The following is a 228131-nucleotide window of genomic DNA, read 5'->3' as shown; positions in this document are numbered from 1 at the left end:
GAGCGGGCAGCGCGGGCTCGTCGGCGTCCCCGTCGGCCTCGGCACCCGGCACGGCATCCCCCTCGGCGTCGGGTTCACCCGCTTCCCCGTCCGGTTCGGCCTCGGCTTCGGCTTCGGCTTCGGCGAGTACGTCGTCCGACGTCGCCGCGCAGCCCAAGGACGCCCTGTCCGAGCTGGCCACCGCCGAACTCGCGCTCGCGGACGAGCGGACGCAGGCCCTGGTGGAGCTTCCGGGGGAACTGGCCAGGTTGCTGGCCTCGGTGGCGGCGGCAGGCGCCGCCCACGCGTTTCTGCTGACGGAGGCGGCGAAGTGAGCGAACGGGACAGGACCGAGGAAGCCGAACTCAAGGCCCTGCAGGCCGCGCTGGCCGCCGAGCACGCCGCCGTGTACGGCTACGGCGTCGTCGGCGGCAAGATCGGCGAGAAGCGGCGGAGCGACGCCCGGGCGGCGTACGACGCCCATCGGGCGCGCCGTGACGCGCTCGTGCGGGCGGTGAAGGACCTCGGCGGAACGCCCGAGGCCGCCTCGGCGGCGTACGTGCTGCCGTTCCCGGTGACGGACTCCCCCACCGCCGTCCGGTTCGCGGCCGACCTGGAGGAGCGGGTGGCGGCCGTGTACTCGGACCTCGTACGCGCCACCACGGGCGACCAGCGGCGCACCGCGGCCGGGGCGCTGCGCGAGGCGGCGGTCCGGGCGGTGCGCTGGAACGGCGAGAGCGTAGCCTTCCCTGGGCTCGCCGAGCGGGCGGGCACCCCGACGCCCTCGGCGTCCTCGCCGGCGTAACGCGACCTGGAAGGAAACATCTCGCGCATGGACTCGCGCATGGTCTTCGAACCGCCGCAGCGCCTTCTGCGGGCGCTCGGCGAGAACAGGCAGAGCGGGTCGGAAGGGGCCGACGGGGCCGAGGCGTGGCTGGAGAAGCTGCCCGAGCTGGCCCGACAGGCCGTGGAGCAGCGCGAGTTGGCGCCCGAGCGGGTCCAGGCCCCGGGCGGCCGCAGCAGTCTGGTCGTGCTGGTGCGGCAGGCCGACGGAACACCCGCCGTCCTGAAGCTGGCCCCGGACCGCGCGCGTCCGGAGAGCGAGCGGGCGGCGCTGGCGCACTGGGACGGCCGCGGCGCGGTACGCCTCCTCAACCCCGGTGACACCCACGGCGTGCTGCTGCTGGAGCGGCTGCACCCGGACATGTCCGTGCGGACGCTGCCCGAGGCGAAGGCCCTGCTGGAAGCGGCCGGCACGCTGCGGCGGCTGTGGGTCGAACCGCCCGCGGGCCATGTCTTCGAGACCGTCGGGGAACGGACCGGGCGGCAGGCCGAGGCGATGCGCGCCACCGTGTCGGAGGGCGCGGAGGGAGCGGAGGGCGGCGCCGAGATCGGCGCGCTGGTCGACGCCGCGCTCGCGGCCCGCGACGAGCTGCTGACGGAGCCGCCCGAGACGCGGCTGCTGCACGGCACCTTCCGGCAGAGCAAGGTGCTCGCCGGGGAGCGCAGCCCGTGGCTGGCCGTCGGCCCCGACCCGGTGGTCGGCGAGTGCGCCTTCGACCTGGCACGGCTGGTCCGCGACCGGGTGGAGGACCTGATCGCCTCGCCCTCCGGAGCGTCGATCACCCGGCGCCGCATCAAGCGCCTCGCCGAGTCCCTGGAAGTGGACCAGGAACGCCTGCGCGGCTGGACCCTGTTCCGCGCGGTCGAGTCGGGCGTACGAGCGGGCCGGGTCGGCCGCCCCCGGGACGCCGAACTACTGCTGGAGTTCGCCGGCTGGGTGTGAGCCGGCGCACCTGCCTCGCTCACCGGGCACGGCGCGCTCACGGACGTGAGCGACGCACCGGTGCCCGGAGTGCGGTCCCTGACGCTGCCGGACCCGGTCCGGCCTTCACGCGCGGGCCCGGCCCGACGGGGAGCGCTCGGACGGCAGGCCGCCGCAGAACGGACGACGGCGCCCGTCGAGCCCCGGTCCGGGCTCGGCGCGCGCCGCCAGGGGATCGCTAGGCCGTCAGGCGGGCGATGGCCTCGTCGACGGTCAGTTCCTCGCGCTCGCCGGTGCGGCGGTCCTTCAGCTCCAGGACGCCCTCGGCCGAGCGGCGGCCGGCGATCAGGATCTTCGGTACGCCGATGAGCTCCGCGTCCGTGAACTTCACGCCCGGCGAGACACCGGCGCGGTCGTCGACCAGGACGCGGACGCCCACGGCACCCAGCTTCTCCGACACGTCGAGCGCCAGCTCGGTCTGCAGGGCCTTGCCCGCGGCGACCACGTGGACGTCGGCCGGCGCGATCTCCTTGGGCCAGCACAGGCCCTGATCGTCCGCCGACTGCTCGGCCAGGGCGGCGACCGCGCGGGAGACACCGATGCCGTACGAGCCCATGGTCACGCGGACCGGCTTGCCCTGCTGACCGAGGACGTCCAGCTGGAAGGTGTCGGCGTACTTGCGGCCGAGCTGGAAGATGTGGCCGATCTCGATGGCCCGGTCCAGCTTGAGGCCGGTGCCGCAGTTGGGGCAGGGGTCGCCCTCTTCCACGACGACGACGTCGAGGTGGTCGTCGACCTCGAAGTCGCGGCCGGCGACGACGTTCTTCGCGTGTGTGTCGGCCTTGTTGGCGCCGGTGATCCAGGCGGTGCCGGGCGCGATGCGCGGGTCGGCGATGTAGCGGACCTTCTCCAGTCCCTGCGGGCCGACGTAACCCCGTACGAGGTCGTCGCGGCCCTCGAAGTCCTCGGCCGTGACGAGTTCGACGACGGCCGGGGCGAGGTGCTCGCCCAGCTTGCCGAGGTCGACCTCGCGGTTGCCGGGGACGCCCACGGCCACGATCTCGCCGTCGACCTTGACCAGCAGGTTCTTCAGCGTCGCGGAGGCGGGCACGCCGAGGTGCTCGGCGAGCGACTCGATGGTGGGGGTGTCGGGGGTGTCCAGTTCCTCGACCGGGCCGTGCTCCTCGGAGACGGGCGTGAGCGCGAACGTCACGGCCTCCGTGTTGGCGGCATAGTCGCAGGCGGGGCAGTCCGCGAAGGTGTCCTCACCGGCCGCGGCCGGCGCGAGGAACTCCTCGGAGGCGGAGCCGCCCATGGCGCCGGAGACGGCGGACACGATGCGGTAGTCGAGACCGAGGCGCGTGAAGATCTTCTGGTAGGCCTCGCGGTGCAGCCGGTAGGACTCGGCGAGCCCCTCGTCCGTGGTGTCGAAGGAGTACGAGTCCTTCATGTGGAACTCGCGGCCGCGCAGCACTCCCGAGCGGGGGCGGGCCTCGTCGCGGTACTTCGTCTGGATCTGGTAGAGCATGACCGGCAGGTCCTTGTACGAGGACGCCTGGTCCTTGACCAGGAGGGTGAAGATCTCCTCGTGCGTCGGGCCGAGCAGGTACTCGCCGCCCTTGCGGTCCTTGAGACGGAAGAGCAGGTCGCCGTACTCGTCCCAGCGGCCCGAGGCCTCGTAGGGCTCCTTGGGCAGCAGGGCCGGCAGGAGGACCTCCTGGGCGCCGATAGCGTCCATCTCCTCGCGGACCACGCGGGAGATGTTGTCGAGGACCTTCTTGCCGAGCGGCAGCCACGTCCAGATGCCCGCGGCGTTGCGTCGCACGTAGCCGGCGCGGACCAGCAGCTTGTGGCTGAGCGTCTCGGCGTCCGCGGGGTCGTCACGCAATGTCTTGACCATCAAACGGGACATGCGCTGGACCTGGGCCATGATTCTCGACTCCTGCTGCGTAAGGGTGATGCCAGGAGGTTAGCCGGGCGGCGGCCGGTCCCGGAAATCCGTTAACGGTGACGCAGCGGCAGCGGGGCGCCCATCACGGCGTACGGCTTGGGCGCGCTGGGGAACAGGACCTGCTCCGCGAGGTCCTCGTAGCCGAGGGAGCGGTAGAGGCCGCGGGCCGGGCTGTCGACGTCGATCGCGGAGAGGATCGAGCGGGGCTCGGTGGCGGTCGCGGTGATGCCGGTGATCAGGGCGCGGCCGACGCCGCGGTTCTGGAACCGCGGGTGGACGTGCAGCTCGGTGATCACGAAGGAGTGGTCGAGCCAGCCCTCCTGGCCCTGTGCGCGCAGATACGGCTCGACGACGGTGGACCACCAGTGGCCGCGGTCGTTGGGCATGCCGTAGACGAAGCCGACGAGCCGGCCGTCGACGGTGGTGGCGCCGAGCGCGTGGGCTCCCGGGTACGTGAGGTGGCGCAGCACGATCTGGCGGCGTACGGCGATCTCATCGGCGCCGAGCCCGAACGCGAGGGCCTGCACGGCGAGCGCCTCGTCGACGCGCGCCGCGAGATCCAGCGGGCCGACGGCCACGTCGTCGGAGTTGCGGTGGCCGTGACCGGGAATGCGCAGCATGCGGGGAGACTACCTGGCGAACCGTGGGGCGCGTGAGGTCTGCGGGAGCGGTCTCCGACGTCGGTACGGACCGGTGGGCCGGGTGTCAGAACAGGACGCTCATGAACGCGCCGACCTCTTGGAAGCCGACCCTGCGGTAGGTCGCCCGGGCCGCGGTGTTGAAGTCGTTCACGTAGAGGCTGACGACGGGGGCGACGTCGGCGAGGGCGTAGCGCAGGACGGCGGCCATGCCGGGGGCGGCCACGCCCCGGCCGCGGTACTCGGGGGCCACCCAGACGCCCTGGATCTGGCAGGCGTGGGCGGTCGCGGCGCCGATCTCGGCCTTGAAGACGACCTTGCCGTCCTGGCCGAGGCGGGCGAAGGACCGGCCTGCGCCGACGAGTTCGGCCACCCGGGCCTGGTAGAGCAGTCCGCCGTCACCCGCCATCGGCGAGACGCCGACCTCCTCGGTGAACATCGCCACGCACGCCGGCATGATCGACTCCATCTCGTCCTTGCGGATGCGGCGGACGAAAGGATCCGGGGTGACCGCGGCGGGCAGTCGGTCGGTGACCATCAGGGGCTGGTGGGCGCGGACGTCGCGGGCCGGGCCCCAGCTGGGTTCGAGCAGCCGCCACAGCTGGGCGGTGGGTTCGGCGGGGCCGACGATCGAGGAGCAGCGGCGGCCGCCCCGGCGGGCCCGGTCGGCGAAGCCGCGCACGGCGCGTGGGGTGGCGCAGATCGGGACGAGGTTGGCGCCCGCGTAGCAGAGGGACTGCAGCATGCCGTCCTCGTACCAGCCCCACATCTCGCCGCCGAGCCGCCACGGATCGAGGCCCGCGACCCGTACGCGGGAGGCGACGAAGGCGTTCGTCACCGGCTCGCGGTCGAGGACGGCGAGCGCGGCGTCCAGGTCACTCGGTTCGAGGACCCTGGTGGTGGTCTGGGTCAACACGTGCGGGGGCCTCACCCTGGGGTCTGCTGATCTCCGCACTGTACCTGCCGTGGTTGTGCCCCGCCGCCCCTTGTTCCGGGGGAACCCGGGGCTGCCCGGACCCCGGGCGGTCCCGGATCCTGCCCTGCTGTTCGGCCACGGATTCGTCGTGCCGTTCGGCCACGGGTTCGTCGGGGTCGGCCGCGCGGTTCCCCTCACCCCCGAGCGTCCGAACCGCGATCGGCTCGTCCGGAGCGGAGTCCGAACGAGCCGGTCGGGATGCGGTGGTGGGTCAGCCGGCGACCGAGATCGACGGTTCGCCGGAGGGGATGCCGTCGGCCTCCATCTGCTCGGCGAGCTTCATCGCCTCTTCGATGAGGGTCTCCACGATCTTCGACTCGGGGACGGTCTTGATGACCTCGCCCTTGACGAAGATCTGGCCCTTGCCGTTGCCGGAGGCGACGCCGAGGTCGGCCTCGCGGGCCTCGCCCGGGCCGTTCACGACGCAGCCCATGACGGCGACGCGGAGCGGGACCTCCATGCCGGTGAGGCCGGCGGTGACTTCCTCGGCCAGCTTGTAGACGTCGACCTGGGCGCGGCCGCAGGACGGGCAGGAGACGATCTCCAGGCCGCGCTGCTTGAGGTTCAGCGACTCCAGGATCTGGAGGCCGACCTTGACCTCCTCGACCGGCGGAGCCGACAGGGAGACGCGGATGGTGTCGCCGATGCCCTCGGAGAGCAGGGCGCCGAAGGCGACGGCCGACTTGATGGTGCCCTGGAACGCCGGGCCGGCCTCGGTCACGCCGAGGTGCAGCGGGTAGTCGCAGGCGGCGGCGAGCTGGCGGTAGGCGTTGACCATGACGACCGGGTCGTTGTGCTTGACCGAGATCTTGATGTCGCGGAAGTCGTGCTCCTCGAAGAGGGAGGCCTCCCAGAGCGCGGACTCGACCAGCGCCTCGGGGGTCGCCTTGCCGTACTTCTGGAGCAGACGCTTGTCGAGGGAGCCCGCGTTGACGCCGATCCGGATCGGGGTGCCGGTGTCGTTCGCGGCCCGCGCGATCTCCTTGACCTGGTCGTCGAACTGCTTGATGTTGCCGGGGTTGACGCGGACGGCCGCACAGCCGGCGTTGATCGCGGCGAACACGTACTTCGGCTGGAAGTGGATGTCCGCGATGACCGGGAGCTGCGACTTCCTGGCGATGGTGGCGAGCGCGTCGGCGTCGTCCTGCGTGGGGCAGGCCACGCGCACGATCTGGCAGCCGGACGCGGTCAGCTCGGCGATCTGCTGCAGCGTGGCGCCGATGTCCGACGTACGCGTGGTCGTCATCGACTGCACCGAGACGGGAGCGTCTCCGCCCACGGCGACGCTTCCGACCTGGATCTGTCGGCTCTTGCGGCGCTCGGCCAGCTTGGTCGGAACGGACGGCATGCCGAGAGAAATCGCAGTCATCTGCTGTGCAACCCCAAGTCGTGGATCAAGTGCTGGTCCCGTGAGCAGCGGGCTCCAAGATTTGAGATTACGGCACGCAGGTGTACGGAGGCACATGACGTCCTGCGGTCCACTCGATGTCGGTGTATCGCGATCGGCCGGACATGGAGACGGCTCCCCGCGGGCAGCCTGTCCGGATGAACCTGTCCGGCCGATCGCCGCGCCCTCAGGCGACCTCGTCCACATCCAGTGCCGTGCGGATCAGCAGCGACGGCACGGTTCGCTGAAAGACCGGCGTTCCGCCGCCCTCCTCGTTGAGCAGCCTCATAAGAGCCGCCCAGACGCCGCTCTCCAACCGCACCCGCTGCCTGGCCCGCACCTTCACACGGTCACCGAACCGCGTCCGTCCTCTCCGGACTGGCCGGACCCCAGGGTGTTGGCGCACCGCTGGGGTCACCCATGAACAGAAGGAACGTACGAAAACCGCACAGGTGAAGACGCGAAGAAGCCCCGCCCTTCACCCCTGTGAGTTACCTAGGTGAAGGGCGGGGCACGGGCGACCGGCCTGCCCGACCGAGCACTCGGTCAGCTGATGCGGACCGGGTTAACCACGTCCGCGATGAAGACCAGGATCGTGAAGCAGACGAAGACTCCGGCCACCACGTAGGCCACCGGCATCAGCTTCGCCACGTCGAACGGGCCGGGGTCCGGCCGCTTCAGCAGCTTCGCCGTGTTCCGCCGCAGCGACTCCCAGAGCGCCCCCGCGATGTGCCCGCCGTCGAGCGGCAGCAGGGGGAGCATGTTGAACAGGAAGAGGGAGAGGTTGAACCCGGCGACCAGCAGCAGCATCATCGCGACCTGCTGCGACGCGGGGATGTCGAGGGTGAAGACGTCACCGCCGATGCGTGCCGCTCCGACCACGCCCATCGGGGAGTCGGCCTTGCGCGGGCCGTCGCCGAAGGCCGCGTCCCACAGGTCGGGGACCTTGCCGGGCAGCGCGACCAGCGATTCGACGCCGTTCTCCATCATGTCGCCCATGCGGGTCACGGACTCTCCGAAGGACTGCTCGACGATGCCGGAGGCGGGCGTGAAGCCGAGGAAGCCGGCGTACACGTACTTGCCCTCGACGTAGCCGCCGTCGCCGTCGGTCTTGCTCACCTGGTTCCTGATCAGGTGGGCGTTCAGGTCGAGGCGCTCGCCCTTGCGCTCGACGGTGATCGCGACGTCCTTGCCGGGGTTGGCCCGGATGTCGGACTGCAGGGCCGCCCAGTCCTTGACCGGCTTGCCGTCGAACGCGACGATCTTGTCGCCGCCCTGGAGCCCCGCGGCCTTGGCGGGCGCCGCGTCGTCGCTCTTCGCGCACTTCGTGCGGTTCTCGCTCTGCTGGATGACGCAGTCCGAGACCTTGCCGACCGTGGTCGTCTGGGTGTTCACGCCGAACGTCATCATCACGCCGAGGAAGATCACGACGGCGAGGATGAGGTTCATGAACGGGCCGGCGAACATCACGATCACGCGCTTCCACGGCTTGCGCGTGTAGAAGAGGCGGGTCTCGTCGCCGGGCTGCAGTTCCTCGAAGGCCGCCGACCTGGCGTCCTCGATCATGCCCCGGAAGGGGGACGTCGAGCGGGCCTCGATCCGTCCGTCCGGGCCGGGCGGGAACATCCCGATCATGCGGATGTAGCCGCCGAGGGGGACGGCCTTGACGCCGTACTCGGTGTCGCCCTTCTTGCGCGACCAGATGGTCGGGCCGAAGCCGACCATGTACTGCGGCACACGGATGCCGAACAGTTTGGCCGTCGACAGATGCCCCAGCTCGTGCCACGCGATCGAGATGAGCAGGCCGACCACGAAGACGACTATGCCGAGGATCATCATCAGGGTCGTCATGCACGAGCCTCCGCGGTTGTCGTCCGTACCGTCAGTTCACGAGCCCGGGCACGCGCCCAGGTCTCTGCTTCGAGGACGTCCGCGACGGTCAGGGAAGTTCCCGTCCGCGGTGTGCCGTGTTCCTCGACCACCCGCGTCACGGTCTCCATGATCCCGTTGAACGGCAGGGTGCCGTTCAGGAACGCGTCCACGCACTCCTCGTTGGCGGCATTGAACACCGCCGGGGCCGTCCCCGCGAGCTGCCCCACGTGCCGGGCGAGCCCCACGGAGGGGAAGGCTTCGGTGTCGAGGGGGAAGAACTCCCAGCTCGACGCCTTGGTCCAGTCGAAGGCCGGCGCCGCGTCCGGGACGCGCTCGGGCCAGCCGAGGCCGATGGCGATCGGCCCCCGCATGTCGGGGGGCGTCGCCTGGGCGATCGTCGAGCCGTCCGTGAATTCCACCATCGAGTGGACATACGACTGCGGGTGCACGACCACCTCAATGCGATCGAAGGGAATGTCGTAGAGGAGGTGGGCCTCGATGACTTCCAGTCCCTTGTTCACCAGGGTCGCGGAGTTGATCGTGATGACCGGTCCCATGGCCCAGGTGGGGTGTGCGAGGGCGTCGGCCGGTGCCACGTCCGCCAGTTCCGCCTTCGTACGGCCGCGGAACGGGCCTCCGGAGGCGGTGACGACGAGTTTGCGGACGTCCGCGCGGGTGCCGGCGGCCAGCGCCTGGAAGAGGGCGGCGTGCTCGGAGTCGACCGGGATGATCTGGCCCGGCTTGGCGAGCGCCTTCACCAGCGGGCCGCCGACGATGAGCGACTCCTTGTTGGCGAGCGCGAGGGTGCGGCCCACCTCCAGGGCGGCGAGGGTGGGCGCGAGGCCGATGGAACCGGTGATGCCGTTCAGGACGGTGTGGCAGTCGGAGGCGGCGACCTGGGTGGCGGCCTCGGGTCCTGCCAGGATCTCGGGAAGGGGCTCGCCCGGACCGTACTGGTCGGCGAGTGCCTCCCTCAGCGCCGGTACGGCGTCCTCGCGCGCGACGGCGACCGTCCGCACCCGGAGCCGGTGGGCCTGCTCGGCGAGCAGGGCGACCCTGCCTCCGGCGGCCGAGAGCGCGGTGACCCGGAAGCGGTCGGGGTTGCGCAGCACGAGGTCGATGGCCTGGGTGCCGATCGAGCCGGTGGAGCCGAGGATCACGACATCGCGGGCTCCGTCCACGGGGTCGAAGACGAGATGCGGATCAGCGAGGGGGGCTGGACTGTCGCTCATCCCCCCATTGTGGCCGCATCGCGCCTCCGGCAGGACAGGGCGTCCCCTGTTCCCGCTCCTTCACACCCGATTCCGCCGGTGCGACCGCGTCGGGGGGTGGTGGGGAGCGCGAACGCCCGGTGGCGACGCCGCCGGCGGGGACCGGGCACCGCGTGGGTGCCGGGCCGGCCAGGTGGTCGTACTGATCCGCAGGTCAGCATGTACGGCGATGCCTGGAGCGGGGCTGCCGGAGCCGGGCGCCGCCCCTGCGGGCGGGCCGTTCACGCGGGCGGGCGCGGCCGGTGTGTGGGCGAGGCTGCGGGCGGGCGAACGCGCCTTCGACCACGCCGTCCGCCGTGTCGGGGCGGTGCGGCGTGGTCGCGGCTGACGCGGGGGCGGGGCCGTCAGCGGATGGGTCGGTGGACGTTCTCCCGCTCGCTCGGCCCCGGTGTCGCGTCGGCGATCCAGGGGCCTTCCCCGGACGGGTCGACGACGCCCTCCTCCAGCCAGGTGTACGTGCCCGACAGGACGCCCTTGACCACCGTGCGGTCGAGGTCGTCGGTGTTGGACCACAGGCGCCCGAAGAGTTCCTCCACGCGGATGCGGGACTGCCGGCAGAAGACGTCGGCGAGCTGGTAGGCCTCGCGGCCGTGGTCGTCGGTGCTGCGCAGGAGTTCGGCGCGCACGCAGGCCGCGCTCATCGCGAACAGTTCGGCGCCGATGTCGACGATCCGGCCGAGGAAGCCCTGCTTGGTCTCCATCCGGCCCTGCCAGCGTGACATGGCGTAGAAGGTCGACCGGGCGAGTTTGCGGGCGCTGCGCTCGACGTAGCGAAGGTGCGGGGACAGGTCGACCTCGTGCTTGAACTCGCCGAAGGAGTTGGGGAGCAGGCCGGATCCGGTGACGAGCTTCGGCAGCCACTTGGCGTAGAAGACGCCGGCGTTGGCGCCCGCCTTCGCCTTGTCCGAGAGGGATTTCTCGGGGTCGATGAGGTCACCGGCGACGGAGAGGTGGGCGTCGACGGCTTCCCGGGCGATCAGCAGGTGCATGATCTCCGTGGAGCCCTCGAAGATGCGGTTGATCCGCAGGTCGCGCAGGATCTGCTCGGTCGGGACGGCGCGTTCGCCGCGGGCCGCCAGCGACTCGGCGGTCTCGAAGCCGCGGCCGCCGCGGATCTGGACGAGTTCGTCGGCCATCAGCCAGGCCATCTCGGAGCCGTACAGCTTGGCGAGGGCGGCCTCGATGCGGATGTCGTTGCGGTTCTCGTCGGCCATCTGCGACGACAGGTCGAGGACCGCTTCGAGGGCGAACGTGGTGGCCGCGATGAAGGAGATCTTGGAGCCGACCGCCTCGTGGAAGGCGACGGGCTTGCCCCACTGCTCACGGGCCGCCGACCATTCGCGGGCGATCTTCAGGCACCATTTGCCGGCGCCCACGCACATCGCGGGCAGGGAAAGCCGGCCGGTGTTGAGGGTGGTCAGGGCGATCTTCAGGCCGGCGCCCTCGGGGCCGATGCGGTTCGCGGCAGGGACCCGGACCTGGTGGAAGCGGGTGACGCCGTTCTCCAGGCCCCTGAGGCCCATGAAGGCGTTGCGGTGCTCGACGGTGATGCCCTCGGAGCCGGCTTCGACGACGAACGCGGTGATGCCGCCCTTGTGCCCCTCGGACTTGGGGACGCGGGCCATCACGACGAGGAGGTCCGCGACGACGCCGTTGGTCGTCCACAGCTTCACTCCGTCGAGGACGTAGTCGTCCCCGTCCCGTACGGCGGTGGTCGCGAGGCGCGCGGGGTCGGAGCCGACGTCCGGCTCGGTGAGCAGGAAGGCGGAGATGTCGGTACGGGCGCAGCGGGGCAGGAAGGTGTCCTTCTGCTCCTGGGTGCCGAACTGCTTCAGCGGCTGCGGTACGCCGATGGACTGGTGGGCGGAGAGCAGTGCGCCGATGGCGGGGCTCGCGGAGCCGACGAGGGCGAGCGCCTTGTTGTAGTACACCTGGGTGAGGCCGAGGCCGCCGTACTTCGTGTCGATCTTCATGCCGAGGGCGCCGAGTTCCTTGAGCCCGTCGACCGTCTCGTCGGGGATCAGCGCCTCGCGTTCGATGCGGGCCGAGTCGATCTTCGTCTCGCAGAAGTCGCGGAGTTTGGCGAGGAACTCCTCGCCGCGCTGGGCGTCCTCGTCCGCGGGCATCGGGTGCGGATGGATGAGGTCGAGCCGGAACCGGCCGAGGAACAGCTCCTTCGCGAAACTGGGCTTGTGCCAGTCCTGTTCGCGCGCGGCCTCGGCGACCTGACGTGCCTCACGTTCGGTGACTGTGGGCTGTTGGGGTGGAGCGGACATGAGGCTCACCTCGCCGCGCATAGGGGACACAGGACAATTCGTTACCGACCGGTGCTACTCGATCGTATGTACCCGTGTACCCGATTCCCTGTCAGCCCACCAGCCCTCACGCGGCGTTCGGCCCAATGCGCGCCCCGCGCCGGTGGGTCCGGGGGCGGACACGCCGACGGCCTGAGCCCCCGCACAGTGGGCTCAGGCCGTCGGCTTCGGTGAGGTCGTGCGCGCTCTCGCGTCAGAGGGCGAGGCCGGTCAGCACCAGCACCCGCTCGTAGGTGTAGTCGTCCATGGCGAAGCGGACGCCCTCGCGGCCGACGCCGGACTGCTTGGCACCGCCGTACGGCATCTGGTCGGCGCGGTAGGACGGGACGTCGCCGATGACCACGCCGCCCACCTCCAGCGCGCGGTGGGCGCGGAAGGCGGCCTGGAGGTCGTGCGTGAACACGCCCGCCTGCAGGCCGTACTTGGAGTTGTTGGCGGCGGCGAAGGCGGCGGCCTCCCCGTCGACCTTCTGCACGGTGAGGACCGGGCCGAAGACCTCCTCGCAGGAGATCGTGGCGTCGGCCGGTACGTCGGTGAGGACGGTCGGCGCGTAGGAGGCGCCGTCGCGCTTGCCGCCGGTGAGGAGGGTGGCGCCTGCGGCGACGGCCTCGTCGACCCAGGACTCGACACGTTCGGCGGCGGCCTCGCTGACGAGGGGGCCGACGTCCGTGGTGGCGTCGGACGGGTCGCCGGTGACCTGCGCCTCGACGGCGGCGACGACGCGCGGCAGCAGCCGGTCGTACACCGAGGCGTCGGCGATCACGCGCTGCACGGAGATGCAGGACTGGCCGCCCTGGTAGTTCGAGAAGGTCGCGATGCGTGTCGCGGCCCAGTCCAGGTCGGCGTCGCTCGCGAAGTCGGCGAGGACGACGGCCGCGCCGTTGCCGCCCAGCTCCAGGGTGCAGTGCTTGCGCGGCACCGAGTCCATGATCGCGTAGCCGACCTTCTCGGACCCGGTGAAGGAGATGACGGGGAGGCGCTCGTCCTGGACGAGGGCGGGCATCTTGTCGTTGGCGACCGGCAGGATGCTCCACGAACCGGCCGGCAGGTCGGTCTCGGCGAGCAGGTCACCGATGATCAGGCCGGACAGCGGGGTGGCGGGCGCCGGCTTCAGGATGATCGGGGCACCGGCGGCGATGGCCGGGGCGATCTTGTGGGCGCACAGGTTGAGCGGGAAGTTGAAGGGCGCGATACCGAGGACGACACCCTTGGGGAAGCGGCGCGTGAGGGCGAGCCGGCCCTGGCCGCCCTGGTCGGTGTCGAGACGCTGGGCCTCGCCGCCGTTGAAGCGTCGGGCCTCCTCGGCGGCGAACCGGAAGACGGAGACGGCGCGGCCGACCTCACCCCGGGCCCACTTGATCGGCTTGCCGTTCTCGGCGGAGATGAGCTGCGCGATCTCCTCGGTGCGCTCGACGAGACGGCGCGAGACGTGGTCGAGGGCGGCGGCGCGCACGTGGGCCGGCGTGGCGGCGAACTCGTCCCGCACGGCGTGGGCGGCGGCCACGGCCTCCTCGACCTGGGCGTCTGTGGGAACGCTGACCTGACCGACGACCCGGCCGTCCCACGGCGAGGTGACGTCGAACGTGGTCTCACCGGTGACCTGGCGGCCGGCGAGCCAGAAGGCGTGGGTGGCCCCCACAATTTCCTGCGGCATCTGCGAGTCCCGGCCCTTCAGTGTTGGGGGGTGTTGCTGGCGGTCTTGCGCTGTCCGGCTCCACGGTAGGGCCGCGGACAGCGCGGGTCGTTTGTCCGGTGCGTAGCAGTCGGGGAACGGGGTGCGCCGGATTGGCCTGGTGGCCGGGTGCCCGGGCGCGGCCCGGTTTGCGAGCCTCGGTCTGCCGGTACGAGAAGGGCCGGGCTCTCGTGCTCGGGCCCGGCCCTGTGCGTGCGTACGGGCGGCACCGGAGGCGACCCGCGCCTCATTCCCCTGTCGCGGCGGTCGTCTTCAGGGCCAGCCAGAGTTCCATCCGGACGTCCGGATCGTCGAGGGAGCGGCCGAGGATCTCTTCGACGCGGCGCATCCGGTAGCGCAGGGTGTGGCGGTGGACGCCCAGGTCGGCGGCGGCGGCGTCCCACTGGCCGTGGCGGGAGAGCCAGGCCCGCAGTGAGGCGACCAGGTCTCCGCGGCCGGTGGCGTCGTGTTCGTGCAGGGCGCGCAGGAGGCCGTCCGCGAACGCCCGCACGGCGTCGTCCGCGAGCAGCGGCAGCACGGATCCGGCGGCCAGTTCCTCGTGCTCGACGAGGAAGCGGCCGCGCCGCCGGGCGACGGACAGCGCCTGCTCGGCCTGCTTGTAGGCGGCGCGCGCGGCGATCGGACCGGCGGGGGCGGAGAGGCCGACGACGAGTTCGTCCTCGTCCCCGGCGGGCTGCTCGCGCTGTGCGGCACGGGCGGCCTCCAGCACCACGGCGTAGTCCCCGCAGGCGGTGACCGCGGCGCCGCCGTCCACGGCGAGGACGACCAGCCGCTCCCCCTCGGGCACGAGGAGCACGGACTCCCCGGAGCGGGCGGCGGCCGACTCGAGGACCTCGGCGAGGCCGCCCAGCGGGTCGCCGTTGACGTCGGGGACGGCGACGGCGGTCTTGGAGCGTGTGGCAGCGCCCACGCGCGCGTGGCCGTCGGCGTGGGCCCGGGCGGCGGACCCGGACGCCGCTTCGGCGATGATCAGCCGGAAGGGCGCGTCGAGGAGCGAGCCGTACAGGTCGCCCGCGACGGCCCGGGCGTGGTCGGGCTCACCGGCGAGCAGCATCCGCAGGACGGCCGCGCCGATGCGCTGTTCGGCGGCCTGCAGCGATCGGGAGCGTTCCGTGGTGAGCGTGAGCAGAGCGATGGCCGAGTGGACGGCGTAGCGCTCGGCGGTGCCGAGGGCGGCGGCGGTCCCGACGGCGAGCGCGGCGCGCGGCCTGCGGCCGGTGCCGAGGGAGTGCAGTTCGACACGGTCCTCGCCGCCCACCACCGAGCTGGCCGGCGCGGGCCGCTCCCGCAGTCGTTCCACGTCCGCGGTGAGCCGCGCGGCCCGGCGTCCGGCCCATTCGGGCGCTGTGGCGACGACGGCGCCGGACGCGTCGTAGAGCGCCGCCCAGCCGTCGACCTGTCCGGCGAGCGCGGAGAGCAGTCCCTCGGGGCCGTCGGTCAGGGCCTGCTTGGTGAGTTCGCGCTGCGCGGCGAACCCGGCGGTGACGGCCCGGTACTGGTCAGCGGCGATGGCGGCGGAGACGGCCTTGCTGATGGCGAGGAAGGGGGTACGCCGGGGCACTTCGAGGAGGGGCAGGCCCTCCTTCTCGGCGGCCTCGACGAGGGCCTTGGGGATCTCCTCGTAGTGGACCCCGACGGCGAAGCCGAGTCCGACGACTCCGGCGCCGGCCAGCCGCTTCACGTAGCGCTGCATGACGTCGGGGTCGTCCGCGTCCAGCTTGAGCGCCGTGATCAGGAGCAGTTCCCCGCCCTCCATGTAGGGCACGGGGTCGGCGAGCTCGCTGGCGTGCGCCCAGCGGACGGGCGCGTCCAGCCGGTCCTCGCCCGCGCGCACCGTGAGCTTCAGCGCGGAGTGGTGGACGAGCGAGGCGAGCGTGGGGGGCATGAGGCCTTCAGGTCAGGTCTGTGTGATCTCTGTGATCTCAGGTCGGGTCCGGTGTGATCTCTGTGATCTTTTGGCCGCCGCGTATGAACGACCTGTGTCGATTCTGCCTCACCGTACGGTCGCGGCGTGACCCCATGCCCATACGTCCAGTTCAGCGGCGACCACCTGTCCCCGTGGGCCCGCGTGGTCCGCCGCGGGGCTGTGGGTCAGCCGCGCAGGTCGACCAGCAGGGGCGGCGCGTGCTCGCCCTTGACGCTGGTCAGCGACAGCACCGCGTGCCCGGGCGGTACTCCGTGGGCCAGCTCGGACGCGGACCAGCGTTCCCGTTCGACCTGCCGGACGGTGACGGCGCGGGCGGTCGGCGCGTTCCCGGTGATCACCCGGCGCAGCATGTGGACGGCCTTGCCCGCGGGTGTCTCGGCGATGATCTGCCGGTCGGTGACGTCGCGGGCCTCGATCCACTCCTTGCCCCAGACCTCGGCGAAGTCCTGCCCGTCCCAGGGGGTGAGCCCGGACAGCGCCATCCGGCAGCCGATGGCCCCCAGCAGGGGGCTGCGCAGGGCCCGTGGCGCGTCGTCGAGGGTGCGCAGGGTGAGGACGGCCCCGGCGTTGCCGGAGCGCAGCCGCTGGATGCCCCGGACGGCCTCGGGGGTGATGACGCCGGTCGCGTCGTCGAGGACCAGACAGGCGAACAGTGACCGGTCCTCGCGCACCGCGACGCTCGCCGAGAACTGGGCGAGCACCAGGCGGGCGAGGATGCGGGAGGCGTCGGCGTGCCCGCGCGCGGGCAGGTCGATCCGGACCCGGACCGGATGGTCGAGGGCGCGCAGCGAGAAGGGCCGCGACTGTCCCGACGTGTCGAAGAAGCCGGCGAAGGCGGGCCGGTCGAGCAGCGCCACCCGGTCGGCGAGGACCCCGCCGACATCGCCCGGGAGGCCCGTCTGCCGTTCGCGGGCGTCGAGTTCGCGCAGGAGGGACGCCTGTCCGGCGTCCTCCAGTCCCTTGCGGAGTGCGTCGAGGGGCCCGCGGGCGCCGTCGAGCAGCTGGCGCAGCTCGGGCACGGAGGGGAACCTGCCGTGGACTGACCGGAAGGGGCCGAGCAGCTGGGCGAGCACGGTGGTCGAGCGCCTGCTGTCGCCGCCGGGGTGCGGGTCGGCGAGGTCACCGCCGAGCGCCTCGGCGAGCACCGCCGCCGCCTCGTCGGGGTCGGTGGTCCCGCCGTACAGGTCGAGGTCGTAGACGGAGTCGGGGTGCCCGATGCGGACGACGACGTCGTACGCGTCGACGGGTCCGAGCCCGGCACCGGAGGCGCCCACCACGACGACCGCGGCGCGTCCGGCGAGCGCGTGCAGGCACAGCGACTCGGCGAGCGGCCAGACGATCCCGCCGGTCTTGCCGGATCCGGGGGGCCCGACGGCGAGCAGCGAGGTACCCAGCAGGTCAGGTGCGAGACCGAGGCCGGTGCCGCGGTAGGCGTAGGGGTTGCGGGCGTCGTCGGCGGTGGTGCCGAGGCGGACCTGTCCGGTCACCAGGTCGTGGCGGGCGAGGCGTCCGGGCAGGTCGCGTGCGCCGGAGGGGTGCAGGCAGGCGGCCGAGCCGTCCTTCACGACCGCGCCGGTGAAGGTGGCGAGGCTGTGCCGTCCACTGCGTACGCCCTGCCAGGCGCGGGCGATCCGGGCGTGGTCGACGTCGCGCATCAGCCCGCAGCGGGCCTCGGCGGCGAGCCGGTCGGCGGCCTCGGTGGCGCCCGCGGCGCGGAGCTGGTTCCACTGGACGGGGTCGTCCTCGGGGGCGGGCGGTCGCTCGTTCACCGGCGCGGAGCCTCGCCAGGCTGGCGGTCCGTAGCGTCGCCAGATCTCGTTCCACCGGCCGAGCCGTCCCACGACGACCATGATGATCAGGGCGATCAGCGTGTAGTAGCCGTACCAGAGGAACGCGTTGCCGACGCGGTCGCCGCTGTGGCGCCAGGAGTCCGGGGTGAACAGTTCGAGGGGCAGGACCCACCAGCCGCCGAGGTAGCCGTTCCAGAGCAGCGACCAGACCAGCCATCCCACCAGGAAGGCGATGACGGCGCCGCTGAGCAGCTGGCGGGCCGGGATCTGCTCGGGCTCCTCCTCCGGCCGCGGGCGGTGGCCGAAGCGCCACACGCCCGGTGCCGCGTCCGGCCGGGGCGCGCGCACCCAGGCCACGAATTCCGACCCGTCGGGCAGCGGCGGCAGGCCGGGCGCCCGTGCCGGGCGGGGCGGGGCGGCGGGCATGTCCGGTGCCGGCCCGTCGGGCGGTCCTGCCGGACGCGGTACGGGACCGGCCTGCGTGCCCCGCGCGTCCTGGGTCCCGTCGCTGTTCATCGCCCTGCCCCCTGACCAGCCGCTCCGTGCTTCGTCCGCGGGTCAATCTAGTGCCCCCGCGGGGCGAGTTCACCGTTTACACGGCCGGGCCCGCCACGCGCCCGGGTCACCGGCGGTTTTACGCCTCGCCGTCGGCCTCGCGTCCTCCCCCGTCCGGCTTCTATGTCCACCACGGACAAGCGAATCGTCCGACAACGCCCACATGGAGCATGCCGACCCCCGGTCCTCGGCCCTAGCCTGCGAAGAAAGAAGAAAAAAGCAGGACCGCGAAGCCGGACCAGCGTCCGCCGGGGCAGTCGACGGGACCCCACCGTCTCCGCCGCCCACAGCCCAACCCCCGTCTGCACGATCTCAGGGAGCCCCTCATGACCGCACTTCCGCAGGAGCGCCGCGTCGTCACCGCCATCCCCGGCCCGAAGTCGCAGGAGCTGCAGGCCCGACGCACCGCCGTGGTCGCGGCCGGTGTGGGATCGGTGCTCCCTGTCTTCACCACGCGCGCCGGCGGCGGGATCATCGAGGACGTCGACGGCAACCGCCTCATCGACTTCGGCTCCGGCATCGCCGTGACGTCGGTCGGCGCGAGCGCCGAGGCCGTCGTACGCCGGGCCTCCGCCCAGCTCCAGGACTTCACCCACACCTGTTTCATGGTCACGCCGTACGAGGGCTACGTCGCCGTCGCCGAGGCGCTGGCCGAGCTGACCCCGGGTGACCACGCCAAGAAGTCCGCCCTGTTCAACTCGGGTGCCGAGGCCGTCGAGAACGCCGTCAAGATCGCCCGCGCGTACACCAAGCGCCAGGCCGTCGTCGTCTTCGACCACGGCTACCACGGCCGGACGAACCTGACGATGGCGCTGACCGCCAAGAACATGCCGTACAAGAACGGCTTCGGCCCGTTCGCGCCAGAGATCTACCGCGTCCCGGTCGCCTACGGCTACCGCTGGCTGACCGGCCCGGAGAACGCCGGCGCCGAGGCGTCCGCGCAGGCCATCGACATGATCAACAAGCAGATCGGCGCGGACAACGTCGCCGCGATCATCATCGAGCCGCTGCTCGGCGAGGGCGGCTTCATCGAGCCCGCGAAGGGCTTCCTGCCGGCCATCAGCCAGTTCGCCAAGGACAACGGCATCGTCTTCGTCGCGGACGAGATCCAGTCCGGCTTCTGCCGTACCGGCCAGTGGTTCGCCTGTGAGGACGAGGGCATCGTCCCGGACCTGATCACGACCGCCAAGGGCATCGCGGGCGGTCTGCCGCTCGCCGCCGTCACCGGCCGCGCCGAGATCATGGACGCCGCGCACTCCGGCGGCCTGGGCGGCACCTACGGCGGCAACCCGGTGGCCTGCGCCGGTGCGCTCGGCGCCATCGAGACGATGAAGGAGCTCGACCTCAACGCCAAGGCGAAGAACATCGAGGCGATCATGAAGGCCCGCCTCGGCGCCATGGCGGAGAAGTTCGACATCATCGGTGACATCCGCGGCCGCGGCGCCATGATCGCGATCGAGCTGGTCAAGGACGCCGCCACCAAGGAGCCCAACGCGGAGGCGACCGCCGCGCTGGCCAGGGCCTGCCACCAGGAGGGCCTGCTGGTCCTGACCTGTGGCACCTACGGCAATGTCCTCCGCTTCCTGCCCCCGCTGGTCATCGGCGAGGACCTCCTCAACGAAGGCCTCGACATCATCGAGCAGGCCTTCTCCACCATCTGACGCCGCACGCGCCGCGGCGCCGGACCTCTGGAACACCGCCCACGGGCGGATTCCGCTTGGTTCCGGCGCCGCGGCGTACCCGGTCGGAGCGTGTGAAGAACGTGTGCGAGGTGCATGACGGGACGCGATTCCGCCTGTCGGAGCCGGACACCCTGCCGTAGGTTCTACCCAGATGAGAGATACACCCCGCCCACAGGGGACTGTGGGCGATTCCGGGTCGTCGCTTCCCCAGCTTCGCCCTGGTCGTGCCCTCGCGCACACACCCGGGGCTTCCGGCTCCGGTTCTCCTCACCGATCGGACAGTCGCCCGCCCCAAACCCCCCGGGGCGCGCGACAACCCGGTCCGGACGGCCGCCCCGGAACCACCCCCCCTGTTCCGGGGCGGCCGACCCTCCTTCTCGGCCTTCCGGCCCTCCTCTTCGCGCTGATCACCTGGCAGGTCACGGCCCACGGCCCCCTCGCCCGCGCGGACGAACGCCTCAGCGACTCGCTGGTCCACCCGGCCCGTGTCTGGGAACTCCTCGCCGACCTCGGCAACATCACCGTCGCCGTCCCCGTCCTGGCCGCCGCCCTCGTGTACGCGGCGGTCCGCGCCCGCCGGGCGGGCGTCCACCGGTGGTGGCTCCCGTCCACGGCGGCCGCGGTCCTGATGGCCCTCGTCCCGGCGGTGATCGTGCCCCTGAAGGAACTCATCGCCCGCTCCGGGCCCCCGGTCATGGGACCCGGCAACGGCTACTACCCCTCGGGCCACACCGCCACGGCCGCCGTCGCCTACGGCGCGGCGACCCTGGTCCTCCTCCCCTGGCTCCGCACGACCGGCACCCGCCGCGCCCTGCTGCTCAGCTGCGCGCTCCTGAACGCGGCGGTCGTCACCGGCCTGATCCTGCGCGGCTACCACTGGCCACTGGACGTGGTGGCCAGTTGGTGCCTCTGCGCGGTGCTGCTCTCCTGCCTGTGGCTGTTCCTCGGCCGGACGAGCGGTCGTCCTCAGCCGAAGTAGCTGTCGAAGTTCCGGGAGAACTCCCAGCCGCCGAAGCGGTCCCAGTTGATGGACCAGGTCATCAGGCCGCGCAGTGACGGCCAGGTGCCGTGGGTGGTGTACGCGCCGCAGTTGGTCTTCCTGGTGAGGCAGTCGAGGGTCTTGGTGACCTCGGCCGGGGACACGTAGCCGTTGCCGGCGTTGGTGGTGGCCGGCATGCCGACGGCTATCTGGTCGGGGCGCAGCGGCGGGAAGACGTTGTTCGCGTCGCCCGCCACCGGGAAGCCCGTCAGGAGCATGTCGGTCATCGCGATGTGGAAGTCGGCGCCGCCCATCGAGTGGTACTGGTTGTCGAGGCCCATGATCGACCCGGAGTTGTAGTCCTGGACGTGCAGCAGGGTCAGGTCGTCACGCAGGGCGTAGATCACCGGGAGGTAGGCGCCGGCGCGCGGGTCCTGGCCGCCCCACTTCCCGGTGCCGTAGTACTGGTAACCGAGCTGCACGAAGAAGGTCTCCGGGGCCATGCTCAGGACGAACTTCGAGCCGTACTTGGCCTTCAGGGTCTTCAGGGCGGAGATCAGGTTCACGACCACCGGGGTGGTAGGGCTCTTGAAGTCGGTGTCGCTCGCGTCGAGGGAGAGCGAGTGGCCCTCGAAGTCGATGTCCAGGCCGTCCAGTCCGTACGTGTCGATGATCTTCGAGACCGAGGAGACGAACGTGTCACGGGCGGCCGTGGTGGTGAGCTGGACCTGGCCGTTCTGGCCGCCGATCGAGATCAGCACCTTCTTGCCTGCCGCCTGCTTGGCCTTGATCGCCGCCTTGAAGTCGGCGTCGCTCTCGACGGTCGGGCACTCGGTGACCGGGCAGCGGTTGAAGCGGATGTCGCCCGAGGTGGCGGAGGTCGGCTCGCCGAAGGCCAGGTCGATGACGTCCCAGCTGTCGGGCACGTCGGCCACGCGCGTGTAGCCCGCGCCGTTGGCGAAGCTCGCGTGGAGGTAGCCGACGAGGGCGTGCGTGGGCAGGTCGGCCGAGCCCCCGCCGGAGCCCGCCGAGGTGGTCGCGGTGACCGTCGCCGACTTCGCCGACTCGCCGGCGTCGTTCGTCGCGGTGACCTGGAAGGAGTACGCGGTGGACGCCGACAGTCCGCTCACGGTCGCCGAGGTGCCGGTGGCCGTCTGGACCTTCACCCCGTCGCGGTAGACGGCGTACCCGGTCGCGCCGGCCACCGCCGTCCAGGACAGGCCGACCGACGAGGACGTGAGCGTGCCGGTCCTGAGGCCGGTGGGCACGGCCGGCGGCTGGCCCGCGTCGACACCGGGGCCGGTCAGCGAGAGGTCGTCGGCGTAGTAGGTCCCGGTGCCGTACCAGCCGTGCGTGTAGATCGTGACCTTGGTGGTCGAGGCGCCGGTGCGGAAGGTGGTGCTCAGCTGCTGCCAGTCGGCCGCGGACTGGGTCCAGGTGCTGACGTCGGTCGTGCCGGTGCCGCTCGCGCCGAGGTAGACGTAGCTGCCGCGGACGAACCCGGAGAGCGTGTACTGCGCGTCCGGCTTCACCGTCACGGTCTGCGAGCACTGGGCGTAGTCGCTGCCGGCCGGGGTCGCCTTCAGCGCCGAACTGCCGCTGTGCACCGGGGTGGTGACGGTGCTCGCGGCCGTACAGGTCCAGTTGGCCAGGCCCGACTCGAACCCGCCGTTCTTCGCGAGGTCCGCGTCGGCCGCACGGGCGGCCGACGAGAGCGCGGTGAGGCCGGGTACGGCCAGAACGGTGGCCGTGCACACGGCGAGGATCCTTCGACGGTGTTCGGACGGTCTGCTGCGTCTGGTGCGTTCCACTGCTGCCTCCGGGCACGGGGGGAATGGGGAGGGTGGAGCGCGCCCAACTTGGTCCAGACCAATTCTGTTGTCAAGACCCCCCGCGCACCGGGGACTTCATGAGCTCGCCGCCGCGCGGCCCGGCACGGCTATCGGTCCTCGTTCCGGGCGAGACCCGCCGCCGCCTCGTGCATGGCCAGTTCGAGCAGTGCCGGATCCGTGAGGGTGCCCGAGCCGTCCGGTTGCACCAGCCAGCGGACCCCGCCGGTGGCCCGCCCCGGATACGGCACCACGATCCAGGTGCCGGGCCCCGCGGTGCGCACCCCCGTGCCGAGCCAGCGGGCGGCGGTGCCCGCGGGCACGAAGAAGCCCATCCGCGCGTCGCCGAAGTCGACGAGCACAGGCCCGGGTTGGTCGATCACCCGGCTCAGTACATCGAGCGTCGGATAGCCGAGTTCGCCGGGCAGGATGAGCACGTCCCAGGCCCGGCCCGCCGGGAGCAGCGCGATGCCGAGGGGGTTGCGTTCCCACTCCCACCGGCAGGCCTCGGGGTCCGGAGCCACGGATGTCAGCCACTCGACCGCCGTCTTGGGCCCTGTCATGACGGAACCTCCCTCTCTCGCGATGACGCTGGTCGCGTCACAGGGGAGAGGGAGGTCCGGGGCGATCATTACGCGGGTTCCGGCTACCAGTTGGTAGTGAACCGGATCACACCGACGAGCTGGGCGTACGCCGGGGGATCACGGAGCGGGCCGCGCGCCCTCAGCTGTCGAAGCCGAGGCCCAGCCTGTCCATGGTCTTCAGCCACAGGTTGCGCCGGCCGCCGTGGGTGTCGGCCCGCGCCAGCGACCACTTGGTCAGGGCGATACCCGTCCAGGCGAAGGGCTCGGGCGGGAACGGCAGCGGCTTCTTGCGGACCATCTCCAGCTCGGTGCGTTCGGTGCGCTCCCCCGCCAGCAGGTCGAGCATCACGTCCGCGCCGAAGCGGGTGGCGCCCACGCCGAGGCCCGTGTAGCCGGCCGCGTAGGCCACCTTGCCCTGGTGGGCCGTGCCGAAGAACGCCGAGAAGCGCGAGCACGTGTCGATCGCGCCGCCCCAGGCGTGCGAGAAGCGGACGCCCTCCAGCTGCGGGAAGCAGGTGAAGAAGTGTCCGGCGAGCTTGGCGTACGTCTCGGGGCGGTCGTCGTACTCGGCGCGCAGCCGTCCGCCGTACGGGTAGACCGCGTCGTAACCGCCCCACAGGATCCGGTTGTCGGCGGAGAGCCGGAAGTAGTGGAACTGGTTCGCCGAGTCGCCGAGGCCCTGGCGGTTCTTCCAGCCGATGGAGGCCAGCTGGTCCTCGCTGAGCGGCTCGGTCATCAGCGCGTAGTCGTAGACCGGGACGGTGTACGAGCGGACGCGCTTGACGAGGTTCGGGAAGATGTTCGTGCCGAGGGCGACCTTGCGTGCGCCGATCGCGCCGTACGGGGTGCGGACGGCCATGCCGGCGGCGGACGGCTTCAGGTCGAGAGCGGGCGTGTTCTCGTACACCCGGACCCCGAGCCGGAGGCACGCGCGCTTCAGCCCCCAGGCCAGCTTGGCCGGGTGGAGCATGGCGACGCCCCGGCGGTCGTACAGACCGGCCAGGAAGGTCGGGGAGGCGACCTGTTCGCGGACGGCCTCGGCGTCGAGGAGTTCGACGCCCTCGGCGAGACCCTCGCGCTCCAGCTCCTGGTGCCAGTCGCGCAGTTCGGCCGCCTGGTGCGGCTCGGTCGCTACGTCGATCTCACCGGTGCGCTCGAAGTCGCAGTCGAGGGCGTAGCGGGCGACGGCCGCCTCGATCTCGTCGAGGTTGCGGGCGCCCAGCTCCTCCAGCTTGCGGATCTCGTCCGGCCAGCGGGTCAGCCCGTTGGACAGACCGTGGGTGAGGGAGGCGGCGCAGAAGCCGCCGTTGCGGCCGGAGGCGGCCCAGCCCACCTCACGGCCCTCCACGAGAACGACGTCCCGGTCCGGGTCGCGCTCCTTGGCGATCAGCGCCGTCCACAGTCCGCTGTAGCCGCCGCCGACGACGAGCAGGTCGCAGGTGTCGGAGCCGGTGAGCGCGGGCTCGGGCCGGGGTTTGCCGGGGTCGTCCAGCCAGTACGAGACCGGCTGGACGTCCGCGAGGGACTTCGTCCACTGATTACCACGGGTCATGGCGCTTGGGGCCATGATTTCCAACTCCCTACGAGGGTTTTCGAGCGTTATGCCTTTTGCCTGTTACGGCGATTCCCGACGACCATTCCGGCCAGGACGAACAGTACGGCGATGAGGAACATGGCCGTACCGATGACATTGATCTGAACGGGTGTTCCGCGCTGTGCCGAACCCCAGACGAACATGGGGAACGTGACGGTCGAGCCCGCATTGAAATTGGTGATGATGAAATCGTCGAAGGAGAGCGCGAAGGCGAGCAGCGCGCCCGCGGCGATTCCGGGTGCCGCGATGGGCAGGGTCACGCGCAGGAAGGTCTGCACGGGACCGGCGTACAGGTCCTGCGCCGCCTGTTCGAGGCGTGGGTCCATCGACATGACGCGGGCCTTGACGGCCGTCACGACGAAGCTGAGGCAGAACATGATGTGGGCGATCAGGATCGTCCAGAAGCCCAGCTGAGCGCCCATGTTGAGGAACAGGGTGAGCAGCGAGGCGGCCATCACGACCTCGGGCATCGCCATCGGCAGGAAGATCAGCGAGTTCACGGCGCCGCGCGCGCGGAAGCGGTAGCGGACGAGCGCGAAGGCGATCATCGTGCCGAGGATCGTGGCGCCGATCGTCGCCCAGACGGCGATCTGGAGGCTGAGCGAGAGCGAGCCGCACATGTCGGCGACCCCGCACGGATCGCGCCACGCGTCGGTCGAGAATTGCTGCCACTCGTAATTGAAGCGTCCCTTCGGTTTGTTGAAGGAGAACACCGTCACGACGATGTTGGGCAGCAGCAGGTATCCGAGCGTCAGCAGTCCCGCGATGACGATGAGATAGCGCTTGAACCAGTTCACGAAGGCCATTTAGACCAGATCCTCCGTCCCGGACTTGCGGATGTAGAGCGTGACCATGAAGAGGATCGCGGCCATGAGGATGAACGAGAGTGCCGCGGCCGTCGGATAGTCGAGAATCCGCAGGAACTGGGTCTGGATGACGTTGCCGACCATGCGGGTGTCGGTGGAGCCGAGCAGGTCGGCGTTCACGTAGTCACCGCTGGCGGGGATGAACGTCAGCAGGGTGCCGGAGACGACGCCCGGCATCGACAGCGGGAAGGTCACCTTGCGGAAGGTGGTGATGGGCCGGGCGTACAGGTCGCCGGCCGCCTCGTGCAGCCGCCCGTCGATCCGCTCCAGCGAGGTGTAGAGCGGCAGCACCATGAACGGCAGGAAGTTGTACGTGAGTCCGCAGACCACCGCGAGCGGGGTGGCGAGGACCCGGTCGCCCGCCGTGAAGCCGAGCCAGCTGGTGACGTCCAGGACGTGCAGCGTGTTCAGTGCGCCGACGACCGGGCCGCCGTCCGCGAGGATCGTCTTCCAGGCGAGCGTGCGGATCAGGAAGCTGGTGAAGAACGGCGCGATCACCAGGATCATGATCAGGTTGCGCCAGCGGCCGGCGCGGAAGGCGATCAGGTACGCGAGCGGATAGCCGAGCACCAGGCACAGGATCGTCGCGGCACCGGCGTAGAGCACGGAGCGCAGGAACTGCGGCCAGTAGTCGGCGAGCGCGTCCCAGTAGGTCTGGAAGTGCCAGGTGACCTTGAAGCCGTCCTCCAGCGATCCCGTCTGGATGGAGGTGGAGGCCTGGTAGACCAGCGGGAGCGCGAAGAAGACGACCAGCCACAGCAGGCCGGGCAGCAGCAGCCAGTACGGGACGAGGCGGCCACGCTTTTTCGGCGGCTTCTTCGCGGGCTGCGGCGCGAGCGGTGGCGCCTCGACCTCGGTGACGGTGGCCATCAGGCGGCTTCCTCCTCGGCCGTTTCGACACCCGCGTCGATGTCCTGGGCGGCGTCGAGGCCGAAGGTGTGCGCCGGGCTCCAGTGCAGGACGACGTCCGCGCCGGGGACGAGCCGGGAGTCCCGGTCGATGTTCTGGGCGTAGACCTCGAACTCGGGGCAGACGGCGCTGTCGATGACGTACTGCGTGGAGACGCCGATGAAGCTGGAGTCGGCGATCCTGCCGGTGATGCGGTTGCGGCCGGCGGGTATCTCTCCCGCGTCGTCGGCGTGCGTGAGGGAGATCTTCTCCGGGCGGACGCCGACCAGGACCTTGCCGCCGGTCGTGGCGGACGCGGAACAGCGCGACCCTGGGAGCACCAGCTTGCCGCCTCCCGCCTTGAGGACGATGTCGTCGCCGCTCCTGGAGTCCACCTCGGCCTCGATGAGGTTGGACGTGCCGAGGAAGTTGGCGACGAAGGTGGTGTTCGGGTTCTCGTAGAGGTCGGCGGGCGCGCCGAGCTGCTCGACACGGCCCGCGTTCATCACGGCGACCGTGTCGGCCATGGTCATGGCCTCCTCCTGGTCGTGCGTGACGTGGACGAAGGTGATGCCGACCTCGGTCTGGATGCGCTTGAGCTCCAGCTGCATCTGCCGGCGCAGCTTGAGGTCCAGGGCGCCGAGGGGCTCGTCGAGGAGGAGCACCTTGGGGTGGTTGATCAGCGCGCGGGCCACGGCGACGCGCTGCTGCTGGCCGCCGGAGAGCTGGTGCGGCTTCTTGCGCGCCTGCTCGCCGAGCTGTACGAGGTCGAGCATGTCCTCGACCTGCTTCTTCACCGACTTGATGCCGCGCCGACGCAGGCCGAAGGCGACGTTCTCGAAGATGTCGAGGTGTGGGAAGAGGGCGTAGGACTGGAAGACCGTGTTCACCGGGCGCTTGTAGGGCGGCAGGTTCGTCACGTCCTGGTCGCCGAGCATGACGGTGCCCGAGGAGGGCTCCTCCAGGCCGGCGATCATCCGCAGGGTGGTGGTCTTGCCGCAGCCGGACGCGCCGAGCAGCGCGAAGAACGAGCCCTGCGGCACGGTCAGGTCGAGGGGGTGCACGGCCGTGAAGGAGCCGTACGTCTTGCTGATCCCGGAGAGGCGGACGTCGCCGCTGTTGTCGTTCGTCATCGTGGTCACGCCCCTGTGAGCTTCGCGAACTTCTCTTCGTAGGCCGTCTCTTCCTTCTGGCTCAGCGAGCGGAAGGGGTGTGACTTCGCGGCCATGGCCTTGTCAGGAATGATCAGCGGGTTGTTCGCCGCGTCCTTGTCGATCTTCGCGAGATAGAGCTTGACCCCGTCGACCGGACAGACGTAGTTGATGTAGGCGGCGAGTTCCGCGGCGGGCTCGGGCTCGTAGTAGAAGTCCATGAGCCGCTCGGCGTTCGTCTTGTGACGCGCCTTGTTGGGGATCAGCATGTTGTCGGTCGACGTCATGTATCCGCTGTCCGGGATGATGAAGTCGACGTCCGGGCTGTCCGCCTTGAGCTGGACGACGTCGCCGGCCCAGGCGACACAGGCCGCGAGGTCGCCCTTGGTGAGGTCGGACGTGTAGTCGTTGCCGGTGAAGCGGCGTATCTGGCCCTTGTCGACGGCCTTCTGGAGACGGGCGATCGCCGCGTCGAAGTCGTCGTCGGTGAAGTCGGCCGGGTCCTTGCCCATGTCGAGCAGCGTCATGCCGATGCTGTCGCGCATCTCGGAGAGGAAGCCGACGCGCCCCTTGAGCTTGGGGTTGTCGAGCAGGTCGGAGACCGAGCGGACCTCGATGCCGTCGAGCGCCTTCTTGTTGTAGGCGATGACGGTCGAGATGCCCTGCCAGGGATAGGAGTAGGCGCGCCCGGGGTCCCAGTCGGGGTTGCGGAACTGGGCGGACAGGTTGGTGTAGGCGTGCGGGAGGTTGGCCGCGTCGAGCTTCTGCACCCAGCCGAACCGGATGAGCCGGGACGCCAGCCAGTCGGTGACGACGATGATGTCGCGCCCGGTGTCCTGGCCCGCCGCGAGCTGCGGCTTGATCTTGCCGAAGAACTCGACGTTGTCGTTGATGTCCTCGGTGTACTTGACCTTGATACCGGTCCGCTTGGCGAACGCGTCGAGCGTGGGGTGGTGCTTCTCGCTCTCGTCGACGTCCATGTACTCGGTCCAGTTGGAGAAGTTGATCGTCTTCTCCTTGGCCGAGTGGTCCTCGGCCGAGACCCCGCCCTGGGTCTTTCCCGCGGCCGGGATCCCGCAGGCGCTCAGTGCCCCGAAGCCGCCGACGGCGAGCGCGCCGCCCGCCGACGCGCGCAGCAGGGAACGACGGCTGAGGGAGGCCCTGCCGTTCCGGAAGCTGCGCCGCAGCGCGGCCAGTTGGACCGGGGACATACGTTCGGGCTCGTACTGCTCCATGCTCTGGTGCCCTTTCGGAAGCGTCGCGGCCGTGGTCGCGGCCTGGTCTGCCACAGGGCCGTAGCCGGTCGGTCGGTTACGGCCGGTCCCCGAAGACCGTGCGGTGCCAGTCCTTCCTGGCGACCGCGGTGTTGTCGAACATGACGTGCTTGACCTGCGTGTACTCCTCGAAGGAGTAGGCGGACATGTCCTTGCCGAAGCCGGACGCCTTGTAACCGCCGTGCGGCATCTCGCTGATGATCGGAATATGGTCGTTGACCCAGACGCAGCCCGCCTTGATCTCACGGGTCGCGCGGTTGGCGCGGTAGACGTCGCGGCTCCAGGCGGAGGCCGCGAGTCCGTACGGGGTGTCGTTGGCCAGCGCGATGCCCTCGTCGTCGGTGTCGAAGGGGAGCACGACGAGCACCGGGCCGAAGATCTCGGCCTGCACGATCTCGCTGTCCTGCCCGGCGTCGGCGACGAGCGTGGGCGCATAGTACGCGCCGGACTTGAGATCTCCCTGGGGAACCTCACCTCCGGTGACCACGCGCGCGTAGCCACGGGCACGGTCGACGAAGCCGGCGACGCGGTCGCGCTGGGCGTGCGAGATCAGCGGGCCGAGGTCGGTGTCGGCCGCGAAGGGGTCGCCCACGCGGACGCTCGCCATCAGGGCACCCGTCCGCTCCACGAACGCGTCGTAGAGGGGGCGTTGCACGTACGCGCGCGTGGCGGCGGTGCAGTCCTGCCCCGTGTTGATGAGCGAGCCGGCGACCGCGCCCTGCACGGCGGCCTCCAGATCGGCGTCGTCGAAGACGAGGAAGGGTGCCTTGCCGCCGAGCTCCAGGTGGAGGCGCTTGACGGTGGAGGTGGCGATCTCCGCGACGCGTTTGCCGACGGCCGTCGACCCGGTGAAGGAGGTCATCGCGACGTCGGGGTGTCCGACGAGGTGCTCGCCCGCCTCCCTGCCGAGGCCGGTGACGATGTTGATCACGCCGTCCGGGATACCCGCAGCCGTGGCCGCCTCGGCGAACAGCAGGGAGGTGAGCGGGGTCAGCTCGGCGGGCTTCAGGACGATCGTGTTGCCCGCGGCGACCGCCGGGAGGATCTTCCACGCGGCCATCTGGAGCGGGTAGTTCCAGGGCGCGATGGAGCCGACGACCCCGATGGCCTCGCGGCGTACGTACGAGGTGTGGTCACCGGAGTACTCGCCGGCCGACTGGCCCTGGAGATGCCGGGCGGCGCCGGCGAAGAACGCGGTGTTGTCGATGGTGCCTGGCACGTCGAACTCGCGGGTCAGTTTGAGGGGCTTCCCGCACTGCAGGGACTCGGCCTGGGCGAACTCCTCGGCCCGCTCGGCGAGCACGGCGGCGAAGCGGTGCAGCGCGTCGGAGCGCTCCCCGGGGGTGGCGCCCGACCAGCCGGGGAAGGCCGCGCGGGCGGCGGCGACGGCCGCGTCCACGTCGGCGGTGCCCGCCAGTTCGTAGGTGTACACCTCTTCGCCGGTGGCGGGGTCGACGACCGCGTGGGTGCGGCCGGAAGTGCCCTTGGTCAGACGGCCCGCGATGTACTGCGCTCCGCCGGCGAGGCGGTCCTGCGCCTGGAAGCGATGGCCCGGATTGTGCATGTCGCTCTCCTCCGCCACCCTCCCCGTCGAAACGGGGGTCGGCGTAGCTCCAGCTCGATTTGAGTGCCGATCCTGACAGAGCTAAGGGACTCCAACAAGTGATTCCGTTGTTGCCTTTTGGTTACGCGACGGAATCCTTCGACCAGGTGTCGAGTCCTTTTGGAAAAGGCGGGACGGAATGTCAGTGGTGCGTGCCACAGTGGCGTGCATGGGGAAGATCGCCACGCGGGAAGCACTGGTCAGCACGGTCGAGTCGGGGACGCGCGTGAAGTACCTGCACTTCTGGGGGCACCGGGCGCGGGCGGACGGACAGGTCGGATCGAGCTCTCTCAGCCAGTGGTGGCCGTCACCCTTCGTGGCCGGAGGGGTCGCCTACGCCACGGCGGAGCACTGGATGATGGCCTCCAAGGCACGCCTCTTCGGGGACGCCGAGGCCGAGCGGCAGGCGCTGGACGCGGCGAACCCCGCGCTCGCCAAGAAGGCGGGCCGGCTGGTTCGCGGTTTCGACGACGCCGTGTGGGAGCGCGAGCGGTTCGGGATCGTGGTCGAGGGCAGCGTCCACAAGTTCGCGGCGCACGCGGATCTGCGGGAGTTCCTGCTGGGCACCGGCGACCGGGTGCTCGTCGAGGCGAGTCCGCTGGACCGGGTCTGGGGCATCGGTCTCGCCGCGACCGACGAGGGCGCCTCGGACCCCCGGCGCTGGCGGGGCGGGAACCTGCTGGGCTTCGCGCTCATGGAGGCGCGGGAGCGGCTGCGGTAGGGGCGGGGCGGGCCCGTGCGACCCGGACCCGGTGATCGTCGTGCGGATGCGGGCCCCCGCGAACCGGCTGAGAATGCAGACGTGAGTGGCACCCATCCGGCACGGGGCGCGGCCGCTGAACCGGCGCCCAGGACCCCGAACCAGACGCTGGCCCTCGCGGCCATGCTCTTCGCGGTGTCGATGACGTTCATCGACCAGACGATCGTCTCCATCGCGGCTCCGGACATCGTCAGTGAGCTGAACCTGTCCGCCTCGGGCATGCAGTGGGTGGTGAACGCCTATCTGCTGTCGCTGGCGGCGTTCTTCGCCCTCGGTGGCCGCCTGGCCGACCTCTTCGGGCCACGCCGGGTCGTCATCATCGGGACCCTCGTCTTCGTCATCTCCTCCGTGCTCTGCGGCTGCGTCCCCAAGGGGGACTTCGCACAGACGTGGCTGATCATCTTCCGGGTGACGCAGGGGCTGGGCGCGGCGCTCCTGTTCCCCGCGGCGCTGGCCGTGGTGGTGGCCGTCTTTCCGGTGGAGCGGCGCGGCCGGGCGCTGGCGCTCTTCTTCGGACTGTCCGGAGCGCTGACAGCGATCGGCCCGCTGCTGGGCGGCTGGCTCACGTCCTGGACCTGGCGGGCGATCTTCTGGGTGAACGTGCCCGTGGCCGTCGTGGCCCTCGTCCTGACGATGATGGCGCGCGTCCCGGACCGGCGGCGCGACGAGTCGCTGGACGGCGTCGGTGCCGTCCTCATCGCGGGCGGCATGGGTCTGAGCGTGCTCGGCTTCCAGCAGGCCGCCTCCTGGGGCTGGGACAGTGCGGCGACCTGGGCGTGCATCGCGGGCGGTCTGGCGGTGCTGGTCCTGTTCTGGCGTTACGAGCGGGGCAGGCGGCATCCCCTGGTCAACCTGGCGGTGTTCCGCGACAAGGCGTTCACCGTGGACACGCTGGTGCTGTTCTTCGCCATGCTGGCCTTCGTCCCGGTCTTCTTCTTCGCCTCCGTCTACGCCCAGGTCTCGCTGAGCGCCTCCCCCAACCAGGCCGCGCTGTACCTGCTGTACTTCTTCGCGGGCTTCGCGATCGCCTCCCAGTGGGGCGGCCGCATGCTGGACAAACAGGGAGCCCGGCCGGCGATGAAGATCGGCACCATCGTCGGTGCCGTCGGATTCGCCCTGTGGGCCAACAAGCTGACCGACCTGTCGATGCACGACCAGTGGCCCTACGTGGCTCTCGCCGGCGCCGGTATCGGCTTCATCCTGGCGCCTGCCTCGACGGACGCCGTCAACCGGTCGATCGGCGCCTCGTACGGCGAGGTCACCGGCATCACGCAGACCGTGCGCAACTACGCGGCGAGTGTGGGCCTGGCCGTCCTCGGGACGATCCTCACCCACCGGACGACCGAGAACGTCGTGTCGACGCTCACGTCCCGCGGAGTGTCCTCGGACACCGCGAACGGGGTGGCCAAGGACATCGCCGAGGCGGTCACGGGCAACGGCGACGCCCGGACACCCACCGGCACCGGGCCGGCCGCCAGCGCCGCGCGCGACGCGATGTCGAGCGTGCGGATGGACTTCGCCGAGGCCAACCAGTGGGTCTTCTACGGCATGGCCATCGCGCTCGCCATCGGATACCTGGTCGCGCTGCGCCATCCCGGGGGCAAGGGGACATCGGCCGCCGCGGAGGGCGAGCCGCAGTCGGCCCCGACGACTCCGGCGCCCCCGTCCGAGGACGAGCACCGGACGAGCATCTGACACGGCGGCCCGGCCCACCCGGCCCGTACGTGCGCGGCCGGAGGTGAGCCGGCTCATCGATCCGGTGGTGTGCGGACCGCGCGGCACCGGACGGACGGGAGACCGCCCTCTCGGTAGCTCGCCTACCTCTGCTGTGTGACGAGGGACGTGGAGAACCCGTCGTACCCGTCCGAGTCGTCGCTGCCGGTGTCGTCCGGGAGGGCGACGATGACGACGATCAACGCGGCGCCGAGCACGATGCCGACCGATCCGCAGATGATCCCGGCCAGCGCCTGCCCCGGGTTCGTCGCCTCGCCCTTGCGAACCCTGCCCCGGCCGATCACGCCGAAGACCACGGCGAGGATGCCGAGCACGATCGCGAGTGGCCACGCGCAGAACAGGGCGGCGGCGATGATGCCGAGAACGAGGGAGGCGGTGCCCATGCCGTTGCTCGGAGCGGGCTGCGGCGCGGGCCAGCCGTACGCCGGGACGCCCCCGTACGCGGACGGACCGGCCCCGGGGTACTGCGGATAGCCGTAGCCGTACGGGAGATGCCCCGGCCCGCCGGGGGCTATCGGCGGCGGAGGCACGGGCTCGCCCGGACCGGGCTGCGGGTACGGAGTGTGGGCCGCCGGAGGGGCGAAGGGGTTGTCCCAGGCGGGGCCGCCGGGAGCCGCGGACCCGGGCGGGACGCCGGTGCCGGGGAGCGACGTGATCGTCGGCAGTCCGTACGCGGGGGAAGGCGTGACGCTTCCGCCGCCCGGCACCCTCCGGGCGGACGCGTCGGTCTCCTCGGGCGGCGCCCAGGGATTGGGCTCCTGCCGCCGGTCGGCATCGGCACCGGGCTTGCCGAGGGAGACCTGCGGGGCGGGGGCCTGACCGGGGGCGGGATTCTGTCCCGGTCCACCGGACGCGGAGGCGGCATTGCGGCCGGGGGCGGCGAACGGCCCGTTGCCCTGGGCGGGCACGGAGGACCCCGGTCCGTCGGCAGGGGTACGGTCCGCCGGGGGCGGACCCTGTTCCCGGCCCTCCCCGGGCTCACCGGTCACGGCGTACTGCGGGCCGTCGCCCGCCGCGCCGTCCACCCACCGCGCGCCGTCATCGGCCCGCGCGGCGTTCTCCCGGTCCGCCGGCGCGGTCCATCCGTTCCCCTGCGCCGTCGGTGTCCACGCGTCGGTGTCACGTGGAGTTTCCGGCGTCCTCGCGTCCTCGGCCATGCGCGAAGTCCCCTCTCTTCTGCGTGCCGTCATGCTACGGCCCGGGCGTGTCCCGTGGATCTCCACGGGACGACGGCCGCCCCGCACGGCCCGGGCCCGTCGCCCCGGGGCCGCCGCCTACGATGATCCCGAGTCATCGATCAGCCGATCACCCGCGTCCCGCCGAGCACCGTCCGGAGACGCCGTTCCGGGGAGGAACCCCTTGACCGAGCACATCACCGCACGCGACGACGTCCGTGACCTGCACTCCTTCATCGCCGGGCTGCCCAAGGCCGAACTGCACGTCCACCACGTCGGATCCGCCTCCCCGCGCATCGTGTCCACGCTCGCCGCCCGGCACCCCGACTCGATGGTCCCGACCGACCCCGAGGCGCTGGCCGACTACTTCACGTTCACGGACTTCGCCCACTTCATCCAGGTGTACCTGTCCGTCGTCGACCTGATCCGCACACCGGAGGACGTCCGGCTGCTGACGTACGAGGTGGCCCGGGACATGGCGCGTCAGCAGGTGCGGTACGCCGAGCTGACCATCACGCCGTGGTCGTCCACCCGGCGCGGGATCGACGAACTCGCCTTCATGGAGGCGATCGAGGACGCGCGCCGGGCCGCCGAGGCGGAGCTGGGTGTCGTCCTGCGCTGGTGCTTCGACATCCCGGGCGAGGCCGGTCTGGAGGCCGCCGAGGAGACCGTGCGGCTCGCGACCGACGACCGGCTGCGGCCGGAGGGGCTCGTGTCCTTCGGGCTCGGCGGCCCCGAGGTCGGCGTACCGCGGCCGCAGTTCAAGCCGTACTTCGACCGGGCGATCGCGGCGGGGCTGCGGTCGGCGCCGCACGCCGGTGAGACGACCGGACCCGAGACGGTCTGGGACGCGCTGAACTTCCTGGGCGCCGAACGCATCGGCCACGGCACGAGTTCCGCGCGGGACCCCAAGCTGCTCGCCCACCTCGCCGAGCACGGGATCGCCCTGGAGGTCTGCCCGACCTCGAACATCGCCACGCGTGCGGTCCGCACCCTCGACGAGCACCCCATCAGGGAGTTCGTGGCGGCCGGGGTGACGGTCACCGTCAACTCCGACGACCCGCCGATGTTCGGCACCGACCTCAACAACGAGTACGCCGTCGCCGCCCGGTTGCTGGACCTGGACGAGGCGGGCGTCGCCTCGCTGGCCCGCAACGCGGTGGAGGCGTCGTTCCTCGACGAGGCCGGCAAGGCGAAGCTCGCGGCCGAGATCGACACGTATGCCGCGACATGGCTGGCACTCTGACCCAGCACAATGGGCGCATGCGCACCGTGACCGCAGTCGCCCACCGCGGCGACCCCTATCGCGCCCGTGAGAACACGATCGACTCGCTGCGTTCCGCGCTCCGCCAGGGCGCGGACGCCGTCGAGATCGACGTACGGCTGACGCGTGACCGCCTGCCCGTGCTGCTGCACGACGAGACGCTCAACCGGCTGTGGGGGCACGACCGTCCGCTGCGGTCGCTCTCCTCCGACGAGGTGAAGGGCCTGACCGGCGGCGGGGTGCCGACGCTGGCGGAGGCCCTCGGGGCGACCGGTGACAACCGGATCATGGTCGATCTGCCGGGTCCGGTGGACGAGAAGGCCGTGCGTGAGGTCGTGGACGTGGTGCGCGCGTGCGGGGCGCAGGAGCGGGTGTACTACTGCGCGGGTGCCCCGGCGATGCTCGCGGTCCGGGTCGTCGACCCGACCGCCGAGATCGCTCTGACCTGGACGACGCTGGCGCCGCCTCGCCCGGCGCTGCTCGACGCGGTGCGTCCGCGCTGGCTCAACTACCGGTTCGGGCTGGCGGACCGGGACCTCGTGGCCCGGGTCCACCGGGACGGTCTGCTGGTGTCGGTGTGGACCCCGGACACCCGTCGCACCATGCGCCGGCTCTTCGCGGCGGGCGTCGACTCGGTCACGACCAACCGCATCGACACCCTGGTCGCCCTCCGCGACGGCTGACCGCGCGGCGGGAGCGGCTACTCCTCCCCTCACCCGGCGGCCGGTCTCCTTCAGGCACCCGGCGGCCGGTCCCCCTCGGGGTACCGGCCGCCGAACGGATCGTGACGGCGGCGCTCAGGCAGCCGGGACCGGCGCACTCCCCCGGTCGGGGGTGAGGGCCTCCAAGCGCTTGATCTTCTTCCGGACCACGTGGAGGGGGATGACGCCGAAGACCGCGAACGACAGGTCGACGAGCGTCCACCAGAAGGGGATTCCGCGGACCGGTCCGCAGATCAGGGCGAGGGGCACGATGCCCGCGCAGGCGATCATCCCGAACTCGACGACCCAGATGTTGCGGACCGGATCGCGGTACGGGCCGTAGAACGCGACCGCGATCACCAGGTGCGCGAAGGCCAGCCAGTCCGTTCCGTAGAGCAGGAACGGGTAGTCGGCGTCGGCGGTGTCGAGGCCGCGGCGGACCCGCTCCATCCAGTCCATCAGGGCGGGCAGGTGCTCCGGCACGGACAGGGACCGCAACAGGTCCTCGGTCCAGTGCAGTTCGTGCACCAGGGGGAAGGCCGTGGCACCGCTGAGCACCAGGCTGACGACGAAGAAGACAAGCCACGCACGGATGCCCTTGAGCAGGGCGGCTCTGTCGCTCATGCCCGGAGCCTAACTCCGAGTTGAACGTGTTCAAAACTGCCCTGCCCGGGTCCGTACGGCTCAGGTGCCGCTCGCCTTCAGCATGTCCTCGCGCTCGACGAGCTTCACGCGCTCGCGGCCCTCGGGCTCACCCAGGGCCTTCTCCGCCGCGTCCAGCCGGTACCAGCCGTCCCACGTGGTGAAACGGACGTCGCGCTCGCCGAGGAACGCGTCGACGGCCGCCGGCTCGGGTGAAGTGGGCTCGGACAGACGGCCGTTCGCGTGGTCGTCGAGAAGGCTCGCGACGGTCTCGTTGGCGTCGCCCTTGGTGTGACCGATCAGACCGATCGGGCCGCGCCGGATCCAGCCGGTGACATAGGTGGAACGGAGGTGCTCGCCGCTCTCCTCGACCACGCGGCCGGCCGCATCCGGGACCGTGCCCGAGTCGACGTCCCAGGGCAGCTTGGGCAGGCTGTCGGAGAGGTACCCGACGGCTCGGTAGACCGCGCTGACGTCCCAGTCCTTGAAGGCGCCGGTGCCCTTGACGTTTCCGGTGCCGTCGAGGGCGGTGCGCTCGGTACGCAGGCCGACGACCTCGCCGTTCTCGCCGAGGATCTCGGACGGCGACTCGAAGAAGTGCAGGAACAGCTTGTGCGGGCGGTCGCCGGTGTCGCGGATGGCCCAGTTCTCCAGGGTCTTGGCGACCATGTCGGCCTGCTTGTTGCCGCGCCGGGTGGCGATCGAGCCCTCGTCGTAGTCGATGTCCTCGGGGTCGACGATGACCTCGATGTTCGGCGAGTGGTCCAGCTCGCGCAGTTCCAGCGGGCTGAACTTCGCCTGCGCCGGACCGCGGCGGCCGAACACGTGGACCTCCAGGGCCTTGTTGGCCTTGAGCCCCTCGTGCACGTTCGGCGGGATCTCGGTGGGCAGCAGTTCCTCGGCCGTCTTGGCGAGGATGCGGGCCACGTCCAGCGCGACGTTGCCGACACCGAGGACGGCGACCTTCTCCGCCTCCAGCGGCCAGGTGCGCGGAACATCGGGGTGGCCGTCGTACCAGGAGACGAAGTCGGCCGCGCCGTACGAGCCGTCGAGGTCGACGCCCGGGATGTCGAGGGCCCGGTCGGCCGTGGCGCCCGTCGAGAAGATCACCGCGTCGTAGAAGGCGCGCAGATCGTCGAGGTTGATGTCCCGCGGGTAGTCGACGTTGCCGAAGAGGCGGATCTGCGGCTTGTCGAGCACCTGGTGCAGGGCCGTGATGATGCCCTTGATCCGGGGGTGGTCCGGCGCGACGCCGTAGCGGATGAGACCGAACGGGGCCGGCATCCGCTCGAACAGGTCGATGGACACACCGGGCTCGGCGGCCACTGCGGACTTCAGGAGCGCGTCGGCGGCGTAGATTCCGGCGGGGCCGGCTCCGACAATGGCTACCCGCAGAGGGCGAGGCATGATCAGGTTCCCTTCGGGCAGAGGCAGGGGGCTCGACGGGAAGCCTAAACTAAGGCAAGCCTAAGTCAGTAGGCGGGTCCGGGCTATGACCTCATAAGGCTGTCTTATGGGTGTTCAAGGGTCGCTTTATGGCCTGGTCCCGGATCCCTCCCGCGACCGGGCTGTCGGCTCCCCCAGCCGGCTCACGCCACCTCCGGAACCTCTTCCGTCTACCGCCGCACCGCGCTTGAGGGCGTCGGGCCGACGCCGGTCCGCACCGCCGAGGGCTCGACGGAGACGGAGGTCGGGGTCGCGTACGGCGTCCGGGTGGGGACGGACGAACGGGCCGGACCGCGAGGAGTGGGCACGGTGCTCGGGGCCGAGGTCGCCGAGGCCCGCGCGGCGGGGTCGCTCGCACGGGGCCGGGGGCTCTCGCGCCGCTGCGAGGGCGACGGGTCGGGCACGGTCGACGGACTGCTCGCGGGCGGCGGTGCCAGCGGGACCGTCGGCGAGGCGGGACCCTCGGACTGCGCCGCCCGGAGCGGCAGCGCGACGAGCACGGCGACCGCGCACGCGAGCCCCGCTCCGAGCGACGCCCGCAGCAGCCGGCGGCGCGCCGCACCCCGGCGGATGGCCTCGTACCGGCCGGCCGGGGGTCCGAGGAGGTCGGAGGGCGGTCGCAGGATGACGGCGAGCGGGTCGTCGGGCTCGAATTCCGGGACGTCGTCAGAGTGTGTGATCAAGGCTTCTCCTCAGGTGCGCGCGGAGCAGTTCGCGGGCCGCGTGGAGATCGGCCTTGACGGTCCCTTCCTTGCGCCCGGTCAGCACGGACACCTCCCGGATCGGCATGTCAGCGTAGTAGTGCAGCAGGATCGGGACGCGCAGCCGTTCTGGCAGCGACTGCACGATCAGCCGGACCGAGGGGTCGCTCTGCTCGTTGGGCGGGCCGAGGGCCGCCTCGGTGGTCGCCCGGCGCAGGGCCCGGCGCTCGCGCTCCAGCTTGCGCCAGTGGTCCCGGACGAGGTTGGCCGCGGTGACGTAGAGGAAGCCCCGGGGTTCGGCCACGGTCGTCCAGCGCGCCCAGAGCCGGGTGAACGCCTCGGAGGCGATCTCGTGGGCCGTGCCGTCGTCGTCGACGAGGCGGCGGCACCAGCCGGCGAGGCGCGGGTAGAGGGCGGCGAACAGCTCGGACGCTGCCTTCTCGCGGGACCCTTTCAACACTCTCCATGGTCGTGACGGAATACGAGGGACGGGATCCCGGGCCGCGGACGTACCGTACGGTCCATCGGCCCAGGATCCCGCCTCGGGCCCCCGGGGGACCCTGCGGTTGTGCCGCGGTTGTGCCGCGGTCGTGCGACGAACGGACGGCCGCCCGGCACCCGGCGGGGACCGAGGAGTGTCCGCTCGTGTGTCAGGGGCTCGCGGAGCTGAGTGCCGCGAACACGATCACGTTGTCGGCGTAGCCGTCACCGGTGCGGGGGCCGCCGCACGTGATGAGCCGCAGCTCCGGGCGGTCCACGTCTCCGTAGACCGCGTCGGACGGGAACTCCGCCTTGGCCACGGTCCGTACGGAGGCGACGGCGAACACCGCCGACCCGCCGTTCTCCAGGCGCACCTCGATCCGGTCGTCCCGGCGCAGCCGCGCGAGGTGGCGGAAGACGCCGTCTCCGTACGCGCCGACCGTGACATGGCCGAGGATCACCGAGGGGCCGGTCTGTCCCGGTGTCGGCGAGTGCCGGTACCAGCCGGCCCGGTCGTGCGCCACGACCGGTGGCACCTGCACACTGCCGTCGGAGGCCAGCCCCAGCCGCATGACCGGGGTGTCGACGCCGATGGCGGGGATCCGCAGCGCCACCGGGACCGAACGCCCAAGCGCCCGGGCGGGTTTGGCGGCTTCGGACGCGGACGGCGTTGCGCCGTCCGGCCGTTCGGCCGTGCTCCGGCCGGTGGCGTTCGCCTCGGCCGGGTCCCGGCCGTCCGGGGAGCCGCCACAGCCCGCGAGCAGCGTGGCCAGCGCCGCGGTGCCGAACGCGCGCCTGGAGAGGGCCGTCATACCCCGGTGGCCCGGCGGCGGCGTACGACGAGGAACGTCGCGCCCCCGACGGCGAACAGCGCGGCCGCACTGCCGCCGATCAGCCCGCCCTGCCCTCCGGACGACCCCGGTCCCGCCGCCGTCACCCCGGTGTCGGCCGCTCCGCTCGGCCGGACGGACACCTGGCGCGCGGCAGGCGCCCGTGTGGGCTCGGCGCTCGGCACCGCGGAGGGCGTCCGGCCCGGCGAGGAGCTTGCCGGAGCGGGCGCGGAGGTGACGGTGGGCCGGGTCGAGGGAACGGGGGACGGGTCGTCGGCGAACGCGGGCACCGCGCCCACCAGCACGGCGGTGCACGCAAGTGCCGTGGCACTGAAGACGGTTCGCATGAGTCGCTCTCTTTCGTCGGTCCGCCCGCCCGTGGGAACGGCGGGCTGCGTTGTGGATCGAGCGGAGAGACGAGGCAGCGCGGGAGCAGGTTGTAAAGAGCGGGCAAAGTCGCGAGGAGTGCCGGCGGGGCACGGCCACCACCGGCACCAGGGGCAGCCGCAGGTTCGCCGTCGTGTGGAACGACGCCGCCTACGCCACGGGTACCTCCGGGCGCGCCACCTTCGAGGTCGTCTTGGACGAGGCCACCGGCGCCGTGACCCTCCAGTACAAGTCGCTCGCCGACCGGGGTGCCGGTGCCACCGTCGGCATCGAGAACCAGGCCGGTTCCGACGCCCTGCGGTACTCCTTCAACCAGTCGGTCCCGATGGCGCAAGCTCCTGACCGGCGGTGCCGAAGGCGGCCTCGACGCCGGGGACCCGTCCATCTTCAGCTCCACCAGTTCCCCCGCGTCCAGCGTCGGCAGCACCGTCGCCACCGGCGGCCGCAACTACCTGGCCGCCGACCTCGACGGCGACGGCGTCACCGAGGTGATGTCGCTCAACTCCGACGACTACGGAATGGACCGCATCGCCGAGAACCTCGACGGCCGTTACCTGAGCACCGACAACGGCATCCACCAGGTCGGCACGTACAAGCTCTCCTGACGACCCGGTGGCCGGCCGGCGGCCCTCGTACGGCGGACCCCCCGGACGACGTCCGGGGGGTCTGTCGTGTGTGCTCGGGTCCAACCAGCTGATCCTGTCGGCTACTTGGGGTCGCGGTCGAACTGCGCCCGGGACCAGCGGTAGCCGAGGACGCTCAGCGCCACGCACCAGGCGAGGGCGATCCACCAGTTGTTGCCGATCTCCGTGCCCAGGAGCAGTCCGCGCAGGGTCTCGATGGCGGGGGTGAAGGGCTGGTACTCGGCGATCGGCTGGAACCAGCCGGGCATGGAGTGCAGCGGGACGAAGGCGCTGGAGATGAGGGGCAGCAGGATCAGCGGCAAGGCGTTGTTGCTGGCCGCCTCCGGGTTGGGGGCGCCCATACCCATGCCGACCGCGATCCAGGTGAACGCCAGGGCGAAGAAGGCGAGCAGGCCGAAGGCCGCGAGCCACTCCAGGACGCCTGCGTCCGTGGAGCGGAAGCCCATCGCGACACCGACGGCACCGACGAGCACCACGCTGATGATCGCCTGCAGGACGCTTCCGACGACGTGGCCGAAGAGGACCGAGCCGCGGTGGATCGCCATCGTGCGGAAGCGGGCGATGATCCCCTCGTTCATGTCCATGGAGACCGACACGGCGGTGCCGACGACGGTGGAGCCGATCGTCATGAGCAGGATGCCGGGGACGATGTAGGCGATGTAGGCGGAGCGGCCGGCGCCGCCACTCATGGTGTCGCCGAAGATGTAGACGAACAGCAGCAACAGCATCACGGGCGTGAGCAGCAGGTTCAGGGTCATCGAGGGGTATCGCCGGGCGTGCAGCAGGTTCCGGCGCAGCATCGTCGACGAGTCACGCACGGCGAGGGAGAGAGAACTCATCGAACGGTCTCCTTGGACGGGGCGGGCTGGGCGGTCTTGGCGGGCCGAGCCGACTGGTGCGGCGCGGTGGTGTCGCCGGTGAGGGCGAAGAAGACGTCGTCCAGGTCGGGCGTGTGGACGGTCAGTTCGTCCGCCTCGACACCGGCCGCGTCGAGCCAGTCGAGGATGGAACGCAGTTCTCGTTGGCTGCCGTCGCTGGGGAGTTGGAGGGCGAGGGCTTCGTCGTCGCGGGTGGCCTCGCCGAGTGCGTCGGCGGCGGCCTGGTAGGCGGCTGGGTCGGTGAAGCGCAGGCGGATGTGTCCGCCGGGGATGAGCCGTTTCAGCTCCTCGGCGGTGCCTTCGGCGGCGATCTTTCCGTCGTTGAGGACGGCGATGCGGTCGGCGAGTTCGTCGGCCTCCTCCAGGTACTGCGTGGTGAGGAAGACCGTGGTGCCGCCGGTGACCAGCTCCCGGATGATCTGCCACATGTTGTGCCGGGAACGCGGGTCGAGACCGGTGGTCGGCTCGTCGAGGAAGATGATCCGCGGAGCGCCGACCAGCGTCATCGCGATGTCCAGGCGCCGCTTCATACCGCCCGAGTAGGTCGACGCCGGCTTCTTCGCCGCCTCCACCAGGTCGAAGCGCTCCAGGAGTTCGGCCGCCGTGCGCCGGCCCTCCGCCTTCGACAGATGATGCAGGTCCGCCATCAGCAGCATGTTCTCCTCCCCCGTGATCAGACCGTCCACCGCCGAGAACTGACCCGTCACACCGATCACCGCGCGGGCCGCCTGCGCCTGCGTGGCCAGGTCGTGGCCGCCGACCTGGATCTGCCCGGAACCCGCGTCCGGGGTGATGAGTGTCGAGAGGATCTTCACGGCCGTCGTCTTGCCGGCACCGTTCGGACCGAGGAGGGAGAAGACGGTGCCCTCGGGGACCCTCAGGTCGACGCCGTCGAGCACGACCTTGTCACCGTAGGACTTGCGCAACCCGTGCGCCGCGATGGCCAAGCTGGTCATGGAGTTGCTCCTTCGGCAGTGCTGTCGCGAGGTCAGATGCTGCGGGCGGTGATGTCGCCCTGGGTGGTGGTGGCGCGGATGGTCAGGCCAGGGGTGCCGTCGGTGTTCTTCAGGGTGTTGCTGATCCGGCCGTAGCTGGTGCCGGCGTCCAGGGAGGCGGAGACGCCGCGGGAGGCGCCGACGGTGATGTCGCCCTGCTGCGTGCTGAGCGTGACGGCACCGCGGACGGCCTCGGTGATGTTGAGGTCACCCCGCTGGGTACTGATCTCCGCGGGGCCGTTCAGGCGGCCGACCGTGATGTTCGCGTCGTGGCCGGCGAGGCGGGCACTCGCGGCCTCGTCGATCTTGACCGAGCGGTAGCCGCCCTCGAAGGTGACGTCGCCGAGGCGGCCCACTCCCCGGAACTCCGCCGCGGCGGCCTTGGCCTCGACGCGGGAGTCGACGGGGAGCTGGATCGTGATCTCGACGGAGCCCGAACCAGTGCCGAGGATGCGGTTCTTGGCCGGTGCGGCCTCGATGCGCAGGACGCCGTCGCCGTAGAGGACCGTGACCTGCTCCGCCGCCTTCACGTCACGGCTCTTGGAGGCGTTCGCCGGCAGGACCTCGACCGTGGCGTCCGCACGGTCGGCGGCGATGACCTGGATCCGGCCCGCGGGAATGTCGATGACGGCCGAGACGGGGGCGGGGGTGTCGAACTTCTGCATCGTGCTCTCCTTCTCCTGCATCGCGCGCCCCGACGGCGCCCGCGCTTTCCGATGAGAGAAACGCTACGTTGCCTTCACGAATTCGACAACGCCTTCATTGCACGTAAGTGCCATAAGCGCAGGTGGAAGCAGCGAAGTCGTTGCAATGGATTCAGAGATAACGCAACACGCTCACGCACAGTGCGTTGCAACGATTGACGGTGAACGCTATGCGGGGCCGACCTCGCCCGACGCCCCCACCCGGGAACCGAGAGGGCGACGGCGGGCGGCGCTACTCGCAGAACACCCGCACGGTGGAGTCGGGGTCTTCGACGTCGACGACGACGTCGTCCAGTTGGTCGATGAACTCCTCGATGTACTGCGGCTTGAGTTCGGCGAGGTCGATCGGCACCCCCGCCTTGTCCAGCTCGGCGTTGATCCTGGTGAGCGCCTGCGGCGGGACGAGGCTCGCGAGCCGGACCCCGGCGCGCAGCAGTTGCAGGGGGACACGGATGTTGACCCGGCTGGGACCCTCCCCTTCAGGGGTCTCGGCCGAATTCACCACCACGCGCAGGTACTTGGGCCGCGCCTTCGGCCGGGACCCGGCTCCCTGCGGAGCCGTGGGGACCTCCCGCTCCAGGGCCGCGATCAGCCGCTCGGCCTCGTCCGCGGTGACCTTGCCCTCGGCCAGCATCCCCAGGACCTGACGGCGCTGCTCATTCACGGGTGTACTCCCTCTCCGCTGACTCATCTGACGCTGACCAGGAAGGCCGCCCGGCCCTCCTCGATCTCGAACCGGGTGCCGGGCAGCGCCCACAGCAACTGCCCGACCCCTCGCAGGGCTCCGACCGTGCTCACCCGCGTGACGCGGCACGCGACGAGTCCGGCCACCAGCGCGAGCAGCAGCAGCGGTGACAGCACCAGCAGGACCGGCACCACAGGTATGCACAGCCGCAGCCGGCGGCCGTCGGAACGCCGGTAGCCCACCGTCACCAGCTGCGGGACCATCAGTCCCCCTCCAGTTCGGACAGTGCCTCCTGGGCGCTGATCTCGCCCCGTCGCAGGCGGTCGACGACGTCGGCGGCGCCGATGGGAGCCGGGTCGGTGTCGACGAAGTCGAGCTGCTCGGAGATGCGTTTCAGCCGGGACTTGACGGTCGGGTAGCTCACTCCGAAGATCCGCTCCATCTCCTTGATCGAGCCGTGCGCCCGCACGAACGCGGCGACGAACACCTGGTCGTCGATGCCGAGTTGGGCCAGCTGCGGGGGCTCGAACTCCCCCTCGACCGCGATGCCACTGTCCGTGAGACGGACCCGCTCGACCACGAACGGCTGCCCGCGCGTCAGATCCGTCAGCTCCTGCCAGTCCACGCTCGGCCCCTCACCCTCGATCGCACACTCACCCGTTCTTTGTATCTTAAGATTCTTAAGATCACAATGAACAGAGCTTAATTTCTCTGCCCGAACCTTCAACGAACACGATATCCAGCCGTCCGGGTCGGGCCGGTCCTGGAGCATGAAGAAGGGCGCCGGACCTGAGTCTCGGCGCCCTGGGGCGAGGGAGGGGCGGGGGAGGCCGGCCGACACCGGTCGGCCCCCGCGTCACAGTCCCGCGATCGCGTTCCAGCGCTTGGCGAACTCCGTGCGTTCCGTGGAGGTGATGTCGCGGGCGATGGCGAGGCGCTTGCGCATGGTGGCGTCGGGGAAGATCAGCGGGTCCTCGGCGAGGGCGGCGGTGCCCTTGTCCTTGGAGGAGGCGAGGACGTCCTGGGCGGCCGGCACGGGACAGACGTAGTTGACCCACGCGGCCAGCTCGGCGGCGACCTCCGGCTGGTAGTAGAAGTCGATGAGCTTCTCCGCGTTGGCCTTGTGGCGGGCCAGGTTGGGGATCATCAGCGACTCGGCCCACAGCTCGGCGCCCTCCTCGGGGACGACGAAGCGGATGTCGGGGTCGTCGGCCTGGAGCTGGATCACGTCGCCCGAGTACGCCTGGCAGGCCAGGACGTCACCACTGGCGAGGTCCTTGATGTAGTCGTTGCCGGTGAAGCGGCGGATCTGGCCGCTGCGCACGTGCTTCTCGACCTGGTCGCACATCCGGTGGAAGTCGTCGGCCTTCCACTTCGTGATGTCGACGCCGTTGCCCTGCATGAGCAGCGCGAACGCCTCGTCCAGACCCGAGAGGAGGGTGACCCGGCCCTTCAGGTCGGGGGCCCACAGGTCGGAGACGTGCTGGATCTCGCGGCCGACCCTGCGGCGGTTGTACGCGATGCCGGTGATGCCCGACTGCCAGGGCACGGACGACTTGCGGCCGGGGTCGAAGGCGGGCGAACGCAGCAGTGGGTCCAGGTACTTGGCGACGTTGGGCTGCTCGGCCCGGTCCATCTCCTGCACCCAGCCGAGCCGGACGAAGCGCGCGCACATCCAGTCGCTGATGACGATGAGGTCGCGGCCGGTCCGCTGGTGGTTCATCAGCGACGGGCTGATCTTGCCGAAGAACTCGTCGTTGTCGTTGATCTCCTCGATGTAGTCGACGGAGATCCCGGTGCGCTTCTCGAACGCCTCCAGCGTGGGGCGCTTCGTGGGGTTCTTGTCATCGGTGTCGATGTACAGCGGCCAGTTCGCCCAGGTCAGTCGCTTGTCCGCGGCGGACGTGTCGGTTCCCGCGCGCTCCCCGGGGCTCACGTACGCGGCGGGCACCCCGCAGCCGGTCAGGGCGCCGAGTGCGGCGCCTCCGCCCAGGGCGCGCAGCAGGGACCGGCGGGACGGGGACGAGGTGTTCCGAATCACTGGCACGCCCGCAGCATGCCGCCCGCGTCCGGCGGGAACAATGGACGCTGCGTCGAGCGGTGGTCCCACGACCCGACACCCTGTCGATCACTTTCGCCAAAGGCCCGGACGGCCTGCCCGGGCGGACGCCCTCACCGACGACACGGCGCGGCCCCGGAGGGATCCATCCCTCCGGGGCCGCGTGACTGCCGGGGTGTCTTACGCGTCCAGCGACGTCATCACGTGCTTGATGCGCGTGTAGTCCTCGAAGCCGTACCCGGAGAGGTCCTTGCCGTAGCCGGACTTCTTGAAGCCGCCGTGCGGCATCTCGGCGACCAGCGGGATGTGCGTGTTGATCCACACACAACCGAAGTCGAGGTTCTTCGACAGGCGCATCGCCCGGCTGTGGTCCTTGGTCCACACCGAGGAGGCGAGGGCGAAGTCGACGCCGTTGGCCCACTCGACGGCCTGGGCCTCGTCCGTGAAGGACTGCACGGTGATGACCGGGCCGAAGACCTCGTTCTGGATGATCTCGTCGTCCTGCTTGAGACCGGAGACGACGGTCGCGGCGTAGAAGTAGCCCTTGTCGCCGACCTGCTTGCCGCCGGCCTCGACCTTGGCGTGCGCGGGCAGGCGCTCGATGAACCCGGAGACCTGCTTGAGCTGGTTCGGGTTGTTCAGCGGCCCGTAGAGCACGTCCTCGTCGTCCGGCCGGCCCGTCTTGGTCTCGGCGGCGGCCTTCGCGAGCGCGGCCACGAACTCGTCGTGGATGGACTCCTGGACGAGGACGCGGGTGGCGGCGGTGCAGTCCTGGCCGGCGTTGAAGAAGCCGGCCACGGAGATGTCCTCGACGGCCTTGGCGATGTCGGTGTCCTCGAAGACGACGACCGGGGCCTTGCCGCCCAGCTCCAGGTGGACGCGCTTGAGGTCCTTGGACGCCGACTCGGCGACCGACATGCCCGCGCGGACGGAGCCGGTGATGGACGCCATCGCCGGGGTGGGGTGCTCGACCATCGCGCGGCCGGTGTCGCGGTCGCCGCAGACGACGTTGAAGACACCCTTGGGGACGATGCCGCCGATGATGTCGGCGATCAGCACGGTGGAGGCGGGGGTGGTGTCCGAGGGCTTCAGGACGACCGTGTTGCCCGCGGCGAGGGCCGGGGCGAACTTCCACACGGCCATCATCATCGGGTAGTTCCACGGGGCGACCTGGGCGCAGACGCCGATCGGCTCGCGGCGCACGATCGAGGTCAGACCCTCCATGTACTCGCCGGCCGAGCGGCCCTCGAGCATGCGGGCGGCCCCCGCGAAGAAGCGGATCTGGTCCACCATCGGCGGGATTTCCTCGGACCGGGTCAGACCGATCGGCTTGCCGGTGTTCTCCACCTCGGCGGCGATGAGCTCCTCGGCCCGCTCCTCGAACGCGTCCGCGATCTTCAGGAGGGCCTTCTGGCGCTCGGCGGGGGTCTGGTCGCGCCAGGCCGGGAAGGCCGCGGCGGCGGCCGCCATCGCGGCGTCGACGTCCGCCTCGCGGGAGAGCGGCGCGGTCGCGTACGCCTCGCCGGTCACGGGGTTGACCACCTCCGTGGTCCCTCCATCGGCGGCATCGCGGAACTCTCCGTCGATGTAATTGCGCAGACGACGCAGCTCGGTGCTCACTGCCCGGCCCTCCTGTCGGATGTCCAACGACCCAGGTGTCCAGTACCTGAGATACCTGAGTCCCCACCCTAATCCGTCGCTCGACGTTTTCGACACCCCTGATCGCGCCAGAACTGCGAAATCCGCACGTCACGTACCCGTAAACAACGAATTTCATCGCCCGAACCTTGCGCAACTATCGAGACGTCGTGCAGAGTGAGGTCGTGGTCAGTCGAAGTGCGGAACCCAGGGACTCCCGCGAGTCCAGGAACGGCAGCCCTCAGCTGGATGCCGTCTCCCTCGCCATCATCGAGCAGTTGCAGCAGGACGGACGACGCCCGTACGCCGCGATCGGCAAGGCCGTCGGCCTGTCCGAGGCGGCCGTGCGCCAGCGCGTCCAGAAGCTGCTCGACCAGGGCGTGATGCAGATCGTCGCCGTCACGGACCCACTCACCGTGGGCTTCCGCCGGCAGGCGATGGTGGGCGTCAACGTGGAGGGCGACCTCGATCCGGTGGCCGAAGCACTGACTGCCATGTCGGAAGTCGAGTACGTGGTGATGACCGCGGGCTCGTTCGACATCCTCGCCGAGATCGTGTGCGAGGACGACGACCACCTGCTGGACGTCATCAACAAACGCATCCGGGCCCTTCCCGGCGTGCGCTCCACCGAGAGCTTCGTCTACCTGAAGCTCAAGAAGCAGACCTACATGTGGGGAACTCGATAACCGTGAGCACCAAGGACCTCAGCAAGACCGCGTACGACCACCTGTGGATGCACTTCACCCGCATGTCCTCGTACGAGAACGCGCCCGTTCCCACCATCGTCAAGGGTGAGGGCACCTACATCTACGACGACAAGGGCAAGCGCTACCTCGACGGTCTCGCGGGCCTGTTCGTGGTCCAGGCGGGCCACGGCCGCGTCGAACTCGCGGAGACGGCGTTCAAGCAGGCGCAGGAACTGGCCTTCTTCCCGATCTGGTCCTACGCCCACCCGAAGGCCGTCGAGCTGGCCGAGCGCCTCGCGCACTACGCGCCGGGCGACCTGAACAAGGTATTCTTCTCCACGGGTGGCGGCGAGGCCGTCGAGACCGCGTGGAAGCTGGCGAAGCAGTACCACAAGCTCACGGGCAACCACACGAAGTACAAGGTCATCTCGCGCGCGGTCGCCTACCACGGCACCCCGCAGGGCGCCCTGTCCATCACCGGCCTGCCGGCCCTGAAGGCCCCCTTCGAGCCGCTCGTCCCGGGCGCGCACAAGGTGCCGAACACCAACATCTACCGTGCCCCGATCCACGGCGACGACCCCGAGGCCTTCGGCCGCTGGGCCGCCGACCAGATCGAGCAGGAGATCCTCTTCGAGGGCCCCGAGACCGTCGCCGCGGTCTTCCTGGAGCCGGTGCAGAACGCCGGCGGCTGCTTCCCGCCGCCCCCCGGCTACTTCCAGCGCGTCCGCGAGATCTGCGACCAGTACGGCGTACTGCTCGTCTCGGACGAGGTCATCTGCGCCTTCGGCCGCCTCGGCACGATGTTCGCCTGTGACAAGTTCGGCTACATCCCGGACATCATCACCTGCGCCAAGGGCATGACCTCGGGCTACTCCCCGATCGGCGCCACCATCGTCTCGGACCGCATCGCCGAGCCGTTCTACAAGGGTGACAACACCTTCCTGCACGGCTACACCTTCGGCGGTCACCCGGTCTCCGCGGCCGTGGCGCTGACCAACCTCGACATCTTCGAGCGCGAGAACCTCAACCAGCACGTCCTGGACAACGAGGCGAACTTCCTGCAGACCCTGCAGAAGCTGCACGACCTGCCGATCGTCGGCGACGTCCGCGGCAACGGCTTCTTCTACGGCATCGAGCTCGTGAAGGACAAGGCCACCAAGGAGACCTTCACGGACGAGGAGTCGGAGCGCGTGCTCTACGGCTTCGTCTCCAAGAAGCTCTTCGAGTACGGCCTCTACTGCCGCGCCGACGACCGCGGTGACCCGGTCATCCAGCTGTCGCCGCCGCTGATCTCCGACCAGTCGACCTTCGACGAGATCGAGGGGATCATCCGTCAGGTGCTGACGGAGGCGTGGACCAAGCTCTGATCCACCACCCGACGGCCCCGCCGCGCCGGCCCCGCGCCGACGCGCCGGGGCCGTCGGCGCTTCCGTACGGCTGATCAACACCGGCCCCGGTGCCGCCCGTTCGAGTGAGAATGGGCGGCCTGGGGCCGCGTGCTGTCCGGCCTCCCGACCGCGACTCCCTAGCGTGCGCAGTGACCGATCGGCCCTGCCTTCGTTCCCCCGTCCGGGGGACCGAGCGACCTCGAAGAGGCCGCCGGGCAAGGCACATCAGATCTGAACGAGGTGTACGCGATGGTGGCCCCGCCTGACAACGACGTGCTCTGGGCACGCGCCCTGCACGTCAAGCACAACGGATCGCCCGCGCTCAGCGGTGTCTCGCTCGGCGTCCGTGAGGGCGAGATCCTCGCCGTCGGCGGCCCGCGCGGCAGCGGCAAGACGACCCTCCTGCAGTGCCTGTCCGGCCAGCTGCTGCCCCAGCAGGGCGAGGTCTGGTTCAACAGCTCGCCCGTGCACACCATGGGCCCGGTCGCCCGCGAACGGCTGCGCCGCGACCGGTTCGGCTGGATCGACCCGGCGCCGGTCCTGGTCCCCGAGCTGAACGCCTGGGAGAACGCCGCCCTTCCGCTGATGCTGCGCGGCTGTGCCCGCCGGGCCGCCAAGACCGCCGCCCTGGAGTGGCTGGAGCGCCTGGACATCGGCGGCTGCGCCCGCAAGCGTCCGCACGCCCTGCTCCAGGCGGAGCGCCAGCGCGTCGCCATCGCCCGCGCCCTGGCCCCCGCCCCCACGATCCTGTTCGCCGACGAGCCGACCGCGCCGCTGCACCGCGCCGACCGCGCCCATGTGCTGCGCACACTCACCACGGCGGCCCGTTCGCACGGCATCACGGTCGTCCTCGCCACGCACGACGCCGACACCGCGGCGCTCGCCGACCGCACGGTGTCGCTGCTCGACGGACGGCGCGTGAACACCGTCCACCTCCCGCCGGTCGCCGAGACGGAAGGCCGGGCCGCGTGCTCGCTCTCCGTCTAGCCCGCGCGGGCCGCCCCCTCGTCCAGCTCCGCCGGCTCCTGGTCGCCGCCGCCTCCGCGGGCACCGGGTTCCTGCTGCTGTGCACGCTGGGCTACGCGATGAGCCACCCGGACGCCTCGGCCGCCGGCGCGCTGCGCCTGGGCTGGTGCGTCGTTCCCCTCGCCGCCACGGTCTACTTCGCCATCGCGGTGGCCCGCACCGACCCCGGCACCCGCCCCAGGCCCGGCCTGTCCGCCGTCGGCCTCGGCCCGGCCCGGCTGATGGCCGTCTCCGCCCTCACCACGGCCCTGTCGACCCTGCTCGGCTCGGCGCTCGCGCTGCTCCTGTTCCTCCAGCTGCGCGGCGATCTGACGGGCATCCCGTTCGACGGGTCGGCGGCCGAGTTCCTGGCCGTCGACCAGGAGCTGCCCCTGCCGGCCGCTCTCACCCTGCTCGCCCTGGTGCCCCTCGCGGCCTCCGGCGCGGCCGCGCTGGCCCTGCGCCCGCGGGACGGCCGCGTCAAGGGCGGCGCTCGGGCGTACGGCCTGACATGGCTGTCGGCACGGCAGAGCGCGGTCGCGAGTGGACCTCCGCGCGCGGTCCTGCCCGGCGCACAGCCGGACGGCCGCGGCACGCCCGCCACCGCCGCACCGGCCGGGACCTCCGAGGTGTCCGAGGAATCACCGGCGGACGCCGCCGGCAGTGGCGTCCACTGGACCAACGCGGAACACGCCGCCGGTGAGGCGCCGGCGCGGGTCGGCGTCCAGGACCGCCCCGGCACCGTCTCCCAGGGCAGGACCGGCGCACCGGCCGCGGGTGAGGGTGCGGACGGCGGCGCCCGCCCGGTCACGGGGACGGCCTCCCGGGGCCTGCCTCCCGCGGAGAGCGCGCCGAACGGTCTCCCCTGGGGTGCTGCCGCGGTGGCGGCCGGGCTGGCCGTGGAGACGTATGCGAGCCGTTCCGGACCGGCGCCCGCGCTGGCGCTGCCCGGCGGTTTCGTCGGCGGCCCGGCCGGGGTGCTGGCCGGCTGGGTGCTGACGGCGGTCGGACTCGCCCTGGCGGGGCCCGCGATCACGTATCTGTGCGGGCGGCTGCTCCAGGCGGTACGGCCGGGCGCGCTGCGACTGCTGGCCGGCCGGGTGCTGCAGGCGGAGGCGCGGCGCATCGGGCAGCCGCTCGGTGTGGTGTGCGCGGTGGCGTCGGGCGCGTTCGCCGCGACGGCGCTGTACACCGGCTCCCGGCCCGCGTTCGGTCCGCTGACCACGCTCGGCGGCCTGCTCGTCGCCGGGTGCACGCTGCTGACGCTGGCCACCGCCGCCGTCGAGGCGAAGCAGGCGCGCGCGGACACCACCGCGGCCCTGCTGCGGCTGGGGGCGCCCGCCACGACACTGCGTGCGGCGGCGGCCCTGCGGGTCGGCGCACTGTTCGCCGCGTTCGCCCCGCTGACCTGGGCCGTCGCCGAACTGGCCGCGCTGCCGCTGATCAACTGACCGGCCCGCGGCGGTCTCCGCCCGGATCTCCGGATAAATGTTCCGCGCGGTGCGATGAGTTCCGCGCGGACCGCCGGTCTAACCCTGCGAACGGCACAACGCCACCGGCACAACGCGAACGGGAGACCTCAGATGTACCAGCAGATGATCTTCGTGAACCTGCCCGTGTCCGACGTGGACACCTCGAAGAAGTTCTTCACGGAGCTCGGCTACGCGATCAACCCGCAGTTCTCCACGGACGACTGCGCCTGCGTGGTCATCAGCGACACGATCATCGCGATGATGCTCAGCAAGCAGCGGTACGCGGACTTCACGAAGAAGCAGATCGTGGACGCGACCAAGGGCAGCGAGGTGCTGCTGTGTCTGAGCGCCGAGAGCCGCGAGAAGGTCGACGAGCTGGTCGACCGCGCGATCGCCGTCGGCGGTTCGTCGACGGGCGAGACCCAGGACCAGGGCTTCATGTACGGCCGGTCCTTCGACGACCCGGACGGCCACTCCTGGGAGGTCGTGTGGATGGACCCGGCGGCGGTCCAGGGCTGAGCACCCACCCACTCCCGGTTCGAGTCCCGGGGCCGGAGCGCGGTACAGGGGTTCGCGCACCGGCCCCGCCGCCGTTCCCGGCCGCCCTCCGGGTACCCGCCCGGGCCGCGTACCGCCGCCCCTAACATGGCCCGGTGCAGCCGACACCCCTTCACGCATCCCATGACCGTGAGATCGAGTCCCTCGCCGAGTTCGACGAGGTCGTCTCGTCGGGCGGCTCGCTCGCCCGGTTCCGCATCCAGGCCATCGATCTGACGGACCGTACGCGGGCCCTGCTGGCCGTCGACACCACGGACACCGTCTTCCTCGGCTGCTCGATGGGCTCCGAGGCGGCGGCCAAGGTCCGCGCGTCGGGCGCCCTCGTCTTCCCGCCGGTGCCCGGCCTCCCCCTCGACCCGTACCGGGGGCGCCTCTACTCACCCACCGAGCTCTTCCACGGGCTCGACGCGGGCTACGAGGCGACGCCCGACGCCCGCGCGTACGCCTGGTTCCAGCAGACCAGGGCGGACGGCGACATCTTCGCGTCGACGGTGCGCGCCATCCACGACGACTCGGTCTCGGACGCGCTCGACGAACTCCTCGCCGGAGCGCGGGTGGTCGGCGTGATGGGCGGTCACGCGATGGCACGCGGCACGGAGGCGTACGCGGGGGCCGCACGGCTCGGCCGCGACCTGGCGCGCTCCGGTCTCATGGTCGCCACCGGCGGCGGCCCGGGCGCCATGGAGGCCGCCAACCTCGGCGCGTACGCGGCCCCCTTCGACGACGGCATGCTCGACGAGGCACTGGCCCTCCTGGCCGGGACGCCGTCGTTCACCCCGTCGGTCACCGACTGGGCGCGCGCCGCCTTCGCGGTGCGCGAGCGCTGGCCGTCCGGCGGACCGTCGGTGGGCATCCCCACCTGGTTCTACGGCCACGAGCCGCCGAACGCGTTCGCCGCGTACATAGCCAAGTACTTCGCCAACGCAACGCGTGAGGACGGCCTCTTGGCCCGCTCGAACGCGGGAGTCGTGTTCCTGCCGGGCGCCGCCGGGACCGTACAGGAGATCTTCGACAACGCGACGCCGAACTACTACGAGTCACGGGGCGAGCCCACCCCCATGGTCCTCGTGGACCGCGTCCACTGGACCGAGCGGCACCCCGCCTGGCCGTTGCTCCAATCCCTGGCGCGGGAGCGGGCGATGGAGTCGAGGATCGCTCTCGTCGACCGGATCGATGACGCTCCGGAGGCACTCAAACACCTTGCCGGTTAATGTCTCGGCAAAGCCAACAGCAGTCCGGGGTCTACGCATTGACAGCCCTTAGGCAACGCTTATAAACCTGTGAAACTCGTGGGGGTGCTGTTGCCAATGAACGAAGCGCAGCAAATCCCCCGACACCCCCCGCAGTTGCGCAACCTGTGAAGGGCAATCGTGTCCATATCTCGACGCACCGCACGTACCGTGCGAATCCTCGGCGTTGCCTCCGCCTCTGCCGCGCTCACGCTCGGCGTGGCGGGCAACGCACTCGCCTGCAACATCCGTGACTTCTCGGCCGTCGCCTCCTGCGACAACGGGAAGGGCAGCATCACCGTGACCGACACGGACGCCTCCGGCAAGGAAGCGACCGTCACGGTCTTCCTGGAGTCGAACGGCGCCGACGCCAAGCAGATCGACAGCCAGAAGGTCAAGGGCACCCGTGACGGCGCCACCGTGACGTTCGCGGAGAACTGGGGCCCCAAGGCCCAGTACCGGATCCACATCGACGTCCCGGGCCTCGTCAACGCGGACGTCTCGCCGACGCTCACCACGTCGGCCGAGGGCTGTGCCGCGGAGTCCCCGTCGCCTTCCGGGACCCCGTCGCCCTCGGACACCCCGAAGCCGTCCGAGAAGCCTTCGGACTCGGCGACCCCCTCGGCCGAGGAGAGCAGCAGCACCGCTCCGGCGGCCGCGGGCGACAACTCGCCGTCGGCCGCGGCCGGTGAGTCCAACCTCGCCGAGACCGGCGCCAGCTCCAACACCCCGATGATCGCCGGTATCGCCGGTGCGCTCGTCGTCGTCGGTGGCGGAGCGGTCTTCTTCGGCATGCGGCGCCGCGGCGCCTCGAAGGCCGGCTGACCCACCCCGCACGACCGTGTGGCCCGCCTCCTCCCCGGAGGCGGGCCACACGCCTGTTCCGCCCCGCGTCCGAGGGGCTATCCGCCGAGCAGCACGATCTCCGCGGGGTCGAACCGCACCCCGACCGCCTCTCCGGGCTCCGGCGCCTCCCGCAGCGCACACGCCGCCTCCAGTTCCGGCGCGTCCCGCGGCCGGAGCCGTACGGCGACGTGGGTGCCCCTGAAGGTGCGCGCGGCGACCGTGCAGCGCAGCCCGTCGGCCGGGGCCACCAGCCGGACGCCTGCGGGCCGTACGAGGAGTGTGCCGGGCCCCTGCGCGGCGCCCTCGGGCACCGGGACCTTCCCCCAGGGGGTGTCGGCCGCCTCGCCGCTCACGGTGGCGTCCACCACGTTGTCGAAGCCGAGGAACCGGGCGACGAACGCGTCCGCCGGCTGCTGCCAGACCTCAAGGGGCGTGCCGGACTGGGCGATCCGTCCGTCGCGCATCACCACGACCCGGTCGGCGAGCGCGAAGGCCTCGCCCTGGTCGTGTGTGACGGCGAGCACCGTCGTGCCCAACTCCGCGAAAAGACCGCGCAGTTCGACGACGAGCCGTTCGCGCAGTGAGCGGTCCAGCTGGCCGAGTGGTTCGTCGAGCATCAGCAGGCGGGGGCGTGGGGCGAGCGCCCGGGCCAGCGCGACGCGTTGCTGCTCGCCGCCGGAGAGGGAGGCGACGGCCCGGTTCCGCGCGCCGGGGAGGCCGACGAGGTCGAGCAACTCCGCGACACGCTCGGCCTGTTCACGCTTCGGCGCGCCGTGCATGCGCAGCCCGAAGGCGACGTTGCCGCCGACGTCCCGCTGCGGGAAGAGCTGGTGGTCCTGGAACATCAGGCCGACGCCCCGCCGGTGCGCGGGCACTCCCGCCTGGTCGCGCCCGTCCAGCGTCACGCCGCCCGCGTCCAGCGGCTGGAGACCGGCGACCGCCCGCAGCAGAGTGGACTTGCCGCTGCCGCTCGGCCCGAGCACACAGACGATCTCGTGCTCGGCGACATCGAGGTCGACCGCGTCGAGCACGGCCCGTCCGCCGAATCGTACGGTCGCGGCCCTGAGGCTCAGCAGCATCTAGAACTCCCCGGTCCGGTCGGTGCGTACCCGCTCCAGCAGCAGCAGCGCGGCCGCGCACACCGCCATCAGGATCGTCGAAAGGGCCATCGCCTGGCCGTAGTTGAGATCGCCCGCGCGCCCGAGCAGCCGGGCCACGGCGACCGGCAGCGTCGGGTTGTCGGGCCGCGCGATGAAGACCGTCGCCCCGAACTCCCCGAGGGAGACGGCGAACGCGAACCCGGCGGCGATCAGGAGGGCGCGCCGTACCATCGGCAGATCGACCTCGCGCCACACCCGCCACGGTGACGCCCCGAGCACGGCCGCGGCCTCCCGCAGCCGCCCGTCCACGGCCCGCAGCACGGGCAGCATCGTGCGGACGACGAAGGGGACCCCGACGAGCGCCTGCGCCAGCGGCACGAGGATCCAGCTGCCGCGCAGGTCCAGGGGCGGCTCGTCCAGGGCGATGAGGAACCCGAAGCCCACCGTCACCGCGGAGACGCCGAGGGGCAGCATCAGCAGCGCGTCGAAGCCCCGTACGAGACGGCCCGCGCGGCGGGTCAGGGCCGCGGCCGCCAGACCGCCGATGAGCACGGCGATCGCGGTGGCGGCGAGCGCGTACTCCAGCGAGTTGCCGATCGCGGCGATCGGGGCGACGAGGAAGGTGCCCCCGTCGCCGTCGGCCAGCGACCGGTAGTAGCGGAACCCCGGGGCGTCGAGGGAGCGCTGGACGAGGACGGCGAGGGGCAGCACGAGCAGGACGGCGATGACGGCCAGTACGCCTGCGAGGAGCGCCCACTGCCCGGCGCCGCGCGGCCTGCGCGCGGTCGTCCGCGCGGACACCAGCCGCAGCGCGGTCTCGCGGCGGCGGACGGTCGCCGCGTGCACGGCGAGGATCGCCCCGACCGCCACGAACTGGATGATCGTCAGCACCGCCGCCGTCCCGAGGTCGAAGATCTCGGACGTCTGCCGGTAGATCTCGACCTCGAGGGTCGAGAAGGTGGGGCCTCCGAGGATCTGCACCACACCGAACGAGGTGAAGGTGAAGAGGAAGACCATGAGGGCGGCTGCGGCCACGGCGGGGGCGAGCGCAGGAAGCGTCACGCTGCGCCAGGCCGCGAGGCGCGAGGCGCCGAGCATCCGCGCGGCCTCCTCCTGCCGCGGGTCGAGCTGCGACCAGAGCCCGCCGACGGTCCGTACGACGACCGCGTAGTTGAAGAAGACGTGGGCGAGCAGGATCGCCCACACCGTGGTGTCCAGGCGTACGCCCCACAGCTCGTCGAGCAGGCCGCCCCGGCCGACGAGCGCGAGGAACGCGGTGCCCACGACGACGGTCGGCAGTACGAACGGCACGGTCACCACGGCCCGCAGGAGCTGTTTGCCCCGGAACTCGAAGCGCGCGAACACGTACGCGCCGGGGAGCGCGATCAGCAGCGTGAGCGCCGTGGAGGCGAGCGCCTGCCAGGTGGTGAACCACAGCACGTGCCGGATGTCGGGCTGGGCCAGGACGTCCCAGAGCCGGCCGAACCGCCAGCCGCCGTCGACGTGGAGCCCGCGCGCGACGATCGCGACCACGGGGTACGCGAAGAACACCGCGAAGAACGCGACGGGCAGGGCCATGAGGCCGAGCCGTGTCGCGCCCTGCCGCCGGGCCGCGCGCGGGTTCCGCCCGGCTACTTCAGTACGAGCGAGGTCCACGACTTGACCCACTGGTCGCGGTCGGCTGCGATCTTCGCGGGAGCCAGGGTCTCCGGGTCCTTGGCCTGCGGACCGAACTTCGTGAACTCCTCCGGCACCCGGGCGGTGTCGGTGACGGGGTAGACGAACATGTTCAGCGGCATGTCCTCCTGGAACTCCTTGGTGAGCAGGAAGTCGAGGAGCGCCTTGCCGCCCTTGGCGTTCCCGGCGTTGCCGAGCAGACCCGCGTACTCGACCTGGCGGAAGCAGGTGCCGTCCACGACCCCGGTGGGAGCGGTGCTGGGCTTCGGGTCGGCGTAGACGACCTCGGCGGGCGGCGAGGAGGCGTACGAGACGACGAGGGGCCGGTCGCCCTTGGCCTTCTTGCCGCCGGCGGACCCGGAGAACTCGTCGTTGTACGCCTGCTCCCAGCCGTCCACGACCTTCACGCCATTGGCCTTGAGCTTCTTCCAGTAGCCCTGCCACTGGTCGTCGCCGTACTTCGCCGCGGTCCCGAGCAGGAAGCCGAGGCCGGGCGAGGAGGTCGACGCGTTCTCGGTGACGAGGAGGTTCTTGTACGCGGGCTTGACCAGGTCGTCGAACGACGTCGGCGGCGCCAGCTCGTGCCTGCTGAAGTACGCCTTGTCGTAGTTGACGCAGATGTCGCCGGAGTCGATGGGCGTGACCCGGTGCTTGTCCTGGTCGACGCGGTACTGCCGGTCGATCGCGTCGGAGCCCTTGGCCTCGTAGGACTGGAAGAGCCCGTTGTCGAGGGCCCGGCTCAGCAGGGTGTTGTCGACGCCGAAGAAGACGTCGCCCTGTGGATTGTCCTTGGTCAGGATCGCCTTGTTCACGGCCTGCCCGACGTCGCCGTCCTTGAGGACGCGGACCGTGTAGCCGGACCGCTTCTCGAAGTCCTTGAGCACGCTCTTGGAGACGACCCACGAGTCGTGGGTGACGAGCGTGACGGTCTTCGGGTCTCCCGAGGCGCCGGCGTCGGACGAGCCGCACGCCGACAGGACGGGCAGCGTGACGAGGCTCAGCCCGACGGCCGTCGCCGCGAACCGCTTGCTGGTGGTGCTCACTGATTCCTCCTGGCTGACCAGGAAGAGACGCGGCCCTGCCCGGGATCTCTGACAGATCCCGGGCAGGGCGCAACAGCTTGAGTGATGACCGAACTTCCTACCCAGAATGACCTGGGCAAGGTTCAGAGGGTCTGCGGTCTGTCCCGCACTCTCAGCGCTGTGGCGCTCCCCTGTCGGAATATGAAGATGTTAGGACTGTGACGTTGTACGGACGCGTCCCAGACTACCGCTCGGTCGCGGCGAGCTGACCGCACGCTCCGTCGATCTCCTGGCCGCGGGTGTCCCGGACGGTCACCGGCACGCCGTGGGCGGCGATCGCGTCGACGAACGCCTTCTCGTCCTCGGGCCGCGAGGCGGTCCACTTCGAACCCGGGGTCGGGTTCAGCGGGATGAGGTTGACGTGCACCGGCTTGCCCTTGAGCATCCGGCCGAGCCGGTCGCCCCGCCACGCCTGGTCGTTGATGTCCCGGATGAGGGCGTACTCGATGGACAGGCGTCGCCCGGACTTCGCCGCGTACTCCCATCCGGCGTCCAGCACCTCGCGCACCTGCCACCGCGTGTTCACGGGGACGAGGGTGTCGCGCAGTTCGTCGTCCGGAGCGTGCAGGGAGATCGCGAGACGGCACTTGAAGCCCTCGTCGGAGAACCGGTTGATGGCGGGCACGAGGCCGACCGTCGACACGGTGATGCCGCGCTGCGAGAGGCCGAGGCCGTCCGGCTCGGGGTCGGTGAGGGCCCGGATCGCCCCGACCACGCGCTTGTAGTTGGCGAGCGGCTCGCCCATCCCCATGAAAACGATGTTGCTCAGCCGCGCCGGGCCACCGGGGATCTCGCCGTCCCGCAGCGCCCGCATCCCGTCGACGATCTGGTGCACGATCTCGCCCGTCGACAGGTTCCGGTCGAGGCCGGCCTGTCCGGTGGCGCAGAACGGGCAGTTCATCCCGCAGCCGGCCTGCGAGCTGATGCACATCGTCACCCGGTCCGGGTAGCGCATCAGCACGGACTCGACGAGCGTGCCGTCGAAGAGCCGCCACAGGGTCTTGCGGGTGGTTTCCTGGTCGGTCGACAGGTGCCGGACGACCGTCATCAGCTCGGGAAGCAGCGCTTCCTGGAGCTTGCCGCGCGAGGCGGCCGGGATGTCCGTCCACTGCTCGGGGTCGTGCGCGTACCGGGCGAAGTAGTGCTGCGAGAGCTGCTTGGCACGAAACGGCTTCTCACCGATCGCGGCAACCGCCTCTTTGCGCTCGGCAGGCGTGAGATCGGCAAGGTGCCGCGGCGGCTTCTTGGCTCCGCGCGGCGCTACAAAGGTGAGTTCTCCGGGCTTAGGCATGGCTGTACCAGTGTCGCAGATCGGATCGCATGACCCGGGCCGCGCGTGTCCCGGTGGGGGCGGACCGGCCGGGCCCGCACGATTCGGGGCTTCCCGCCCCTTGCGCCTCCCGGGACTCCCCGCGCACAGTGCCCGCCGGGACCACTCGCGCCCGGCCTGTTCCGGCAGAGTGCTCTCGTCACCTGTCGCTTGGACCTAGAATCGAACTCGTGTCCGATAACGTGTCCCGTCCGGAGCTCCCGCGCGCTGTCCGCGCCCGGCCGGCCTGGCAGCCGCCCCGCACCGGCGACACGATCGCCGAACCGGAATCTCGGTGTCCTGTGAACAACGACCACGCATCATCCGACCCCACCGGCCCCGACGACGCGGATGCCCCCGCCGCGCCCATCGTCGTGGGCCGCCCCTCCGGAACCGGCGGCCGCCGCGTCACCATCCGCGCGCGGAGCGCCGGCCTCGCCCACAGCGACGCCGACCTCGTCGAGTTCCTCCGCCGTGCGGGCCTCCCGGACGCCGAGGGCCTCCTCGACGACCCGGCCTGGGTCCACTGGCAGGAGGGCCCACCCCACACCTACGGCCCTAACTGACGACACCGCCCCTCCCCGTCACATGACTCACCGTGTGGTGATCATCCGACCGGGAGGGGCGGTGTCGTTGGTACGCGGAAAACGGACGCGTGGAATGCGGAAAGGCGGTCAGCCCGAGCCGACGAAGAGGACGAGCAGCAGCCAGACCACCGGAGCCGTCGGCAGGAGCGAGTCCAGCCGGTCCATGATGCCGCCGTGACCCGGCAGCAGCGTGCCCATGTCCTTGATGCCGAGGTCCCGCTTGATCATCGACTCACCGAGGTCACCGAGCGTGGCGCTGGCCGCGACCGCGAGGCCGATGACCAGACCCTGCCACCAGGTGCCGTCGTCGATCAGGAACTCCATGCACAGCGCACCCGCGACCATCGCGAAGCTGACCGCTCCGAACAGACCCTCGCGGGTCTTTCCGGGGCTGATGCGCGGCGCCAGCTTGTGCTTGCCGAAGCGCCAGCCGATCGCGTACGCGCCGGTGTCGCTGACGACCGTCAGGAGCAGGAAGGTCAGGACGCGACGCGGACCGTCGTCGGCCGTGAGCATCATGGCCACGAAGGTCGCCAGGAACGGCACGTAGAAGGCCGCGAAGACCCCCGCCGTGACGTCCTTGAGGTAGCCCTCGGGCGGTTCGGTCATGCGCCAGACCAGGACGGCCAGCGCCGTCAGCGCCATGGCGACCCACGCACCCTCGGCGCCCCGCACGTATCCGGCGACGACCATGGCCGCCCCGCCGACCGCGAGCGGCACGAGGGGCGCCTTGATGCCCTTGCGCTCCTCCAGCCGTGAGGTGAGCTCCCAGAGCCCCACCACCACGGCGACCGCTATCACTCCGACGAAGACGGCCTTGACGACGAACAACGACGCGACGATCACCGCACCGAGCCCGACGCCCACTCCTATGGCCGCGCCCAGGTCGCGTCCCGCACTCTTCTTCTGAGGTGCGGGGGCGGGCTGGGGGGCGGCGCTGGGCATGGGCTCCTGCGGGCTCTGCGGGTTGTGCGACGGATCCCCGTAGGGCGCCGTCGACGGTGCGTCGTCGTGGAACAAGGGGCCGCTCGGCCGAGCGGCCCCCGGGTCGTCATCCTGGTCTCCGCCATGTGCGGGTACGTCGGGCACGATGGGCATGGGCCGAGTGTGCTGCGCGTCAGGCGCATCGTACGTGGGACCCGCCGGGGCTGCCCCCTGGACAGGCCCCTGCTCGGACGGCCCCCAGTACCCGGCTTGTGGCGGCGCCCCCCAGGAAGAGTCGTTCATCAGACCTCGAGCAGCTCCGCTTCCTTGTGCTTCAGGAGCTCGTCCACCTGGGCGACGTACTTCGCCGTGGTGTCGTCGAGCTCCTTCTCCGCACGACGGACCTCGTCCTCGCCGGACTCCTTGTCCTTGACGAGCTTGTCGAGGGCGTCCTTCGCCTTGCGGCGCACGGAACGGATCGAGACCTTGGCGTCCTCGCCCTTGGTCCGCGCGACCTTGATGTACTCCTTGCGACGCTCTTCCGTCAGCTCGGGGAAGGTCACACGGATGATGTTGCCGTCGTTGCTGGGGTTGACGCCCAGGTCGGAGTCCCGGATCGCCTGCTCGATGTTGCGCATCGCGCTCTTGTCGAACGGGGTCACCACGGCCATGCGCGGCTCCGGCACGGAGAACGAGGCCAACTGGTTGATCGGCGTCAGCGCGCCGTAGTAGTCGGCCACGATCTTGTTGAACATCGCCGGGTGCGCACGGCCGGTGCGGATCGCGGCGAAGTCCTCCTTGGCGACCACGACCGCCTTCTCCATCTTCTCCTCGGCCTCGAGGAGGGTCTCTTCGATCACCACTTGCTCCTGCTTGTCTTGAGTAGGCCCGGCAGCTGTTCCTCGTCGGGGTCGGCGGCCGGCTGCGTCGCGTCTTGTTCCTGCACGGTTCCGGACCGGCAGGACATTGTCCATCCCCCGGTCAGGGTCCGTCCGCGTCCGGGGCTCGTACCCGGACGGGAGCGTTCCCCGTCAGGCCTGGCCGTTCTGGTCGCCGACGAGTGTGCCGATCTTCTCACCCTTGACGGCCCGCGCGATATTGCCCTCCGCCAGGAGCTCGAAGACCAGGATCGGCAGCTTGTTGTCCCGGCACAGCGTGATGGCCGTCATGTCGGCGACCTTGAGATCCCGGGTGATGACCTCGCTGTAGCTGAGGGCGTCGAACTTGACCGCCCCGGGGTTGGTCTTCGGGTCGGAGTCGTAGACGCCGTCCACGCCGTTCTTGCCCATGAGGAGCGCCTCGGCGTCGATCTCCAGGGCGCGCTGGGCGGCCGTGGTGTCGGTGGAGAAGTACGGCATGCCCATGCCGGCGCCGAAGATGACCACGCGCCCCTTCTCCAGGTGCCGCACGCCACGCAGCGGGATGTACGGCTCCGCAACCTGGCCCATGGTGATGGCGGTCTGGACGCGGCTGTCGATGCCCTCCTTCTCCAGGAAGTCCTGGAGGGCGAGGCAGTTCATGACGGTGCCGAGCATGCCCATGTAGTCGGAGCGGGCCCGGTCCATGCCGCGCTGCTGGAGTTCGGCGCCGCGGAAGAAGTTGCCGCCGCCGATGACGACGGCGATCTGGGCTCCGCCGCGCACGACGGCCGCGATCTCGCGGGCGATCTTGTGCACCACGTCGGGGTCGACGCCGAGTCCGCCGCCACCGGCGAACGCCTCGCCGGAAAGCTTCAGCAGAAAGCGTCCCGTGCCTTTGCCGTCGTCGGTCTTGTCGCCCTTGTCGGCCGGGGTGGTGGTCATGGAGATCTCCTCATGGTGCACATACGAAGAAGGCCATTGCCGGTGGGGTGTGTTCGCATCCCGTGCTCGGCAATGGCCTCCTCGTCAGATCTGCTGTCGTCCGGCACACGCGCGTGGGTGCCGGCGTACGCGGACGACTGCTGTCGACCCTATAGGGGCCGCGCGTCGATCGCGGTACGGACTCAGATGCCGACCTTGATGCGCGAGAAGCGCTTCAGGGTGACACCGGCCTCGTCCAGGACCTTCTGGACGGACTTCTTGTTGTCGAGCGCGTACGGCTGACCGAGGAGCGTGGCCTCCTTGAAGAAGCCGTTGACCCGACCCTCGACGATCTTGGGGAGGGCGGCCTCGGGCTTGCCCTCGGCGCGGGTGGTCTCCTCGGCGACGCGACGCTCGCTCTCGACGACCTCGGCCGGGACGTCCTCACGGGAGAGGTACTTCGGCGCGAAGGCGGCGATGTGCTGCGCGATGCCCTTGGCGAGGTCGGCGTCGGCCTTGTCCAGCTCGACCAGAACACCGATCTGCGGAGGCAGGTCGGGCATGGTGCGGTGCATGTACGCGGCAACGTACGCGCCGGAGAACTGGGCGAAGCGGTCCAGGACGATCTTCTCGCCCAGGTTGGCGTTGGCCTCGTCGACGAACGCCTGAACCGTCTTGCCCGGCTCGATCTCGGAGCCGAGGAGCGCGGCGATGTCGGCCGGGGAGGTGGCGGCGGCGTGCTGCGCGATCCGGTCGGCGACGGCCTGGAACTTCTCGCCCTTGGCGACGAAGTCCGTCTCGCACTTCAGCTCGACCAGGACACCGGAGGTGTTGTCGTCAGCGATGATGGAGACCACGGCGCCGTTCTCGGCGGAGCGGCCCTCGCGCTTGGCGACGCCCTTCTGACCCTTGATGCGCAGGGCCTCGACGGCCTTGTCGACGCTGCCGTCGGCCTCGTCCAGTGCCTTCTTGCAGTCCATCATGCCGGCGCCGGTGAGCTCACGGAGCTTCTTGACGTCGGCGGCGGTGTAGTTCGCCATGATTCCTGGAATCTCTCTCGAAGTCTGAAGATCTACGGGACGAACGGCGGGGGCTTTGTGGGCCCCCGCCGTTCAGAAACCCGAAGGGGTGAGGGGTCAGGCCTGCTCGGCCTCGGCGACCGGGGCCTCGGCAGCGGGGGCCTCGGCGTCGGCAGCAGGGGCCTCGGCAGCAGGGGCCTCGGCGGCGGGGGCCTCGACAGCCTCAGCCTCGGCGGCGGGGGCGTCGGCCTGCTCGGCGTCGGCGACCTTCTCCGTCTCGGCGGAGGTCTGGACCTCGGGCTCGTCGGCCTTCTTCTCGCCCTCGAGCAGGTCGCGCTCCCACGCGGCCAGCGGCTCGCCCGCGGCCTTGTCACCCTCGGCGGCCTTACCGGCGCCGGAACGGGAGATGAGGCCCTCGGCGACGGCGTCGGCGATCACGCGGGTGAGCAGGGTGACGGAGCGGATCGCGTCGTCGTTGCCCGGGATCTTGTAGTCGACCTCGTCGGGGTCACAGTTGGTGTCGAGGATGGCGACGACCGGGATGTTGAGCTTCCGGGCCTCGCCGACCGCGATGTGCTCCTTCTTGGTGTCCACGATCCAGACGGCGCTGGGCACCTTCTGCATCTCGCGGATACCACCGAGGGTCTTCTCCAGCTTGGCCTTCTCGCGCGAGAGCACGAGAAGCTCCTTCTTGGTGAGACCCGAAGCGGCGACGTCCTCGAAGTCGATCTGCTCGAGCTCCTTGAGGCGCTGCAGACGCTTGTAGACGGTCGAGAAGTTGGTGAGCATGCCGCCCAGCCAGCGCTGGTTGACGTAGGGCATGCCGACGCGGGTGGCCTGCTCCGCGATGGCCTCCTGCGCCTGCTTCTTCGTGCCGACGAACATGACCGTGCCGCCGTGGGCGACGGTCTCCTTGACGAACTCGTAGGCGCGGTCGATGTACGACAGCGACTGGAGCAGGTCGATGATGTAGATGCCGTTGCGCTCCGTGAAGATGAAGCGCTTCATCTTCGGGTTCCAACGACGGGTCTGGTGACCGAAGTGGACGCCGCTTTCCAGCAGCTCCCGCATCGTGACGACGGCCATGGCCGTTCTCCTAGGTTTTCTCGGTTGAACCGCGTGTGCCGGACGGCACTCGCGCCTGACGCCCGCGATGCGCCGTGCCACAAAGGACCGAGAGGCGCTGACACCGGTGATGAAGACCAGATGTCGGGGCGTGCGAAGTCGACTCGGTGACCCGAATCGCCATCAGAAGTGTACGGGACCCGAGAGGGGCCGGGTGACGCCCCTGTCCACAACCGGCCGGTACTCCACAGATCCCGGCCATGATCCGCTCGGTGCGGGACGGTTTCCGCATGCGAGCGAACCGATCTGTGCGTACGTGGCCGTGCCTTGTCCTCGGCCTGGCCCTGACCGTCCTGGGCGTCCTGCCCCCCGCCTCACCGGCGCAGACTCCGGCCTCGGGGCGGACGGCCGGGCCCCAGTCCGTGACTCTGACGTCCTCGGCGACGCTGTCCCACGGTGTCGGCCCGGCACCGCCGGTCCAGGCCACCCGACCCGGTGCCGTCGGCCCGCTCACGTCCCTGGCCGATGAGGCCGCCGGGTCCGCCGACCGGTCTCGGGCCGATCCCGGTGACCCGCCGGAGGCCGATCCGGCGGACCCGTCCGACACCGATGCCGGACTCCCTTCGGGAGCGGGTTCCACCGCCCCGGCGCCCACCGGACCGCTCACGCCTCCCGTAACCGATCCTGGCGTCCCGGCGCTCGCCCGCGCCTGGCCGGTGGGGGTCCGTCCTCCGGTCGTACGGGGCTGGGAGCCGCCGGCGACGGCCTACTCCCGGGGTCATCGCGGCGTCGACCTGGAAGCCGTCCCCGGCACTCCGGTGCGCGCCGTCGCCCCGGGCAGGGTGTCCTTCGCGGGCCGGGTCGCGGGCCGCGGGGTCGTCTCCGTGGAGCTGGCGGGCACCGGGGCGCCTCCACTGCGCACGACCTACGGCCCGGTGCGGGCGTCGGTGCGCAAGGGCGACGAGGTTCTCGCGGGCGCGGTTCTCGGGAGGGTGGAGGCGACGCGCGACGCGCACTGCGGGCCGACGCCCTGTCTGCACTGGGGCCTGCGCAGAGGCACGGCCTACCTGAACCCGCTGTCCCTGCTGCCGCCCTGGCTGCTGGGCCTCGGCCCGTCCCGCCTGCTGCCGCTCGACGGACCTTGACCGGAGCGCTGACGCCGGGCGCCCGCGAGGCCTGGTCGGCACGGCTCAGCCGCGGACGCCTCGCAGGGCCATCGCGACGGCCGCCTCGGTGATCGCGGTGGGGTCCTCGGCGGCGCCCAGCTCGATGCGGCGCACGGCGGCGTCGACCACACCCTGCAGCAGCATCGCCGCGAGCCGCGGCTCGGCGTGGCCCATGGCGGCCAGCGCCTCGCCGATCATCGTGACCAGCCCGCCGTGCGCGGCCCGGATCTTCTCCCGGGCGCCCGCGTCGAGTTCGCTGGCGGAGATGGCGACCACGGCGCGGTGCCGCCGGTCCCCGACCAGGGCGAGCTGCCGGCGCACGTAGGCCTCCACCTTGCCCTCGGGGCCCTCGGCGGCGGCCATGGCGGAGGAGACCTCGGCGGCCCAGACGGGGAAGTCGACCTGGCAGAGTTCCTCGACGACGGCGGCTCGGGAGCGGAAGTACTCGTACACGGAGGACCGCGCGAGCCCCGTGCGCTCGGCGAGCGCCGGGAAGGTCAGCGCCTCCGTCCCACCCTCGGACAACAGGGAGCGCGCCGCGTCCAGCAGGGCGGCTCGCTGCATCGACCGGTGCTCGGCCACGGAGGCCGCTCGAATCCTTGGCACGTCAACCACTCTACGGACGCGCCGCCGCGTACGGGAGCCACTCAGCCCACCCCGCCCGGCGGCAGCAGGTCTAGCGGCGCCGGTTCCCGGCTGTGCGGGGGTGGACGAACGCCCTGGTCAGCGCCCGAAACTGGCCAGCTTGGCGCGCAGCTGAAGTACGGATTTGGTGTGGATCTGGCTGACCCGGCTCTCCGTCACGCCGAGTACGTTGCCGATCTCCGCGAGTGTCAGTCCCTCGTAGTAGTAGAGCGTGACGACGGTCTTCTCCCGGTCGGGGAGGGTGTTGATCGCCCGGGCCAGGAGTCTGCGCAGTTCCCGGTCCTCGGCGACCTCGACCGGGTTGTCGGCGGCGGTGTCCTCCAGGGTGTCCATCAGGCTCAGCCGGTCGCCGCCCTCACCGCCGGCATGCAGCAGCTCCTCCAGGGCGACCACGTTGGCCAGCGACAACTGGCTGAACACCGCATGCAGGTCCTCCACCGCGATACCCAGTTCGGAGGCCACCTCGATCTCCGAGGGGGTGCGTCTCAGCCGGGCCTCCAGGGTGGCGTAGGCGCGCTCGACGTTGCGCGCCTTCTGCCGGACCGACCGCGGGATCCAGTCGAGCGCGCGCAGTTCGTCGATCATGGCGCCCCGGATCCGGGTGATCGCGTACGTCTCGAACTTGATCTCGCGCTCGATGTCGAACTTCTCGATCGCGTCGATCAGCCCGAACACCCCGGACGAGACGAAGTCGGCCTGTTCGACGTTGGCCGGCAGGCCCACGCTGACCCGGCCCGCGACGTACTTCACCAGCGGCGAGTAGTGCAGGATCAGCTGCTCGCGCAGCCGCTCGTCACCGGTCGACTTGTACGACCGCCACAGCTCGTCGAGTGTCGAGGGAGCGGGCGGGCGCACGCTGCCGCCGTCGCGGGCGGCTGGCGGGATCGCCGTCCGGTCGGACCCGGAGGTGTGCTGGGGCATTCGTCGCCTTGTGCCGTTCTGCCGTGAACTGGGTGCCTGGGTACCTGTCGGTCTCATGCCGAGATGGTGGGCCTGCGTCGGATCCTCGTGAGCGTAGCGTGACTGGACAGTCGCAGTGCGCGAAGAGGGGGCTGTCACCCGGACGCGGAGGGGTTCCGCGAGGCGGCTCCCGGCATTCCGGCTGTCGCCCTGCGTGACCGCCAGGATCCGCCAACTGCGGGAATCCGCAAGGGCGTCGGCGTTCCCCCGGACGGCCGAACACGCTCGGTCAGCGGTCCTCCCGATCGTCGCGGACGGAGGTCGACGCCTGGCGTGTCAACTTCCAGCCGTCGCCGTGTCGTTCGACGAATCCAAGTGCTCGGAGTTCGTACAGTCTCCCGACCGCGTCGTCCGTGGTGGTGGCAGCCCCGCGGGCGATCTCGTCGACGGCCGCAGGGCGCCGTGCCGGCAGGGCGGCCAGGACACGCTGGGCGCCCGGGGCCAGGAGGTCGCGCGGCACCACGGGTCCGCGCCGGTCGGGGGCCAGCTCTCCCATGTCACCGACCAGTTCGGCGACTTCCGCGGCGTCGGTGACCAGAACCGCTTCTCCTCGAAGCAGTTCGTGCACCCCCGCGGAGAGTGAGCTGGTGGCCGGGCCCGGCACTCCCATGGTGAACCGCCCCAGCCGCTGTGCCGCACGGGCAGTGACGAGCGCCCCACTGCGATAGGCCGCCTCGACGACCACGGTGCCCCGGGTGAGTGCCGCGATGACCCGGTTCCGGAGGATGAACCTGCTCGGCGTGGGATGCTCACCGGGCGGCAACTCCCCGATCACTAGGCCCTGTTCCGCGATCCTGGTGATCAACTGGGTATGGCCGCGGGGGTAGGGCCGGTCGACCCCGCAGGCGAGCACGGCGACGGTGGCGCCGCCCGCGCCGAGGGCGCCTCGGTGCGCGGCACCGTCCACCCCGTAGGCACCGCCGGACACCACGACCCAGCCCCTCTCCGCGAGCCCGGCGCCGAGGGTCGCCGCCATGTGCGCGCCGTACTCGGTGCAGGCCCGGGCGCCGACGACGGCGACCGACCGCAGCGCCCATATCCGCAGGCTGGACAGCCCCCGGACCCACAGTCCGAGGGGCCGTCCGTCCCCGAGGTCGTCCAGTTGCGCCGGCCATTCGGAGTCGCCGGGGCAGACGAACCGCACCCCTGCCTCCCGCGCCCGGACGAGATCGCCCTCCGGGTCGGCCCGCTCGGCCCTGGCCCGCAGGCCCGCCCACCGGGTGTCCGTCATCCCGCGCGGCTGTCGATCACCGCCGGACAGCCACCGCAGGGCTTCCGGGGCCCCGATCTCCCGGATCCAGCGGCCGCAGACCTCGTCGCCGGGTTCGACGGCCCGGGAGAGCGTGACGCGGGCCCTGCGCTCGTCGTCCGTCATACCGGTGAGCCGATCGCCATCGGTACCCCGCGCGGAACCCCGGTGCGCAGCTGAAGGGCGAGCGCCACGTCACCGGCGTCGGGGCGGTCGTGTCCCGACAGGTCCGCGACCGTCCACGCGACGCGGAGCACCCGGTCGAGACCCCGGGCCGTGAGCAGTCCGCGCTCCAGGCTCCGCTCGGCGTCGTCCATCGCCCCCGGCACCGCCTGCCACCGGCTGCGCAGCTCCCGTCCCGGGACCTCACTGTTGGTGTGCCAGGGCGTCCCCGTGAAGCGGGCGGTGGCCCGCTCGCGGGCGGTGCGCACCCGCTCGGCCACCGTCTTCGTGGATTCGCCCCGAGCACCTCGCGCGGTGAGCTCGGACCGGGTGACGGGCTCCACCTCGACGCGCAGGTCGACCCGGTCGAGCAGCGGTCCGGACAGCCGTGCCTGGTAGCGGCGGATGGCGGAGGGCGGGCATTCGCAGTAGTCGTTCGTCACGCTGAAGCGGCCGCAGGGACAGGGGTTGGCGGCCAGCACCATCAGGAACTTCGCGGGGAACCGCACGACACCGGCGCTCCGCGCGATCACCACGTGGCCCGCCTCCAGCGGCTGGCGCAGGGCGTCGAGCACGAAGCCGCTGAACTCCGGCGCCTCGTCGAGGAAGAGGATCCCGCGATGTGCCAGGGACACCGCTCCGGGCCGCGCGAGGCCCTTGCCTCCGCCGACGAGGGACTGCATCGTCGCGGAGTGGTGGGGTGCGCAGTACGGGGCGATGTCGACCATCGGTTTGCCGGGTGGGAGCAGGCCGGCCACGGAGTGGATCGCGGTCACCTCCAGGGATTCCTGCCGGGACAGCCGCGGCATGAGGGACGGCATCCGCTCGGCGAGCATCGTCTTGCCCGCCCCTGGTGGACCCTGCAGGAAGACGTGGTGCCCTCCGGCCGCCGCGACCTCCATCGCGGTGCGGGCCGACAACTGGCCCACCACATCGGCGAGATCGTGCCCCGGATCGTGTTCCGGGACGGCGATGCCGCACAGGCCGGTGGCCTCCCCCGTCCCCGGGACGCGCAGGCCAGCGAGCAGCGGGTCGGGGCGCCCCTGCTCGTCGGGGTCCTCCTCGGGCACCGGCTCGTCGGCGAGCACCGCGATGAGCTGGCGCAGGCTGCGGACGCCCAGCACCGAGACCCCGGGCACCAGTGACGCCTCGGCCGCGGCGCACTCGGGGACGACCACCTGCTCGTATCCCGCGTCCGCCGCCGCCAGCACCGCCGGGAGGATCCCCCGGACCGGCCGCACCCGGCCGTCGAGGCCGAGCTCTCCGATCATCACGATGTCGGCGAGCACCCGGGGATCGATCCGCTCGGAGGCACCCAGCACCGCGCAGGCGACGGCGAGGTCGAACCCCGAACCGCCTTTCGGCACGGAGGCCGGGCTGAGCCCCACCGTCAGCTTCTTCTGCGGCCAGGCGGCGCCGGAGTTCACGAGCGCGGCCCTGACCCGGTCCCGGCTCTCCGTCAGGCTCTTGTCGGGGAGCCCCACCAGGGTGAACGCCGCGACACCCGGCTCCAGGTCCGCCTGGACCTCGACGACGACGCCCTCCACACCCACCAGGGCCACCGAACACGTACGCGCGAAGCCCATCTCAGGCCACCCCCCGCGCGTGCTCGACCACGGGTGCGCCCCGGTCGGGGAGGACGATGCCGATCAGGTCGATGCGGACACCGCCCGGTGGGGCTCCGCCGTGTTCCTGGAGCCATCGCTCGGCGAGGCCCCTCAGCCGCCGGGCCTTGGCCGGTGTCACGGCCGCCATCGGGTGCTGGAACGTGCCGGCCCTGCGGGTCTTGACCTCGCAGAGGACGAGCGCGTCGCCGTCGCGCGCCACGATGTCGATCTCGCCTGTCCTGCCGCACCGCCAGTTGCGTGCCAGGACCGTCAGGCCGGTCTCGGTCAGCCGTCGCGCGGCCAGATCCTCGCCGTACCTGCCCAGTGCGTTCCGTGCGCCGCTTCGTGCCTCGGTCGTCTTCATGTCGGCACCACCTCCGGCACCCACACTGAGGCCGCACCGCGACGCTTGTGGATCTTGGTGGACAGACGCGCGACTGTGGAAAAGGCCGTCACCCACAGGCGTGACGGTCGTGCTCCCGCCTACCCGGTCGGCCAGGAAGGGCCGCGGTGAGGTGCCGGCAGTCCCCGGGGGACACGGCGGCAGGGAGACACGAAGGCCGGGAACCCGTCGGTTCCCGGCCCCACCGGCCCGCTGTCCGGCCGGTCTGTCACCCAGTCGCCCGGCCGCCTCCGAGTCAGCCGCCCGGAAGCTCCAGATCGCTCTTGTTCAGCTCTTCGATGTTCACGTCCTTGAATGTCAGGACGCGTACCTGCTTCACGAAGCGAGCGGGCCGGTACATGTCCCACACCCAGGCGTCCGCCATGGACACCTCGAAAAACACCTCGCCCTGGACCGAGTGCACCTGCATCTCGTAGTCGTTGGTGAGGTAAAAGCGCCGTTCGGTCTCGATCACATATTTGAACAGACCGACGACGTCGCGATACTCCCGATAGAGCTTCAGCTCCATCTCGGTCTCGTACTTCTCGAGGTCCTCGGCGCTCATGGCATGTTCCCCTTCAGCCGTGCGTCCCCCCATTGTGCGCCAGCCCCGGGAGCCCCTAGACGATTTCCGTGTCGAGGATCTCGGGCGTGGCCGGGGGACCCTCGTCGAGCACCCTGCGGAGCAGCCCGGCGAGCTTGGTCGGATACACCGTCTCATGTGCCTCGGTCAGTTCCTGGCACGTCCACCAGCGCGCTCCGGCGACGCTGCGCCGTTCCAGGTCGGTCAGTGCCGTGGCGGCCGTGGCCGTCTGGGTCGTACGGGCCAGGAGGTACCACTCGTCCTGGTGCCAGCGCCGACCGGCGAACGAGAACGAGCAGATCCGCCGCCACAGCACCGGCCCCAGCTCGACCTCTGTGATGCCGGTCTCCTCCAGGAGTTCCCGCAGCGCGGCCTGCTCCCGGGTCTCGTCCCCCTCCAGACCGCCGCCGGGGGTGAACCACCAGTCGTCCGCGGGATCGTCCGGCTCGTGCCCGTGCAGGAGGAGGATCCGGTCCTGCGGGTCGAGCAGGACGACCCGGGCGACCTTGCGCAGACCGCCCTCGTGCGTCTCCTCGCCGCTGTCCGTCGGCTCAGCGGACACCGGCGGGCTCCGTCTTCCCACGGGAGCGGCCCGTCCGCTTGGCGATGGGCCCGTAGGCGGCACCGGCCAGCACGAGCACGGCACCGGCGATCACCGCGGCGACGATCGTACGGAGCGGGCCCGGCTGGGACAGGGCCCCGAGGGGCTCGAAACCGCTGGGGCGTTCGAGCATGCCGTCCATGGGCCAGGCGATGGCGTCCACCCTGGCCGACACGGCGCTGCGCGCCACGGTGCCACCGGCGGCGTCCGACAGGTGCGCGGTGGAGTCCAGGGAGCCCTGTCGCTCGTCGCCGAGCAGGAAGAGACGGCCCTTGGGGACCTTCACGGTGGGGAAGTTGGTGATCTCGGCGAGGCTGCCCTCGGGCAGGTACGGCTCGTCTATCTGCTTGCCGTTGACGGTCAGCTTGCCCTCGGTGCAGCAGGAGACCGTGTCACCGCCGACGGCGACCACACGCTTGACCACCGACGCGTTGGTGACCCACGCCTTGTCCTTGAAGACGACGACGTCACCGCGGCGGACATCGCTTCCGTCGACGCGCTGCGCGAGGACCCTGTCGCCCACGTTGATCGTCGGAGCCATCGAGCTGGTGGGCACGGTGTACGGCAGGTACACCACCGCTCCCCAGGCGAACCCTCCGAGGAACAGCACCAGGCCCAGTGCGACAGCCAGCCCGGACAACCGCTGTCCGACCTTGCTGCCCGCGTGCTCCCTGGCCGCGCCACCGCTGCGCGGGGCCGTACGTATTGCGCTCTCGCCACCCATGGGTCCGCACCCTACCCGGGGGTACGGTCCGCGGTCAGCCCATGGTTCGGACAACGATCACGGCCCCGGGCACCGATGTGGAAGACCTGTGCGGATCGCCGGTACGCCGTGTGCTTCGGAGGACGCCTGCCGGTCACCGGTCCCCCGGCGGAACGAGCAGGGGCCGGCCGCTCCGGAGAGATCCGGTGCGGCCGGCCCCTAAGGCCGGAGACGACTCGGTCGTCAGTCGTCCCTGGACGCCTTGCGCTTGCGGCGCACCAGCGCGAGCGGCACCACGCCGACGAGCGCGACGGCACCGGGCGCCGTGACGGCGGCGGCCGCCTTGGCGTTCAGGCCGGACTGGTCGAAGGTGTCCGGAACGGGAAGGGTGCCCCAGCGGTTGATCGGCCAGGCCTTGACGATGGCACGGCCGACGACGTCGTCGACGGGGACCATGCCGTGGTGCTTGTCGGCCTGGTTGTAACGGGAGTCCCGCGAGTTCTGACGGTGGTCGCCCATCACCCAGATCATGCCCTTGGGGACCTTGACCTTGAACTGGCCGCCCTCGTCGTCCTGGCTGCACGGAGTGTTCCCGGCGTACACGTACGACGTCTCGTTCAAAGCCTTGCCGTTGACCGTGAGCGGGCCGGTCCCGTTGCACTCGATCGTGTCGCCACCCACGCCGATGACGCGCTTGATCAGGTCCTTCTCCTCCGCGGACGGCATCAGGCCGATCCAGCTGAGGAAGGTCTGCAAGGCGTTCGGGTTGGCCGTCGGCTCGCCCGCCAGCCAGTTGTCGGGGTCGTGGAAGACGACGACCTCGCCGCGCTCCGGCTCCGACCCGAACCACGGGGTCAGCTTGTCGACCAGGACGCGGTCACCCTGCTGGAGGGTGTTCTGCATCGAGTCCGAAGGGATCGAGAACGCCTGCACCAGGAACGTCTTGATGAGCAGCGCGAGCACCAGGGCGATGCCGATCAGGATCGGCAGCTCCTTCCAGAAGGAGCGCTGCTTCCTGGACTGCGGGTCCTGCTCGGAACGCCCGGTCGAGGCGTCACCGCCTTCGGAGCCACCGCCGGAACCCGACCCGTCCTCTACGCCGGGGGCAGCCGCATCGTCGGGCCGCTCCGGCTGCCCTTCGGGACCATCGTGTCCGGACCGTGCGCCGACCGCCACATCCCCCACATCCACTCCTCACTCCGTGCCGCTGCCCGCGCCGTATTCGGCGCAGGCCCACCACTCCCATAACGAGCGGGAGTTCCGCAGGGCTCGGGAGCGGGATCAATCCGTCTGGATCCGCAGGGGCCACCCTATGCGACAGCGCCGAGGCGGCGGTCGACGCTCCAGGCGCGTCGGCCACGGTCGAAAACGTGCCCGGCTCGCGCAGCCGGGTCCAGTGACCGATGGGCCATCCGATGATCATGGCCCGGCCCACGATCGACTTCTCGGAGACGGTACCGCTGAACTTGTCGGTCCGGTGGTAACGGGAGTCAGCGGAGTTGCCTCTGTGGTCGCCGAGCACGAACAGGCGCCCCTCGGGCACCTTGACCTCGAAGGCGAAGTCGGACGGTTTGTCACCCGCGAAGATGTACGGCTCGGTCAGCGGGGTGCCGTTCACCGTCACCCGGCCCTGTGCGTCGCAGCACTTGACCGTGTCGCCGCCGACGCCGACGACCCGCTTGATGAGGTCCTTCTCGTTGTCCGACGGCAGCAGACCGATGAAGGTCAGCCCCTGCTTGAACTGCTTGACGACCACGGGGTCGTCCTTCTTCTTGGTCTCCTCGGCGGTCAGCCACCCACCGGGGTCCTTGAAGACGACGACATCACCGCGCGAGGGCTCGGAGCCGAACCACGGGGTGAACTTGTCGACCAGGACACGGTCGCCGATCTGGATCGTGTTCTCCATGGAACCCGACGGGATCACGAAGGCCTGGACGAGGAAGGTCTTGAGGACCAGGGCTATCAGCACGGCGACGCCGACGAGGAGCGGTATCTCCTTGACCGAGGAACGCCGTCTGCGTCGCTTGATCTTGCGCGCGAGCTTGCGCCGCTCCACCCGGCTGGGACGGGCGGCCCCTCCGGAGGCGCGCCGGGTCCCGGTGGGCAGCAGGTTCTCCGCGGCACTCGCGGGGGCTCCGCGCGGTCGTCCGCGGTTACCCATGGGCACCGCCGGCGGCGGGCACGCGCGCGTAGGCGTCGGGACGGACCAGCCGGGTCCAGTGGCCCGCGGGCCAGGCGATCCAGTCGGCGCGGCCGATCACCTCACCTACGGGGACCATGCCGCCTCCGGGCGAGCCCAGATGGTCGCGGGAGTCGCTGGAGCGGCTGCGGTGGTCACCGAGGACGAAGAGCGATCCGTCGGGCACGAGGACGTCGAAGGGCACGTCCGAGGGGCTGTCGCCCCGGTGGAGGAACGCGGACTCGTCGACCGACCGGTCGTTCACCTCGAGTCTCCCCTCCCTGTCGCAGCAGACCACGTGGTCTCCCCCTACCCCCACAACGCGCTTGACGTAGTCTGCGCTTCCGAAATAACCGGTGCCGTCGAACACGACGACGTCGCCCCGCCGTGGTTCGGAACCGAAACGGTACGCCAACTTATTTACGAGAACGCGGTCCCCGATCCTCAATCCGGACTCCATCGAGCCGCTGGGAATCTGGAACGGCTGCATCACGAAGCGGCTGACCAGGAGCAGGAAGACCAGGCAGACCAGCACGGTCAGGGTGATCCACCCGCCCGGGAGCCAGTCGGCGGCCCGGCCGGCCAACGCGAAGCGCGACCGGCCCTCCGGCCGCTCCGTGTCCGAGATCTCCTCGGAAGCGGAAGGGCGGGAGGAGCGGTCGCGCTCCACGTGCTGTGCTTCGGTGTCCATCGGGGCCAGATGTTATCCGGCCTCCATGAGACGCCTTCTTACCGGCTCGGCCGGCCACGGCGAACCGTGGCCGTGCGAGATCAGTTGTCGCGCTTCTCCTTGATCTTCGCGGCCTTGCCGCGCAGCTCACGGAGGTAGTACAGCTTGGCGCGACGGACGTCACCGCGGCTCACGAGCTCGATCTTCTCGACGATCGGGGTGTGCACCGGGAAGGTGCGCTCCACGCCGACGGAGAACGAGACCTTGCGGACCGAGAAGGTCTCGCGAACGCCGGCACCCTGGCGACGGATGACTACGCCCTTGAACTGCTGCACACGCGAGCGGTTGCCCTCGATGACGCGGACGTGGACGTTGACGGTGTCACCCGGGCGGAAGGCCGGGATGTCGGTGCGCAGCGACGCGCTGTCGACGGTGTCGAGCAGGTGAGTCATGTGTGTCTGCTTTCTTCGTCAATGCCACAGGTCATCGACGGGAGAGGGGTTCCGAGATGGTGCTGCCTCGTCGGGACGGGCGTCGTGTCCCCCTGTGGCAGGGACGCGCGCCGACGACAAAGAGCAGCGGCCTATTCTTCCACGGTCTGCGGGCTGCGCCCAAATCGGCCGTCGGGACCCGGCTGCCAGCCAAGGATCGAGAGCATCTCGCGGTCCTTCTTGTCGAACGCCGAGGGGTCGCAGCGCCCGATGAGGTCGGGCCGGTTCGCCGTCGTGCGGCGCAGGGCCTCGTCGCGGCGCCAGCGGGCGATCTTCCCGTGGTGGCCGCTGACCAGGACCTCCGGGATCTCGCGGCCGCGCCACTGAGGGGGCTTGGTGTACACCGGCCCCTCCAGGAGGTTGGCCATGGCGCCGGGGGCGAAGGAGTCGTCCCGGTGCGACTCGGCGTTGCCGAGCACACCCGGCAGCAGCCGGGCCACGGCCTCGGTGACGACGAGCACGGCCGCCTCCCCGCCGGCGAGCACGTAGTCGCCGATGGAAACCTCGTAGACGGGCATCCGGGTCGCGTACTCGTCGATGACACGGCGGTCGATGCCCTCGTAGCGCGCGGGCGTGAAGACCAGCCAGGGGCGCTCGGAGAGTTCGACGGCGAGTTCCTGGGTGAACGGGCGTCCGCTGGGCGTCGGGACGACGAGGACGGGCCCGTGGCAGCCGGTCTCGTAGCCGTCCGCGAGGGCGGAGTCCAGGGCGTCGCCCCACGGCTCGGTCTTCATGACCATGCCGGGACCGCCGCCGTAGGGGGTGTCGTCGACCGTGTTGTGACGGTCGTACGTCCAGTCACGGAGGTCGTGCACGTGCACGTTCAGCTGGCCGCGCGCGCGTGCCTTGCCGACGAGCGAGACGTTCAAGGGCTCCAGATACTCGGGGAAGATCGTGACGACGTCGAGCCGCATCAGGCGTCCGCCCCCGCGGAGTCCTCGTCGCCGGTGGCCTCCTCCTCGGCGTCGCGGGAGGAGACGACCTCCGCGCCGTCGTCGATCAGGCCGGGCGGCGGGTCGATGACGGCCCGCTGCTCCTCCAGGTCGATCTCGACGACGATCTCCTCGACGAACGGGATCAGCACCTCGGTGCCGTCCTCCCGCTCGACCACGAACAGGTCCTGCGACGGCAGGTGCGAGATCTCGGTGATCCGGCCGACCGCGGCACCGTCCGTGGTGAACACGTCCAGGTCCATCAGCTGGTGGTCGTAGTACTCCTCCGGGTCCTCCGGAGTCACGTCCGGGTCGACCTCGGCGATCAGCAGGATGTTCCGCAGCGCCTCGGCGCCGTTCCGGTCGCGTACGCCGGCGAAGCGCAGCAGGAGACGGCCGCTGTGGACGCGGCCCGTCTCGATGGTCAGCGGTCCGGCGGAGGCCGGATCGGTGAACAGGACGGCACCGGGTCCGAGCCGGAGCTCCGGCTCGTCGGTGCGAACCTCCACGGTGACCTCGCCCTTGATGCCGTGGGCACGGCCGACGCGAGCGACTACCAGCTGCACTGTGCTTGATCTCCTGTCGTGTACCGACGGCAATGCTTCGGATTCGGGTGCGCAGACGACTGCGGGCCGGGGACGGCTCGTAAGCCCTCCCCGGCCCGAGCCGGTGCTGCGTGCTACGTCAGCGGACGTGGTCCACGTCGACGAGGTCGACACGGACACCGCGGCCGCCGATGGCACCCACGACGGTCCGCAGAGCGCGTGCGGTGCGGCCGTTGCGGCCGATCACCTTGCCGAGGTCGTCGGGGTGCACCCGAACCTCGAGAACGCGCCCGCGACGCAGGTTGCGCGAGGCGACCTGCACGTCGTCGGGGTTGTCGACGATGCCCTTCACGAGGTGCTCGAGAGCCTCCTCGAGCATGCTCAGGCCTCGGTCGACTCGGACTCGGCCGGAGCCTCGTCCTTCTTCTCAGTCTTCTTCTTCTGGGTGATGGCCTCACCCTTGCTCGTGTCGTCGCCACCGAGGGCGTCGAACAGCGGGCGCGCGGCCTTCGGCTCGGCCACGAGCAGCGGAGCCGGGGCCGGCAGGCCCTTGAACTTCTGCCAGTCGCCGGTCAGCTTCAGGATGGCGAGCACGGGCTCGGTCGGCTGCGCGCCGACACTCAGCCAGTACTGCGCACGGTCCGTGTCGACCTCGATGCGCGAGGGGTTCTGGACCGGGTGGTACAGGCCGATCTCCTCGATGGCCCGGCCATCACGGCGGGTACGGGAGTCGGCGACGACGATGCGGTAGTGAGGCGAACGGATCTTGCCCAGACGCTTCAGCTTGATCTTGACTGCCACGGAAGTGGTGTCTCCTGGTCTTGACGGGGTTGGACACGACGAGATGGCCGCGTGGGGTTGCGGTACCCGAGTGTCCGATGGACGCGTCAGCCGGAGGAGAGAGGGGTCCTGTGCGGCTGTCGAGTACAGCTGACCATTCTGCCACATCCCGCGGATCCCCCCGACCGAGGGTGAGCCGGCCCACACCTGACGGGCACCCGGCGGTCCCGGGTGCCCGTCAGGTGACGCCGGCCCGGGTCGGTCCGGGGCGGTTGTCGCCGGTCTGCGGCGGTCGTCGGCTGCTGTCGGGATGGGTCCGGCCCGCGCGCACGTGTGCCTCCTGAAGTCCCCCACCGCCCTGGGACGGTGAGGGAGGCACGACTGCCGCGGGCCGCGTGTGCTGGGCCGGCACCCACGAGATGCCGGTGTCGCACCCGGATCAGCCGGCTGCCGCGCCGACCACCTCCGGAATCCGGAAGGGCTTGCCGCACCCCCCGCACACGATGGGCGCCTGCGCGAGGACCGACGGGACGACGCGGACGTTGCGCCCACAGTCGCAGACGGCCTTGACGCGGACGCCTCCCCCGGAGGAACCGTGACGGGCGGCCGGGCCGCGGAACGAGCGGGCGGTGTCGGCGGCGGTGGCGGCCGTGTGGGCCTTCAACGCGCGCTGGAGCCGCTCGATCGTCGGACGGTAACGGCGCTTGGCCTCGGGGTTGAGCGTGACCAGCGAGAAGCCGCTGCTGGGATGCGGCTCCTCGGGGTGGTCGAGGCCCAACTCCTCGGCGATCGCGAGGAATCTGCGGTTGTGATAGCGGCCGGCGCGCGAGGTGTCGCGGACTCCGCGCGCGGCGGCGATGCCGTGGACTGCTTCGTGAAGCAGTCGCTCGAAGGAGAGTTCGTGTCCGCAGGCGGACGACGACTCCCCGATCAGGGACTCTGGCGCGGCAAGATCGGGCAGCTCGGTGTGGTGCCGCTGAATGTCGGCCCACGCCCCTGCCAGCTCTGCGGCGAGAACAGGTGGTGTCGTGCTCACGTAATGACAACGAGCGTGGGTGCCTCTGTGTTCCTATTCCGGGGCATCCCAAATAATTTGCACGTACCCGTCAGTTGCCGCTGATGCGTCCTGACGAGGGCGGGTGCGCTGATCTGCGGAGAAGCATCACAGCTCATATCAAGGCGGTACGTAGGGTCACGTACGCCCCGGCACGTAGACGGTGTCCGCGTACCGGGGTACCTGTGGTCGGCAGATGCGCAAGAGGTGTTTCGGTCGCGCTCGCGGCCGGCTCAGTAGGCGCGGGCGACGACGGCGACGTTACCGGGTGCGTCGTCGGTGTCGGGCACCGACCCGTCCTCGGCGACCAGACACCGTACGGTCACGGCGTGCTCGGCGAGCCTGGCCTCGCCCTCTTCGCCGAGGTCCGCCCACGGGATGCGCGCCCAGCCGCCCGCGACGGCGGCCTCGACGGCCTCCTCGACCGTCCACACGTCGGACGTCCGGGACTCGCGGCGCTCGCGCGACTGCTTCAGCAGCAGCGCCTGGTCCTCCTCGAGGACGCCGGGGAGCAGGGCGGCGAGCGCGTCGACGGCGACGGGTTCCTTGCCTCCGGGGATGCGGCGGGCCAGCATCGCGGTGCCGCTCTCCAGGTCACGGGGACCGACCTCGACGCGTACCGGGACGCCCTTGAGCTCCCAGTCGACGGCGCGGCGTCCGAAGGGGGTGTCCGTGCGGTCGTCGACGTGGACCCGTACACCCGCGGCCTTGAGCCGGTCGCCGATCTCGCGGACCTTGGCCAGAACCGCCTCGTCCCCCTTGATCGCGAGGACGACGACCTGGACGGGGGCGAGGCGCGGCGGCACCCGCAACCCGCTGTCATCACCGTGCGACATGATCAGGCCACCGACCATGCGGGTCGAGGACCCCCAGGAGGTCTGCCAGACGAGTTCCTGCTTGCCCTCCTTGGACAGGTACCGGGTGTCGAAGGCCTTCGCGAAGTTCTGCCCCAACTCGTGGCTGGTGCCCATCTGGAGGGCCTTGCCGTCGCCCATCATGCCTTCGAGCGTGAGGGTGTTGATCGCGCCCGCGAACCGTTCGCTCGCCGTCTTGCGGCCGAGCACGACGTCGATGCCGAGGACGTTGACCATGAAGTCGGCGTACACCTCCTTGTGGATGTACGCGGCGTAGTCCCGGGCGTCCTCATGGGTGGCGTGGGCGGTGTGGCCCTCCTGCCAGAGGAACTCGGTCGTCCGGAGGAACACCCGCGGGCGCATCTCCCAACGGACCACGTTCGCCCATTGGTTGATCAGCAGCGGCAGGTCGCGGTAGCTCTGCACCCACTTGGAGAAGGAGGCGTTGATGATCGTCTCGGAGGTGGGGCGGACGACGACCGGCTCCTCCAGCTCCTTGCCACCGCCGTGCGTGACGACCGCCAGCTCGGGCGCGAACCCCTCGACGTGCTCCGCCTCCCGGGTCAGGTACGACTGCGGGATGAACAGCGGGAAGTACGCGTTCTGGGCACCCGCCTCCTTGATGCGGGCGTCCAGCTCCTGCTGCATCCGCTCCCAGAGCCCGTACCCGTACGGCCTGATGACCATGGTGCCGCGCACCGGCCCGTTGTCGGCCAGTTCGGCTTTGTTGATCAGGTCCTGGTACCAGCGCGGGAAGTCGTCCGCCTGGGGCGTGAGAACGGGTGCCTTTGCCATGCGGCGATGGTACGGGCCCACGTTGCCGGGATGTGAATTCTCGCGACGTTCACGGCCGGGGGGCAAACGGGCCCCCGCAACCCCTGGACGACACGACGAGGGCGGAGTTACCTGACATACGGGGGGAGTGCGGGCCTACTGCGCGGGGGCGAAGGAATCGGGGCCCGGCGGCAACTCTCGGCTGATTGGGGCACTTTCGATGACACCGACACTCGTGCGGCAGCACCTTCCTCACGCGGGCCCACCGCCCCGCACGGACCGTGCTGCACGCGCGCGTGACTGGGCCGAGATCCAGGAGCGGATGCTGGTGCCGCTCTACGAGGCCGTCCACGAACGACTCGAAGTGAGCGGCAGGACACGGCTGCTCGGGCTCGGCTGCGGGGCGGGACTGGCCCTGCTGATGGCACGCTCCCGCGGCGCCGCGGTCACGGGGATCGACTCCGCGTCACCCGAACGGCTGGCCCTGGCGCGGGAGCGTCTGCTGCCCGGGGAGCGGACCACGCGAGCGCACGCCGGGACCCGGCTGGTGGCCGGGCCTCCCGGGGAGGCGGCCGCCGAGGGAGATCCTCCGTACAGCGTGGTGACCTCCTTCGAGCCGATCGGCTGCGTGGCCGGCGACTCCGAGGGGCTCGCCTCGCTGCTCGCCGCGGCGGCGCCGCTGACCGCGCGCGGGACTCCCGTGGTGCTCGTCGGCTGGGGACCCCCCGAACGGTGCAGCACCTCGGCCGTACTGAGGGTGGCCCGCAAGCTCGCCGACCCGCTGCGCACCGCTCCTGGCTGGCGTACGGCGCGGCGGGACGACCTGGAGGACGTCGCCCAGCGGGCCGGGTTACGGCCGGACGGCTCGGGCCGGGTGGCCTGCCCGTTCGGGTACGCGGACGCCGACAGTGCCGTGCGGGGACTGCTCTCCACGGGACTGTTCGACGCGGCGGTCGAGGCGACCGACCAGGCCCAGGTCGACAAGGAGGTCGCGGAGGCCCTGCATCCGTATCTGCGCAGGGACGGGACGGTCTGGATGCCGAACGTCTTCCGGTATCTCATCGCCCGGACGGTCTGAGCGGCCGCGTGCCGGTCCCGGCCCCCGTCAGGCGTCCTTCGCCATGCGGGGTACGCCGGCGATCCGGTAGGCCTCCGCCTCGTCCAGCGTCTCGTTCGCGAGGAGCGCCTCGGCCAGGGCGTCCAGCTGTCCGCGGTGTTCGCGGAGCTTGCCGCAGGCCTCCTCGTAGCACTCGTCGACGATGCGGCGCATCTCGTGGTCGATGGAGTCGAGGGTGCTCGGGGCGGCCGCCAGGCCGTAGGCCTGCTGGGCGTCGTCGGGCAGCGCGGACATCCGGCCGACGCGCTCGCTCATGCCCCAGCGGGCGACCATGCCGCGGGCGAGTCTGGTCACCTGTTCGAGGTCGTTCTCCGAGCCGGTGGTGATGACGTCGTACACGACGTGCTCGGCGGCCATGCCGCCGAGGGCGCCGATGATCCGGCCGCGCAGATACTCCTCGGTGTACGAGTACCGGTCCGCGTCCGGAGTCGAGAGGGTGACGCCGAGGGCGCGGCCGCGCGGGACGATGGTGATCTTGCGGACCGGGTCGGCGCCCGGGTGCAGCATCCCGAGCAGGGCGTGGCCGCTCTCGTGGTACGCGGTGCGGCGGCGTTCGTCGTAGGGCATGACGAGCGGGCGTTCGGCACCGAGCTGGACCTTTTCGAGCGCTTCGGAGAGGTCGCTCCGGGTCACCTGGTCCTGCTGGCGCTTGACGGCGAGGAGGGCGGCCTCGTTGGCGAGGTTGGCGAGATCGGCGCCGGTCATGCCCGGGGTCGTCCGGGCGACCTGCTCCAGGTCCACGTCGGGGGCCAGCGGGATCTGACGGGTGTGGATCTCCAGGATCGCCGCCCTGCCGTCGCGGTCGGGCGGCGAGACGCTGACGACCCGGTCGAAGCGGCCGGGTCGGGTGAGGGCGGGGTCCAGGATGTCCGCGCGGTTGGTGGCGGCGATGACGATGACGCCCTCCGAGCCGGAGAAGCCGTCCATCTCGGTGAGGATCTGGTTGAGGGTCTGCTCGCGCTCGTCGTGGCCGCCCATCCCGGAGCCGCCCGCGCGGGCCCGTCCGATGGTGTCGATCTCGTCGATGAAGATGATGGACGGGGCCACCTTGCGGGCCTCGGCGAACAGTTCCCGGACGCGCGAGGCGCCGACGCCGACGATCATCTCGATGAACTCGGAGGCGGACGCCGAGAAGAACGGGACGCCCGCCTCCCCCGCGACGGCCCGCGCGAGCAGGGTCTTTCCCGTGCCGGGCGGACCCGCGAGGAGCACACCGCGCGGCATCTTGGCGCCCATGCGTCGGTAGGCGTCGGGGTTCTTGAGGAAGTCCACGACGTCGTTGAGTTCACCCGCGACCTCGTCGATCCCGGCCACGTCGGCGAACGTCGTGCGCTTGCCGCCGGGTACCAGTTCGACGGGCTTCGGGGGTGCCTTGCGGCCGAGCATGCCACCCGCGCCGCCCATGCCGGAGCTGAGCCGCCGGGCGATGAAGATCCACAGGACGACGAGCAGCAGCATCGGGGCCAGCGAGAGCAGCACGTTGGACAGCAGGCTGCGCTGCTGGACCACGGGCGAGGCGGTCACCGTGACGTCGTGCTGCTCCAGGTTCTCCCACAGCTTGTCGTCCGCGAAGACCGGGCGCTGGGTCTTGAACTTGGTGTACTTCCCGTCGCCGTCGGGCTTGTCCCGGGACTTCTTGAGCTGCCCCTGGATCGCGTCGCCCTTGGAGTAGATCTTGGTGACGTTGCCGTCGCTCACCTGCTTGCTGAACTCGGTGTACGAGATCGTCGGCTCGTCGCCCTCGTTGAAGAACGACAGGACCAGGTTGGCGATCAGGAACACGACGAGAGCGGCCAGGATCAGGCTCCACCAGCCGCCGGGCATCTTCCGCCTGCCGGAGGGCGGCGGTGTCGGCTCGGGCGGCGTGCCCTCGGTACGCCACGGCTTCTCAGGTGCCTTGCGCGGCGGAACGGGGTTGCTCATATCCGGACGTTACGACACAAGACGAACGGCGGCACCCGCGCTCGTACCGCCGGAACACCGCCGTGCGGAGCCTCCGGGTACGCCACTGGGGGCGCCCCTGCGGAGAGGGACGCCCCCAGGGGGTGTCGTGCGAGCGGGTCCGCGCGGAGCGGACGTCAGCCCATGAACTTCTTGAACTCGTCCGGCAGCTCGAAGTCCTCCTGGGCGCTCTGCTGCGGGAGGCCGAAGGCGTTGCCGCCCTGGGCGCCGGCCTCGCGGCGGGCCGCCTCCTCGTCCTCCTGCTGCTTGCGCTTCATCGGGTTGCCGGAGCGCTGCTTGCCCTTGGCCTGCTTCTGCTTCTTCTTGGTGCGGCCGGGGCCGCCACCCATGCCCGGCATCCCCGGCATGCCCGGCATACCGCCGCCCTGGGCCATGCGGGACATCATCTTGCGGGCCTCGAAGAACCGCTCGACCAGGCCCTTGACCGCGCTGACCTCGACGCCGGAACCCTTGGCGATACGGGCGCGGCGCGAGCCGTTGATGATCGTCGGCTCCTGGCGCTCGGCCGGGGTCATCGACTTGATGATGGCGGCCGTGCGGTCGACGTCGCGCTCGTCGAGGTTGTTGATCTGGTCCTTGATCTGGCCCATGCCGGGAAGCATGCCGAGCAGCTTGCTGATGCTGCCCATCTTCCGGACCTGCTCCATCTGGGACAAGAAGTCGTCCAGGGTGAAGTCCTGGCCCTTCTTGGACGCCAGCTTGGAGGCCATCTGCTCGGCCTCTTCTTGGCTGAACGTCTTCTCCGCCTGCTCGATCAGGGTGAGCAGGTCACCCATGTCGAGGATGCGGGAGGCCATCCGGTCCGGGTGGAAGGCGTCGAAGTCGTCGAGCTTCTCGCCGTTCGACGCGAACATGATCGGCTTGCCGGTGACCGAGGCGATCGACAGGGCCGCACCACCGCGGGCGTCACCGTCGAGCTTGGAGAGCACCACGCCGTCGAAGCCGACGCCGTCACGGAAGGACTCGGCGGTGTTGACCGCGTCCTGGCCGATCATCGCGTCGACGACGAAGAGGATCTCGTCGGGGCTGACGGCGTCGCGGATGTCCGCGGCCTGCCGCATCAGCTCCTGGTCGATGCCGAGGCGGCCGGCGGTGTCCACGATCACGATGTCGTGGACCTTGGTCTTCGCGAACGCCATGGAGTCCTTGGCGACCTTGACCGGGTCGCCCACGCCGTTGCCCGGCTCGGGGGCGTACACGGCGACGCCCGCGCGCTCGGCGACCACACTGAGCTGGTTCACCGCGTTCGGGCGCTGGAGGTCGGCCGCGACGAGGAGCGGGGAGTGACCCTGGTCCTTGAGCCACTTGCCGAGCTTTCCGGCGAGGGTCGTCTTACCGGCACCCTGGAGACCCGCCAGCATGATCACGGTGGGCGGGTTCTTGGCGAACCGCAGACGGCGGGTCTCGCCGCCCAGGATCGTGACGAGCTCGTCGTTCACGATCTTCAGTACCTGCTGGGCAGGGTTCAGCGCCTTGGAAACCTCGGCACCGAGCGCGCGCTCCTTGACGTTCTTGATGAAGGTCCGCACGACCGGGAGGGCCACGTCGGCTTCGAGGAGCGCGATACGGATCTCGCGTGCGGTGGCGTCGATGTCGGCTTCGGACAGTCGGCCCTTGCCCCGCAGGTTCTTGAACGTCGCTGAGAGGCGATCGGAGAGAGTATCGAACACGGCGCTCGTCGGTCCTCAGGGGTCGGGGGCGAAGGGAATCGCCCTCCAGGGTATCTGGCCGCGTGCGGTGGGGTCTCCACCGCGTTCATACGAGAGACCTATGACACCTCGTACCCGGACGTACGGGACGGTCGGCGCCCGGGGGAACGCCGCGCGGCCGGGCCGGCCGGACCCGCTCCCCCGCTCACTCCCGCAGCGCCTCCTCCAGTGCGCGCGCCACCGACACCGCCTCCTCCGCGGGCAGCGGCACGCCCTGGGTACCGGTCACGTAGAAGGCGTCCACGGCGTTCGCTCCGAGGGTGGAGACGTGCATGCTCCGCACCCGGACGTGAGCCTTCTCCAGGGCCCGGCCGATGCGGTGCAGAAGGCCGGGGGCGTCGTGGGCGCGGACCTCGATGACGGTCGCGTGCCGTGAGGCGGCCGGGGCGACCGTCACGCGCGCCGGCGGGGCGACGGTCCCGCGGCGGCGCGGGTAGGCGGCGTCGCGCTCGGCGAGCCGCCCGGCGATGTCGAGGGAGCCGTCCAGGGCGCGGACGAGGTCGGCGCGCAGCCGGGCGGCCTGCGGGAGGGAGCCGTACTCGGCGGCGACCCGCCAGTTGAGCAGCAGGACCGAGCCCGCGACCTCGTCGGGCAGGTCCAGGGCACGCAGCTCGGCGGTGCGGACGGTCAGACGGTGCATGGCGAGGACGCCGGCGACCGCGGGGAGCACCCCGGGCTGGTCGGGGACGGCGATGAGCAGCTCGACCCCGAGCGGCTCGGGGTCGTCCGGCACGGCCTCGGTCCCGGGGTCGACCGGCTCGGTCTGGGCGTGCAGGGCGAGGACGGGGCCGCCGGTGCGGAAGGCCTCGATCGCGAGCCGTTCCTGTTCGGCCGTGGGTGCCACGGCCTCGGGCTCCTCGGGGGCGTCCCCCGCGAGTACCGCCGCGACCCGTTTGACCAGGTCGGCGACGAGGGAGCCGCGCCAGGAGGACCAGGCGGCGGGGCCGGTGGCGAGGGCGTCCGACTCGGTGAGCGCGTGGAGCAGTTCGAGGGTGCCCTGCGATCCGACGGCCTCGGCGACCGAGCGGACGGTGGCGGGGTCCTCCAGGTCACGGCGGGTCGCGGTGTCGATCAGCAGCAGGTGGTGGCGTACGAGGGTGGCGAGCACGGCGACGTCCGCGCGGTCGAAGCCGATGCGGGTGGCCACGTCACGGGCGATGATCTCGCCGGCCACGGAGTGGTCCCCGGGCCAGCCCTTGCCGATGTCGTGCAGCAGGGAGGCGACGAGGAGCAGGTCGGGGCGGCCGACGCGGCGGGTCAGTTCGGAGGCGCGGACGGCGGTCTCGATGAGGTGGCGGTCGACGGTCCAGATGTGGACGGCGTTGCGCTGGGGCCGGCAGCGGACCCGCTCCCAGTCGGGCAGCAACCGGGTGATCAGGCCTTCGGCCTCCAGCGCCTCCCAGACCTCGACGGTCGGACGGCCCGAGCCGAGAAGGGTGACGAGCTGCTGGCGCGCCTCGGCGGGCCAGGGCGAGGGCAGCGGGCGCGCCGCGGCCGCCATGCGTCGTACGGCGTGCAGGGACAGCGGGAGACCGGCCTGGGCGGCAGCGGCGGCGGCGCGCAGCGGGAGGACCGGGTCGCGCTCGGGGCGGGCGGCCCGCGCGAGCACGACCTCGCCGTCCATCTCGACCACGCCCTCGGCGAGCGGTGAGCGTTCGGCGGCGGGCTTGGAGCCGCCGCCCAGCATGGCGCGCAGCCGGGGTCGCACGGCCCGGGACCGCAGTACGCGCCTCACCTCGCGCCAGGTGACGTCACTGGCGTAGGAGACGACGCGGGCGGCTTCGTACACCTGGCGGAGCAGGGTGTCGGCGTCGAGCAGGCCGAGTTCGGCGGCCACCTGGTCCTGCTCCTGGAGGGCGAGGCGGTCGGTGGCGCGGCCGGTGGCGAGGTGCAGGGCGTCCCGGACGTCGAGGAGGCGGCGGCGGGCGTCGGAGAGGCCCTCGCGGGGCGCGTCGGCGAGCCAGGAGGCGGCGACGGCGCGCAGGGCGGTGGCGTCGCGCAGTCCGCCGCGCGCCTCCTTGAGGTCCGGTTCGAGGAGGTACTGCAGCTCGCCCTGGCGTTCGGCGCGCTCGGCGCACAGTTCCTGGAGCTCGGGCAGCCGCTTGGGGGCCTGGTTGCGCCAGTCGGCGAGGATCGCCGTGCGCAGTCCTGCGGTGAGGCCGAGATCACCGGCGAGGTGGCGGGCGTCGAGGAGGCCGAGCTGGACCTTGAGGTCCTCGGCGGCGGTCTTGCGGGCCTCGGCCGGCGTGCGGACGGAGTGGTCGAGGGCGAGGCCGAGGTCCCAGACCGGGTACCAGATGCGGTCGGCGAGGGCGGCGACACCGCCGGAGTCCCCGCCGTCGTGCAGGAGCAGCAGATCGAGGTCGCTGCGCGGGGAGAGCTCTCCGCGGCCGTAGCCGCCGACGGCGACGAGGGAGACCCCGCGCATGCCCTCGGCTCCGGCGGTGAACAGGCCGGTCAGCCAGTCGTCGGTGAGTTCGGCGAGGGCCGCACGGCGCGGCGGCCCGGACCGCGCCCCCTCCTGGAGGAGACGCAGCCGGGCCGCCGCGTAGCCGCTGGGTCCCGAGTCCTCTGCTTCCGTACGTGTGTCGGTACTCGTCACCCAGCGACTCCTGTCTTTCTTCTTCCTTCGTGCAGGCCGGTCGGAGTGCGACCGGTCAGAGCGCGTCCGGGCCGCGCTCCCCGGTCCGGACCCGGACCGCCGACTCGACCGGGACGGACCAGACCTTGCCGTCACCGATCTTGCCGGTGCGGGCCGCCTTCACCACGACGTCGATGAGCTGTTCGGCGTCGTCGTCCTCGGCCAGCACCTCGATACGGATCTTGGGCACGAGGTCCACGGTGTACTCGGCACCGCGGTAGACCTCGGTGTGTCCCCGCTGCCGACCGTAGCCGCTCGCTTCGGTGACCGTCAGTCCGTGGACCCCGAAGGCCTGCAGGGCCTCCTTGATCTCGTCGAGCCGGTGAGGCTTCACGACGGCGGTGATGAGCTTCATGCGTCCACCTTCTTGGTGTCCGTGTCGGCCGGGGCGGGCGCGGCGGTCCGGGCGACGGAGCCGCCGCCGGCACCGCTGAAGTCGTATGCGGTCTCGGCGTGCTCGGCCTGGTCGATGCCGGTGATCTCCTCGTCCTCGGTGACCCGCATGCCGATGGTCTTGTCGATGAGGAAGGCGAGGATGGCGGAGGCGACGAGGGAGTAGCCGAGGACGGCGAAGACGCCGGCGCACTGCTTCCAGAACTGGGTGAGCCCGCCGCCGTAGAAGAGACCCTCGACCGTGGACTGGCCGTGGCCGCTGGCGAAGAAGCCGATGAGCAGGGAGCCGATGACTCCGCCGACGAGGTGGACGCCGACGACGTCGAGCGAGTCGTCGTAGCCGAACCGGTACTTCAGGCCCACGGCCATGGCGCACAGGACACCGGCGATGGCGCCGACCGCGATCGCGCCGAGCGGGGAGATCGCACCACCGGACGGGGTGATGGCGACCAGACCGGCGACCGCGCCGGAGGCCGCGCCCAGCGTGGTGAACGCGCCGTGCCGGATCTTCTCGTAGACGAGCCAGGCCAGCATGGCGGCGGCGGTGGCGATCTGCGTGTTGACGAACATCAGCGCGCCGACGCCGTCGTCGTTGCCGAGCCAGGAGCCGGCGTTGAATCCGAACCAGCCGAACCACAGGAGTCCGGAACCGAGCATCACCAGCGGGAGGCTGTGCGGACGCATCGGGTCCTTCTTGAACCCGACGCGCTTGCCGATGACGAGGATCACGCCGAGCGCCGCGGCACCCGCGTTGATGTGGACCGCCGTACCACCGGCGAAGTCGATCACGCCGAGGTCGAAGGCCCAGCCGCCGGTGCCCCAGACCCAGTGGGCGACCGGGAAGTACACGACCGTCGCCCACAGGGCGATGAACAGCGACCACGCCGTGAACTTCACGCGGTCGGCGAGCGCGCCGCTTATCAGGGCGGGCGTGATGATCGCGAACATCAGCTGGAAGACCATGAACACGAAGACCGGGATGGTGTACCCGGGCCACAGCTCCGTCAGGCCGATGTTGCTGAGGCCGACCCAGTCGGAGGTCCAGCCGATGAACGATCCCTTGTCCGTGCCGAAGGCGAGGGAGAAGCCGTACAGCACCCACAGGATGGTGACGATCCCCATGCTGATGAAGCTCATCATCAGCATGTTGAGGGTGCTCTTGACGCGGACCATGCCTCCGTAGAAGAAGGCGAGGCCGGGCGTCATGATCAGCACCAGAGCGGAACAGATGAGCATGAACCCTGTGTTGGCTGCAGACAGCTTTGGCGCCTCTGCGGCAAGGGTGATGGCTGGTGCCATCGGCGTCTCCTCGTCGTTGGTACGGCCCCGTGCGGGCGAAGCCTGAGTGGGCGTGAGGGGTGGGCCGGTTATGCGCCATGAGATTGGCGCAGCGCCGTTTCCGTCGACGGCCCTCGATGTTTCGCACCAGTGACGAAGGCACTCCGCGTGTTACGCGTTCATGAACTGCCGGATTGTGTTCGCGTCGATCGTTATCGTGACGCAATCTTCGGCGGCGGCGGTCGCGACCCGCTGTGGAGGCGCCCACAGGGCTCCCGCCGGGGCTCGCGGGGAGGTGGGCCGGGCGGGCCGGGCAGAGCGCGGGACCGGCCACGGCGGGCCGTCCGATGACCTGGCATGGGGGAGCCGAGTCGGTCGTTTCGGGACGGCCGGCCATGGCCGGGGCACGGGGTGGGGCCGCCTCGGCGGCCCGGGGTCAGACCGCCTCTGCGGTCTCGGGCAGGTCGACGGCCAGCTGGGCGGTGAGGTCGATGACCTCGGCCAGCTCCCCGAAGTCGCGGACCGCGGTGTCGACCGTCTTTCGGATACGAGTGTTGACGCGCTCGGAGCGGACCTTCTTGCCGATCCTGAGGGCCTCCAGGGCCAGCTCCGTACTCCGCTCGGGCTCCCGCTGCAGCAGGTGCACGGTGGCCATGCCGATGAGGTTGAGTGCGTACGAACGCTGGTGCTCGGGGTCCTTGCCGAAGCGGTCGACCGCCTCCTGCATCAGCGGCTCGGCCATGGACGCGTACGTGGGGCTGCGGCCCGCGACATAGGCGAGGTCACGGTAGGAGTGCGAGTTCTCGCCGTACAGCTCGGCCTTGGAGAAGAAGCGGATCCAGTCGGGGTCCGGGTCGTCCCACTCGTGCACGTCGGAGAAGGTGTCCTCGGCCATCCGCACGGCCCGCTTGCACTTGCCGGGCTGGCCCATGTTGGCGTACGCGCGGGCCTCCATCGCATACAGCATCGACTGGGTGCGCGGGCTCGCGCAGTCGCGGCTGCCGTACTGCGCGAGGTGGATCAGCTCCAACGCGTCGTCGGGCCGCCCGAGATGGATCATCTGGCGGCTCATGCTGGAGAGGATGTACGAACCGAGGGGCTTGTCGCCCGCCTCCTTCGAGGCGTGCAGGGCGAGCACGAAGTACTTCTGGGCGGTGGGCTGGAGGCCCACGTCGTAGCTCATCCAGCCCGCCAGCTCGGCGAGTTCGGCGGCGACCTTGAACAGGCGCTTGGTGGTGGCGGCGGGCTGCGGCTCCTGGAGCAGGTCCGTCACCTCGTGGAGCTGGCCGACGACGGCCTTGCGGCGCAGGCCGCCACCGCACTGGGCGTCCCACTGGCGGAACATCGCCGTGGTGGACTCCAGGAGGTCCAGCTCCGGCTTGGAGAGCCGGCCGCCGCGGCGGGCCGAGGCCGGCGGCTCCGGCTCCTCCTGCTGGGCCAGCGACGTGGGCACGAGCCAGCGCTGCATGGGCTCGATCAGGGCCGGACCGGCGGCGAGCGCGAGCGAGCTGCCGAGGAAGCCTCGGCGCGCCAGCATCAGGTCGCTGCGCGAGTATTCACTGATCTGCGCGACGGTCTGCGGGCCCGTCCACGGCAGGTCGACACCCGACACGGACGGCGCCTGGTGGGCCGCGCGCAGACCGAGGTCCTCGACGGCTACGACACACCCGAACCGCTCGGAGAACAGCTCGGACAGGATCCGCGGGATCGGCTCACGCGGGTTCTCCCCGTCCAGCCAGCGGCGCACCCGCGAGGTGTCCGTCGAGATGTGGTTGGCCCCCAACTGGCGCGCCCGGCGGTTCACTTGACGTGCCAGCTCACCCTTGGACCAGCCGCTGCGCACGAACCACGAGCCGAGCAGCTCGTTGGGGCGCTTCTCAGCGTTCGTCCCGCCTCCGCCGTTGCCGCCCACTGGAACGCCCCCATCCCTGAACCCACTTGTCGCCGCTGTGCGCCAAGCCCTATCAGAATGCCGGTAAATACGGCCGCCCGTCCGCCAGTTGTCACCCTTCGAACGGGAAGCCGACTTGCCCTTGGCATACCCACGAGTGCGACGTTCCCAGGTCTCGTGCACACAAAGTAATCCTACGATCACCCCTCCAGCCATGGCGATCCGTGAAACGCCACCATTCGCCACCCCTTCGAATGAACTCCGTCCGCGCTGATCGCGATTCACTTGACACAGCACCACCGGGGATGGGTGGAACGGTGTGCGCCGGGGCGCACGGAATCGATCGCACCACCCGGAGTGCGACAGGGCGCCGCCTGGACCACGCGGCAGCGGGCAGCCGGAAGCAGAGCGTGACAATCCGGCTCCGGCACGTAACCACTGGTGCGTCGGACCCGTTGGAGGGGGCATGGGCTTCACGATCGGCAGCAGTCGGACGATGCGCGACATCCGGACCGGGACACGACGCCGCGGCCGCTCGTCGGAGTGCACCGCCGTCGCCGAGTACACCGGACTGTGGGGCTGGGACGTGGTCCCGGGCGCCCGGGCCGCGTCGGGCGCGTGCTCGTGCGGCAGGACCGACTGCGCGGCCCCCGGAGCGCATCCCCTCGACTTCGCCCCGACGATCCGGGCCGGCGCGACGCTCGACGAGGCGACCGGCAGCTGGGCCGAGTTCCCGGGTGCCGCGGTGATGCTCCCGGTCGGCCGCGCGTTCGACGTGATCGAGGTCGCGGAGCCCGCCGGGCGCCGTGCGCTCGTCCGCCTGGAGCGGATGGGTCTCCCGCTCGGCCCGGTCGCGGCCACCCCGGACGGCCGCGCCCACTTCTTCGTCTCCCCCGGCTCCGCCGCCGAACTCCCCCGCCTGCTGTACCGGATGGGCTGGGACGACGCCTCCCTCGACCTGCACGGCCTCGGTCGCGGCACGTTCGTCACCGCGCCGCCCTCCGACCGCGCCGGCCTCGGCCCGGTCCGCTGGCTGCGCGCCCCCGCCCTCGACTCGGCGACGAACCCGCCCCAGGCCCGCCTGCTGCTGGGCACGCTCGCCTACGTGGCCCACCGGTCGCGGGTCTGACCGACCCGAGCCGCCCCTCACCCCGCCACCTGCCGCGCGGCCCGAACAGCGAACGGCGAACGGCGACGACATCACCGTCCGTACGACGAAGCGCCCGTCCCCCGAGTACGTCTCGGGAGGCGGGCGCTTCTTCGGGCACCTACGCGTTCGCGCGGATGCTCACTCTCCGATGAGGGCGTCAACGAACGCCTCCGGCTCGAACGGCGCCAGGTCGTCCGCGCCCTCGCCGAGCCCCACCAGCTTGACGGGCACACCCAGCTCACGCTGGACCGCGATGACGATGCCGCCCTTCGCCGTGCCGTCGAGCTTGGTCAGCACGATGCCGGTGATGTCGACGACCTCGGCGAACACGCGCGCCTGGATGAGACCGTTCTGACCGGTGGTGGCGTCGAGGACGAGCAGCACCTCGTCGAGCGGGGCGTGCTTCTCGACGACGCGCTTGACCTTGCCCAGCTCGTCCATCAGACCGGTCTTGGTGTGGAGCCGGCCGGCGGTGTCGATGAGGACGACGTCCGCGCCCTCCTCGATGCCCTCCTTGACCGCGTCGAACGCGATCGAGGCGGGGTCGCCGCCCTCGGGGCCGCGCACCGTGCGGGCGCCGACGCGCTCGCCCCAGGTCTGGAGCTGGTCGGCGGCGGCGGCACGGAAGGTGTCCGCGGCACCCAGCACGACGTTCTTGCCGTCGGCGACGAGCACGCGCGCGAGCTTGCCGGTGGTGGTGGTCTTCCCGGTGCCGTTGACGCCGACGACCATGACGATGCCCGGGGTGTCGAGGTTCGAGTCGGTCTTGACCTCACGGTCGAACTCCGGGACGAGCAGCTGGAGCAGCTCCTCGCGGAGCAGGCCGCGCAGCTCGTCCGGAGTGCGCGTGCCGAGCACCTTGACGCGCTCGCGCAGCCGGTCGACCAGTTCCTGGGTGGGCTGCACGCCGACGTCGGCGGTCAGCAGCGTGTCCTCGATCTCCTCCCAGGTGTCCTCGTCGAGGTGCTCGCGCGAGAGCAGCGTGAGCAGCCCCTTGCCGAGCGCGTTCTGCGAGCGGGAGAGCCGGCCGCGCAGGCGCACCAGGCGGCCGGCGGTCGGTTCCGGGATCTCGATCCCGGGGGCGGTCGGAGGCTCCTCCACGACGACCGGCGCATCCGCCGAGCGGTCGGGGAGATCCACTTCCTCTATGGTGCGGCGCGACTCGTCGCGCGGCGTCTCGGCCTCGTCGCCGACGTGCGGTTCGGCGGGCGGGGCGGTGATGTCGGGGGCGGACGGGGGCGGCGGGGGCAGCTGCTTCCGCTTGCGGCTGCCGACGACGAGCCCGCCGAGCGCGCCGATCACGACCACGGCGATGACTACAGCAAGGATGACGGTTTCCATAACGTCCCCCAGTATCAGCCATCGCCCGCGCGGGAGGGATTTTCCCCCGCGCAGAGGAACTCTTGTAGTTTCGTACGAGGATCCGGAGCCGGCCGGCGCACGGGAGTCGCACCCCGCCCGCGCCGGATTCCGGCCTCCACCGCTATGGCCACCTGACGCACCGTCAGCTACCGTCCCCCACCACACACGAAGGGGGGCTCCCCATGCCCGTAACGGTCGTGCGCTTCAACCTCGTCGAACCCGGCGCCACCCCCGCCTCGCTGAGTGCCCGCTACAAGGCGGCCGTCGAGATGGCCCGGTACGCCGACGACCACGGGATCACCACGGTGCAGACCGAGGAGCACCACGGCGTCGCCAACAACTGGCTGCCCTCACCGTTCGCGTTCGCGGGCGCCGTCTTCGGGGCGACCCGGAACGTCGCGGTCACCGTCTCGGCGGTCATCGGGCCGCTGCACGACCCGCTGCGTCTGGCGGAGGACATCGCCGTGCTGGACCTACTGAGCGGCGGCCGGCTGGTGACCGTGGCCGGCATCGGCTACCGGCCCGAGGAGTACGCGCTCTTCGACGTCGACTGGAAGCAGCGCGGCAGGCTCCAGGACGAGCTGCTGGAGACGGTGCTGAAGGCGTGGACGGGCGAGGAGTTCGCGTACCGGGGCCGTACGGTACGGGTCACCCCGCGCCCGTTCTCGGATCCGCACCCCCTGCTGCTGGTGGGCGGCTCCTCCCGGGCGGCGGCCCGGCGTGCCGCCCGGCTCGGGCTGCCGTTCTTCCCGAGCGCGCACCTGCCCGAGCTGGAGGCGTACTACAAGGAGCGGCTCGTCGAGTACGGCACCGAGGGCTGGACGATGATGCCCGCCGCCGAGACCCCGCTGCTGCACATCGCCGAGGATCCGGACCGCGCCTGGGCCGAGTACGGCACGCACTTCCTGCACGAGGCACGGACGTACGCCTCGTGGCAGTCCGGCGAGATCCGCTCGGCGGTGAAGTCGGCGGCCACGACCGTCGAGGAGCTGCGCGCCGAGGGCGTCTACCGCATCCTGACGCCCGACCAGTGCGTGGAGCAGGGCCTCGACAATCTCGTCCTGCATCCGCTGGCCGGCGGGATGCCCCTCGACGAGGGCCGGCGCAGTCTCCAGCTGTTCTGCGAAAACGTACTGCCCCGGCTCGCCTGACCTTTCGGTCCGAGCCGGGGCAGTACGCCCTCTTTACGAGTACGAGGAGAGGGGCAGCGGGGACTTGGCCCTTCTCCCCGAGTTCCGGGGAACCGGCGGGCCCGTGGGGAGCCGCCGGTGACGCGGGCGGCTAGCCCATCTCCTCCAGGGTCTTGCCCTTCGTCTCCTTGACGAATTTGAGCACGAAGGGGATGGAGAGCGCCGCGAAGACCGTGTAGATGATGTAGGTCCCGGAGAGGTTCCAGTCGGCCAGCGACGGGAAGCTCGCGGTGATGGCCCAGTTGGCGATCCACTGCGCGGAGGCGGCGACGCCGAGCGCGGCGGCACGGATCCGGTTCGGGAACATCTCGCCGAGGAAGACCCAGACCACGACACCCCAGGAGAGGGCGAAGAAGAGGACGAAGACGTGGGCGGCGACCAGGGCGACCCAGCCCTGGGTGGCGGGCAGCTTGCCGTCGACCAGGTCGAAGGAGAAGGCCCAGGCCTCCAGTCCGAGACCGATGACCATACCGACGGAGCCGATGAGGGCGAGCGGCTTACGCCCGATCCGGTCCACGAAGATCATGGCGATCACGGTGCCGATGATGTTGATGATCGACGTGGTGAACGAGTACAGGAACGAGTCCGTCGGGTCGACGCCGACCGACTGCCACAGCGTCGAGGAGTAGTAGAACGCGACGTTGATGCCGACGAACTGCTGGAAGACCGACAGGCCGATACCGACCCAGACGATCGGCTTGAAGAAGACGGTGCCGCCGAGCAGGTCCTTGAAGGTCGACTTGTGCTCGCTCTTCATGGCGTGCTCGATCTCGGCGACGCGGGCGTCCATGTCGATCTTGTCGCCCTCGACCTCCTTGAGCACCTCACGGGCGCGGGCGTCCCGGCCGACGGAGATGAGGAAGCGCGGCGACTCGGGGATCACGAAGGACAGCAGACCGTAGAGGACGGCCGGGATGACCATGACACCGAGCATGACCTGCCAGGCCTCGACGCCCAGCAGCGTGCCGCGCTGGTCGCCGCCGGCGGCGTGCAGGATGGCGTAGTTGACGAGCTGCGAGATGGCGATGCCGATGACGATCGCGGCCTGCTGGAAGGAGCCGAGCCGGCCGCGGTACGCCGCCGGGGAGACCTCGGCGATGTAGGCGGGGCCGATGACGGAGGCCATGCCGATGGCGAAGCCGCCGATGATGCGCCAGAAGGCGAGGTCCCACAGCGCGAAGGGCAGAGCCGAGCCGACGGCGCTGACGGTGAAGAGGGCCGCGGAGATCTGCATGCAGCGGATACGTCCGATGCGGTCGGCCATGCGGCCCGCGCTCGCGGCGCCGATGGCGCAGCCGATCAGCGCGATGGCGATGACCTGGGCGAGGGCCGCGGAGCCGATGTCGTAGCGGCTTCGGATGGCTTCGACGGCACCGTTGATCACGGCGCTGTCGTAGCCGAACAGGAATCCACCCATCGCGGCCGCGGCCGCGATGAAGATGACATGCCCGAGATGTTCGGGAGGAGCCGGCTTGGCTCCTTGGGGTGCCTGCGCTGCGCTGGTCACGTAAAACTCCTCGGGCCACCGGCCTCGCTGCCGGGGGTGGGGGGGCGAAACCCTTCGATGGTGGTATCAGTGGCGCACAACTTCACGCCGCCCACCACCTGAAGGTAAAAGCAACGTTGCAGAGAATATGCCTTCAAGTTTCGAAGTCAACTTCGGGGTTGGCATGAGATTGCGCGACCGAGCGGGTACGGCTGTGTTCAAGAGTTGAACAGTTGACCCCCATACGGCTCAACACAAGGCCTTCTGCCCCCGAAGTCCCGGCAGTAACTCCGTGGGAGGTACACCGATGTGACGCTCGGAACACCGCGGACAGCGACCGTTACGGGCGCCGGGCACACCGGCGCCCGCGGGCATCCGTGACCGGGCGACGACCGCGCGGCGCGGGCGGGCCCGCCTACGCCGACCGGGTGGACGACCCCAGGAGCCCCGACGGCGGGTGTCCGCGGGCATCGCAGACCGCGGGCGTCAGCGCAGTCGCTGGCTGATGACCTTCGAGACTCCGTCGCCCTGCATGGAAACGCCGTACAGCGCGTCGGCGACCTCCATCGTGCGCTTCTGGTGCGTGATCACGATCAGCTGCGAGGCCTCCTGCAGCTCCTGCATGATGCGGATCAGCCGCTGGAGATTGGTGTCGTCGAGCGCCGCCTCGACCTCGTCCATCACGTAGAACGGGCTGGGGCGCGCCTTGAAGATCGACACCAGCAGCGCCACGGCGGTCAGCGACCGTTCGCCGCCGGAGAGCAGGCTGAGCCGCTTGACCTTCTTGCCCGGCGGCCGGGCCTCGACGTCGACGCCGGTGGTGAGCATGTTGTCGGGGTCCGTCAGGATCAGCCGTCCGTCGCCGCCCGGGAACAGCCGGCTGAAGACCCCTTCGAACTCCCGGGCGGTGTCCCGGTACGCCTCGGTGAACACCTGCTCGACCCGCTCGTCGACCTCCTTGATCACCTGGAGGAGGTCGATTCGCGTCTTCTTGAGGTCCTCCAGCTGCTCGCTGAGGAACTTGTGGCGCTCCTCCAGCGCGGCGAACTCCTCCAGGGCCAGCGGGTTGACCTTGCCCAGCTGCTGGTACGCCCGCTCGGCCGACTTGAGCCGCTTCTCCTGCTCGGCACGGTGGAACCGCCGGGGCTGGTTGCGCGGATGCTCCGGGTCCTCGGGCAGCTCCTCGCCCTCGGCCGGCAGGGACGGTGGTACGGGCTGGTCGGGGCCGTACTCCGCGACGAGTCCCCCCGGTTCGACGCCGAGCTCGTCCAGCGCCTTCGCCTCCAGCTGCTCCACGCGCATCCGCTTCTCGGCGCCCAGCACCTCCCCTCGGTGCACCGAGTCGGTGAGCTTGTCGAGCTCGGCCTTGAGGTCGCGGCCCTGGCTTCGCGCGGCGACGAGTTCCTGCTCGCGGAGGGCCTTGGCGCTGTCGGCGGCGGAGCGCTCCTCGTCGGCACGGGCGAGCGAGACCTCGACGTGCGCGAGCAGCTGCCGCGTTCCCGAGGCCACGGCCTGCGCGACGGCGGCCTCGTGGCGCAGCCGCGCCCGGCGCTGCTCGGCACGCGCGCGTGCCTCACGTTCGGCCCGGGCGGCCCGGTCGAGCGAGTCGGCCCGTCCGGCGAGGCCCTTGACCCGCTCCTCATGGGTCCTCACCTGGAGCCTGGCCTCCATCTCGGTCTGCCGGGCGTTGGCGCCGTCGGCGGCGAGCCGGTCCCGCGCCGAGGTGTCGGGTTCCTCCTCGACGGGCATCTCCTCGGCCACGGCGAGCCGTTCGGCCAGCTCCTCCGCCTCCTCCAGGGCCCGGTCGAGGGCGTCCTGCGCACGGGCGGCCGCCGCGGTGCTCCGCTCCGCCTCACCCGCGGCTCCGCGCGCCTGCCCGGCCAGCCGGCCGAGCTGCTGCGCGACCGACGACTTCTCCCGCTCGGCGGCCCGCCGCCGCTCCCCCAGTTCCTCGACGAGCGCGGCCCGTTCCGTGCGCCGCCCGGCGGCGAGCCGCTGCGCCTCGGTCAGCTCGTCGCAGCGCACCGCCAGCTCCTCCAGCTCGGCCGCCGCCTCGTCCACCGAGGCCTGGACTTCGAGAAGGCTGGGCGCTCCGGCGGACCCCCCGTGCGCGAAATGTGCCCCGAGCAGGTCGCCCTCGCCGGTCACGGCGGTGAGCCCGGGCCGCGCGTAGACCAGGTCCTCGGCGTCCTCCAGGGTCCCGACGACGACGATCCCGCGCAGCAGCCGCCGTACGGCGGGCATCAGCTCGGCGGGCCCCCGCACGAGGTCGGAGGCGTACCGCCCCCCGTCACCCGGGCCCTGCTCCTCTTCCCCGCTCCCGTGCCCGTCCCGGACGGTGTCCTCGGGTGCTCCGGCAAGAAGGAGGGAGGCCCGGCCCGCGTCCTGTTTGCGCAGCAGTCGGATGGCCTCCGCGGCCGAGGCCGGCGTACTGACAGCGATGGCGTCGGCGGCCACGCCGAACGCGGCGGCGAGCGCGACCTCGAAACCAGGGGTGACCGACAGCAGTTCGGCGGCGGGGCCCAGCACTCCGGTGAGTCGGTCGCGGGCGCCGAGCAGCGCTCCCGTGCCGTCCTTGCGCCGGAGCCCGAGCGCGAGCGCCTCGTGGCGGGCCTGGGTCGCGGCCCGCCGGCGTTCAGCCGCGGTGACCGCCTCGCGGGCGGAACCGAGGCCGGCCTCGGCGTCGGACAGCGCCCGTTTCGCCGCCTCGTGCTGGTCCGTGAGATCGGCGTCGCCCGCGTCGAGGCCCTCGACCTCGGCGTTCAGCTGCTCGTACTCCTCCTGGGCCGCGAACGCGCGCTCCTGGGCCTCGTCGCGGGCGGCGGCGAGCCGGTCGATCTCGGCCTGCGCGGACGCGGCCCGTGAACGGGCGGCGTTGACCTGGCCGTTGAGGCGGGCGAGGCCCTCGCGGCGGTCGGCGATGGCGCGGGCCACGTCCTTGAGTCGGCGCTCCTCGGCGGTGAGTTCGCGCTCCAGATCCGCGCGGTGGGAGACCATGTCCTCCAGAGCCCGCTCCGCCGCCTCCAGGGCCGCTTCGAGTTCGGCCTCCTGCTCACGGATCCGGGCGGCCTCGCGCTCCATGTCCTCGGGGTCGCGTCCGCGCCGCTCCTCGGCGGGCACCGACGTGGCGCTCTTCACGCGCGCCTCGGCCAGCGAGATCGTGCCGCGCACACGCTCGGCGAGCTGCGAGAGTTCGTACCAGGTCTGCTGGGCGCGCTGGAGGCGCGGGGTCAGCTGCCGGACCTCGTCCTCCAGGAGGGACTCCCGCTGGAGCGCCTTCTTCAGCTCGGCCTCGGCGGACTCCTTGCGCTCCTTGAGCGCGGCCTCGTCCTCGATCTCGGACTGGAGCGCCCCGCGCAGCCGGACGAGGTCGTCGGCGAGCAGCCGCAGCCGGGCGTCACGCAGGTCGGCCTGGATGACGGCGGCACGGCGTGCAACGGCGGCCTGTCGGCCGAGCGGCTTCAGCTGGCGGCGCAGTTCGTCCGTGAGGTCCTGGACACGGGCGAGGTTCGCCTTCATCGCGTCCAGCTTCCGGAGCGCCTTCTCCTTGCGCTTGCGGTGCTTGAGGACGCCGGCCGCCTCCTCGATGAAGGCCCGGCGGCCCATCGGGTCGGCGTGCAGGACGGAGTCGAGCTGGCCCTGGCCGACGATGACGTGCATCTCGCGGCCGATGCCGGAGTCGGACAGCAGCTCCTGGATGTCCAGCAGCCGGCAGGTGTCGCCGTTGATCTGGTACTCGCTGCCGCCGTTGCGGAACATGATCCGCGTGATGGTGACCTCGGCGTACTCGATCGGCAGGGCGCCGTCGGAGTTGTCGATGGTGAGGGAGACCTCGGCACGCCCGAGCGGCGGGCGCCCGGTGGTACCGGCGAAGATGACGTCCTCCATCTTGCCGCCGCGCAGCGACTTGGCGCCCTGCTCCCCCATGACCCAGCTGAGCGCGTCCACGACGTTGGACTTGCCCGAACCGTTGGGGCCCACGACACAGGTGATGCCCGGCTCGAACCGCAGCGTGGTCGCCGAGGCGAACGATTTGAACCCGCGGAGGGTCAGGGCCTTGAGGTGCACGCCGCCGGACTCTACCTTTCGGTCCCGGTCTCACTCCATGAACGCGCGGTTTCACCCGTGAATGTGCAGGGCACACCACACGTTAAAGAGAGGGGACGGGGGTCCACGGGGGCGCGGGGGCAAGAAAGAAGGGACGCCGAAGAGGCGTCCCTTGCAAATCTGACAACTTAGCGGTTGATTCGGGCTGGCCGACCACTGCTGTCGTAGTAGCGCGGTGCAGCGGTCAGGTGAGCGCAGGCTCCGCCTGGGGTACGTCGATGCTCTCGAGAAGCGAGTCGTGAGAAGCGGCAGCCGCGAGCGCGTCGTTCTCGGCCTGAATCCGTACGAGCTCGGATTCGAGGTCCTGTACGCGCTGCTGGAGCCGTCGCATCTCGGCAATGAGTCGCGGGTCGGAACCGCCGACGTAACCGAGAAGCGCCTTTGCCATGATGGATGGTCCTCCACACTGAGTGACCGACCGGGAAGCGGTGTGGGTCGTGAGGGAATCGCACCCGCGATGCTTGACACTGCTGATGTCCTGCTGCCGTTCCACATGCCAAACAGCTAAGGTGCGCGGGGCTTTCAGAGTCTCACCAAAAAGTTTGACGGTCAACACGATCACGCCCCGTATCGGGGGGCAACCCGCTGTCGCGCGGCTCTGGATCGGCGGCGCTGCGACTCCTGCGGGACCCTCAGGGCGTGGAGATCATCGTTACCTCGCGAGCCTGCCACTTCGCGGCCTTCTTGGCAACCACCAGGCCATTTCTCCTTCGGGCAGGTGCCCGGGGCATGCGCGGAGGGCTTCCGGGAGGCCGTCGCGGGTCACATCGTCAGCGGATGGCGAAGCTGTCGTAGATCCCCCGGGGCGTGTCCCAGATCTCAGTGACTCCTTCCACCCGGCCGGGCGTGTCGTCGCCCTGGAGCCAGTCCAGTAGTCCCTGACAGCCATCGCGAGGGCCCTCCGCGACGACCTGGACGCGTCCGTCGTCCAAATTGAGAGCAAAACCACTCAGCCCGCCGATCTCCAGAGCCCGGGCACGCGTGAACCAGCGGAAACCCACACCTTGGACGCGCCCGCGTACCCAGACGACCAGCCGCACAACCTCGTTCATGGGTGCACGCTAACCGGACAATGTCTCTCGGAGCACTTCCTCCCCTTGCGCCATGGGGTACCGTCCCCACCCAATGAGTCTCATAGGAAACTCACTCTTTCGGGTGAGGTTCGTTTGAGAATCGCCTGACGCAAGATCGAGGAAGGCCCAAGAGATGGGACGCCACCGACGCCACGCCGCCGGCCGCGCCGCCACAGGCCGCGCCACCGACCAGCACGGGGCCGACACGGAGAACTACGGTCCGGAGAACCTGTACGGCTACGCGGCCGTCGCCGATCTCCCGTCCACCTCGTCCGCCCGCTCGCACCGCAAGAAGAAGGGCGCGACCGCGGTACGCACCGGTCTGCTCGGTGTCTCTGCGGCCGTGGCCCTGGGCACAGCGGCCGTCGCGGCCGGTGTGCTGCCCGGCAGCGACAACTACGCGCTCGGTGGTGGCGGCGGCAACTCCGACAAGGTGCAGGCCGTCGGCTCGCCCTCCGGTCTGGAGACCCAGCAGGGTGGCACCTCGGGCAGCGCGGAGGCCCACGACGACGACGCGGCGACGAGCCGTGACGCCGATCGCGCGGCCACCCCCTCGGCCGCCCCCTCCTCGTCGTCGCCGTCGGCCGCCCCGACGAAGACGCCCTCGAAGAAGCCCAGCGCCGAGCCGACCGAGGAGTCGAAGGCCCCCGAGGCCCCGAAGCCCTCCAAGACCGCGACGAAGGCGCCGGCGCCCAAGGCCCCGGTGACCGTGTCCGCGGAGACGGCGGCCGAGGCCGAGGTGCTCAAGCTCGTCAACGACGAGCGCTCCAAGGTGGGCTGCAGCCCGGTGTCCGCGAACAGCGCGCTGTCGGACCTGGCCCAGTCCTTCAGTGAGGACATGGCGGCACGCGACTTCTTCGACCACACCGACCCGAGCGGCCTCAGCCCCTGGGACCGTGCGGCGCAGGCCGGCATCACCAGCCTCGGCGGCGAGAACATAGCCCGCGGCCAGACCACCGCGGAAGCGGTGATGGAGGCCTGGATGGACAGCCCCGGCCACCGCGCGAACATACTGAACTGCGACTTCAAGACCCTCGGCGTCGGAGCCCACTTCGGCTCGGGCGGCCCTTGGTGGACGCAGGACTTCGGCTACTGAGCCGACCCCGCACGACCGGCCCCCGCGATGCCCGGACCCTCTCGCCGTCACGCGGACGAGCCTCTGGTGCTGCTCGCGGCGTGCCGACCCTCGGCTAGGCGACCGGCACCGCCGCGGCCGCGCGGCCCAGGGTGAAGACGCGGGCCGTCTCGGTGATCCGGCGGCCCAGGTGTTCCGCGGTGGCGATGTCGGAGGCGTGGACCGCGTCGGGTCCCTCGTCGACGTTGGTGGCCGCCGCGGCGCCCGCGAAGACGCCGAGGCGGTTGAGGTCGTGCTCGGAGCCGGCGCTGTTGTTCCAGCCCGGGTGCAGACCGAGGTTGACCCAGTTCATGCCGTGCTGAGCGGCGAGGATCTGGAAGAACTGCAGGGTGTGCAGCTTGTCGCCGCTCTTGGAGCCGGAGTTGGTGAACCCGGCGGCCAGCTTGTCCTTCCAGTCCTGTCCGAACCAGCGCTTCGAGGACGCCTCCGCGAAGACGTGGAAGGCGCCCGACGCCGTGCCCATGTACGTCGGCGACCCGAAGACCAAGGCGTCCGAGGCGTCGAGCTGCTCCCACTGCGCGTCGGTGATCTCGTCGACCTTGATCAGGTGGACCTCGGCACCGGCCTCGAGAGCACCCGTGCGGACGGCTTCGGCGAGGACCGCGGTGTGGCCGTAGCCGGAGTGGTAGGCGATGGAGACAACAGGGGTCGTCACGGTAGGGACTCCTCAGAGAACGAGTACGGGAGCAGCGTATGAGCTGCTCACCGGCGATGCCGAAAGGAAAGCACTAACTTCTGGTTAGTGCAACCTTTCGGGAAGCGCTGTGTCTGCGTATGCTGTCTGCATGGAATCCGTCGCCCCTGTCTCCGAGCGTCCCGACCGCGACGAGGGCGCCGTGTGCCCCGACGACGAGGACCTCGCGTACAACGTCTTCGCGCGCGGCTGCCCGTCCCGGGGCACGCTGGAGCACGTCACCGGCCGCTGGGGCTCGCTCACGCTGGGGGCACTGCACGACGGCACGTTCCGCTTCAACGAGCTGCGGCGCCGGGTCGACGGCGTCAGCGAGAAGATGCTCTCCCAGACCCTGCACGCGCTGGAGCGCGACGGGCTGGTACACCGGGACGCACAGCCCACGAACCCGCCGCGCGTCGACTACAGCCTCACGCCGCTCGGCCGTCAGGTCGCCGAGCACCTGCTGACCCTCATCACCTTCGTGGAGGGCAACATGGACGAGGTACTGGAGTCTCGCGGGCGCTACGACACGACGCGCGGCGCGTGACCTGCGGGAAGTACGGCGAGTGCGACGGTCAGAGGTCGGCGCCCGGGCGCGGCGCGCGCTGACAGCGCGGGCAGAAGTAGCTGGAGCGGTTCATCCAGGCCCGCCGCCGCATCGGCGTCCCGCAGCGACGACACGGTTCGCCCTCCCGCCCGTACGCGTCGAGCGAGCGGTCGAAGTAGCCCGACTCGCCGTTCACGTTGACGTAGAGGCTGTCGAAACTGGTGCCGCCGACGGCGAGGGCGTCGTTCATGACATCGCGGATGTGGCCGAGGAGTTCGGCGGTGCGCGGCCGGGTCATGGTCCCCGTCGGTCGCTCGTAGTGCAGCTTGGAGCGCCAGAGCGCCTCGTCCGCGTAGATGTTCCCGACGCCGCTGATCAGCGACTGGTCGAGCAGGGCGCGCTTGATCGTCGTACGGCGGGCCCGCAGGGCGACGTGGAAGGCGGCGTCGTCGAAGAGCGGGTCCAGCGGATCGCGGGCGATGTGGGCGATGACGTCGGGCAGTCCGTCCGCGGTGTTCTCGTGCAGTGAGAGACCACCGAAGGTCCGCTGGTCGACGAAGCGCAGCTCGGTGCCGAGGGGGTCGTCGAAGCGGAAACGGATCCGCAGATGCTTCTCCTCCACGGCCTCCTCCGGCTGCACGAGGAGCTGACCGCTCATCCCGAGGTGCGCGAGCACGGAGTACGGGGAGTCGTCGAGCGGCAGCCACAGGTACTTGCCGCGGCGCATGGCCTCACCGATCCGCTGCCCCTCCAGCGACTTCGCGAAGCCGTCCGGCCCCGCCAAGTGCCGCCGCACGGCCCGCGGATGGCGCACCTCGACGGACTTCACGACCCGCCCGGACACCCAGCGCTCCAAGCCCCGCCGCACGACTTCGACCTCGGGCAACTCGGGCACGGGACTCCTCCGGAGGGGCGGACTGAGGGGTGATGCCGGAAGCGTACATCGCACGCGGCGGGCACTGTCGTGGCGCAGTCGCGCCCGCTCCCCCGGCCCGCACACGCACGGACCCCGCCGCGGCGCTGGTGCGCTGCGACGGGGTCCGATGGTGCGGTGCTTCTTGTGAAGGATCAGGCCGTGGCCGTGTCGGTGGTCGGCGTCGAGGGGGTTTCGTCGGTCCCCTCGGCGTCATGGGCCGGAGGCTGAGCGGCGCGAGCCGCCTGCTCCGCGGCCTGGGCCGACTTAGCGCGTTCGTCCGCGGCGGAGCGTATCGCACGCCACGCGGACTCCGCGGCCTGCTGCTCCGCCTCCTTCTTGCTGCGGCCGGTGCCGGTGCCGTACGAGACGCCTCCGACGCGGGCGGCAGCAGTAAAGGTCTTCTCGTGGTCGGGACCGGTCTCCGAGACCAGGTACTCGGGAACGCCGAGCCCTTCGGTCGCGGTGAGCTCCTGGAGACTGGTCTTCCAGTCCAGGCCGGCACCGAGGTTGGAGGACTTCTCGATCAGCGGGTCGAAGAGCCGGTGGACGAGGTCGCCCGCCGCTTCCAGACCCTGGTCGAGATAGACAGCGCCGATCACCGCTTCAAGGGTGTCGGCGAGGATGGATGCCTTGTCCCGGCCTCCCGTGCCTTCTTCACCCCGGCCGAGCCGGATGAAGGAGCCGAGTTCGAGGCCGCGGCCCACTTCCGCCAGCGCACGAGAATTGACCACCGCGGCCCGCAACTTGGCCAGCTGGCCTTCGGGCAGGTCGGGGTGGGTGCGGTACAGCGTGTCCGTGACCACGAGCCCCAGCACGGAGTCCCCGAGGAACTCCAGGCGCTCGTTGGTCGGCAGACCGCCGTTCTCGTACGCGTAGGAACGATGGGTCAGCGCACGCACCAGAAGGGCGGACTCGAGCTTGTAGCCGAGCCGCCCTTCCAGAAGCGTGTGGGACGAGGCTGTGTTCTCCGCCTTTTTCTTGGCGTTCAAGTCCGCCTTGGCGTCAGACATCAGACCTCTCACCAGCCGCTCAGACCTCGAGGACCTGGCGCTTGTTATAGGTGCCGCAAGCCGGGCACGCAATGTGCTGCAGCTTGGGCTCGTGGCAGCGCTCGCACGCAACCAGGTTGGGGACCGCAGCCTTCCACTGCGACCGGCGGTGGCGCGTGTTGCTGCGCGACATCTTCCGCTTCGGAACAGCCACGGCTACTTCTCCTGCTTCTCGTCGACGCCAGGTTCGGCGCCGCTCAACTCGTCCTTCTCGCCATCTTCGAGTGAACCGGCGAGTCCCTGCAGTGCCGCCCAACGGATGTCGACGGCGTCATGGTGGTGCTCCGGGTCGTCCGCCAGCCGGGCTCCGCATTCGGAGCACAGGCCCGGGCAGTCGTCCTGGCACACCGGCTGCATCGGCAGTGCGAGCACTACCGCATCACGCAGCACGGGTTCGAGGTCGAACAGGCCGTCCTCGAGGAAGAGCGTGTCCTCGTCATCCTCGGCGTCGTCGGCCGGCTCCGCCTTGGGGCGGCCCCGGTCATCGGCGTCAGGGTACGAGAACATCTCCTGGAAATCCGCTTCGAGCACCTGCTCGAGCGGCTCCAGACACCTTACGCACTCCCCCTTGGCCGATGCACGCGCGGTGCCTGTGACAAGCACCCCGTCCATGACCGACTCCAAGCGGAGGTCGAGTTCCACCGGGGCGCCTTCCGGCACTCCGATGACACCCTGGATGCCGAGATCCAGGGGCGCGTCGATCGTGCGGTTCAGGCGCTGCAGCGCGCCAGGACGCCGCCCCAGCTCGTGTGTGTCGAACACGAGAGGGTTGCGGTGGTCGAGGCGGGCGTTCAGAGCCATTCCTGCTTTCGATCTTCGAACTCATGGGGACGCTGCCCCTGGTGTTCCGTGGGCAGCGTTGATCGCGGACGTACACGCGACCGAAGAGCCAGGATACTGGACCTTTCGCTCACGGCCCAATCCGGTCCGAGCGCCCCGCCCCGTCCCCCGGCGCGCGGCCCTCCCCGCCCGGCCGTCAGTGGCCGCCGCGCCCCTGTTCGTAGGCCCTGAGCTGCTCGGCGCTGATCATGCTGGTGTCGAAGAGACTGGTCTCGTCGAGCGCCTGCGCCTGCTGTTCCTGGACTTGCCCCTGCTGCTGGACGTACGCCTGCTGCTGGTTCTGGTCGTACGCGGCCTGCTGGTCGTAGCCCTGCTGCGGGTAGGCGGCGTACGGATCGGCCTGCTGGTAGCCGTAGGGGTCCTGCTGCTGGGCGTACTGCTGCTGGTAGGCGTACGGGTCCTGCTGCTGGTGCTGGTAGGCGTACGCCTCCTGCTGCTGGCCGTACGACGGCTGCTGGGCCGGCACCTCCGGGCTCTGGACGGGCTGCTCCGGGGCCTCGGCCAGGTCGGCGAGGCCGGCCAGGTAGTCGGAGTCGCTGGTGTGCAGGCCCGGCGTCCCGTCGTCGCCGAAGGGCGTCAGGTCACCGAGGTCGTCGCTGGCGATCCGGCCGTGCAGCTTCTGCCGGCCGCGGCCGACGGCCTCCAGGGTCTTGGCGAGGACGGCCTCGAAGGCGCCGAGCTTGACGTCGACGTATTCGTCGGCGTTGCGGCGCAGGGTCTCCGGGTCGTGGCTGCGCTCGGGGGCGTCCTCGTCCTCGTACCCCTGATCGTCGACGCCCGGGCCGGTGCCGAGGAGCTTCTCCCGGCCGCGACCGACGGAGCCGAGGGTCTTGGTGAGGACGACCTCGAAGTTGGCGAGCTTGGAGTCGACGTAGTCGTCGGCCTCGGCGCGGATCTCCTCGGCCTCCTGACGGGACTCGGCGAGAATCCGGTCGCCCTCGTTCTGCGAGCGGCGGGCGACCTCGGTGTCGGAGATCAGGGAGCCCCGCTCGGCGTGCGCGGTCTCGATGATCCGCTCGGCCTCCTGGCGGGCCTGCTCGACCATCTGCTCACGGCCGCCGATCAGCTCCTGCGCCTGGGCGAGGGAGCCGGGCAGCGCCTGGCGCACCTCCTCGAGCATCGAGAGCAGGTCGGCGCGGTTGACCACGCACGAGGCCGACATGGGCATGGACCGGGCACTGCCGACCGCAGCCACGATCTCATCGAGCTTCTTCTGCACGTCCACCGTGTGCTCGCCACTCTCTACAGCTGTGATGGAGACGGACGGGTCGACTGTACGACCACTGCCGCCCCGCCCGACACCGGGTGACGCACTGTCAGCCGCTCAGTGCTTGCCCAGTCGCTCCGTGAGCTGTTCCAGAACCAACGGCGGCACGAGGTGGCTGATGTCGCCGCCCCACTGCGCGACTTCCTTGACCAGGGAGGAGGACAGGAAGCTGTAGGTGGGGCTGGTGGGGATGAAGAGGGTCTCGACGCCCGAGAGGCCGTTGTTCATCTGGGCCATCTGGAGTTCGTAGTCGAAGTCGCTGACCGCGCGCAGGCCCTTCACGATGGCCGGGATGTCGCGCTGCTTGCAGTAGTCGACGAGGAGGCCGTGGTAGGCCTCGACCTGGACGTTGCCGAACTCGGCCGTGACCTCGCGGATCAGCTCGATCCGCTCGTCGACCGTGAACAGGCCCTGCTTCGACTGGTTGATCATCACCACGACATGTACGACGTCGTACAGCGGCGAGGCGCGGGCGATGATGTCGAGGTGTCCGTTGGTGATGGGGTCGAATGACCCCGGACAGACGGCGCGGCGCAACAGTGGTCCCTCGCTCTCCGGTCCGGTCATCGTGCGTCTTCGCACGTAGAGGCGGCGCGACCGTACCAAAACGTGCCCTCGCCGTATCGACGGGCCCTGACGGCTTCGAAACCGTCCGGCCACACGAATTCGCCGCCTCTGGTGCTGCGCTCCACGGTGACGAGCGCATCCGCCGTGAGCCAGCCCCCGGTCCGGAGTGTGAGCAGGATCTCGCGAAGATCGTCGTCCGTGACCGCGTACGGAGGGTCGAGGAAGACCAGGTCGTACGGTTCCGCGGGCGGCGCCGTACGGATGATCTGCTCCGCTTTGCCCGCTCTGACCTCGGCGCCCGGCAGGCCCAGTGTCGTCACGTTCTCGCGGATGATCCGGGCCGCGCGGGCGTCCGCCTCGACGAGGAGGGTGTGTCCGGCGCCGCGGCTGAGCGCCTCCAGCCCGACGGCGCCCGACCCCGCGTACAGGTCGAGGACGCGCTCGCCGCCCAGCGGGCCGCCGAGCAGGGACTGCCAGGTGGAGAAGAGGCCCTCGCGCGCCCGGTCGGAGGTGGGGCGGGTGCCGGTGCCCGGCGGGACGGCCAGGCGGCGTCCGCCGGCCCGGCCGGCGATCACGCGGGTCATGAGGGTCCTTTGCGCTGGGGGTGTGTCGGTCGTTCCCAGTCTCTCAGCCGACGGCCGGTCACCGCGGCTCAGCCCTTGTCCAGGTACTGCTCGCGTTCCTCGTCGAGCAGGGCGTCCAGAGCGGTGCGCAGGCCGGGCAGGCCGGTCAGCTCGGGGTCCGCGGCGACGACCGCGGTGGCCTCCTCGCGGGCCTCCGCGATGATCTCCTCGTCGTCGATGACGGCGAGCATGCGCAGGGAGGAGCGGACGCCGGACTGGGCCTGGCCGAGGACGTCGCCCTCGCGGCGCTGTTCGAGGTCGATGCGCGAGAGTTCGAAGCCGTCCAGCGTGGAGGCCACCGCGTTCAGCCGCTGGCGGGCCGGGGTCGCCTCGGGCATCTCGGAGACGAGCAGGCACAGCCCGGCCGCCGAGCCGCGGCCGACGCGGCCCCGCAGCTGGTGGAGCTGCGAGACACCGAAGCGGTCGGCGTCCATGATCACCATGGCGGTGGCGTTCGGTACGTTCACCCCGACCTCGATGACCGTCGTCGCGACGAGGACGTCCGTCTCGCCGGCGGCGAAGCGGCGCATCACGGCGTCCTTGTCGTCGGGGTGCATCCGGCCGTGCAGGACCTCGATCCGGAGCCCCTGGAGGGGGCCCTTGGCGAGCTGGGCGGCGATGTCCAGGACGGCCAGCGGCGGACGCTTCTCCGCGTCGTCCTCGGGCGAGGCCTTCTTCTTGCTCTTCTTCGGGTCGTCGTCCTCGTCACCGATGCGGGGGCAGACGACGTACGCCTGATGGCCGTTCTCCACTTCCTCGCGCACGCGCTCCCACGCGCGGGCGAGGAAGTGCGGCTTGTCGGCGGCGGGGACGACATGGCTGGCGATCGGGGAACGGCCTGCGGGCAGCTGGTCGAGGACGGAGGTCTCCAGGTCGCCGAAGACCGTCATCGCGACCGTGCGCGGGATGGGGGTGGCGGTCATGACCAGAAGGTGCGGGGGCTGCTTCCCCTTGCCGCGCAGGGCGTCGCGCTGCTCGACACCGAAGCGGTGCTGTTCGTCGACCACGACCAGGCCCAGGTCGTGGAACTGGACCTTGTCCTCGATCAGGGCGTGCGTGCCGATGACGATGCCGGCCTCGCCGGTGACCAGGTCCAGCAGCGCCTGCCGGCGGCCGGCCGTCCCCATGGAGCCGGTGAGCAGCACGACCTTCGTCGAGTGCTCGGCCCCGCCCAGCATGCCGCCCTCGGCCAGCTCCGCCATCATCTCGGTGACCGACCGGTGATGCTGCTGCGCGAGCACCTCGGTGGGCGCGAGCATCGCGGCCTGCCCCCCGGCGTCGACGACGGCGAGCATGGCGCGCAGGGCCACCATTGTCTTGCCGCTACCCACCTCCCCCTGAAGCAGCCGGTGCATCGGGTGTTCGGTGGCGAGGCCGTCGAAGATCTCCTTGGACACCTTCTGCTGGCCTTCGGTGAGGGTGAAGGGGAGCTTGGCGTCGAAGGCGGTGAGCAGGCCGTCCGGTGCGGGGACGCGGGCGACGGCGGGGAGTTGGGCGTCGGCGTGGCGGCGGCGGGCGAGGGCGACCTGGAGGACGAACGCCTCGTCCCACTTGAGACGGGCGCGGGCGTCGTCGACGTCCGCCTTGGTGTGTGGGCGGTGGATCTTGAGGAGGGCCTCGGGAAGGGCCACCAGGCCGCGGCCGTCGCGCAGGGAGTCCGGGAGGGGGTCGACGGCCTCCTGGGCGCTCGGGAGGACGGTCTGCACGGACTTGGCGATCTTCCAGGACTCCAGCTTGGCGGTGGCCGGGTAGATCGGGATGAGGGCGCCGGCCCAGCTGTCGACACTCTCCTCGGCCTCGTCGCCGTCCCCGGTCAGCAGTTCGAACGCCGGGTGGGCGAGCTGGAGGCGGCGGTTGAAGACGGAGACCTTGCCGGAGAACATCGCGCGGGTGCCGGGCAGCAACTCCTTGTGGGGCTTGTGCACGCCGTGCCCGAAGAACACCAGCTGGAGGCGGCCACTGCCGTCCGTGATGGTGACTTCGAGGCGCTGGCCCTTGCCGCGGGGCGCCTTGGAGGAGGCGAAGGTGTGCAGGCGCGCGTCGGCGACCTGGGCGACCACGGTGACGTGCTCGTCCAGCGGCAGATCGGCGAGGTGGGTGAGCTGCCCCCGCTCCTCGTATCTGCGCGGGTAGTGGTGCAGCAGATCGCCGACGGTGTGCAGGCCGAGGTGCTCGGCCATCACCTTCGCGGTGGCGGCACCGAGCGCCTTTTTCAGTGGTTCATCGAGCACGGGCACGAGATCCATTGCACACCACACCACTGACATTGCCGTATACGTCCTGGAAATCCGCTGGTCAGACGGCTCGTTCCGGGCCTAGGATGACGCGCTCCGGCCCTCTTCGCGGTCACCGTCCCCCGGGACCGCCCGACCCCGCGCCGTCGCACGTCCCCCCACCGGCGCAGCGACGATGGACTCCCAGACCTCACAGCCCTCTCCGGCCTCCCCGTCACCTCACACGTTCCAGGTGGACCTGCGCGGTCTGGTCGACCTGCTCTCCCATCACCTGTACTCCAGCCCCAAGGTCTATCTGCGCGAGCTGCTGCAGAACGCGGTGGACGCGATCACCGCGCGGCGCGCCGAGCAGCCGGACGCGCCCGCCACGGTGCGGTTGCACGCCGAGGGCGGCACCCTGCGCGTGGAGGACTCGGGCATCGGGCTCACGGAGTCCGACGTGCACAGTCTGCTCGCGACAATCGGCCGCAGCTCCAAGCGCGACGACGGCCTGGAGTCGGCCCGTTCGGACTTCCTCGGCCAGTTCGGGATCGGGCTGCTCGCCTGCTTCGTCGTGGCCGAGCGCATCCGGGTGGTCAGCCGCAGCGCGCGGACGCCCGACGCGGCGCCGGTCGAGTGGACGGCGGCCGACGACGGCTCGTACACCGTGCGCACCCTGCCGCACTCCGCGCGCCCCGAACCGGGCACCACCGTGCACCTGGTGGCGCGCGCCGGGGCCGGTGAGTGGCTGAGCCCCGAGCGGGTCAGGTCGCTGGCGCGGGACTTCGGGGCGCTGCTGCCGTACGACGTGCGGGTGGGCGACGAGGCGATCGCGGATCTCCCCGCGCCCTGGGACCGCTCCTATCCGAGCCCCGCCACGCGCCGGGTGGCACTGGCCCGGCACTGTCACGACCTGTTCGGGTTCACTCCGCTGGACTCGATCGACCTGGACGTGCCGCTCGCCGGGATCCGGGGTGTGGCCTATGTGCTGCCGTCGGCGGTCAGCCCCGCCCAGCGGGCGAGTCACCGGGTGCACCTGAAGGGCATGCTGCTCACCGAGCGGGCCGAACAGCTGCTGCCCGACTGGGCGTTCTTCGTGCGCTGCGTCCTCGACACGGACAGCCTGCGGCCCACCGCGTCGCGCGAGTCGCTGTACGAGGACGAGACGCTCGCGGCCGTACGGGAGGCGCTCGGCGAGCGCATCCGGTCCTGGCTGACCGGGCTCGCGGCGGGCGATCCGGAGCGGCTGGCCGCGTTCCTCTCGGTGCACCACCTGGGGGTGAAGTCGCTGGCGCGGCACGACCCGGAGATGCTGCGCACGATGCTGCCGTGGCTGCCGTTCGAGACGACCGATGGACGGCTGTCCCTGGAGGAGTTCGCGCAGCGGCACCCGGTGGTGCACTTCACCCGGACGGTGGAGGAGTACCGCCAGGTCGCGCCGATCGCCTCCGCGCAGGGCGTCGGGGTCGTCAACGGCGGTTACACGTACGACAGCGAGCTGGTCGAGGCGCTGCCGTCGGTGCGTCCGGGCACGGTCGTCTCGGAGCTGGACGCGGACACCGTGACCGCGCACCTGGACGCGGTGGACCCGGCCGAGGAGCTGGCGCTGTCGGCGTTCCTGGCGGCCGCGCGGGCCCGGCTCGACCCGCTGGGCTGCGACGTCGTCCTGCGGGCCTTCCATCCGCTGTCGGTGCCCGCCCTGCACCTGGACGACCGGGCGGCCCGGCACGAGCAGGCCCGCGCGGACGCCGAGGAGCAGGCCGACGACCTGTGGGCGGGCATCCTCGGCTCGCTGCGGGGCAGCGCCCCGCGCGCGCGGCTGGTCCTCAACCATCTCAACCCGCTGATCCGGCGTATCAGTTCGCTCGCCGAGCCGGACCTCATCGGCACCGCCACGGAGTCGCTCTACGGGCAGGCCCTGCTGATGGCCCAGCGCCCGTTGCGGCCGGCGGACTCCGCGCTCCTGAACCGCGCCTTCATCGGCCTCCTGGAGTGGGCCACGCACACCGACCCCGGAAAGGACGACCGCCGATGAACCCGGCCATGGACTTCGACACGCTGCGCCGGGCGATGGCGGACAACTACGGTCAGCCGGAGGGACCCGGCCGCAACGCGCGCGCGGAGCACCTGCTCGTGGAGGCCGAGAAGCTGGGCATCCCGCTCGCCGTGATCGAGGCGCTCGGACACCAACTGAAGGTCTACAACTACAGCTCGGAGAAGGGCAAGATGTTCGTGCCCTTCGCGCGCCTGCTGCGCATGTGGGACGAGCGTCCGGAGGACTTCGACGAGTACGAGATCCACTCCCTGCACTGGGTCTTCAAGTGGATGTCGTCGGGCATGCTCGACCAGCCGCACGTCCCGCTCGCCTCCATAGAGAAGTGGCTCGGCGAGATGGAGCACCGCTACCGCCTCGCCGGCCACTCCGAACGGGCGGTGCGCAGCGCCGAGTTCAGTGTCGCCGCGCACCTGGGCGACCTGGCGCGCGCCGAGCGTGCGTACGGTGCGTGGCTCGCCGCCGACCGCGACGCGATGGCCGACTGCCACGCGTGCGAGCTGCACGGGCAGGGGTGGTGGCAGTCGGTGCGCGGCGCCGACGGGGAGGCGCTGGAGTTGTGGGCGCCGGTCCTGGAGGGCGAGTACAGCTGTGCCCACGAGCCGCACACGGTGCTCGCGTCGTCCCTGTTGCCGCTGCTGCGTCTCGGGCGGGTCGAGGAGGCGCGCGCCCACCATCTGCGGGGCTTCCGGCTGGTGCGCGCCATGGAGAGCATGCGGGGCGCGTACGCCGACCATGTGGAGTTCTGTGCCGTCACCGGCAACGAGGCGCGCGCCCTGGAGCTCCTCGCGGAGCGTCCGGCCTACTTCACGGACTCCGGGGACCCACGCAGCAAGCTGGAATTCATGGCGGTGGTGGCGCTCCTGATGGGCCGCCTGACCGCTCTGGGTCTCGGGGAGCGGACGGTTCCCGGGCCTGCCGGACAGGTGTGGACGGCGGCGGAACTCGCCGTGCACGCGCGCGGGGAGGCGCTCGCGCTGGCCGGGCGTTTCGACGCCCGCAACGGCACGTCGTACGTGAGTGAGCGGGCCGGCGCGCGGATGGACCGGCCGGTGCTCGTCGACCGGCTGCCGCTGGGCGTTCGGTCCGTGCGTTCCGCCCGCGCCGGACAGCAGGCGCCGACCGCGGCGCACACTCCCCCGCAGGGCGCCGAGGGTGCCACGCCGTCCGCCGGGAGCGGCGGGGACGCGGCACCCGGCGGACGCGCGACGGCCGGTCTGGACGCCCTGCTCGCCGAGGCCCGGGGACTGGCCGCGCGCCGGAGTCCGGACGCCGTGGAGGCGTGGGCGGCGGTCTCGCGGGCCGCCGAGGGGCGGGAGCTGGACGTCCACGACCGTGCGGCGATCGCCGATCACGCTGCGATGGGCCAGGGTCCTCAGGGCACCGACCTGTTCCTGCGGGCGGCAGAGCTGTACGCCGAGGCGGGTGACCCCGGCGAGGCGCTGGCTGCGCGCTCCCGTGCCGCGTACGTCCGGGCGTTGACCGGCGGCTCCGAGGAGTCCCTGGCCACCGGCGCCGAGCTGCGCGAGCAGGTCCTCGCCCTCTTCGCGGAGGGCGGCACCGGGGTGGCGCAGACGGCGTCGGTGCTGGTGGGCCGGGCGCGGACGCTGATGCACCGGGTGGAGGAGGCGGAGTCGGCGCAGGAGAGCGCCCCGCCCGGCGGCCCTGGTCCGCAGGACGACGTCCTGGCCGTCGCGGAGGCGGCCGCGCGGGAGCTGCTGGCCCTGGTGGCGCCGCACGGCGCCGATGACGTGGCCGTGGCTTCGCGCGGCGCGGAGGCCCACGCGATGCTCGGGGAGCTGGCGGCGCGCGCCGGGGACGGGGAGGCGGCGGCCGCGTCGCTCACGCTGGCCGTCGACGGGTTCGTGGCGGCCGGGCTGCCGTGGTTCGCGGTCGAGTACGACTCCCGGCTCGCCGGGATCGCCCTGCACCTGGGCGACCCGGAGCTGGCGGTGCGGTCGGCGCGGGCCGCCCTGGAGCACGGTGGCTCCCACCTGGAGCCGGCCGGCCAGGCCCAGCTGCAGCTGCGGCTGGCGGAGATCCTGGCGGCGACGGGGCAGGTGGGCCCCGCCGCGGAGCACGCCCTGGAGGCGGCGCACTGGGCCGACGAGGCGGGTGAGGCCGGCACGCTCGGTGCCTGGGCGCGTCACCAGCTCGGGGGGTTCCTGCTCCGTCAGGAGCGGTGGGCGGAGGCCGCCGAGATCCTGGAGTCGGCGCTGCCCGATCTGACGGGCGAGATGCACGGCGACGGCGCGATCGTGCAGACGCGCTGGTGGCTCGGCGACTGCCTGACCGAGCTGGGCGAGCACCGCGGGGCGGCCGAGCACTGGCTGCGGGCCGCGGACATCGCCCGGCACTGGCCCGAGCAGCGGGACCACGCGATGCTCGCGCATCTCGCCGCCGAGGCCCTCGGACGCGCCGGGCTGACCGCCGAGGCGGACCGGGCGTATGCCCGGGCCGGCGACCTGTGGCGCGGGCTGGGCAACGTGAACGGGCTGGTCCGGTCGCTCCGGGCGCGCGCGTGGTCTGCGGCCCGGACCGGCGAAAACCTGGACGGCGCACGGGAGTTGATGGTGGCGGCGTTGCGCGAGTGCGCGTCCGCGGCGGAGGCGGCCGGCTCACCGGGTGCGGCGCCCGGTCCCGGAGCGGACACCGAGGAGGCGCGAGAGGCCGAGGACGTGCGGCGCGGGACGGTCGCCGAACTCGGCCACACGCACCGCCAGTTCGGCGACCTGGTGGCCCGCTCCGTCCAGGACGACGCGGAAGAGGACCTCGCGCGGGCCGCGTTCGAGGAGTCGCTCGGTCATCTCGCCCGCGCCATCGCCGTGTTCGCCTCTCTCGGGGACGACGTGCTCGACGTCCGTACCGGCGCCGAACTGGCGGCCGGCCGGCTGGAGGCGGACCTGGGCCGACGCGGGGCCGCGGCGGCCCGCGCGCGGGCGGTGCTCGACGCCTGCCCCCGCCTGGACGGAGACACCGCCGAGGCTCGCCGCACGGAGGCCGAACGGATACTGGAACTCATGGAGAGGCCGGAGAAGGCCTGAGCCGGATGGCCGCCGACGCCGGTCCCGCGCGGGACCGCCCTGCGCGGGGCGGCCCCACGTCGGCGCTGTCCCGTCGTCCCTGCGGACGCCGTCCGGACGGGACGGACGGGACGGACGGGACGGACGGGACGGACGGGACGGACGGGACGGCCCGGAGCGCCGCCCCGATGTCCGGCCTCGACGGCTCCGTGCCGGACACACAGCCGGCCGGTCTCAGGACCCCGCGCCCTCCGCCCCCGGGGTGCGTCCCTCGGGGTGGGGTCCGGCCGCCGGGCCCGTCGCCTGCCCGGTGGCCCCGCTGACCCCGGTGTCGCCCTCCCGGATCGTCTCCGCCGCGTTGCGGAGTTCGTCGAGCACGGTCCGTACGGCCTTGCGGGCCGCGCGTTCGGGGCGGTGGAGGACGTCGATACGCCGTACCGCGTGGACGCCGGCGAGGGGCCGCAGGACCAGGGCGGGATGCGGGCGGGTGGTCCAGCGGGGCATCAGGGCGAGCCCGCCGCCCGCGGCGACCGTCTCCGCGACGACCGCGAACTCGTTGATGCGGTGGACGATGTCGAGCCGCCGGTTCGCGGCGGTCGCGATGGCCTCGATGGTGGCCATCAGCGGGAAGCCGTCGTGCACGGTGATCCAGGGGCGGTCCGCGACGTCCTCCGGGGTGAGGTGCTCCCGGCGGGCCAGGGGATCGTCGGCCGGCAGCGCGACGTCGAGCGGTTCACGCAGCAGGGTCGTCGTGGTGACCGTGCGCGGCCAGGGCGGTGCCTGGCCGAGATGGTGGGCGAGGACCAGGTCGTAGTCGCGCGTGAGCCGGGGGAACTGGTCCTGGGCGACGTCCTCGTCGGCGAGCGAGAGCCGCGGCGCACCGGGGGTCCGGCCCCGCAGCAGCACCGGGAAGAACGTGGAGGCGGCGCTGTGGAAGGCCGCCACCGACACCTGGCCGGCCGGCTCGTCCACGAAGTCGTCGACGGTGTGCCGGGCCCGGGCCAGGGCGGTCTCCACCTCGATCGCCGCACCGGCCAGCGCACGCCCCGCGTCCGTGAGCACCAGCCGCCGTCCGTCCCGTTCGGTGAGCGGAACCGGCATCGCGCGCTGCAGCAGCCGCAGGTGCTGGGAGATGGCCGAGGGGGTCATCAGCAGCGCCTCGGCCACGGCGGTGACACTGCCCAGCTCCCCGAGTTCGCGCAGGATCCGCAGCTGCCGCTCGTTCATCCGGGCATTGTAGTTGTAGTGATGCTTCAAGGTCTTTGAAGAAGGTGACTCTGTGCTTCAGCGTCAGCCTGCGGGAGCGTGAGGGCGTGTCCCGAGTCCGCAGCACTGACGCAGTGCTCCTCCTTGTCGCCGCCGTCTGGGGTTCCAGCTATCTGGCCGCGAAGACCGCCACCTCGGCGCTCCCCGTCCTGCTCGTCCTGTTCGCGCGCTACGGCATCTCGGCCGCCGCCTGTCTCCTCGTCGTCGCCCTCGGGAAAGGGGCGGGCCGCTGCACACGGGACGAGCTGCGGCTCGGTTCGGTGCTGGGGGTCACACAGGCCGCGATCCTGGTTCTGGAGACGTACGGTGTCGCCCACACCAGCGCGGCGAACGCGGGCCTGATCATCAGCCTCACCGTGGTGCTCACCCCGTTCCTCGACCGTTCGGCCGGGGCTGCGGGACTGCCCCCGCGCTACTTCGCCGCGACCGGCCTGTGTCTCCTGGCCGTCGGGCTCCTGGTGTCGGGCAACGGCTTCCACGAGCCGCGTGTCGGCGACCTGTTGATGCTCGCCGCCGCGCTGGTCCGGGCCGCTCACGTGGCCCTCGTGGGACGGCTCACCGCCCGTCGGCCGGTAAGGCCCTTGCAGATCACGGCCGTTCAGACGGTCGTCGGCACTGTCCTGTTCCTGGTGCCCGTCGCGGGCAGTCTGCCGCGGCTCGGCGGGGTCGGCGCGGCGGGCTGGGCGCAGTTGCTCTATCTCGCCCTGTTCTGCAGTGTGTTCGCGTTCCTCGCCCAAACCTGGGCGGTACAACGCAGCTCCGCCAGCCGGGCCAGTCTGCTGCTGGGCACGGAGCCGGTGTGGGCCGTCGCCGTCGGCATCGGGCTGGGCGGCGAACACCTCACCGTGCTCACCGCTCTCGGTGCCGTGCTGATGCTCGCCGGAACCTACTGGGGGCAGGCCGTCGAACGCGCCTTCAGAGCCGCCACGCCGTCGGAGGTCCCCCGCCCGAGGACGACGGAACCCACGGCCGCGTGACCGGTCCTGCAGCTGTCCCGAGGCCGGCTACTCGACCCCGATGAGCAGCAGCGCGCCCTGCCGCCCTCCCCGGTACACCACGGTGTCCACGGCCAGGTAGGCCTCCCGCACCCGGGCTTCGAGGCGGGTGGCGACGGCGTCGGGGGTCTCGTCGCCGAGAACCAGGGTGACCATTTCGCCGCCGGCGGCGAGCATGCGGTCGAGGACGGTCTCCGCCGTGGTCGTGACGTCGGCGCCGATGACGGCGACATCGCCGTCGATGAGGCCGAGCACGTCCCCGGCCTGGCAGATCCCGGCCATGGTCCAGGACTGCCGTTCGGCGACCGCGACTTCGGCGTAGCGGGTGGCACCCGCGGCCGAGGTCATGGCGACGACGTCCTCGTCGAAACGGCGCTCCGGCTCGTGCACGGCGAGTGCCGCGATGCCCTGCACGGCGGAGCGGGTGGGGATGAGCGCCACCCGGACACCCTCGGTGCGGGCCTGTTCGGCGGCGGCCGCGGCGGTGTGGCGCAGGTCGGCGTCGTTGGGCAGCAGCACCACTTCGAGCGCGTGGGCCCGTCGTACGGCCTGGACGAGTTCGCCGCTGGCGGGCGGCTCCCCGGGCCGGGCCAGCACGGTCGTCGCCCCGGCCTCCGCGTACAGCCCGGCCAGGCCCTCACCGGGTACGACGGCCACGACGGCGCGCTGCGCCCGTTCCCTGGGCGGACGTCCCGCTCCCCCGGCGTGGACGTCTCCGAGGCCGAAATGGGTGATGCGGATGCGGTGGGGGCGCCCCGCCTCGACGCCCGCCTCGACGGCGGCACCGGCGTCGTCCACGTGCACGTGGACGTTCCACAGTCCGTCGCCGCCGACCACCACGAGGGAGTCGCCGAGTCCGTCGAGCCGCTCGCGCAGCCGGTCCACGGCGGCGTCCTGTGCCTCCAGGAGGTAGATCACCTCGAAGGCGGGACCGCTCTCCCCGGCCGCTCCGTCACCGCAGGCCTCGGCCTCGGTGCCGTCCGGGCCGTCCGGCTTCCCGTCGGCGTGCGGAGGGAGGGCGGCGGCCCCGGCGGCCTGCCTCGGCGCCTCTCCCGTGAACGTCTGCACCAGCGCCGACAGGAGCGCCACCAGACCCCGCCCGCCCGCGTCGACCACTCCGGCCCGCTCCAGCACGGCCAGCTGCCCGGTCGTCGCGGCCAGCGCGACGCGCGCTCCCTCGTAGGCGGCCCGCGCCACGCTGCCGCAGTCCCCCTCGGCGTCGGAGGCCGCGTCGGCGGCGGCCGTCGCGACGGTGAGGACGGTTCCCTCCACGGGGTGGGCGACGGCCTGGCGCGCCGACTCGGCCGCGTGCCGCAGGGCCAGACGCAGTCCCGGGCCGTCGGTGTGGGCGCTCTCGCTGTCGGCCGCGAGGACCTGTGCCATGCCCCGCAGCAGCTGAGCGAGGATGGTCCCGGAGTTGCCCCGGGCACCGATCAGGGCTCCGTGCGCCATCGCCCGTACGGCGTCGGCGAGGGGCGGGGGCGCCGACGCGGCGGCCATCGCGTGGCCCGCGAACACCGCCTCGACCGCGGCGGCCGCCGACTCCACCGTCAGGTACAGGTTGGTGCCGGTGTCCCCGTCGGCCACCGGGTAGACGTTGATCGCGTCGATCTCCTCGCGCGCGCGGCCGAGGGCCTCCAGCGCGAGCCCGCACCAGGTACGCACCGCCAGAGCATCGAATGTCTGCGGTCCCTGCGGCACCTGCGCCTCCTTGAGCGGCTGGACGTGGGTCGCAGCGTAGACCCAGCAAGGGTTACTGCCGGTAGGGGGCCCTGTGAGGGGTGGGCGGGAGGTCGGCCGGGCCATGGTAGTTTCGTTCTCCGGACGCAGTCGTTGTATGCTGCTCCAGTTGCCCGATCCACTCGGGCCACCCCCCTGGCACCGCCACTCAGATCCTAGATCTTGATTCCGGCATGCAGGGATCAACCGTAAGTGCATCTGAAGTCTTTGGAGTGACCCGTGGCTGCCAACTGCGATGTCTGCGGCAAGGGGCCGAGCTTCGGCAACAGCATCTCGCACTCGCACCGTCGTACGTCCCGTCGCTGGAATCCCAACATCCAGCGCGTCCGTACCGTTGTGAGCGGGACGCCGAAGCGCGTGAACGCTTGCACCTCGTGCATCAAGGCCGGCAAGGTCACGCGCTGACAACCGCTAGCGCGCGGCCACTGCTGGTTCGCTTGCACTGAACCCGTCCACCTTCCGGTGGGCGGGTTTTTTGCTGTCCGGGGACGGGCGGCACCCGGCATCCCGGGGTCGTCCTACGCCGTACGTCCGGGTACGCGGAAGCGCGGCGCACGCCCTCGGGCGCACACCGCACCGGGCTCCGCGGCCGCTCTCAGGACTCGATGTCCCCGAAGTGGTCCCAGCCGCCCTTGCTCGTCCAGGGGGCTCCGTCCACGGTGACCTGGGGAAGCGCCGACGGGTTGAGGACCTCGCCGATCACCTTCCAGCGCGCGGGCAGCTTCACGTCCGGCGGGAACGTCGCGACGATCGCGTGGTCCTCTCCGCCGCTCAGCACCCACTGGATGGGGTCGACGCCGACGGCCTGCCCGATGTCGTTCATCTGCGACGGCACGTCGATGTCCCCGGAGCGGATGTCGATGCGCACCTTGCTCGCCTCGGCGATGTGCCCGAGGTCCGCGATCAGTCCGTCGCTCACGTCCGTCATCGAGGTCGCGCCGAGTCCGGCGGCGGCGGGGCCCGCGTGGTACGGCGGTTCGGGGCGGCGGTGGGCCTCCACGAAGGCGCGCGGCGAGCGGAACCCTCGGGAGAGCACCGCGAAGCCGGCCGCGGACCAGCCCAGCCAGCCCGTCACGGCCACGACGTCACCGGGCTGGGCGCCGCCCCGGGTGACCGGCTCGTGATTGCGCAGATCGCCGAGCGCGGTGATCGCGACGGTGATGGTGTCGCCCCGTACGACATCGCCGCCGACCACGGCCGCCCCCGCGACCTGGCACTCGTCGCGCAGCCCGTCCATCAGCTCGGAGGGCCAGGTGGCCGGGAGTTCGGCGGGCACGACCAGGCCGAGCAGCAGCGCGGTCGGCACGGCGCCCATCGCGGCGATGTCCGCGAGGTTCTGCGCGGCGGCCTTGCGGCCGACGTCGTACGCCGTGGACCAGTCGCGGCGGAAGTGCCGTCCCTCCAGGAGGATGTCGGTGCTCGCCACGACCCTGCGGTCCGGCGCTGCCACCACCGCGGCGTCGTCGCCGGGGCCGACCCGGACCGCCGGGGTGGTGGTGAGACGCGAGGTGAGCTCTCGGATGAGCCCGAACTCCCCCAACTCGCCCACGGTGCCCTTCATGATCGTCGTGCTCCCTCTGTCGCTGCTCGTGCCCGGTCGCGAGCGGTGTCCGTACTCGGTACGGTCGAGTTGACCGTCAACTTGTGCCGTCCCTGCACCCCGGCGCGCAAGCCCCAGTCACCGCGGGTCTCCCCGTGGCGAGCGGCAACGCGATACCGTGGCGTTCCTTTTCCCCACATGATCCTCGTGGCCGCCCTGGAGGTTCCGTGGTACAGGCGTACATCCTGATCCAGACGGAGGTCGGCAAAGCGTCGACCGTCGCCGAGACGATCAGCAAGATTTCGGGGGTGATCCAGGCCGAGGACGTGACAGGACCGTACGACGTGATCGTGCGGGCCCAGGCCGAGACCGTGGACGATCTCGGCCGCATGGTGGTCGCCAAGGTCCAGCAAGTGGACGGCATCACCCGCACCCTGACCTGCCCGGTCGTTCACCTCTAGCCCCCGTCTACCCTTGGCCGGTGAACTTCTTCCGTCACCGGCACGTCGCTCTCCTCGGGCTGCCCGTCATCGCGGTTCTGACCGCGATCGCGGGCTGCTCCTCAGCAGACGACAACACGTCCGTCGCGGTTCCGAGCCCGGGGCAGAAGGCCACCGAGTTGTGCCAGAACCTGGACAAGGCGCTGCCGCGGACGTTGGACGGCCACAGCCGTGAGGACCCGGAGCCCCGGTCCGCGCTGACCGCGGGCTGGGGAAGCCCGGCGACGGCGATCATACTGCGCTGCGGTGTCGAACGGCCTCCGAAGATGACCGACCCGAAGGTGGCCTCGGGCAACGACCCGAAGGCGGTCGGCGGCGGTGTGAACGGCGTCGACTGGCTGATGGAGAAGCGGGACGACGGGTCCACCCGCCTCACCACCGCCCTGCGCAAGACGTACGTCCAGGTCACGGTCCCGAAGACGGACGACCTGTCCGGCGTACTGGTGGGGCTCGCGGCCTCCGTCAAGAAGGCGATCCCCGTGGGGATCGCCGACTGACACCGCGGTACGGCACAGGGCTCAGCGCAGACCTGTCGAGCGGCGCAGCGCCGCCTGAACGAGGCGGTCGACCAACTCCGCGTAGTTCACGCCCGTCTCCTGCCACATGCGTGGGTACATGGAGATCGGCGTGAAGCCCGGCATCGTGTTGATCTCGTTGATCACGAACTCGCCGTCCTCGGTGAGGAAGAAGTCCGCGCGGACCAGGCCCTCGCAGGAGGCGGCCTCGAAGGCCTCGACGGCGAGCCGGCGGACCTCGGCGGTCTGCTCCTCGGTGAGCGGCGCGGGCACGATCCCGTCGGCCGAGTCGATGTACTTGGCCTCGAAGTCGTAGAAGGCGTGCGACTGCACCGGCGGGATCTCGGCGGGGACCGAGGCGCGCGGCCCGTCCTCGAACTCCAGGACGCCGCACTCGATCTCGCGGCCGCGCAGCAGCGCCTCCACGATGATCTTCGGGTCGTGCCGCTGGGCCTCCGCGATCGCCTCGTCGAGGCCGTCGAGGCCGTCGATCTTGGTGATGCCGAACGAGGAGCCCGCGCGCGCGGGCTTCACGAACAGCGGCCAGCCGTGCTCACCCGCGAAGTCGACGATCTTCTTGCGGGCGGCGGACTCGTCCTGCTGCCACTCGCGGGGCCGGATCACCACGTAGGGGCCCACCTTGAGGCCGAACGAGGTGAACACCCGCTTCATGTAGTCCTTGTCCTGGCCGACGGCCGAGGCGAGCACACCCGAGCCGACGTAGGGGACGCCGGACAGCTCCAGGAGGCCCTGCAGGGTGCCGTCCTCGCCGTACGGGCCGTGCAGCACCGGGAAGACGACGTCGACCTCGCCGAGCGCCTTGGGGACCGAACCGGGTTCGCTGTAGACGACCTCGCGGTTGGACGGGTCCACGGGGAGCACCACGACACCCTCGGTGGACTCGGCGAGCTGCTCGACGCTGGGCTGCCTGCGGTCGACGATCGCCATGCGCTCCGGGTCGTCCGCGGTGAGCGCCCACCGGCCGTCCTGGGTGATGCCGATCGGCAGGACGTCGTACTTGGCACGGTCGATGGCGCTGAGGACGGCGCCCGCCGTGACCACGGAGATCCCGTGTTCGGAGCTGCGGCCGCCGAAGACGACAGCCACGCGCGGCTTGCGACGCGGCTGCTCAGGGCTCTGGGTGAGGTTCTCGGTGCTCATATCGGGTTGAGAGTACCCGGTGGCCGTGCGCTGAGTCAGCGCCCCACGACGGCCGTTGCTCAGCGTCGTACGGGCCGTTGCGGAGCGTCGCCCACCCGGCGGTGCGCCGGGGCCCGTTCAGCGCCGTTCGGGCTTGGCGCTGCGCGACATCAGCTCCTTGAGGGCGACGACCGGAGGCTTGCCCTCGTGGACGATGCCGACCACGGTCTCCGTGATGGGCATGTCGACGCCGTGGCGGCGCGCCAGATCCAGCACTGACTCGCAGGACTTGACGCCCTCGGCGGTCTGCCGGGTGATCGCGATGGTCTCCTGCAGCGTCATGCCACGGCCGAGGTTGAGGCCGAAGGTGTGGTTGCGGGAGAGCGGCGAGGAACAGGTCGCGGCGAGGTCCCCGAGGCCCGCGAGGCCGGAGAACGTCATCGGGTCGGCGCCCATGACGAGTCCGAGGCGGGTCGTCTCGGCGAGACCGCGGGTGATGAGCGAGCCCTTGGCGTTGTCGCCGAGTCCCATGCCGTCGGCGATACCGACCGCGAGACCGATCACGTTCTTCACGGCGCCGCCGAGTTCGCAGCCCACGACGTCCGTGATCGTGTACGGGCGGAAGTACGGCGTGTGGCAGGCGGCCTGCAGCCGGCGGGCCACCGACTCGTCGGGGCAGGCGACGACCGCCGCGGCGGGCATCCGCTGGGCGATCTCCTTGGCGAGGTTGGGTCCGGAGACGACGGCGACGCGGTCGGCGGAGACCTTGGCGACCTCTTCGATGACCTCGCTCATCCGCTTCACCGTGCCGAGTTCGACGCCCTTCATCAGGGAGACGAGCACGGTGCCGGGGGCCAGCAGCGGCACCCACTCGGCGAGGTTGGCGCGCAGGGTCTGGGACGGCACGGCGAGCACGGTGAAGTCGGCGGCGCGCGCCGCCTCGGCGGGGTCGGCGGTGGCCCGCAGGTTCTCCGGGAGTTCGATGCCCGGGAGGTAGTCCGGGTTCATCCGCGTGGAGTTGACCGCTTCCGCGAGTTCGGGTCGGCGCGCCCACAGGGTGACGTCGCACCCCGCGTCGGCCAGCACCATCCCGAAGGCCGTGCCCCACGATCCGGTCCCGAAGACGGCTGCCCTGACCGGGTTGCTCACGTGCCCTGCTCCTCTTCCTGCTGTACCTTCGCCCGGGCCGCGGCCCTGCGGCGCTGCGCGATACGCACCTCGCGGGGGTCGTACACCTTCTCGGGCGCCTTCTCGCCGCGGATCAGCTCCAGCTGCGCGGTGACGGCGGCCATGATGACCTCGGTGGCCTCCTTCAGGAGGTCCGGGGTCATCTCCTTGTCGTAGAAGCGCGTGAGGTCCACCGGCGGGCCCGCGAGCACGCGGTGGGTCTTGCGCGGAAGGACGTCGGGCTTCTTGGCGTAGGGCGGGAGCAGTTCGTTGGCGCCCCACTGGGCGACCGGAATCACCGGGCACCTGGTCTGCAGGGCGACCCGGGCGGCGCCCGTCTTGCCGGTCATCGGCCAGCCGTCGGGGTCACGGGTGAGGGTGCCCTCGGGGTAGAAGGCGACGCACTCACCGCGCTCCACGGCGTCGATGGCGGCCCGGAAGGCGCTCAGCGCGTCGGTGCTCTCGCGGTAGACGGGGATCTGTCCGGTACCGCGCATCGCGGCGCCGACGAATCCCTTCCGGAAAAGGCCGGCCTTCGCCAGGAAGCGCGGAACACGCCCCGTGTTGTACTGATAGTGCGCGTACGCGAAGGGATCCACATGCGAATTGTGGTTCACCGCGGTGATAAATCCGCCCTCGGCCGGAATGTTCTCCATTCCGCGCCAGTCCCGCTTGATCAGAACCACCAGCGGCGGTTTGCAGAGAACCGCTGCGAAGCGGTACCAGAAGCCGATTCTGCGGCGGGGCACGCGGACACCTTCCTCTTGGGCCTGGGGGGCCGCACAAGTGTCGCCCCAGGCCGCCTGTCTGTCGAGAACACCGTACGCCCCGGCGTCCGCACCGCCAGGGTCGGCGGGTCACAATAAGGCGTGACGAGAGAGGGCGGAGTGCTCGTGCGGTGGACTGTGGTCATTCCCCTCAAGCCCTTGGCGCGGGCCAAGAGCAGGCTTGCGGACACGGCCTCCGCGGGACTGCGCCCGGCCCTCGCCCTGGCGTTCGCGCAGGACACCGTGGCGGCCGTGCTGGCCTGCGAGGCGGTCGGGGATGTGGTGGTCGTCACGGGCGACCCGCTGGCCGGGCGGGAGCTGGCCGCGCTGGGCGCGCGCATCGTCGCGGACGAACCGGGCGGCGGCCTGAACGCCGCACTGGCGCACGGAGCGGGGACCGTACGCTCCCGGGACCCCGGAAGTGCCGTCGCGGCCCTGAATGCGGACCTGCCCGCTCTGCGCCCCTCGGAATTGACCCGGGTACTGCACGCGGCCGCCGAATTCCCCCGCGCATTCCTGCCCGATGCGGCCGCGATCGGGACGACACTCCTCGCCGCTTCCCCGGGTCTCGAATTGCTTCCGGCTTTCGGCACCGATTCCCGGGCCCGCCATCGTGCGTCGGGTGCCGCGGAACTCCGTCCCGACGCCGTGGATTCCGTACGGCAGGACGTGGACACCGGGGACGATCTGCGGGCGGCGCTGACGCTCGGGGTGGGACCGCGCACGCTCGCGGCGGCGGCCCGGCTGCTGATTCCGGAACAGTAGGCGGGTCCGCCGACGACGGACGGGTGTTCCGGCGGCCGCGTACCGGCGCGGCGGCGGGTTCGTGCCGAGGCGCTGGGCCGGCCGGGGGTCTCCGCGCCCGCGGACCACCTGTGCCACGGCACGGATTCAGCGGATTCGGGGGAGGCACCGCGTCCCGCGCGGCCGTCGGGCGCGCCGCCCGGGGTCAGTAGGCTGCCTCCATGCAGGCGACCTCGTACACGTACGACCCCGAGACCCGCAGCGGACAGGTGCTGCTCGACGACGGAACTCCGGTGCCCTTCGACGGGGCGGCGTTCGACGCCGGCGGGCTGCGGCTGCTGCGGCCCGGGCAGCGCGTGCGGATCGAGACGGAGGGCGAGGGCGAGCGGCGCCGGATCACACTGATCACCCTGCAGACGTTCTGAGAACGCCGCGGGCCGGGCTCCCGAGGGGAGCCCGGCCCGTCGCGTGAGGTATCCCAGCGCCCTGCTTCTAGCGGGCGGTGGCCTTCTTGGCGGTGGTCTTGCGCGCCGTCGACTTCTTGGCGGGGGCCTTCTTGGCCGTCGCCTTCTTCGCCGGAGCCTTCTTGGCCGTCGCCTTCTTGGCGGTGGTCTTCTTCGCCGTGGCCTTCTTGGCGGTGGCCGTGGTCTTCTTGGCGGTGGTCTTCTTCGCCGTCGCCGTGGTCTTCTTCGCGGCCGCGGTGGTCTTCTTCGCGGTCGTCTTCTTGGCGGTGGCGGCCTTGCGGGCCGTCGCCGCCTTCTTGGCGGTGGTGGCCTTCTTGGCCGCGGCCTTCTTCACCGTCGCCGAAGCGCCGCCGGACAGGCTGCCCTTCGGGGCCTTCTTGACCGCGACGTCGTTCTTCGGGAGCTTCTTCGAGCCGCTCACCAGGTCCTTGAAGCCCTGACCCGCGCGGAAGCGCGGCACCGAGGTCTTCTTGACCCGGACGCGCTCACCCGTCTGCGGGTTGCGGGCGTAACGAGCCGGACGGTCGACCTTCTCGAAGGAACCGAAGCCGGTGACCGAGACCCGGTCCCCGCCGACGACCGCACGGACGACCGCGTCCAGTACCGCGTCGACCGCGTCGGCGGCCTGCTGGCGGCCACCGACCTTGTCGGCAATCGCTTCTACGAGCTGCGCCTTGTTCACGTCTTCCCCTTCGGAGACATTGCCCGAACGAATGCGTTCAAGCTTTTTCGCACGTTAGGCAGATATATACCGCAAATCAAACACGAAACGGGCTAATCACCCTTGTGCCGCAACGAACTCGGGCCGCAGCGGAGTTCCTCAGCGTTCCTCTTCGGGGAATCGGCCCTCGTCGAGGTCGTTGGTGAACCGCTCCAGACGCCTTGTCGCATCGGCGAGATCGTGCTTGGCCGCGGCCGTAATGACCAGCAGCTTCCGGGCCAGCGCCATCCGTACGCCCTCCGGGACTTGCAGTGCGCGCACTCTTGTGTGCGCTTCCTTGAGTTGGGCCGCGACTGCCGTGTAGAGCTCGAGTTGGCCGTCGCGTTCCATGCACAGATTGTGCCATCTGGGGCGAGTTGTCGCCTGCGCAGGGGGTAACTGCCGCCTCCCGAGGGCCTCCTGGCGACGCCGGCCGGAAGCTGCGCCACAGTGCGCGTACCCAGGCAAACTCCCTTGTAACTAAGGGAGTTGACAGGTGTCAGGGGGGTGGACGAGGGGCCTTCGAGGGCCGACACAGCTGTACCCCCAACCGTCCACGATTGGGGGTACAGAGGGGTGTTGCGGGTGGCTGAAATCAGTCTTGCCCCGGCCGCGGAACGGCCCTCGGGTCAGACCTGGAGCGTCTTCGGCTTGTGCGAGGGCCGCTTGGCCTCGTACGTGGCGATGTCGCCCTCGTTCTGGAGGGTGATGGAGATGTCGTCCAGCCCGTTCAGCAGCCGCCAGCGGGCGTTCTCGTCGAGTTCGAAGGCGGCGGTGATGCCTTCCGCGCGCACCTCGCGGGCTTCCAGGTCGACGGTGATCTCGGCCTGCGGGTCCTTCTCCACCAGCTCCTGGAGCGCGTCCACGGTCTTCTGCTCCAGAACCACGGTGAGCAGGCCGTTCTTGAGCGAGTTGCCCCGGAAGATGTCCGCGAAGCGGGACGAGAGGACGGTCTTGAAGCCGTAGTTCTGCAGGGCCCAGACGGCGTGCTCACGGGAGGAGCCGGTACCGAAGTCGGGGCCCGCCACCAGCACCGTGGCGCCCTTGCGCTCGGGCTGGTTGAGGACGAAGGACGGGTCCTTGCGCCAGGCCTCGAAGAGGCCGTCCTCGAAGCCGTCCCTGGTCACCTTCTTGAGCCAGTGGGCGGGGATGATCTGGTCGGTGTCGACGTTGCTGCGGCGCAGCGGGACGGCCCGGCCGGTGTGCTTGGTGAATGCTTCCATGACTCTCAGACTCCAGCGGGCACGGGGGCGTCGGACAGGTCGGCCGGGGAGGCGAGGTGGCCGAGGACCGCGGTCGCGGCCGCCACCTGCGGCGATACGAGGTGCGTACGGCCGCCCTTGCCCTGCCTGCCCTCGAAGTTGCGGTTCGAGGTGGACGCGGAGCGCTCGCCGGGGGCCAGCTGGTCCGGGTTCATGCCGAGACACATCGAGCAGCCCGCGTGCCGCCATTCGGCGCCGGCCTCCTTGAAGACCACGTCCAGGCCTTCGGAGACGGCCTGCAGACCGACCCGCGCGGAGCCGGGGACGACCAGCATCCGTACGCCGTCGGCGACTTTGCGGCCCTCGACGATCGAGGCCGCGGCCCGCAGGTCCTCGATACGGCCGTTGGTGCACGAACCTACGAAGACGGTATCGACCTTGATGTCCCGCAGCGGCTGTCCGGCGGTCAACCCCATGTATTCCAGGGCCTTTTCGGCGGACAGGCGCTCCGAAGCGTCTTCGTACGAAGCGGGGTCGGGGACGGCTGCCGAAAGCGGCGCGCCCTGGCCCGGGTTGGTGCCCCAGGTGACGAACGGCGCCAGGGAGGAGGCGTCGATGACGACCTCCTCGTCGAAGGTGGCGTCGTCGTCGGACTTCAGGGTCTTCCAGTACGCGACGGCGGCGTCCCAGTCCTCGCCCTCGGGGGCGTGCGCGCGGCCCTCGAGATAGGCGAAGGTGGTCTCGTCGGGGGCGATCATGCCCGCGCGGGCGCCGGCCTCGATCGACATGTTGCAGATGGTCATGCGGGCTTCCATCGACAGCTTCTCGATGGCGGAGCCGCGGTATTCCAGGATGTAGCCCTGGCCTCCGCCGGTGCCGATCCGGGCGATGATCGCGAGGATGAGGTCCTTTGCGGTGACGCCGTCGGGCAGGTCGCCGTCGACCGTGATGGCCATGGTCTTCGGGCGGGCCAGCGGCAGCGTCTGGGTGGCCAGCACGTGCTCGACCTGCGAGGTGCCGATGCCGAACGCCAGGGCACCGAAGGCTCCGTGCGTGGAGGTGTGCGAGTCGCCGCAGACCACGGTGGTGCCGGGCTGGGTCAGGCCGAGCTGGGGGCCCACCACGTGGACCACGCCCTGCTCCACGTCGCCCAGGGAGTGCAGGCGCACACCGAAGTCGGCCGCGTTCTTGCGCAGCGTCTCCAGCTGGACCCGGGAGACCGGGTCCGCGATGGGCTTGTCGATGTCGAGGGTCGGGGTGTTGTGATCCTCGGTGGCGATGGTGAGGTCGAGCCGCCGCACGGGACGCCCCGCCTGACGGAGACCGTCGAAGGCCTGCGGGCTGGTCACCTCGTGCAGCAGGTGCAGATCGATGAAGAGGAGGTCGGGCTCGCCCTCGGCGCGCCGGACGACATGGTCGTCCCAGACCTTCTCCGCGAGTGTCCTACCCATCGCTTTCCCTCCGACCGGCTTGTGTGGCGCCGGCCCAACTAGAGATTTCCGAGGCGGCAGACGTCCGTACCCCTCGTCCGGACGTCGTCCGCCCGGCCCGTTGGTCCGCGGGCCGTCGTGTCTACAAGGGTGGCGCGTTCCACCGGAAATTGAACTTGCGTTTCACAGAGTGAGACGCGAGTATCGTTTCATGGACAACAGTAGCGGCGTCGGCGTTCTGGACAAGGCAGCCCTTGTCCTGAGCGCTCTGGAGTCCGGTCCGGCCACCCTCGCGGGCCTGGTCGCGGCGACCGGACTGGCAAGACCCACGGCACATCGCCTCGCCGTGGCACTTGAGCACCACCGCATGGTGGCGCGTGACATGCAGGGCCGGTTCATCCTCGGCCCGCGCCTCGCCGAGCTGGCCGCGGCCGCCGGCGAGGACCGTCTCCTCGCGACGGCGGGCCCGGTGCTCACGCATGTGCGGGACATCACGGGCGAGAGCGCCCAGCTCTACCGCCGCCAGGGAGACATGCGTATCTGCGTCGCGGCGGCCGAGCGCCTGTCGGGTCTGCGGGACACCGTGCCGGTGGGCTCCACCCTCACCATGAAGGCCGGTTCGTCCGCGCAGATCCTGATGGCCTGGGAGGAGCCGGAGCGGCTGCACCGCGGCCTCCAGGGCGCCCGCTTCACCGCGACCGCCCTGTCGGGAGTACGACGCCGGGGCTGGGCCCAGTCGATCGGTGAGCGGGAGCCGGGTGTCGCGTCCGTCTCCGCGCCGGTCCGCGGACCCTCGAACCGCGTGGTGGCCGCCGTCTCGGTCTCCGGTCCGATCGAGCGCCTGACCCGTCACCCGGGCCGGATGCACGCCCAGGCGGTCATCGACGCCGCGGGGCGGCTCTCCGAGGCTCTGCGCCGCACCGGCTGACCGGACTTCCCTCTCCCCTACGTTTTCTCGCGCTCCGGGACGGGCCGGCCTCAACGCCGCGGCAGGTCCTCCCTGGAGCACCGAACTCCCTTCGAGGGAAGTCGAGTTGGCGTCACCGTACGAGAACGGTCCGGGAGCGCCGACGAGTCCTGGAACGCCGAAAGGGTCTCCACCGAAGTGGAGACCCTTTCGAACTGCGTACCCCCGACCGGATTCGAACCGGCGCTACCGCCTTGAGAGGGCGGCGTGCTAGGCCGCTACACAACGGGGGCCTTGGATCGTGCGTTTCCGCAGAACCGAGCTGGGCTACCAGGACTCGAACCTAGAATGACGGTACCAGAAACCGTAGTGTTGCCAATTACACCATAGCCCATGGTGGTTTAGACCAGTACCCCCGACCGGATTCGAACCGGCGCTACTGCCGTGAGAGGGCAGCGTGCTAGGCCGCTACACAACGGGGGCCCTAGCGATCCTGCATGAGAGCCAGCGGGTGCGACCCGGACTGTCCCCCTGAGAAGGATCTGTACCCCCGACCGGATTCGAACCGGCGCTACTGCCGTGAGAGGGCAGCGTGCTAGGCCGCTACACAACGGGGGCTTTGCGGAGCTGGTCTCCGCGGTGCAGATGAGCTCTGCGAGCTGGCCTACCAGGACTCGAACCTAGACTAACGGAACCAGAAACCGTCGTGCTGCCAATTACACCATAGGCCACTGAGACACCATCCCCTGAGGGATCTTGTCTTAGCTAGCGCCTCCGAGCTCCGGCCTTTCGGCCCGTTCTCGGCGGCGCAGGAAGAACATTACCTGAAGGTGGACGGCGCTCCAAAACGGGTATCGGCGCCGAGCAGCGAGGGGAGTTCGGCCAGCGAGGCGATGCGGTGCGGGCCCGTCGGCGGACCGTCGGCCGCGATGTGGGCGCCGTCACGGTCGATCCACACGGAGAGCAGACCCGCCTCGGCGGCGCCCCGGCCGTCGATCTCCGGATGGTCGCCGACGTAGGCGACCCGGTGCGGCGGCAGACGCAGGGCGTCGCAGGCCGCGTGGAAGGCGGCCGCCGCGGGCTTGGAGACGCCGAGTTCCGCGGCGCACAGGATCGACTCGAACCGGTCGTGCACCCCGAGGACGCGCAGCTTGCGGTCCTGCACGAGGAGGCTGGAGTTGGACAGGACCGCGTGCCGGTGGCTGCCGACGAGGAGGTCGAGGACGGGCAGGACGTCGGGGAAGAGGGTCCAGGCGGATTCGTAGTGCGTGACGTAGCGGTCGAACCACGCGTCGGCGTCCGCGTCGCTCAGCCGCTCCCCCAGGAACACCCGGACGCGGTCGCGACGCTGGCCCTGCCAGTCCGTCTCACCCGCCGAGAAGCGCGCCCATTGCGCGTCGGTGATCTCACGCCAGCGCCCGAGCGCCTGCTCGACTGAGGTGTGTCCGTCGAGCAGTCCCTCGGCCTCCAGGTGGCCGCGCATGCCGGCGCGGTCCGCCGCCGTGTAGTCGAAGATCGTGTCGTCGATGTCCCAGACCACCGCGTCGATGCTCATGGAACGACCGTATCGCCGCGGCCGGGCGGCTGTCCCCCGGCCGCCCGTCGGGGGCGGCCCGGCAGGGCGTCAGGGCCGGGCGCTCGTCGGTCGCGCGGGGTGGGTACGGCAAGGGGGCGGCGCCCGCAGCGGACACCGCCCCCTGTGCGTACTCCTCGTGGCTATCCGGCGAGCCGGGCCAGGGCGGCGTCGACGCGGGCCAGCGTCGTCTCCTTGCCCAGGATCTCCAGGGACTCGAAGAGCGGCAGGCCGACCGTGCGGCCGGTGACGGCGACGCGGACCGGCGCCTGCGCCTTGCCGAGCTTGAGGCCGTGCTCCTCACCGGCGGCCAGGACCGCCTCCTTGAGGGACTCCGGGGACGACCAGTCGGCGGCGTCGAGCTTCGCGCGGGCCGTGCGGAGCAGCGCGTCGCTGCCCTCCTTCATGGCCTTCGCCCAGGAGGCCTCGTCGAAGACGGGCTCGGGCAGGAACAGGAAGTCGACGTTGTCCGTGATCTCGGAGAGGACCTTCATCCGCGACTGGGCGTGCGGGGCGATGGCCTGCCACTTGGCGTCGTCGAAGTCCTCCGGCGCCCAGGGGGCGAAGGGGGCGCGCAGCCAGGGGGCGCAGCGCTCGGTGAAGTCCTTCACGTCGAGCAGGCGGATGTGGTCGGCGTTGATCGCCTCGCACTTCTTCAGGTCGAAGCGCGCCGGGTTCGGGTTCACGTCCGTGACGTCGAACGCGGCGACCATCTCGTCGATGGAGAAGATGTCGCGGTCCGCCGCGAGCGACCAGCCCAGCAGGGACAGGTAGTTCAGCAGGCCCTCGGGGAGGAACCCGCGCTCCCGGTAGAGGTTGAGCGAGGACTCGGGGTCGCGCTTGGAGAGCTTCTTGTTGCCCTCGCCCATCACGTACGGGAGGTGACCGAAGGCCGGGGTGTCCTTGGCGATGCCCAGCTCGGTCAGCGCCTTGTAGAGGGCGATCTGCCGGGGCGTGGAGGAGAGCAGGTCCTCGCCGCGCAGGATGTGGGTGATCTCCATCAGCGCGTCGTCGACCGGGTTGACCAGCGTGTACAGCGGTGCGCCGTTGGCCCGGACGATGCCGAAGTCCGGGACGTTCTCCGGGAGGTACGTGATCTCGCCGCGCACCAGGTCGTCGAAGGTGATCGCCTCGTCGGGCATCCGGAAGCGGACGATGGGCTTGCGGCCCTCGGCCTCGTAGGCGGCCTTCCGCTCGGCGGAGAGGTCGCGGCAGTGGCCGTCGTAGCCGGAAGGCTTGCCTGCGGCGCGGGCGGCGTCGCGGCGGGCGTCCAGCTCCTCGGTCGAGCAGTAGCAGGGGTAGGCGTGACCCGCCTCCAGCAGCTTCGCGGCGACGTCCCGGTAGATGTCCATGCGCTGCGACTGGCGGTACGGGGCGTGCGGACCGCCGACCTCGGGGCCCTCGTCCCAGTCGAAGCCGAGCCAGCGCATCGAGTCGAGCAGCTGGTCGTACGACTCCTCGGAGTCGCGGGCCGCGTCGGTGTCCTCGATGCGGAAGACCAGGGTGCCTTCGTTGTGCCGGGCGAACGCCCAGTTGAACAGGGCGGTACGGACCAGGCCCACATGGGGGTTGCCGGTCGGGGACGGACAGAAACGTACGCGTGGGGGCACCCCCTTTCCGAGCGGAGCCGAGGAACTGGGGGAAGTCGCGTTAGCCACGCTTGATCACCTTGTTGGTGAGAGTGCCGATGCCTTCGATGGTGACGGCGACCTCGTCGCCGACGTTCAGGGGGCCGACCCCAGCCGGGGTGCCGGTGAGGATGACGTCGCCCGGGAGCAGCGTCATGGCCTCGGTGATGTTGACGATCAGGTCCTCGACGGAGTGGATCATCTCGCTGGTGCGGCCGAGCTGCCGCTGCTGTCCGTTGACCGTGCACTGGATGGTGAGGTCGGCGGGGTCCACGTCCGTCTCCACCCAGGGGCCGAGCGGGCAGGAGCTGTCGAAGCCCTTGGCCCGGGCCCACTGCTTCTCGCGCTTCTGGACGTCGCGCGCGGTGACGTCGTTGGCGCAGGTGTAGCCGAGGATGACGTCCTTGACGCGCTCGCGCGGAACCTCACGGCACATGCGGCCGATCACCACGGCGAGCTCCGCCTCGTGGTGCAGATCGCTGGTGAAGGAGGGGTACTGGATCGGGTCGCCGGAGCCGATCACCGAGGTCGACGGCTTGAAGAAGGCGAACGGGGCGTCGGGTACCTCGTTGCCGAGTTCCCTCGCGTGCTCCGCGTAGTTGCGGCCGAAGGCCACGACCTTGTTGGGGAGCACCGGCGGCAGCAGCCGCACCTTGCTCAGCGGGACCTTCGTACCGGAGAGTTCGAAGTCCGCGAACGGGATGCCCTTGATGATGTCGAGGACGAGCTCGTCCGGCTTGTCGCCCTCGACCGCGCCGAAAGCGACGTTGCCGTCGATGGAGAATCTGGCGATGCGCACGGGATCCTTGCGCCCCTCACTGAGCTGGCTGGAGTCTGACGCTCCAGGCTAACGCGGCAAGGGGTGCGGGCTTCGCGTATGTCCGCCGGGGCGGTCGCCGTGGGGCGGCCGATTCACTCGGCGGCGGCCGCGGGGACCGGGACCTCCATGAGGATGGTGCGGCGGGGGTTGGCGGTCTGGCCCGGAAGGTCGAGCGAGTGCTCCGGCTGCTCCGCGGTCCCGAGGGCGCCGGCGTCGTCGAGGTGCGCCAGCGTGGTGCGTCGCGGGTTGGCAATGTTGCGGAACATCATCGTCGTCTTCACCGTTGTACTCGACCTTGTCGTCCTGGGCGCCGGGGGCGAAGAGCCCCGTATAGGCGCGGGTTGTCGGATTCGCCATCCCTGTAAAGCGTCAGGCTAAACATGCAATTCCCGGGCGAAGCCGTGAAGACGCCATGATCGTAGTGTGAGTTTGCTCACTCACGCAGGGGCAAAGCGGTCAATTGCCACCCCCAACTCCGGGCGACCAAACGGACATTGCTCCACTGAAGCAGCCATTCCGCTCCTGATCATGGCGACTGGGACAGGGGGTGCACGTCAGCGGCTCGTAGGCATACGCCCGGTATGTACGAGATCGCTTTACACATCTCGTGACGCGGCCCTCACATGCTGTCACGGAGGTCACAGCCTGGTACTCGGCCCTTGTTGGAGATCCTGCACTGTGCTGGAATTCCACGGACCGCCGCGGGATACGAACCGGCGCGCAGGGGCGCAACGCAGCGCCGAGTGGCGGCGGGAAAGGGGAGCCTGCGCCGGTCACTCACGACCACACCATGAGGCGCATCTGCGCCTTTGTACGACGCCGACACCGTCCCGCCGTTCGCGCGGAGGGGCGCCTGGTCCAGAGGTTGCGACGCTAGTGCAGGGACGTTTCAAGAGGGATGGCAGCGCTTCGGCGGAGCCGGAGCCGCGCGGCGGGACCGACCGCGGTTCCTCGCCCCAGCACGCCCAGAACCCGGGACCGGCAGAGGTCGGCGGCAGCGGTGGTCAGTCCGCTCGCTCCGGCGCGAAGCCCAAGGCTCCCGCCACCACACCGGCCGCCACGCCGCCGAGCAACCCGGGCCCCGGCCCGCGCGTCGCCCTGCGGAACTGGCGCATCTCGACGCGACTGGTCTCACTGCTCGCGCTCCCCGTGGTCGCCGCGACCTCGCTGGGCGCCCTGCGCATCAACCAGTCGATGGACGACATCCAGCAGCTCGACAACATGAAGCTGCTGACCGACATGACCAAGCAGGCGACCGAGCTCGCCGTCGCGCTCCAGAAGGAGCGTGACCTGTCGGCCGGCCCGCTGGCGCACGGCGCCACGTCCAGCGACTACACGGTCAAGGGCGTCCGCGACACCACGGACGTCGCGAGGAAGCACTTCCTCGCAGGCACCCAGGAAGTCGACGACGCCGCGGCGAAGGGCCAGCTCTCAGGCGTCCGTGACAGCCTCGTCGGCGTCGCGGGCGAGCTGAACAAGCTCGCCGACATCCGCAACGCGGCCTACAACGACACCGACAACGCCACCCAGACCGTCGAGGCGTACCACCGTCTGGTCACCCAGCTCCTCGCGCTCTCGCAGGACATGGCCGAGGCGACCAGCAACCCGGAGATGATCCAGCGGACCCGTGCGCTGTCGGCCTTCTCCTCCGCCAAGGAGTACGCCTCCGTGCAGCGGGCCGTCATCGCCGCCGCACTGCCCGAGCAGCCGAAGACCTTCGGCGTCCTCTCCAAGAACGACCAGCAGTACGCACTCTCCGCGCAGCAGAGTCAGGCGTCGGAGATGACGAGTTTCAAGAGCATCTACGGCAGCGGTTACGCCGAGCTCCTGAAGCCCATCGAGGGCAACAACCCCACCATCGAACAGGCCGACACCTACGCCCGGCGTGTGCTGGCGGGCCCGGACGGTCTGAAGACGCAGGCGAAGCGGTCCTACAAGGACTGGATCGACGACGACACTTCCAAGATCGAGAAGATGTCGACGATCGAGACCACGCTGCTCGGCGAGATGGAGCAGAAGGCCCGTCAGCTGCGCAACGAGTCCGAGAGCGAAGCGATCATCTCGGGTGCGCTGATCCTGCTCGTGCTCGGTGTCTCGCTCGTCGGCGCCTTCGTGGTGGCCCGGTCCATGATCCGCTCGCTGCGCCGCCTGCAGGACACCGCGACCCGCGTCGCCCAGGACCGTCTGCCCGAGCTGGTCAAGCAGCTCTCGGAGTCGGACCCGCAGGACGTCGACACCTCCGTCGAGTCCGTCGGTGTGCACTCCCGGGACGAGATCGGCCAGGTGGCCGCGGCCTTCGACGACGTGCACCGCGAGGCCGTCCGCCTCGCCGCCGAGCAGGCGCTCCTGCGAGGCAACGTCAACGCGATGTTCACCAACCTCTCGCGCCGTTCCCAGGGTCTTATCCAGCGCCAGCTCTCGCTCATATCCGAGCTGGAGTCGCGTGAGGCCGACCCCGACCAGCTCTCCTCGCTGTTCAAGCTCGACCACCTCGCGACCCGCATGCGCCGTAACGGCGAGAACCTTCTCGTCCTCGCCGGTGAAGAGCCCGGCCGCCGCTGGACCCGCCCGGTCCCGCTGGTCGACGTGCTCCGCGCCGCCGCCTCCGAGGTGGAGCAGTACGAGCGCATCGAGCTGTCCTCCGTGCCGACCACCGAAGTGGCCGGCCGCGTGGTCAACGACCTCGTGCACCTGCTCGCCGAGCTCCTCGAGAACGCCACCTCGTTCTCCTCCCCGCAGACCAAGGTCAAGGTCACCGGTCACGCCCTGCCCGACGGGCGGGTGCTGATCGAGATCCACGACACCGGTATCGGCCTGTCCCCCGAGGACCTCGCCGCGATCAACGAGCGGCTCGCCGCGCCGCCCACCGTGGACGTCTCCGTCTCCCGCCGCATGGGCCTCTTCGTGGTCGGCCGTCTGTCGCAGCGCCACGGCATCCGCATCCAGCTCCGTCCGTCCGACTCCGGTGGTACGACCGCGCTGGTCATGCTGCCCGTCGACGTCGCCCAGGGCGGCAAGAAGCCCGTTCCGGGCAAGCCCGGCCAGGGCATGCAGGGTGGCGGACCCGCCGCCGCGCAGGCCTCGGCCGGACTGGCCGCGGCCCGTCGCGGCAGCGGCTCGCAGAGCGGTCCCTCGCTCGGCGCCGGAGCCCCCACGGCCGCCGGCGGTTCCCTCGGTGCCCCGCCGCAGCGCGGACAGGTCGGCGCCGGCCAGGGTCCGCGGGCCGCGCTGCCCGGCAGCAACCAGGGCGGTCGCCCGGGTGCTCCCGGCGGTGCGCGTGGCCAGCAGGGTCCGGGTGCAGGACAGCAGGGCAGGCCGGCTCCGGCCGGTGCCGGCTCGGGCGTCTTCGGACAGAACGCGCAGGGTGCCCCGCAGGGTCTCCAGGCCGGCAACGGCAACCAGCAGGGCTTCGGTGAGACCCCGGGCTCCGCGAACGCCTTCGGTGACACCTCCGGCGGGCGGCAGAACGCGTTCGGCGCGTCCAACGGTTCCGGTGCCCGGCAGCAGAACGGCTTCGGCGACAGCGCCCCCGCCGCCACGCCGCCGCAGGCCGCGCAGCCCCCGCAGACCGGCAAGGGCAGCCGTCGCCGGCCGCAGCTTCCGGGCCGCGGTGGCGCTCGCGCCGAACTGCCCGGTGGCAACACCGCTTCCCGTACGCCGAGTTGGAGCGACGACAACGCGCAGCCGCCCGTGCCGCGCGCTTCCCTCGACGCCCCGCGCGGCCACGAGGACCCCGAGGCCACCTCCCGCATGCCGCGGATCGAGGACCACCAGGGCCCCGCGTCCACCTCGGAGTTCGCCCGTCCCGACTTCGACGCCCCGCGCCCCGGCGCCGGCGCGCCGCAGTACACCGGCCTGAACAACGGCGGGCAGAACGCCAACGGCCAGGGCGGCAACGCTCAGGGCAACGGCGGCCAGAACACCGGGCAGTACCACCGCCCGGACGTGTACGGCACCGGCAGCGCCTCCCCCGTCGGCCAGAACCCGGCCTCCACCGGCCAGTTCGCTCCGCAGGGCTACGGCGCCTCGCAGGATCCGTCGTCCACCGGCCAGTTCTCCGCGCAGGGCTACGGCGCCTCGCAGAACCCGTCGTCCACCGGCCAGTTCGCCCGCCCCGGCTACGGAGCCTCCCAGGACCCCGCGTCCACCGGGCAGTTCTCGGCACCCGGCTACGGCAACCGGCAGGACTCCTCGTCCACCGGCCAGTTCGAGCGGCCGGCCGCCCCTCAGCCGCCCGTCCGTCCGCAGGAGCCCGAGGCGCTTCCGCCCGCGGGTCCCGGTGACGGTCGCACGCCGCTGTTCGACACCCTGGAGACCAACTGGTTCCACGGTCAGGCGAACGGTGCCGGCACGGACGACGCCCACCAGACCAACGGTTCCCAGGGATCGGCGCAGGTCGCCCCTCAGCAGCCGCAGGGTTCCTCGGCGCCGCAGCAGCGACCCGCCGCGGCACCGGCATCCACCTCTTGGCGCAGCTCTCCGAACGACGACCTCGTCAAGCAGGCGGAGCGCGCCCGTAAACCGTCGGCAGGCGGGGTCACCACCTCAGGCCTGCCGCGCCGCGTCCCTCGGGCCAACCTGGTCGCGGGCACGGCACAGCAGCAAACAACGCACCAAACCGGTCCGCAGGTCTCGCGTGCGCCTGATGACGTACGCGGCCGGCTGACCAATCTCCGTAGGGGCATTCAGCAAGGTCGACAGGCCGCTCCCAACGGCCAGACCGGCAGCTTCCCCAGCCCCACTCACCAGCAGGAGCGTTAGTTGAGCCCGATGAGCCAGGCGGCACAGAACCTGAACTGGTTGATCACCAACTTCGTGGACAACACCCCTGGGGTGTCCCACACCGTCGTCGTGTCCGCCGACGGACTCCTTCTGGCCATGTCCGAAGGCTTCCCCCGCGACCGCGCGGACCAACTGGCGGCCGTCGCCTCCGGCCTGACCTCGCTGACCGCCGGGGCATCCCGGATCTTCGAGGGCGGGACGGTGGCCCAGACGGTCGTGGAGATGGAGCGCGGCTTCCTCTTCCTGATGTCCGTCTCGGACGGATCGTCCCTCGCGGTCCTCTCCCACCCGGATTGCGACATCGGTCTCGTCGGCTACGAGATGGCACTGCTCGTCGACCGTGCGGGCGCTGTCCTCACGCCGGACCTGCGTGCCGAGCTACAAGGCAGTCTGCTTCACTGACCGCCCCCGGATCCAGACACCGCACGAAATCACCGTCCGGCCGCCACAATCCCCCCACCGGCCTCAACAGACGGCACGACTGACCAACCTGCTGTCCCGCCCGGAGGATTCATGACCCCGCCCACCGCCTCTCATGATCCGTACGCTGATCCGTACGGGGACGAGGGCGACCAGCCGCTGGTACGTCCGTACGCGATGACCGGCGGCCGGACCCGGCCGCGGTACCAACTCGCCATAGAGGCGCTGATCAGCACCACGGCCGACCCGGCGCAGCTGATGGGGCTGCTCCCCGAACACCAGCGCATCTGCCACCTGTGCCGGGAAGTGAAGTCGGTGGCCGAGGTCTCGGCCCTCCTGTCCATGCCTCTGGGTGTGGCCAGGATCCTCGTCGCGGACCTCGCGGAGGCCGGACTGGTCGCCATTCACCAGCCTGGCGGCGATGAGAACAACGGCGGCGCGCCGGACGTGACTTTGCTCGAAAGGGTGCTCAGTGGACTTCGCAAGCTCTGACGGAGGCCGGGCGACCACCTCCGCGAAGATCGTCGTGGCGGGTGGGTTCGGTGTCGGCAAGACCACGTTCGTGGGTGCCGTCTCCGAGATCAACCCGCTGCGCACCGAGGCCGTCATGACGTCCGCTTCGGCGGGCATCGACGACCTCACCCACACCGGGGACAAGACCACCACCACGGTGGCCATGGACTTCGGCCGTATCACCCTGGACCAGGACCTGATCCTGTACCTCTTCGGTACGCCGGGTCAGGACCGCTTCTGGTTCATGTGGGACGACCTGGTCCGCGGCGCCATCGGCGCGGTGGTCCTGGTCGACACCCGGCGTCTCGCCGACTGCTTCCCCGCGGTCGACTACTTCGAGAACAGCGGCCTGCCGTTCGTCATCGCCCTCAACGGCTTCGACGGTCACCAGCCGTACAACCCCGAGGAAGTGCGCGAGGCCCTCCAGATCGGTCCGGACGCTCCGATCATCACGACGGACGCCCGACACCGTGCGGATGCGAAGAGCGCTCTGATCACGCTGGTCGAGCACGCTCTCATGGCTCGGCTGCGGTAGCAGCCAAGTCGACAGGACCATAAGGAAGTTGTCGTAGACGAACTGGAGCCGGCTGTGTCGTTTGACACGGTCGGCCACAGTGTTCATAACGTTTCGACAGAGAATTTCACCCGCCCCGACACGGTTCGCGGTCACCCGGTACCGCTGCGCTCATGAAAGCCCCGCCTTTTGGCGGGGCTCGCTCTTTATGACCGTTTTATCTGGGGTCGATGCCACCCGGAACCGCAGGTTCCGAGTGTTTGGAAGGGCGCTCCCTGACGTGCTGGAATGCGCTGAACTGCCCAGTAGCTAAGTCACGGGCGCTGGAGATACCGCGGCACAACGTAGGTGCCGACGCCGAGAGGTTGTTGGTCGAGTGAGGCGAAGCACGAACGGTCCCGAGCCGTCGGCACGGGGCAACTTCACCCCGCCGCCGCGCGGAGCGGCGCCCGCACACATGCCCGGCCCGGAGCCCGTCCCGGCGCCCGCGCCGAGCGGCGGCCGTTTCTCCCCGCGCAACTGGCGTGTGCCGGCCAGGCTGAACGCGATCCTGCTCATACCCGTGGTGGTCGGCCTTGTCATGGGCGGCTTCCAGGTGAGGAGCTCGATCGACACCTGGCAGCAGGCCCAGGACGCCGAGAAGACGGCGCGTCTGGTGCAGGCGGCGCTGAACTACGGCGACAAGCTGTTCGTCGAACGTGACGTCAGCGCGGCCCCGCTGCTCCAGGGCAGCCAGGCCAGCGCCAAGGACAAGGCGGCCGTCACGGCCGTCCGCAAGGACACCGACGCCGCAGCCGACGCGTTCGACGCGGCGGCCCAGAACATGCCGAAGACGGCTGGTCTGGAGCGGCGCCTCGCCATCTTCCGCAAGGTCGAGCCCGGTCTGGACTCCCTGCGGAAGGTCGCGTACACCTCCAAGCTCCCCGGGGTGAAGACGGAGGAGGGCTACCTCCAGATCCAGCACCCGCTGATGGAGTTCGCCAACGAACTCGGTCTGGGCACCGGAAACATCACCAGCTACGGCCGTACGGTCTACGCGATCTCGCTCTCCAAGGCGGCCCTGTCGCTGGAGCGCGCCATCGGCATGCACATGCTGGTCCAGCCGGGCCCGGGCCTGAGCAGCCTCGCCAACCAGCGCGTCGCCCTGTCCTCGTACGCCTACCTCGAGGGCATCGCCGTCGAGGAGTACATCGGCGGTGGCACCCAGGCCGACGCCGACAAGCTCTCCGCCGCCCAGGCGAAGATCAAGGCGGAGCTGACCGAGCAGGGGAAGCAGGCCGCGGCCGCCGACCCGAACTACGTGAAGCCGCCGTCCGACCCGACCGTGATGGTCACGACGCTCGCGCAGCTCAAGTCGCCGCAGGACAGCGACCGCGCCGCCCTCGCCGGCAACGGCATCACCGCGCAGAACTGGTGGGCGGTCAACACCGCCAAGTACAACGCCTACCGCCAGATCGAGTCGGACCTCTCCGACAAGGCCGTGGCCGAGGCGGCGGACATCTCCGACAGCGCCAAGACCGACGCCATCATCACCGGCGCGGCCGTCGTGATCGCCCTGCTCGCCGCGTTCATCCTGGCCGGCATGGTGGCCCGCCAGATGAGCCGCTCGATGCGCCAGCTGCGCAACGCGGCCTTCAACGTCGCCGAGCAGCGTCTGCCGATGCTGGTCGACCAGCTCTCGCGCACCGACCCCGGCCGCGTCGACACCCGCGTCCAGCCGATCCCGATCACCACCACGGACGAGATCGGCGAGGTCGCCCGCGCCTTCGACCAGGTTCACCGCGAGGCGGTCCGGCTGGCCGCCGAGCAGGCCCTCCTGCGCGGCAACATCAACGCGATCTTCACCAACCTGTCGCGCCGCAACCAGTCGCTGATCGAGGGCCAGCTGACCCTGATCACCGAGCTGGAGAACAACGAGGCCGACCCGGACCAGTTGGAGAGCCTCTTCCGGCTGGACCACCTCGCGACCCGTATGCGCCGCAACGGCGAGAACCTCCTGGTTCTCGCCGGCGAGGAGCCCGGCCGCCGCTGGGACCAGCCGGTCCCGCTGGTGGACGTGCTGCGCGCCGCCTCCTCCGAGGTGGAGCAGTACGAGCGCGTCGAGCTCTCCGGCGTCCCGGAGGCCGAGATCCACGGCCGCGCCGTGACCGACCTCGTGCACCTGCTCGCCGAGCTCCTGGAGAACGCCACCACGTTCTCCTCCCCGCAGACCAAGGTCCGCGTCACCGCGACCCGTCTCCCGGACGGCCGCATCATGGTGGAGATCCACGACAAGGGCATCGGCCTCACCGCCGAGGACTTCGCGGACATCAACCACAAGCTGGCCAACCCGCCGACCGTGGACGCCGCGATCTCCCAGCGCATGGGCCTCTTCGTGGTCGGCCGGCTGTCCGACCGGCACGGCATCCGCGTCCAGCTGCGCCCCTCGGGCGAGCAGGCCGGCACCACCTCGCTGGTCATGCTCCCCGACGCCATCACCCACGGCGGCGGCGGCGAGCAGCCGATGCGCGACGAGTTCACCGTGTCCCAGATCATCCCGGAGCAGCAGTCGTTCCAGGGCGAGAGCTTCGGGGGCCAGCAGCAGCAACAGCCGCTGCTCACCGCCGCCGACCTCGGCTTCGACGACAGCCGCTACGAGGTCCCGGACGACATCCGCGACCTCGACCCGGTGGGCCGTTCCCTGATGCGCGAGGAGCGCCGGGCGGCCCTGGAGGCCCAGGCACAGGGCATGGAAGCCATCGAGGGCCCGCAGGGGTACACCGAGGGCTTCGACGGCCGGCAGCCCTACGACACCGGACAGCCGCCCTACAACGGCGCTCCGGCGTACGACGGCGGCCAGGGCGTGCACGAGGAGCAGCAGACGACGTACGACCAGCAGACGACGTACGAGGAGCCGCAGCGCGCCGCGTACGACGAGGCGTACTTCCCGTCCACCGGCAGCTACCCGGAGGCCTCCTATCCGGAGGCGGTCCAGGAGGAGCACGCCGGAGCACGCGGTTCCGCACCGGAGACGCATTCGGGCTTCGAAGAGCCGTCCTACCAGGACGACTGGCCGCAGCAGGAGGCGTACCAGGGCGGCTACCGCTCCGACTACGCTCCGCAAGCGGAATCACCGCAGGCCGCTGACGTGAGTGAGCAGGACCGCGTAGGCTTCAGTCGTCCGGGACCGGCCCCCTCGGCCCCCCACGCGATGACCGATGCCGGACTGCCCCGCCGCGGATCCACCGCCGGCGGCAACGTCAACGGCAACGGCCAGGCCCCCGCGGACCACCGGAGGGAGCAGGCCGCGCCGGCTCCCGACGGCAAGGGCGACGACGACTGGCGCTCGTCCAACGACGACCGCTGGCAGCGCGCCGAGCAGCTCAAGAAGCCGAAGGCGGGCGGGGTCACCTCGTCCGGTCTGCCCCGGCGGGTACCCAAGGCCAACCTGGTCGAGGGCACCGCCGAATCGACCCCTCAGGGCGGCCCCCAGGTCTCCCGCGCCCCCGAGGACGTCCGGGGCAGGCTGAGCAACCTGCGTCGGGGCGTCGAGCGGGGACGCAATGCAGGCAGTGACACGAACGGTCAGGGCTTCGGCTCTGACGGCACCTACAACCAGGAGCGTTAGTGTGAGTCCGATGAGCCAGGCGGCGCAGAACCTGAACTGGTTGATCACCAATTTCGTGGACAACACCCCCGGGGTGTCGCACACGGTGGTGGTCTCCGCCGACGGACTCCTTCTGGCCATGTCCGAAGGCTTCCCCCGTGACCGCGCCGACCAGTTGGCCGCCGTCGCGTCGGGTCTGACCTCGCTGACCGCGGGCGCCTCCCGCATCTTCGAGGGCGGCCATGTGAACCAGACGGTTGTGGAGATGGAGCGAGGATTCCTCTTCATCATGTCCGTTTCCGATGGTTCGTCGCTCGCGGTCCTTGCACACCCGGAGGCGGACATCGGCCTCATTGGGTACGAGATGGCGCTTCTGGTGGACCGTGCGGGCACGGTCCTGACCCCGGATCTCCGTGCGGAGCTCCAGGGCAGCCTTCTCAACTAACAGACAGACGGTGCGTATTGGCGTCTTGTGGCCGTAAGGTTTCGGGACGCGGACCCACAGTGACGGGTTCCCGGCACAGTCGGAGGAGGAGAAAGTGGTGACACCCCCAGGCGGTTCGTCCTCGGGCAACTGGTCGTACGGCCCCGGCCAGGGGCAGGGCGGCCAGGGCGACGGTTCGCAGAACCCGAACCGGTACAACTTTCCCTCCGCGCCCAGCCAGCGGCGGCAGCCGTACCCGCCCCAGAGCCCCCAGGGCCCCGGGCCGTCTCCGTACGACCAGCCGCCGGCGCCGCGCATCCAGCCCGTGCAACCGCAGCGACGCTCGCCCGAGCCGTCGCCCACCGCGGCGTCCAACCCTCTGGTGCGTCCGTACGCCATGACAGGCGGCCGTACCAGGCCCCGCTACCAGCTCGCCATCGAGGCACTGGTGCACACCACCGCGCAGCCGCACCAGATGCAGGGCCAGTTGCCCGAGCATCAGCGGATCTGCAACCTCTGCCGGGAGATCAAGTCGGTGGCCGAGATCTCGGCCCTGCTGACCATCCCTCTCGGCGTGGCCAGGATCCTCGTCGCCGACTTGGCGGAGGCGGGCCTGGTCGCCATTCATCAGCCGGGCGGCGACGAGAGCGCCGGCGGCCAGCCAGCCGTGACATTGCTCGAAAGGGTGCTCAGTGGACTTCGCAAGCTCTAGCGGAGGGCCTTCCCGCTCCACCACGTCCGCGAAGATCGTGGTGGCGGGCGGCTTCGGCGTGGGCAAGACCACGTTCGTCGGCGCCGTCTCGGAGATCAACCCGCTGCGCACCGAGGCCGTCATGACGTCCGCTTCCGCGGGCATCGACGACCTCACGCACACCGGAGACAAGACGACGACCACCGTCGCCATGGACTTCGGCCGCATCACCCTGGACCAGGACCTGATCCTGTACCTGTTCGGCACCCCCGGCCAGGACCGCTTCTGGTTCATGTGGGACGACCTGGTCCGCGGCGCAATCGGCGCGATCGTGCTGGTCGACACCCGGCGTCTCGCCGACTGCTTCCCCGCGGTCGACTACTTCGAGAACAGCGGCCTGCCGTTCGTCATCGCCCTCAACGGCTTCGACGGCAGCCAGCCGTACAACCCGGACGAGGTCCGTGAGGCCCTGCAGATCGGCCCGGACACCCCGATCATCACGACGGACGCCCGCCACCGCGCGGACGCCAAGTCGGCGCTGATCACGCTCGTGGAGCACGCCCTGATGGCGCGGCTCCGCTAGCCCCTCCCCCACTCCGAGGCGTCGGCCCTCGTTTCTCCCCACGGAGAAGCGGGGGCCGTCGTCCGTGGGGCACCCGAACTCGTGGCCCGTGAGGGTGTGTTGGGCGGCCTCGTAGGCGCCGGCGGTACCGGAGCCGGTGGGCGGGCCGCCGGGGTCCGGAGAACGCCGCAGCCCCGCCCCTCCGGACAGGAGAGGCGGGGCTGTCGGTCGTCGGGACGCTCAGTGCCAGCTGTGCGGGGCGCGGAAGCCGCCCTCGCGCTCCAGGCGGCGCCAGCCGGCCCGCGGGCGGGCACGGTGGGCCGGAGCGGCATCGGTGGGAGCGGCGGCGGCACGGGCCAGCAGGATCGCCGTGATGGCGGCGACCTCCTCGGGCTCGGCGTGGCCCTTCTCGACGCGGATGTCAGGGGTGCTCATAGGTCTCAGTCTCCATGAGAGAGGTTTCCGCGGCGGTACCGCGGAGGATCCGCAGGGTTACTGCGGGGGGTTGCCGTGCTTGCGGGAGGGCAGGTCCGCGTGCTTGGTGTGGAGCATCGCGAGCGACTTGATCAGGACCTCGCGGGTCTCGGCGGGGTCGATGACGTCGTCGACCAGACCGCGCTCGGCGGCGTAGTAGGGGTGCATCAGCTCGGCCTTGTATTCCTTGACCATGCGGACGCGCATGGCCTCGGGGTCGGCTGCCTCGGCGATCTGGCGGCGGAAGATGACGTTGGCGGCGCCCTCGGCGCCCATCACGGCGATCTCGTTCGTGGGCCAGGCATAGGTGAGGTCGGCCCCGATGGACTGGCTGTCCATGACGATGTAGGCACCTCCGTACGCCTTGCGCAGGATGAGCGAGATCCGCGGCACCGTCGCGTTGCAGTACGCGTACAGCAGCTTCGCGCCGTGCCGAATGATCCCGCCGTGCTCCTGGTCGACGCCCGGAAGGAATCCAGGGACATCCAGCAACGTGATGATCGGGATGTTAAAAGCGTCACACATCTGGACAAAGCGTGCAGCTTTTTCGGAGGCCTCGATGTCGAGGACACCCGCGAGGCTCTGCGGCTGGTTGGCCACGATGCCGACGACCTGGCCGTCGAGCCGGGCCAGCGCACAGATGATGTTGCGGGCCCAGCGCTCGTGGACCTCCAGGTAGTCGCCGTCGTCGACGAGCTCCTCGATGACCTTGGTCATGTCGTACGGACGGTTGCCGTCGGCCGGGACCAGGTCCAGCAGCACCTCGCTGCGACGGTCGGACGCGTCGTCCGAGGCGGCGCGCGGCGGGTTCTCACGGTTGTTCTGCGGGAGCATCGACAGGAGGTAGCGGACCTCGGCGATGCAGGTCTCCTCGTCGTCGTACGCGAAGTGGCAGACGCCGCTGGTCTCCGCGTGGACGTCGGCGCCGCCCAGGCCGTTCTGGGTGATCTCCTCGCCCGTCACCGCCTTGACCACGTCCGGACCGGTGATGAACATCTGCGAGGTCTCGCGGACCATGAAGACGAAGTCCGTCAGGGCGGGGCTGTAGGCCGCGCCGCCCGCGCACGGGCCGAGCATCACCGAGATCTGCGGGATGACACCGGAGGCCTTGGTGTTGCGCTGGAAGATGCCGCCGTAGCCGGCGAGCGCCGAGACGCCCTCCTGGATACGGGCGCCCGCGCCGTCGTTCAGCGACACCAGCGGCGCGCCGGCCGCGATGGCCATGTCCATGATCTTGTGGATCTTCGTGGCGTGCGCCTCGCCCAGCGCGCCGCCGAAGATGCGGAAGTCGTGGGCGTAGACGAAGACCGTGCGGCCCTCGACCGTGCCCCAGCCGGTGATGACACCGTCGGTGTACGGCTTCTTCGCCTCCAGGCCGAACCCGGTCGCCCGGTGCCGGCGCAGCTGCTCGACCTCCTGGAACGAGCCCGCGTCCAGCAGCAGCTCGATGCGCTCCCGGGCGGTCAGCTTGCCCTTGGCGTGCTGCGCCTCGGTCGCCTTCTCGCTGGGTCCGCGCAGAGCCTCGGCACGGATCGCGTGCAGCTCCGCCACACGCCCGCGCGCGTCCGTCGGTTCACCAGTGGAGCTCGTGGAGCTTGCGGAGCCGGCCTCGTCCAAAACGGTCATGTAGTGACCATACGAAGTCCACCAAGGAAAGGGGCCCGTCGACTCTGCACAGTCTCCGGCCCGTTTTCCTGGTAACCCTGAACAGAACCACCACCTCATGCAGGCAATCGGACTGCTCAAGGGGGCTTCTGCTTGTAGGGGTCGAACAAAGGCTTCCGCTGAGAGCCACCTCACATTCATGAGGAGCGCATGCCATCCCCCGAGTGACGCGGACCCCTGTACGGGGGTCCGCGTCACCTCGCGCGAGGGCTCAGCAGCCGCCACAGTTGTAGTAGAGGACGTCCCAGTGGTTGCCCTCGTCGGCGTAGATGTTGCCGGAGCCGGACTTGTACTGCGGAGCGCCGTCACCACGCAGGCCTATGTAGGTGAAGGTGTTCTTGACGTAGCCCGTGACGCAGGTGTTCTTGCCGAAGTCGAGCTTGTAGCCGTTCCAGTGCGAGTACGTGCCGCTCGCGTGTCCGGTCTCGGTGCCACCGGTGACGTTGAGCGCGCAGCCGCTGGCCCCCTTGAGGGTCTGGGCGCCCTGCGCGGTGGCCAGGTTCAGCTGGTCGAAGGACGTACAGGTGGAGTTGTTGCGGTCGGAGCAACCGCCGGAGGAGGACCAGGTGATGCCGACCTGGCGGAACATCGAGGTCGCGGTGGCGTGGCTGATCTTCGTGGCGGCGAAGGCGTCGGTGGAGGTGCCGACGACGGCGACACCGGGGGCGACGACGAGGGCGAGAGCGGTCAGCGTGGACCTGAGCTTCATGCGGGGGGAACCTTTCCTGCGAAGGACCGTCGGCGGCCGTACGGCGTACGGCCGTGCTTCCTGTGGGGCGGCTGTGCAGGGGGTGCACGCAGATGGTGCCCGAGTTCTACGCGCGTTCGCCAGAGGGCGGTGGGAGATGACATAACGTGACGGCACAGACACATTGCGGATGATGTTGAAACTTGAACGGAATAGGTCTACGGTTCCCCCTGTTGACCTCGTTGAAGATTCAACAGACCAACGCTGCGGCTCCGATCCGAACCGTGGCCCGTCCCCTCAAGGAGCACGTCATGGGTATCTTCGGCCGCAAGTCCACCGACGCCGCCGAGTCGCCGGCCTCCGCCGCGACCCCCGTCACCCCGGAGCTGGCCGCGCTGACCGGCGAGTACACCGTCGACCCGGCGCACTCGACGATCGGCTTCGTCGCCCGCCACGCGATGGTCACCAACGTCAAGGGCTCGTTCAAGGACGTCGAGGGCAGCTTGCACCTGGACGGCAGCGACCCGGCCAAGTCGACCGCCTCCCTCGACATCAAGATGGACAGCATCGACACCGGTTCCGCGGACCGTGACGGTCACCTGAAGAGCGCCGACTTCTTCAAGATCGACGAGTTCCCGACGATGACCTTCCGCTCCACCAGGGCCGAGGCCCTGGGCGGCGACGACTACCGCATCACCGGTGACCTGGAGATCCTCGGGACCACCAAGGAGATCAGCATCGACCTGGAGTTCAACGGCGCCGCGAAGGACCCCTTCGGCAACGAGCGCGTCGGCTTCGAGGGCAAGGCGGAGATCCTGCGCTCCGAGTGGGGCATCACCTGGAACGCGGCGCTGGAGACCGGTGGCGTTCTCGTCTCGGACAAGATCAAGCTGAACTTCGACATCTCGGCGATCCGCAACGCCGACTGAGCCGTCGGCTCCCGCCGGTGAACGGCCGGCCCGGCCGACCGTTCACGCGGTACCCCGAGCGCGCCCGTACCCCCGCCCCTCCGTGGGCGAGGGACGGGCGCTCCGGCTTTGGGGGCCGGTCTCACTTCGGCCGTCGGCCCGCCTCCAGTTCGGTGATCACGGCCCGCAGGCGGGCCGCCCGGGTCTCCGGGGTCCGCGCCCGCAGCAGGCCCACCACGGCCCGGTACCGGTCGGTCCGGCCCAGCCCGTCGAAGAAGCTCCGGGCACGCGGGTTCCCGCCCAGCGCCGCGGCCAGGTCGTCGGGGACCGTGGCCTCCTTCTGCGAGGCGTAGGCCGCCACCCACCGGCCGTCCGCCCGTGCCGCCGCGACCTCCGCCAGGCCTCCGGGCCGCATACGTCCCGCCTCGGCGAGTTCCTCGACGCGTCGCACGTTCACCGCCGACCACACGCTGCCGGGCCGGCGCGGGGTGATCCGCTGGAGGAACCACGCGTCGTCGTACCCCTTGCGGTGGCCCGTGATCCAGCCGTGGCACAGCGCCACGTCATTGACGTCCGCCGCGCCGACGGAGTCGAACCCGGCCCCCTTCTTCGCGACCTTCACCCAGACACCGCCTCGGAGTCCGGCGTGGGCGGTCAGCCACGCGTCCATCGCCTCCACGTCCGCGAAGGTCTCGACGCCTGCCGCGTTCTCGGTCCCGCCGGAATCGGCCATGGGGAGAAGCTAGCCCGCGCGGCATCCGTTCTCCCGCTCCGGCCGTGCTGTTCTCGTCGGCGCTTCCTGTGCCCGTGCTGAGAGTTCTTAGGTGTCAACAATGAAATCAACATAATTGTTGACACTTTTCTCGTCAGCGAAATACGTTCGCCGACACCAGATCGAGTGGAGCGGTCCGCAGCTCGATACGCCGCGAAGGGGAGAAATCTCAGTGAAGCACAGGGCAGTGAAGCGCAGGACCTTGGTCATGGGCATCGGCGCGACCGCAGGGGTCGCGGCGGCCGGCGGCTTCGCCCTGAACGCGAACGCGACCGGTAGAACGGCCACGCGGCGGGCGGACTCCCTCGTCTTCGACAAGGACGCCTACACCGAGCTGACGGCGACCATCACGGACGCCGAGGGAACGGACCACGAGGTGGTCTACCACTTCTGGAAGGCCGTGACCTACGTCGCCGACCCGGTGGACGAGAAGTACCAGAGCCTGAACGTCAGCGTCCCGGTCCGGATCGACGGCACAGCGGTGGACGCGACCGACGCCCCCGTCGTTCTCGCGAACTCGGTGGGCGGCTACATGCCGTCGTCCGTCGCGGACGCCACCGGCGTCGGCGGCGGGGGCATGACCGGCGGTCCTGGCGGCCCCGGCGGTGCAACCGGCTCCCCCTCCCCCGGCGCCTCGGCGTCCGCGAGCGCCGGCACCGGCGAGGTCGCGTCGGGCGGCAACGCGATGGTGGACGCCCAGGGCGGCATGGTCGACCTCGGGAAGCCGGCTCTCGCGGCCGGTTACGTCGTCGTCGAGCCGGGCGCCCGGGGCCGCACGCTCACCGACGCGGACGGTGTCCACTACGGCACCGCTCCGGCCGCGATCGTCGACCTCAAGGCGGCCGTGCGCTATCTCCGCGCCAACAAGGGTGTCGTGCCCGGTGACACCGACCGGATCGTGTCGACCGGCACCAGCGCGGGCGGCGCCCTGTCGGCCCTCCTCGGAGCGTCCGGCGACAGCCACCTCTACGACTCGCACCTCAAGGCGATCGGCGCCGCCGACGCGAGCGACGCCGTCTTCGCGACCGGCGCCTGGTGCCCGATCACCGACCTCGAGCACGCCGACGGCGCCTACGAGTGGAACTGGGGCACCAACGTCACCGCGAGCACCGGCAAGGTCGTCGACCAGACGGTCTCCAAGGCGCTCCGGGCACAGTTCGCCGAGTACCAGGCGGGGCTGAGGCTGCGCGGCCTGAACGGCTTCGGCACGCTGACGGCCCGCAACCTCGACACGTATCTCGTCCGCACGTACCTGGAGCCCTCGGCCACCCGCCACCTCGCCGCCCTGTCCGCCACCGACCGGGCGGCCTACCTCACCGCCAACCCCTTCATCACCTGGTCAGGTGGCAGGGCGACGTTCACGTGGGATGACTTCCTGACCCACGTCGGCCCCCGCAAGAAGACCACGCCCGCCTTCGACGCCTTCGACCTGTCGGCGGGTGAGAACAACGAGTTCGGCAAGGACGAGGTCGAGGCCCGCCACTTCACGTCCTACGGCCTCGCGAACGACACCACGGGCCTCACCGCCAAGCGGCTCGACGGCGACATCCCCGGGACGCTGGACCTGATGAACCCGATGTACCACCTCCAGCGGCACACCCCGGGCCGCTCCCGGCACTGGTGGATCCGGCTCGGCACCAAGGACTCCGACACCGCGCTGACCGTCTCCGCCAACCTCGCCGCCGCGGCCCGGAACCTGGGCGACGACGTCGACCACCTCTACTACTGGGACGAGGGCCACGGCTCCAACACGGACCCGGGTGACTTCCTCACCTGGATCGGCAAGGTGACGGGCCACACGAAGCGCGCCGCCCAGTAGTCCACGCGGCACCGCCGACGGCCGCCGAGGACGCCGGATTCCCCGAGGGCGGGGGCTCGGCGTCCTCGTGTTCGCGGGTCCGGGATTAACCCGGTGCGCCCCGGCCACGCGGTCGCTAGCCTCCGGGTATGAGCTGGCTTCCCCCCGACTTCGTCCACCCGTCGCGCGTCGAGGTGCCCGGCGGGTGCCATCTGCGGCCCATCACCGGGGGTGACGCCGCCGTCGACTACCCGACCGTCATGGGGTCGCGCGAGCGGCTGTGGTCGATCTTCGGGGAGGCGTGGGGCTGGCCCGCCGAGACGATGACGTACGACGCGAACCTGAAGGACCTGGAGCGGCACGAGCGGGAGATCGCCGCCCACGAGTCCTTCAACTACGTGGTGCTCGACGCCGCCGGGACGACCGAGTTCGGGTGCGTCTACGTCGACCCGCCGGAGAAGGCGGGCGCCGACGCCGAGATCTCCTGGTGGGTGGTGGACGACCGCGTCGGTACGGACCTCGAGCGGGAGCTGGATCTGCTCGTCCCCCGGTGGATCACCGAGGCATGGCCCTTCACCCGGCCCCGGTTCATCGGCCGGGACCTGTCCTGGAGCGACTGGCTGGCGCTGCCCGACGCGTAGGGACCGGCAAGCCCGCCCGGCTCCCCGGGTCGGTCAGAAGCCCCCGCCGAAGTCTCCTCCGCCGCCGAAGTCGCCGCCGCCGCCCCCGCCGTCCCCGAAGCCGCCGCCGAAGTCGCCCGGATCGAAGTCGGCGCCGGAGACGTCGCCGCCTCCGAAGTCGCCGTAGCCGGAGCCGTAGTCGGCTCCGTAGGCGGGGCTCGACATCAGGCTGCCGAGCGCGGTGCCGACGAGCAGGCCGGGCAGCAGGCCGCCGCCGAAGTAGCCGCCGGCCCACGGACCGTACGCCGGGCCCGCGTCCCAGTACGGACGGCGGCCGTGTTCCGTGTCGACCTCGCGGACCGCCGGGTCCGTGCCGTCGGCGAGGCGTGCCCGGTCCGCCGCGCACACCGGGACCTCGCGCGCGGCGCCCCCGGCCGGGGTCCACCGGGCGTCGGCGACCGAGGGGCCGTGCCGGGGGTCGAAGAAGCAGGGGGCGCGGCGCTCGGGGACGGGCCGGCCCTCGCGGCGCGCGGCGAGCACGGCGAGCGAGAACCGGCCGTCCTCCAGCGCCTGGGTCACGGCCCGCACGTCCTCCGGGTGCCGGGCGGCCGCCATCGACGACTTCGCCCGCTCGTAGGCGTCCAGGGCGCGCTCGTAGTCCGCGCGCATGGTGTCGTCGGCGCCCGCCTCGGCGGGGTGGAAGTCGAGGCGGTCCAGTTCCTCGCCGAAGGCGGTGATGTCCTCGTCCACGACGACACGGAGCCGTTCGAGCGCCGCCCGCTGCTCCTCCTCACGGCGGCGCCGCTTGCGCCGCACGACCGTGTAGGCGCCCGCGCCGCCGATCACGACCACCGCGCCGACCGCGATCAGCGCGCCCGCTGAGACACCGTCGCCGCCTCCGCCGCCGCTCCAGCTCGCGGGCGCAGAGCCCCGGATGTCGGCGAGCGCGCTGTCCGTGAAGTCGTTCAGCTGGGTGTTCGCGTCCCGCTCGCCCTGGACGCTGGTGACGAGGTTCCGCACGGCGGTGCGGGACATGACGGCGGAGTCGGCGCGGGCGTCGAAGCGGTCGCCGAGCCTGATCGCGTACAGGCCCGTGACGCCCGTGGAGGTGCGCAGGTTCCGGAAGAGGTCCTGGGTCGGGAAGCCGGCGGGGAGCACGGCGACGAAGACGGGTTTGTCCGCCTTCTCGATCTTGTCGACGAGTGCGGACGCCTGCACGGCGGAGAGCTGGTCCGCGGCGGCCGGGTCCACGTAGACCGGGCTCTCGCGCAGGGCCGCGGCGACGGTGGAGACGCTGGTGGCCGCCTGGGCTCCGGGCGCGAACGACAGCATGGCCAGGGCCGCGAGTGTCAGTGCGACCAACAGGCCCGGGATCCCTCGGGTGCGTGCGGCCCTCATGCCTTCGAAGCTACCGGAACCGGAGCAGAACCGGGCATCGGGAGGCGGCCGCCCGGGTGCCGTCACGGCCCGGAACGCGAGCACGCCGGCGCGGCGGGCGTCGCCGGCCGGGCGTCCGCCCCGTGGTCAGGGCACGGCAGGCCCGCAAGGCGGTCAAGCAGTTCGAGAGCGCACCGGCGAGCGGGCCCCAAGGGCCGGAGACGGCGAAAGGCGCCGGCCTGGGCTGGTGTCCAGCCCCGGCCGGCGCCTTCACGACGCGTCTCACCCGGCGCGGTACGCCTCCGTCAGCTTCGCCACCGCGTCCGCGTAGTGCCCGGTCAGGAGCAGATGGTCGGCGTCCGCGAAGGGCTTGGCGGACGCGGCGGTGACCGCCGTGCCGATCTTCTGCTGGACCAGCAGGCGGGCCTTGGTCACGGCCGTGCGGGCGACCGTGTCGGCACCCGCCCGTTCGGCGGCCGAGGCCACCAGGGCGAGGGCCCTGAGGGCCACGGTGCCGCCGCCCGGCACGTTCGTGAGCGTCGTCAGACCCCACCCGTACGGGAACTGCGGGTCGTACGCCGTGTCACCCACGTTGATCGGCAGCTGGGACTCGCTCTTCGGCCAGGTGACCGGGAGCTGTCCGGTGAAGGCGCGCCTGCCGTAGAGGACGTCGGCGACACCGTCGCCCTCCGTGCCCGGCAGCCAGGAGGCGACGAGCGCGTCGACGTCCCCGAGGCGGTCGCCGATGAGCTGCGGACGGCCCGACACGATGAGCACGGCGCACTTCATGGCCGCGCACACCTTGTCGACGGCGGCCTTGTCCGCCGCGGTCAGCTCCAGGTCGTTGCCGTTGCCGACGTCACCCACGCCCTCGGCGTACGGGGTCTCGCCGACCACGACCACGCCGACGTCGTATCCGTCCGTCGAGGCCGACGCGTCCTTGGAGTACGTCACGTCGCCGCCGGCCTTGCGCATGCCCTGGAGGATCGTCGTGCCCTGGGTGATGTTCCCGGACGAGCCCTGCCAGGTGATGGTCCAGCCGCCGGTCTGGTTGCCGATGTCGTCGGCGTTGGAACCGGCGACGTACACCTTCTGGGACTTCTTCAGCGGCAGGACGGAACCGGCGTTCTTCAGCAGGACCTGGGACTCGGCCGCCGCCTGCCGGGCCACCGCGCGGTGGGCCGTCGAGCCGATCGCGGAGGCACCACTGGTGTCCGCGTACGGCTTCTCGAAGAGACCGAGGCGGAACTTCTGCGCCAGGATCCGCGCGACCGCGTCGTCGATCCGCCGGTCGGTGACCCGCCCGGCCTTCGCCTCGTCGATCAGCGTCGCGCTGAACTCCTTGTAGCTGTACGGGACCATCATCATGTCGACGCCCGCGTTGACCGAGGTGCGGACGTGCGAGGCGTAGTCACCGGGGAGCTGGTCGATGGCGTTCCAGTCGCTGATGACGAAGCCGTCGAAGCCCATCCGGTCCTTGAGCACGCCGTTGATCATGTCGGCGCGGGCGTGCATCTTCACCGGGCCCTGGCCGTCGCCGAGGATGTCGAGCGACGAGTACGAGGGCATGACCGTGCCGACACCGCGGTCCACCGCTTCCTGGAACGGGGCCAGGTGCACGGCCTCCAGCTCCTGGCGGCTGACCTTGGTGACGCCTTGGTCGACGGTGTAGCTGCCGGTGGTGGAGGAGCCGTAGGCGGTGCCGCCGTCGCCGACGAAGTGCTTGGCGGTGGCGAGGACCCTGTCGTCGTCCTTCAGGTCCTTGCCGCTGCGGTCGCCCTGCAGGCCCTGGACGACCGTCTCCATGGACTCGACGAGCGCCGGGTCCTCACCGAAGGACTCGTAGGAGCGGCCCCAGCGTTCGTCGCGGGTCACGCACAGGCAGGGCGCGAAGTCCCACGGGACGCCGGTGGCGCGGACCTCGGCCGCCGTGACGGCTCCCGTCCGCTCGGCGAGCGAGGGGTCGCGGGTGGCGCCGATGCCGATGTTGTGGGGCATGACCGTCGCGCCGGCGAGGTTGTTGTGGCCGTGCACCGCGTCCACGCCGTAGATCAGCGGGATCTGGAAGCGGGTGGCCTGCGCCCGCAGCTGGTAGCCGTCGATCATCTTCGCCCAGGCCGCGGGGGTGTTGGGCGTCGGGGTGGAGCCGCCGCCGGAGAGCAGCGATCCGAGGTCGTACGCGGCGATGTCGCCGCCGGCGCCGATCGCGCCGCGCTCCGCCTGGGTCATCTGTCCGGCCTTCTCCGCGAGGGACATCCGCGAGAGGAGGTCGGCGACCCGCTTCTTCACGGGGAGTCTCGCGTCCAGGTACGGGAGTCCGTGGGCGTCGATGACGACCTGCGGGGTCTCGGCGGGGGCCTTGGCACCGGTCACCGTGAGCTTGAGCGGGATCGTCTCGGCCGCTTCACCGGAGCGGTCGCGCAGGGTCGGGACCCGGACCGTGCGGCTCGTGCCGGACACCGTGCCCGCCGGGAAGGTGATCTCACCCTTGACCGGGGTGTAGTCCTTGCCGGACTCGGCGCTGCCGCCGGTGCTCTCGTACGCGACGGTCACGGGCTCGTCGATCGGGGCGGAACCGGTGGTGGCGACGGAGACCTTCACGCTCGCGGTGCCGCCCTCCTTCACCGGGTAGACCGCCGCGTCGGTGGTGACGGAGGCGCGCAGCGACTGGTCGGCCTTGCCGTACAGCTCGACGTCGTCCAGGGCGAACCGGCCCTGGGCGCCGACCGGGAGGGTGACGGCATAGCCCCACATCTGGGTCAGGCCGAGCACCTGGTCGATGCCGCCGACGGGCTGGTAGTCGGTGCGGTAGGTGAAGTCGGTGAAGGGGATCTCGATCTGTTTCCAGCCGGTGAAGTCGTCCGTGAAGGAGGTCGTCCACAGCTCGGAGGCCTCGCCGTTGGCGCCGCCGTCCTTGATCTCGAAGGCGGTCTTCTTGCCGTTGTCCTGGCCGTCCCACCAGAAGCGGATGCCCTTGTGCGCGGACCAGTCGTGGCCCGGCTGGTCCGCGGCGTAGTCGTGGGTGAAGCCGCCGTAGCCGCTGATGTCGTAGTCGCCCGCGAGGACCTTGGCTCCCTCGGGGGCGTCGGACCGTTCGGCCAGGGTGAGTTCGGGCGGGTCGTCGGCGTCGCCGCCCCAGGTGAAGATGCCTTCGGCCGGCTGACTCGCGAAGGGCACCTCGCCCTCGAAGCGGTCGACCGGGACGGGATCGGGATCGGCGGCCGCCGCCGTCCCCGCCGACGCGAGCGGGAGCAGGCCCGCGATCAGTGCGGCACCGGCCAGCACGGCGGTTCTTCGTACGGAGTTCCGATCGAGCCCTGTCACTGGGTTCCCCCCTCGACTCTCACGCTCTTCTCACGACTTAGATCAGGGCGTGAGTTAACTGGCGTCCCGGGAACCCGTCAAGGCTTCACGTCAGAACCGGTACACACTCAAGTCACGGCTGGATCAGAGCAGTTGTTCCTTCAGAATGTGAACGCGAGACCCCTTGACGTGAGTCCGCAGCCGTCATTTACTCACGCCTCGCACGCCTCCCCACCCCCCACTGACAGAAGGGCGGCGCTCCATGCGGAGATCCATCAGGAGACCCACTCGGGCGGTACGGCTGATCGTCGCCGGGCTGCTCACCACCGCGGGATTCACGGCGGCCGCGCCCGTCACCGCGCATGCCGCGGGCGAACAGGTCACCGCCTGGCTCACGACGACGGACGACTCCGGCGGCCGTCATGTCGTCCGCGGCCTGCAGGCCCAGGCGCCGTTCGCCTTCCAGTCGGGCAGCGGCGGCGGTGGCGAGAACATCGCCGTCGACGAGAACACGCGGTACCAGACGTTCACCGGCGGGGGCGCCTCCTTCACCGACACGGCGGCCTGGCTGATGAACAGCAGCGGAGCGCTGTCGCAGAGCACGCGCGACGCGACGATGCGCAAGCTCTTCTCGCCGACGGACGGGATCGGACTGTCCTTCCTGCGCAACCCCATGGGCGCCTCCGACCTGGCCCGCTTCGGCTACAGCTACGACGACGTGCCGGCCGGGCAGACCGATCCGAACCTGACGAAGTTCTCCATCGCGCACGACCTGGCCGACGTGGTGCCGCTGACCAAGCAGGCGCTCCAGCTCAACCCGTCCCTCACGGTGATGGCCTCGCCGTGGACGGCCCCGGCATGGATGAAGGACAGCGGGTCGCTGAACGGCGGATGGCTGAAATCGGAGGACTACGGCGCCTACGCCTCGTACTTCGTGAAGTACCTCCAGGCGTACCGGGACCAAGGCGTCCCCGTCTCCTACGTCACCGCGCAGAACGAGCCGACCTGCTGCTCGGGCTATCCCTCGATGAGCTGGAACGCCTCGGGGCTCGCCTACTTCACCAAGAGCGAGCTGCTGCCCAAGCTCCAGGCGGCCGGGCTGTCCACCAAGGTGCTCGCGCACGACTGGAACTGGGACGTGTACGACTCCTACGCGGCGCAGACCGTGGACGACGCGGCGGTCCGCTCGCACCCGAACTTCGGCGGGATCGCCTGGCACGGCTACGGCGGCGACGTCACGAAGCAGACGAGCGTGCACAACCAGTACCCGGCCCTCGACGCCTTCGGCACCGAGCACTCCGGGGGCACCTGGATCGCCAACCAGCAGCGCGAGGACATGCTCAACATCGTCGACTACACCCGTAACTGGGCGAAGTCGGTGACCAAGTGGTCGCTGGCCGTGGACCAGAACATGGGCCCGCACAACGGGGGCTGCGGCACCTGCACCGGCCTGGTCACCGTGCACAACGGTGACGGGGCGAGCGGGAGCGTCGACTACACGGTCGAGTACTACACGATGGGTCATCTGACGAAGTTCGTCCGGCCCGGCGCGCAGCGGATCGCCTCCACGGCGTCGTCGGCGGTCCCGAACGTCGCCTGGCGCAACCCGGACGGCTCGAAGGCCCTGATCGCCTACAACGACGGTTCGGCCGCCAAGACCGTCACCATCAACTGGGGTGCGCAGCACGCCACTTACTCGCTGCCGGGCAAGACGTCCGCGACGTTCACCTGGTCGGGGACGCAGTCGGGCGGGGGCGCGCAGTCGGGCGCGTTCGTCGGGCTGGCCGGCAAGTGCCTGGACGTGGCGGGCGGTTCGAGCGCCAACGGCACGGCGGTCCAGCTCTACGACTGCAACGGCTCCACCGCGCAGTCATGGAGCGTGCAGGCCGACGGTTCGGTGCGCTCGCTCGGCAAGTGCCTCGACGTCACGTCGGCGTCCACCGCGAACGGCGCGAAGGTCCAGCTCTACGACTGCAACGGTTCGGCCGCCCAGCGCTGGACGTACAACGCCTCCACCGGCGACGTGGTCAACGCGGGTGCGGACAAGTGCCTCGACGTGTCGGACAACTCCTCGGCGAACGGTGCCCGGGCGCAGATCTGGTCCTGCACGGGTGCGGGCAACCAGAAGTGGCATCTCCAGTAGCCCCCCACAGGGATGAGCGCCGGAGGGGCCTCGGCCCCTCCGGCGTTCGGCGCGCTACGCCGCCGGCTCGACCCCGGCCCGCAGCAGGCCGTAGGTGTACGCGTCCTCCAGTGCCTGCCAGGACGCGGCGATGACGTTCTCGGCCACGCCGACCGTGGACCACTCCCCCGTGCCGTCGGACGTGGCGATCAGGACGCGGGTGGTGGAGGACGTGCCGTGCTTGCCCTCCAGGATGCGGACCTTGTAGTCGACCAGTTCCAGCTTGGCGAGCTGGGGGTAGATCGTCTCCAGGGCCACGCGCAGGGCGCGGTCGAGGGCGTTGACCGGGCCGTTGCCCTCGGCGGTGGCGACGATGCGCTCGCCCTTCGCGAAGAGCTTCACCGTGGCCTCGTTGGCGTGGGTGCCGTCGGGACGGTCCTCGACGATGGCGCGCCAGGACTCGACCTCGAAGTAGGAGCGGGCCCGGCCCTCGGCCTCGGCGCGCAGCAGGAGCTCGAAGCTCGCGTCTGCGGCCTCGTACGTGTAGCCCTCCAGCTCGCGCTCCTTGACGCGGGCGACGACGCGGGCGACCAGTTCGCGGTCCCCGCTGATGTCGACGCCGAGTTCCTTGCCCTTGAGCTCGATGGAGGCGCGGCCTGCCATGTCGGAGACCAGCATCCGCATGGTGTTGCCGACCTGCTCGGGGTCGATGTGCTGGTAGAGGTCGGGGTCGACCTTGATGGCCGAGGCGTGCAGGCCCGCCTTGTGGGCGAAGGCCGACACTCCCACGTACGGCTGGTGGGTGGAGGGGGTCAGGTTGACCACCTCGGCGATGGCGTGCGAGATCCGGGTCATCTCCCGCAGGGCGCCGTCGGGCAGCACCTTCATGCCGTACTTCAGCTCCAGGGCGGCGACGACGGGGAACAGGTTGGAGTTGCCGACCCGCTCGCCGTAGCCGTTGGCCGTGCACTGGACGTGGGTGGCGCCCGCGTCGACGGCGGCCAGGGTGTTGGCGACCGCGCAGCCGGTGTCGTCCTGCGCGTGGATGCCGAGCCGGGCGCCGGTGTCCGCGAGGACGGTGGCGACGACGGCCTGGACCTGCGCCGGGAGCATCCCGCCGTTGGTGTCGCACAGGACCACGACGTCGGCACCCGCCTCCGCGGCGGCGCGGACGACCGCCTTGGCGTAGCCGGGGTTCGCGCGGTAGCCGTCGAAGAAGTGCTCGCAGTCGACGAAGACGCGGCGGCCCTGGGAACACAGGTGGGAGACGGTGTCGCGGACCATCTCCAGGTTCTCTTCCAGGGTGGTGCGCAGTGCGAGCTCGACGTGCCGGTCGTGGGACTTGGCGACCAGGGTGATCACCGGGGCGCCGGAGGCCAGGAGTGCCTTGACCTGCGGGTCCTCGGAGGCCTTGCCGCCTGCCCGGCGGGTCGCTCCGAAGGCCACGAGCTGCGCGTGCTTGAAGTCGATCTCCTGCTGGGCGCGGGCGAAGAACTCGGTGTCGCGGGGGTTGGCGCCGGGCCAGCCGCCCTCGATGAAGCCGACCCCGAAGTCGTCCAGGTGCCGCGTGATGGCCAGCTTGTCCGCCACGGTGAGGTTGATGCCCTCGCGCTGCGCGCCGTCGCGCAGCGTCGTGTCGAAGACGTGGAACGCGTCGTCCAGTTCGCTGGTTTCCGTCATGGTGTCAAGGCTCCTGTGTTGAATCTCGGTCTACCGGAATGACCGGCTCCACCGTCCCCCAATGATCCCTCGCGCTGCGCTCCCGGCTGTAGGTGGGCCAGAAATGCGAAAAACCCCTCGCGGGTGCGAGAGGTCTGCGCGCGGGTCGAGAACGACGGTGTCCGCCCGTACCTGGTCGTACGTGGCGGTCACTGCGGACCGGCGCGCCTGCTGCCAATAATCGTGGCGAACGAGAGCACGGGGGCAGTCTGGCACAGAGCACGCCCCCTCCCACGAGGCGTCTCAGGATGCGAGCACCGTTCCGGACGGCGCGGGCGCGCCCGGACACCGCGCCGCGGGTCAGCCCAGCGACTCGTCGAGGAACTCCCGCACGTGGGACAGGACCCGTTCGCGGTCGGTGCCGCGCAGGCCGATCGCCACGTGGATGGAGAAGCCGTCGAGCAGGGCGCGCAGCCGGGCGGCGAGGCGGTCCGGGTCGACGGCGCGGAACTCGCCGCGCGAGATGCCCTCGGCGAGCAGCGCGACGAGGTCGCGGTGCCAGGCGCCCTCGATGGCGACCTGTCGTTCGCGGGCGTCGTCGTCGGCGTTCTGCGAGTGGTTCCAGACCTCCAGCCAGAGCGTCCAGTGCGGGTCGCGGTGGCCGTCGGGGACATACAGGTCGACGTAGGCGTCGAGGCGCTCCCGGGCGGTTCCGCGCGCGGCCAGCAGCCGGCCGCGTTCGGCGCCGAGCCGGCCCTCGCTCCACTCCAGGGTGCGCAGCAGCAGCTCGTCCTTGGAGCGGAAGTAGTAGAGGAGATGGCCGCTGCTCATGCCGACCTCGTGGCCGAGCGCCGCCATGGTGAGCTTCTCCAGACCGCGCTCGGCGATCATCTCCATGGCGGCGGCGAGGACCTCCTCGCGCGGCGGCGCGTTCTTCCGCGCACCGGCCATCGTGACTCCCGTGTTCAGACCTTCGGCTGCTGCTGGGTGATGCAGTGGATGCCACCGCCGCCCGCGAAGATCGTACGTGCGTCCACCAGTGTCACCGTCCGTTCGGGGAAGAGGCGGCGGAAGATGCCCGCCGCGATCTCGTCGCGCGGGTCGTCGAAGCCGCAGAGCACGACGCCGCCGTTGCAGAGGTAGTGGTTGATGTACGAGTAGTCGGCCCAGTGGCCGTCGGCCTCAAGCACCGTCGGGGCGGGCACCTCGACGACCTCGATACTGCGGCCCCGCGCGTCGGTCTGGGCCCTGAGCAGTCCGATGACCTCGTTGCTGACCGCGTGGTCGGGGTGCGCCGGGTCCTGCTGGGAGTGCGCGACGATCACGCCGGGCCGGGCGAAGGCGGCGACGATGTCGACGTGGCCGAGGGTGCCGAAGCCGTACGGGGGGTAGTCGCCGGTGAGGCCGCGCGGCAGCCAGATCGCCTTGCGGGTGCCGAGCTGGGCGTGGATCTCCGCCTCGACCTCCTCGCGGCTCCAGCCGGGGTTGCGCTCGGGGCCGAGCTGGACGGTCTCGGTGAGCAGCACGGTGCCCTCGCCGTCGACGTGGATCGCGCCGCCCTCGTTGACGAGCCGGGAGGCGTACGTCTTCGCTCCGGCCAGTTCGGCGACCTGTGCGCCGATCTTGGAGTCGTGCTCCCAGCGGGCCCAGTCCTGGGCGCCCCAGCCGTTGAACGTCCAGTCCACGGCGCCGAGTTCACCGTGACCGTTGGTGAGGAAGGTGGGGCCGATGTCACGCATCCAGGCGTCGTCGAGTTCCCGCTCGACGGTGTCGATGCCGGGGCCGAGGAGGTCGGCCGCGGGCGCTGACTGGCCGGGACCGCAGACCACGGTGACCGGCTCGAAACGGCGGACGGCGCGGGCGACGGCCGCCCAGGCCGCGCGCGACTCGGCGAGGTCGTCGGGGTTGTCGAAGGTGGGGTTGGGGCCCGGCCACGCCATCCAGGTGCGCTCGTGCGGGGTCCACTCGGCGGGCATGCGGAATCCGTCGGCGGCAGCAGACATGGGTGATCCTTAGAGGCTGGGTCGATTACAGGAAGTAGAGGCGGTTGAGGGAGACCGAGTCGGCGGGCTCGGAGCGCAGCGGGTCGCCGTCGAGGGTGACGAGCCCGGTGCGCTGGTCGACGTCGACCGCTCCGGTACGGGAGTTGAGGCGCAGGTCGGCGGGGCCGATGCCGCGGGTGCCGCGGACCGCCACGCGGCGGCGGCGGGTCGGCATGGTGTCGTTGCCCTGGTCGAGCGCGGCCTGGGCGACGAACGCCACGGAGATCTCGGCGGGCGTCGCGCCGTGCGCCCCGAACTGCGGTCCGAGGACGAGGGGTTCGCAGGTGTCGGTGGCGGCGTTCGGGTCGCCGACGACTCCGTAGGCGGGGAAGCCGGACTTCAGGACGAGCTGCGGCTTGGCGCCGAAGTACTCGGGGCGCCACAGCACGATGTCGGCGAGCTTGCCCGTCTCGATGGAGCCGACCTCGTGGGCGAGGCCGTGCGCGATGGCCGGGTTGATCGTCAGTTTGGCCATGTAGCGCAGGACGCGTTCGTTGTCGTGGTCCTCGGGTGCCCCGAACTGGGCCTTCATCTTGCCGGCCATGGCGAAGGTGCGGCGGACGGTCTCGCCCGCGCGGCCCATGCCCTGGGCGTCGGAGGAGGTGATGCCGATGGCGCCCAGGTCGTGCAGCACGTCCTCGGCGCCCATCGTCCCGGCGCGGATGCGGTCGCGGGCCATGGCGGCGTCGCCGGGCAGGTCGGTCTTCAGGTCGTGGACGGAGACGATCATGCCGTAGTGCTCGGCGACCGCGTCCCGGCCGAAGGGCAGGGTCGGGTTGGTGGAGGACCCGATGACGTTCGGGACGCCCGCCATCTTGAGGACGTTCGGGACGTGTCCGCCGCCGCAGCCCTCGATGTGGAAGGCGTGGATGGTGCGGCCGTCCAGCACCTCGAGGGTGTCCTCGACCGACAGGCACTCGTTCAGGCCGTCGCTGTGCAGGGCGACCTGGACATCGTGTTCCTCGGCGACGCGCAGCGCGGTGTCGAGGGCGCGGGTGTGGGCGCCCATGTCCTCGTGGACCTTGAAGCCGCTGGCGCCGCCCTCGGCGAGTGCCTCGACGAGCGGGGCGCCGTCGGAGGACGAACCCCGGCCCAGGAAGCCGATGTTGACGGGCCAGGCGTCGAAGGCGTTGAACGCGTGGCGCAGCGCCCAGGGGGAGTTGACGCCGACGCCCCACACGGGGCCGAACTCCTGGCCGATGACCGTCGTCACGCCGGAGGCCAGCGAGGCTTCCATGATGCGCGGCGAGAGCAGGTGGACGTGGGTGTCGACGGCTCCGGCGGTGGCGATGAGGCCCTCGCCGGAGACGATGGACGTGCCGGTGCCGACCACGACGTCGACGCCGTCGAGGGTGTCGGGGTTGCCGGCCCGTCCGATCGAGCAGATCCGGCCCTCGCGGATGCCGATGGACACCTTGCGGATCCCCTGGACGGCGTCGATCACCACCACGTTGCTGATGACGACGTCGCAGGTGTCCCGGACGGCGGCGGCCTTCAGGTGCAGCCCGTCACGGGCGGTCTTGCCGAATCCGGCGAGGAACTCGTCACCGGGGAGCTGGGAGTCGGACTCGACGCGGATGGTGAGCCCGGAGTCGCCGAGCCGGACCCGGTCGCCGGCGCGGGGGCCGTGGGTGGCGGCGTACTCGTACGGGCTGAGGCGGCGGGGTTCCGCGGGGTGGCCTCCGGGGCGGCTCATCGGCCGGCCTCCTTGTCACGGGTGTCCGGGACGCCGAGGTAACCGCAGGCGGCGGCCCGGCGCAGGGCTTCCTGCTTCGCTCCGGGCGCGTCCAGGGGGCCGTCGACCAGGCCGGCGAAGCCGATGGCGATCCGTTCGCCGCCGATCGGCACGAAACCGACCTCGGCGCTCTCGCCGGGGCCGAAGCGGACGGAGGATCCGGCGGGCACCGCGAGCCGCATGCCGTAGGTGGCCGCCCGGTCGAAGTCGAGCCGCGGGTTGGCCTCGAAGAAGTGGAAGTGGGAGGTGACGGAGACGGGCACGGTGGCGGTGTTGGTGACCGTCAGCCGCAGGATCGCGGGGGGCTCGGTGTGCGCGGGCGCCGGCAGCAGCGCGCCGGGGGCCCGGTCGCCGAGTCCGCCGCCGATGGGGTCGGAGACGACCGCGAGCCGGGAGCCGTCGTCGAAGACGGCCTCGACGTGCACCTCGGTGACCACGTCCGCGACGCCGGGCAGCACGTCGTCGGGGCCGAGGACGGACCGGGCCGCCTCGATCGCCTCGGCCAGCCGGCCGCCGTCGCGGGCGGTCTCGCAGACGGTGTCCGCGATCAGGGCGGTGGCCTCCGGCACGTTGAGTCGCAGTCCGCGGGCCTTGCGGGCCCGGGCCAGCTCGGCGGCCGAGAACAGCAGCAGCCGGTCACGTTCCGTGGGGGTCAGTCTCACGCCACGACACCTCCTTGCGTTCCTCCGTTTAGAGCATCACTCTAAACGCGGATTTCATGGAAGGGAAACATTGACGGGCAAGCGTTGGAGACGACACATTGAACGTCGCTCTAACTTTTGGATGCGACCAGCACCACCCCCGGGCGGCCGTCGAAGGAGACCAGCCATGCCGATTGAACAGCGCGGAGTCGACACGATCCCCGACGAGGAACGCACCAGCGGTCCGCGCGACCTCATGTCGATCCTGCTCGGCTCCAACCTCTGCCTCGGCGTGATCATCTTCGGCTGGCTGCCGCCCTCCTTCGGGCTCGGCTGGTGGTCCTCGGTCAGCGCGATCGTGGCAGGCACCGTGGCCGGCACGGCGCTCACCGCGCCGCTGGCCCTGGTCTCGCTGCGGACCGGGACCAACCTCTCCACCTCCTCCGGCGCCCAGTTCGGCGTCCGGGGTCGGCTGGTCGGTTCGGTCGTCGGTCTGCTTCTCGCGCTCGGCTACACCGCGCTGACCGTGTGGATCGGCGGCGACGTGATGGTGAGCGTCCTCGGCCGGCTCTTCGGTCTGGAGGCCGACGGCACCGCGTACGCCGTCGTGTACGTCGTGCTCGCCGCCGCCACCGTCGCGGGCGCGGTCTACGGCTACCGCGTGCTGCTCACCATGTCCCGCGCCCTCGCGATCGGCATGACGGCCCTGCTGGCGGTCGGCGTGATCGCGTACGCCCCGCACTTCAGCACCGCGGCGATCCCGGAGACCGGCGGCTATCTGCTCGGCACGTTCTGGCCCACCTGGCTGCTGGCGGCGGTGGCGGCCGGCCTCTCGGGCCCGATCGCCTTCATCACGCTGCTCGGCGACTACACCCGCTACATCTCCCCCGCGCGCCACTCCTCGCGCACCGTCCTGCACTCCACCTGGCTCGGCCTGATCGCCGGCCTGCTGGTCCCCCAGCTCTTCGGCACCTTCACGGCGTACGCGGCCCACGCGGCCCTCGACTACGCGGGCCCGCTGGTGTCCGCGGCCCCCGGCTGGTACCTGGTCCCGCTGCTGGTGGCCGCGTCCGCCGGCTCGGTCGGCAACGCCGGTCTGATGCTCTACTCGATGGGCCTCGACCTGGACGCGATCCTGCCGCGCGCCTCCCGCGCCCGCGCCACCTGCTCGGTCGCCGTCGTCGCCATGCTCTGTGTCTTCGTCGGCCACTACGCCTGGAACGCGCAGTCCGCCATGACGTCGTTCGTCCTGCTGCTGACCGCGATCGGCACCCCGTGGGCGGTCATCACGCTGATCGGCTTCGTGCGCTGCCGCGGTGTCTACGACCCCGACGCCCTCCAGGTCTTCAACCGGCGCTCGAAGGGCGGCGTCTACTGGTACCGGGCGGGCTGGAACATCCAGGCCACCGTGTCCTGGGCGATCGGCGCCTGCGCCGGACTGCTCGCGGTCTCGCTGCCCTCGTACGAGGGCCCGCTGCTGAAGCTGACCGGCGGGGTGGACTGCAGCTTCCTGCTGTCGGGGCTGGTGGGCGGTCTGCTCCACCTGGCGCTCACCGCGCGCCAGGCGAAGTCCCCTGCACCCGCGGTGGAGGAACTCGCCCCCGTGGAGAGCGGGCTCTAGGACCTCTCCCGGGCCGCACCTCGCAGGCCGGAACACGGAAGGGGCGGCCCCGGAATCATCCGGGGCCGCCCCGTCCGGCCGTTCGTCCCCGGCCGTCCGCTTCCGCGCCGCTCAGGAGCCCGACATGACGTCTCCGAACACGGGGTCGTTCCCCGACGCGCCGATGCCCACGGACGACGCGCCGAAGCTCACCGCGCCGGTGGCCGTGACACCGCCGGTGGAGCCGCGCAGGACCCACACCGCGCCGTCGTCGCTGTTCTCGCCGGCCGCGCCGACGGACAGGTCGGCCCGGCCGTCCTTGTTGTGGTCGGCGAGGTGGACGGCGTCGCCGAACAGGTCCGACGACTCGTTGGCGCCCGGGACACCCGCGGTGCCCTGGTTGAAGGACTGGGCGCCGGTCCCCGTCAGGCCGGAGGGGCCGCCGCGCAGCACCCAGACGTTGCCCGCGTGCGTCGCGGAGCCGATGCTCTCGAAGACCGCGCCGACGGCGAGGTCCGGGTACCGGTCGCCGTCGACATCGCCCGCGGCGAGTGTGCCGCCGAACGAGTCGTCGGACTCGTCCGTTCCCGGCACACCCGCGGTGTCCTGGCTGAGGACGGCACTGCGCGCGGTGTCGACGCCCGCCGCACCGCCGTAGAACACGGTGACGTAACCGCCCTTCGCCGTCTGGTCCAGGACGCCGACGAAGTCGGTGCCGACGACCAGGTCGTCGTGCCCGTCACGGTCGAAGTCGGCCACGGCGAACGCTCCCGCGTACCCCTCGCCCGCCTCGGTCTGGGGCGTGGGCCCGGCCGCACCGCCCCGGTAGACGAAGTTGCCCGCGGAGGACCCCACCACCACGTCGTCCGCCCCGTCGTCGTCGAAGTCCCCGGCGGCCAGCCGGACGGCACCCCTGGGGTACGCGCCGGACTCGATCTGCGCGTCGAAGCGCAGCTTCCCCGCCGCGCCGCCGGACTTGGTGAAGCCGCCCTTGAAGATCCACACGTCCTTGCCGGTGGACCCGACCGCCAGGTCGGTCCTCCCGTCACCGGTGAAGTCGCCGACCGCGAGGGACTGGCCGAACCGGTCGTGGCCCGACGCGTTCGGATCGCTGATCGTCGTGCCGCCCGACAGGCCGGACGAGCCGCCCCACAGGATCGTGACCGAGCCGCCGTCGGCGTCGCCGCCGACGTCCTCCTGCGGTGTGCCGACGACGAGATCGCCGTAGCCGTCGTGGTTGAGGTCGCCGTGCGCGAGTTCGGTGCCGAAGCGGTCGGAGGTCTCCGAGGCGCCCGGCACACCGGAGGAACTCTGCGACGTGGTCTTGTGCCGCGCGGCGCTGACACCGCTCGCCGAGCCGTAGTTGACGACCACGGCGCCCGCCTTCGCCTTACCGCCCGCGACGGCGCCCGCGACGGCGCCCGGGGCGCCGGTCGCCAGATCGCGGTAGCCGTCGCCGTTGAAGTCGTCGGCGAGACCCGACGGTGCGGCACTCGCACCGCCGGGCAGGGCGATGAGCAGGCCACCGGCCAGGGCGGCCGCGACGGCGGTGGCGCCCAGGACGACGGGACGCCGGGAACGCTTGTGATGGGGCCGGGACATGGGTTCCTCTCCAGGACATACGTACGGGCCTGAAGATGACCTCTGGTGGGGCCGAAGGGTTGTACGGGGCCGGAGAGACTCGGGGTGTCCCGAGCGCCGCGGAAACGCCGGTCCCCGCCCGGTCATCCGCTCGCGCGGGGACATGGCGGGGACTCGGGCTGGATCAGGGCGCGATCCGGGCGGGGCCGGGGCCGGCCGGGCGGGTCAGCCCAGGCGGTGCATCCAGCCGTGGGTGTCCTCGGTGATGCCGCGCTGGACGTCGAGCAGGGCCTCACGGAGCTTGAGGGTGACCTCGCCGGGCTCGCCGCCCGACTGCTTCCACTCGGCGCCGGTGCGCTTGACCGTGCCGACCGGGGTGATGACGGCGGCGGTGCCGCAGGCGAAGACCTCGGTGAGGCTGCCGTTCTCGGCGTCGGTCTGCCACTGGTCGATGGAGACGCGGCCCTCCTCGGCGGTGTAGCCGAGGTCCCGGGCGACGGTCAGCAGGGAGTCGCGGGTGACGCCCTCCAGGATCGAGCCGCTGAGGGAGGGGGTGACGATCCGGTCCCCGTACACGAAGTACAGGTTCATGCCGCCGAGCTCCTCGATCCACCGGTGCTCGACCGCGTCGAGGTAGCAGACCTGGTCGCAGCCCTTGGCGGCGGCCTCGGCCTGGGCGAGGAGCGACGCGGCGTAGTTGCCGCCCGTCTTCGCGTCGCCCATGCCGCCGGGGACGGCGCGCACGCGGTCCTCGGAGAGCCAGATCGAGACGGGCTTCACGCCGCCCGCGAAGTAGGCACCGGCGGGCGAGGCGATGACGAGGAAGAGGTACTCGTTGGCCGGCTTCACCCCGAGGCCCACCTCGGTCGCGATCATGAAGGGGCGCAGGTAGAGGGACTCCTCGCCGCCGTGCGCCGGGACCCAGTCGCGGTCCTGCTGGACCAGCGCGTCACAGGCCTCGACGAAGGTCTCCACCGGCAGCTCCGGCATGCCGAGCCGGCGGGCGGAGGCCTGGAACCGGCGGGCGTTCTTGTCGGGACGGAACGTGGCGACGGAGCCGTCGGGCTGGCGGTAGGCCTTGAGTCCCTCGAAGATCTCCTGCGCGTAGTGCAGGGTCATGTTCGCCGGGTCGAGGGAGAGCGGTCCGTACGGAACGAGCTGCCCGTCGTGCCAGCCGCGGCCCTCCGTCCACTTGATCGTCACCATGTGGTCGGTGAAGTGGCGGCCGAACCCCGGGTTGACCAGGATTCCCTCGCGCTCGGTGGCGGAGAGCGGGCTGGCGGACGGCTTGAGCTCGATCGTGGGCTGCGTCATGAGTGGTTTGTCCTTCACCGGTTGGATGTGACGGGCCGCGCTCACGCCCGCACTGCCAGTGGCCAGTGTTGGGACGTCCGAGCATTCCCTCATTCCGCGGCTCCGCGTTCGATTATCGCCCAGCGGAGGACCGTGGGAGAAAACGGCGTGTATGCGGCCCGGGGGAGGGCCCAGGGATTGATGGTGGCACCCGGCGAGGGCACAGCAAAGCCGCCGGGTGCGGATGCGACCCGGCGGCTGCTACGAGACGTAGACGGTGCGGCGGGTCAGCCGGCTACTCGTACGGCCAGCGCGTCGCCGATTTCCTCGGTGCTGCGGGCGGGCTTGCCGACGCGCTCGGCGAGGTCGGCGGAGACGGCGTCCTCGATGCGGGCGGCCTCGGCCTCGTAGCCGAGGTGGCGCAGCAGGAGGGCGACGGACAGGACGGTGGCGCTGGGGTCGGCCTTCCCCTGGCCCGCGATGTCGGGCGCCGAGCCGTGCACGGGCTCGAACATCGAGGGGAACTCGCCGCTCGGGTTGATGTTGCCCGAGGCGGCGACGCCGATGCCGCCGGAGACGGCCGCGGCGAGGTCGGTGATGATGTCGCCGAAGAGGTTGTCGGTGACGATCACGTCGAAGCGCTCGGGCTGGGTGACGAGGTAGATCGTCGCCGCGTCGACGTGGATGTAGTCGGTGGTGACCTCGGGGAACTCCGTCGCCACCTGGTTGAAGACGTTCGTCCACAGGTGGCCCGCGAAGGTCAGCACGTTGTTCTTGTGGACCAGCGTCAGCTTCTTGCGGGGGCGGGCCTGGGCCCGGGCGAAGGCGTCACGGACGACGCGCTCGACACCGAACGCCGTGTTGACGGAGACCTCGGTGGCGACCTCGTGCGGCGTGCCCTTGCGGATGGTGCCGCCGTTGCCCGTGTACGGGCCCTCGGTGCCCTCGCGGACGACGACGAAGTCGATCGCGGGCTGACCGGCGAGCGGGGTCTCGACACCCGGCAGGAGCTTCGACGGACGCAGGTTGACGTGGTGGTCGAAGGCGAAGCGGAGCTTGAGCAGGAAGCCGCGCTCCAGGACGCCGGACGGGACCGAGGGGTCGCCGATCGCGCCGAGGAGGATGGCGTCGTGCCGCTTCAGCGCGTCGAGGTCGGCGTCGGTGAGGGTCTCACCGGTGGCGTGGTAGCGCCGGGCGCCGAAGTCGAAATCCTTGGTCTCCAGCTTCACGTCCTGCGGAAGGACGGCGGAGAGGACTTTGAGCCCCTGGGCCACGACTTCCTGGCCGATGCCGTCACCGGGGATCACTGCGAGATCGATGCTGCGAGACATGACGGCACCGTACTCCTTGTCCCATGGGATGACACACGATGTCCGCCATACGGACAGGCGAGTCCCGGAGCACACATACCCTTCGACCGGTGTTCACCCGTATGTATGACGGCCGTTGGCGCACGCTGGGAACTTTCCAGACATGACCGCCCCCTCCAGAGTGACTCCCCCCGGGCTTCCCGTCCCCGACGTCGGCATCCCGCACGAGCTCGCGGACAACATGAGCATGGCGGAGCAGTACGAGTACCTGCGGACGAGGCTCACGCGGCGCCGCGCGCTGGTGTCGGCGAGCGCGTTCGCGGGCGGCGGGCTGCTGGCCGGCTGCGCGGGTCCGGGCGGCGGGGGCCGTACGCGGGCTGCCGGCTCGACGCCGCACCCGGCCACCAGCCGGGTGCCGGGCTCCGCCGTCACGCCGTTCGGACGTCATCTCGCCTTCGGCGCGGACCCGAAGACCCAGATGCGGATCTCCTGGCAGGTCCCGTTCGCCGTCAGGAAACCGTTCGTCCGGGTGGGCGTGACACCCTGGGCGCTGAGCCGGCGGATCGAGGCCGAGGTCCGCGACCTGCACACGCCGGGTCTCGCCGGGCAGCGGGGGGCGCTCGACCAGTACTACCTGCACGCGGCCCTCGACCGGCTGCGCCCCGGGACGACGTACTACTACGGCGTCGGCCACGAGGGCTTCGACCCGGCCGGCAAGGAGCAGCACGCGACGGTCGGCCACTTCCGTACGGCGCCCGCGCGTCCGGAGACGTTCGTGTTCACCGCCTTCGGCGACCAGGGTGTCACCCCCGACGCCCTCGCCAACGACAAGGTGCTGCTCGGCCGGGGCCCGGCGTTCCACCTGCACGCGGGTGACATCTGCTACGCGGACGGGATCGGCCACGGCGAGGCGTCGGACATCTACGACCCGGCCGCCTGGGACCTGTTCCTGAAGCAGACGGAGACGGTGGCCAGGTCGGTGCCGTGGATGGTGACGACCGGCAACCACGACATGGAGGCCTGGTACTCGCCGAACGGCTACGGCGGCCAGTCCGCGCGCTGGTCGCTCCCGGACAACGGCTTCGACGCGGAGCGGGCGCCGGGCGTCTACTCCTTCGTCTACGGCAACGTCGGCGTCGTCGCGCTGGACGCCAACGACGTGTCGTACGAGATCCCCGCCAACAAGGGCTACTCGGAGGGGCGGCAGACCGCCTGGCTCGACCGGCGGCTCGGGGAACTGCGCGGGCGGGTCGACTTCGTGGTGGTCTTCTTCCACCACTGCGCCTACTCGACCTCCACGCACGCCTCCGACGGCGGGGTGCGGGACGCCTGGGTGCCGCTGTTCGCCAAGCACCAGGTGGACCTGGTGATCAACGGACACAACCACGTCTACGAGCGGACCGACGCGATCAAGGGCGGCGCGGTGGGCCGGCAGGTGCCCGTGGGCGCGACGACCGACCCGACGCGTGACGGCATCGTCTACGTCACGGCGGGCGGGGCGGGCAAGAGCCTGTACCGGTTCCCCATCGGGGTGAAGGACAGCTACGAGGGCAAGGTGAGGGACCGCGAGTCCGTGGAGACCTTCCACTGGACGAAGTCGAAGAAGCAGAAGCCGGACACCGTCACGTGGTCGCGGGTGCGGTACACCGGCTACTCCTTCCTCTCGGTGGAGGCGGAGGCCGGTCCTTCACCGCGGCTCGCGGTATCGGCGCTGGCGCAGAACGGCGAACGGATCGACCACTTCGTGGTGCGGCGCGGGAAGTGACCGCGGGAGGTGACCTGCCACGGCGTCGGCGGCAGGACGTGACGGCCCGAACACCCACGGCGCGGACGGCAGACCGAGGTGCGGCGCGGGGCATCGGCCCCGCGCCGCACCTCCGCGGGCGGCTCCCGGCTTGAGGGGACGGACGGGCGGGCTCTTGCCTAGTGGCCCGTCTCGCCGCCGTTGTCCCTGCGGTCCAGGGCGCGCTGGAGGGCTGCGGCGGCGTTCTTGCGGTCGGATTCGCTGCTCGAACGAGAGTGGTGACGGACTCGGCGGACGGTCGTCTCGGCCATGATGAATCGACTCCTTACCTTCCGGTGGGGCCCGCACGGGGACGCCCGGAAGCGCGGTGAGGTCTTTACGAGACGCCGGAAGGGGCGGGGAGCGGGGCCGCAGGGGTTGCCTGCCAGGGGCTCCGGCTCACGACCGCCATTCGCTTGGTCGAGCGAGACGTTCGGCTCCTACAAAACTAGGTGAGGAGCGCGCATCTGTCTCTACAATTACTCGGACTTCCTACTATCTGAGACGGCGGACCGGGTCACACCGCTCCGACCAGGGGCGACCGTTCGCGGCCCGCCGGGGCCGACGGTCCGCGCCGCGTCACCCGCCGCGGGGGCGGCTGTCCGCGTCCGCTCCGGTCAGAGCACGTCGCCGTCGCGCCAGTCGAAGACCAGGTCGTGTGACGGGTCGAGGGGGCCGAGGGCGGTGCCGGGGCGGACGAAGGTGGTGCCCTCCTCGTCGGGGAGGCGGACGACGCCGTCCGGGGCGAGGGCACAGACACGGCCCGGCCAGAGCTGCCAGCCGCGCGCCGTGTAGAGGGCGGCGCCGTCCTCGCTGGCGGAGAGCGCGCCGAGTGGGTAGGCGCCCTCGATGATCCGCTCCAGCTCGGCCATCACCCGCCCGCCGAGCCCCGTGCGGCGCACGTCCGCGCGGACGCCGACCGCCTCCACGTAGCCGACGCGCAGCGAGCGTCCGGCGTGCAGGACGCGCCGCTGGATCACCGAGCCGTGCGCGGCGAGCCCCCGGTCGTCGTGGACGAGGACGTGCGGGCCGCCGAGTCCGTGGTCCCAGTCCTCGTCGCGGAAGTCGCCGTCGAAGGCGTCCTCCAGGAGGGTGCGGGCGGCGCGGAGTTCGGCGGGGGCGAGGTCCGCGGTATGGGCGGTCCTCAGTCGGATGGCCATGCGGCCAGTATTCACACGGCGGACGGGAATCGGGCCCCCTCGCCGCGGAGTTCGCCGCGTGCGGACATGGAACCGCCCCCGTCCACGGACGGGGGAGACCGTGGGCGGGGGCGGAGTCGGTGACGGGGTGTCAGCCCATGTGCGGGTAGCCGTAGTCGGTCGGCGCGACCAGCGTCTCCTTGATGGCGCGGGTCAGCGTCCAGCGCATCAGGTTCTGCGGGGCGCCGGCCTTGTCGTTGGTGCCGGAGGAGCGGCCGCCGCCGAAGGGCTGCTGGCCGACGACGGCGCCGGTCGACTTGTCGTTGATGTAGAAGTTGCCCGCCGCGTAGCGGAGCTTCTCCATCGTGTACGCGGTCGCCGCGCGGTCGCCCGAGATGACCGCGCCGGTGAGCGCGTAGTCGGACGCCGACTCCATCTGGGTCAGCATCTCGTCGTACTTCTCGTCCTCGTAGACGTGGACGGCGAGGAAGGGGCCGAAGTACTCGGTCGTGAAGACCTCGTTCTCCGGGTCGGAGCACTCGACGACGGTCGGGCGCACGAAGTAGCCGACCGAGTCGTCGTACGTGCCGCCCGCGACGATCGTGCAGGTCGGGTCGGCCTTCGCGCGGTCGATGGCCGCCTTGTTCTTGGCGAAGGACCGCTCGTCGATGACCGCGCCGATGAAGTTCGACAGGTCGGTGACGTCACCCATGGTCAGGTAGTCGACCTCGGCCGCGAACTCCTCCTTGAAACCGGAGTTCCAGATGGAGGCCGGGATGTAGGCGCGGGAGCTCGCCGAGCACTTCTGGCCCTGGTACTCGAAGGAACCGCGGGTCAGGGCGGTCTTGAGGACCCCGCGGTCGGCCGACGGGTGGGCGACCACGAAGTCCTTGCCACCGGTCTCACCGACGAGACGCGGGTACGCGCGGTACTTCTCGATGTTGTTGCCGACCGTCTTCCACAGGTACTGGAAGGTCTTGGTCGAGCCGGTGAAGTGGATGCCCGCGAGGTCGCGGTGCTCCAGGGCGACCTCGGAGACCGCGATGCCGTCACCGGTGACGAGGTTGATGACGCCCTTGGGCAGGCCCGCTTCCTCCAGGAGCTGCATCAGCAGCACGGCGGCGTGGGTCTGCGTCGGGGACGGCTTCCAGACGACGACGTTGCCCATGAGCGCCGGAGCCGTGGGCAGGTTGCCCGCGATCGCCGTGAAGTTGAAGGGCGTGATCGCGTAGACGAAGCCCTCCAGCGGGCGGTGGTCCATGCGGTTCCACACACCCGGGGAGTTCGCCGGCGGCTGCTCGGCGAGGATCTGGCGGGCGTAGTGGACGTTGAAGCGCCAGAAGTCGACGAGCTCGCAGGGAGTGTCGATCTCGGCCTGCTGGGCGGTCTTCGACTGGCCGAGCATGGTGGACGCGGCCAGCGTCTCGCGCCAGGGACCCGAGAGCAGCTCGGCGGCGCGCAGGATGATCGCGGCACGGTCGTCGAAGGACATCGCGCGCCAGGCCGGGGCGGCGGCGAGGGCGGCGTCGACGGCGTCCTGGGCGTCCTGCCGGGTGGCGTGCGCGCCCGTGCCGATGACGGCCTTGTGATTGTGCGGCTGCACGACCTCGAAGCGCTCACCGCCGCCGAGCCGCTTCTCGCCGCCGATGGTCATCGACAGCTCGATCGGGTTCTCGGCCAGCTCCTTGAGCTTGGCCTCCAGCCGGGCACGCTCGGGCGAGCCGGGGGCGTAGCCGTGCACCGGCTCGTTGACGGGGGTGGGGACCTGGGTCACAGCGTCCATGGGTTCCGTAACTCCTTGAGTCGAGCGGGTTTCGGTCTCAGCCCTTGGTGAGGATCGAGCGAGCGAAGAAGAGCAGGTTGGCCGGCTTCTCCGCGAGCCGACGCATGAAGTAGCCGTACCAGTCGGTGCCGTACGCCGTGTAGACGCGCATGCGGTGGCCCTCGGCGGCGAGCCGCAGGTGCTCGTCGCTGCGGATGCCGTACAGCATCTGGAACTCGTACTCGTCCAGCTTGCGCCCGGCCTTGCGGGCGAGCTCCTGCGCGATGGAGATGATCCGCGGGTCGTGGGACCCGATCATCGGGTAGCCCTCGCCCTCCATCAGGATCTTCAGGATCCGGACGTACGCCTTGTCGGTCTCGGCCTTCTGCTGGTACGCGACCTCGGCGGGCTCCTTGTAGGCGCCCTTCACCAGACGGACGCGGCTGCCGCTCTCGGCGAGGCGGCGGGCGTCCGCCTCGGTGCGGAACAGGTAGGCCTGGATCACACAGCCGGTCTGCGGGAAGTCCTTCCGCAGCTCCTCGTGGATGGCGAACATCGAGTCGAGCGTGGTGTGGTCCTCGGCGTCCAGCGTGACGGTGGTGCCGATGGCGGCGGCGGCCTCGACGACCGGGCGGACGTTGGCGAGGGCCAGCTCGTGGCCGCCCTCCAGCGCCTGGCCGAACATGGAGAGCTTGACGGACATCTCGGCGCGGGTGCCGAGGTCCAGCTCCTTCAGGTGGTCGACGAGCGCCAGGTAGGCGTCCCGCGCGGCGGCGGCCTGCTCGGGCGTCGTGATGTCCTCACCGACGACGTCCATGGTGAGTTCCAGGCCCTTGGCCGTCAGGTCCTTGATGATCGGGACGACCTGGTCGACGGTCTCACCGGGGATGAAACGGTCGACGACCGGCTTGGTCACCGGGGCGGCCGAGATCAGACGGCGCATCTTGTCGCTGCGCGAAGCGGCGAGAATCACGGGACCCAGCACGGGGCACCTCCACAACAAGGCCAGCAGGAGGCCGAATCCCGAAGATTCGGGTACGGCACGGAGAACCACCGTGAAACCTAGGGATCTCTTCGATCCTGGGCCATCGACACCTGTCACGCATCCGTTCCCCGGATCTCAGACAAATGTATGAAGGGCTCGCTGAAATGCGGGAGAATGCCCGGGTGAGCGGTGAATACAGAGGCGACTACCAGGAGCTGGTCGACGAGATCTCGGCGCTCCTCGGCGTGCCCGCGACGCTGGAGAACCGCGATTTCGAGCTGATCGCCTTCGGCGCGTACGACAGTGAGGGCGACCTCGACCCCTCGGCGCTCGACCCGGTGCGCACCCGCTCGATCCTGACGCGCCGTTCCACCACCACGGTGCGGACCTGGTTCGAGGGGTTCGGCATCACCCGCGCCTCCGGCCCCGTCCGTATCCCGCCCACCCCGGAGGCCGGGGTCTACCGGGGTCGGATCTGTCTGCCGGTGCGCCATCGGGGTGTCGTGCTCGGTTACGTCTGGCTGCTCGACGACGACCCGGGCCCCACCGACGCGCAGCTGGCCGCGGCCATGCAGGTGACCTCGCGCATCGGTGCCCTCCTCGCGGACGAGGCGCAGGCGGGCGCCGACCTCACCCGTGAGCTGCGCGCCGTCCTGACCGCCGAGCGCGGCTGGCAGCGCGACATGGCGGTGGCCGAGCTGCGCACGGCGCTCGGGGCCCGCGGCGAGGGCCTGCACACGGTGGTGTGCGTCGCTCCGTGGCACTCGGCCGACCCGGACGACGCCCCCTCGGCCCGCACGGTGCCCGGCGCGACCGCCCTGTGCACCGTCCCGTGGGGCACCACGGGCCAGAGTCTCGCGCTGCTGGTGCGGCTGCGCAGCGCGGACGTCCTGACGCCGGCGCTGACCGCGGCCACCCGCTTCGTGCGGGAGGCGGAGGGGGGACGGGGCGAGGGCGCGGCCGGCGCGGGACCGGGCAGCGGGGGCGGGCGGGCCGCCGCGGGGATTTCCGGAGCGCGGGTCGGGCTCGGCGAGCTGGGGGCCGGCTGGCAGGAGGCGGCCTCCGCGGCGCGGGCCGCGCTGGCCGAACCACGGCTCGGACCGGTCGCCGAATGGGGCGCCATCGGACCCTACCGGCTGCTCACCGCGCTGCCCCCTGAGGCGGCCCATGATCCCGTCGTGCAGGCCTTGTTGGCTCCCGTCCACCGTGAACTGGCGCGCACCGCAGAGGTGTTCCTCGACCTCGCGGGCCAGGCGGGGCGCACGGCGGCGGAGTTGGGCATCCACCGCCAGACCCTCTACTACCGCCTGTCCCGCGTCGAACAGCTCACCGGCCTCGACCTGGACGACGGCGAGGACCGCCTGTTGCTGCACATGGCGCTGAAGGGGGCCAGGCTCTAGCCGGAGCGGTCTCAGCCGCCGGTCAGGAGGTCGCCGACGGCCGCCACACCCTCGGTGATCGCCCGCTCCCCCACATCGCCGAAGCCGAGCACCAGTCGGGGCGGTGTGGTCCCGTGACCGGTGCGGCAGTCGCTCATGCCGTACAGGCCGACGGAGCGCGCGCGGGCCGCGGCGACGACGGACCGTTCGTCGGCCGTCTCCGCGAGATGGAGGACCGCGTGGAACCCGGCGGCGAGTCCGGTCAGCCGGACCTCCGGGGCGTGGGCGGCGAGCGCGTCGACCAGGGCCGTACGCCGGGCCGCGTACACCGTGCGCATACGGCGCAGGTGGCGGTCGTGGCGGCCGGACTCGATCAGCCGGGCGAGCGCGAGCTGGTCCAGGACCGGGGAGCCACGGTCGGTGAGCCGCTTGGCCTCGGTGACCGGGGTGAGCAGTGCGGGCGGGCAGAGCAGCCACCCGATGCGCAGCGCCGGGGCGAGGGACTTGCTGACGGTGCCGATCGACACCACTCGGTCCGCGGCCAGCCCCTGGAGCGCGCCCACCGGTTCCCGGTCGTAGCGGAACTCGGCGTCGTAGTCGTCCTCGATGACGTACGCGTCCCGGCGCATGGCCCAGTCGATGAGGGCGAGCCGGCGTGCGGGGGCGAGGACGACGCCGGTGGGCCACTGGTGCGCGGGGGTGACGACGACGGCCCGGGCTCCGCTCGCGTCGAGCGCGGCGACGTCGATGCCGTCCTCGTCGACCGGGACGGGCACTGCCGTCAGGCCCGCGGCCCCGGCGGCGGCCCTCGCGGTGGCGGGGCCGCCGGGATCCTCGTGGGCGACGACCCGCACCCCGGCGCCGGCCAGGCTGCGCAGCGTCAGCCCGAGCCCCTGCGCGTATCCGGAGCAGACGACGATCCGCTCGGGGTCGGCGGCGGCGGCGCGCACGCGGCGCAGATAGCCGGCCAGCACCTCGCGCAGCACCCGGCTCCCCCGTGGATCGCCGTAGTCGAGGTCAGCGGTCGGCATGGCGTGGCCCGCCTCGCGCAGTGCCCGGAGCCAGTCGGCGAGCGGGAAGCTGCCCAGGTCAGGGACGCCGTGCCGGAAGTCGGCGATGAGGCGCGGGGCCGAGGGCCGTGGTGCGGCGGGCGCGGGCGGGACGTGGGCGCCCGCGGCGACCCGGGTGGCGGAGCCGACCCGGGTCACCAGGTAGCCCTCGGACTGGAGTTGGGCGTAGCAGTCCTGCACGAGGCCGCGTGACAGTCCGAGTTCGCGGGCGAGTTCACGGGAGGAGGGGAGACGTTCGTCCGCGTCGAGGCGGCCGGTGCGGATCGCGTCGCGCAGTTGCCGCTCCAGCTGGGCGCGCAGTTGCTCGCCACTGTCCCGGTCGATGGACAGGAGCAGCTCGGGTGACAGACCGGCCCACTGCGGCGGCATGGAATTGGAGCTTACCGGCGGTCCGGCCGGAACCTAGCGTGATGCCATGACGACTTCTCCGGAGCAGCAGACGCCCCCGCCGAACCCGGTTGCGACCTCGCCGGCCCCGGCCGTTCCGGCCGTGTCCGCGGCTCCGTCGGCCGCGGAGGTGCCGAGCCGGGTGCCCGCGCCGGCCGCTCCCTCGAAGGCTCCGGCCCCCGGGGACGGGGCGGCGCGTGCGGCCGGGGCGGCTTCGGCCGAACTCGCCGCCGCCCGGCCGCCGTTGGTGACCCGACCCCTGTTGCTCCGCTTCGTGAGCCTGGTCGGCTCCTCGGTGAGCTTCTTCCTGCTGCTGTCCGTCGTGCCCGTCTACACCACGGCGTCGGGGGCGGGCCCGGCCACCGGCGCGCTGATGCTCGCCACGGTTCTCGGTGAACTGGCCGCTCCGCGCTTCGTCGCCCGCTACGGCTACCGCGTCGCGCTGGTCGCCGGCCTCTGTCTGCTCGGTGCTCCCGCCCTGGTACTGACCGTCTCGCACTCCCTGGTGTGGATCGTGCCGGTCTGCCTGGTCCGCGGTCTGGGGTTCGCGCTCACGCTGGTCGCGGGCGGCGCCTTGACCGCGACGCTGATTCCGGCCGGGCGACGGGGCGAGGGGCTGGCGCTGGTGGGCGTGGTCTCCGGGGTACCGTCGCTGATCGCCCTGCCGCTGGGCGTCTGGCTGGCCGCGCACGTGGGCTTCACCCCGGTCGCCGTGGCGGCGGGCGTGGCCGCGCTGGCCGCCGTCGCGTCGGTGCCTGGTCTGCCCGGCCGGGAGGCCTCGCCGGAGAAGCCGGTGGGGATGGTGGCCGCGCTGCGCACCGGGGCCCTCGCGCGGCCCGCGGCCGTCTTCGCGACGACGGCCCTGGCGACCGGGATCCTCGTCACGTTCCTGCCGCTCGCCGTCCCCGCGGCGTCCTCCGGGATCGTCGCGACCGCCCTCTTCGTGCAGCCCGCCGCGTCGACGGCGGCCCGCTGGGCGGCCGGCCGGTTCGGGGACCGGCACGGGCCCGCGCGGCTCGTGGTGCCGGGGCTGCTCCTGTCGGCCGGTGGCATGGTGATCACCGCGTTCACCGGCAGCCCGGTCGCCGTCCTGGCGGGAGTCGCCGTCTTCGGCACCGGCTTCGGCATCGCCCAGAACGCCACGCTGGCCCTGATGTACACCCGGGTCCCGGCGTCCGGCTACGGCACCGTCAGCGCGCTGTGGAACCTGGCGTACGACGGGGGGATGGGCGTCGGGGCGGTCGGTTTCGGCACGCTGGCCGGGGCGACCGGTTACCCGGCGGCGTTCGCCGTCACCGGCGTCCTGATGTCGGCCGCCCTGATCCCGGCGCTCCGGGACCGGGGAGCGGAGACCACTCCCCCGCCGTCGGCCCTGCGGACGGCGAAGTCCCCTTCTTCCGAAGTCAACTGACGAGCTTTCAACTTCCGGAGCGGGCCACCCCGTCGATCACCCGGCGCAGCCCCTCGGTCAGCTCGGCGGCGTCGGTCGCCGAGTCCGGGTCGAAGAGCCACTGAACACTGAGCCCGTTGAGCAGGACCTGGTAGAAGCCGCCGAGCGAACGCAGCGTGGCGTCGTCCACGTCGGCCTCCGCTCCGCCGGCCAGCAGCGGGACGAGCCCGCGACGGCCCTCGTCGGAGGCCTTCGCCAGGTGTTCGCGGACCGTGGGCAGCCGGTCCGAGTTGGTGATCACCTCGAAGGTGAGCATCCAGATGGGCCGCTCCTTGACGAACGACCGGGTGATGCTCTCCCAGGCCTCCTGGAAGCGCTCCAGGGATCCGGCCGCGCTCGCGGTGTCGGCCGTCGCGAACGCGCCGAACGTGTCACCGATGTTGGCGATGAGATCCACGTACGCCGTGGCGAGCAGCGCGTCCTTCGACCCGTAGTGGTAGCCGATGGACGCCAGGTTCGTCCCCGACTCCTTGACGATGTCGCGCGCGGTGGTGCGCACGAAGCCCTTCTCCAGCAGGCAGCGCTTGGCGCCTTCGAGCAGATCCTCACGGTGTCCCATGCCGGCCAGCGTACCGCGATTCAGACAACCGTCCTATACCGACGTCCCATACGATTGTCTTATACGAACGTACTAGACAAGCGTTTATGACGCCCGTACAGTCCCCGTCATGACGAACCCGACGATCACGACTCCCGCCTCCGACGCTCCCGGCGCCCTGGCCGGCCGCCGAGAGTGGACCGCCCTCGGCGTACTGATGCTTCCGCTGCTCCTGGTCTCCATGGACGTCTCCGTCCTGTACTTCGCGATCCCCGCGATCAGTGCGGACCTGGAGCCCAGCGGCACCCAGCAGCTCTGGATCTTCGACATCTACGCGTTCGTGCTCGCCGGCCTGCTGATGACCATGGGCTCCCTGGGCGACCGCATAGGGCGACGCAAGCTGCTGCTGATCGGCGCCGCCGCCTTCGGCACCGCCTCCGCCCTGGCCGCCTACGCGAACAGCGCCGAGACCCTCATCGCCGCCCGCGCGCTCCTCGGGGTCGGCGGCGCGACCCTGATGCCGTCCACCATGGCGATCGTCCGCACGATGTTCAGCGACCCCGGGCAGCGCGCGAAGGCGATCGGACTGTGGTCGGGCGTCATGACCGGCGGCATCGCGCTCGGTTCGGTGATGAGCGGCGTCCTCGTCCAGTACTTCTGGTGGGGCTCGGTCTTCCTGGTCAACCTGCCCGCGATGGTGCTGCTGCTGGTCCTCGGCCCGTTCCTGCTGCCGGAGTCCAGGAACCCGGAGCCCGGCCGTTTCGACCTGGTCAGCGTGCCGCTGTCGATGGCGGCCGTCCTGCCGGTGATCTACGGCATCAAGGAGATCCCCTCCGAGGGCTGGAACGTGCGCTACGTCGTCTCGATCGCCGTCGGACTGTTGTTCGCCGCCCTCTTCGTCCAGCGCCAGCGCACCGCGAAGTCCCCTCTCATCTCCCCCGCCCTCTTCCGCGGCCGGGGATTCGCGCCCGCCGTCGTCCTCAACCTCGTCTCCTCGTTCGGCATGATGGGCTCGGCCTTCTTCACCACGCAGTACCTCCAGTCCGTGCTCGGCAAGAGCTCCATGTCGGCCGCCCTCTGGTCGCTGCTCCCCACGGTCCTGGTCGGTGTGGCCGCACCCGTCGCCGCGCAACTGGTCGAGAAGGGCGTGCACCGCGCCCACGTCGTCGCCGGTGGCTTCGCCGTCGCCGCCGGCGGATACGCCCTGCTGGCCCTCGCCGGCACCGACTCGCTCTGGCTGGTCCTGGCCGGCGCCGGCGTCCTCGCCTCGGGCATCGTCACCGTGATGTCCCAGATGATGGACCTGGCGCTCGGCACCGTCCCGCTCGGCAACTCGGGCTCCGCGGCCTCCCTGCTGGAGACGGGCGCCGAGTTCGGCGGCGCCCTCGGCATGGCCGTCCTCGGCTCCGTCGGCACCGCGGTCTACCGCCACGACATCCCGGCCGCCGCCCCCGCCGCGGCCCACGAGACGCTGGGCGGCGCGCTGGCCGTCGCGGGGCAGCTGCCGGGCGACGCGGGCCAGGCCCTGACGGCCGCCGCACGGGAGGCCTTCACCCACGGCATGCAGGCGGCGGCGGTGGCCGGCGCGGTCCTGCTGCTGGCCGCCGCGCTGCTCGCCGAGGCCGGCCTCCGCAAGGTCGCGGTCGGTGCGGCCGGAACCGCGTCCGAGGCGCCGGCACCCGGACCCCTGGCCCCCGGGACGGCCGCCGGGGAGGTGACCGCCTGACCCCCTCGCGCCGGCCCCGCGCCGGACGCGTCCACCCACCCGCCGGGCGGGGCCGGAGCACTCCGGCCCCGCCCGGCATCGCAGCGTCCCTGCCCGGAGGCGCGGGAAACTCACCGGGCCTTGTCGGCAGGCGTGCCAGGATGGGCACGTGGCACAGACATTCGGTACGCCGTTCATCGGCCGGGAGGACGAACTCGCCCGCCTCACCGGCGTGCTGGAACGGGCCGCGGCCGGCGATCCGCGCGCCGTCCTGCTGGCCGGCGACGCGGGAGTGGGCAAGACCCGCACGCTGACGGAGGCCGCCGCGCACGCGTCCGCCGCCGGCATGACCGTCCTGACCGGCCACTGCGTGGACCTCGGTGACGTGGGCCTGCCGTATCTCCCGTTCACGGAGATCCTCGGCGCGGCGGCCGCCGACGACCGGCTGGCCCCGGCCTTCGCCGCGCACCCCGCCGTGGACCGCCTGATCGGCACGGCCGCCGGGACCGGCAGCGCGTCCGACCCCGGCAGCCGCCTCCAGCTCTTCGAGGGCATCACCGGACTCCTCGCCGACCTCGCCGACCTGACCCCCCTCCTGCTCGTCCTCGAAGACCTGCACTGGGCGGACCAGTCCTCCCGCGACCTGCTCCGCTTCCTGCTCAGCCGGGGCGTCCTCCAACGCCCCTCCCCCGGCGGGCCGCCCCGCCGCCTCGCCGTCTTCGCCTCGTACCGCGCGGACGACCTGCACCGCCGCCACCCCCTGCGGCCGCTGCTCGCCGAGCTGATCCGGCTGCCCGCCGTCGACCGGCTGGAGCTGCGCCCGATGGCCGACGCGGACGTGGCGCGGCTCGTGCGCGCGCTGCGCACCGGCCCCGTCTCCGACAGCACCGTCCGACGCATCGTCGACAGCGCCGAGGGAAACGCCTTCTACGCCGAGGAGTTGCTCGCCGCGCTGCCCGGCGACGACGCCTCCGGCTCCCCCGCCATGCCCAGCGGCCTGGCTGACGTCCTGCTCATCCGGATCGAGCAACTCTCCGAGACCGCCCAACAGGTGCTGCGCACGGCGGCCGTCGCGGGACGCCGCGTCGGACACGACCTGCTGCGTGACGCCGTACAACTGCCCGAGGAAGAACTGGAGTCGGCGCTGCGTGAGGCGGTCGGACGCCAGCTGCTGCTGCCCGGCGACGACGGGGCGTACTCGTTCCGGCACGCCCTCACCCGCGAGGCCGTGTACGCGGACCTGCTGCCCGGCGAGCGGGTCCGGCTGCACGGACTGTTCGCCAAACTCCTCGCGGCGGACGGCCGTTCGGCGAAGAGCGCGGCGGAGCGCGCCCACCACTCCCGCGAGAGCCACGACCTGGCCGACGCGCTGACCGCCTCCCTCGAAGCCGCCGACCACGCCCAGCGCGTCGGGGCGCCCGCCGAGGAGCTGCGCCATCTGGAGGCCGCGCTCGAACTGTGGGCGGTGGTGGACGCCTCCGCCCGCCCCGAGAGCGGCGACACGGTCACGCTCACGCTGCGCGCCTCGGCCGCCGCCGCCCGCGCCGGTGAACCCCATCGCGCGGTCCAGCTCACCCGCTCCGCGCTGGCCCGGGCCGGCGCGAACACCGACTCCGAACTGGCCGCGCGGGTGCGCTACACCCTCGCGGGCAACCTGATCCGGATCGACAGCCTGAACGACGCGTTCACGTACAGCAGCGAGGCCCTCGCGCTGATCCCGGCCGAGCCGCCCTCGTACACCTGGGTGTGGGCGGCGGCGACCCACGTCATGGCCGCCCGGCAGGTGGGGCGCGAAGAGGACGCGGGGCGGGTCGGCCGGCAGGCGCTGGAGATCGCCGAGCGGCTCCGACTGGGCGACGCCCAGGCCGACTTGATCATCTCGTTGGTCGGCATGGAGCCACACAATCGGAGGACCGCGCCGGGCCGGGACCGGCTGCGCCGGGCCCGCGAACTGGCCCGCACCGCCGGGAACCTCCCCGTGGAGATGCGCGCCCTGTTCAACCTGGCCATCGGGTGCTACGAGTCCGGCGCCCTGGACGAGTGCCTGACCTGGATCGGTGACGGCCTCGACCGCGCCCGCCGCGCCGGACTCCTCTCCTCGCCGTACGCCCTGGAGCTGCGCTATCTGCAGTCCCTGCTGCTGTACACGATGGGCCGCTGGGACGAGTGCGTGCGAGCCGCCGCCGAGGACGCCGAACTCCTCCCGTCCGCGGGCGGGTTCGCGACCGGACCCGCGCTGTACGTCGCTCTGGCGCGCGGCGAGCTGGACGCCGCCGCCGCCGGGGCCCGCGCGCTGCTGGACCGGCCCTTCGACTGGATGGCGACGCTCGTCGCGAGCGTGGTGCTGACCGACGCCGCGGCACTGCGCGGTGACGCCGAGGAAGCCGTCCGCCGGATGAACGCGTCGGTCGAGGCGCTCACCGACGCCTCGGTCTCCGAGCGGCCCGACGTGGTGGTGCGGCTCGCCGCGCTCACGCTGGCGGCGGTCGCGGACGCGGCGGAGGAGTCCCGCCTGTCCGGTGACTCGGCGGCAGCGAAGCGCTCCGCGGAGACCGCCGCGGACCTGGTGGAACTGGCCCGGAGCACCGCCGCGCGCGGCGAGGACGGCACCGAGCAGGGGCCCGAGGGACTGGCCTGGCTGGCCCGCGCCGAGGCCGAGGGGGTGCGCGCGGCCACCGGTCCGGACGTCGACGCCTGGGACCGGGCCGTGACGGCGTTCGGCTACGGCGATCCGTACGAGCTGGCCCGGTGCCGCAGACGGCTGGCTGAGGCGCTCCTCACCGCCGACCGCCGCGAGGAGGCCGCCGAACAGGCGCGTGCCGCCCGGGACACCGCCGTGCGGCTGGACGCGGTGCCGCTGCGCGAGGCGGTGGACACCCTGGTCCGGCGCGGTCGCCTCTCCGACGCACCGGCCGCCGGGGACCGCATCGCGGCACTGACCGCCCGCGAGAGCGATGTGCTGCGGCTGCTCGGCCGGGGGCGCACCAACCGGCAGATCGGCGAGGAGCTGTTCATCAGCGGCAAGACGGCCAGCGTCCACGTGTCGAACATCCTCGCCAAGCTGGGCGCCGCGAGCCGCACCGAGGCCGTGGCCATCGCCTACCGCGAGGGTCTGATCGAGCCGGAGACGACCGCCTCCACCTGAGGTGTCCGCGCGATCCGGGTGACCCGGACAACGCGCGAGGGCCGGGTCACCCTCGGGTGACCCGGCCCTCGGCCGCTGGGCCAAAGCCCTCACGGACAGGCCTTGTTCAGGCCTCCTCGACCTCAGACGAGGTTGACGGACCGCGCCGACGTGGCGCCGATCTCCTCGGCGACCTCGGTCAGGACGTTCTGCGGGACCGTGTCGTCGACGGTGAGGACCGCGAGGGCCTCCCCGCCGACGGCCGCGCGGGCGACCTGCATGCCGGCGATGTTGATGCCGGACTCGCCGAGGATGCGGCCGACGGTGCCGACGACACCGGGACGGTCCTCGTAGCTGAGCACGACCATGTGGTCGGCGAGCGCGAGGTCCACGTCGTACTCGCCGACGGCGACGATCTTCTGGAGGTGCTTGGGGCCGGCGAGCGTGCCGGAGACCGAGACCTCCTGGCCGTCGCCGAGGGTGCCGCGCACAGTGACCACGTTGCGGTGGTCGGGCGACTCGGAGCTGGTGGTCAGACGGACCTCGACGCCGCGCTCCTGCGCGAACAGCGGGGCGTTGACGTAGGAGACGGTCTCGTCGACCACGTCCTCGAACACGCCCTTGAGCGCGGAGAGTTCGAGCACCTTGACGTCGTGCTGGGTGATCTCGCCGTACACCTCGACGTCGAGACGGACCGCGACCTCGCCCGCGAGCGCGGTGAAGATGCGGCCGAGCTTCTCGGCGAGCGGCAGACCGGGCTTGACGTCCTCGGCGATCACGCCGCCCTGGACGTTGACCGCGTCCGGGACCAGCTCACCGGCGAGGGCGAGGCGCACCGAGCGGGCGACGGAGATACCGGCCTTCTCCTGGGCCTCGTCCGTGGAGGCACCGAGGTGCGGGGTGCAGACGACCTCGTCGAGCTCGAAGAGCGGGGAGTCCGTGCAGGGCTCCTTCGCGTACACGTCGAGGCCGGCGCCGGCGACGCGGCCCTCCTTGAGCGCCGCGTACAGCGCCTCCTCGTCGACGATCCCGCCGCGCGCGGCGTTGACGATGCGCACCGTCGGCTTGACCTTGTGCAGCGCCTCGTCGCCGATGAGACCGAGGGTCTCGGGGGTCTTCGGCAGGTGCACGGTGATGAAGTCCGAGACCTCGAGCAGCTCGTCGAGGGTGAGGACCTTCACCCCCATCTGCGCGGCCCGCGCGGGCTGGACGTAGGGGTCGTACGCGACGACCTTCATGCCGAACGCCGACATGCGCTGCGCGACGAGCGCACCGATGCGGCCGAGGCCGACGACACCGAGGGTCTTCTCGGCGAGCTCGACACCGGTGTACTTGCTGCGCTTCCACTCGCCGTTCTTCAGCGCGGTGTTGGCCTGCGGGATGTGGCGCGCGGTGGCGAGCAGGAGGCCGCAGGCCAGCTCGGCCGCGGTCACGATGTTCGAGGTGGGGGCGTTGACGACCATCACGCCGGCCTTGGTGGCGGCGGACACGTCGACGTTGTCGAGGCCGACGCCGGCTCGTGCGACGACCTTCAACTTCTTGGCGGCCGCGACCGCCTCGGCGTCGACCTTGGTGGCCGAACGGATCAGGATGGCGTCGACGTCGGCGATGGCGGGCAGCAGCTCGGCGCGGTCCGCGCCGTTCACATGCCGGATCTCGAAGTCCGGGCCCAGGGCGTCTACGGTCGCGGGCGACAGCTCTTCAGCGATGAGTACGACAGGTTTCGAGCTCACGTGAGTCCTCACAAGTCCAATGCGGACGGCCGTCCCGACGGCCGCAGGCGGTGGAGGGTTTTGTAGCGGCCCCGGGGCGTGCCTGCACTTCTGGGGGGTCGCTCGAGCCGCGTGGAAGACGCACGACGCTGTGGGCCTGACGCGTTGGTGATGTGCAGCAGTGTAGTGGCGCCGAAGCGGTCGTCCTGCGCCTCCGCGGAAGGATCACCCGTCCGTGGCTGGACGGGATGGACAACACCGCGGCCCCGGGGGTTACCCGGGGTTCGACGAAGGGGCCGGAGCGTGCCGCCCCGGCCCCTCGTCGCGCGGCTTACGCCTCGTCGTCGTTCACCCACGACATGAGCTTGCGCAGCTCCTTGCCGGTGGTCTCCAGCAGGGACTTCTCGTCCTGGCTCTTGTACTCGTTGTACTTCTTCAGGCCCGAGTGGTACTCGTCCATCCAGTTCTTGGCGAACGTGCCGTCCTGGATCTCGGCGAGGATCTGCTTCATCTCGGCCTTGGTGGCGTCCGTGATGATCCGCGGGCCGGTGATGTAGTCGCCCCACTCGGCGGTCTCGGAGACCGACCAGCGCATCTTCTCCAGGCCGCCCTCGTACATGAGGTCGACGATGAGCTTCAGCTCGTGGAGGCACTCGAAGTACGCGATCTCCGGCTGGTAGCCGGCCTCGGTCAGCGTCTCGAAACCGGCCTTGACCAGGGCGGCGGTGCCACCGCAGAGGACGGCCTGCTCACCGAACAGGTCGGTCTCGGTCTCCTCGGTGAAGGTCGTCTTGATGACGCCGGCGCGGGTGCCGCCGATGCCCTTGGCGTACGACAGGGCGAGCTCGAAGCCGTTGCCGGTCGCGTCCTGCTCGACGGCCGCGATACACGGAACGCCGCGGCCTTCCTCGTACTGGCGGCGCACGAGGTGGCCCGGGCCCTTGGGGGCGACCATGCAGACGTCGATGCCGGCCGGGGGCTTGATGAAGCCGTAGCGGATGTTCAGGCCGTGGCCGAAGAACAGCGCGTCGCCGTCCTTGAGGTTGTCCTTGATGGACTCCTCGTAGACCTGGGCCTGGATCGGGTCCGGCACCAGGATCATGATGACGTCGGCCTCGGTGGCGGCCTCCGACGGCGTCACCACGCGCAGGCCCTGCTCCTCGGCCTTCGCCTTGGACTTGGAGCCCTCGTGCAGACCGACGCGGACGTCGACACCCGAGTCGCGCAGCGACAGCGCGTGGGCGTGGCCCTGGCTGCCGTAGCCGATGACCGCGACCTTGCGGCCCTGGATGATGGACAGGTCGGCGTCGTCGTCGTAGAACAGCTCGGCCACTGGGGTTCTCCTTGTTATCCGGTATTGCCGGTGTTGCGTCCCACCGTACGGCGGGCGGGGGAAGGGAAGTTCTCGGGTCTCGGTATACGGGCGGGCCGCGGGTGCCGCCCGCCCGTGTACCGGTGTCGTCCGTCGGTGCTCAGGCCGAGCGCTCGAGCGCGCGCAGCGACCGGTCGGTGATCGAACGCGCCCCGCGTCCGATCGCGATCGTGCCGGACTGGACGAGCTCCTTGATGCCGAAGGGCTCCAGCATCTTGAGCATGGCCTCCAGCTTGTCGGCGCCTCCGGTGGCCTCGATGGTCACGGCCTCCGGGGAGACGTCGACGGTCTTGGCGCGGAACAGCTGGACGATCTCGACGATCTGCGAACGCGTCTCGTTGTCGGCGCGCACCTTCACCAGAACGAGTTCGCGCTGAACGGCGGCGCCGGGCTCCAGCTCGACGATCTTCAGGACGTTGACGAGCTTGTTGAGCTGCTTGGTGACCTGTTCGAGCGGCAGTGCCTCGATCACGTTCACCACGATGGTGATGCGGGAGATCTCGGGGTGCTCGGTGACACCGACGGCGAGGGAGTCGATGTTGAAGCCGCGCCGGGAGAACAGGGCGGTGATCCGGGCGAGGACACCGGGCTTGTTCTCGACGAGGACGGAGAGGGTGTGCTTGCTCATGGTTCTGACTCGGCTCTCTCTCAGTCGTCTTCGTTGTCGCCGAAGTCGGGGCGGACGTCCCGGGCGAACATGACCTCGTCGTTGGAGGTGCCGGCGGCGACCATCGGCCACACCATCGCGTCCTCGTGGACGATGAAGTCGACGACGACCGGACGGTCGTTGATCGAGTTCGCCTCCTCGATCACCTTGTCGAGGTCGTCCGGGGACTCGCACCGGATGGCGTAACAGCCCATCGCCTCCGACAGCTTGACGAAGTCGGGGACGCGGGTGCCGGCGCTCGGCTGCTTGCCGTCCGCGTCCGGACCGCTGTGCAGCACGGTGTTGGAGTAGCGCTGGTTGTAGAAGAGGGTCTGCCACTGGCGGACCATCCCGAGGGCGCCGTTGTTGATGATGGCGACCTTGATCGGGATGTTGTTCAGGGCGCAGGTGGTCAGTTCCTGGTTGGTCATCTGGAAGCAGCCGTCGCCGTCGACCGCCCAGACCGTGCGGTCGGGCTGTCCGGCCTTGGCGCCCATCGCGGCCGGGACCGCGTAGCCCATCGTTCCGGCGCCGCCCGAGTTCAGCCAGGTCGCGGGCTGTTCGTACTGGATGTAGTGCGCGGCCCACATCTGGTGCTGGCCGACGCCAGCCGCGAAGATCGTTCCCTCGGGGGCGAGTTGGCCGATGCGCTCGATGACCTGCTGCGGCGAGAGCGAGCCGTTGTCGGGCTGCTCGTAGCCGAGCGGGTACGTCTCGCGCCAGCGGTTGAGGTCCTTCCACCAGGCGCTGTAGTCGCCGGTGTTGCCTTCGCTGTGCTCCTTCTGCACGGCCTGGACCAGGTCGGCGAGGACCTCGCGGGCGTCACCGACGATCGGCACGTCGGCGGCGCGGTTCTTGCCGATCTCGGCCGGGTCGATGTCGGCGTGGACGATCTTCGCGAAGGGAGCGAAGCTGTCCAGCTTGCCGGTGACACGGTCGTCGAAGCGGGCTCCGAGGGCGACGATCAGGTCGGCCTTCTGCAGCGCGGTGACGGCGGTGACCGCACCGTGCATGCCCGGCATTCCCACGTGCAGCGGGTGGCTGTCGGGGAATGCGCCGAGCGCCATCAGGGTGGTGGTGACGGGCGCTCCGGTGAGTTCGGCGAGGACCTTCAGCTCGGCGGTGGCCTGCGCCTTGAGGACACCTCCGCCGACGTACAGCACGGGCCGCTTGGCCTGGGTGAGCAGCTTGGCGGCCTCGCGGATCTGCTTGGCGTGCGGCTTGGTCACCGGGCGGTAGCCGGGCAGGTCCTGGGTGGGCGGCCACTGGAAGGTGGTCTGCGCCTGCAGGGCGTCCTTGGCGATGTCGACGAGGACGGGGCCGGGGCGACCGGTGGAGGCGATGTGGAAGGCCTCCGCGATCGTCCGCGGGATGTCCTCGGCCTTGGTGACCAGGAAGTTGTGCTTGGTGATCGGCATCGTGATGCCGACGATGTCCGCCTCCTGGAAGGCGTCCGTGCCGATGGCCTTGGAGGCGACCTGCCCGGTGATCGCGACGAGCGGCACCGAGTCCATGTGGGCGTCGGCGATCGGCGTGACCAGGTTGGTCGCGCCGGGGCCGCTGGTCGCCATGCAGACGCCGACCTTGCCGGTGGCCTGCGCGTAGCCGGTGGCCGCGTGGCCGGCGCCCTGCTCGTGCCGGACGAGCACGTGCCGCACACGGCGGGAGTCCATCAGCGGGTCGTAGGCCGGGAGGATCGCACCGCCGGGGATGCCGAATACGGTCTCGGCCCCGACCTCCTCGAGCGAGCGGATGAGGGACTGCGCGCCCGTGACGTGCTCGGGTGCGGACTGCTGTCCTCCGGAACGGGGCCGCGGCTGCGGATGGTGGGCCCCGGTGGCCTGCTCGGTCATCGGCATTCTCTTCTCGATGCTGAGGGTTTTTGCGACTTTTGTGCGGTGTGCGTTTGCTGATCGAAAGGCGCTTGTGCAACAAAAAACCCCTCGTGCCGTGAGGCAAGCGAGGGGAGCGCGCCGGGTGCGGTCGCTGGGTGTTCCGGATCCTCCGGTGACCACCTAGCTTCAGCCGACGCGCTTTCCAAGTACGAGAATTCGGGTGCGCATGGCATTGACCCTCCCTCCGGCACGCACCGACTGTCAAGTAGGTGGGACGGGAGTCTCATTATGTGAGCGGAGGGCTGTTCCACCCCCGAGAACGGCGGGCACCGCCCCGGTGTACACCCCCGCTCCACCGCCCGCGAAGACGGGCTCGACCGGCCCGTTCGGTACGGGGAAGTGGCCGGAGGAGAGCGCCCGGCGCAGCCGGTACTCGTCCAGCGGTCCGGAGAACGCCATGCCCTGCCCGTGGGTGCAGCCCATCGCCCGAAGCGCGATCACCTGCTCCGGGAGATCCACCCCGTCCGCCACGGACTGCAGCCCCAGGTCGGTCGCGATCCGCAGCAGCCCGCTGGTGATCTTGTGCAGCCGGGCGGACTCGACGACTCCCTCGACCAGACTGCGGTCGAGCCGCAGGATGTCCACGGGGAGCCGGCGGAGCGCTGTGATCGCCGCGTAGCCGCTGCCGAAGCCGTCCAGGGCGATCCGGACCCCGAGGCGCCTGAGGGCGTTCAGGCGGCGCTCCAGCTCGTCCAGAGGGACCCGTGGGTCGGTGTCCGACAGCTCGATGACCAGCCCGCCGGACGCGAGCCCGTGCCGGGTGAGCAGGGACTCGACGGAACCGAGCGGCAGGGAGCGGTCCAGCAGCCGCCGGGCGGTCATCCGGACGGCGACCGGCACGGCGATGCCCGCCGCGGTGCGCTCGGCGGCCTGCCCGACGGCCTCGTCCAGCATCCAGCGGCTCAGCTCGGCGGTGCGGTCGCTGTCCTCGGCGACGCGCAGGAACTCCGCGGGCGTGAAGAGCACCCCCTGCGAGGAACGCCAGCGCGCCTGTGCGGTGACCGACGAGATCCGGCCGTTCTCCAGCGACACCACCGGCTGGTGCAGCAGGGCGAACTCACCCTCTTGGAGCGCGGAGCGCAGCCGGGTCGCCAGCTCCGCCTTGCGGACCACGTCCTGCTGCATCTGCGGCGCGTACAGCTCGACACGGCCCTTGCCCGCCGCCTTGGCGCGGTACATGGCCAGGTCGGCGTTGCGCAGCAACTCACCCGCGCCCAGACCCGGTTCGGCGAAGCCGACACCGATGGACGCGGCGACGCGGACATCGTTGCCGTCGATGCAGTACGGCTGGGAGAGCCTGATCCGCAACCGGTCGGCCAGTTCCATGATCTGCTGCTCGCGGGCCGTGCGGTCGCGGCCGCCGTCGCCGACGATGAGCGCCGCGAACTCGTCCCCGCCGAGGCGGGCGGCGGTGTCGCCGTGCCGTACGGAGTCCTGGAGCCGGCGGGCGGCCTGGACGAGCAGTTCGTCGCCCGCCTGGTGCCCGATCGTGTCGTTCACGGCCTTGAAGCCGTCGAGGTCGATGAAGAGCACGGCGGTGCCCCGGTCGGAGGAGCGGCGCCCGGACAGGGCCTGCTGGACGCGCCGGGTGAACAGCGCGCGGTTCGGCAGGTCGGTGAGCGGGTCGTGCTCGGCGTTGTGCTGCAACTGCGCCTGCAGGCGGACGCGTTCGGTCACGTCACGGCTGTTGAAGATGAGTCCGCCGTGGTGCCGGTTGACGGTGGACTCCACGTTCAGCCAGCCGCCGTCGCCGGACCGGAACCGGCACTCGATCCGGGTGGTCGGCTCCTCGACGTGACTGGCCGCGAGGAACCGCCGTACCTCGTGGACCACGCAGCCGAGGTCCTCTGGGTGGATGAGCGAGGCGAGCTCGGAGCCGACGAGGTCCTCCGCGTCGCGGCCGTAGACCCCGGCGGCGGCCGGGCTCACGTACCGCAGGATGCCGTTCGGAGCGGCGATCATGATGACGTCGCTGGAGCCCTGCACCAGGGAGCGGAAGTGGTTCTCCTTCTGCGCCAGCTCCTGGGTGAGGGTGATGTTGTCGAGCAGCATGATGCCCTGGCGCACCACGAGGGCGAGGACGACGAGACCGGCGGTGAGGAGCACCACGCGGTCCACCCTGCGCCCGTTCAGGATGTTGTAGAGGATCCCCAACGTGCAGACGGCGGCGGCGAGATAGGGCGTCAGCGCGGCGAGCGATCCGGCGATCGGACGCGTCACCGGGTACCGCCCGTGCCCCGGGCCCTGCGGGGCGGGCTGCGGGTGTCCGCCCTGCTCCCGCTCGTACCCGTGCTCCTGCGCACCGGACGCGCCCCGGCGCTCGTGCTCTCCGGGCCCCCGGCGGGCTCCCGGCCCCGGGGGCTCGTGGCCGCCCCGCGGTCCGCGCCGCTCGTCGGAGCCCGCTGGACCGAAGCGGCCGTCCCGGCGCTGGCCGGGGATGCGCTCGCGCACCCCGCGCGCGGGCCCTTCGGGGGCGTGCTCCTGCGGGCCGTACCCCTCCGCCTCCGGGTGTCCGTGACGGGTGGCGGCCCAGGGTGCGTACGCGAGGAGCAGCGAGCCGGCGAACCAGCCCGCGTCGAGGAGCTGGCCCGAGTGGTAGTTGTTGTGCAGGAGGGGCGAGGTGAACAGGGCGTCGCACATCACGGTCAGGGCGAGCGCCCCGATCGCGGTGTTCACCGCCGAACGGTTCACCGACGAGCGCCGGAAGTGCAGGGCGAGGACCATGCTGACCAGCGCGATGTCCAGCAGCGGGTACGCCAGCGACAGCGCGGTGTGGGCGACGCTCGGGCCGTCGAACTTGGCCGCCTGGGCGAGCGCGAGCGACCAGGACAGCGTGAGCAGCGAGCCGCCGATCAGCCAGGAGTCGAGCGCGAGGCACACCCAACCCGCCCTGGTGACGGGCCTCTTGGCGAGCACCAGCAGGCCGACGATGGCGGGCGGCGCGAAGCAGAGGAAGAACAGGTCGGCGTAGCTCGGGCTGGGCACCGGGCGTTCGAGGACGACCTCGTACCACCCCCAGACCAGGTTGCCGAGGGAGGCCATCGCCGAGGAGAGGGAGAACAGCAGCCAGGCGGGTCGAAAGCGGCTGCTCCGGCTACGGGCGTAGAGGAAGCACGAGACGGCCGCGGTGCCCGCCGCGATGCTCAGCCCGAAGTCGCCCATGACCAGCGCGAGACTCGCGGAGCCCCAGCCGAGTGCGGAACCGACGGCGTATCCCGCGCACACCAGGGCCAGGACGAGTTGCGAGACCAGGCCCGTCCCGCCGTCGAAGACCGGACGGCGGGTCAACAGCGCTCCGGGGGAGCTCACCGGGCCCACCCGGTCCGTGCCCCCGGGTCCAACTGGTCCCGGTGCGCCGGATGGGCATGCCTGCGGCGGCTCGGGTGCCTGCGGTGGTGATGGCAGCCGTGGCCGCGTCCGCGTGCGGCCGCGCGCCAGGGTCGTCGGCGGCGGCCCCGCCGCGTCGGATCGGTGGTCCATAGGCCGTGCATCGCCCGTCGCCCCCCTCGCAGTCTCCATGTCCGTCCCCGGCGCCCAACGGTGCGCGGCGCCGCCCCTGTCGGGACGATACACCAGTCTCGTCACTCAGGGACATAGTTCCTCTACGCTCCGTGACGACCAGGGACTATGCCGGAACTGCCCGCGTTCGGGGAACTGCAGAGGGTGTTCGAGGCGGACAGGAGACGAACGGAGCGGTGCTCAGGTGCCGGTGGTAAGAACCACGTTCCGCAGCGGCTCCCGGTTCACGAAAAGCGTCAGCTGTTGCGCGAGCAGCCGCTTGGCGCGCGGCCAGAACGCCGAGGTGGGGCCGCCGACATGAGGACTGATGAGCACACCGGGCGCGTGCCACAGCGGATGCCCCGGAGGCAGCGGTTCGGGATCGGTCACGTCCAGGGCCGCGGTGATGCGGCCGCTCTCCAGTTCGGCGAGCAGCGCCTTGGTGTCGACGACGGGGCCGCGCGCCACGTTGACCAGCAGGGCGCCGTCCTTCATCCGGGACAGGAAGTCGGCGTTCACCAGCCCACGAGTGCTCTCCGTGAGCGGTGTGGACAGCACGACGACATCGGATTCGGGGAGCAGCGAGGGGAGTTCCGTGAGTGGGCGCACCGGGCCGCGCTCCGTGGTGCGGGCGGAGCGCGCGACGCGCGCCACCCGCGCGAGCTCGAACGGCGCGAGCCGGTCCTCGATGGCGGACCCGATCGAGCCGTACCCCACGATGAGGACGGACTTGTCGGCCAGTGAGGGCCGGAAGCCCGATCGCCACTCCTCGGCGTCCTGGCCGCGGACGAAGTCGGGGACGCCGCGCAGCGAGGCGAGGATCAGCGTGAGGGTCAACTCCGCGGTGCTCGCCTCGTGGACACCGCGGGCGTTGCACAACACCACGCCGGGGCGCAGGGACTTGAGGCTCGGCAGGACGTGGTCGACACCCGCGGAGAGCGTCTGCACGGCCCGGACCGACGTCATCGCCGGCAGCGGACGCTGTGACACGGCGGGCGGCTTCATGTAGGGGACGACGTAGAACGCGCAGTCCGCCGGGTCGGCGGGAAAGTCCTGGTCGCCGTCCCAGAAGCGGTACGCGGGGCCTTCCGGGAGCCCCTCGATCTCGTCGGCGTGAAACGGGAGCCACACATCGCAAGTCATGGTCAGGAGGCTATGCCAGGCGCCCGTGCGTACAGAGGTTAGGTTGGGGTGCCGGCAGAGGGAGGATCACGACCAGGTGGAGCGCAGAACGATCGGGGCCGCGGCGCTCGGTGTCGGGGCGGTCGGCCTCGGGTGCATGCCGATGAGCTGGGCCTACACCGGTTCGCGACAGCGCGGCGAGGAGTCGCTGCGCGCGGTGCACGCGGCGCTCGACCGGGGCTCGACGCTGCTCGACACGGCCGACATGTACGGCCCCTTCACCAACGAGCTGCTCCTCGGGCGGGCGCTCAGGGAGCGTCGCCCGGAGGCCTTCGTGTCGACCAAGGTCGGTCTGCTGGTGGGCGAGCAGCACATCGTGGCCAACGGCCGTCCCGGGTACGTGAAGCGGGCGTGCGACGCCTCGCTGCGCCGGCTCCGGACGGACGTGATCGATCTCTACCAGCTGCACCGGGCGGATCCGGAGGTGCCGGTCGAGGAGACCTGGGGCGCGATGGCCGAGCTGGTGTCGGCGGGGAAGGTGCGCTCGCTCGGGCTGTGCGCGCTGGGGGCCCGGTCCGGTCGGCGCCCGGGGGCGCGGCTGCACGACGGAACGATCCGGCAGCTGGAGCGGGTCCAGCAGGTGTTCCCGGTGAGCGCCGTGGAGGCCGAGCTGTCGGTGTGGTCGACGGAGGCGCTGGACGCGCTGCTGCCGTGGTGCGCGGCGCGCGGGGTCGGGTTCCTCGCCGCGATGCCGCTGGGCAACGGCTTCCTGACCGGGACGCTGACGCCCGGCGAGGGCTTCGAGCCGGACGACGTACGGGCCCGGCATCCCCGCTTCACCGCCGAGATGATGGCCTCGAACCAGCCCATCGTGGTCGGTCTGCGGCGCATCGCCCGGCGCCACTCGGAGGCGGGCCGGCCGGTCACGCCCGCGCAGGTGGCGCTGGCCTGGGTGCTGGCGCAGGGGCCGCACGTGGTTCCGGTGCCGGGGGCCAAGCGGGAACGCTGGGTGACCGAGAACGCGGGGGCGGCGGGCCTGCGGCTGACACCGGAGGATCTGGCGGAGGTGGCGGGTCTGCCGGGGGCCCTGGGATCCTGGGAGTGAGGCAGGTCCGCGGGCCGGAGTGCGGATTCGCCGGTCCGTGATCGGGAACCCGCGGGACGCGAGCGGTGTATGAACAGTAGGACCGCCGCTTCGAAGGGACACAGATGGTGCAACGTCGAGCAGTGACAGCCGTGTTGGTCACGGCCGCCTTTCTGGTGACGGCAGGCTGTTCCTCGGGCGGCGGAGGGGGCTCGGACGACGGAGGCTCGCTCCCGGGCCTCGGGAGCAGCCCCGCGCCGCAGTCGTCGTCCTCCCGCGGCGCCTCCCCCGAGCCGACACCGCCGGCCAAGGGGTCGGTGAAGGTCGTGCGCACCGTCACCGAGGACCTGGACAGCCCCTGGGGCCTCGCGCCTCTGTCGGAGGGCGGCCTGCTGGTGTCCTCGCGGGACAAGGGGACGATCAGCCGGATCGACGAGAAGACCGGCAGGAAGACCGAGCTGGGCGACGTCCCCGGGGCGGCTCCGGCCGGCGAGGGCGGCCTGCTGGGCATCGCCCTCTCCCCCGCCTACGCCTCGGACCACATGATCTACGCGTATGTGACCACGGCCTCGGACAACCGCATCGTCCGCATGCTGTACGACGCGAAGAAGCCCTCCGGCGAGCAGCTCGGCGCACCGGACACGATCTTCAAGGGCATCCCCAAGGGGATCATTCACAACGGCGGGCGGATCGCTTTCGGCCCGGACAAGATGCTGTACGCGGGCGCGGGCGAGACGGGCGACCGGGGCCAGGCGCAGGACAAGAAGGCGCTCGGCGGCAAGATCCTGCGGATGACCCCGGACGGCGAGCCCGCGCCCGGCAATCCGTTCCCCGGCTCCGTCGTCTACTCGTACGGACACCGCAACGTCCAGGGTCTCGCCTGGGACGACAAACAGCGGCTGTGGGCCTCCGAGTTCGGCCAGGACACCTGGGACGAGCTGAACCAGATCAAGCCCGGCGACAACTACGGCTGGCCGGTGGTCGAGGGCATCAGCAAGGACACGAAGTACCACAACCCGGTCGCCCAGTGGCACACGGACGACGCCTCCCCGAGCGGGATCGCGTACGCCGAGGGATCCATATGGATGGCGGGCCTCAAGGGCGAGCGGCTGTGGCGCATCCCGTTGAACGGCACGAAGACTTCCGCCGACCCCGAGGCCTTCCTGGAGGGGAAGTACGGCCGGCTGCGCACGGTCGTCTCCGCGGGCGGCGACAAGCTCTGGCTGATGACGAGCGAGACCGACGGCCGTGGCAGCCCCGGGAAGGGCGACGACCGGCTGCTGGAGATCGAGGTGAAGTAGCGGGAGCTGGCGGCGGGGGAAGCAGGCGGAGGACTGAGGCGGTCGTGCGGGCTACGACGCCTGCGAGGGGCCGGAGTTCGGCGCCTCATCCCGGTCCGGGCTCGTGCTCTGGTCCTGGCGCGTGCTCTGGTCCGGGCTCGTGCTCCGGTCCGGGCTCGTGCTCCGGTCCGGGCTCGTGCCCCGGTCCTGGGCCGTGCTCTGGTCCTGGACCCCGGCCTTCGGTTGGTCCGCGTCGTTCGGTTGGTCCGCGTCGTTCGGTTGGTCCGCGTTCTTCTCCTGGTCCTCGTCATGCCGAGGGGCCCGTACGACCACCTTGCCCGAGGTCAGGTCTATGGGGCCGCGGCCCGGGTCGCCGTCGTTCAGGTCCACGCGGCTCAGTTCCAGCCGCTTGCGTTCGTCGTCGGTGTGCTTGCGGCCCGGTGCGAAGAGTTCCTCGAACATGTTGAACACGGTGCCTCCCTCGGCCCGAATCCCTTTCAGCCTAGACCTCGCCCGGCCGCCGGGACCGAGGAGGTCTCCGGAGGGAAGAGCCGCAGCCGGTGGGCCAGGGCCGCCGCCTCACCCCGTCCCGAGACCTCCAGCTTGGCCAGGATGTTCGAGACGTGGACGCTGGCCGTCTTCGGGGAGATGAAGAGTTCCTCGGCGATCTGACGGTTGCTGCGACCGGCGGCGACGAGCCGCAGTACGTCGCGCTCGCGGCCGGTGAGGCCGAGGGCCAGCGCGGGGTCCACGGGCACCGCGGACCGCTCGGGGGCGTGCTCCAGGGGGAGGCGGGCGCGCTGGGCGAGGAGCGCGACGGCGTCGGTGAGCGGGCGGGCGCCGAGGTGGTCGGCGGCGGCGCGGGCCAGCCGGAGGAGTTCCGTGGCCCGGGCGCGCTCGTCGTCGTCCGTGCCGGCGACGAGCAGTGCCTCGGCGAGGCGGAGGCGGACCCGCGCCAGGTCGTAGGGGTGCTCCAGGGGTTCGAGGGCGGTGACCACGTCGGACCACTGGTCCGGGGTGCTGTCGCCCTCGGCCCGGTCGAGTTCGGCGCGGACCCATTCGGCGTGGGCGAGCCAGACCGGCGCACCCGCCGCCAGGGACTTCGCGGCCGCGCGGATGCGCTCCAGGGCCGGGGCGCGGCCCGGTTCGGCGACGGGCAGGCCGCGGGCGTCGGCCTCCGCGGTGGCGGCGGCGAGCAGCAGTGGCCAGCCGTGGCGCTGGGTGCCGGGCGGGAAGCCCGCGTCCAGGGCCTGTTCCAGGGCGGCGCGGGCGTCGAGGAGGCGGCCCTCGCCGGCCGCGATACCGATGCTGGTGCAGAGCAGCGGAAGGGAATGCTGCGGCATCGGATCGTGGGTTCCGAAGTGGGCTCGGGCGGCGGTCAGTTGGCGGCTCGCCTCGGCGAGGTCGCCGCGGGCGAGAGCGACGGGCGCGAGACGGGCGGCGCCCACCCCGGAGGGCTTGCCGCTGAGTCCCACGCCCAGCGCGTTCCGGGCGGCGTCGACGGCCTCGTCCCACTGGCCGAGGGCGTACAGCGACTCGGACAGATTGCCCCAGACCCAGGCGAGGGTGTCCAACAGGCCGTTCCTGCGCGCGAGTTCGACGCCCTCGCGCAGGATCGCGACGGCCTCGCGGGAGCGGCCGACGGACTCCAGGTGGGAGGGCAGGTTGATGTGCAGCCGGCCGACGACGTAGGCGGCGCCGTGCTGGTGCGCCGCCTCCTTGACCTGGTACATCGCGGCGAGTCCGGCCTCGACGTCGCCCGAGTCGACCATCAGGCCGCCGAGGGTGAGCCGGGCGTTGAGTTCGATGTCCCGGGCGCCCACCATGCGCGCGTACTCCACGGCGCGCTCGGCCGCGGAGAGCGCGCCATGGCCCGGTTCGTGGAGCATGCACCAGGCGGCGACCATGGACAGCACCTCGGCGTGCACCTCGGAGGGCGGGAGGCCGCGCACCAGTTCCTGGGCGGTGGCGAGTTCCTCCCATCCGTCGCCGCGGACCTGCGCCTGGACGAGCCGCGAGCGCTGGAGCCAGAACCAGGCGGCGCGCAGCGGATCGTTCGTGTCCTCCAGGAGGTGTAGGGCGCGCCGGGTCGTCTTCAGGGCGCGCTCGCGTTCTCCGCACAGCCGGCCGGCGACGGCCGCCTCGGCCATCAGGTCGAGGTAGCTCAGCGGGGTCGTCTCGGGGTCGCAGCCGCAGGCCGGGTAGGCCTCGGCGTAGTCGACGGGCCGCAGCGCGGCGCGGACGGCGTCGGGGGCGACCTCCCACAGCTCCATCGCCCGCTCCAGGAGCCGCAGTTGCTCGGAGTGGGCGTGCCTGCGGCGGGCTTCGACGGAGGCGTCGAGGACGGCGGGCAGCGCCTTGGCGGCGTCGTGGGCGTAGTACCAGTAGCTGGCCAGCCGGGTCACGCGTTCGTCCGCCGGGACGAGCGCCGGGGCGGCCTCCAGTGCCTCGGCGTAACGGCGGTTGAAGCGGGAGCGCTCGCCGGGCAGCAGGTCGTCGCTGACGGCCTCGCGGACCAGGGAATGGCGGAAGCGGTAGCCGTCGCCACCGGGCGAGGCGATCAGGATGTTGGCGCCGACACAGGCCCGCAGTGCCTCGATGAGGTCGTCCTCGGCGAGCTGGGCCACGGCGGCGAGCAGCGCGTACTCGACGGTGGAGCCGCCTTCGGCGACGGTCCGGGCGATCCGCTGGGCGCTCTCCGGGAGCCGTTCGACACGCACCAGGAGCAGGTCCCGCAGGGAGTCCGTGAGTCCGGTGCGGCAGCCCTCGTGGGCGGCGACGGCGAGTTCCTCGACGAAGAAGGCGTTGCCGTCGGAGCGGGCGAATATCTCGTCGACCTGGGCCGGGTCGGGCTCTCGGGCGAGGATCCCGGCGATCTGGCGGCCGACCTCGGCCCGGCTGAAGCGGCCCAGTTCGAGGCGTCGGACGGTGCGGAGGCGGTCGAGTTCGGCGAGCAGGGGGCGCAGCGGGTGGCGGCGGTGGATGTCGTCGGCGCGGTAGGTGGCTATCACGACGAGCCGGCCGCTGCGCAGGGTGCGGAACAGGTAGGCGAGCAGATGGCGGGTGGAGGCGTCGGCCCAGTGCAGGTCCTCCAGCACGACGACGACCGTGCGGTCCGCCGCGACGCGTTCCAGGAGGCGGGCGGTGAGCTCGAAGAGCCGGGCCATGCCCTCTTCGTCGTAGCGCCGTCCGGAGGTCGTCTCCGCGAGTTCGGGCAGCAGCCGGGCGAGTTCGTCCTCCTGTCCGGCGGCCGCGGCGGCGAGTTCGTCGGGCAGGATGCGGCGCAGGGCGCGCAGGGCGGTGGAGAACGGGGCGAAGGGGAGGCCGTCGGCGCCGATCTCGACGCAGCCGCCGCAGGCGACGACGGCGGCCTCGCGGGCGGCGACGGTGGCGAACTCCTCCAGGAGGCGGGTCTTTCCGACGCCGGCCTCGCCGCCGAGCAGCAACGCCTGTGGCTCTCCCGTGGCGGCACGGGAGAGCGCGTCGTTCAACACCCCCAGTTCGGCGGTGCGTCCGACGAACACGGGGCTCACGGACCTGGTCTCCACGGGCCCGAGCATCGCACAGGGCACCGACAACTCGGCACCGGTTATCGGGCGGGCGATCAGTGCCCCGGTGGGGGCGCCGTCGTCCGGCAGGTGGCGGCCGATCTCCGTACGGCCGACCTCCCGCACACCCGGCGGCGTGCCGTACGCGGTACGGCCGCCGCCGGGTGCCGTGGCGTTCACGCGGCGCGGGTGAACGGATACCGGCGGGGACGGCGGCTATGGGCCCGCCCCTCGGTGTCCTGCGGTACGGACTCGCGGCGGGCCGCGCGGCGTGCGGCACGGCGGCCTCGGAGGGCCTCCTGGGCGAGCCGGTGGTTCTGGGCCTCGCGGATCAGTTCCGCGGACCGGATGTGGTGAAGCTCGTACTCGAACATCTCGTACCCCTTGTGAAGCGTCGGTGTCGGCCTCGCTGTCTGCGATGTCTCAACCTTCGTCTCCGAGGGGGGTGCGCCACATCGGGAGAGTTCCGCATCTTGCGCACGCGAAGGGCCTTAGGGCGGCGCCCGTTGTACGGCGCCGGCCCTAAGGCCCCTCAGAGTGGTCGGTTTCTCAGCTGGTGGAGGGCAGCCCGAGAAGGAGGTCGGAATACTTGGCGACGGCGAGCACCAGCCCGACGACGCCGAGCGAGACACCCGCCCAGGCGACCGACTTGATCCAGGCGGCCTGCGGCTTGCCGGGGGCGCCGAACGCGGGGCGGACGAGGACGACGACGCCGACGATCAGCGCGGCCAGTGCGAAGAGGCCGCCGATCAGCGCGGTGGTCGCCCACGCATCGCCGTAGACCTCCTTGACCTGCTGGGCGACGCTCGCGCTCGACGAGGTCCTGAGCTGGCCGACGAGCGTCTCGCGCGCGGCGGCGACGGTGGAGACCCAGCTGCCGGTCAGCGACACGATGCCGAGTCCGGCGGACACCACGGCGGCGGCACCCTGGCCGACTCCGGTCGCCTGCTCGGCGGCAAGGGTGCCGTCGCCGTCCTCGAGGGCCGCGTCGGCCTCGTCCTGCTCCTCGGCCCGGGCGTCCCGCGCCTCGGTGCCGGTCACGTCGTCCGTGGTCGCGTCGGTCTTGGTGACGTCCACGGTCTGGTCTTCGCGCTGCGCCTCGGCGCCGGTCTCGGCCCCGGCTTCGTCAACTGTCTTGGTTCCCATGCCCCGCACCGTACGGACGCTGTCTGAGAAGTTCCTTAATGATCCTTGTGCGCCTCGCGCGCACGTGCGGCGCGCCAGTCGGGCGCGAGCAGGGACCACACCTCCAGGTCGTGCCGGACCCCGCGGTAGGGGTGCTTCTCGCGCAGTACGCCGTCCTGGGTCATGCCCAGACGACGGGCCACGTTCAGGCTCGGCACGTTGCCGGCGGCGGCCACCCACTCGATCCGGTGGATCCCGCGGCCCTCGACGGCCCAGTCGATGAGCACGCGCATCGCGCGGGTGACGAGGCCGCGGCCGGAGGCGGCGGGTTCCAGCCAGCAGCCGACCTCGCAGTTGCCCTCTTCGGCGTCGAAGTTCAGGAAGAGCACGCCGCCGACGAGCTTGCCGTCGAGCCACAGGCCGTGCAGGGAGCCGGTGTCCGCCGCGCGCATGTCGGCGTACCGCTGGAGGTGGGCCCGCGTGGACGGCACGTCCGTGGACTGGGATCCGAAGGGGATGAACTGTCCGATGAACTCGCGGCCGCGGTCCAGGTGGGCGAGGAACTCCTCGGCGTGCCACGGCTCCAGGGGCCGCAGTTCCGCCCCGTCGTCACCCAGGGATATCGCGTACATCCGCTACCGCTCCTTCGCCATCATGTCCGCCTTGTCGGCGGCGTCGAGGACGTCCGCCACACCGGCGTCCGTCGCCTCGGCCAGCCTCTCATGGGCGGCACGGCATTCCGGTGCCTCGATGCTGACGCGGGGCAGCCGGCGGTCGAGCCAGCCGGGCAGCCACCAGTTCGCGCCGCCCAGCAGGTGCATGAGGGCGGGGACGAGGAGCGTGCGCAGGACGAAGGCGTCGAGGGCGACGGCGGCCGCCAGGGCGATGCCGAACATCGCGATGACGCGGTCGCCGCTGAGGACGAAGGAGAGGAACACCGAGATCATGATGACGGCCGCCGAGTTGATCACCCGGCTGGTCTCGGCCAGCCCGACCCGGACCGCCCGCCGGTTGTCGCCCGTCTCCAGCCACTCCTCGTACATGCGGCTGACCAGGAACACCTGGTAGTCCATCGAGAGCCCGAAGAGCACCGACACCATGATCACGGGGAGGAAGGGCTCGATCGGTCCTGCCCGGCCCAGGCCGAGCAGGTCGCTCCCCCAGCCCCACTGGAAGATCGCGACGACGACCCCGAAGGCGGCGGCGACGGCCGCGATGTTCATCACGGCCGCCTTGAGCGGGATACCGATCGAACGGAACGCGAGGAGCAGCAGGACGCAGCCGAGGCTGATCACGACGCCGACGAAGAGCGGCAGCTTGCCGACGATGACGTCGGCGAAGTCGTCGTAGCTCGCCGTCACCCCGCCCACATGCACGTCGAGGGAGGTGCCGGCCTCCGCGCGTGGCAGGACCTCGGTGCGCAGCCGGTCGACGAGGTCGCTGGTGTCCTTCGACTGCGGGGCGGAGGACGGGACGACGGTGAGGTAGGCGGTGTCGCCCGCGGTGTTGTAGGTGACCGGGGTCGCCGAGGAGACGCCGTGGGTGAGCCGCAGCGAGAGGTCCAGGTTGTCGAGCGCGAGGCGGTCCTCGGCGCCGCCGACCTTGGTGACGAGGGTCAGGGGCCCGTTCACGCCGGGTCCGAAGCCCTTGCCGATGAGGTCGTAGGCCTGCCGGGTGGTCGTCGTCCGCGGGTCGTTGCCCTGGTCGGAGGTGCCCAGATGGAGGGAGAACGTGGGCAGGGCGAGCAGCGCCATCACGACGACGGCGACACCGCCGAGCACCTTGGGGTGGCGTTCGACGAAGGCGGACCAGCGGGCGGCGAACCCGGTCGGCATCTCCGGTTCCGGCCCGTGCTCGTCCAGTCGGCGCCGTTCGCGGCGGCTCAGGGCGCGGGGCCCGATGAAGGAGAGCAGTGCGGGCAGCAGCGTGACGGAGGCGGCGACGGTGAGGACGACGGTCAGGGAGGCGGCGATGGCGACGCCGTTGAGGAAGCCCAGCCGCAGGATGAGCATGCCGAGCAGGGCGATGCAGACGGTGGCGCCGGCGAAGACGACGGCGCGGCCCGTGGTGGTGACGGCGTTCCGGGCGGCCTCGGCCACCGGCAGTCCGCGCTTCAGGCCGCGCCGGTGTCGCGTGACGATGAACAGGGCGTAGTCGATGCCGACACCGAGCCCGATCAGCATGCCGAGCATGGGGGCGAAGTCGGCGACGGTCATGGCGTGCCCGAGGAGCACGATGCCGAAGTACGCGGTGCCCACGCCGACCAGGGCGGTGGCGATGGGCAGCATGGAGGCGGCGAGGGAGCCGAAGGCGAGGAAGAGGACGGCGGCGGCGGCGACCACGCCGACGATCTCGGCGACATGTCCGCCGGACGACTGGGTGAGGGCGACGGCGCTGCCGCCCAGTTCCACGTCGAGTCCTTCGGTCCCGGCCGCCTTCGCGGTGTCGACGACGGCGCGGACCTCACCCTTGTCGATGGTCTCGGCCCGGTCGGCGAAGGTGATGTTCGCGTACGCGGTGCGGCCGTCGTCGCTGATCCGGTCGGCGCCACCGCGGCCGTACGGGCTGTCGACGGAGGCGACTCCGGGGAGCTCGGCGATCTTGTCCAGGGTGCGGGTCATCGACTGCTCGACGGCGGCGGAACGCACGCTGCCGCCCTGGCCGGTGTGCCAGACGACCGTGTCGCTGTCGCCGCCGAGGCCGGGGAAGCCCTCGCCGAGGAGCTGGGTGGCGCGGCCGGATTCGGTTCCCGGGGCCTCGTAGTCGTTCGAGTACGAGGAGCCCGTCACGGCGGCGGCAGCGGTCACGCCGCCGAAGGCGACCAGCCAGAGCAGTACGGCAACGAGGCGGTGCTGGACACACCAACGTGCGAGGGCTGCCACGGACGAGCTCCCTGGGGGATTTGGGGATCTTTATCGGGAACTGCCCGCAAAGAACGCATGACGCATGCGTCATCACTCTTACAGCCGGAAATGATCCTTTGTCGCATTCGTGGGCTTACTCACAGATCTGCGACCCCTGTCACCGGGCATACGCGTGAACGCCACCGCCCCACGCGTGTCACGGCGGTCCCGGAAGGTGCCGGGACAGACCACAGGGGGCGCATCGCTCGGCGATGCACCCCCTGGGACGTGGAAACCGTGGCCTCAGCCCTCGCTGACGCCCAGCTTCTCCAGGATGAGCTCCTTGACCCGGGCCGCGTCGGCCTGGCCGCGGGTGGCCTTCATGACCGCGCCGACGAGCGCGCCGACGGCCTGGAGCTTGCCGCCGCGGATCTTGTCGGCGATGCCCGGGTTCCCGGCGATGGCCTCGTCGACGGCGGCGGTCAGCGCACCCTCGTCCGAGACGACCTTCAGGCCCCGCTTCTCGACGACCTCGTCCGGAGTGCCCTCGCCGGCGAGAACGCCCTCGATGACCTGGCGGGCCAACTTGTCGTTCAGGTCGCCGGACCTGACCAGCTCGGTCACCCGGGCGACCTGCGCCGGGGTGATCGGGAGGTCCTCCAGAGCCTTGCCCGACTCGTTGGCGCTGCGCGCCAGCTCGCCCATCCACCACTTGCGGGCGGAGGCGGAGTCGGCACCGGCCTCGATCGTCGCGACGATCGGGTCGATGGCGCCGGCGTTGAGCATCGACTGCATGTCGTGGGCGTTGACGTCCCACTCCTCGCGCAGCCGGTTGCGGCGGGCCAGCGGCTGCTCGGGCAGCCCGGCGCGCAGCTCCTCCACCCAGTCACGGGACGGGGCGACGGGAACGAGGTCGGGCTCCGGGAAGTACCGGTAGTCCTCGGCTTCCTCCTTCACACGGCCCGAGGTCGTGGACCCGGTGTCCTCGTGGAAGTGGCGGGTCTCCTGGATGATCGTGCCGCCGGAGTTCAGCACCGCGGCGTGGCGCTGGATCTCGAAGCGGGCGGCACGCTCGACGGAACGCAGGGAGTTGACGTTCTTCGTCTCGGAGCGCGTGCCGAACTTCTCGCGGCCGTGCGGGCGCAGCGACAGGTTCACGTCGCAGCGCATCTGGCCCTGCTCCATGCGGGCCTCGGAGACACCGAGCGCCTTGATGAGCTCGCGCAGTTCGGCGACGTACGCCTTGGCGACCTCGGGGGCCCGCTCGCCCGCGCCCTCGATCGGCTTGGTGACGATCTCGATGAGGGGGATGCCCGCGCGGTTGTAGTCGAGCAGGGAGTGCGAGGCGCCGTGGATACGGCCGGTGGCCCCGCCGACGTGCAGCGACTTGCCGGTGTCCTCCTCCATGTGCGCGCGCTCGATCTGCACGCGGAAGACCTCGCCGTCCTCCAGCTGGACGTCCAGATAGCCGTTGAAGGCGATCGGCTCGTCGTACTGGGAGGTCTGGAAGTTCTTCGGCATGTCCGGATAGAAGTAGTTCTTCCGGGCGAAGCGGCACCACTCGGCGATGTCGCAGTGCAGCGCGAGGCCGATCTTGATGGCGGACTCGACGCCGATCGCGTTGACGGCCGGGAGGGCGCCGGGCATACCGAGGCAGGTCGGGCAGGTCTGCGAATTGGGCTCGGCCCCGAGCTCGGTCGAGCAGCCGCAGAACATCTTCGTCTTGGTGCCGAGTTCGACATGGACTTCGAGGCCCATGACGGGGTCGTACGAGGCGAGTGCGTCCTCGTACGACACCAGGTCGGTCGTGGTGGTCACGGTGAAAACTTCCCTCTCAGCCCAGCAGGACGTCGTCGTCGCCCAGGCGCTTGAGCTCCCGGTAGAGGATGGCGAGGCCGGTGACGATGGCGGCGGCGGACACGGCCGCGTCGATGAGTCGCAGCGTGTCGTTCTCGGAGCGGGCCTTCCTGACCTGCTTCGCGACACCGAGCGCACCGAACGCCGTACCGGCCATGGACAGGTACGTGCCGGACTTGGACTTCTTGAATCCCTTGGCCTTGGACATTGCCTTGCTCACAACGACGGAGCCTCCTCAAGCAGCGGGTGGCCCCACTTTTCCACGAAGGCGGCCTCGACTGCGGCTCCGACCTTGTAAAGGCGGTCGTCCTTCAGCGCCGGGGCGATGATCTGCAGACCGACCGGCAGATTGTCCTCCGGGGCGAGGCCGCAGGGCAGCGACATCGCGGAGTTGCCGGCCAGGTTGGTCGGAATGGTGCACAGGTCCGCGAGGTACATCGCCATCGGGTCGTCGGCGCGCTCGCCGATCGGGAAGGCGGTGGTGGGCGTGGTCGGGGAGACGATCACGTCGACCTGCTCGAACGCCTTCTCGAAGTCGCGGGTGATGAGCGTACGGACCTTCTGGGCGCTGCCGTAGTACGCGTCGTAGTAGCCGGAGCTGAGCGCGTACGTGCCGAGCATGATGCGGCGCTTCACCTCGGGGCCGAAGCCGGCCTCACGGGTGAGGGCGGTGACCTCCTCGGCGGAGTGCGTGCCGTCGTCGCCGACGCGCGCGCCGTAGCGCAGACCGTCGAAGCGCGCGAGGTTGCTCGAACACTCGGACGGGGCGATCAGGTAGTACGCGGAGAGCGCCAGGTCGAAGGACGGGCAGTCCAGCTCGACGATCTCGGCGCCCAGCTCCTTGAGCATGGTGACGGCCTCGTCGAAGCGCTGCACCACGCCGGCCTGGTAGCCCTCGCCGCGGAACTGCTTGACGACGCCGACGCGCATGCCGGCGACGCTGCCGTTGCGGGCCGCCTCGACGACCGGCGGGACCGGGGCGTCGATGGACGTCGAGTCCAGCGGGTCGTGTCCGGCGATGACCTCGTGGAGCAGGGCCGCGTCCAGGACCGTACGGGCGCAGGGCCCGCCCTGGTCGAGGGAGCTGGAGAAGGCGACCATGCCGTACCGCGACACGGCGCCGTACGTCGGCTTGACGCCGACCGTGCCGGTGACGGCGGCGGGCTGGCGGATGGAACCGCCGGTGTCGGTGCCGATCGCGAGCGGCGCCTGGTAGGAGGCGAGGGCCGCGGACGAGCCGCCGCCGGAGCCGCCGGGGATGCGGGTGAGGTCCCACGGGTTGCCGGTCGGACCGTACGCGCTGTTCTCGGTGGAGGACCCCATGGCGAACTCGTCCATGTTGGTCTTGCCGAGGATGACGACGTCGGCGGCCTTCAGCCGCTTGGTGAGCGTCGCGTCGTACGGCGGGATCCAGCCTTCGAGGATCTTGGAACCGACCGTGGTCGGGATGCCCTCGGTGGTGAAGATGTCCTTCAGCGCGAGCGGCACACCGGCGAGCGGGCCGAGCTTCTCGCCGGCCGCGCGCTTGGCGTCCACGGCGCGGGCCTGCGCGAGGGCTCCCTCACGGTCGACGTGCAGGAAGGCGTGCACCTTCTCGTCGACGGCCCCGATCCGGGCGAGGTGGGCCTCGGTGACCTCGACGGCCGTCAGCTCGCCCGCCGCGATCTTCTCGGCGATCTCGGCGGCGGTGAGCTTGATGATGTTGACGTTGGTGTCCGTCATGGTGATTAGTCCTCCCCCAGGATCTGCGGCACCTTGAAACGCTGCTGCTCCTGGGCCGGGGCGCCGGAGAGCGCCTGCTCGGGGGTGAGCGACGGACGGACCTCGTCCGCGCGCATGACGTTCGTCAGCGGCAGCGGATGAGAGGTCGGCGGTACGTCTTGGTCGGCGACCTCGCTGACGCGGGCGACCGCGCCGATGATGTCGTCGAGCTGGCCGGCGAAGTGGTCGAGCTCTTCGCCCTTCAGCTCCAGACGCGCCAGCCGTGCGAGGTGGGCGACCTCCTCGCGCGTGATGCCAGGCATGCAGCGATCCTCTGGGGTGAGTGTGTGTGGTTTGGCCCAATCCTATGGGTCCCACGCCCATGCCCGCGCCCGGGTTTGCCACCGGCCGCTCTCCGGCCTCCGGCCGGGGGCCTCCCACCCCCGCACCACCCGTCACCGTCCCCCGACGAATACGTCTCTCCCACGGGGTCTCGCACCGTCGGCGTCCGTCACCACGGGGGCAACGGCGCGACGGCCACGGGCGGTACGCGGGGAGACATCCGGCGACGGGCCGACGCCGGCGGAGGGAAAGCACCGCGGCAGGGCCCAGCTTGTCGGGAGGCGGTCACGAGCGGTGCGTGGGTGGGAGGGATCCGGCCGGGGGCCGGGCACCGTCCGGACAGGGGGTTACTCCGCCGCGGGCAGCGCGGCGCGAGGCCGCTGCCAGCCGCGGGACCCGCGGGCCAGCAGCCACGCCGTGGCCTCCTCCGGAGGCATCGCCGCCGCCACCAGCCACCCCTGCACCGCGTCACACCCCAGATCCCGCAACCGCTCCCACGTCTCGTCGTCCTCGACGCCCTCCGCGACGACGAGCAGCCCGAGCGAATGCGCGAGATCGACGGTGCAGCGCACGATCTCGGCGTCCTCGGTGTCCACGGCGAGCCGTGCGACGAACGAGCGGTCGATCTTCAGTTCGCTGACCGGGAGCCGGCGCAGATGGACCAGGGAGGAGTAGCCGGTACCGAAGTCGTCCAGCGACATCTTCACGCCGTGCCCGGTGAGAGCCGCCAAGGTGTCGGCGGCGCGCTGCGGATCCTCCAGGAGCACGTGCTCGGTGATCTCCAGCTGGAGCGATCCCGCGGGGACGCCGTGCCGGGCGAGGCGCGCGGCGACGGAGCCGGCGAAGCCGGGCGTGTGGACGTCGCGGGGCGACACGTTCACCGCGACGGGCACGAACAGCCCCTGGGCGCGCCAGCGGGCGACCTGCGCGAGGGCGGTCTCCAGGACGTACTCGGTGAGGTGGGGCATCAGCCCGGAGGACTCGGCGATGGCGATGAACTCGTCCGGCGGCACCTTGCCCCGCTCGGGGTGCACCCAGCGGACCAGGGCCTCCAGGCCGGCCACCTGTCCGTCGAAGCGGACCTTGGGCTGGTAGTGCAGTTCGACGTCGCCGGCGTCCAGCGCGCGGCGCAGGTCGCCCAGCAGGCCGAGCCGGTCGGGGGTGTTGGAGTCCCGCTTGGACTCGTAGACCTCGACGCCCGTGCGGTCGCACTTGGCCTGGTACATCGCGACGTCCGCCCGGCGCAGCAGCCCTTCGGCGTCGAGCGCGTGGTCGGGGAAGACGGCGAGCCCGGCGCTGGCCTCCAGGACGAGGGTGAGTCCGTCGAGGTCGAGCGGCGAGCCGAGGGCGGCGACGAGGTTGCGGGCGACGCGGGTGGCCGACGTGGTGGAGTCCGCGACCGGCAGTAATACGGCGAACTCGTCCCCGCCGAGTCGCGCGGCCTCCGCCCCGCGCGGCAGGGCGAGCCGCAGCCGGTCGGCTATCTGGAGGAGGAGCCGGTCACCGGCGAGGTGCCCCAACGTGTCGTTCACCGACCGGAACCGGTCCAGGTCGATCAGCATGAGGGCGGACCGTGCGCCGATGCGCTCGGCGTCGTCCAGGGCCGTCCAGGTGCGCTCCAGCAGCCACTGGCGGTTGGGCAGTCCGGTGAGCGGGTCGCGGAGCTGTTCCTCGGCCCGCGCGCGGGCTATCCACAGGGTGGAGTCGAGGGCGATCAGCGGGATCGAGAAGAGGGGCAGCAGCATCGGCTGGGACATCGCGACGACGCACACGAGCGGCGCGATGCCGAGCAGTGCGACGGCGACGAGTCCCTGTCTCACCAGGGCTGTGCGGGCGACGGTGGGCAGCCCGCCGCCGCGGGGGGCCTGCAGGAACCAGAGGACGCCCCGGGTGACGGCGAGGTAGGTCCCGGCGACCAGCACCACCTGCGGGGCCGCGTACAACGTCCAGGTCGTGGCGTCCCAGGGCGTCTCGACGCTCGGGAACCGCCCGAACGAGGTGAGGACGAGGGCTCCGGCGCCGATGCCGAGGATGTCGACGGCGCCGTGCAGCACGCCCTGGCGCCAGCGGTTGCGGCGGGCCGTGCCGACCAGGACGACGACGGTCAGGCTGACCATCCCGGCGGGGACCCAGCCGTAGAGCAGCAGGACCGCGAGGGTGAGGGCGGCGCCGGAGCCGGTGCCGCCCCACCAGCGGGCGCGGCCGAGGGCGACGAGGTGGCCGACGATGATGCCGGTCAGCAGGGCGAGGGCCCAGCCGACGGTGCCGCACGGGAAGAGCGCGTGGTGGTCGGTGAACGCCCGGTAGAGACCGGCGCCCAGGACGAGGCCGGCCGCGGCGACGACCGCCGCGGGCAGCGCGGGCCAGGACGCCTGACGTTCGGGGTCGTGGCCGGGCAGACCGGTGCCCCGTCCGGCGGTGAGCGGGCCGGCGCCGGAATGGGCGGGAGCGCCGAGTGGTGCGGCGCCGAGGCCGCTGGGCGCGGGACGCTGCGCGGACCGTCCGGTCCGGAGTCCCGCCAGCCACGCGCCGGTCATCCGGCTCAGTCGCAGCCGGGAGTCCGGGGCGGTGCTCTCGGTCGGTTCCATTCCCGTCCCTCTCACAGCCGGCGGTGCCCACGCCACGCGGTCCGTCGCCGGCGACAACTGCCAACGGAGCCACGTCGGAAAACCCTTCCCCCGGCTCCCGTGGAGCAGGGGGTGCGCCGGCCGCAGCTGGGCACGGCAGGCGCACACGTCAACAGTAGGCCGCAGAAGGCTTCCACGGGCAGCGGTCGTCTACGGTTGCCCGAATGCGACCCGGCCACCCGTATGCATCTGATATGCGCCGAACGGGTGGCCTTCAACCGCTACTGCTCGATCGGAAGTGCGACGTCCGCCGCCGCTTCGGGTCCTTGTTCGAGCAGGACCGCGAAGCCGTCCTCGTTCAGAACCGGAACCTTCAGCTGCATTGCCTTGTCGTACTTCGAACCAGGATTGTCACCCACTACAACGAATGACGTCTTCTTCGAAACAGAACCGGTCACTTTCGCTCCACGGCTCTGGAGTTGCTCCTTGGCGCCGTCCCGCGTGTGGTGCTCCAGCGTGCCCGTGACGACGACGGTGAGGCCTTCGAGCGGTCGCGGTCCCCGGTCCTCGCCCGCACCCTCGTCCTCCATCCGGACCCCGGCGGCCCGCCACTTGCGGATGATCTCGCGGTGCCAGTCCTCGGCGAACCACTCCTTGAGCGAGGCGGCGATGATCGGCCCCACCCCCTCGGTGGTGGCGAGCTCCTCCTCGGTCGCCTGCTCGATCCGGTCGACGGAACGGAACTCGCGGGCCAGCGCCTCGGCCGCGACGGGTCCGACGTGACGGATCGACAGGCCCGTGAGGACGCGCGCGAGCGGGCGTTCCTTGGCGGCGGCGATGGTGTCGAGCATGGCAAGCGCGTTCTTCCGGGGCTCGCCCTGCTGGTTGGCGAAGATCGTGGCGATCTTCTCCTCGCCGGTCTTCGGATCGCGCTTGGGCAGTCCGCTGTCCTGGTCGAGGACGTACGCCTTGATGGGCAGCAGCCGATCGATGGTGAGGTCGAAGAGGTCGCCCTCGTCGGTGAGCGGAGGCTCGGCCGGCTCCAGGGGTTTGGTGAGGGCGGCCGCGGCGACGTACCCGAAGTGGTCGATGTCCAGCGCCTTGCGGCCCGCGAGGTAGAACAGCCGCTCACGCAACTGGGCCGGGCAGGTCCGCGCGTTCGGGCAGCGCAGGTCGACGTCGGCCTCCTTCATGGGGCGCAGCGGCGTCCCGCACTCGGGGCACTCGGCCGGCATCACGAACTCCCGCTCGCTGCCGTCCCGCAGGTCGGCGACCGGGCCGAGGATCTCCGGGATGACGTCACCGGCCTTGCGCAGCACCACCGTGTCCCCGATGAGGACGCCCTTGGCCTTCACCACGTCCTGGTTGTGCAGGGTGGCGAACTCGACCTCGGAGCCCGCGACCGTGACCGGCTCGACCTGCGCGTACGGAGTGACGCGGCCCGTGCGGCCCACGCCCACGCGGATGTTGACGAGCTTGGTGTTGACCTCCTCCGGCGCGTACTTCCAGGCGATCGCCCAGCGCGGTGCCCGCGAGGTGGAGCCGAGCCGCCCCTGGAGGGGGATCTCGTCGAGCTTGACGACCACCCCGTCGATCTCGTGCTCCACCGAGTGGCGGTTCTCCCCGTAGTACGCGATGAACTCCCGTACGCCGTCGAGGTCGTCGACCACCTTGGCGTACCGCGTGGTGGGCAGGCCCCACGAGTGCAGCAGGGCGTAGGCCTCGGAGAGGCGGCCGAGGCCGTCGAAGCCCTCCAGGGCGCCGATGCCGTGGACGACCATGTGCAGCGGGCGGGACGCGGTGACGCGCGGGTCCTTCTGGCGCAGTGAACCGGCCGCCGCGTTGCGCGGGTTGGCGAAGGGCTTGTCGCCGGCCTCCACCAGGCGGGCGTTGAGCTCCTCGAACTTCTCCATCGGGAAGTACACCTCGCCGCGGATCTCCACGAGGTCCGGGACGCGGTCGCCGTTCAGGCGGTCCGGGATCTCCGCGATCGTGCGGACGTTGGGCGTGATGTCCTCGCCCGTCCGGCCGTCGCCGCGGGTCGCCGCGCGCGTGAGACGGCCGCGCTCGTACGTCAGGTTGACCGCGAGGCCGTCGACCTTCAGCTCGCACAGGAAGTGGTGGTCGGAGGTGCCCACGTCCTTGGCGACGCGCTCCGCCCAGGCGGCCAGCTCCAGATCGGAGAAGGCGTTGTCCAGCGACAGCATGCGCTGTCGGTGCTGGACCGAGGTGAACTCCGTGGCGTACGCGCCCGCGACCTTCTGGGTCGGCGAGTCGGGGGTGCGCAGCTCGGGGTGTTCCTCCTCCAGTGCCTCCAGGGAGCGCAGCAGCTTGTCGAACTCGGCGTCGCTGACGACGGGCGCGTCGTTCACGTAGTACCGGAAGCGGTGCTCCTCGATCTGCTCAGCGAGCTGCGCGTGCTTCTCCCGTGCCTCGGCGGGTACCGATGTGGGCTCTGCGTGCTTTTCGCCGGCCACCGTTGTGTCCTCCCGTTACTCAGGGTTGTCCGCGAGGGATCTCGCCGCCCGGACGCAGTGGGCGAGCGCCTTGCGCGCGTAGTCGGGGGAAGCCCCCGCGAGCCCGCACGACGGAGTGAGCGTGACGGCCTCCGCGAGCAGCCCCGGCCGCAGCCCCAGCCTGCGCCACAGCGTCCTGACACCCATGACGCTACCGGCAGGGTCCGACAACGGGCCGTCCACGCCGGGGACGACACCGGCGAACAGGCGCGTGCCGCTCTCGGCGGCTTCACCGATCGCGTCGTCGTCACGCTCGGTGAGCAGCGAGAAGTCGAAGGAGATCGCCGTCGCACCCGCCCGGCGGAGCAGGGCGAAGGGGACGTCCGGGGCGCAGGAGTGGACCACGACGGGTCCGTCCGCGTGGGCGCCGAGGACGTCGCGGAGGGTTCCCTCGACGAGCTGGCGGTCCACGGCGCGGTGGGTGCGGTAGCCGCTGGCGGTGCGCACCTGCCCGCGCAGCACGGAGATGAGGGAGGGTTCGTCGAGCTGGAGGACGACCTGGGCGCCGGGGATCCGGGCGCGTACGTCGGCGAGGTGGACGCGCAGTCCTTCCGCGAGCGAGCCCGCCAGGTCGCGACAGGCGCCCGGATCGGAGAGCACCGACTCGCCGTTCCTCAGTTCCAGGCCGGCGGCCAGCGTCCAGGGTCCGACCGCCTGCACCTTCAGGGGGCCCTCGTAGTCCTGGGTGAACTCCTCCAGGGCGTCGAGGTCCTCCCCCAGCCAGGACCGGGCCCGCCTGGTGTCCCGGCCGGGCCGGTCGCCGATCCGCCAGCCGCTGGGCTCCACGCGCGCGTACAGCTCGACGAGCATCCCGGCGGTCCGGCCGATCATGTCCGCGCCCGGCCCGCGCGCGGGGAGTTCGGCGAGGTGGGGGAAGTCCTCCACGGAACCGGTGACGGTCTTCGCGGCCTCCCGGGCGTCGCCGCCCGGCATGGACCCGATCCCGGTGGCCGCACCGAAGCTGAACACACTGTTTTCGCTCACCCCGGAAGCGTACGGAATGCCGCGGGGAGGTCAGCGCCCCGGGCGTACCGTCAGGTCGTTGACCTCGGCGTCGCGCGGCAGGTCGAGCGCCATCACGATGGTGGTGGCGACCGACTCGGGGTCGATCCAGCGTGCGGCGTCGTAGTCCTTGCCCTCCTGCTGGTGGACCTTCGCCTGCATGGGACTGGCGGTGCGGCCGGGGTAGACGGAGGTCACCCGCACACCGGCGGCGTGCTCCTCGTGGCGCAGCGAGTCCGCGAGGGCCTTCAGGCCGTGCTTGGAGGCGGCGTAGGCGGCCCAGTCGGCGTGGGCGCTCAAGCCCGCGCCGGAGTTCACGAACAGCACGTGCCCCTGGGCGACGCGGAGCTGTGGCAGGAAGAGGCGGGTCAGCTCGGCGGGGGCGATCAGGTTGACGTTGAGCTGGTGGCGCCAGGACTTCGGGGTGAGGTCGCCGACCGGGCCGAGGTCGACGACGCCGGCGATGTGCAGCAGGGAGTCGACACTTTCGGGGAGTGTCTGGTGGGAGAACGCCCAGGAGAGCTTGTCGGGGTCCGCCAGGTCGCCGACCAGGGTCTTCGCCCCCGGGAACGCGGCGGCGAGTTCCTTGGCGCGGCCCGCGTCGCGCGCGTGGAGCACGAGGTCGTCCCCGCGCGCGTGCAGGCGGCGGGCGACGGCCGCGCCGATGCCGGAGCCTGCCCCGGTGATCACATGTGTAGCCATGGACGCCATGCTCGCATCACCGGCCGCCGGTCCCCCACCGGGTCCTGACGCGTGACAAGGGCCGGCACGTCAGCGTGTGCCGGCACCTCGGCCGCGGCACGCGCCTCACTGGGTGCCGAGGCTCTCCTCCAGGTAGGCCACGGCCCCCACGGGCTCCTCCGCGAAGAAGACCAGGTCGGTCAGCGGGCGGGGCAGGAAGCCCTCGGCGTCCATGCGGCGGAACTGCTCCTTGAGGCCGTCGTAGAACCCGGCCGTGTTCAGCAGGACCACCGGCTTCTCGGTCTTCCCGTGCTTCTTCAGCTCCAGGATCTCCGTGGCCTCGTCGAGGGTCCCGGTGCCGCCGACCATGACGACCACGGCGTCCGCCTTCGCCAGCAGCAGCGCCTTGCGCTCGGCCAGGTCGCCGGCGATGACCATCTCGTCGGCGCCGGGGCGGGCCTTGGCGGCCAGGAAGTCCACGGAGACGCCGACGAGCCGTCCGCCCGCCTCCTGGACGCCGTCGGCGACGACCTTCATCAGCCCGACGTCGGAGCCGCCCCACACCAGGGTGTGGCCGCCCTTGCCGAGGAGTTCGGCGAACTCCCGCGCGGGGCGTGTGTAGCGGTCGTCGAGGTCGGCCGCCGAGAGGAAGACGCAGATGTTCATGTCCTCACCGTACGCGGGAACGAATCGGGGCCCGCGAGCGCTTTCCCGGTATGGCTGAAGGACACACGATCACCATCGAGCAGGGCACCCAGCACGTCCGCGTCGTGCACGGCGACCAGGTCCTGGCGGAGAGCGACCGCCCCCTGGTGCTGCGCGAGACCGGCTGTCCGGTGCGCTATTACCTCCCGCCCGAGGACGTCCGTCTCGACCTGCTGACGCCCTCCGACACCCACACGTACTGCCCCTTCAAGGGCACCGCGTCGTACTGGTCGCGCCCGGACGGGGCGGACCTCGTGTGGGGCTACCCCGACCCCAAGCCCGACGTCGCCGGGATCAAGGACCACTTCTGCTTCTACGAGCAGGACGTGTCCTGACGTCCACGCCCGCGCGGGCGTGGCGACGCGATGAGTTCCGGGCCACCCGGCAGTCTTCCCAGGCATGGACAACAAGACCATCTCGCGCGACGGGACCCCGATCGCGTACGAACGTTTCGGTGAAGGCCCGGCGGTCGTCCTGGTCGGCGGGGCCATGTGCACGGGCGCCACACTGGCGCCCCTCGCCGCGGCCCTGTCGGACCGTTTCGGGGCCGTCACCTACGACCGGCGGGGTCGCGGCGGAAGCGGCGACACCGCGCCCTTCGCGGTCGCCCGTGAGGTCGAGGACATCGCGGCGCTGATCGAGGCATCCGGAGGCAGCGCGGCGCTCTACGGCATCTCGTCGGGCGGCGCGCTGGCCCTCAGGGCGGTGGCGAGCGGGCTGCCCGTGCGCGAAGTCGCGGTCTACGAGACGCCCTTCGCCGTCGGCGACCAGGGCGGCAAGGAGCGTGCCGAGTACACCGAGCGGTTGACTGAACTGCTCGGGCAGGACCGGCGTGGGGACGCCGTCGAGCTGTTCCTGTCCCGGGTCGGCACGCCGCCGGCGACGATCGCCGGAATCCGTCTGTCCCACGCGTGGGCCGGCATGGAGGCCATCGCCATGACCCTGGCGTACGACAACGCCGCGCTGGGCGACGGCGCGGTGCCGCGTGAACAACTGGCCGCCGTGCCCGTGCCGCTGCTGTCGGTCGCGGGCGACGCCAGCCCCGGGTGGATGCGCGAGGCGGCCCGTGTCGTCGCGGACGCGGCGCCCGACGGCTCGTACCGCACGCTGGAGGGACAGACCCACATGGTCGATCCTCTGGTGCTCGCCCCGGTGCTGGCGGAGTTCTTCGACGCGAACGGCTGACCGCCCCGGACGGCTGCCTCGCCCGGCCGGGTGTCGCGGCACACGGCCACGCGAGGCGGCCGTCGGGTCAGACGCCCGCCGTCGCGCGCGTGGTCGTCGCGATCGTCGCCGAGCCCACCACGCGCGTGCCGTCGTACAGGACGATCGCCTGGCCGGGGGCGACCCCGCGGACCGGCTCGGTGAAGGTGACGTGGAGGGAGCCGTCGACCAGCTCGGCGGCCACCTCCGTCTCACCGCCGTGGGCGCGCAGCTGGGCCGTGTAGGTGCCGGGGCCGGTGGGGGCGGCACCGCACCAGCGGGGCTTGAGGGCGGTCAGCGCGGACACGTCCAGGGACGCGGCCGGGCCCACCGTCACCGTGTTGTCCACCGGCGAGATGTCCAGGACGTAGCGCGGCTTGCCGTCCGGGGCGGGGGTGCCGATGCGCAGCCCCTTGCGCTGGCCGATCGTGAAGCCGAACGCACCCTCGTGGGATCCGACGACCGCTCCGGCCTCGTCCACGATGTCGCCCTCCGCCTTGCCCAGGCGGTTCGCCAGGAAGCCCTGGGTGTCGCCGTCGGCGATGAAGCAGATGTCGTGCGAGTCCGGCTTCTTGGCGACGGCGAGGCCCCGGCGCTCGGCCTCGGCGCGGATCTCGTCCTTGGTGGTGACGGTGTCGCCGAGCGGGAACACGGCGTGGGCGAGCTGGCGGTCGTCGAGGACACCGAGGACGTACGACTGGTCCTTGGCCATGTCGGAGGCGCGGTGCAGCTCGCGCGTGCCGTCCTCGCGGACGATCACCTGCGCGTAGTGGCCGGTGCAGACCGCGTCGAAGCCGAGTGCGAGCGCCTTGTCGAGCAGGGCGGCGAACTTGATCTTCTCGTTGCAGCGCAGGCAGGGGTTCGGGGTGCGGCCCGCCTCGTACTCGGCGACGAAGTCCTCGACCACGTCCTCGCGGAAACGCTCGGCGAGGTCCCAGACGTAGAAGGGGATGCCGATGACGTCGGCCGCGCGGCGGGCGTCGCGCGAGTCCTCGATGGTGCAGCAACCGCGCGCGCCGGTCCGGAACGATTGGGGGTTCGCCGACAGGGCGAGGTGCACGCCCGTCACGTCGTGCCCGGCCTCGGCGGCGCGGGCGGCGGCTACGGCGGAGTCCACGCCGCCCGACATGGCGGCGAGGACGCGGAGGGGGCGCTGCGAGGTGTCAGTCATAACCCCTCCAGAGTACGGGGCGGCGGGAACCGGATCCCGCGAGTATCCGTTGAAGATCGCATGGGGGAGAAAAAGGGGAAGCCGAAGGGCCGTGGTGCCAAGGCGACGGCCAAGGACGCGGACGCTGCGGTCGGGCGCCGTGTGCTGCTCGTCGGCGGTGTGGCGGCCGCCGTGGGCACGGCCGCGATCGCTCGGGACGTGCTGACGCACCTGTGGTGGCGGCTTCCCGGCGTGGAGAAGCAGAGGGTCGCGGGAGCGGTGGACTCCCGGGGAGCGCAGTGGGTGGCGGCGTCGACGGCGAACTGGCGGCGGGCGGACCGGCCCGACGACTACTCGATAGACCGGGTGGTCATCCATGTCACCCAGGGCAGTTTCGCGAGCGCGGTCCGGGTCTTCCAGGACCCGGGACACGGAGCGGCGGCGCACTACATCGTCCGCAAGGACGGTCACGTCACACAGATGATCCGCGAGCTGGACGTGGCGTTCCACGCGGGCAACCGCGCGTACAACGAGCGCAGTGTCGGCATCGAGCACGAGGGCTTCGTGGACCGCGCCTCGTCGTTCACGGACGCGATGTACGAGGCGTCGGCGCGCCTGACGGCCGGGATATGCGGACGGTACGACATTCCCGTGGACCGGAAGCACATCATCGGTCACGTGGAGGTGCCGGGCACCGACCACACCGACCCCGGGCGGTACTGGGACTGGGACCGGTATCTGCGCCTGGTGCGGCGGGCACGGACGGCGGCGGCGTGAGCGCGGCCTGAAGGCCGGTCACACCGGAGGCCGGTCACACCCGAGAGGCCGGTCCCACCCGAGGGCCCGGCCTCGACCGGGACGCGTGCCGCGTCGGTCAGGTGAGGCCCGCGCTCCGCGCTCGTTCCACGGCGGGGGCGATCGCCCGGGCCACCGCGTCGACGTCGGCCTCCGTGGAGGTGTGGCCGAGCGAGAAGCGGAGGGTGCCGCGCGCGAGGTCCGGATCGGTGCCGATGGCGAGGAGGACGTGGCTGGGCTGGGCCACGCCCGCCGTGCAGGCCGAGCCGGTGGAGCACTCGATGCCCTGAGCGTCGAGCAGCAGCAGGAGCGAGTCGCCCTCGCAGCCCGGGAAGGTGAAGTGGGCGTTGGCGGGCAGCCGGCCGCCGGGGGCCGGGTCGCCGCCGAGGATCGCGTCGGGCACGGCCTTGCGGACGGCGTCGACGAGGTCGTCGCGCAGGGCGCCGATCTCGCGGGCGAACCACTCGCGCTGCTCGGCGGCCAGCCGTCCGGCGACCGCGAAGGAGGCGATGGCGGGTACGTCGAGGGTGCCGGAGCGCACGTGCCGCTCCTGGCCGCCGCCGTGCAGCACCGGCACGGGGGTGTACTCGCGGCCCAGCAGCAGCGCGCCGATCCCGTACGGGCCGCCGATCTTGTGGCCGGAGACCGTCATGGCGGCGAGGCCGGAGGCGGCGAAGTCGACGGGGACCTGGCCGAAGGCCTGGACGGCGTCGGCGTGCAGCGGGATGCCGAACTCGGCGGCGACGTCGGCCAGTTCACGGACCGGCATGAGGGTGCCGATCTCATTGTTGGCCCACATGACCGTGGCGAGGGCGACGTCGTCGGGGTTGCGGGCGATCGCCTCGCGCAGGGCGTCGGGGTGGACCCGGCCGTAGGCGTCGACGGGGAGGTACTCGACCGTGGCGCCCTCGTGCTCGCCGAGCCAGTGGACCGCGTCGAGGACGGCGTGGTGCTCGACAGGGCTCGACAGGACGCGGGTGCGGGCGGGGTCGGCGTCGCGGCGGGACCAGTAGAGGCCCTTCACCGCGAGGTTGTCGGCCTCGGTGCCGCCGGAGGTGAGGACCACCTCGCTGGGACGGGCGCCGAGGGCGTCCGCCAGGGTCTCGCGGGACTCCTCGACCGTCCTCCGGGCGCGGCGGCCGGCGGCGTGGAGGGAGGAGGCGTTGCCCGTGACGCTCAGCTGGGCGGTCAGTGCCTCTACCGCCTCGGGGAGCATGGGGGTGGTCGCGGCGTGGTCGAGGTAAGCCATGGTGGGCCCGATTCTACGGGCCCGCCGTTCCCCCGCCGCTGCCCCCACCGGCATGACGGTCGTCGCGGGCCGCGCGCGGACCGGCGGAGGCGTCCTCCCCGCACCGGAACGGGCGCTGAACCGGACTCCGGCCACCGGGCGCCGTTCACCGGCCCGGCGTCAGAAGCTCCAGGACACCGTGCTGTCGAAGTGCATGAAGGCGACCAGGACGACCAGGTCGGCGATGCCCAGGCCGAGGCCGAGGAACGCGCGGCCGCGGCGGGCGGTCCCGCGCCACAGGGCGACGGAGGCGAGAACGATGGCGATGGGGCCGAGGAAGACGTTGAGGACCAGGAGACCGACCAGACCGAGGATGAACGCGGCCACGGCCATGCCGTCCGCGTCCCGGACGCGGCGCGCGAGGGCGGTGCGCGCGATCGCCTCGGAGCGGGTGGGCTCAGTGGAGCGGGCGGCGTCCTCGGTTCGCAGGGTCCGCCCGCCCGGGGCAGCGTCCGTGCCGCGGGCCGTCTCCGCGCCGCGAGCGGTGTCGGCGGTGCTGGTGGTATCGGCGGTGCTGGTGGTGCCGGCAGATCGGGTGGTGCCGGCGGTGTGAGTGGTGAGTGCCATGACGTACGTCAGCTCCCAACGGTCAGTTGGTGAAGGAAGGGGACCACGGGCCGGTCGGCGAGGGTGCGGTGGCCGGTTGTCAGCCGGCGGAGGTGTGCCGGCGGCGGGCGCCGCGCTCACGCAGCGCGAAGATGACCAGCCAGATGCCGATGACGGCCGCGGCGACCAGGGTGACGGGCAGCGGCGCGTGCGCCACGGTGCCCATGACGACGCCGAGCAGAAGGAGTGCGGCGACGAGGAACAGCATGGGATGCCTCTCGAAGAAGTCTCGTGGTCCGGTCCCGGACCACCCGTGCCTCGACGGTGAGGCCCGATTGTTTCCGGGACTTGACGACTCAGTGAACGGTTGTAGTAACACTTGTTCACTGACTCTTGAGTCTAGCGCGTCCGGCGGCTTTAAAAATCCAGAGAACAGTTGTTAACTGCATGGCATGAGTCACACTCTCGGCATCCGGCAGGCGCAGAAGCAGAAGACCCGACAGGCGCTCCTGGACGCCGCGTTGCTGCTTCTGGAGGACCAGAGCCTGAGCAGCCTGGGTCTGCGGGAGGTCACGCGGGCCGTGGGAGTCGCTCCGACCGCCTTCTACCGGCACTTCCGCTCGACGGCGGATCTCGGCGTGGCCCTCGTCGAGGAGGCGCTCGGCAGCCTGCACCCGATGATCGAGGACACGGTGTCCGCGGCCGGCGACAGCGACGAACGCATCGCCCGGGCCGTGGAACTGATCGCCCATCATGTCGAGGCGCACCCCGCGCACGTCCGCTTCATCGCGCGCGAGCGGCACGGCGGGGTGCAGTCGGTGCGGGACGCGATCCGCGAGCAACTGGCCCGGTTCGCCGAGGAGGTGCGGGACGCGCTCGCCGCACACCCCGAGTCGCGGGGGTGGAGCGACGACGATCTGCTCATGCTGGCGGGTCTCTATGTCGACCACATGCTGATGGCGGCCTCGGCGTTCCTGGAGGCGCTGGACGCCCCCGAGGCGGAGCGCGAGCGCGTGGCCCGGGTGACGAGCCGCCAGATGCGCCTGATCAGCATCGGCCGCCGCCACTGGCTCGGCTGATCCCCCCTGCCCGACGGACGGGACCGCAGGACCCGGGCCGGGCACGAGCCAAGCCCCGCCCCGAGCCCCGGGCACGGCCCGACTGACCAGCCGCCCACCGTCCGGCACCGACCGGGAGACCTGCGTCGACCCGACCGGCGCGACGACACGAACCCGGCCGACCGCACGATACGCCCGAAGCGGGCCAACTGAGCCCAGCCACATGCCTGGTGGCACCCGCGACCACGAACCCGCCCCGAACCCGAGCCCCCGACAGCGGGTACCGGCCGGGAAACCGGCACCCCCCGCGAGACCCGCGTCAGCCCGACCCACGGCCCTGCACGAACCCGACCGACCGCACGACCCCACCAGGCCCAGGCCAACTGAGCCCAGCCACATGCCTGGTGGCACCCGCGACCACGAACCCGCCCCGAACCCGAGCCCCCGACAGCGGGTACCGGCCGGGAAACCGG

General features: G+C 71.2%; 194 protein-coding genes, 5 tRNA genes, 3 pseudogenes and 1 riboswitch (1 of these 203 cut by a window edge). Of the genes and pseudogenes, 57 read left to right on the top strand and 145 right to left on the bottom strand.

Features of this window, described 5'->3' with window-relative positions:
- The 3 genes in view from ACIRQH_RS31785 to ACIRQH_RS31775 are tightly spaced (at most 39 nt apart) and all read left to right on the top strand, a layout consistent with a single transcriptional unit that may run on beyond the window.
- Window positions 1-314, top strand: partial view of a hypothetical protein gene (locus ACIRQH_RS31785; protein ID WP_388869727.1) — the 3' portion only. 286 nt of this gene lie to the left of the window's left edge; 314 of the gene's 600 nt are visible here — the last part of the coding sequence; its start codon lies beyond the left edge, outside the window; it ends in the stop codon at window positions 312-314.
- Window positions 311-784, top strand: a complete 474-nt coding sequence (locus ACIRQH_RS31780) for a ferritin-like domain-containing protein (RefSeq protein WP_362978907.1) — start codon at window positions 311-313, stop codon at window positions 782-784. The genes ACIRQH_RS31785 and ACIRQH_RS31780 overlap by 4 nt, the downstream gene beginning before the upstream one ends.
- A gap of 39 nt (window positions 785-823) precedes the next feature.
- Window positions 824-1765 carry an aminoglycoside phosphotransferase family protein gene (locus ACIRQH_RS31775; RefSeq protein ID WP_358816349.1) on the top strand — a complete coding sequence of 314 codons (942 nt, stop codon included), beginning with the start codon at window positions 824-826 and terminating at the stop codon, window positions 1763-1765.
- Window positions 1766-1982: 217 nt separating this feature from the next.
- Here ACIRQH_RS31775 and ACIRQH_RS31770 read toward each other — a convergent pair whose 3' ends face one another.
- From ACIRQH_RS31770 to ACIRQH_RS31720, 11 genes are all read right to left on the bottom strand, one after another.
- Entirely contained in the window at window positions 1983-3674 is a 1692-nt protein-coding gene (locus ACIRQH_RS31770) for a proline--tRNA ligase (protein WP_388869730.1), read from the bottom strand.
- Window positions 3675-3745: 71 nt separating this feature from the next.
- Window positions 3746-4315, bottom strand: a complete 570-nt coding sequence (locus ACIRQH_RS31765) for a GNAT family N-acetyltransferase (RefSeq protein ID WP_358816323.1) — start codon at window positions 4313-4315, stop codon at window positions 3746-3748.
- 85 nt (window positions 4316-4400) lie between these two features.
- Window positions 4401-5249 (bottom strand): GNAT family N-acetyltransferase, encoded by an 849-nt coding sequence (locus ACIRQH_RS31760; RefSeq protein ID WP_358816322.1) that lies wholly within the window; start codon window positions 5247-5249, stop codon window positions 4401-4403.
- 271 nt (window positions 5250-5520) lie between these two features.
- Complete coding sequence (gene ispG / locus ACIRQH_RS31755; RefSeq protein ID WP_358816321.1) at window positions 5521-6678, bottom strand: flavodoxin-dependent (E)-4-hydroxy-3-methylbut-2-enyl-diphosphate synthase; 1158 nt, start codon at window positions 6676-6678, stop codon at window positions 5521-5523.
- 205 nt (window positions 6679-6883) lie between these two features.
- Entirely contained in the window at window positions 6884-7036 is a 153-nt protein-coding gene (locus ACIRQH_RS31750) for a hypothetical protein (RefSeq protein ID WP_358816320.1), read from the bottom strand.
- Window positions 7037-7242: 206 nt separating this feature from the next.
- The gene (locus ACIRQH_RS31745) at window positions 7243-8547 is read right to left on the bottom strand and encodes a site-2 protease family protein (RefSeq protein ID WP_358816319.1); all 1305 of its coding nucleotides are present in this window, start codon (window positions 8545-8547) and stop codon (window positions 7243-7245) included.
- Window positions 8544-9800, bottom strand: coding sequence for a 1-deoxy-D-xylulose-5-phosphate reductoisomerase (gene dxr, locus ACIRQH_RS31740; protein WP_388869736.1), 1257 nt, complete (start codon window positions 9798-9800; stop codon window positions 8544-8546). The genes ACIRQH_RS31745 and dxr overlap by 4 nt, the downstream gene beginning before the upstream one ends.
- A 383-nt stretch (window positions 9801-10183) precedes the next feature.
- Entirely contained in the window at window positions 10184-12115 is a 1932-nt protein-coding gene (locus ACIRQH_RS31735) for an acyl-CoA dehydrogenase family protein (RefSeq protein WP_358816318.1), read from the bottom strand.
- Between the two features lie 232 nt (window positions 12116-12347).
- A complete protein-coding gene (locus ACIRQH_RS31730; RefSeq protein WP_358816348.1) occupies window positions 12348-13793 on the bottom strand; it encodes an aldehyde dehydrogenase family protein in 1446 nt (481 codons plus the stop codon).
- A 280-nt stretch (window positions 13794-14073) separates the two neighbouring features.
- A complete protein-coding gene (locus tag ACIRQH_RS31725) occupies window positions 14074-15732 on the bottom strand; it encodes a PucR family transcriptional regulator (protein ID WP_388869739.1) in 1659 nt (552 codons plus the stop codon).
- Window positions 15733-15938: 206 nt separating this feature from the next.
- Window positions 15939-18080 (bottom strand): ATP-binding protein, encoded by a 2142-nt coding sequence (locus ACIRQH_RS31720; RefSeq protein ID WP_388869742.1) that lies wholly within the window; start codon window positions 18078-18080, stop codon window positions 15939-15941.
- 365 nt (window positions 18081-18445) lie between these two features.
- On the opposite strand from ACIRQH_RS31720, the gene gabT reads away from it, so the two are divergent.
- Together gabT and ACIRQH_RS31710 are read left to right on the top strand one after the other, a co-directional pair.
- The gene (gene gabT, locus ACIRQH_RS31715; protein WP_358816315.1) at window positions 18446-19780 is read left to right on the top strand and encodes a 4-aminobutyrate--2-oxoglutarate transaminase; all 1335 of its coding nucleotides are present in this window, start codon (window positions 18446-18448) and stop codon (window positions 19778-19780) included.
- Between the two features lie 172 nt (window positions 19781-19952).
- A complete protein-coding gene (locus ACIRQH_RS31710) occupies window positions 19953-20780 on the top strand; it encodes a phosphatase PAP2 family protein (protein ID WP_404228091.1) in 828 nt (275 codons plus the stop codon).
- Here the strand turns inward: ACIRQH_RS31710 and ACIRQH_RS31705 are convergent.
- From ACIRQH_RS31705 to ACIRQH_RS31670, 8 genes are all read right to left on the bottom strand, one after another.
- Window positions 20768-22591 carry a chitinase gene (locus tag ACIRQH_RS31705; RefSeq protein ID WP_404228090.1) on the bottom strand — a complete coding sequence of 608 codons (1824 nt, stop codon included), beginning with the start codon at window positions 22589-22591 and terminating at the stop codon, window positions 20768-20770. The two genes, ACIRQH_RS31710 and ACIRQH_RS31705, sit on opposite strands and share 13 nt — an antisense overlap.
- A 128-nt stretch (window positions 22592-22719) precedes the next feature.
- Window positions 22720-23172, bottom strand: a complete 453-nt coding sequence (locus ACIRQH_RS31700) for a hypothetical protein (protein WP_358816312.1) — start codon at window positions 23170-23172, stop codon at window positions 22720-22722.
- Between the two features lie 160 nt (window positions 23173-23332).
- A complete protein-coding gene (locus ACIRQH_RS31695; RefSeq protein ID WP_404228087.1) occupies window positions 23333-24760 on the bottom strand; it encodes an NAD(P)/FAD-dependent oxidoreductase in 1428 nt (475 codons plus the stop codon).
- A gap of 32 nt (window positions 24761-24792) precedes the next feature.
- Window positions 24793-25593 (bottom strand): ABC transporter permease, encoded by an 801-nt coding sequence (locus ACIRQH_RS31690; protein WP_358816310.1) that lies wholly within the window; start codon window positions 25591-25593, stop codon window positions 24793-24795.
- Window positions 25594-26523, bottom strand: a complete 930-nt coding sequence (locus ACIRQH_RS31685; protein WP_358816309.1) for an ABC transporter permease — start codon at window positions 26521-26523, stop codon at window positions 25594-25596.
- The gene (locus ACIRQH_RS31680) at window positions 26523-27674 is read right to left on the bottom strand and encodes an ABC transporter ATP-binding protein (protein ID WP_388870079.1); all 1152 of its coding nucleotides are present in this window, start codon (window positions 27672-27674) and stop codon (window positions 26523-26525) included. The genes ACIRQH_RS31685 and ACIRQH_RS31680 overlap by 1 nt, the downstream gene beginning before the upstream one ends.
- A gap of 5 nt (window positions 27675-27679) precedes the next feature.
- Window positions 27680-28927, bottom strand: a complete 1248-nt coding sequence (locus tag ACIRQH_RS31675) for a spermidine/putrescine ABC transporter substrate-binding protein (RefSeq protein WP_404228084.1) — start codon at window positions 28925-28927, stop codon at window positions 27680-27682.
- Between the two features lie 76 nt (window positions 28928-29003).
- Window positions 29004-30530, bottom strand: coding sequence for a gamma-aminobutyraldehyde dehydrogenase (locus ACIRQH_RS31670; protein WP_358816306.1), 1527 nt, complete (start codon window positions 30528-30530; stop codon window positions 29004-29006).
- Between the two features lie 208 nt (window positions 30531-30738).
- Between ACIRQH_RS31670 and ACIRQH_RS31665 the strand changes: the two genes are divergently transcribed.
- The gene (locus ACIRQH_RS31665; RefSeq protein ID WP_388869754.1) at window positions 30739-31290 is read left to right on the top strand and encodes an NADAR family protein; all 552 of its coding nucleotides are present in this window, start codon (window positions 30739-30741) and stop codon (window positions 31288-31290) included.
- A gap of 162 nt (window positions 31291-31452) precedes the next feature.
- Window positions 31453-33024 (top strand): MFS transporter, encoded by a 1572-nt coding sequence (locus ACIRQH_RS31660; RefSeq protein WP_388870082.1) that lies wholly within the window; start codon window positions 31453-31455, stop codon window positions 33022-33024.
- A gap of 122 nt (window positions 33025-33146) precedes the next feature.
- On the opposite strand, the gene ACIRQH_RS31655 is transcribed toward ACIRQH_RS31660, so the two are convergent.
- On the bottom strand, window positions 33147-34220 hold the full coding sequence (locus ACIRQH_RS31655) for a DUF4190 domain-containing protein (RefSeq protein ID WP_388869757.1): 1074 nt from the start codon (window positions 34218-34220) through the stop codon (window positions 33147-33149).
- A gap of 58 nt (window positions 34221-34278) precedes the next feature.
- On the opposite strand from ACIRQH_RS31655, the pseudogene ACIRQH_RS31650 reads away from it, so the two are divergent.
- Both ACIRQH_RS31650 and ACIRQH_RS31645 read left to right on the top strand, forming a co-directional pair.
- Window positions 34279-35484: pseudogene (locus ACIRQH_RS31650) on the top strand (adenosine deaminase).
- Window positions 35485-35501: 17 nt separating this feature from the next.
- Complete coding sequence (locus ACIRQH_RS31645) at window positions 35502-36185, top strand: glycerophosphodiester phosphodiesterase (RefSeq protein WP_388869760.1); 684 nt, start codon at window positions 35502-35504, stop codon at window positions 36183-36185.
- Window positions 36186-36299: 114 nt separating this feature from the next.
- Here the strand turns inward: ACIRQH_RS31645 and ACIRQH_RS31640 are convergent, their stop codons facing one another.
- The 6 genes from ACIRQH_RS31640 to ACIRQH_RS31615 form a co-directional block, all read right to left on the bottom strand.
- Window positions 36300-36827 carry a hypothetical protein gene (locus tag ACIRQH_RS31640; protein WP_388869762.1) on the bottom strand — a complete coding sequence of 176 codons (528 nt, stop codon included), beginning with the start codon at window positions 36825-36827 and terminating at the stop codon, window positions 36300-36302.
- 60 nt (window positions 36828-36887) lie between these two features.
- Window positions 36888-38252, bottom strand: a complete 1365-nt coding sequence (locus ACIRQH_RS31635; RefSeq protein ID WP_388869765.1) for an FAD-dependent oxidoreductase — start codon at window positions 38250-38252, stop codon at window positions 36888-36890.
- Window positions 38253-38461: 209 nt separating this feature from the next.
- Window positions 38462-38974 carry a hypothetical protein gene (locus tag ACIRQH_RS31630; RefSeq protein ID WP_358816300.1) on the bottom strand — a complete coding sequence of 171 codons (513 nt, stop codon included), beginning with the start codon at window positions 38972-38974 and terminating at the stop codon, window positions 38462-38464.
- On the bottom strand, window positions 38958-39449 hold the full coding sequence (locus tag ACIRQH_RS31625; RefSeq protein ID WP_388869768.1) for an RNA polymerase sigma factor: 492 nt from the start codon (window positions 39447-39449) through the stop codon (window positions 38958-38960). The genes ACIRQH_RS31630 and ACIRQH_RS31625 overlap by 17 nt, the downstream gene beginning before the upstream one ends.
- A 193-nt stretch (window positions 39450-39642) precedes the next feature.
- Window positions 39643-40284, bottom strand: a complete 642-nt coding sequence (locus ACIRQH_RS31620; protein ID WP_358816298.1) for a class F sortase — start codon at window positions 40282-40284, stop codon at window positions 39643-39645.
- A complete protein-coding gene (locus ACIRQH_RS31615) occupies window positions 40281-40649 on the bottom strand; it encodes a sortase-dependent protein (RefSeq protein WP_388869774.1) in 369 nt (122 codons plus the stop codon). Before ACIRQH_RS31615 ends, ACIRQH_RS31620 begins: the two co-directional genes overlap by 4 nt.
- A gap of 294 nt (window positions 40650-40943) precedes the next feature.
- Between ACIRQH_RS31615 and ACIRQH_RS31610 the strand changes: the two genes are divergently transcribed.
- Window positions 40944-41294 (top strand): hypothetical protein, encoded by a 351-nt coding sequence (locus ACIRQH_RS31610; protein WP_404228078.1) that lies wholly within the window; start codon window positions 40944-40946, stop codon window positions 41292-41294.
- Window positions 41295-41395: 101 nt separating this feature from the next.
- On the opposite strand, the gene ACIRQH_RS31605 is transcribed toward ACIRQH_RS31610, so the two are convergent.
- The 8 genes from ACIRQH_RS31605 to ACIRQH_RS31570 all read right to left on the bottom strand — a co-directional run bounded on the left by ACIRQH_RS31605 (window position 41396) and on the right by ACIRQH_RS31570 (window position 48274).
- Entirely contained in the window at window positions 41396-42172 is a 777-nt protein-coding gene (locus ACIRQH_RS31605; protein ID WP_388933002.1) for an ABC transporter permease, read from the bottom strand.
- A complete protein-coding gene (locus tag ACIRQH_RS31600; RefSeq protein WP_388869783.1) occupies window positions 42169-43167 on the bottom strand; it encodes an ATP-binding cassette domain-containing protein in 999 nt (332 codons plus the stop codon). Before ACIRQH_RS31600 ends, ACIRQH_RS31605 begins: the two co-directional genes overlap by 4 nt.
- Window positions 43168-43199: 32 nt before the next feature.
- Window positions 43200-43871, bottom strand: coding sequence for a DUF4097 family beta strand repeat-containing protein (locus ACIRQH_RS31595; protein WP_358816293.1), 672 nt, complete (start codon window positions 43869-43871; stop codon window positions 43200-43202).
- A gap of 271 nt (window positions 43872-44142) precedes the next feature.
- Window positions 44143-44574: an SHOCT-like domain-containing protein gene (locus ACIRQH_RS31590; protein ID WP_358816292.1), complete on the bottom strand. Its 432-nt coding sequence runs from the start codon at window positions 44572-44574 to the stop codon at window positions 44143-44145.
- Between the two features lie 23 nt (window positions 44575-44597).
- A complete protein-coding gene (locus ACIRQH_RS31585) occupies window positions 44598-44858 on the bottom strand; it encodes a hypothetical protein (protein WP_358816291.1) in 261 nt (86 codons plus the stop codon).
- Window positions 44858-45220, bottom strand: coding sequence for a DUF2089 domain-containing protein (locus ACIRQH_RS31580; protein WP_404228073.1), 363 nt, complete (start codon window positions 45218-45220; stop codon window positions 44858-44860). Before ACIRQH_RS31580 ends, ACIRQH_RS31585 begins: the two co-directional genes overlap by 1 nt.
- A 231-nt stretch (window positions 45221-45451) precedes the next feature.
- Window positions 45452-46642, bottom strand: coding sequence for a PotD/PotF family extracellular solute-binding protein (locus ACIRQH_RS31575; RefSeq protein WP_404228070.1), 1191 nt, complete (start codon window positions 46640-46642; stop codon window positions 45452-45454).
- Between the two features lie 192 nt (window positions 46643-46834).
- Complete coding sequence (locus ACIRQH_RS31570) at window positions 46835-48274, bottom strand: gamma-aminobutyraldehyde dehydrogenase (RefSeq protein ID WP_358816288.1); 1440 nt, start codon at window positions 48272-48274, stop codon at window positions 46835-46837.
- A gap of 188 nt (window positions 48275-48462) precedes the next feature.
- Here ACIRQH_RS31570 and ACIRQH_RS31565 point away from each other — a divergent pair, with 188 nt between their 5' ends.
- The 7 genes from ACIRQH_RS31565 to ACIRQH_RS31535 all read left to right on the top strand — a co-directional run bounded on the left by ACIRQH_RS31565 (window position 48463) and on the right by ACIRQH_RS31535 (window position 55455).
- On the top strand, window positions 48463-48978 hold the full coding sequence (locus ACIRQH_RS31565) for an Lrp/AsnC family transcriptional regulator (protein ID WP_358816287.1): 516 nt from the start codon (window positions 48463-48465) through the stop codon (window positions 48976-48978).
- Window positions 48963-50345 carry an aspartate aminotransferase family protein gene (locus ACIRQH_RS31560; RefSeq protein WP_358816286.1) on the top strand — a complete coding sequence of 461 codons (1383 nt, stop codon included), beginning with the start codon at window positions 48963-48965 and terminating at the stop codon, window positions 50343-50345. The genes ACIRQH_RS31565 and ACIRQH_RS31560 overlap by 16 nt, the downstream gene beginning before the upstream one ends.
- Before the next feature lie 270 nt (window positions 50346-50615).
- Complete coding sequence (locus ACIRQH_RS31555; RefSeq protein ID WP_358816285.1) at window positions 50616-51353, top strand: ATP-binding cassette domain-containing protein; 738 nt, start codon at window positions 50616-50618, stop codon at window positions 51351-51353.
- The gene (locus ACIRQH_RS31550; protein WP_404228066.1) at window positions 51335-52822 is read left to right on the top strand and encodes a hypothetical protein; all 1488 of its coding nucleotides are present in this window, start codon (window positions 51335-51337) and stop codon (window positions 52820-52822) included. Before ACIRQH_RS31555 ends, ACIRQH_RS31550 begins: the two co-directional genes overlap by 19 nt.
- 132 nt (window positions 52823-52954) lie before the next feature.
- A complete protein-coding gene (locus tag ACIRQH_RS31545) occupies window positions 52955-53362 on the top strand; it encodes a VOC family protein (RefSeq protein ID WP_358816283.1) in 408 nt (135 codons plus the stop codon).
- Between the two features lie 134 nt (window positions 53363-53496).
- Window positions 53497-54612, top strand: coding sequence for an LOG family protein (locus tag ACIRQH_RS31540; RefSeq protein ID WP_388869795.1), 1116 nt, complete (start codon window positions 53497-53499; stop codon window positions 54610-54612).
- Window positions 54613-54771: 159 nt separating this feature from the next.
- Window positions 54772-55455 (top strand): LAETG motif-containing sortase-dependent surface protein, encoded by a 684-nt coding sequence (locus ACIRQH_RS31535; protein ID WP_388869798.1) that lies wholly within the window; start codon window positions 54772-54774, stop codon window positions 55453-55455.
- Window positions 55456-55532: 77 nt separating this feature from the next.
- Here the strand turns inward: ACIRQH_RS31535 and ACIRQH_RS31530 are convergent, their stop codons facing one another.
- The 4 genes from ACIRQH_RS31530 to rlmN form a co-directional block, all read right to left on the bottom strand.
- Window positions 55533-56555 (bottom strand): ABC transporter ATP-binding protein, encoded by a 1023-nt coding sequence (locus ACIRQH_RS31530; RefSeq protein ID WP_404228063.1) that lies wholly within the window; start codon window positions 56553-56555, stop codon window positions 55533-55535.
- Complete coding sequence (locus tag ACIRQH_RS31525; protein ID WP_404228060.1) at window positions 56556-58232, bottom strand: ABC transporter permease; 1677 nt, start codon at window positions 58230-58232, stop codon at window positions 56556-56558.
- A complete protein-coding gene (locus tag ACIRQH_RS31520) occupies window positions 58208-59296 on the bottom strand; it encodes a thiamine ABC transporter substrate binding subunit (protein WP_404228058.1) in 1089 nt (362 codons plus the stop codon). The genes ACIRQH_RS31525 and ACIRQH_RS31520 overlap by 25 nt, the downstream gene beginning before the upstream one ends.
- Before the next feature lie 76 nt (window positions 59297-59372).
- Window positions 59373-59478: riboswitch (TPP riboswitch) on the bottom strand.
- 41 nt (window positions 59479-59519) lie between these two features.
- Window positions 59520-60626 (bottom strand): 23S rRNA (adenine(2503)-C(2))-methyltransferase RlmN, encoded by a 1107-nt coding sequence (gene rlmN / locus ACIRQH_RS31515; RefSeq protein ID WP_358816277.1) that lies wholly within the window; start codon window positions 60624-60626, stop codon window positions 59520-59522.
- Between the two features lie 386 nt (window positions 60627-61012).
- Here rlmN and ACIRQH_RS31510 point away from each other — a divergent pair, with 386 nt between their 5' ends.
- The gene (locus ACIRQH_RS31510; protein WP_358816346.1) at window positions 61013-61210 is read left to right on the top strand and encodes a hypothetical protein; all 198 of its coding nucleotides are present in this window, start codon (window positions 61013-61015) and stop codon (window positions 61208-61210) included.
- A gap of 108 nt (window positions 61211-61318) precedes the next feature.
- Here the strand turns inward: ACIRQH_RS31510 and ACIRQH_RS31505 are convergent, their stop codons facing one another.
- The 5 genes from ACIRQH_RS31505 to rpsB form a co-directional block, all read right to left on the bottom strand.
- Window positions 61319-62458, bottom strand: a complete 1140-nt coding sequence (locus ACIRQH_RS31505; RefSeq protein WP_404228055.1) for a phosphatidate cytidylyltransferase — start codon at window positions 62456-62458, stop codon at window positions 61319-61321.
- Window positions 62458-63015: a ribosome recycling factor gene (gene frr, locus ACIRQH_RS31500; protein WP_355867948.1), complete on the bottom strand. Its 558-nt coding sequence runs from the start codon at window positions 63013-63015 to the stop codon at window positions 62458-62460. Before frr ends, ACIRQH_RS31505 begins: the two co-directional genes overlap by 1 nt.
- A gap of 171 nt (window positions 63016-63186) precedes the next feature.
- Complete coding sequence (gene pyrH / locus ACIRQH_RS31495; protein ID WP_358816275.1) at window positions 63187-63957, bottom strand: UMP kinase; 771 nt, start codon at window positions 63955-63957, stop codon at window positions 63187-63189.
- Window positions 63958-64139: 182 nt separating this feature from the next.
- Window positions 64140-64976 (bottom strand): translation elongation factor Ts, encoded by an 837-nt coding sequence (tsf, locus tag ACIRQH_RS31490; RefSeq protein WP_358816274.1) that lies wholly within the window; start codon window positions 64974-64976, stop codon window positions 64140-64142.
- Between the two features lie 96 nt (window positions 64977-65072).
- Entirely contained in the window at window positions 65073-66041 is a 969-nt protein-coding gene (gene rpsB / locus ACIRQH_RS31485) for a 30S ribosomal protein S2 (RefSeq protein ID WP_388869816.1), read from the bottom strand.
- 497 nt (window positions 66042-66538) lie between these two features.
- Between rpsB and ACIRQH_RS31480 the strand changes: the two genes are divergently transcribed.
- Complete coding sequence (locus ACIRQH_RS31480) at window positions 66539-67165, top strand: peptidoglycan DD-metalloendopeptidase family protein (protein ID WP_404228124.1); 627 nt, start codon at window positions 66539-66541, stop codon at window positions 67163-67165.
- 45 nt (window positions 67166-67210) lie between these two features.
- Here ACIRQH_RS31480 and ACIRQH_RS31475 read toward each other — a convergent pair whose 3' ends face one another.
- The 18 genes and pseudogenes from ACIRQH_RS31475 to proS form a co-directional block, all read right to left on the bottom strand.
- Window positions 67211-67768: a helix-turn-helix domain-containing protein gene (locus ACIRQH_RS31475; protein WP_358816345.1), complete on the bottom strand. Its 558-nt coding sequence runs from the start codon at window positions 67766-67768 to the stop codon at window positions 67211-67213.
- Between the two features lie 141 nt (window positions 67769-67909).
- Complete coding sequence (gene whiG / locus ACIRQH_RS31470; RefSeq protein WP_358816271.1) at window positions 67910-68752, bottom strand: RNA polymerase sigma factor WhiG; 843 nt, start codon at window positions 68750-68752, stop codon at window positions 67910-67912.
- A 268-nt stretch (window positions 68753-69020) separates the two neighbouring features.
- Complete coding sequence (dprA, locus tag ACIRQH_RS31465; RefSeq protein ID WP_388869819.1) at window positions 69021-70166, bottom strand: DNA-processing protein DprA; 1146 nt, start codon at window positions 70164-70166, stop codon at window positions 69021-69023.
- On the bottom strand, window positions 70163-71788 hold the full coding sequence (locus tag ACIRQH_RS31460) for a YifB family Mg chelatase-like AAA ATPase (protein WP_358816269.1): 1626 nt from the start codon (window positions 71786-71788) through the stop codon (window positions 70163-70165). Before ACIRQH_RS31460 ends, dprA begins: the two co-directional genes overlap by 4 nt.
- Window position 71789: 1 nt before the next feature.
- Complete coding sequence (locus tag ACIRQH_RS31455) at window positions 71790-72173, bottom strand: YraN family protein (RefSeq protein WP_388869822.1); 384 nt, start codon at window positions 72171-72173, stop codon at window positions 71790-71792.
- 274 nt (window positions 72174-72447) lie between these two features.
- Window positions 72448-72756 (bottom strand): DUF2469 domain-containing protein, encoded by a 309-nt coding sequence (locus ACIRQH_RS31450; protein ID WP_003965949.1) that lies wholly within the window; start codon window positions 72754-72756, stop codon window positions 72448-72450.
- Between the two features lie 55 nt (window positions 72757-72811).
- Complete coding sequence (locus tag ACIRQH_RS31445; RefSeq protein ID WP_404228049.1) at window positions 72812-73336, bottom strand: NUDIX hydrolase; 525 nt, start codon at window positions 73334-73336, stop codon at window positions 72812-72814.
- The gene (gene lepB, locus ACIRQH_RS31440) at window positions 73326-74099 is read right to left on the bottom strand and encodes a signal peptidase I (RefSeq protein WP_404228047.1); all 774 of its coding nucleotides are present in this window, start codon (window positions 74097-74099) and stop codon (window positions 73326-73328) included. Before lepB (ACIRQH_RS31440) ends, ACIRQH_RS31445 begins: the two co-directional genes overlap by 11 nt.
- Window positions 74100-74321: 222 nt before the next feature.
- Window positions 74322-75263 carry a signal peptidase I gene (lepB, locus tag ACIRQH_RS31435; protein WP_388869828.1) on the bottom strand — a complete coding sequence of 314 codons (942 nt, stop codon included), beginning with the start codon at window positions 75261-75263 and terminating at the stop codon, window positions 74322-74324.
- Window positions 75148-76239: pseudogene (gene lepB / locus ACIRQH_RS31430) on the bottom strand (signal peptidase I); the annotation flags it as partial. The pseudogene lepB (ACIRQH_RS31430) and the gene lepB (ACIRQH_RS31435), both read right to left, overlap by 116 nt.
- Complete coding sequence (lepB, locus tag ACIRQH_RS31425) at window positions 76232-76948, bottom strand: signal peptidase I (RefSeq protein WP_358816264.1); 717 nt, start codon at window positions 76946-76948, stop codon at window positions 76232-76234. The pseudogene lepB (ACIRQH_RS31430) and the gene lepB (ACIRQH_RS31425), both read right to left, overlap by 8 nt.
- A gap of 80 nt (window positions 76949-77028) precedes the next feature.
- Window positions 77029-77379, bottom strand: a complete 351-nt coding sequence (gene rplS, locus ACIRQH_RS31420; protein ID WP_358816263.1) for a 50S ribosomal protein L19 — start codon at window positions 77377-77379, stop codon at window positions 77029-77031.
- 131 nt (window positions 77380-77510) lie between these two features.
- Window positions 77511-78332, bottom strand: coding sequence for a tRNA (guanosine(37)-N1)-methyltransferase TrmD (gene trmD / locus ACIRQH_RS31415; protein WP_404228043.1), 822 nt, complete (start codon window positions 78330-78332; stop codon window positions 77511-77513).
- Entirely contained in the window at window positions 78332-78916 is a 585-nt protein-coding gene (gene rimM / locus ACIRQH_RS31410) for a ribosome maturation factor RimM (protein ID WP_404228040.1), read from the bottom strand. The genes trmD and rimM overlap by 1 nt, the downstream gene beginning before the upstream one ends.
- 118 nt (window positions 78917-79034) lie before the next feature.
- Complete coding sequence (locus tag ACIRQH_RS31405) at window positions 79035-79274, bottom strand: RNA-binding protein (protein WP_003973401.1); 240 nt, start codon at window positions 79272-79274, stop codon at window positions 79035-79037.
- 2 nt (window positions 79275-79276) lie between these two features.
- Window positions 79277-79696 carry a 30S ribosomal protein S16 gene (rpsP, locus tag ACIRQH_RS31400; RefSeq protein WP_358816260.1) on the bottom strand — a complete coding sequence of 140 codons (420 nt, stop codon included), beginning with the start codon at window positions 79694-79696 and terminating at the stop codon, window positions 79277-79279.
- A 418-nt stretch (window positions 79697-80114) separates the two neighbouring features.
- Window positions 80115-80711, bottom strand: a complete 597-nt coding sequence (locus tag ACIRQH_RS31395; RefSeq protein WP_358816259.1) for a hypothetical protein — start codon at window positions 80709-80711, stop codon at window positions 80115-80117.
- Window positions 80712-80962: 251 nt separating this feature from the next.
- Window positions 80963-82378 (bottom strand): proline--tRNA ligase, encoded by a 1416-nt coding sequence (proS, locus tag ACIRQH_RS31390; RefSeq protein WP_388869835.1) that lies wholly within the window; start codon window positions 82376-82378, stop codon window positions 80963-80965.
- A gap of 199 nt (window positions 82379-82577) precedes the next feature.
- Here proS and ACIRQH_RS31385 point away from each other — a divergent pair, with 199 nt between their 5' ends.
- Window positions 82578-83435 (top strand): SAM-dependent methyltransferase, encoded by an 858-nt coding sequence (locus ACIRQH_RS31385; protein ID WP_358816257.1) that lies wholly within the window; start codon window positions 82578-82580, stop codon window positions 83433-83435.
- A 27-nt stretch (window positions 83436-83462) separates the two neighbouring features.
- On the opposite strand, the gene ftsH is transcribed toward ACIRQH_RS31385, so the two are convergent.
- The 6 genes from ftsH to ACIRQH_RS31355 form a co-directional block, all read right to left on the bottom strand.
- Window positions 83463-85397 carry an ATP-dependent zinc metalloprotease FtsH gene (gene ftsH / locus ACIRQH_RS31380; RefSeq protein ID WP_358816256.1) on the bottom strand — a complete coding sequence of 645 codons (1935 nt, stop codon included), beginning with the start codon at window positions 85395-85397 and terminating at the stop codon, window positions 83463-83465.
- A gap of 155 nt (window positions 85398-85552) precedes the next feature.
- Window positions 85553-87106: a signal recognition particle protein gene (gene ffh / locus ACIRQH_RS31375; protein ID WP_358816255.1), complete on the bottom strand. Its 1554-nt coding sequence runs from the start codon at window positions 87104-87106 to the stop codon at window positions 85553-85555.
- A gap of 184 nt (window positions 87107-87290) precedes the next feature.
- A complete protein-coding gene (locus tag ACIRQH_RS31370; protein WP_404228033.1) occupies window positions 87291-89747 on the bottom strand; it encodes a [protein-PII] uridylyltransferase in 2457 nt (818 codons plus the stop codon).
- Between the two features lie 55 nt (window positions 89748-89802).
- Entirely contained in the window at window positions 89803-90141 is a 339-nt protein-coding gene (locus ACIRQH_RS31365) for a P-II family nitrogen regulator (RefSeq protein ID WP_081219652.1), read from the bottom strand.
- Window positions 90138-91478, bottom strand: a complete 1341-nt coding sequence (locus ACIRQH_RS31360) for an ammonium transporter (RefSeq protein ID WP_358816253.1) — start codon at window positions 91476-91478, stop codon at window positions 90138-90140. Before ACIRQH_RS31360 ends, ACIRQH_RS31365 begins: the two co-directional genes overlap by 4 nt.
- Window positions 91479-91893: 415 nt before the next feature.
- Complete coding sequence (locus ACIRQH_RS31355; RefSeq protein WP_388869847.1) at window positions 91894-93369, bottom strand: hypothetical protein; 1476 nt, start codon at window positions 93367-93369, stop codon at window positions 91894-91896.
- Between the two features lie 445 nt (window positions 93370-93814).
- Here ACIRQH_RS31355 and ACIRQH_RS31350 point away from each other — a divergent pair, with 445 nt between their 5' ends.
- Window positions 93815-94477 (top strand): bifunctional DNA primase/polymerase, encoded by a 663-nt coding sequence (locus ACIRQH_RS31350; RefSeq protein ID WP_358816251.1) that lies wholly within the window; start codon window positions 93815-93817, stop codon window positions 94475-94477.
- A 159-nt stretch (window positions 94478-94636) separates the two neighbouring features.
- Here the strand turns inward: ACIRQH_RS31350 and ftsY are convergent, their stop codons facing one another.
- Window positions 94637-95839: a signal recognition particle-docking protein FtsY gene (ftsY, locus tag ACIRQH_RS31345; protein ID WP_358816250.1), complete on the bottom strand. Its 1203-nt coding sequence runs from the start codon at window positions 95837-95839 to the stop codon at window positions 94637-94639.
- A gap of 203 nt (window positions 95840-96042) precedes the next feature.
- Here ftsY and ACIRQH_RS31340 point away from each other — a divergent pair, with 203 nt between their 5' ends.
- Window positions 96043-97011, top strand: a complete 969-nt coding sequence (locus ACIRQH_RS31340; protein ID WP_388932997.1) for an LLM class flavin-dependent oxidoreductase — start codon at window positions 96043-96045, stop codon at window positions 97009-97011.
- A 130-nt stretch (window positions 97012-97141) separates the two neighbouring features.
- Here the strand turns inward: ACIRQH_RS31340 and ACIRQH_RS31335 are convergent, their stop codons facing one another.
- From ACIRQH_RS31335 to ACIRQH_RS31320, 4 genes are all read right to left on the bottom strand, one after another.
- Window positions 97142-98557 carry a sugar porter family MFS transporter gene (locus tag ACIRQH_RS31335; protein ID WP_388869854.1) on the bottom strand — a complete coding sequence of 472 codons (1416 nt, stop codon included), beginning with the start codon at window positions 98555-98557 and terminating at the stop codon, window positions 97142-97144.
- A gap of 465 nt (window positions 98558-99022) precedes the next feature.
- The gene (gene smc, locus ACIRQH_RS31330; protein WP_404228028.1) at window positions 99023-102604 is read right to left on the bottom strand and encodes a chromosome segregation protein SMC; all 3582 of its coding nucleotides are present in this window, start codon (window positions 102602-102604) and stop codon (window positions 99023-99025) included.
- 223 nt (window positions 102605-102827) lie between these two features.
- Window positions 102828-103031, bottom strand: a complete 204-nt coding sequence (locus ACIRQH_RS31325; RefSeq protein WP_028802434.1) for a hypothetical protein — start codon at window positions 103029-103031, stop codon at window positions 102828-102830.
- A 382-nt stretch (window positions 103032-103413) separates the two neighbouring features.
- Entirely contained in the window at window positions 103414-103695 is a 282-nt protein-coding gene (locus ACIRQH_RS31320; RefSeq protein WP_358816246.1) for an acylphosphatase, read from the bottom strand.
- Window positions 103696-103849: 154 nt separating this feature from the next.
- Here ACIRQH_RS31320 and ACIRQH_RS31315 point away from each other — a divergent pair, with 154 nt between their 5' ends.
- Window positions 103850-104812, top strand: a complete 963-nt coding sequence (locus tag ACIRQH_RS31315; RefSeq protein ID WP_358816245.1) for a CAP domain-containing protein — start codon at window positions 103850-103852, stop codon at window positions 104810-104812.
- Between the two features lie 94 nt (window positions 104813-104906).
- Here the strand turns inward: ACIRQH_RS31315 and ACIRQH_RS31310 are convergent, their stop codons facing one another.
- Window positions 104907-105506 carry a flavodoxin family protein gene (locus ACIRQH_RS31310; RefSeq protein ID WP_358816244.1) on the bottom strand — a complete coding sequence of 200 codons (600 nt, stop codon included), beginning with the start codon at window positions 105504-105506 and terminating at the stop codon, window positions 104907-104909.
- A gap of 130 nt (window positions 105507-105636) precedes the next feature.
- Between ACIRQH_RS31310 and ACIRQH_RS31305 the strand changes: the two genes are divergently transcribed.
- Window positions 105637-106071: a winged helix-turn-helix transcriptional regulator gene (locus ACIRQH_RS31305; protein ID WP_404228024.1), complete on the top strand. Its 435-nt coding sequence runs from the start codon at window positions 105637-105639 to the stop codon at window positions 106069-106071.
- A 28-nt stretch (window positions 106072-106099) separates the two neighbouring features.
- Here ACIRQH_RS31305 and mutM read toward each other — a convergent pair whose 3' ends face one another.
- From mutM to recG, 8 genes are all read right to left on the bottom strand, one after another.
- A complete protein-coding gene (gene mutM / locus ACIRQH_RS31300) occupies window positions 106100-106966 on the bottom strand; it encodes a bifunctional DNA-formamidopyrimidine glycosylase/DNA-(apurinic or apyrimidinic site) lyase (protein WP_358816242.1) in 867 nt (288 codons plus the stop codon).
- Between the two features lie 173 nt (window positions 106967-107139).
- On the bottom strand, window positions 107140-107997 hold the full coding sequence (gene rnc / locus ACIRQH_RS31295; protein WP_388869862.1) for a ribonuclease III: 858 nt from the start codon (window positions 107995-107997) through the stop codon (window positions 107140-107142).
- A gap of 19 nt (window positions 107998-108016) precedes the next feature.
- A complete protein-coding gene (gene rpmF, locus ACIRQH_RS31290) occupies window positions 108017-108190 on the bottom strand; it encodes a 50S ribosomal protein L32 (RefSeq protein WP_033321093.1) in 174 nt (57 codons plus the stop codon).
- 2 nt (window positions 108191-108192) lie between these two features.
- Complete coding sequence (locus tag ACIRQH_RS31285; RefSeq protein ID WP_358816240.1) at window positions 108193-108837, bottom strand: DUF177 domain-containing protein; 645 nt, start codon at window positions 108835-108837, stop codon at window positions 108193-108195.
- Window positions 108838-109012: 175 nt separating this feature from the next.
- Window positions 109013-110101 carry an ATP synthase F0 subunit B gene (locus tag ACIRQH_RS31280; protein WP_404228020.1) on the bottom strand — a complete coding sequence of 363 codons (1089 nt, stop codon included), beginning with the start codon at window positions 110099-110101 and terminating at the stop codon, window positions 109013-109015.
- Window positions 110102-110200: 99 nt separating this feature from the next.
- Window positions 110201-110710 (bottom strand): pantetheine-phosphate adenylyltransferase, encoded by a 510-nt coding sequence (coaD, locus tag ACIRQH_RS31275; protein WP_358816238.1) that lies wholly within the window; start codon window positions 110708-110710, stop codon window positions 110201-110203.
- On the bottom strand, window positions 110707-111333 hold the full coding sequence (gene rsmD / locus ACIRQH_RS31270; RefSeq protein WP_358816344.1) for a 16S rRNA (guanine(966)-N(2))-methyltransferase RsmD: 627 nt from the start codon (window positions 111331-111333) through the stop codon (window positions 110707-110709). The genes coaD and rsmD overlap by 4 nt, the downstream gene beginning before the upstream one ends.
- Before the next feature lie 29 nt (window positions 111334-111362).
- A complete protein-coding gene (gene recG / locus ACIRQH_RS31265) occupies window positions 111363-113579 on the bottom strand; it encodes an ATP-dependent DNA helicase RecG (protein WP_358816237.1) in 2217 nt (738 codons plus the stop codon).
- 163 nt (window positions 113580-113742) lie between these two features.
- Between recG and ACIRQH_RS31260 the strand changes: the two genes are divergently transcribed.
- A complete protein-coding gene (locus ACIRQH_RS31260; RefSeq protein WP_358816236.1) occupies window positions 113743-115581 on the top strand; it encodes an HSP90 family protein in 1839 nt (612 codons plus the stop codon).
- The gene (locus ACIRQH_RS31255) at window positions 115578-118643 is read left to right on the top strand and encodes a tetratricopeptide repeat protein (RefSeq protein WP_404228016.1); all 3066 of its coding nucleotides are present in this window, start codon (window positions 115578-115580) and stop codon (window positions 118641-118643) included. Before ACIRQH_RS31260 ends, ACIRQH_RS31255 begins: the two co-directional genes overlap by 4 nt.
- 213 nt (window positions 118644-118856) lie before the next feature.
- Here ACIRQH_RS31255 and ACIRQH_RS31250 read toward each other — a convergent pair whose 3' ends face one another.
- Window positions 118857-119849, bottom strand: coding sequence for a LysR family transcriptional regulator (locus ACIRQH_RS31250; protein WP_404228014.1), 993 nt, complete (start codon window positions 119847-119849; stop codon window positions 118857-118859).
- 86 nt (window positions 119850-119935) lie between these two features.
- On the opposite strand from ACIRQH_RS31250, the gene ACIRQH_RS31245 reads away from it, so the two are divergent.
- Window positions 119936-120865 (top strand): DMT family transporter, encoded by a 930-nt coding sequence (locus tag ACIRQH_RS31245; protein ID WP_388869877.1) that lies wholly within the window; start codon window positions 119936-119938, stop codon window positions 120863-120865.
- Window positions 120866-120892: 27 nt separating this feature from the next.
- Here the strand turns inward: ACIRQH_RS31245 and ACIRQH_RS31240 are convergent, their stop codons facing one another.
- Window positions 120893-122584: a DAK2 domain-containing protein gene (locus ACIRQH_RS31240; protein ID WP_358816233.1), complete on the bottom strand. Its 1692-nt coding sequence runs from the start codon at window positions 122582-122584 to the stop codon at window positions 120893-120895.
- Between the two features lie 258 nt (window positions 122585-122842).
- On the opposite strand from ACIRQH_RS31240, the gene rpmB reads away from it, so the two are divergent.
- Window positions 122843-123028: a 50S ribosomal protein L28 gene (rpmB, locus tag ACIRQH_RS31235; RefSeq protein WP_358816232.1), complete on the top strand. Its 186-nt coding sequence runs from the start codon at window positions 122843-122845 to the stop codon at window positions 123026-123028.
- Window positions 123029-123218: 190 nt separating this feature from the next.
- Here the strand turns inward: rpmB and ACIRQH_RS31230 are convergent, their stop codons facing one another.
- Window positions 123219-124184, bottom strand: a complete 966-nt coding sequence (locus ACIRQH_RS31230) for a thiamine-phosphate kinase (protein WP_358816231.1) — start codon at window positions 124182-124184, stop codon at window positions 123219-123221.
- A 206-nt stretch (window positions 124185-124390) separates the two neighbouring features.
- Between ACIRQH_RS31230 and ACIRQH_RS31225 the strand changes: the two genes are divergently transcribed.
- Both ACIRQH_RS31225 and ACIRQH_RS31220 read left to right on the top strand, forming a co-directional pair.
- Window positions 124391-124624, top strand: a complete 234-nt coding sequence (locus tag ACIRQH_RS31225; protein WP_358816230.1) for an Lrp/AsnC ligand binding domain-containing protein — start codon at window positions 124391-124393, stop codon at window positions 124622-124624.
- Between the two features lie 20 nt (window positions 124625-124644).
- Window positions 124645-125160, top strand: coding sequence for a DUF3515 domain-containing protein (locus ACIRQH_RS31220; protein WP_358816229.1), 516 nt, complete (start codon window positions 124645-124647; stop codon window positions 125158-125160).
- 21 nt (window positions 125161-125181) lie between these two features.
- Here the strand turns inward: ACIRQH_RS31220 and ACIRQH_RS31215 are convergent, their stop codons facing one another.
- The 3 genes from ACIRQH_RS31215 to ACIRQH_RS31205 all read right to left on the bottom strand — a co-directional run bounded on the left by ACIRQH_RS31215 (window position 125182) and on the right by ACIRQH_RS31205 (window position 128234).
- Entirely contained in the window at window positions 125182-126339 is a 1158-nt protein-coding gene (locus ACIRQH_RS31215; RefSeq protein ID WP_358816228.1) for a D-alanine--D-alanine ligase family protein, read from the bottom strand.
- Between the two features lie 117 nt (window positions 126340-126456).
- The gene (locus ACIRQH_RS31210) at window positions 126457-127467 is read right to left on the bottom strand and encodes an NAD(P)H-dependent glycerol-3-phosphate dehydrogenase (RefSeq protein WP_388869883.1); all 1011 of its coding nucleotides are present in this window, start codon (window positions 127465-127467) and stop codon (window positions 126457-126459) included.
- Window positions 127464-128234, bottom strand: coding sequence for a lysophospholipid acyltransferase family protein (locus tag ACIRQH_RS31205; protein WP_388869886.1), 771 nt, complete (start codon window positions 128232-128234; stop codon window positions 127464-127466). The genes ACIRQH_RS31210 and ACIRQH_RS31205 overlap by 4 nt, the downstream gene beginning before the upstream one ends.
- A gap of 144 nt (window positions 128235-128378) precedes the next feature.
- Between ACIRQH_RS31205 and cofC the strand changes: the two genes are divergently transcribed.
- Window positions 128379-129017, top strand: a complete 639-nt coding sequence (cofC, locus tag ACIRQH_RS31200) for a 2-phospho-L-lactate guanylyltransferase (RefSeq protein WP_358816225.1) — start codon at window positions 128379-128381, stop codon at window positions 129015-129017.
- 200 nt (window positions 129018-129217) lie between these two features.
- Window positions 129218-129421: a hypothetical protein gene (locus ACIRQH_RS31195; protein ID WP_164374126.1), complete on the top strand. Its 204-nt coding sequence runs from the start codon at window positions 129218-129220 to the stop codon at window positions 129419-129421.
- A 67-nt stretch (window positions 129422-129488) separates the two neighbouring features.
- On the opposite strand, the gene ACIRQH_RS31190 is transcribed toward ACIRQH_RS31195, so the two are convergent.
- The 4 genes from ACIRQH_RS31190 to leuC form a co-directional block, all read right to left on the bottom strand.
- Window positions 129489-130142 carry an HU family DNA-binding protein gene (locus ACIRQH_RS31190; RefSeq protein ID WP_358816224.1) on the bottom strand — a complete coding sequence of 218 codons (654 nt, stop codon included), beginning with the start codon at window positions 130140-130142 and terminating at the stop codon, window positions 129489-129491.
- 138 nt (window positions 130143-130280) lie between these two features.
- Window positions 130281-130511, bottom strand: coding sequence for a hypothetical protein (locus tag ACIRQH_RS31185; RefSeq protein WP_164374128.1), 231 nt, complete (start codon window positions 130509-130511; stop codon window positions 130281-130283).
- A 278-nt stretch (window positions 130512-130789) separates the two neighbouring features.
- Window positions 130790-131383, bottom strand: a complete 594-nt coding sequence (leuD, locus tag ACIRQH_RS31180; protein ID WP_358816223.1) for a 3-isopropylmalate dehydratase small subunit — start codon at window positions 131381-131383, stop codon at window positions 130790-130792.
- Window positions 131384-131388: 5 nt separating this feature from the next.
- Window positions 131389-132813 carry a 3-isopropylmalate dehydratase large subunit gene (gene leuC / locus ACIRQH_RS31175; protein WP_388869891.1) on the bottom strand — a complete coding sequence of 475 codons (1425 nt, stop codon included), beginning with the start codon at window positions 132811-132813 and terminating at the stop codon, window positions 131389-131391.
- 190 nt (window positions 132814-133003) lie between these two features.
- Between leuC and ndgR the strand changes: the two genes are divergently transcribed.
- Window positions 133004-133720 carry an IclR family transcriptional regulator NdgR gene (gene ndgR, locus ACIRQH_RS31170; RefSeq protein ID WP_355867791.1) on the top strand — a complete coding sequence of 239 codons (717 nt, stop codon included), beginning with the start codon at window positions 133004-133006 and terminating at the stop codon, window positions 133718-133720.
- A 199-nt stretch (window positions 133721-133919) separates the two neighbouring features.
- Here ndgR and ACIRQH_RS31165 read toward each other — a convergent pair.
- The 9 genes from ACIRQH_RS31165 to ACIRQH_RS31125 all read right to left on the bottom strand — a co-directional run bounded on the left by ACIRQH_RS31165 (window position 133920) and on the right by ACIRQH_RS31125 (window position 138001).
- A tRNA-Glu gene (locus tag ACIRQH_RS31165) sits at window positions 133920-133992 on the bottom strand.
- Between the two features lie 29 nt (window positions 133993-134021).
- Window positions 134022-134093 (bottom strand) — tRNA-Gln (locus ACIRQH_RS31160).
- A 16-nt stretch (window positions 134094-134109) separates the two neighbouring features.
- Window positions 134110-134182, bottom strand: a tRNA-Glu gene (locus ACIRQH_RS31155).
- Window positions 134183-134244: 62 nt separating this feature from the next.
- Window positions 134245-134317 (bottom strand) — tRNA-Glu (locus ACIRQH_RS31150).
- Window positions 134318-134358: 41 nt separating this feature from the next.
- Window positions 134359-134430, bottom strand: a tRNA-Gln gene (locus tag ACIRQH_RS31145).
- Between the two features lie 89 nt (window positions 134431-134519).
- The gene (locus ACIRQH_RS31140) at window positions 134520-135254 is read right to left on the bottom strand and encodes an HAD family hydrolase (protein ID WP_358816221.1); all 735 of its coding nucleotides are present in this window, start codon (window positions 135252-135254) and stop codon (window positions 134520-134522) included.
- 161 nt (window positions 135255-135415) lie between these two features.
- Window positions 135416-136930, bottom strand: coding sequence for a glutamate--tRNA ligase (gene gltX, locus ACIRQH_RS31135; protein WP_404228006.1), 1515 nt, complete (start codon window positions 136928-136930; stop codon window positions 135416-135418).
- The gene (locus tag ACIRQH_RS31130) at window positions 136923-137699 is read right to left on the bottom strand and encodes a fumarylacetoacetate hydrolase family protein (RefSeq protein WP_358816219.1); all 777 of its coding nucleotides are present in this window, start codon (window positions 137697-137699) and stop codon (window positions 136923-136925) included. Before ACIRQH_RS31130 ends, gltX begins: the two co-directional genes overlap by 8 nt.
- Window positions 137700-137812: 113 nt before the next feature.
- The gene (locus tag ACIRQH_RS31125) at window positions 137813-138001 is read right to left on the bottom strand and encodes a hypothetical protein (RefSeq protein ID WP_358816218.1); all 189 of its coding nucleotides are present in this window, start codon (window positions 137999-138001) and stop codon (window positions 137813-137815) included.
- A 595-nt stretch (window positions 138002-138596) separates the two neighbouring features.
- On the opposite strand from ACIRQH_RS31125, the gene ACIRQH_RS31120 reads away from it, so the two are divergent.
- The 8 genes from ACIRQH_RS31120 to ACIRQH_RS31085 all read left to right on the top strand — a co-directional run bounded on the left by ACIRQH_RS31120 (window position 138597) and on the right by ACIRQH_RS31085 (window position 149233).
- Window positions 138597-142481 carry a nitrate- and nitrite sensing domain-containing protein gene (locus ACIRQH_RS31120; protein ID WP_404228002.1) on the top strand — a complete coding sequence of 1295 codons (3885 nt, stop codon included), beginning with the start codon at window positions 138597-138599 and terminating at the stop codon, window positions 142479-142481.
- Between the two features lie 9 nt (window positions 142482-142490).
- Complete coding sequence (locus tag ACIRQH_RS31115; protein WP_044471908.1) at window positions 142491-142904, top strand: roadblock/LC7 domain-containing protein; 414 nt, start codon at window positions 142491-142493, stop codon at window positions 142902-142904.
- A 111-nt stretch (window positions 142905-143015) separates the two neighbouring features.
- On the top strand, window positions 143016-143414 hold the full coding sequence (locus tag ACIRQH_RS31110) for a DUF742 domain-containing protein (protein ID WP_355867773.1): 399 nt from the start codon (window positions 143016-143018) through the stop codon (window positions 143412-143414).
- Window positions 143395-143970, top strand: coding sequence for an ATP/GTP-binding protein (locus ACIRQH_RS31105; RefSeq protein ID WP_028802395.1), 576 nt, complete (start codon window positions 143395-143397; stop codon window positions 143968-143970). The genes ACIRQH_RS31110 and ACIRQH_RS31105 overlap by 20 nt, the downstream gene beginning before the upstream one ends.
- A 355-nt stretch (window positions 143971-144325) precedes the next feature.
- Window positions 144326-147556, top strand: coding sequence for a nitrate- and nitrite sensing domain-containing protein (locus ACIRQH_RS31100; RefSeq protein ID WP_388869899.1), 3231 nt, complete (start codon window positions 144326-144328; stop codon window positions 147554-147556).
- A gap of 10 nt (window positions 147557-147566) precedes the next feature.
- Entirely contained in the window at window positions 147567-147980 is a 414-nt protein-coding gene (locus ACIRQH_RS31095; RefSeq protein WP_054219305.1) for a roadblock/LC7 domain-containing protein, read from the top strand.
- 94 nt (window positions 147981-148074) lie between these two features.
- The gene (locus ACIRQH_RS31090) at window positions 148075-148671 is read left to right on the top strand and encodes a DUF742 domain-containing protein (RefSeq protein ID WP_358816215.1); all 597 of its coding nucleotides are present in this window, start codon (window positions 148075-148077) and stop codon (window positions 148669-148671) included.
- On the top strand, window positions 148652-149233 hold the full coding sequence (locus tag ACIRQH_RS31085) for an ATP/GTP-binding protein (protein ID WP_006375305.1): 582 nt from the start codon (window positions 148652-148654) through the stop codon (window positions 149231-149233). Before ACIRQH_RS31090 ends, ACIRQH_RS31085 begins: the two co-directional genes overlap by 20 nt.
- Window positions 149234-149452: 219 nt before the next feature.
- Here ACIRQH_RS31085 and ACIRQH_RS31080 read toward each other — a convergent pair whose 3' ends face one another.
- From ACIRQH_RS31080 to ACIRQH_RS31070, 3 genes are all read right to left on the bottom strand, one after another.
- Window positions 149453-149647: an acyl-CoA carboxylase subunit epsilon gene (locus ACIRQH_RS31080; RefSeq protein ID WP_081219609.1), complete on the bottom strand. Its 195-nt coding sequence runs from the start codon at window positions 149645-149647 to the stop codon at window positions 149453-149455.
- Between the two features lie 57 nt (window positions 149648-149704).
- Window positions 149705-151312, bottom strand: a complete 1608-nt coding sequence (locus tag ACIRQH_RS31075; RefSeq protein ID WP_358816214.1) for an acyl-CoA carboxylase subunit beta — start codon at window positions 151310-151312, stop codon at window positions 149705-149707.
- A gap of 250 nt (window positions 151313-151562) precedes the next feature.
- Window positions 151563-152060: a hypothetical protein gene (locus ACIRQH_RS31070; RefSeq protein ID WP_358816213.1), complete on the bottom strand. Its 498-nt coding sequence runs from the start codon at window positions 152058-152060 to the stop codon at window positions 151563-151565.
- A 290-nt stretch (window positions 152061-152350) separates the two neighbouring features.
- Between ACIRQH_RS31070 and ACIRQH_RS31065 the strand changes: the two genes are divergently transcribed.
- A complete protein-coding gene (locus ACIRQH_RS31065) occupies window positions 152351-152968 on the top strand; it encodes a YceI family protein (RefSeq protein WP_358816212.1) in 618 nt (205 codons plus the stop codon).
- A 121-nt stretch (window positions 152969-153089) separates the two neighbouring features.
- Here the strand turns inward: ACIRQH_RS31065 and ACIRQH_RS31060 are convergent, their stop codons facing one another.
- Entirely contained in the window at window positions 153090-153680 is a 591-nt protein-coding gene (locus ACIRQH_RS31060) for a YdeI family protein (RefSeq protein ID WP_388869904.1), read from the bottom strand.
- Between the two features lie 247 nt (window positions 153681-153927).
- Between ACIRQH_RS31060 and ACIRQH_RS31055 the strand changes: the two genes are divergently transcribed.
- Window positions 153928-155538 (top strand): subtype B tannase, encoded by a 1611-nt coding sequence (locus ACIRQH_RS31055; protein ID WP_404228117.1) that lies wholly within the window; start codon window positions 153928-153930, stop codon window positions 155536-155538.
- A gap of 128 nt (window positions 155539-155666) precedes the next feature.
- Window positions 155667-156158 (top strand): N-acetyltransferase, encoded by a 492-nt coding sequence (locus tag ACIRQH_RS31050; RefSeq protein WP_358816210.1) that lies wholly within the window; start codon window positions 155667-155669, stop codon window positions 156156-156158.
- 33 nt (window positions 156159-156191) lie between these two features.
- On the opposite strand, the gene ACIRQH_RS31045 is transcribed toward ACIRQH_RS31050, so the two are convergent.
- On the bottom strand, window positions 156192-157535 hold the full coding sequence (locus tag ACIRQH_RS31045; RefSeq protein ID WP_388869907.1) for a hypothetical protein: 1344 nt from the start codon (window positions 157533-157535) through the stop codon (window positions 156192-156194).
- Between the two features lie 261 nt (window positions 157536-157796).
- Window positions 157797-160838 carry a glycoside hydrolase family 3 protein gene (locus ACIRQH_RS31040; protein ID WP_404227994.1) on the bottom strand — a complete coding sequence of 1014 codons (3042 nt, stop codon included), beginning with the start codon at window positions 160836-160838 and terminating at the stop codon, window positions 157797-157799.
- 241 nt (window positions 160839-161079) lie between these two features.
- Here ACIRQH_RS31040 and ACIRQH_RS31035 point away from each other — a divergent pair, with 241 nt between their 5' ends.
- Window positions 161080-162960, top strand: coding sequence for a ricin-type beta-trefoil lectin domain protein (locus tag ACIRQH_RS31035; protein ID WP_388932987.1), 1881 nt, complete (start codon window positions 161080-161082; stop codon window positions 162958-162960).
- Window positions 162961-163014: 54 nt separating this feature from the next.
- Here ACIRQH_RS31035 and cimA read toward each other — a convergent pair whose 3' ends face one another.
- The 5 genes from cimA to ureA form a co-directional block, all read right to left on the bottom strand.
- Entirely contained in the window at window positions 163015-164619 is a 1605-nt protein-coding gene (gene cimA, locus ACIRQH_RS31030; protein WP_358816206.1) for a citramalate synthase, read from the bottom strand.
- A 339-nt stretch (window positions 164620-164958) separates the two neighbouring features.
- Window positions 164959-165549 carry a TetR/AcrR family transcriptional regulator gene (locus tag ACIRQH_RS31025; protein WP_388932985.1) on the bottom strand — a complete coding sequence of 197 codons (591 nt, stop codon included), beginning with the start codon at window positions 165547-165549 and terminating at the stop codon, window positions 164959-164961.
- Window positions 165550-165563: 14 nt separating this feature from the next.
- A complete protein-coding gene (locus ACIRQH_RS31020) occupies window positions 165564-166601 on the bottom strand; it encodes an agmatine deiminase family protein (RefSeq protein WP_358816204.1) in 1038 nt (345 codons plus the stop codon).
- A gap of 25 nt (window positions 166602-166626) precedes the next feature.
- A complete protein-coding gene (locus tag ACIRQH_RS31015) occupies window positions 166627-168336 on the bottom strand; it encodes an urease subunit alpha (RefSeq protein ID WP_358816203.1) in 1710 nt (569 codons plus the stop codon).
- Entirely contained in the window at window positions 168333-169037 is a 705-nt protein-coding gene (ureA, locus tag ACIRQH_RS31010) for an urease subunit gamma (RefSeq protein WP_388869918.1), read from the bottom strand. Before ureA ends, ACIRQH_RS31015 begins: the two co-directional genes overlap by 4 nt.
- A 166-nt stretch (window positions 169038-169203) precedes the next feature.
- On the opposite strand from ureA, the gene ACIRQH_RS31005 reads away from it, so the two are divergent.
- Window positions 169204-170637 (top strand): cytosine permease, encoded by a 1434-nt coding sequence (locus ACIRQH_RS31005; protein ID WP_358816201.1) that lies wholly within the window; start codon window positions 169204-169206, stop codon window positions 170635-170637.
- A 111-nt stretch (window positions 170638-170748) separates the two neighbouring features.
- On the opposite strand, the gene ACIRQH_RS31000 is transcribed toward ACIRQH_RS31005, so the two are convergent.
- From ACIRQH_RS31000 to ACIRQH_RS30990, 3 genes are all read right to left on the bottom strand, one after another.
- Window positions 170749-172218: an FG-GAP-like repeat-containing protein gene (locus ACIRQH_RS31000; RefSeq protein ID WP_404227988.1), complete on the bottom strand. Its 1470-nt coding sequence runs from the start codon at window positions 172216-172218 to the stop codon at window positions 170749-170751.
- A 204-nt stretch (window positions 172219-172422) separates the two neighbouring features.
- Window positions 172423-173511, bottom strand: a complete 1089-nt coding sequence (locus tag ACIRQH_RS30995) for a branched-chain amino acid aminotransferase (RefSeq protein WP_388869924.1) — start codon at window positions 173509-173511, stop codon at window positions 172423-172425.
- A gap of 266 nt (window positions 173512-173777) precedes the next feature.
- Window positions 173778-174821 (bottom strand): 3-isopropylmalate dehydrogenase, encoded by a 1044-nt coding sequence (locus tag ACIRQH_RS30990; protein WP_358819037.1) that lies wholly within the window; start codon window positions 174819-174821, stop codon window positions 173778-173780.
- A 142-nt stretch (window positions 174822-174963) separates the two neighbouring features.
- On the opposite strand from ACIRQH_RS30990, the gene ACIRQH_RS30985 reads away from it, so the two are divergent.
- The gene (locus ACIRQH_RS30985) at window positions 174964-176565 is read left to right on the top strand and encodes a purple acid phosphatase family protein (RefSeq protein WP_404227984.1); all 1602 of its coding nucleotides are present in this window, start codon (window positions 174964-174966) and stop codon (window positions 176563-176565) included.
- A 158-nt stretch (window positions 176566-176723) separates the two neighbouring features.
- Here the strand turns inward: ACIRQH_RS30985 and ACIRQH_RS30980 are convergent, their stop codons facing one another.
- The 4 genes from ACIRQH_RS30980 to ACIRQH_RS30965 form a co-directional block, all read right to left on the bottom strand.
- The gene (locus tag ACIRQH_RS30980) at window positions 176724-176855 is read right to left on the bottom strand and encodes a hypothetical protein (RefSeq protein WP_266616822.1); all 132 of its coding nucleotides are present in this window, start codon (window positions 176853-176855) and stop codon (window positions 176724-176726) included.
- A 345-nt stretch (window positions 176856-177200) separates the two neighbouring features.
- A complete protein-coding gene (locus tag ACIRQH_RS30975; protein WP_358819035.1) occupies window positions 177201-177743 on the bottom strand; it encodes a GNAT family N-acetyltransferase in 543 nt (180 codons plus the stop codon).
- Window positions 177744-177873: 130 nt separating this feature from the next.
- Window positions 177874-179505, bottom strand: a complete 1632-nt coding sequence (gene pruA, locus ACIRQH_RS30970) for an L-glutamate gamma-semialdehyde dehydrogenase (RefSeq protein WP_358819034.1) — start codon at window positions 179503-179505, stop codon at window positions 177874-177876.
- A 37-nt stretch (window positions 179506-179542) separates the two neighbouring features.
- Window positions 179543-180469, bottom strand: coding sequence for a proline dehydrogenase family protein (locus ACIRQH_RS30965; RefSeq protein ID WP_358819033.1), 927 nt, complete (start codon window positions 180467-180469; stop codon window positions 179543-179545).
- Window positions 180470-180633: 164 nt separating this feature from the next.
- Here ACIRQH_RS30965 and ACIRQH_RS30960 point away from each other — a divergent pair, with 164 nt between their 5' ends.
- A complete protein-coding gene (locus tag ACIRQH_RS30960; protein WP_404227980.1) occupies window positions 180634-181869 on the top strand; it encodes a PucR family transcriptional regulator in 1236 nt (411 codons plus the stop codon).
- Between the two features lie 11 nt (window positions 181870-181880).
- On the opposite strand, the gene ACIRQH_RS30955 is transcribed toward ACIRQH_RS30960, so the two are convergent.
- Window positions 181881-183287: a PLP-dependent aminotransferase family protein gene (locus ACIRQH_RS30955; RefSeq protein WP_388869933.1), complete on the bottom strand. Its 1407-nt coding sequence runs from the start codon at window positions 183285-183287 to the stop codon at window positions 181881-181883.
- Window positions 183288-183333: 46 nt separating this feature from the next.
- Here ACIRQH_RS30955 and ACIRQH_RS30950 point away from each other — a divergent pair, with 46 nt between their 5' ends.
- A complete protein-coding gene (locus ACIRQH_RS30950) occupies window positions 183334-184716 on the top strand; it encodes an MFS transporter (protein WP_388869936.1) in 1383 nt (460 codons plus the stop codon).
- A gap of 7 nt (window positions 184717-184723) precedes the next feature.
- Here ACIRQH_RS30950 and ACIRQH_RS30945 read toward each other — a convergent pair whose 3' ends face one another.
- Window positions 184724-185314 (bottom strand): TetR/AcrR family transcriptional regulator, encoded by a 591-nt coding sequence (locus ACIRQH_RS30945; protein WP_358819029.1) that lies wholly within the window; start codon window positions 185312-185314, stop codon window positions 184724-184726.
- Window positions 185315-185423: 109 nt separating this feature from the next.
- On the opposite strand from ACIRQH_RS30945, the gene ACIRQH_RS30940 reads away from it, so the two are divergent.
- Both ACIRQH_RS30940 and ACIRQH_RS30935 read left to right on the top strand, forming a co-directional pair.
- Window positions 185424-187019: an MFS transporter gene (locus ACIRQH_RS30940; RefSeq protein ID WP_388869939.1), complete on the top strand. Its 1596-nt coding sequence runs from the start codon at window positions 185424-185426 to the stop codon at window positions 187017-187019.
- A 148-nt stretch (window positions 187020-187167) separates the two neighbouring features.
- Window positions 187168-190143 (top strand): AAA family ATPase, encoded by a 2976-nt coding sequence (locus ACIRQH_RS30935; RefSeq protein ID WP_388869942.1) that lies wholly within the window; start codon window positions 187168-187170, stop codon window positions 190141-190143.
- 122 nt (window positions 190144-190265) lie between these two features.
- Here ACIRQH_RS30935 and serA read toward each other — a convergent pair whose 3' ends face one another.
- The 6 genes from serA to ACIRQH_RS30905 form a co-directional block, all read right to left on the bottom strand.
- The gene (serA, locus tag ACIRQH_RS30930) at window positions 190266-191855 is read right to left on the bottom strand and encodes a phosphoglycerate dehydrogenase (protein WP_388869945.1); all 1590 of its coding nucleotides are present in this window, start codon (window positions 191853-191855) and stop codon (window positions 190266-190268) included.
- A gap of 310 nt (window positions 191856-192165) precedes the next feature.
- The gene (gene ilvC, locus ACIRQH_RS30925; RefSeq protein WP_355867665.1) at window positions 192166-193167 is read right to left on the bottom strand and encodes a ketol-acid reductoisomerase; all 1002 of its coding nucleotides are present in this window, start codon (window positions 193165-193167) and stop codon (window positions 192166-192168) included.
- Between the two features lie 139 nt (window positions 193168-193306).
- Window positions 193307-193834 carry an acetolactate synthase small subunit gene (gene ilvN, locus ACIRQH_RS30920; protein ID WP_358819025.1) on the bottom strand — a complete coding sequence of 176 codons (528 nt, stop codon included), beginning with the start codon at window positions 193832-193834 and terminating at the stop codon, window positions 193307-193309.
- A gap of 20 nt (window positions 193835-193854) precedes the next feature.
- Window positions 193855-195711, bottom strand: a complete 1857-nt coding sequence (locus ACIRQH_RS30915; protein WP_388869951.1) for an acetolactate synthase large subunit — start codon at window positions 195709-195711, stop codon at window positions 193855-193857.
- Between the two features lie 237 nt (window positions 195712-195948).
- Window positions 195949-199227 carry an EAL domain-containing protein gene (locus tag ACIRQH_RS30910; protein ID WP_404227973.1) on the bottom strand — a complete coding sequence of 1093 codons (3279 nt, stop codon included), beginning with the start codon at window positions 199225-199227 and terminating at the stop codon, window positions 195949-195951.
- Window positions 199228-199446: 219 nt separating this feature from the next.
- Entirely contained in the window at window positions 199447-200388 is a 942-nt protein-coding gene (locus tag ACIRQH_RS30905; RefSeq protein WP_388869957.1) for a 2-hydroxyacid dehydrogenase, read from the bottom strand.
- Between the two features lie 76 nt (window positions 200389-200464).
- Here ACIRQH_RS30905 and ACIRQH_RS30900 point away from each other — a divergent pair, with 76 nt between their 5' ends.
- Together ACIRQH_RS30900 and ACIRQH_RS30895 are read left to right on the top strand one after the other, a co-directional pair.
- Complete coding sequence (locus tag ACIRQH_RS30900; RefSeq protein WP_388869960.1) at window positions 200465-201472, top strand: aldo/keto reductase; 1008 nt, start codon at window positions 200465-200467, stop codon at window positions 201470-201472.
- A 104-nt stretch (window positions 201473-201576) separates the two neighbouring features.
- Window positions 201577-202752 carry a PQQ-dependent sugar dehydrogenase gene (locus ACIRQH_RS30895; RefSeq protein ID WP_404227970.1) on the top strand — a complete coding sequence of 392 codons (1176 nt, stop codon included), beginning with the start codon at window positions 201577-201579 and terminating at the stop codon, window positions 202750-202752.
- A gap of 51 nt (window positions 202753-202803) precedes the next feature.
- Here the strand turns inward: ACIRQH_RS30895 and ACIRQH_RS30890 are convergent, their stop codons facing one another.
- The 15 genes and pseudogenes from ACIRQH_RS30890 to ACIRQH_RS30820 form a co-directional block, all read right to left on the bottom strand.
- A complete protein-coding gene (locus ACIRQH_RS30890) occupies window positions 202804-203193 on the bottom strand; it encodes a DUF6191 domain-containing protein (RefSeq protein ID WP_404228115.1) in 390 nt (129 codons plus the stop codon).
- 35 nt (window positions 203194-203228) lie between these two features.
- A complete protein-coding gene (locus tag ACIRQH_RS30885) occupies window positions 203229-206291 on the bottom strand; it encodes an AAA family ATPase (RefSeq protein WP_404228113.1) in 3063 nt (1020 codons plus the stop codon).
- A gap of 164 nt (window positions 206292-206455) precedes the next feature.
- Window positions 206456-206653, bottom strand: a complete 198-nt coding sequence (locus ACIRQH_RS30880; RefSeq protein WP_358819018.1) for a hypothetical protein — start codon at window positions 206651-206653, stop codon at window positions 206456-206458.
- Between the two features lie 175 nt (window positions 206654-206828).
- Complete coding sequence (locus tag ACIRQH_RS30875; protein WP_404227968.1) at window positions 206829-207425, bottom strand: hypothetical protein; 597 nt, start codon at window positions 207423-207425, stop codon at window positions 206829-206831.
- A 35-nt stretch (window positions 207426-207460) separates the two neighbouring features.
- Window positions 207461-208036, bottom strand: coding sequence for a GNAT family protein (locus ACIRQH_RS30870; protein WP_358819016.1), 576 nt, complete (start codon window positions 208034-208036; stop codon window positions 207461-207463).
- A pseudogene (locus ACIRQH_RS30865) lies at window positions 208014-210286 on the bottom strand (MMPL family transporter). The gene ACIRQH_RS30870 and the pseudogene ACIRQH_RS30865 overlap by 23 nt, the downstream one beginning before the upstream one ends.
- 264 nt (window positions 210287-210550) lie before the next feature.
- Entirely contained in the window at window positions 210551-212065 is a 1515-nt protein-coding gene (gatB, locus tag ACIRQH_RS30860; RefSeq protein WP_358819015.1) for an Asp-tRNA(Asn)/Glu-tRNA(Gln) amidotransferase subunit GatB, read from the bottom strand.
- 16 nt (window positions 212066-212081) lie between these two features.
- Complete coding sequence (locus ACIRQH_RS30855) at window positions 212082-212312, bottom strand: hypothetical protein (RefSeq protein ID WP_355868187.1); 231 nt, start codon at window positions 212310-212312, stop codon at window positions 212082-212084.
- Between the two features lie 8 nt (window positions 212313-212320).
- A complete protein-coding gene (gatA, locus tag ACIRQH_RS30850) occupies window positions 212321-213826 on the bottom strand; it encodes an Asp-tRNA(Asn)/Glu-tRNA(Gln) amidotransferase subunit GatA (protein ID WP_358819014.1) in 1506 nt (501 codons plus the stop codon).
- 5 nt (window positions 213827-213831) lie between these two features.
- Complete coding sequence (gene gatC, locus ACIRQH_RS30845) at window positions 213832-214128, bottom strand: Asp-tRNA(Asn)/Glu-tRNA(Gln) amidotransferase subunit GatC (RefSeq protein WP_015036350.1); 297 nt, start codon at window positions 214126-214128, stop codon at window positions 213832-213834.
- A gap of 366 nt (window positions 214129-214494) precedes the next feature.
- Window positions 214495-216735 (bottom strand): putative bifunctional diguanylate cyclase/phosphodiesterase, encoded by a 2241-nt coding sequence (locus tag ACIRQH_RS30840; RefSeq protein ID WP_404227964.1) that lies wholly within the window; start codon window positions 216733-216735, stop codon window positions 214495-214497.
- 260 nt (window positions 216736-216995) lie between these two features.
- The gene (gene ligA / locus ACIRQH_RS30835) at window positions 216996-219191 is read right to left on the bottom strand and encodes an NAD-dependent DNA ligase LigA (protein ID WP_388869970.1); all 2196 of its coding nucleotides are present in this window, start codon (window positions 219189-219191) and stop codon (window positions 216996-216998) included.
- A gap of 15 nt (window positions 219192-219206) precedes the next feature.
- Window positions 219207-220214, bottom strand: coding sequence for a methionine synthase (locus ACIRQH_RS30830; RefSeq protein ID WP_404227962.1), 1008 nt, complete (start codon window positions 220212-220214; stop codon window positions 219207-219209).
- A gap of 30 nt (window positions 220215-220244) precedes the next feature.
- A complete protein-coding gene (locus ACIRQH_RS30825) occupies window positions 220245-220943 on the bottom strand; it encodes an SDR family oxidoreductase (RefSeq protein WP_358819010.1) in 699 nt (232 codons plus the stop codon).
- A gap of 96 nt (window positions 220944-221039) precedes the next feature.
- The gene (locus ACIRQH_RS30820) at window positions 221040-221579 is read right to left on the bottom strand and encodes a TIGR00730 family Rossman fold protein (protein ID WP_358819009.1); all 540 of its coding nucleotides are present in this window, start codon (window positions 221577-221579) and stop codon (window positions 221040-221042) included.
- 50 nt (window positions 221580-221629) lie between these two features.
- Between ACIRQH_RS30820 and ACIRQH_RS30815 the strand changes: the two genes are divergently transcribed.
- Together ACIRQH_RS30815 and ACIRQH_RS30810 are read left to right on the top strand one after the other, a co-directional pair.
- A complete protein-coding gene (locus ACIRQH_RS30815) occupies window positions 221630-221953 on the top strand; it encodes a DUF427 domain-containing protein (RefSeq protein ID WP_358819008.1) in 324 nt (107 codons plus the stop codon).
- A gap of 64 nt (window positions 221954-222017) precedes the next feature.
- The gene (locus tag ACIRQH_RS30810) at window positions 222018-222803 is read left to right on the top strand and encodes an alpha/beta hydrolase (RefSeq protein WP_358819007.1); all 786 of its coding nucleotides are present in this window, start codon (window positions 222018-222020) and stop codon (window positions 222801-222803) included.
- 67 nt (window positions 222804-222870) lie between these two features.
- Here the strand turns inward: ACIRQH_RS30810 and mnmA are convergent, their stop codons facing one another.
- Window positions 222871-223992: a tRNA 2-thiouridine(34) synthase MnmA gene (mnmA, locus tag ACIRQH_RS30805; RefSeq protein ID WP_358819006.1), complete on the bottom strand. Its 1122-nt coding sequence runs from the start codon at window positions 223990-223992 to the stop codon at window positions 222871-222873.
- Between the two features lie 60 nt (window positions 223993-224052).
- Between mnmA and ACIRQH_RS30800 the strand changes: the two genes are divergently transcribed.
- Entirely contained in the window at window positions 224053-224748 is a 696-nt protein-coding gene (locus ACIRQH_RS30800; protein WP_388869979.1) for an N-acetylmuramoyl-L-alanine amidase, read from the top strand.
- A 97-nt stretch (window positions 224749-224845) separates the two neighbouring features.
- Here the strand turns inward: ACIRQH_RS30800 and ACIRQH_RS30795 are convergent, their stop codons facing one another.
- From ACIRQH_RS30795 to ACIRQH_RS30785, 3 genes are all read right to left on the bottom strand, one after another.
- The gene (locus ACIRQH_RS30795) at window positions 224846-226015 is read right to left on the bottom strand and encodes a cysteine desulfurase family protein (RefSeq protein ID WP_388869982.1); all 1170 of its coding nucleotides are present in this window, start codon (window positions 226013-226015) and stop codon (window positions 224846-224848) included.
- A 159-nt stretch (window positions 226016-226174) separates the two neighbouring features.
- Complete coding sequence (locus ACIRQH_RS30790; protein ID WP_358819042.1) at window positions 226175-226387, bottom strand: DUF4190 domain-containing protein; 213 nt, start codon at window positions 226385-226387, stop codon at window positions 226175-226177.
- A 313-nt stretch (window positions 226388-226700) separates the two neighbouring features.
- Window positions 226701-226868 (bottom strand): hypothetical protein, encoded by a 168-nt coding sequence (locus tag ACIRQH_RS30785; RefSeq protein WP_358819003.1) that lies wholly within the window; start codon window positions 226866-226868, stop codon window positions 226701-226703.
- A gap of 184 nt (window positions 226869-227052) precedes the next feature.
- Between ACIRQH_RS30785 and ACIRQH_RS30780 the strand changes: the two genes are divergently transcribed.
- Window positions 227053-227679, top strand: a complete 627-nt coding sequence (locus ACIRQH_RS30780; protein WP_358819002.1) for a TetR family transcriptional regulator — start codon at window positions 227053-227055, stop codon at window positions 227677-227679.
- Window positions 227680-228131: the final 452 nt, after the last annotated feature.

Source organism: Streptomyces sp. NPDC102279 (assembly GCF_044766365.1).
Classification (GTDB): Bacteria; Actinomycetota; Actinomycetes; order Streptomycetales; family Streptomycetaceae; genus Streptomyces.
The sequence above is the reverse complement of the archived record's forward strand: the minus strand, read 5'-3'. Positions and strand labels throughout refer to the sequence as shown.

Bases quoted from the DNA above. Each gene is read 5' to 3' on its own strand.
- ACIRQH_RS31775 (WP_358816349.1), top strand. From the start codon at position 824: ATGGTCTTCGAACCGCCGCAGCGCCTTCTGCGGGCGCTCGGCGAGAAC.
- ACIRQH_RS31770 (WP_388869730.1), bottom strand. From the start codon at position 3,674: ATGGCCCAGGTCCAGCGCATGTCCCGTTTGATGGTCAAGACATTGCGT.
- ACIRQH_RS31765 (WP_358816323.1), bottom strand. From the start codon at position 4,315: ATGCTGCGCATTCCCGGTCACGGCCACCGCAACTCCGACGACGTGGCC.
- ispG (WP_358816321.1), bottom strand. From the start codon at position 6,678: ATGACTGCGATTTCTCTCGGCATGCCGTCCGTTCCGACCAAGCTGGCC.
- ACIRQH_RS31745 (WP_358816319.1), bottom strand. From the start codon at position 8,547: ATGACGACCCTGATGATGATCCTCGGCATAGTCGTCTTCGTGGTCGGC.
- dxr (WP_388869736.1), bottom strand. From the start codon at position 9,800: ATGAGCGACAGTCCAGCCCCCCTCGCTGATCCGCATCTCGTCTTCGAC.
- ACIRQH_RS31735 (WP_358816318.1), bottom strand. From the start codon at position 12,115: ATGTCCGCTCCACCCCAACAGCCCACAGTCACCGAACGTGAGGCACGT.
- ACIRQH_RS31725 (WP_388869739.1), bottom strand. From the start codon at position 15,732: ATGCCCCCCACGCTCGCCTCGCTCGTCCACCACTCCGCGCTGAAGCTC.
- ACIRQH_RS31720 (WP_388869742.1), bottom strand. From the start codon at position 18,080: ATGAACAGCGACGGGACCCAGGACGCGCGGGGCACGCAGGCCGGTCCC.
- gabT (WP_358816315.1), top strand. From the start codon at position 18,446: ATGACCGCACTTCCGCAGGAGCGCCGCGTCGTCACCGCCATCCCCGGC.
- ACIRQH_RS31710 (WP_404228091.1), top strand. From the start codon at position 19,953: ATGAGAGATACACCCCGCCCACAGGGGACTGTGGGCGATTCCGGGTCG.
- ACIRQH_RS31700 (WP_358816312.1), bottom strand. From the start codon at position 23,172: ATGACAGGGCCCAAGACGGCGGTCGAGTGGCTGACATCCGTGGCTCCG.
- ACIRQH_RS31695 (WP_404228087.1), bottom strand. From the start codon at position 24,760: ATGGCCCCAAGCGCCATGACCCGTGGTAATCAGTGGACGAAGTCCCTC.
- ACIRQH_RS31690 (WP_358816310.1), bottom strand. From the start codon at position 25,593: ATGGCCTTCGTGAACTGGTTCAAGCGCTATCTCATCGTCATCGCGGGA.
- ACIRQH_RS31685 (WP_358816309.1), bottom strand. From the start codon at position 26,523: ATGGCCACCGTCACCGAGGTCGAGGCGCCACCGCTCGCGCCGCAGCCC.
- ACIRQH_RS31680 (WP_388870079.1), bottom strand. From the start codon at position 27,674: ATGACGAACGACAACAGCGGCGACGTCCGCCTCTCCGGGATCAGCAAG.
- ACIRQH_RS31675 (WP_404228084.1), bottom strand. From the start codon at position 28,927: ATGGAGCAGTACGAGCCCGAACGTATGTCCCCGGTCCAACTGGCCGCG.
- ACIRQH_RS31670 (WP_358816306.1), bottom strand. From the start codon at position 30,530: ATGCACAATCCGGGCCATCGCTTCCAGGCGCAGGACCGCCTCGCCGGC.
- ACIRQH_RS31665 (WP_388869754.1), top strand. From the start codon at position 30,739: ATGGGGAAGATCGCCACGCGGGAAGCACTGGTCAGCACGGTCGAGTCG.
- ACIRQH_RS31660 (WP_388870082.1), top strand. From the start codon at position 31,453: ATGCTCTTCGCGGTGTCGATGACGTTCATCGACCAGACGATCGTCTCC.
- ACIRQH_RS31655 (WP_388869757.1), bottom strand. From the start codon at position 34,220: ATGGCCGAGGACGCGAGGACGCCGGAAACTCCACGTGACACCGACGCG.
- ACIRQH_RS31645 (WP_388869760.1), top strand. From the start codon at position 35,502: ATGCGCACCGTGACCGCAGTCGCCCACCGCGGCGACCCCTATCGCGCC.
- ACIRQH_RS31640 (WP_388869762.1), bottom strand. From the start codon at position 36,827: ATGAGCGACAGAGCCGCCCTGCTCAAGGGCATCCGTGCGTGGCTTGTC.
- ACIRQH_RS31635 (WP_388869765.1), bottom strand. From the start codon at position 38,252: ATGCCTCGCCCTCTGCGGGTAGCCATTGTCGGAGCCGGCCCCGCCGGA.
- ACIRQH_RS31620 (WP_358816298.1), bottom strand. From the start codon at position 40,284: ATGACGGCCCTCTCCAGGCGCGCGTTCGGCACCGCGGCGCTGGCCACG.
- ACIRQH_RS31615 (WP_388869774.1), bottom strand. From the start codon at position 40,649: ATGCGAACCGTCTTCAGTGCCACGGCACTTGCGTGCACCGCCGTGCTG.
- ACIRQH_RS31605 (WP_388933002.1), bottom strand. From the start codon at position 42,172: ATGAGTTCTCTCTCCCTCGCCGTGCGTGACTCGTCGACGATGCTGCGC.
- ACIRQH_RS31600 (WP_388869783.1), bottom strand. From the start codon at position 43,167: ATGACCAGCTTGGCCATCGCGGCGCACGGGTTGCGCAAGTCCTACGGT.
- ACIRQH_RS31595 (WP_358816293.1), bottom strand. From the start codon at position 43,871: ATGCAGAAGTTCGACACCCCCGCCCCCGTCTCGGCCGTCATCGACATT.
- ACIRQH_RS31585 (WP_358816291.1), bottom strand. From the start codon at position 44,858: ATGGTCCCGCAGCTGGTGACGGTGGGCTACCGGCGTTCCGACGGCCGC.
- ACIRQH_RS31555 (WP_358816285.1), top strand. From the start codon at position 50,616: ATGGTGGCCCCGCCTGACAACGACGTGCTCTGGGCACGCGCCCTGCAC.
- ACIRQH_RS31545 (WP_358816283.1), top strand. From the start codon at position 52,955: ATGTACCAGCAGATGATCTTCGTGAACCTGCCCGTGTCCGACGTGGAC.
- ACIRQH_RS31530 (WP_404228063.1), bottom strand. From the start codon at position 56,555: ATGCTGCTGAGCCTCAGGGCCGCGACCGTACGATTCGGCGGACGGGCC.
- rlmN (WP_358816277.1), bottom strand. From the start codon at position 60,626: ATGCCTAAGCCCGGAGAACTCACCTTTGTAGCGCCGCGCGGAGCCAAG.
- ACIRQH_RS31505 (WP_404228055.1), bottom strand. From the start codon at position 62,458: ATGAACGACTCTTCCTGGGGGGCGCCGCCACAAGCCGGGTACTGGGGG.
- pyrH (WP_358816275.1), bottom strand. From the start codon at position 63,957: ATGACCACCACCCCGGCCGACAAGGGCGACAAGACCGACGACGGCAAA.
- tsf (WP_358816274.1), bottom strand. From the start codon at position 64,976: ATGGCGAACTACACCGCCGCCGACGTCAAGAAGCTCCGTGAGCTCACC.
- rpsB (WP_388869816.1), bottom strand. From the start codon at position 66,041: ATGGCCGTCGTCACGATGCGGGAGCTGCTGGAAAGCGGCGTCCACTTC.
- whiG (WP_358816271.1), bottom strand. From the start codon at position 68,752: ATGCCCCAGCACACCTCCGGGTCCGACCGGACGGCGATCCCGCCAGCC.
- dprA (WP_388869819.1), bottom strand. From the start codon at position 70,166: ATGACGGACGACGAGCGCAGGGCCCGCGTCACGCTCTCCCGGGCCGTC.
- ACIRQH_RS31460 (WP_358816269.1), bottom strand. From the start codon at position 71,788: ATGGGCTTCGCGCGTACGTGTTCGGTGGCCCTGGTGGGTGTGGAGGGC.
- ACIRQH_RS31455 (WP_388869822.1), bottom strand. From the start codon at position 72,173: ATGAAGACGACCGAGGCACGAAGCGGCGCACGGAACGCACTGGGCAGG.
- ACIRQH_RS31450 (WP_003965949.1), bottom strand. From the start codon at position 72,756: ATGAGCGCCGAGGACCTCGAGAAGTACGAGACCGAGATGGAGCTGAAG.
- lepB (WP_404228047.1), bottom strand. From the start codon at position 74,099: ATGGGTGGCGAGAGCGCAATACGTACGGCCCCGCGCAGCGGTGGCGCG.
- lepB (WP_358816264.1), bottom strand. From the start codon at position 76,948: ATGGACACCGAAGCACAGCACGTGGAGCGCGACCGCTCCTCCCGCCCT.
- rplS (WP_358816263.1), bottom strand. From the start codon at position 77,379: ATGACTCACCTGCTCGACACCGTCGACAGCGCGTCGCTGCGCACCGAC.
- trmD (WP_404228043.1), bottom strand. From the start codon at position 78,332: ATGCGGCTCGACGTCGTCACGATCTTCCCCGAGTATCTGGAGCCCTTG.
- ACIRQH_RS31405 (WP_003973401.1), bottom strand. From the start codon at position 79,274: ATGCTCGAGGAGGCTCTCGAGCACCTCGTGAAGGGCATCGTCGACAAC.
- proS (WP_388869835.1), bottom strand. From the start codon at position 82,378: ATGGCAAAGGCACCCGTTCTCACGCCCCAGGCGGACGACTTCCCGCGC.
- ACIRQH_RS31385 (WP_358816257.1), top strand. From the start codon at position 82,578: ATGACACCGACACTCGTGCGGCAGCACCTTCCTCACGCGGGCCCACCG.
- ftsH (WP_358816256.1), bottom strand. From the start codon at position 85,397: ATGAGCAACCCCGTTCCGCCGCGCAAGGCACCTGAGAAGCCGTGGCGT.
- ACIRQH_RS31365 (WP_081219652.1), bottom strand. From the start codon at position 90,141: ATGAAGCTCATCACCGCCGTCGTGAAGCCTCACCGGCTCGACGAGATC.
- ACIRQH_RS31360 (WP_358816253.1), bottom strand. From the start codon at position 91,478: ATGGCACCAGCCATCACCCTTGCCGCAGAGGCGCCAAAGCTGTCTGCA.
- ACIRQH_RS31350 (WP_358816251.1), top strand. From the start codon at position 93,815: ATGGGCTTCACGATCGGCAGCAGTCGGACGATGCGCGACATCCGGACC.
- ftsY (WP_358816250.1), bottom strand. From the start codon at position 95,839: ATGGAAACCGTCATCCTTGCTGTAGTCATCGCCGTGGTCGTGATCGGC.
- ACIRQH_RS31340 (WP_388932997.1), top strand. From the start codon at position 96,043: ATGCCCGTAACGGTCGTGCGCTTCAACCTCGTCGAACCCGGCGCCACC.
- ACIRQH_RS31325 (WP_028802434.1), bottom strand. From the start codon at position 103,031: ATGGCAAAGGCGCTTCTCGGTTACGTCGGCGGTTCCGACCCGCGACTC.
- ACIRQH_RS31320 (WP_358816246.1), bottom strand. From the start codon at position 103,695: ATGAACGAGGTTGTGCGGCTGGTCGTCTGGGTACGCGGGCGCGTCCAA.
- ACIRQH_RS31315 (WP_358816245.1), top strand. From the start codon at position 103,850: ATGGGACGCCACCGACGCCACGCCGCCGGCCGCGCCGCCACAGGCCGC.
- ACIRQH_RS31305 (WP_404228024.1), top strand. From the start codon at position 105,637: ATGGAATCCGTCGCCCCTGTCTCCGAGCGTCCCGACCGCGACGAGGGC.
- rnc (WP_388869862.1), bottom strand. From the start codon at position 107,997: ATGTCTGACGCCAAGGCGGACTTGAACGCCAAGAAAAAGGCGGAGAAC.
- ACIRQH_RS31285 (WP_358816240.1), bottom strand. From the start codon at position 108,837: ATGGCTCTGAACGCCCGCCTCGACCACCGCAACCCTCTCGTGTTCGAC.
- coaD (WP_358816238.1), bottom strand. From the start codon at position 110,710: ATGACCGGACCGGAGAGCGAGGGACCACTGTTGCGCCGCGCCGTCTGT.
- recG (WP_358816237.1), bottom strand. From the start codon at position 113,579: ATGGATCTCGTGCCCGTGCTCGATGAACCACTGAAAAAGGCGCTCGGT.
- ACIRQH_RS31260 (WP_358816236.1), top strand. From the start codon at position 113,743: ATGGACTCCCAGACCTCACAGCCCTCTCCGGCCTCCCCGTCACCTCAC.
- ACIRQH_RS31255 (WP_404228016.1), top strand. From the start codon at position 115,578: ATGAACCCGGCCATGGACTTCGACACGCTGCGCCGGGCGATGGCGGAC.
- ACIRQH_RS31250 (WP_404228014.1), bottom strand. From the start codon at position 119,849: ATGAACGAGCGGCAGCTGCGGATCCTGCGCGAACTCGGGGAGCTGGGC.
- ACIRQH_RS31230 (WP_358816231.1), bottom strand. From the start codon at position 124,184: ATGAAGGGCACCGTGGGCGAGTTGGGGGAGTTCGGGCTCATCCGAGAG.
- ACIRQH_RS31215 (WP_358816228.1), bottom strand. From the start codon at position 126,339: ATGAGCACCGAGAACCTCACCCAGAGCCCTGAGCAGCCGCGTCGCAAG.
- ACIRQH_RS31195 (WP_164374126.1), top strand. From the start codon at position 129,218: ATGCAGGCGACCTCGTACACGTACGACCCCGAGACCCGCAGCGGACAG.
- ACIRQH_RS31185 (WP_164374128.1), bottom strand. From the start codon at position 130,511: ATGGAACGCGACGGCCAACTCGAGCTCTACACGGCAGTCGCGGCCCAA.
- leuD (WP_358816223.1), bottom strand. From the start codon at position 131,383: ATGGAAGCATTCACCAAGCACACCGGCCGGGCCGTCCCGCTGCGCCGC.
- leuC (WP_388869891.1), bottom strand. From the start codon at position 132,813: ATGGGTAGGACACTCGCGGAGAAGGTCTGGGACGACCATGTCGTCCGG.
- ndgR (WP_355867791.1), top strand. From the start codon at position 133,004: ATGGACAACAGTAGCGGCGTCGGCGTTCTGGACAAGGCAGCCCTTGTC.
- ACIRQH_RS31140 (WP_358816221.1), bottom strand. From the start codon at position 135,254: ATGAGCATCGACGCGGTGGTCTGGGACATCGACGACACGATCTTCGAC.
- ACIRQH_RS31115 (WP_044471908.1), top strand. From the start codon at position 142,491: ATGAGCCAGGCGGCACAGAACCTGAACTGGTTGATCACCAACTTCGTG.
- ACIRQH_RS31110 (WP_355867773.1), top strand. From the start codon at position 143,016: ATGACCCCGCCCACCGCCTCTCATGATCCGTACGCTGATCCGTACGGG.
- ACIRQH_RS31095 (WP_054219305.1), top strand. From the start codon at position 147,567: ATGAGCCAGGCGGCGCAGAACCTGAACTGGTTGATCACCAATTTCGTG.
- ACIRQH_RS31080 (WP_081219609.1), bottom strand. From the start codon at position 149,647: ATGAGCACCCCTGACATCCGCGTCGAGAAGGGCCACGCCGAGCCCGAG.
- ACIRQH_RS31075 (WP_358816214.1), bottom strand. From the start codon at position 151,312: ATGACCGTTTTGGACGAGGCCGGCTCCGCAAGCTCCACGAGCTCCACT.
- ACIRQH_RS31070 (WP_358816213.1), bottom strand. From the start codon at position 152,060: ATGAAGCTCAGGTCCACGCTGACCGCTCTCGCCCTCGTCGTCGCCCCC.
- ACIRQH_RS31065 (WP_358816212.1), top strand. From the start codon at position 152,351: ATGGGTATCTTCGGCCGCAAGTCCACCGACGCCGCCGAGTCGCCGGCC.
- ACIRQH_RS31060 (WP_388869904.1), bottom strand. From the start codon at position 153,680: ATGGCCGATTCCGGCGGGACCGAGAACGCGGCAGGCGTCGAGACCTTC.
- ACIRQH_RS31055 (WP_404228117.1), top strand. From the start codon at position 153,928: ATGGGCATCGGCGCGACCGCAGGGGTCGCGGCGGCCGGCGGCTTCGCC.
- ACIRQH_RS31050 (WP_358816210.1), top strand. From the start codon at position 155,667: ATGAGCTGGCTTCCCCCCGACTTCGTCCACCCGTCGCGCGTCGAGGTG.
- ACIRQH_RS31045 (WP_388869907.1), bottom strand. From the start codon at position 157,535: ATGAGGGCCGCACGCACCCGAGGGATCCCGGGCCTGTTGGTCGCACTG.
- ACIRQH_RS31035 (WP_388932987.1), top strand. From the start codon at position 161,080: ATGCGGAGATCCATCAGGAGACCCACTCGGGCGGTACGGCTGATCGTC.
- cimA (WP_358816206.1), bottom strand. From the start codon at position 164,619: ATGACGGAAACCAGCGAACTGGACGACGCGTTCCACGTCTTCGACACG.
- ACIRQH_RS31025 (WP_388932985.1), bottom strand. From the start codon at position 165,549: ATGGCCGGTGCGCGGAAGAACGCGCCGCCGCGCGAGGAGGTCCTCGCC.
- ACIRQH_RS31020 (WP_358816204.1), bottom strand. From the start codon at position 166,601: ATGTCTGCTGCCGCCGACGGATTCCGCATGCCCGCCGAGTGGACCCCG.
- ACIRQH_RS31015 (WP_358816203.1), bottom strand. From the start codon at position 168,336: ATGAGCCGCCCCGGAGGCCACCCCGCGGAACCCCGCCGCCTCAGCCCG.
- ACIRQH_RS31005 (WP_358816201.1), top strand. From the start codon at position 169,204: ATGCCGATTGAACAGCGCGGAGTCGACACGATCCCCGACGAGGAACGC.
- ACIRQH_RS31000 (WP_404227988.1), bottom strand. From the start codon at position 172,218: ATGTCCCGGCCCCATCACAAGCGTTCCCGGCGTCCCGTCGTCCTGGGC.
- ACIRQH_RS30995 (WP_388869924.1), bottom strand. From the start codon at position 173,511: ATGACGCAGCCCACGATCGAGCTCAAGCCGTCCGCCAGCCCGCTCTCC.
- ACIRQH_RS30990 (WP_358819037.1), bottom strand. From the start codon at position 174,821: ATGTCTCGCAGCATCGATCTCGCAGTGATCCCCGGTGACGGCATCGGC.
- ACIRQH_RS30985 (WP_404227984.1), top strand. From the start codon at position 174,964: ATGACCGCCCCCTCCAGAGTGACTCCCCCCGGGCTTCCCGTCCCCGAC.
- ACIRQH_RS30980 (WP_266616822.1), bottom strand. From the start codon at position 176,855: ATGGCCGAGACGACCGTCCGCCGAGTCCGTCACCACTCTCGTTCGAGC.
- ACIRQH_RS30975 (WP_358819035.1), bottom strand. From the start codon at position 177,743: ATGGCCATCCGACTGAGGACCGCCCATACCGCGGACCTCGCCCCCGCC.
- pruA (WP_358819034.1), bottom strand. From the start codon at position 179,505: ATGGACGCTGTGACCCAGGTCCCCACCCCCGTCAACGAGCCGGTGCAC.
- ACIRQH_RS30960 (WP_404227980.1), top strand. From the start codon at position 180,634: ATGCGGGAGAATGCCCGGGTGAGCGGTGAATACAGAGGCGACTACCAG.
- ACIRQH_RS30955 (WP_388869933.1), bottom strand. From the start codon at position 183,287: ATGCCGCCGCAGTGGGCCGGTCTGTCACCCGAGCTGCTCCTGTCCATC.
- ACIRQH_RS30950 (WP_388869936.1), top strand. From the start codon at position 183,334: ATGACGACTTCTCCGGAGCAGCAGACGCCCCCGCCGAACCCGGTTGCG.
- ACIRQH_RS30945 (WP_358819029.1), bottom strand. From the start codon at position 185,314: ATGGGACACCGTGAGGATCTGCTCGAAGGCGCCAAGCGCTGCCTGCTG.
- ACIRQH_RS30940 (WP_388869939.1), top strand. From the start codon at position 185,424: ATGACGAACCCGACGATCACGACTCCCGCCTCCGACGCTCCCGGCGCC.
- ilvN (WP_358819025.1), bottom strand. From the start codon at position 193,834: ATGAGCAAGCACACCCTCTCCGTCCTCGTCGAGAACAAGCCCGGTGTC.
- ACIRQH_RS30915 (WP_388869951.1), bottom strand. From the start codon at position 195,711: ATGCCGATGACCGAGCAGGCCACCGGGGCCCACCATCCGCAGCCGCGG.
- ACIRQH_RS30910 (WP_404227973.1), bottom strand. From the start codon at position 199,227: ATGGACCACCGATCCGACGCGGCGGGGCCGCCGCCGACGACCCTGGCG.
- ACIRQH_RS30905 (WP_388869957.1), bottom strand. From the start codon at position 200,388: ATGACTTGCGATGTGTGGCTCCCGTTTCACGCCGACGAGATCGAGGGG.
- ACIRQH_RS30895 (WP_404227970.1), top strand. From the start codon at position 201,577: ATGGTGCAACGTCGAGCAGTGACAGCCGTGTTGGTCACGGCCGCCTTT.
- ACIRQH_RS30890 (WP_404228115.1), bottom strand. From the start codon at position 203,193: ATGTTCGAGGAACTCTTCGCACCGGGCCGCAAGCACACCGACGACGAA.
- ACIRQH_RS30885 (WP_404228113.1), bottom strand. From the start codon at position 206,291: ATGCTCGGGCCCGTGGAGACCAGGTCCGTGAGCCCCGTGTTCGTCGGA.
- ACIRQH_RS30880 (WP_358819018.1), bottom strand. From the start codon at position 206,653: ATGTTCGAGTACGAGCTTCACCACATCCGGTCCGCGGAACTGATCCGC.
- ACIRQH_RS30875 (WP_404227968.1), bottom strand. From the start codon at position 207,425: ATGGGAACCAAGACAGTTGACGAAGCCGGGGCCGAGACCGGCGCCGAG.
- ACIRQH_RS30870 (WP_358819016.1), bottom strand. From the start codon at position 208,036: ATGTACGCGATATCCCTGGGTGACGACGGGGCGGAACTGCGGCCCCTG.
- ACIRQH_RS30855 (WP_355868187.1), bottom strand. From the start codon at position 212,312: ATGTCCAAGGCCAAGGGATTCAAGAAGTCCAAGTCCGGCACGTACCTG.
- gatA (WP_358819014.1), bottom strand. From the start codon at position 213,826: ATGACGGACACCAACGTCAACATCATCAAGCTCACCGCCGCCGAGATC.
- gatC (WP_015036350.1), bottom strand. From the start codon at position 214,128: ATGCCTGGCATCACGCGCGAGGAGGTCGCCCACCTCGCACGGCTGGCG.
- ACIRQH_RS30840 (WP_404227964.1), bottom strand. From the start codon at position 216,735: ATGGAACCGACCGAGAGCACCGCCCCGGACTCCCGGCTGCGACTGAGC.
- ACIRQH_RS30825 (WP_358819010.1), bottom strand. From the start codon at position 220,943: ATGGCGTCCATGGCTACACATGTGATCACCGGGGCAGGCTCCGGCATC.
- ACIRQH_RS30820 (WP_358819009.1), bottom strand. From the start codon at position 221,579: ATGAACATCTGCGTCTTCCTCTCGGCGGCCGACCTCGACGACCGCTAC.
- ACIRQH_RS30815 (WP_358819008.1), top strand. From the start codon at position 221,630: ATGGCTGAAGGACACACGATCACCATCGAGCAGGGCACCCAGCACGTC.
- ACIRQH_RS30810 (WP_358819007.1), top strand. From the start codon at position 222,018: ATGGACAACAAGACCATCTCGCGCGACGGGACCCCGATCGCGTACGAA.
- mnmA (WP_358819006.1), bottom strand. From the start codon at position 223,992: ATGACTGACACCTCGCAGCGCCCCCTCCGCGTCCTCGCCGCCATGTCG.
- ACIRQH_RS30800 (WP_388869979.1), top strand. From the start codon at position 224,053: ATGGGGGAGAAAAAGGGGAAGCCGAAGGGCCGTGGTGCCAAGGCGACG.
- ACIRQH_RS30795 (WP_388869982.1), bottom strand. From the start codon at position 226,015: ATGGCTTACCTCGACCACGCCGCGACCACCCCCATGCTCCCCGAGGCG.
- ACIRQH_RS30790 (WP_358819042.1), bottom strand. From the start codon at position 226,387: ATGGCCGTGGCCGCGTTCATCCTCGGTCTGGTCGGTCTCCTGGTCCTC.
- ACIRQH_RS30785 (WP_358819003.1), bottom strand. From the start codon at position 226,868: ATGCTGTTCCTCGTCGCCGCACTCCTTCTGCTCGGCGTCGTCATGGGC.
- ACIRQH_RS30780 (WP_358819002.1), top strand. From the start codon at position 227,053: ATGAGTCACACTCTCGGCATCCGGCAGGCGCAGAAGCAGAAGACCCGA.